210 protein-coding genes, 13 tRNA genes, 4 rRNA genes and 4 pseudogenes (2 of these 231 running past the window's edge) are annotated in these 230,686 nt (G+C 38.8%); 176 read left to right on the top strand and 55 right to left on the bottom strand.

Translation table 11 applies throughout. The features are described from left to right. The 4 genes from J0J35_RS08550 to J0J35_RS08565 form a co-directional block, all read right to left on the bottom strand. A protein-coding gene (locus J0J35_RS08550; protein WP_003133548.1) for an OPT/YSL family transporter crosses the window boundary here: on the bottom strand, positions 1-1,561 show its 5' portion. Its footprint begins 380 nt before the window's first position; the window shows 1,561 of its 1,941 coding nt (coding positions 1-1,561); its start codon is at positions 1,559-1,561; the stop codon falls past the left edge of the window. A 214-nt stretch (positions 1,562-1,775) separates the two neighbouring features. After that, positions 1,776-2,243 carry a 30S ribosomal protein S7 gene (gene rpsG / locus J0J35_RS08555; protein WP_003133550.1) on the bottom strand — a complete coding sequence of 156 codons (468 nt, stop codon included), beginning with the start codon at positions 2,241-2,243 and terminating at the stop codon, positions 1,776-1,778. A gap of 19 nt (positions 2,244-2,262) precedes the next feature. Next, positions 2,263-2,676 carry a 30S ribosomal protein S12 gene (gene rpsL, locus J0J35_RS08560; RefSeq protein WP_003133552.1) on the bottom strand — a complete coding sequence of 138 codons (414 nt, stop codon included), beginning with the start codon at positions 2,674-2,676 and terminating at the stop codon, positions 2,263-2,265. A gap of 313 nt (positions 2,677-2,989) precedes the next feature. Next, positions 2,990-3,610, bottom strand: a complete 621-nt coding sequence (locus J0J35_RS08565; protein WP_206916636.1) for a helix-turn-helix domain-containing protein — start codon at positions 3,608-3,610, stop codon at positions 2,990-2,992. 297 nt (positions 3,611-3,907) lie between these two features. Here J0J35_RS08565 and J0J35_RS08570 point away from each other — a divergent pair, with 297 nt between their 5' ends. Next, the gene (locus tag J0J35_RS08570) at positions 3,908-5,194 is read left to right on the top strand and encodes a serine hydrolase (RefSeq protein ID WP_206916637.1); all 1,287 of its coding nucleotides are present in this window, start codon (positions 3,908-3,910) and stop codon (positions 5,192-5,194) included. A 29-nt stretch (positions 5,195-5,223) separates the two neighbouring features. Here J0J35_RS08570 and J0J35_RS08575 read toward each other — a convergent pair whose 3' ends face one another. The 10 genes from J0J35_RS08575 to J0J35_RS08620 form a co-directional block, all read right to left on the bottom strand. Next, entirely contained in the window at positions 5,224-6,612 is a 1,389-nt protein-coding gene (locus tag J0J35_RS08575) for an APC family permease (protein WP_206916639.1), read from the bottom strand. A 41-nt stretch (positions 6,613-6,653) separates the two neighbouring features. Beyond that, positions 6,654-7,550 carry a GRP family sugar transporter gene (locus J0J35_RS08580; RefSeq protein ID WP_206916642.1) on the bottom strand — a complete coding sequence of 299 codons (897 nt, stop codon included), beginning with the start codon at positions 7,548-7,550 and terminating at the stop codon, positions 6,654-6,656. A gap of 281 nt (positions 7,551-7,831) precedes the next feature. After that, complete coding sequence (locus J0J35_RS08585) at positions 7,832-8,371, bottom strand: class I SAM-dependent methyltransferase (RefSeq protein ID WP_206916644.1); 540 nt, start codon at positions 8,369-8,371, stop codon at positions 7,832-7,834. Beyond that, positions 8,364-9,308 carry a TIGR01212 family radical SAM protein gene (locus J0J35_RS08590; protein WP_206916647.1) on the bottom strand — a complete coding sequence of 315 codons (945 nt, stop codon included), beginning with the start codon at positions 9,306-9,308 and terminating at the stop codon, positions 8,364-8,366. Before J0J35_RS08590 ends, J0J35_RS08585 begins: the two co-directional genes overlap by 8 nt. Positions 9,309-9,379: 71 nt before the next feature. Further along, positions 9,380-9,452: transfer RNA gene (locus J0J35_RS08595), tRNA-Asn, on the bottom strand. Positions 9,453-9,490: 38 nt separating this feature from the next. Beyond that, a tRNA-Glu gene (locus J0J35_RS08600) sits at positions 9,491-9,562 on the bottom strand. A gap of 6 nt (positions 9,563-9,568) precedes the next feature. Further along, positions 9,569-9,684, bottom strand: a 5S ribosomal RNA gene (rrf, locus tag J0J35_RS08605). A gap of 84 nt (positions 9,685-9,768) precedes the next feature. Further along, positions 9,769-12,667 (bottom strand): 23S ribosomal RNA (locus tag J0J35_RS08610). Positions 12,668-12,833: 166 nt separating this feature from the next. Continuing rightward, positions 12,834-12,906, bottom strand: a tRNA-Ala gene (locus J0J35_RS08615). 110 nt (positions 12,907-13,016) lie between these two features. After that, positions 13,017-14,565 (bottom strand): 16S ribosomal RNA (locus J0J35_RS08620). Between the two features lie 317 nt (positions 14,566-14,882). On the opposite strand from J0J35_RS08620, the gene J0J35_RS08625 reads away from it, so the two are divergent. The 27 genes from J0J35_RS08625 (at position 14,883) to recO (ending at position 41,357) form a co-directional block, all read left to right on the top strand. Then, a complete protein-coding gene (locus J0J35_RS08625) occupies positions 14,883-15,671 on the top strand; it encodes a ParB/RepB/Spo0J family partition protein (RefSeq protein WP_019293616.1) in 789 nt (262 codons plus the stop codon). A 255-nt stretch (positions 15,672-15,926) separates the two neighbouring features. Next, on the top strand, positions 15,927-17,285 hold the full coding sequence (dnaA, locus tag J0J35_RS08630) for a chromosomal replication initiator protein DnaA (RefSeq protein ID WP_019335926.1): 1,359 nt from the start codon (positions 15,927-15,929) through the stop codon (positions 17,283-17,285). A gap of 163 nt (positions 17,286-17,448) precedes the next feature. Continuing rightward, the gene (dnaN, locus tag J0J35_RS08635; RefSeq protein ID WP_019293615.1) at positions 17,449-18,591 is read left to right on the top strand and encodes a DNA polymerase III subunit beta; all 1,143 of its coding nucleotides are present in this window, start codon (positions 17,449-17,451) and stop codon (positions 18,589-18,591) included. A 43-nt stretch (positions 18,592-18,634) separates the two neighbouring features. Continuing rightward, positions 18,635-21,958, top strand: coding sequence for an ATP-dependent nuclease subunit B (gene rexB, locus J0J35_RS08640; RefSeq protein WP_206916649.1), 3,324 nt, complete (start codon positions 18,635-18,637; stop codon positions 21,956-21,958). After that, positions 21,951-25,514: a helicase-exonuclease AddAB subunit AddA gene (addA, locus tag J0J35_RS08645; protein WP_206916651.1), complete on the top strand. Its 3,564-nt coding sequence runs from the start codon at positions 21,951-21,953 to the stop codon at positions 25,512-25,514. The genes rexB and addA overlap by 8 nt, the downstream gene beginning before the upstream one ends. A gap of 1 nt (position 25,515) precedes the next feature. Further along, a complete protein-coding gene (locus J0J35_RS08650) occupies positions 25,516-25,719 on the top strand; it encodes a DUF951 domain-containing protein (protein ID WP_014024078.1) in 204 nt (67 codons plus the stop codon). A 115-nt stretch (positions 25,720-25,834) separates the two neighbouring features. Next, positions 25,835-26,950 carry a redox-regulated ATPase YchF gene (ychF, locus tag J0J35_RS08655; RefSeq protein WP_206916653.1) on the top strand — a complete coding sequence of 372 codons (1,116 nt, stop codon included), beginning with the start codon at positions 25,835-25,837 and terminating at the stop codon, positions 26,948-26,950. 109 nt (positions 26,951-27,059) lie between these two features. Beyond that, complete coding sequence (gene pth, locus J0J35_RS08660) at positions 27,060-27,632, top strand: aminoacyl-tRNA hydrolase (RefSeq protein WP_019335922.1); 573 nt, start codon at positions 27,060-27,062, stop codon at positions 27,630-27,632. Continuing rightward, entirely contained in the window at positions 27,629-31,114 is a 3,486-nt protein-coding gene (gene mfd / locus J0J35_RS08665; RefSeq protein ID WP_206916655.1) for a transcription-repair coupling factor, read from the top strand. Before pth ends, mfd begins: the two co-directional genes overlap by 4 nt. Before the next feature lie 119 nt (positions 31,115-31,233). Continuing rightward, positions 31,234-31,506: an RNA-binding S4 domain-containing protein gene (locus J0J35_RS08670; protein ID WP_017370095.1), complete on the top strand. Its 273-nt coding sequence runs from the start codon at positions 31,234-31,236 to the stop codon at positions 31,504-31,506. A 27-nt stretch (positions 31,507-31,533) separates the two neighbouring features. After that, positions 31,534-31,905, top strand: a complete 372-nt coding sequence (locus tag J0J35_RS08675) for a septum formation initiator family protein (protein ID WP_019292436.1) — start codon at positions 31,534-31,536, stop codon at positions 31,903-31,905. Further along, a complete protein-coding gene (locus tag J0J35_RS08680; RefSeq protein WP_019292435.1) occupies positions 31,902-32,183 on the top strand; it encodes a S1 RNA-binding domain-containing protein in 282 nt (93 codons plus the stop codon). The genes J0J35_RS08675 and J0J35_RS08680 overlap by 4 nt, the downstream gene beginning before the upstream one ends. Beyond that, positions 32,180-33,616 (top strand): 4-hydroxyphenylacetate 3-hydroxylase N-terminal domain-containing protein, encoded by a 1,437-nt coding sequence (locus tag J0J35_RS08685; protein ID WP_206916657.1) that lies wholly within the window; start codon positions 32,180-32,182, stop codon positions 33,614-33,616. Before J0J35_RS08680 ends, J0J35_RS08685 begins: the two co-directional genes overlap by 4 nt. Then, on the top strand, positions 33,597-34,898 hold the full coding sequence (locus J0J35_RS08690) for a serine hydrolase (protein ID WP_206916659.1): 1,302 nt from the start codon (positions 33,597-33,599) through the stop codon (positions 34,896-34,898). Before J0J35_RS08685 ends, J0J35_RS08690 begins: the two co-directional genes overlap by 20 nt. Then, positions 34,895-36,148, top strand: coding sequence for a tRNA lysidine(34) synthetase TilS (tilS, locus tag J0J35_RS08695; protein WP_206916665.1), 1,254 nt, complete (start codon positions 34,895-34,897; stop codon positions 36,146-36,148). Before J0J35_RS08690 ends, tilS begins: the two co-directional genes overlap by 4 nt. Beyond that, a complete protein-coding gene (hpt, locus tag J0J35_RS08700) occupies positions 36,141-36,680 on the top strand; it encodes a hypoxanthine phosphoribosyltransferase (protein ID WP_003133579.1) in 540 nt (179 codons plus the stop codon). Before tilS ends, hpt begins: the two co-directional genes overlap by 8 nt. Positions 36,681-36,792: 112 nt before the next feature. Continuing rightward, positions 36,793-38,838 carry an ATP-dependent zinc metalloprotease FtsH gene (ftsH, locus tag J0J35_RS08705; RefSeq protein ID WP_003133580.1) on the top strand — a complete coding sequence of 682 codons (2,046 nt, stop codon included), beginning with the start codon at positions 36,793-36,795 and terminating at the stop codon, positions 38,836-38,838. 225 nt (positions 38,839-39,063) lie between these two features. Beyond that, positions 39,064-39,135: transfer RNA gene (locus J0J35_RS08710), tRNA-Glu, on the top strand. Between the two features lie 5 nt (positions 39,136-39,140). After that, positions 39,141-39,230, top strand: a tRNA-Ser gene (locus J0J35_RS08715). Positions 39,231-39,239: 9 nt separating this feature from the next. Continuing rightward, positions 39,240-39,313 (top strand) — tRNA-Met (locus tag J0J35_RS08720). 22 nt (positions 39,314-39,335) lie between these two features. Then, positions 39,336-39,408: transfer RNA gene (locus tag J0J35_RS08725), tRNA-Phe, on the top strand. Between the two features lie 3 nt (positions 39,409-39,411). Then, a tRNA-Gly gene (locus tag J0J35_RS08730) sits at positions 39,412-39,482 on the top strand. A gap of 39 nt (positions 39,483-39,521) precedes the next feature. Then, positions 39,522-39,595: transfer RNA gene (locus tag J0J35_RS08735), tRNA-Ile, on the top strand. Positions 39,596-39,597: 2 nt separating this feature from the next. Further along, positions 39,598-39,713, top strand: a 5S ribosomal RNA gene (gene rrf, locus J0J35_RS08740). 2 nt (positions 39,714-39,715) lie between these two features. After that, positions 39,716-39,789, top strand: a tRNA-Asn gene (locus tag J0J35_RS08745). 550 nt (positions 39,790-40,339) lie between these two features. Further along, positions 40,340-40,412: transfer RNA gene (locus tag J0J35_RS08750), tRNA-Lys, on the top strand. A 186-nt stretch (positions 40,413-40,598) separates the two neighbouring features. After that, positions 40,599-41,357 carry a DNA repair protein RecO gene (gene recO / locus J0J35_RS08755; protein ID WP_206916667.1) on the top strand — a complete coding sequence of 253 codons (759 nt, stop codon included), beginning with the start codon at positions 40,599-40,601 and terminating at the stop codon, positions 41,355-41,357. A gap of 34 nt (positions 41,358-41,391) precedes the next feature. Here recO and lpdA read toward each other — a convergent pair whose 3' ends face one another. The 8 genes from lpdA to trpS form a co-directional block, all read right to left on the bottom strand. Then, positions 41,392-42,813 carry a dihydrolipoyl dehydrogenase gene (lpdA, locus tag J0J35_RS08760; RefSeq protein ID WP_019292153.1) on the bottom strand — a complete coding sequence of 474 codons (1,422 nt, stop codon included), beginning with the start codon at positions 42,811-42,813 and terminating at the stop codon, positions 41,392-41,394. Between the two features lie 23 nt (positions 42,814-42,836). Then, entirely contained in the window at positions 42,837-44,423 is a 1,587-nt protein-coding gene (locus J0J35_RS08765; protein WP_019336064.1) for a 2-oxo acid dehydrogenase subunit E2, read from the bottom strand. Next, a complete protein-coding gene (locus J0J35_RS08770) occupies positions 44,416-45,396 on the bottom strand; it encodes an alpha-ketoacid dehydrogenase subunit beta (RefSeq protein WP_206916670.1) in 981 nt (326 codons plus the stop codon). Before J0J35_RS08770 ends, J0J35_RS08765 begins: the two co-directional genes overlap by 8 nt. A gap of 2 nt (positions 45,397-45,398) precedes the next feature. Further along, entirely contained in the window at positions 45,399-46,523 is a 1,125-nt protein-coding gene (locus J0J35_RS08775) for a thiamine pyrophosphate-dependent dehydrogenase E1 component subunit alpha (RefSeq protein WP_003133590.1), read from the bottom strand. A 31-nt stretch (positions 46,524-46,554) separates the two neighbouring features. Next, positions 46,555-47,550 carry a lipoate--protein ligase gene (locus tag J0J35_RS08780; RefSeq protein WP_019292151.1) on the bottom strand — a complete coding sequence of 332 codons (996 nt, stop codon included), beginning with the start codon at positions 47,548-47,550 and terminating at the stop codon, positions 46,555-46,557. Between the two features lie 204 nt (positions 47,551-47,754). After that, positions 47,755-48,525 carry a glycerophosphodiester phosphodiesterase gene (locus J0J35_RS08785; RefSeq protein WP_019292150.1) on the bottom strand — a complete coding sequence of 257 codons (771 nt, stop codon included), beginning with the start codon at positions 48,523-48,525 and terminating at the stop codon, positions 47,755-47,757. 11 nt (positions 48,526-48,536) lie between these two features. Next, complete coding sequence (locus tag J0J35_RS08790; RefSeq protein ID WP_086582815.1) at positions 48,537-49,175, bottom strand: HD domain-containing protein; 639 nt, start codon at positions 49,173-49,175, stop codon at positions 48,537-48,539. A gap of 17 nt (positions 49,176-49,192) precedes the next feature. Then, the gene (gene trpS, locus J0J35_RS08795) at positions 49,193-50,224 is read right to left on the bottom strand and encodes a tryptophan--tRNA ligase (RefSeq protein WP_019292148.1); all 1,032 of its coding nucleotides are present in this window, start codon (positions 50,222-50,224) and stop codon (positions 49,193-49,195) included. A 417-nt stretch (positions 50,225-50,641) separates the two neighbouring features. Between trpS and J0J35_RS08800 the strand changes: the two genes are divergently transcribed. Together J0J35_RS08800 and mgtA are read left to right on the top strand one after the other, a co-directional pair. Then, complete coding sequence (locus J0J35_RS08800) at positions 50,642-51,082, top strand: OsmC family protein (protein ID WP_019292147.1); 441 nt, start codon at positions 50,642-50,644, stop codon at positions 51,080-51,082. Between the two features lie 356 nt (positions 51,083-51,438). Beyond that, a complete protein-coding gene (gene mgtA, locus J0J35_RS08805) occupies positions 51,439-54,030 on the top strand; it encodes a magnesium-translocating P-type ATPase (RefSeq protein ID WP_206916671.1) in 2,592 nt (863 codons plus the stop codon). A 43-nt stretch (positions 54,031-54,073) separates the two neighbouring features. On the opposite strand, the gene plsX is transcribed toward mgtA, so the two are convergent. The 3 genes from plsX to J0J35_RS08820 all read right to left on the bottom strand — a co-directional run bounded on the left by plsX (position 54,074) and on the right by J0J35_RS08820 (position 57,694). Further along, entirely contained in the window at positions 54,074-55,066 is a 993-nt protein-coding gene (plsX, locus tag J0J35_RS08810) for a phosphate acyltransferase PlsX (protein WP_017368655.1), read from the bottom strand. Between the two features lie 114 nt (positions 55,067-55,180). Further along, entirely contained in the window at positions 55,181-55,990 is an 810-nt protein-coding gene (locus tag J0J35_RS08815; RefSeq protein WP_019292104.1) for a Cof-type HAD-IIB family hydrolase, read from the bottom strand. A gap of 75 nt (positions 55,991-56,065) precedes the next feature. Continuing rightward, positions 56,066-57,694 carry an ATP-binding cassette domain-containing protein gene (locus tag J0J35_RS08820; protein ID WP_014024105.1) on the bottom strand — a complete coding sequence of 543 codons (1,629 nt, stop codon included), beginning with the start codon at positions 57,692-57,694 and terminating at the stop codon, positions 56,066-56,068. Positions 57,695-57,976: 282 nt separating this feature from the next. On the opposite strand from J0J35_RS08820, the gene J0J35_RS08825 reads away from it, so the two are divergent. Continuing rightward, the gene (locus J0J35_RS08825) at positions 57,977-58,462 is read left to right on the top strand and encodes a YkgJ family cysteine cluster protein (RefSeq protein WP_019292105.1); all 486 of its coding nucleotides are present in this window, start codon (positions 57,977-57,979) and stop codon (positions 58,460-58,462) included. 18 nt (positions 58,463-58,480) lie between these two features. On the opposite strand, the gene J0J35_RS08830 is transcribed toward J0J35_RS08825, so the two are convergent. The 4 genes from J0J35_RS08830 to J0J35_RS08845 form a co-directional block, all read right to left on the bottom strand. After that, complete coding sequence (locus J0J35_RS08830; RefSeq protein ID WP_206916673.1) at positions 58,481-59,218, bottom strand: MerR family transcriptional regulator; 738 nt, start codon at positions 59,216-59,218, stop codon at positions 58,481-58,483. Positions 59,219-59,318: 100 nt separating this feature from the next. Continuing rightward, entirely contained in the window at positions 59,319-62,024 is a 2,706-nt protein-coding gene (locus J0J35_RS08835) for a YhgE/Pip domain-containing protein (protein ID WP_206916675.1), read from the bottom strand. Positions 62,025-62,070: 46 nt separating this feature from the next. After that, a complete protein-coding gene (locus J0J35_RS08840; protein WP_003133604.1) occupies positions 62,071-62,601 on the bottom strand; it encodes a TetR/AcrR family transcriptional regulator in 531 nt (176 codons plus the stop codon). A 227-nt stretch (positions 62,602-62,828) separates the two neighbouring features. Continuing rightward, complete coding sequence (locus J0J35_RS08845; protein ID WP_206916676.1) at positions 62,829-63,722, bottom strand: choloylglycine hydrolase family protein; 894 nt, start codon at positions 63,720-63,722, stop codon at positions 62,829-62,831. A gap of 235 nt (positions 63,723-63,957) precedes the next feature. On the opposite strand from J0J35_RS08845, the gene J0J35_RS08850 reads away from it, so the two are divergent. Further along, positions 63,958-65,178, top strand: coding sequence for an MFS transporter (locus tag J0J35_RS08850; protein ID WP_165719196.1), 1,221 nt, complete (start codon positions 63,958-63,960; stop codon positions 65,176-65,178). 140 nt (positions 65,179-65,318) lie between these two features. On the opposite strand, the gene rpmG (J0J35_RS08855) is transcribed toward J0J35_RS08850, so the two are convergent. Continuing rightward, on the bottom strand, positions 65,319-65,468 hold the full coding sequence (gene rpmG / locus J0J35_RS08855) for a 50S ribosomal protein L33 (protein ID WP_003135293.1): 150 nt from the start codon (positions 65,466-65,468) through the stop codon (positions 65,319-65,321). 30 nt (positions 65,469-65,498) lie between these two features. Beyond that, positions 65,499-65,672, bottom strand: a complete 174-nt coding sequence (gene rpmF / locus J0J35_RS08860; protein ID WP_003135292.1) for a 50S ribosomal protein L32 — start codon at positions 65,670-65,672, stop codon at positions 65,499-65,501. A 374-nt stretch (positions 65,673-66,046) separates the two neighbouring features. On the opposite strand from rpmF, the gene J0J35_RS08865 reads away from it, so the two are divergent. Continuing rightward, positions 66,047-67,840 carry a heavy metal translocating P-type ATPase gene (locus J0J35_RS08865; RefSeq protein WP_165706294.1) on the top strand — a complete coding sequence of 598 codons (1,794 nt, stop codon included), beginning with the start codon at positions 66,047-66,049 and terminating at the stop codon, positions 67,838-67,840. A 10-nt stretch (positions 67,841-67,850) separates the two neighbouring features. Here the strand turns inward: J0J35_RS08865 and J0J35_RS08870 are convergent, their stop codons facing one another. Further along, the gene (locus J0J35_RS08870; RefSeq protein ID WP_017368676.1) at positions 67,851-69,119 is read right to left on the bottom strand and encodes a replication-associated recombination protein A; all 1,269 of its coding nucleotides are present in this window, start codon (positions 69,117-69,119) and stop codon (positions 67,851-67,853) included. A gap of 22 nt (positions 69,120-69,141) precedes the next feature. Continuing rightward, on the bottom strand, positions 69,142-69,615 hold the full coding sequence (locus J0J35_RS08875) for a GNAT family N-acetyltransferase (RefSeq protein WP_019291933.1): 474 nt from the start codon (positions 69,613-69,615) through the stop codon (positions 69,142-69,144). Between the two features lie 136 nt (positions 69,616-69,751). Between J0J35_RS08875 and J0J35_RS08880 the strand changes: the two genes are divergently transcribed. The 11 genes from J0J35_RS08880 to ptsP all read left to right on the top strand — a co-directional run bounded on the left by J0J35_RS08880 (position 69,752) and on the right by ptsP (position 82,129). Continuing rightward, complete coding sequence (locus J0J35_RS08880) at positions 69,752-70,216, top strand: DUF3013 family protein (RefSeq protein ID WP_017368678.1); 465 nt, start codon at positions 69,752-69,754, stop codon at positions 70,214-70,216. Positions 70,217-70,240: 24 nt separating this feature from the next. Then, positions 70,241-71,194, top strand: a complete 954-nt coding sequence (prmA, locus tag J0J35_RS08885; protein ID WP_019293238.1) for a 50S ribosomal protein L11 methyltransferase — start codon at positions 70,241-70,243, stop codon at positions 71,192-71,194. A gap of 2 nt (positions 71,195-71,196) precedes the next feature. Continuing rightward, positions 71,197-71,952 (top strand): 16S rRNA (uracil(1498)-N(3))-methyltransferase, encoded by a 756-nt coding sequence (locus J0J35_RS08890; RefSeq protein ID WP_019293237.1) that lies wholly within the window; start codon positions 71,197-71,199, stop codon positions 71,950-71,952. Between the two features lie 124 nt (positions 71,953-72,076). Beyond that, entirely contained in the window at positions 72,077-74,302 is a 2,226-nt protein-coding gene (locus J0J35_RS08895) for a bifunctional (p)ppGpp synthetase/guanosine-3',5'-bis(diphosphate) 3'-pyrophosphohydrolase (RefSeq protein WP_003133614.1), read from the top strand. Between the two features lie 54 nt (positions 74,303-74,356). Next, complete coding sequence (dtd, locus tag J0J35_RS08900) at positions 74,357-74,806, top strand: D-aminoacyl-tRNA deacylase (protein WP_019293827.1); 450 nt, start codon at positions 74,357-74,359, stop codon at positions 74,804-74,806. A gap of 17 nt (positions 74,807-74,823) precedes the next feature. Continuing rightward, a complete protein-coding gene (locus tag J0J35_RS08905; RefSeq protein WP_206916677.1) occupies positions 74,824-75,435 on the top strand; it encodes an HAD family phosphatase in 612 nt (203 codons plus the stop codon). Positions 75,436-75,557: 122 nt separating this feature from the next. Next, positions 75,558-76,178 carry a 1-acyl-sn-glycerol-3-phosphate acyltransferase gene (locus J0J35_RS08910; RefSeq protein WP_019291927.1) on the top strand — a complete coding sequence of 207 codons (621 nt, stop codon included), beginning with the start codon at positions 75,558-75,560 and terminating at the stop codon, positions 76,176-76,178. A 99-nt stretch (positions 76,179-76,277) separates the two neighbouring features. Next, positions 76,278-78,851, top strand: a complete 2,574-nt coding sequence (gene secA / locus J0J35_RS08915) for a preprotein translocase subunit SecA (RefSeq protein WP_019291926.1) — start codon at positions 76,278-76,280, stop codon at positions 78,849-78,851. Between the two features lie 99 nt (positions 78,852-78,950). Further along, positions 78,951-79,979 (top strand): 3-deoxy-7-phosphoheptulonate synthase, encoded by a 1,029-nt coding sequence (locus J0J35_RS08920; protein WP_206916678.1) that lies wholly within the window; start codon positions 78,951-78,953, stop codon positions 79,977-79,979. Positions 79,980-80,135: 156 nt separating this feature from the next. Continuing rightward, positions 80,136-80,402: a phosphocarrier protein HPr gene (locus J0J35_RS08925; RefSeq protein WP_003133620.1), complete on the top strand. Its 267-nt coding sequence runs from the start codon at positions 80,136-80,138 to the stop codon at positions 80,400-80,402. After that, positions 80,402-82,129, top strand: a complete 1,728-nt coding sequence (ptsP, locus tag J0J35_RS08930; protein WP_003133622.1) for a phosphoenolpyruvate--protein phosphotransferase — start codon at positions 80,402-80,404, stop codon at positions 82,127-82,129. The genes J0J35_RS08925 and ptsP overlap by 1 nt, the downstream gene beginning before the upstream one ends. Before the next feature lie 122 nt (positions 82,130-82,251). On the opposite strand, the gene J0J35_RS08935 is transcribed toward ptsP, so the two are convergent. The 3 genes from J0J35_RS08935 to J0J35_RS08945 form a co-directional block, all read right to left on the bottom strand. Further along, positions 82,252-82,551 (bottom strand): YbaB/EbfC family nucleoid-associated protein, encoded by a 300-nt coding sequence (locus J0J35_RS08935; protein WP_019291923.1) that lies wholly within the window; start codon positions 82,549-82,551, stop codon positions 82,252-82,254. A gap of 152 nt (positions 82,552-82,703) precedes the next feature. Next, positions 82,704-82,789, bottom strand: a tRNA-Leu gene (locus J0J35_RS08940). An 83-nt stretch (positions 82,790-82,872) separates the two neighbouring features. Further along, complete coding sequence (locus J0J35_RS08945) at positions 82,873-83,808, bottom strand: alpha/beta hydrolase (protein WP_206916679.1); 936 nt, start codon at positions 83,806-83,808, stop codon at positions 82,873-82,875. Positions 83,809-84,177: 369 nt separating this feature from the next. Here J0J35_RS08945 and rnpA point away from each other — a divergent pair, with 369 nt between their 5' ends. From rnpA to gatB, 13 genes are all read left to right on the top strand, one after another. Further along, positions 84,178-84,546 carry a ribonuclease P protein component gene (rnpA, locus tag J0J35_RS08950; RefSeq protein WP_019291921.1) on the top strand — a complete coding sequence of 123 codons (369 nt, stop codon included), beginning with the start codon at positions 84,178-84,180 and terminating at the stop codon, positions 84,544-84,546. Continuing rightward, positions 84,543-85,358 carry a YidC/Oxa1 family membrane protein insertase gene (locus J0J35_RS08955; RefSeq protein WP_003133626.1) on the top strand — a complete coding sequence of 272 codons (816 nt, stop codon included), beginning with the start codon at positions 84,543-84,545 and terminating at the stop codon, positions 85,356-85,358. The genes rnpA and J0J35_RS08955 overlap by 4 nt, the downstream gene beginning before the upstream one ends. 24 nt (positions 85,359-85,382) lie before the next feature. Further along, positions 85,383-86,294: an RNA-binding cell elongation regulator Jag/EloR gene (jag, locus tag J0J35_RS08960; RefSeq protein WP_019293820.1), complete on the top strand. Its 912-nt coding sequence runs from the start codon at positions 85,383-85,385 to the stop codon at positions 86,292-86,294. 120 nt (positions 86,295-86,414) lie between these two features. Further along, positions 86,415-86,549: a 50S ribosomal protein L34 gene (rpmH, locus tag J0J35_RS08965; protein WP_003135255.1), complete on the top strand. Its 135-nt coding sequence runs from the start codon at positions 86,415-86,417 to the stop codon at positions 86,547-86,549. A 149-nt stretch (positions 86,550-86,698) separates the two neighbouring features. Beyond that, entirely contained in the window at positions 86,699-87,610 is a 912-nt protein-coding gene (locus J0J35_RS08970; protein WP_173816951.1) for an aldo/keto reductase family oxidoreductase, read from the top strand. A 189-nt stretch (positions 87,611-87,799) separates the two neighbouring features. Continuing rightward, the gene (locus tag J0J35_RS08975) at positions 87,800-88,066 is read left to right on the top strand and encodes an IreB family regulatory phosphoprotein (protein ID WP_003133629.1); all 267 of its coding nucleotides are present in this window, start codon (positions 87,800-87,802) and stop codon (positions 88,064-88,066) included. Then, on the top strand, positions 88,066-88,494 hold the full coding sequence (gene ruvX, locus J0J35_RS08980) for a Holliday junction resolvase RuvX (protein ID WP_003133630.1): 429 nt from the start codon (positions 88,066-88,068) through the stop codon (positions 88,492-88,494). Before J0J35_RS08975 ends, ruvX begins: the two co-directional genes overlap by 1 nt. A gap of 14 nt (positions 88,495-88,508) precedes the next feature. Further along, positions 88,509-88,832, top strand: a complete 324-nt coding sequence (locus tag J0J35_RS08985) for a DUF1292 domain-containing protein (RefSeq protein ID WP_003133632.1) — start codon at positions 88,509-88,511, stop codon at positions 88,830-88,832. Positions 88,833-88,973: 141 nt separating this feature from the next. Continuing rightward, complete coding sequence (locus tag J0J35_RS08990; RefSeq protein ID WP_206916682.1) at positions 88,974-90,581, top strand: glycosyltransferase; 1,608 nt, start codon at positions 88,974-88,976, stop codon at positions 90,579-90,581. Between the two features lie 136 nt (positions 90,582-90,717). After that, positions 90,718-91,509, top strand: coding sequence for a GTP-sensing pleiotropic transcriptional regulator CodY (codY, locus tag J0J35_RS08995; protein WP_003133634.1), 792 nt, complete (start codon positions 90,718-90,720; stop codon positions 91,507-91,509). 145 nt (positions 91,510-91,654) lie between these two features. Then, positions 91,655-91,960 (top strand): Asp-tRNA(Asn)/Glu-tRNA(Gln) amidotransferase subunit GatC, encoded by a 306-nt coding sequence (gene gatC / locus J0J35_RS09000; protein WP_206916684.1) that lies wholly within the window; start codon positions 91,655-91,657, stop codon positions 91,958-91,960. Continuing rightward, on the top strand, positions 91,960-93,432 hold the full coding sequence (gene gatA / locus J0J35_RS09005) for an Asp-tRNA(Asn)/Glu-tRNA(Gln) amidotransferase subunit GatA (RefSeq protein ID WP_206916696.1): 1,473 nt from the start codon (positions 91,960-91,962) through the stop codon (positions 93,430-93,432). Before gatC ends, gatA begins: the two co-directional genes overlap by 1 nt. Before the next feature lies 1 nt (position 93,433). Continuing rightward, on the top strand, positions 93,434-94,867 hold the full coding sequence (gatB, locus tag J0J35_RS09010; RefSeq protein ID WP_003133637.1) for an Asp-tRNA(Asn)/Glu-tRNA(Gln) amidotransferase subunit GatB: 1,434 nt from the start codon (positions 93,434-93,436) through the stop codon (positions 94,865-94,867). Between the two features lie 13 nt (positions 94,868-94,880). On the opposite strand, the gene J0J35_RS09015 is transcribed toward gatB, so the two are convergent. Both J0J35_RS09015 and J0J35_RS09020 read right to left on the bottom strand, forming a co-directional pair. Then, complete coding sequence (locus J0J35_RS09015; RefSeq protein ID WP_206916698.1) at positions 94,881-96,236, bottom strand: MATE family efflux transporter; 1,356 nt, start codon at positions 96,234-96,236, stop codon at positions 94,881-94,883. 126 nt (positions 96,237-96,362) lie between these two features. Next, positions 96,363-96,560: a cold-shock protein gene (locus J0J35_RS09020; RefSeq protein WP_003133641.1), complete on the bottom strand. Its 198-nt coding sequence runs from the start codon at positions 96,558-96,560 to the stop codon at positions 96,363-96,365. A 111-nt stretch (positions 96,561-96,671) separates the two neighbouring features. Between J0J35_RS09020 and J0J35_RS09025 the strand changes: the two genes are divergently transcribed. The 15 genes and pseudogenes from J0J35_RS09025 (at position 96,672) to J0J35_RS09095 (ending at position 111,242) form a co-directional block, all read left to right on the top strand. Continuing rightward, positions 96,672-97,190 (top strand): 5-formyltetrahydrofolate cyclo-ligase, encoded by a 519-nt coding sequence (locus J0J35_RS09025; protein WP_206916700.1) that lies wholly within the window; start codon positions 96,672-96,674, stop codon positions 97,188-97,190. Further along, positions 97,180-97,872 carry a rhomboid family intramembrane serine protease gene (locus J0J35_RS09030; protein ID WP_014024129.1) on the top strand — a complete coding sequence of 231 codons (693 nt, stop codon included), beginning with the start codon at positions 97,180-97,182 and terminating at the stop codon, positions 97,870-97,872. Before J0J35_RS09025 ends, J0J35_RS09030 begins: the two co-directional genes overlap by 11 nt. A gap of 31 nt (positions 97,873-97,903) precedes the next feature. Further along, the gene (locus J0J35_RS09035; RefSeq protein WP_019336033.1) at positions 97,904-98,356 is read left to right on the top strand and encodes a dUTP diphosphatase; all 453 of its coding nucleotides are present in this window, start codon (positions 97,904-97,906) and stop codon (positions 98,354-98,356) included. A gap of 89 nt (positions 98,357-98,445) precedes the next feature. Further along, a complete protein-coding gene (locus tag J0J35_RS09040; RefSeq protein WP_206916701.1) occupies positions 98,446-99,807 on the top strand; it encodes a bifunctional UDP-sugar hydrolase/5'-nucleotidase in 1,362 nt (453 codons plus the stop codon). Continuing rightward, on the top strand, positions 99,791-100,393 hold the full coding sequence (locus J0J35_RS09045) for a YutD family protein (RefSeq protein ID WP_019293041.1): 603 nt from the start codon (positions 99,791-99,793) through the stop codon (positions 100,391-100,393). Before J0J35_RS09040 ends, J0J35_RS09045 begins: the two co-directional genes overlap by 17 nt. A gap of 96 nt (positions 100,394-100,489) precedes the next feature. Further along, positions 100,490-101,560 (top strand): 23S rRNA (adenine(2503)-C(2))-methyltransferase RlmN, encoded by a 1,071-nt coding sequence (rlmN, locus tag J0J35_RS09050; protein ID WP_019292691.1) that lies wholly within the window; start codon positions 100,490-100,492, stop codon positions 101,558-101,560. Between the two features lie 209 nt (positions 101,561-101,769). Further along, complete coding sequence (gene arcA, locus J0J35_RS09055; protein ID WP_003133654.1) at positions 101,770-102,999, top strand: arginine deiminase; 1,230 nt, start codon at positions 101,770-101,772, stop codon at positions 102,997-102,999. A 125-nt stretch (positions 103,000-103,124) separates the two neighbouring features. Then, positions 103,125-104,168, top strand: coding sequence for an ornithine carbamoyltransferase (gene argF, locus J0J35_RS09060; RefSeq protein WP_003133656.1), 1,044 nt, complete (start codon positions 103,125-103,127; stop codon positions 104,166-104,168). A gap of 196 nt (positions 104,169-104,364) precedes the next feature. Beyond that, entirely contained in the window at positions 104,365-105,828 is a 1,464-nt protein-coding gene (locus J0J35_RS09065; protein ID WP_019293039.1) for a basic amino acid/polyamine antiporter, read from the top strand. A 97-nt stretch (positions 105,829-105,925) separates the two neighbouring features. After that, entirely contained in the window at positions 105,926-106,876 is a 951-nt protein-coding gene (gene arcC, locus J0J35_RS09070) for a carbamate kinase (protein WP_019292689.1), read from the top strand. A gap of 51 nt (positions 106,877-106,927) precedes the next feature. Beyond that, a pseudogene (locus J0J35_RS09075) lies at positions 106,928-107,419 on the top strand (YbaK/EbsC family protein). Between the two features lie 10 nt (positions 107,420-107,429). Beyond that, complete coding sequence (locus tag J0J35_RS09080) at positions 107,430-108,560, top strand: aminotransferase (RefSeq protein ID WP_165706306.1); 1,131 nt, start codon at positions 107,430-107,432, stop codon at positions 108,558-108,560. 77 nt (positions 108,561-108,637) lie between these two features. Further along, positions 108,638-109,249: a nitroreductase family protein gene (locus tag J0J35_RS09085; protein ID WP_019293036.1), complete on the top strand. Its 612-nt coding sequence runs from the start codon at positions 108,638-108,640 to the stop codon at positions 109,247-109,249. Positions 109,250-109,355: 106 nt separating this feature from the next. Next, a complete protein-coding gene (locus J0J35_RS09090) occupies positions 109,356-110,336 on the top strand; it encodes a polyprenyl synthetase family protein (protein ID WP_019292685.1) in 981 nt (326 codons plus the stop codon). 3 nt (positions 110,337-110,339) lie between these two features. After that, positions 110,340-111,242: a prenyltransferase gene (locus tag J0J35_RS09095; protein WP_206916703.1), complete on the top strand. Its 903-nt coding sequence runs from the start codon at positions 110,340-110,342 to the stop codon at positions 111,240-111,242. 192 nt (positions 111,243-111,434) lie between these two features. Here the strand turns inward: J0J35_RS09095 and feoB are convergent, their stop codons facing one another. The 5 genes from feoB to rpmB all read right to left on the bottom strand — a co-directional run bounded on the left by feoB (position 111,435) and on the right by rpmB (position 116,705). Further along, positions 111,435-113,540 carry a ferrous iron transport protein B gene (feoB, locus tag J0J35_RS09100; RefSeq protein WP_206916706.1) on the bottom strand — a complete coding sequence of 702 codons (2,106 nt, stop codon included), beginning with the start codon at positions 113,538-113,540 and terminating at the stop codon, positions 111,435-111,437. Between the two features lie 12 nt (positions 113,541-113,552). Next, positions 113,553-114,014, bottom strand: a complete 462-nt coding sequence (locus J0J35_RS09105) for a ferrous iron transport protein A (RefSeq protein ID WP_019292682.1) — start codon at positions 114,012-114,014, stop codon at positions 113,553-113,555. A 172-nt stretch (positions 114,015-114,186) separates the two neighbouring features. Then, positions 114,187-115,857, bottom strand: coding sequence for a DAK2 domain-containing protein (locus J0J35_RS09110; RefSeq protein ID WP_019292681.1), 1,671 nt, complete (start codon positions 115,855-115,857; stop codon positions 114,187-114,189). Next, complete coding sequence (locus J0J35_RS09115) at positions 115,857-116,219, bottom strand: Asp23/Gls24 family envelope stress response protein (RefSeq protein WP_026063759.1); 363 nt, start codon at positions 116,217-116,219, stop codon at positions 115,857-115,859. Before J0J35_RS09115 ends, J0J35_RS09110 begins: the two co-directional genes overlap by 1 nt. A gap of 291 nt (positions 116,220-116,510) precedes the next feature. Beyond that, entirely contained in the window at positions 116,511-116,705 is a 195-nt protein-coding gene (gene rpmB / locus J0J35_RS09120; RefSeq protein ID WP_003133678.1) for a 50S ribosomal protein L28, read from the bottom strand. A gap of 181 nt (positions 116,706-116,886) precedes the next feature. Between rpmB and J0J35_RS09125 the strand changes: the two genes are divergently transcribed. The 24 genes from J0J35_RS09125 (at position 116,887) to J0J35_RS09240 (ending at position 145,769) form a co-directional block, all read left to right on the top strand. Further along, positions 116,887-117,537: a DUF1129 domain-containing protein gene (locus J0J35_RS09125; RefSeq protein ID WP_173816927.1), complete on the top strand. Its 651-nt coding sequence runs from the start codon at positions 116,887-116,889 to the stop codon at positions 117,535-117,537. A 103-nt stretch (positions 117,538-117,640) separates the two neighbouring features. Then, on the top strand, positions 117,641-119,959 hold the full coding sequence (locus J0J35_RS09130) for an HAD-IC family P-type ATPase (protein ID WP_206916708.1): 2,319 nt from the start codon (positions 117,641-117,643) through the stop codon (positions 119,957-119,959). A gap of 151 nt (positions 119,960-120,110) precedes the next feature. Continuing rightward, positions 120,111-120,980, top strand: coding sequence for a glucose-1-phosphate thymidylyltransferase RfbA (gene rfbA, locus J0J35_RS09135; protein ID WP_019292678.1), 870 nt, complete (start codon positions 120,111-120,113; stop codon positions 120,978-120,980). Continuing rightward, positions 120,981-121,577, top strand: a complete 597-nt coding sequence (locus tag J0J35_RS09140) for a dTDP-4-dehydrorhamnose 3,5-epimerase family protein (RefSeq protein ID WP_019292677.1) — start codon at positions 120,981-120,983, stop codon at positions 121,575-121,577. A 280-nt stretch (positions 121,578-121,857) separates the two neighbouring features. Further along, positions 121,858-122,901: a dTDP-glucose 4,6-dehydratase gene (rfbB, locus tag J0J35_RS09145; protein WP_019293029.1), complete on the top strand. Its 1,044-nt coding sequence runs from the start codon at positions 121,858-121,860 to the stop codon at positions 122,899-122,901. Between the two features lie 15 nt (positions 122,902-122,916). Next, complete coding sequence (gene rfbD / locus J0J35_RS09150; protein WP_019291773.1) at positions 122,917-123,813, top strand: dTDP-4-dehydrorhamnose reductase; 897 nt, start codon at positions 122,917-122,919, stop codon at positions 123,811-123,813. Between the two features lie 110 nt (positions 123,814-123,923). Beyond that, the gene (cps2T, locus tag J0J35_RS09155; protein WP_153924341.1) at positions 123,924-125,075 is read left to right on the top strand and encodes a beta 1-4 rhamnosyltransferase Cps2T; all 1,152 of its coding nucleotides are present in this window, start codon (positions 123,924-123,926) and stop codon (positions 125,073-125,075) included. Between the two features lie 21 nt (positions 125,076-125,096). Continuing rightward, positions 125,097-126,038: a glycosyltransferase family 2 protein gene (locus tag J0J35_RS09160; protein WP_019291775.1), complete on the top strand. Its 942-nt coding sequence runs from the start codon at positions 125,097-125,099 to the stop codon at positions 126,036-126,038. Further along, complete coding sequence (locus tag J0J35_RS09165; RefSeq protein ID WP_019291776.1) at positions 126,035-126,844, top strand: ABC transporter permease; 810 nt, start codon at positions 126,035-126,037, stop codon at positions 126,842-126,844. The genes J0J35_RS09160 and J0J35_RS09165 overlap by 4 nt, the downstream gene beginning before the upstream one ends. Positions 126,845-126,854: 10 nt before the next feature. Then, positions 126,855-128,015, top strand: coding sequence for an ABC transporter ATP-binding protein (locus tag J0J35_RS09170; RefSeq protein ID WP_019291777.1), 1,161 nt, complete (start codon positions 126,855-126,857; stop codon positions 128,013-128,015). Then, positions 128,015-128,902 carry a polysaccharide pyruvyl transferase family protein gene (locus J0J35_RS09175; protein WP_242534012.1) on the top strand — a complete coding sequence of 296 codons (888 nt, stop codon included), beginning with the start codon at positions 128,015-128,017 and terminating at the stop codon, positions 128,900-128,902. Before J0J35_RS09170 ends, J0J35_RS09175 begins: the two co-directional genes overlap by 1 nt. A 10-nt stretch (positions 128,903-128,912) precedes the next feature. Continuing rightward, positions 128,913-130,247 (top strand): DUF2142 domain-containing protein, encoded by a 1,335-nt coding sequence (locus J0J35_RS09180; RefSeq protein ID WP_019291779.1) that lies wholly within the window; start codon positions 128,913-128,915, stop codon positions 130,245-130,247. Positions 130,248-130,265: 18 nt separating this feature from the next. Beyond that, positions 130,266-133,202 (top strand): rhamnan synthesis F family protein, encoded by a 2,937-nt coding sequence (locus J0J35_RS09185; protein ID WP_206916713.1) that lies wholly within the window; start codon positions 130,266-130,268, stop codon positions 133,200-133,202. Positions 133,203-133,322: 120 nt separating this feature from the next. Next, positions 133,323-134,564, top strand: coding sequence for a glycosyltransferase family 4 protein (locus J0J35_RS09190; RefSeq protein WP_165706314.1), 1,242 nt, complete (start codon positions 133,323-133,325; stop codon positions 134,562-134,564). Positions 134,565-134,569: 5 nt separating this feature from the next. Beyond that, positions 134,570-135,436: a glycosyltransferase gene (locus J0J35_RS09195; protein WP_019291782.1), complete on the top strand. Its 867-nt coding sequence runs from the start codon at positions 134,570-134,572 to the stop codon at positions 135,434-135,436. A gap of 2 nt (positions 135,437-135,438) precedes the next feature. After that, positions 135,439-136,170 (top strand): glycosyltransferase family 2 protein, encoded by a 732-nt coding sequence (locus tag J0J35_RS09200; RefSeq protein WP_019291783.1) that lies wholly within the window; start codon positions 135,439-135,441, stop codon positions 136,168-136,170. Then, positions 136,170-136,535 (top strand): DUF2304 domain-containing protein, encoded by a 366-nt coding sequence (locus J0J35_RS09205; RefSeq protein ID WP_019291784.1) that lies wholly within the window; start codon positions 136,170-136,172, stop codon positions 136,533-136,535. The genes J0J35_RS09200 and J0J35_RS09205 overlap by 1 nt, the downstream gene beginning before the upstream one ends. Then, positions 136,519-137,463 (top strand): NAD-dependent epimerase/dehydratase family protein, encoded by a 945-nt coding sequence (locus J0J35_RS09210; RefSeq protein WP_019291785.1) that lies wholly within the window; start codon positions 136,519-136,521, stop codon positions 137,461-137,463. Before J0J35_RS09205 ends, J0J35_RS09210 begins: the two co-directional genes overlap by 17 nt. 454 nt (positions 137,464-137,917) lie before the next feature. Next, the gene (locus J0J35_RS09215; protein WP_019291786.1) at positions 137,918-138,715 is read left to right on the top strand and encodes a glycosyltransferase; all 798 of its coding nucleotides are present in this window, start codon (positions 137,918-137,920) and stop codon (positions 138,713-138,715) included. Positions 138,716-138,717: 2 nt separating this feature from the next. Next, positions 138,718-139,848 (top strand): glycosyltransferase, encoded by a 1,131-nt coding sequence (locus tag J0J35_RS09220; RefSeq protein WP_153924346.1) that lies wholly within the window; start codon positions 138,718-138,720, stop codon positions 139,846-139,848. Between the two features lie 200 nt (positions 139,849-140,048). Further along, a complete protein-coding gene (locus J0J35_RS09225; RefSeq protein ID WP_019291788.1) occupies positions 140,049-141,056 on the top strand; it encodes a stealth family protein in 1,008 nt (335 codons plus the stop codon). Between the two features lie 59 nt (positions 141,057-141,115). After that, the gene (locus J0J35_RS09230) at positions 141,116-142,543 is read left to right on the top strand and encodes a flippase (protein ID WP_086582783.1); all 1,428 of its coding nucleotides are present in this window, start codon (positions 141,116-141,118) and stop codon (positions 142,541-142,543) included. Between the two features lie 60 nt (positions 142,544-142,603). Then, complete coding sequence (locus tag J0J35_RS09235; protein WP_019291790.1) at positions 142,604-143,977, top strand: DUF2142 domain-containing protein; 1,374 nt, start codon at positions 142,604-142,606, stop codon at positions 143,975-143,977. 4 nt (positions 143,978-143,981) lie between these two features. After that, the gene (locus J0J35_RS09240) at positions 143,982-145,769 is read left to right on the top strand and encodes a hypothetical protein (protein WP_206916715.1); all 1,788 of its coding nucleotides are present in this window, start codon (positions 143,982-143,984) and stop codon (positions 145,767-145,769) included. Between the two features lie 132 nt (positions 145,770-145,901). Here the strand turns inward: J0J35_RS09240 and J0J35_RS09245 are convergent, their stop codons facing one another. After that, entirely contained in the window at positions 145,902-147,503 is a 1,602-nt protein-coding gene (locus J0J35_RS09245) for a GH25 family lysozyme (RefSeq protein ID WP_206916722.1), read from the bottom strand. Positions 147,504-147,671: 168 nt separating this feature from the next. Between J0J35_RS09245 and guaB the strand changes: the two genes are divergently transcribed. From guaB to J0J35_RS09290, 9 genes and pseudogenes are all read left to right on the top strand, one after another. Next, complete coding sequence (gene guaB, locus J0J35_RS09250; RefSeq protein ID WP_003133714.1) at positions 147,672-149,153, top strand: IMP dehydrogenase; 1,482 nt, start codon at positions 147,672-147,674, stop codon at positions 149,151-149,153. 125 nt (positions 149,154-149,278) lie between these two features. Then, positions 149,279-149,455, top strand: a complete 177-nt coding sequence (gene rpsU, locus J0J35_RS09255; RefSeq protein ID WP_003134539.1) for a 30S ribosomal protein S21 — start codon at positions 149,279-149,281, stop codon at positions 149,453-149,455. 185 nt (positions 149,456-149,640) lie between these two features. Beyond that, the gene (gene comGA, locus J0J35_RS09260) at positions 149,641-150,585 is read left to right on the top strand and encodes a competence type IV pilus ATPase ComGA (RefSeq protein WP_165719887.1); all 945 of its coding nucleotides are present in this window, start codon (positions 149,641-149,643) and stop codon (positions 150,583-150,585) included. Further along, positions 150,524-151,542 (top strand): annotated as a pseudogene (gene comGB, locus J0J35_RS09265) (competence type IV pilus assembly protein ComGB). Before comGA ends, comGB begins: the two are co-directional and overlap by 62 nt. Positions 151,543-151,560: 18 nt before the next feature. After that, a complete protein-coding gene (comGC, locus tag J0J35_RS09270; protein ID WP_029345656.1) occupies positions 151,561-151,866 on the top strand; it encodes a competence type IV pilus major pilin ComGC in 306 nt (101 codons plus the stop codon). Next, on the top strand, positions 151,841-152,257 hold the full coding sequence (comGD, locus tag J0J35_RS09275) for a competence type IV pilus minor pilin ComGD (RefSeq protein ID WP_206918196.1): 417 nt from the start codon (positions 151,841-151,843) through the stop codon (positions 152,255-152,257). The genes comGC and comGD overlap by 26 nt, the downstream gene beginning before the upstream one ends. A gap of 31 nt (positions 152,258-152,288) precedes the next feature. Continuing rightward, positions 152,289-152,522: a competence type IV pilus minor pilin ComGE gene (gene comGE, locus J0J35_RS09280; protein WP_019293009.1), complete on the top strand. Its 234-nt coding sequence runs from the start codon at positions 152,289-152,291 to the stop codon at positions 152,520-152,522. Further along, on the top strand, positions 152,509-152,943 hold the full coding sequence (comGF, locus tag J0J35_RS09285; protein ID WP_242534013.1) for a competence type IV pilus minor pilin ComGF: 435 nt from the start codon (positions 152,509-152,511) through the stop codon (positions 152,941-152,943). Before comGE ends, comGF begins: the two co-directional genes overlap by 14 nt. 231 nt (positions 152,944-153,174) lie before the next feature. Next, a complete protein-coding gene (locus J0J35_RS09290) occupies positions 153,175-154,020 on the top strand; it encodes a metal ABC transporter solute-binding protein, Zn/Mn family (RefSeq protein WP_019291443.1) in 846 nt (281 codons plus the stop codon). A 70-nt stretch (positions 154,021-154,090) separates the two neighbouring features. Here J0J35_RS09290 and J0J35_RS09295 read toward each other — a convergent pair whose 3' ends face one another. Continuing rightward, the gene (locus J0J35_RS09295) at positions 154,091-154,975 is read right to left on the bottom strand and encodes an RluA family pseudouridine synthase (RefSeq protein ID WP_086582775.1); all 885 of its coding nucleotides are present in this window, start codon (positions 154,973-154,975) and stop codon (positions 154,091-154,093) included. A gap of 75 nt (positions 154,976-155,050) precedes the next feature. Here J0J35_RS09295 and J0J35_RS09300 point away from each other — a divergent pair, with 75 nt between their 5' ends. The 6 genes from J0J35_RS09300 to J0J35_RS09325 all read left to right on the top strand — a co-directional run bounded on the left by J0J35_RS09300 (position 155,051) and on the right by J0J35_RS09325 (position 161,727). After that, the gene (locus tag J0J35_RS09300; protein ID WP_165706321.1) at positions 155,051-157,336 is read left to right on the top strand and encodes a PBP1A family penicillin-binding protein; all 2,286 of its coding nucleotides are present in this window, start codon (positions 155,051-155,053) and stop codon (positions 157,334-157,336) included. A gap of 168 nt (positions 157,337-157,504) precedes the next feature. Beyond that, the gene (locus J0J35_RS09305; protein ID WP_206916729.1) at positions 157,505-159,340 is read left to right on the top strand and encodes an acyltransferase family protein; all 1,836 of its coding nucleotides are present in this window, start codon (positions 157,505-157,507) and stop codon (positions 159,338-159,340) included. A gap of 41 nt (positions 159,341-159,381) precedes the next feature. After that, complete coding sequence (rpmG, locus tag J0J35_RS09310; protein ID WP_003134525.1) at positions 159,382-159,531, top strand: 50S ribosomal protein L33; 150 nt, start codon at positions 159,382-159,384, stop codon at positions 159,529-159,531. Positions 159,532-159,536: 5 nt separating this feature from the next. After that, a complete protein-coding gene (gene secE / locus J0J35_RS09315) occupies positions 159,537-159,734 on the top strand; it encodes a preprotein translocase subunit SecE (protein WP_003133731.1) in 198 nt (65 codons plus the stop codon). A gap of 108 nt (positions 159,735-159,842) precedes the next feature. After that, positions 159,843-160,403 (top strand): transcription termination/antitermination protein NusG, encoded by a 561-nt coding sequence (gene nusG, locus J0J35_RS09320; protein WP_003133733.1) that lies wholly within the window; start codon positions 159,843-159,845, stop codon positions 160,401-160,403. 46 nt (positions 160,404-160,449) lie between these two features. Further along, positions 160,450-161,727, top strand: a complete 1,278-nt coding sequence (locus J0J35_RS09325) for an MATE family efflux transporter (RefSeq protein WP_019291439.1) — start codon at positions 160,450-160,452, stop codon at positions 161,725-161,727. 37 nt (positions 161,728-161,764) lie between these two features. On the opposite strand, the gene mscL is transcribed toward J0J35_RS09325, so the two are convergent. Then, positions 161,765-162,145 (bottom strand): large-conductance mechanosensitive channel protein MscL, encoded by a 381-nt coding sequence (gene mscL, locus J0J35_RS09330; RefSeq protein WP_019291438.1) that lies wholly within the window; start codon positions 162,143-162,145, stop codon positions 161,765-161,767. A gap of 325 nt (positions 162,146-162,470) precedes the next feature. Between mscL and rpsJ the strand changes: the two genes are divergently transcribed. The 28 genes from rpsJ to J0J35_RS09470 all read left to right on the top strand — a co-directional run bounded on the left by rpsJ (position 162,471) and on the right by J0J35_RS09470 (position 180,337). Beyond that, positions 162,471-162,779: a 30S ribosomal protein S10 gene (gene rpsJ / locus J0J35_RS09335; protein WP_003129973.1), complete on the top strand. Its 309-nt coding sequence runs from the start codon at positions 162,471-162,473 to the stop codon at positions 162,777-162,779. Between the two features lie 14 nt (positions 162,780-162,793). After that, positions 162,794-163,417 carry a 50S ribosomal protein L3 gene (gene rplC / locus J0J35_RS09340; RefSeq protein ID WP_003133737.1) on the top strand — a complete coding sequence of 208 codons (624 nt, stop codon included), beginning with the start codon at positions 162,794-162,796 and terminating at the stop codon, positions 163,415-163,417. 22 nt (positions 163,418-163,439) lie between these two features. Continuing rightward, positions 163,440-164,066 carry a 50S ribosomal protein L4 gene (rplD, locus tag J0J35_RS09345; RefSeq protein ID WP_003133739.1) on the top strand — a complete coding sequence of 209 codons (627 nt, stop codon included), beginning with the start codon at positions 163,440-163,442 and terminating at the stop codon, positions 164,064-164,066. Then, complete coding sequence (locus tag J0J35_RS09350) at positions 164,066-164,362, top strand: 50S ribosomal protein L23 (RefSeq protein WP_003134519.1); 297 nt, start codon at positions 164,066-164,068, stop codon at positions 164,360-164,362. The genes rplD and J0J35_RS09350 overlap by 1 nt, the downstream gene beginning before the upstream one ends. A 15-nt stretch (positions 164,363-164,377) precedes the next feature. Next, complete coding sequence (gene rplB, locus J0J35_RS09355; protein ID WP_017368757.1) at positions 164,378-165,211, top strand: 50S ribosomal protein L2; 834 nt, start codon at positions 164,378-164,380, stop codon at positions 165,209-165,211. A 213-nt stretch (positions 165,212-165,424) separates the two neighbouring features. Next, complete coding sequence (rpsS, locus tag J0J35_RS09360; protein ID WP_003133742.1) at positions 165,425-165,703, top strand: 30S ribosomal protein S19; 279 nt, start codon at positions 165,425-165,427, stop codon at positions 165,701-165,703. A gap of 15 nt (positions 165,704-165,718) precedes the next feature. After that, a complete protein-coding gene (rplV, locus tag J0J35_RS09365; RefSeq protein ID WP_003133743.1) occupies positions 165,719-166,066 on the top strand; it encodes a 50S ribosomal protein L22 in 348 nt (115 codons plus the stop codon). Positions 166,067-166,078: 12 nt separating this feature from the next. After that, complete coding sequence (gene rpsC, locus J0J35_RS09370) at positions 166,079-166,732, top strand: 30S ribosomal protein S3 (protein ID WP_003133744.1); 654 nt, start codon at positions 166,079-166,081, stop codon at positions 166,730-166,732. A gap of 3 nt (positions 166,733-166,735) precedes the next feature. Continuing rightward, a complete protein-coding gene (gene rplP / locus J0J35_RS09375; RefSeq protein ID WP_003133745.1) occupies positions 166,736-167,152 on the top strand; it encodes a 50S ribosomal protein L16 in 417 nt (138 codons plus the stop codon). Further along, complete coding sequence (gene rpmC, locus J0J35_RS09380; RefSeq protein ID WP_003133747.1) at positions 167,149-167,358, top strand: 50S ribosomal protein L29; 210 nt, start codon at positions 167,149-167,151, stop codon at positions 167,356-167,358. Before rplP ends, rpmC begins: the two co-directional genes overlap by 4 nt. 18 nt (positions 167,359-167,376) lie before the next feature. Beyond that, a complete protein-coding gene (rpsQ, locus tag J0J35_RS09385) occupies positions 167,377-167,637 on the top strand; it encodes a 30S ribosomal protein S17 (RefSeq protein ID WP_003133748.1) in 261 nt (86 codons plus the stop codon). Positions 167,638-167,658: 21 nt separating this feature from the next. After that, positions 167,659-168,027 (top strand): 50S ribosomal protein L14, encoded by a 369-nt coding sequence (gene rplN / locus J0J35_RS09390; RefSeq protein ID WP_003133749.1) that lies wholly within the window; start codon positions 167,659-167,661, stop codon positions 168,025-168,027. A gap of 157 nt (positions 168,028-168,184) precedes the next feature. Beyond that, the gene (rplX, locus tag J0J35_RS09395; RefSeq protein WP_003133750.1) at positions 168,185-168,490 is read left to right on the top strand and encodes a 50S ribosomal protein L24; all 306 of its coding nucleotides are present in this window, start codon (positions 168,185-168,187) and stop codon (positions 168,488-168,490) included. 19 nt (positions 168,491-168,509) lie between these two features. Continuing rightward, complete coding sequence (rplE, locus tag J0J35_RS09400) at positions 168,510-169,052, top strand: 50S ribosomal protein L5 (protein ID WP_003133751.1); 543 nt, start codon at positions 168,510-168,512, stop codon at positions 169,050-169,052. 19 nt (positions 169,053-169,071) lie between these two features. Then, positions 169,072-169,257, top strand: a complete 186-nt coding sequence (locus J0J35_RS09405; RefSeq protein ID WP_003129946.1) for a type Z 30S ribosomal protein S14 — start codon at positions 169,072-169,074, stop codon at positions 169,255-169,257. Positions 169,258-169,486: 229 nt separating this feature from the next. After that, positions 169,487-171,088, top strand: a complete 1,602-nt coding sequence (locus tag J0J35_RS09410) for a Na/Pi cotransporter family protein (protein ID WP_206916730.1) — start codon at positions 169,487-169,489, stop codon at positions 171,086-171,088. A gap of 350 nt (positions 171,089-171,438) precedes the next feature. After that, positions 171,439-171,840: an ArsC/Spx/MgsR family protein gene (locus J0J35_RS09415; RefSeq protein ID WP_019335992.1), complete on the top strand. Its 402-nt coding sequence runs from the start codon at positions 171,439-171,441 to the stop codon at positions 171,838-171,840. Between the two features lie 100 nt (positions 171,841-171,940). Then, a complete protein-coding gene (locus J0J35_RS09420; protein WP_019291434.1) occupies positions 171,941-172,894 on the top strand; it encodes an L-lactate dehydrogenase in 954 nt (317 codons plus the stop codon). Beyond that, complete coding sequence (gene rfbD, locus J0J35_RS09425) at positions 172,891-173,757, top strand: dTDP-4-dehydrorhamnose reductase (RefSeq protein ID WP_206916733.1); 867 nt, start codon at positions 172,891-172,893, stop codon at positions 173,755-173,757. The genes J0J35_RS09420 and rfbD (J0J35_RS09425) overlap by 4 nt, the downstream gene beginning before the upstream one ends. A gap of 332 nt (positions 173,758-174,089) precedes the next feature. Further along, positions 174,090-174,488, top strand: coding sequence for a 30S ribosomal protein S8 (gene rpsH, locus J0J35_RS09430; protein WP_003133755.1), 399 nt, complete (start codon positions 174,090-174,092; stop codon positions 174,486-174,488). 87 nt (positions 174,489-174,575) lie between these two features. After that, on the top strand, positions 174,576-175,112 hold the full coding sequence (gene rplF, locus J0J35_RS09435; RefSeq protein WP_019291431.1) for a 50S ribosomal protein L6: 537 nt from the start codon (positions 174,576-174,578) through the stop codon (positions 175,110-175,112). 142 nt (positions 175,113-175,254) lie between these two features. Next, on the top strand, positions 175,255-175,602 hold the full coding sequence (gene rplR / locus J0J35_RS09440; RefSeq protein WP_003133759.1) for a 50S ribosomal protein L18: 348 nt from the start codon (positions 175,255-175,257) through the stop codon (positions 175,600-175,602). A gap of 20 nt (positions 175,603-175,622) precedes the next feature. Continuing rightward, the gene (gene rpsE, locus J0J35_RS09445) at positions 175,623-176,117 is read left to right on the top strand and encodes a 30S ribosomal protein S5 (RefSeq protein ID WP_003133760.1); all 495 of its coding nucleotides are present in this window, start codon (positions 175,623-175,625) and stop codon (positions 176,115-176,117) included. A gap of 10 nt (positions 176,118-176,127) precedes the next feature. Further along, positions 176,128-176,310 carry a 50S ribosomal protein L30 gene (rpmD, locus tag J0J35_RS09450; RefSeq protein WP_003134512.1) on the top strand — a complete coding sequence of 61 codons (183 nt, stop codon included), beginning with the start codon at positions 176,128-176,130 and terminating at the stop codon, positions 176,308-176,310. A gap of 137 nt (positions 176,311-176,447) precedes the next feature. Next, positions 176,448-177,497, top strand: coding sequence for a BMP family protein (locus J0J35_RS09455; RefSeq protein WP_003133762.1), 1,050 nt, complete (start codon positions 176,448-176,450; stop codon positions 177,495-177,497). Between the two features lie 201 nt (positions 177,498-177,698). Further along, positions 177,699-178,151, top strand: coding sequence for a 50S ribosomal protein L15 (gene rplO / locus J0J35_RS09460; protein WP_003133763.1), 453 nt, complete (start codon positions 177,699-177,701; stop codon positions 178,149-178,151). A gap of 70 nt (positions 178,152-178,221) precedes the next feature. Then, positions 178,222-179,538 carry a preprotein translocase subunit SecY gene (gene secY / locus J0J35_RS09465; RefSeq protein ID WP_019291430.1) on the top strand — a complete coding sequence of 439 codons (1,317 nt, stop codon included), beginning with the start codon at positions 178,222-178,224 and terminating at the stop codon, positions 179,536-179,538. Positions 179,539-179,689: 151 nt separating this feature from the next. Continuing rightward, on the top strand, positions 179,690-180,337 hold the full coding sequence (locus tag J0J35_RS09470) for an adenylate kinase (protein ID WP_003133767.1): 648 nt from the start codon (positions 179,690-179,692) through the stop codon (positions 180,335-180,337). Positions 180,338-180,386: 49 nt separating this feature from the next. Here the strand turns inward: J0J35_RS09470 and J0J35_RS09475 are convergent, their stop codons facing one another. From J0J35_RS09475 to J0J35_RS09485, 3 genes are read right to left on the bottom strand one after another with little or no spacing between them, the layout of a single operon-like run. Further along, positions 180,387-181,196: a metal ABC transporter permease gene (locus J0J35_RS09475; protein WP_019291429.1), complete on the bottom strand. Its 810-nt coding sequence runs from the start codon at positions 181,194-181,196 to the stop codon at positions 180,387-180,389. Beyond that, positions 181,189-181,911, bottom strand: coding sequence for a metal ABC transporter ATP-binding protein (locus J0J35_RS09480; protein ID WP_206916736.1), 723 nt, complete (start codon positions 181,909-181,911; stop codon positions 181,189-181,191). Before J0J35_RS09480 ends, J0J35_RS09475 begins: the two co-directional genes overlap by 8 nt. A gap of 21 nt (positions 181,912-181,932) precedes the next feature. Beyond that, entirely contained in the window at positions 181,933-182,376 is a 444-nt protein-coding gene (locus tag J0J35_RS09485; protein ID WP_206916753.1) for a zinc-dependent MarR family transcriptional regulator, read from the bottom strand. Between the two features lie 201 nt (positions 182,377-182,577). Between J0J35_RS09485 and infA the strand changes: the two genes are divergently transcribed. The 8 genes from infA to J0J35_RS09525 all read left to right on the top strand — a co-directional run bounded on the left by infA (position 182,578) and on the right by J0J35_RS09525 (position 187,471). Next, entirely contained in the window at positions 182,578-182,796 is a 219-nt protein-coding gene (infA, locus tag J0J35_RS09490) for a translation initiation factor IF-1 (RefSeq protein ID WP_003133772.1), read from the top strand. Positions 182,797-182,848: 52 nt separating this feature from the next. Continuing rightward, complete coding sequence (rpmJ, locus tag J0J35_RS09495; protein WP_014024193.1) at positions 182,849-182,965, top strand: 50S ribosomal protein L36; 117 nt, start codon at positions 182,849-182,851, stop codon at positions 182,963-182,965. 17 nt (positions 182,966-182,982) lie between these two features. Further along, positions 182,983-183,348: a 30S ribosomal protein S13 gene (rpsM, locus tag J0J35_RS09500; RefSeq protein WP_003133773.1), complete on the top strand. Its 366-nt coding sequence runs from the start codon at positions 182,983-182,985 to the stop codon at positions 183,346-183,348. Between the two features lie 17 nt (positions 183,349-183,365). Continuing rightward, entirely contained in the window at positions 183,366-183,749 is a 384-nt protein-coding gene (gene rpsK, locus J0J35_RS09505) for a 30S ribosomal protein S11 (RefSeq protein ID WP_003133774.1), read from the top strand. A gap of 51 nt (positions 183,750-183,800) precedes the next feature. After that, entirely contained in the window at positions 183,801-184,739 is a 939-nt protein-coding gene (locus J0J35_RS09510) for a DNA-directed RNA polymerase subunit alpha (RefSeq protein WP_003133775.1), read from the top strand. Positions 184,740-184,754: 15 nt separating this feature from the next. Beyond that, positions 184,755-185,135, top strand: coding sequence for a 50S ribosomal protein L17 (rplQ, locus tag J0J35_RS09515; RefSeq protein WP_003133776.1), 381 nt, complete (start codon positions 184,755-184,757; stop codon positions 185,133-185,135). Between the two features lie 389 nt (positions 185,136-185,524). Continuing rightward, positions 185,525-187,009: an S-layer homology domain-containing protein gene (locus J0J35_RS09520; RefSeq protein ID WP_206916764.1), complete on the top strand. Its 1,485-nt coding sequence runs from the start codon at positions 185,525-185,527 to the stop codon at positions 187,007-187,009. A gap of 9 nt (positions 187,010-187,018) precedes the next feature. Next, on the top strand, positions 187,019-187,471 hold the full coding sequence (locus J0J35_RS09525) for a hypothetical protein (RefSeq protein WP_019292998.1): 453 nt from the start codon (positions 187,019-187,021) through the stop codon (positions 187,469-187,471). A gap of 247 nt (positions 187,472-187,718) precedes the next feature. Here the strand turns inward: J0J35_RS09525 and J0J35_RS09530 are convergent. Continuing rightward, a tRNA-Thr gene (locus J0J35_RS09530) sits at positions 187,719-187,791 on the bottom strand. A gap of 188 nt (positions 187,792-187,979) precedes the next feature. On the opposite strand from J0J35_RS09530, the gene radA reads away from it, so the two are divergent. The 4 genes from radA (at position 187,980) to ald (ending at position 192,509) form a co-directional block, all read left to right on the top strand. Next, positions 187,980-189,341, top strand: coding sequence for a DNA repair protein RadA (radA, locus tag J0J35_RS09535; protein WP_029345652.1), 1,362 nt, complete (start codon positions 187,980-187,982; stop codon positions 189,339-189,341). Between the two features lie 131 nt (positions 189,342-189,472). Next, a complete protein-coding gene (locus J0J35_RS09540) occupies positions 189,473-190,549 on the top strand; it encodes a PIN/TRAM domain-containing protein (RefSeq protein ID WP_019291422.1) in 1,077 nt (358 codons plus the stop codon). Between the two features lie 22 nt (positions 190,550-190,571). Further along, on the top strand, positions 190,572-191,201 hold the full coding sequence (locus tag J0J35_RS09545; RefSeq protein WP_206916767.1) for a pyridoxamine 5'-phosphate oxidase family protein: 630 nt from the start codon (positions 190,572-190,574) through the stop codon (positions 191,199-191,201). Positions 191,202-191,387: 186 nt separating this feature from the next. Next, positions 191,388-192,509 (top strand): alanine dehydrogenase, encoded by a 1,122-nt coding sequence (ald, locus tag J0J35_RS09550; protein ID WP_019291420.1) that lies wholly within the window; start codon positions 191,388-191,390, stop codon positions 192,507-192,509. A gap of 30 nt (positions 192,510-192,539) precedes the next feature. On the opposite strand, the gene J0J35_RS09555 is transcribed toward ald, so the two are convergent. Beyond that, complete coding sequence (locus tag J0J35_RS09555) at positions 192,540-193,034, bottom strand: GNAT family N-acetyltransferase (protein ID WP_019291419.1); 495 nt, start codon at positions 193,032-193,034, stop codon at positions 192,540-192,542. Between the two features lie 145 nt (positions 193,035-193,179). Between J0J35_RS09555 and gltX the strand changes: the two genes are divergently transcribed. After that, a complete protein-coding gene (gene gltX / locus J0J35_RS09560; RefSeq protein ID WP_206916778.1) occupies positions 193,180-194,619 on the top strand; it encodes a glutamate--tRNA ligase in 1,440 nt (479 codons plus the stop codon). Between the two features lie 26 nt (positions 194,620-194,645). Here the strand turns inward: gltX and J0J35_RS09565 are convergent. After that, a pseudogene (locus tag J0J35_RS09565) lies at positions 194,646-195,600 on the bottom strand (zinc-dependent alcohol dehydrogenase family protein). Between the two features lie 248 nt (positions 195,601-195,848). On the opposite strand from J0J35_RS09565, the pseudogene J0J35_RS09570 reads away from it, so the two are divergent. Beyond that, positions 195,849-202,220 (top strand): annotated as a pseudogene (locus tag J0J35_RS09570) (SpaA isopeptide-forming pilin-related protein). Positions 202,221-202,291: 71 nt separating this feature from the next. Here the strand turns inward: J0J35_RS09570 and J0J35_RS09575 are convergent. Continuing rightward, on the bottom strand, positions 202,292-204,589 hold the full coding sequence (locus J0J35_RS09575; protein WP_046400893.1) for a Xaa-Pro dipeptidyl-peptidase: 2,298 nt from the start codon (positions 204,587-204,589) through the stop codon (positions 202,292-202,294). 183 nt (positions 204,590-204,772) lie between these two features. On the opposite strand from J0J35_RS09575, the gene J0J35_RS09580 reads away from it, so the two are divergent. From J0J35_RS09580 to J0J35_RS09630, 11 genes are all read left to right on the top strand, one after another. Continuing rightward, positions 204,773-204,979 carry a hypothetical protein gene (locus J0J35_RS09580; protein WP_019335977.1) on the top strand — a complete coding sequence of 69 codons (207 nt, stop codon included), beginning with the start codon at positions 204,773-204,775 and terminating at the stop codon, positions 204,977-204,979. A gap of 346 nt (positions 204,980-205,325) precedes the next feature. Beyond that, entirely contained in the window at positions 205,326-205,988 is a 663-nt protein-coding gene (locus J0J35_RS09585; protein WP_019335976.1) for a Crp/Fnr family transcriptional regulator, read from the top strand. A gap of 248 nt (positions 205,989-206,236) precedes the next feature. Continuing rightward, positions 206,237-207,106 (top strand): aquaglyceroporin Gla, encoded by an 870-nt coding sequence (gene gla / locus J0J35_RS09590; protein WP_003133793.1) that lies wholly within the window; start codon positions 206,237-206,239, stop codon positions 207,104-207,106. Between the two features lie 541 nt (positions 207,107-207,647). Then, positions 207,648-208,499 carry a MetQ/NlpA family ABC transporter substrate-binding protein gene (locus J0J35_RS09595; protein WP_019291412.1) on the top strand — a complete coding sequence of 284 codons (852 nt, stop codon included), beginning with the start codon at positions 207,648-207,650 and terminating at the stop codon, positions 208,497-208,499. Positions 208,500-208,520: 21 nt separating this feature from the next. Next, entirely contained in the window at positions 208,521-209,597 is a 1,077-nt protein-coding gene (locus tag J0J35_RS09600; RefSeq protein WP_206916780.1) for a methionine ABC transporter ATP-binding protein, read from the top strand. Next, positions 209,598-210,293 (top strand): methionine ABC transporter permease, encoded by a 696-nt coding sequence (locus J0J35_RS09605; protein WP_003133796.1) that lies wholly within the window; start codon positions 209,598-209,600, stop codon positions 210,291-210,293. Positions 210,294-210,313: 20 nt separating this feature from the next. Beyond that, positions 210,314-211,735 carry a dipeptidase PepV gene (gene pepV, locus J0J35_RS09610; RefSeq protein ID WP_019291409.1) on the top strand — a complete coding sequence of 474 codons (1,422 nt, stop codon included), beginning with the start codon at positions 210,314-210,316 and terminating at the stop codon, positions 211,733-211,735. Between the two features lie 98 nt (positions 211,736-211,833). Continuing rightward, a complete protein-coding gene (locus J0J35_RS09615; protein WP_003133798.1) occupies positions 211,834-212,121 on the top strand; it encodes a helix-turn-helix transcriptional regulator in 288 nt (95 codons plus the stop codon). A gap of 171 nt (positions 212,122-212,292) precedes the next feature. Continuing rightward, positions 212,293-213,198 (top strand): LysR family transcriptional regulator, encoded by a 906-nt coding sequence (locus J0J35_RS09620; protein WP_003133799.1) that lies wholly within the window; start codon positions 212,293-212,295, stop codon positions 213,196-213,198. 97 nt (positions 213,199-213,295) lie between these two features. After that, the gene (locus J0J35_RS09625; protein WP_003133801.1) at positions 213,296-213,997 is read left to right on the top strand and encodes a phosphoglycerate mutase; all 702 of its coding nucleotides are present in this window, start codon (positions 213,296-213,298) and stop codon (positions 213,995-213,997) included. Positions 213,998-214,123: 126 nt separating this feature from the next. After that, complete coding sequence (locus J0J35_RS09630; RefSeq protein WP_206916781.1) at positions 214,124-216,280, top strand: penicillin-binding transpeptidase domain-containing protein; 2,157 nt, start codon at positions 214,124-214,126, stop codon at positions 216,278-216,280. Positions 216,281-216,315: 35 nt separating this feature from the next. Here the strand turns inward: J0J35_RS09630 and J0J35_RS09635 are convergent, their stop codons facing one another. Continuing rightward, on the bottom strand, positions 216,316-217,248 hold the full coding sequence (locus tag J0J35_RS09635; protein ID WP_191672866.1) for a TDT family transporter: 933 nt from the start codon (positions 217,246-217,248) through the stop codon (positions 216,316-216,318). A gap of 158 nt (positions 217,249-217,406) precedes the next feature. On the opposite strand from J0J35_RS09635, the gene J0J35_RS09640 reads away from it, so the two are divergent. After that, the gene (locus J0J35_RS09640; protein WP_061413852.1) at positions 217,407-218,249 is read left to right on the top strand and encodes a LysR family transcriptional regulator; all 843 of its coding nucleotides are present in this window, start codon (positions 217,407-217,409) and stop codon (positions 218,247-218,249) included. Here the strand turns inward: J0J35_RS09640 and J0J35_RS09645 are convergent. Beyond that, positions 218,212-219,129: an alpha/beta fold hydrolase gene (locus J0J35_RS09645; RefSeq protein WP_040086784.1), complete on the bottom strand. Its 918-nt coding sequence runs from the start codon at positions 219,127-219,129 to the stop codon at positions 218,212-218,214. The genes J0J35_RS09640 and J0J35_RS09645 overlap by 38 nt on opposite strands. Before the next feature lie 267 nt (positions 219,130-219,396). Here J0J35_RS09645 and recR point away from each other — a divergent pair, with 267 nt between their 5' ends. The 11 genes from recR to J0J35_RS09700 form a co-directional block, all read left to right on the top strand. Beyond that, on the top strand, positions 219,397-219,999 hold the full coding sequence (gene recR / locus J0J35_RS09650; RefSeq protein ID WP_017368792.1) for a recombination mediator RecR: 603 nt from the start codon (positions 219,397-219,399) through the stop codon (positions 219,997-219,999). Between the two features lie 12 nt (positions 220,000-220,011). Then, a complete protein-coding gene (locus J0J35_RS09655) occupies positions 220,012-221,061 on the top strand; it encodes a D-alanine--D-alanine ligase (RefSeq protein ID WP_040086781.1) in 1,050 nt (349 codons plus the stop codon). A gap of 295 nt (positions 221,062-221,356) precedes the next feature. Then, positions 221,357-221,623, top strand: a complete 267-nt coding sequence (locus J0J35_RS09660; protein WP_003133815.1) for a metal-sensitive transcriptional regulator — start codon at positions 221,357-221,359, stop codon at positions 221,621-221,623. Between the two features lie 105 nt (positions 221,624-221,728). Further along, positions 221,729-223,060, top strand: a complete 1,332-nt coding sequence (gene murF / locus J0J35_RS09665) for a UDP-N-acetylmuramoyl-tripeptide--D-alanyl-D-alanine ligase (RefSeq protein WP_206916783.1) — start codon at positions 221,729-221,731, stop codon at positions 223,058-223,060. Positions 223,061-223,373: 313 nt separating this feature from the next. Continuing rightward, complete coding sequence (locus tag J0J35_RS09670; protein ID WP_019291402.1) at positions 223,374-225,047, top strand: peptide ABC transporter substrate-binding protein; 1,674 nt, start codon at positions 223,374-223,376, stop codon at positions 225,045-225,047. 73 nt (positions 225,048-225,120) lie between these two features. After that, positions 225,121-226,038 (top strand): ABC transporter permease, encoded by a 918-nt coding sequence (locus J0J35_RS09675; protein ID WP_003133819.1) that lies wholly within the window; start codon positions 225,121-225,123, stop codon positions 226,036-226,038. Between the two features lie 15 nt (positions 226,039-226,053). Further along, positions 226,054-227,088, top strand: a complete 1,035-nt coding sequence (locus tag J0J35_RS09680; RefSeq protein ID WP_003133820.1) for an ABC transporter permease — start codon at positions 226,054-226,056, stop codon at positions 227,086-227,088. 16 nt (positions 227,089-227,104) lie between these two features. Beyond that, positions 227,105-228,166, top strand: a complete 1,062-nt coding sequence (locus J0J35_RS09685; RefSeq protein ID WP_003133822.1) for an ABC transporter ATP-binding protein — start codon at positions 227,105-227,107, stop codon at positions 228,164-228,166. After that, a complete protein-coding gene (locus tag J0J35_RS09690; protein ID WP_019294202.1) occupies positions 228,166-229,101 on the top strand; it encodes an ABC transporter ATP-binding protein in 936 nt (311 codons plus the stop codon). The genes J0J35_RS09685 and J0J35_RS09690 overlap by 1 nt, the downstream gene beginning before the upstream one ends. Before the next feature lie 152 nt (positions 229,102-229,253). Continuing rightward, the gene (locus tag J0J35_RS09695; protein ID WP_003133825.1) at positions 229,254-229,697 is read left to right on the top strand and encodes a divergent PAP2 family protein; all 444 of its coding nucleotides are present in this window, start codon (positions 229,254-229,256) and stop codon (positions 229,695-229,697) included. A gap of 107 nt (positions 229,698-229,804) precedes the next feature. Then, positions 229,805-230,686, top strand: the 5' portion of a protein-coding gene (locus J0J35_RS09700; protein ID WP_003133826.1) for a peptide chain release factor 3. The gene runs 690 nt beyond the window's last position; the window shows 882 of its 1,572 coding nt (coding positions 1-882); the start codon lies at positions 229,805-229,807; its stop codon lies beyond the right edge, outside the window.

Consider the following 230,686-nt stretch of genomic DNA (forward strand, 5'->3'; position numbering starts at 1 on the left):
TAATACCAAACACGATACCAGCAATAATCATATGCCACGGAAGTTCTCCACCGATGATACCATCAGTCAAAGTTGCCATCAAGTTTGCTTGTGGTAAGGCGAACTGAGCTGCATCACCCGTTAAAGCTAATTGATCACGAAGTAATACGATAACACCTGTTACCACTACAACACCAAGAACGGCAGCAACAAGGAAGAAACGACGTACTTCATATTTGTTACCACCAGTGATGAAAGTAACTTTTTGAGCTTGTGTATAACCACCAGCTACTGAAATCGCTACAACGATGAAGGTACCGAAGAGCAAGAGTGATTTAAGGTCTGCACTTGATGTCCAACCCATTGTCAAGAAAACAAGAGTCAGGATAACAAGTGAGGCAATTGTCATACCAGATACTGGCAAGTTAGATGTACCGATTGTACCTGTCAAGCGTCCTGCAACGATGATGAATAACATTGAAAGAACGATTGAAAGAATACCAGCAAGGAAAGTCATGGCGATGTTCCCACCAGAGATAATGAAGCCAACAACAAATGTTGCAACAATACCAATAAGGATAGCAAAGATGCCAAGTGAATCACGTTCTCCAGCTTCGGCATTTTTACGTCCATCGAGTGTTGCTTTAACAGAGTTGATGATTGTTGGGATAAGACGGATTGCCCCAATCATACCACCTGAAATCATCATCCCCGCACCAATGTATTTAACATATGATCCAGAGATTGCGGCAAAATTCATAGCTTGGATTGGAGTAGATGGGTCATTCCAAACATGATGACCGTTTCCAGCCATTTCTGAGAAGTAACCAATCAATGGAGCGATACCAAAGTTAGCAAGGATTGAACCAGCAAACATCATTACCGCAACCTCAAGCCCAACAATAAAGCCGATGGCAGCAAGCATTGGATTTACTTCAATTTCAAGTTTCCATTTGTAGAAAGTTTCGTTTGTATAGCTTACAACGTTGTTCACAACACCAAAAACTGCTGAAGTGAATGCAGTAATAAGACCACCAACACCAAAACCGATACCCATGTATTTAAGTGAGTTACCACCTGTTGAAGAAGCAACAAGCGTTTCCGAAATTGCCATCGCTTCTGGATAAACAAGTGTACCATGTTCTTCAACTAAGAGATAGTCTTGAACAAATGACAAAATACCAAGAGATACAAGAACCGCAGAAACACCAACAATTACACCTTCAAAGAAAGAGACTTGTTGTCCAATAAGGATAACTGCTGGTAAGACAAAGATAAGACCTGAGGCAATTGACTCACCACCAGTTGCCATTGACTGGAGGATATTCTTCATCAGGAAGTTATTTTTACGGATAAAAATTGACAAGAGTCCTGAACCAAGAATAGCCCCTGGGATACCTGCAGCTACTGTTAAACCAGCACGCATTCCTGAATAGGCAGTAGATGCTGCAAAAAGAATGGCCAAAATAATACCAATAACAATTACAACTGGGTTGCCAGCACTCTTTTTGCGTCCATCTTCATAAGGGAGGTAATCTTTCCCTGCGACACCGCCATAGGCGGTTTTAGACAATTTTTTCATATTGTGTAATATACTCCTTAAGTTTGAAAGTGTTTTCGCCTTATTTTACTACAAATTCATCAAATCTGCAAGGTGTTTAAGTGTTTTTTGTAGCTTTTTTCTCATATTTTTGTTATGTAAATGTGTATATTTTTTTATTTTCTTATCTTTGAAAATAAAAAAACTTGACCATAAAGTCAAGCTTTTTCTAGAATAATGACCAAGGGTCATCTTCTTACCAACGGAAGTGAGCGAACGCACGGTTTGCTTCTGCCATTTTGTGTGTGTCTTCACGTTTCTTAACTGCAGCACCTGTGTTGTTTGCAGCATCAAGAATTTCTTTTGCAAGACGGTCTTGCATAGTGTGTTCACCACGGTTACGAGCGATTGTTACCAACCAACGGAGTCCGAGAGTTGTACGACGTTCTGGACGAACTTCAACTGGGACTTGATAGTTAGAACCACCAACACGACGAGCGCGAACTTCAAGAACAGGCATGATATTTTCCATAGCTGTTTCGAAAACTTCAAGTGGGTTGTTTCCAGTAGCTTCTTCAATTTGTTTGAAAGCTCCGTAAACGATATTTGTAGAAACGCCACGTTTACCATCAAGCATAACGCGGTTGATAAGACGTGTTACTACTACTGAGTTGTACATTGGATCTGCCAAAACTTCACGTTTTGGGGCACGATTTTTACGCATTCTTCTTATCTCCTTTCAATTACGCTTTTGGTTTTTTTGTACCGTATTTAGAACGGCTTTGTTTACGATCTGTTACACCAGCTGTATCGAGTGCACCACGAACGATGTGGTAACGTACCCCTGGCAAGTCTTTTACACGACCACCACGAAGAAGTACAACGCTGTGTTCTTGCAAGTTGTGACCGATACCTGGGATGTATGCTGTAACCTCGATAAGGTTAGACAAACGTACACGAGCGAATTTACGGAGCGCTGAGTTAGGTTTTTTCGGAGTCATTGTTCCAACACGAGTTGCAACACCACGTTTTTGTGGGCTTGCTACTTTAGTTTGGAGTTTTTTACGACTGTTATAGCCGATGTTCAATGCAGGTGAGTTAGATTTTTCCACTTTAGAGTGACGACCTTTACGCACCAATTGGTTAATAGTAGGCATTTTTCTGTCTGCTTATCCCTTTTATTTACGGAGAACCGCAAAGCGAAATAAAACGAATAAACAATCCTTTCTGTTTTTTTATAAAGTTGGAATGTCAGTATATGGTCGCTTAATCCAAGTTCTGACAAGAAGTTTGGCAACTTATACAAGTTCTCCTTATTAGGACCAAATATAAAAAGTACCGTTTAATATCTTATCAAAATTTCAACACTCTGTCAACTTTATTTTGCATATTATTAGAGAAAAGTATTTCTTTACAAATTTTTTTGCATTTTCTATACTGACACGCGCGCTTAATTGCCTCATATCTGGGTTAATGAATAAATGATGTAGCAGGATAACCGAAAAATAAAATAGCGATAATTAGGGCAACAAATAAAAAATCTAAAAAAATTACGAGAACAATAGTCAGTATGCGCCCTATCTTATTATAAGGATTAATACTGAGGCCATAACCGAATGCTTTTGGCACCCAAAGGGGAGAATCCATTATTCCTTTATAATGCTGATAAGCAAGTTTATTAAAGCTTACAGTCACATGTAAAAGGAGAATGCAGAGGAGGAAGATAATTATTGTAATACCATTTAGTAAAGTTACGTTGTTCTGAGATAAAGGAATGAGTAATAATGATAAGAGGAGGATAAGGCTGGTCAATATAATCAATAGTATTGAGTACTTCTTGTTCGCTTTCTTCGTATTGATTAACTCATAATCCTTCTTAACTTTCTTCATAAACTGCGGGTCTCCTTTAATAATATCAAGTGAAAAATCATAATAATTACTTAGTTCTATCAGCATCGGAACATCTGGAAAGTTTTTCCCGTTCTCCCAGTTGGAAAGGGATTGTCTTGAGATATAGAGTGTATCAGCAACTTTTTGTTGCGTTTCTCCTTTTTTCTTCCGTTCCTCTGCTAAAATAGTGGCTAAATTCATCTTTACTCCTTTCATGCCCCATCATGATATATTAAAAAGAATAGAATGTCTAGCAAATATTTCTTGCATGCCTATCTAAGAGGGTAAAAAGAGCTATTGTAAATGAAGTTTACCGATACTGTAAACTTCATTTACTTCTGTAAAATAATAAATATTTGCATAGATTTTCCTAAAAGAGAAGAAATGTTTTACGTGAAACCATTGACTCGCTGTTGAAGCATCTATTAGTGTGAGTTTAACACATATTATTTTTGAAATACATTAGACCTTATTTCGCTGGTATGATAAAATAGAAACATGAAAAAAATCGTAATCACTTTCCTCTCCTTACTGCTTTTATTCTCTCCTTTGGCTACTATAAATGCTCAAGCTGAGGATTTTTCTGTGGCAGCAAAATCTTCTATCGCCGTAGATGCAAGCAGTGGCAAAATCCTTTATAGCCAAAATGCAACGGATTCAAGCACGCGCATTGCTTCAATCACTAAACTTTTAACGGCCTACTTGGTTTATAAGAGTGTCGATGAGAAAAAAATTGCTTGGGATACAAAAGTACCTATTTCTGACTATGCTTATAATTTAACAATGAACAGCAACGCAAGTAATATCCCACTTGCTGAGGGAACTGAAGTCACGGTTAAAAATTTACTTAATGCCTTGCTTTTACCCTCAGCTAACTCCGCTGCTATAGCCTTGGCAGAAAAAATTGCTGGTTCGGAACCGAAATTTGTTGATATGATGATGGCTCAATTGAAAGAGTGGGGCATTACAGATGCTAAGCTTTATACTTCTTCTGGCCTCCCAAACAGCGAGCTCGGTGAAAATATTTATCCAGGATCTACTGAAAATGATGCCAATACAATGAGTGCTCAAGATGTTGCCATCATGTGTACACATCTTCTCAAAGATTATCCCGAAATATTGAAAATCACCGAAAAAACAGAACTTCCATTTGATAAGGGGGGGCAATCTGAAACTACTTTAGCAAATACTAATCAAATGTTGCCTGGGTTTACAACAACACGTGCCGGTGTAGATGGCCTTAAAACTGGTTCAACTTCATTTTATGTCGACTGTTTTGCTGCTACAACAGTTCAAAATGGGTTCCGTATTATTACGGTTATTTTAGAAGCTAAAGACCCTTCTGTAGATAATTCAACACCTTTTACACTCACTAATGATCTTATGAACCAAGTCTATGCTTCTTGGACAAATGCAGATATTATTAGTAAGGATGAGCAACTCAGCGATTTCGCTAGACTTCCCGTACGAGACGGAAAGAAAAACAGTATTGATCTTATAGCTAAAGATAACTTCTCCGCTGTAGTCCCCTTAAAAAATGGTACAGCCGACATAAATGCAATTGAAATTACCTTTGATCGCGATCCTAAAACAAATATCGAGGCTCCCATCAAAAAAGGAGAAGAGTTAGTTCAGGCTACAGCTACACAAAAAGATAAGCTCGGCTATCTCCCAGGTTTTTCAGGTTATCATTTTCCTCTTACAGCTAAGACAGATGTGGAACGTGCAAATGTCTTTGTCGTGATGTGGAATAAATTCGTCCGTTTTGTAAACGAAAAACTCTAATAAAAAACTTTCTTGTACAAGAAAGTTTTTTATTTTATAGAATTTTCTAGTTTAGAATGACGATAACTGTAAACAAAGTAGAAACCAGCTGCAAACATAAGTAAAATTAGAAGAAAAAGCCATATTTGGGTATGATAGTGGACGATTAAAAAGCCATTGACAATAATTGATAAGATAGGAATCAAAGGTACTAGTGGAGTTTTAAACTCATGAGGTTGTGGCAACCCTTGTGCCTTACGAAGCTTTAACAAACCAAGAGCTAATACAATCAGATATAACAATGTAGATAAGCTCAAAAACTGACTGAGATAAGACATAGGAACAAAGCCAGCTATCAACATTGAAGTACCTCCAATAACGAGTGTAGCATTAATTGGTGTTTGGTGCTTAGCTGAAATTTTACTGAGCTTTGGAGGTAAAAGCCCATCACGACTCATAGAGTAAAGTAAGCGTGATAAGGCATAGGACATGGTGAGAGCAACACTGAGCAAAGTAATCACCGCTATAATAGAAATATAAGTCGCTGCCCACTCAACTCCAAGATAAGCAAGAGCAAATGCAATAGAGTTTGTGACATTTAGCTTATAATAAGGCACTGTTCCTGTAAGCACCAATGTCACAATAATATAAAAGACTACAGCAACAAAAAGTGAACTAATTACGCCATAAGGAATATTTCGACGGGGATTTTCAGCCTCATCTACCGCTGTCGACACTGTTTCGTAACCAATAAAGGCAATAAAGAGCATCGAAGCACCTGGTAAGATACCCGATTGACCACCGATTAAGGAACCCAAGCCAAAAGGTGCAAAGTTAGACCAATTTGCAGGTTCCAGATAAAAAAGACCAACAATAGCAAAAACAATTAATGCTGAAAATTTTAAAACAACGAGAGTATTATTCAAATGTGACACTGTTCGGGTGTTTAAGAAAATCATCACCGTTATGGCAGCCACTACCAACATTGGAATTAAATCAATAGAAAAACCTGAAGTATGGCCAAATGAGCCTTCAAATCTGGAAGGAAGTTGCAAATGCAGCAAGCCTTTGAAATAACCACTCCATGACTTTGCAACGATTGCAATTGTTGTAAAAAATTCAATTGCCAAAAGCCAGCCTACGATCCAAGCAGGAAATTCTCCAAAAACAGCATAAATGTAGCCATAAGGCCCACCTCGGCTTGGTACACGTGAAGCAAACTCAGCAAAGATTAGAGCTGACAACCCTACAGCAATCCCTGCAATAATAATGGATATAATAAGCGAGGGCCCAGCAATCAGGGCTACACCAACACCAGTAAAAGTAAAAATACCTGCTCCCACCATTGATCCTAGACCTAATAAAGTTAAGTCCATCGAATTAAGAGTACGTTTCATTTCACTTTTTTCTTGAACTACTCTTTTACGAAAAATGTTCATATCACTCCTCTATCATCATATTTTTACATTTCTTCAGCACATCAATTATTGATACCTTTTGCTTTGACAATAGCAAGTAAGATTGCTCCAATAATAAACAATACTGTACCTATACTAATGTAAGCTAACTCCTTTTTTGTTTTTTTCTCGCCTAAAAAGAGAATACCTCCAATTGTTGAAATGATTACTCCTAATTGAGAGAAGGAAAAAGCAATAGCATTCCCTGCCAGTGAAGCTGCGAGTAACATAAAAACATTACCCACGCCCCACATTAGTCCGACAGAAATATTTTTAAAAACAACTGCTTCCATTTTTATATCACCACCAGAAAGAACAAAAGCACCTACAACCATTCCGATTGACATTGGAAAAATAATTGTTAATGTATCAAAATGAATATTGAACCACAGAGCGGATAAATTATTAAACAAAATCACATAAGATACATAAGCTAAAGTCGAGTAAGCTAAACAAATCAAACCTCTAACATAGTGATGTTTTTCTACCGCAATGGTATTTTCAGGATCTCTTTTTGCAGAAAAATAGAAACCAACGATTAAAGCTAAAATGGCAATAAACCCTAATGTATATTGAATATTTTGGGTCCACTCATGGAAAATAAAGACACCGATTAGTGCTGCCAAAACGAGTTGGGACCCCGCAGATAAAGGACCAGCTACGGATACACCGAGATATTTCATAGAGTGAAACTGTCCACTTTGACCAATTGCCCAAATAAAGCCACCAATTAAACCAATAAGAAAAATAGGAAAACTTAATTGAGGTTGATGGATAAGAAATACTATCAGAGCAAAGACAAAGGCTCCAAAAGTCATCCCCAAAGTTTGTTGTTTTGCTGTTCCACCGATTTTATTTGATACAAAACCAATGGATCCCCATGCGAACATTGGGACGAGAGCGAGTAAAATTCCTTCCATTTCAGCCTCCAAAATAAACATTAACTAAAAATCTTCTTATTTTAACATTATTATACACAAATATCAATGCATTCTTCTTATCTATTTTTTAATTTGATTCACTTTTTAACCTACTATTTTAAATGAGTATTAATAGCTGGTCTTTTAATCCTTAAAGTATTGATGGAAAGTTCTAACTACTCTTCCATTCTTTTAAAAGTTTATTTTTGACTCATTTTTATCACACTTTCATTCTAACAAAATAAAGAATCGAAAAAAAATAAAACACGCAAATACGTGTTTTATCGCTTTTCAATACAAATCAAAAAAGGTGGTGTATGGATCTGGTTCAGAGGCTCATATTTCATCACATGCCATTGTGCTTGGGGAAGCTCACTTGCCCAAGCAAGAACAGCATCTTTTTCACTTTGACCTCCTTCGTGTCCGTAATAAACAACAAGCATAATCTGCCCATGAGGTAGAAGTTTTTCTTTTAAGATGTCTAAAGCTCTTAAAGTCGTACTGGGCTGTGTAATAACCGATTTATCTGCCCGAGGCAAATAACCTAAGTTAAAAATAGCAGCTTTTACAGAATCCTTGACATATTTATCAATACTCTCATGGCCATCTAAGATTAACTTGGCTTCTAGTTTTTTTTCTTGCAATAAAGCTTGGGTTGAAACTAAGGCTTCCTTTTGCACATCAAAGGCATATACCTTATCCGTCAAACCTGCAAGAAAAGCTGTATCCCAACCATTCCCCATGGTCGCATCAACGACCACATCACCAGACTTAATTGTTTTAGATAACATCTTATGTGCCATCTCAATTGGTCTAAGCATAGGTAATTGACTCCACTTTTCTAATATTTTTACAGCCTTGAACAGAGCCACGTCTCTCCATTTCACGATCAATCGCATTCAAGACTTCCCACTTATTTAAAGACCACATTGGACCAATCAAAGCCTCGCGGGGTGCATCCCCGGTGAGCCGATGAATAACAATTTCTTTAGGTATCATCTCTAGCTGATCACAGATAATCTTTACATATTCTTCTTGAGACAAGAGTTGTAAACGTCCATCATGGTAATCACGTTGCATTCGCGTATTTTTCATTAAATGCAGTAAATGAAGTTTGACACCCTGAATATCCGAATCTAAAATCATGCGGCGTATATTTTCTAACATCATTTCATGGCTTTCACCAGGTAATCCATTGATCAAATGGACACAAACATTAATATTATGCTCACGTAAACGAGCTACGGCATCCATATAAGTTTGGTAATCATGTGCTCTGTTAATTAAATCACTTGTCTTTTCAAATGTTGTTTGAAGACCTAAGTCAATCCAAACTTCCATACGCGTATTAAGTTCCGCCAGATAATCAACCACATCTGGTGGAAGACAATCAGGTCGTGTTCCGATAGATATACCCACAACATCCGGCTGGTTCACAGCCTCTTCGAAACGTTCACGTAAAACCTCAACTGGAGCGTGAGTATTGGTAAAGTTTTGAAAGTAGGCGATATATTTTTTTACACCAGGCCATTTTTTATGAAAAGCCTCAACTTCCACACGAAATTGCTCTGCAATTGGTGCATCAGGCTCTAATATCAAATCACCAGAACCAGATACGGTACAAAATGTACAGCCGCCATGTGCAACAGTCCCATCCCGATTGGGACAATCAAAACCAGCATCAATGGGAACCTTAAAAATTTTTTCTCCAAAAGTCCCTCTTAAATATTCGTTCCATGTGGTATAGCGTTTTTGCATAATATTTTACTTCCTTCAGTATCTACTATTATAACACAACAAAAAAAACAGCCACAGGCTGATTTACTTGACTGCGGATGTCGGGCTCGAACCGACGACAACACGATTAACAGTCGTGCGCTCTACCAACTGAGCTAATCCGCATAAAACAAAACCCGATCATAAATCGGGATTTGAGAATATAGTCCGTACGGGATTCGAACCCGTGTTACCGCCGTGAAAAGGCGGTGTCTTAACCCCTTGACCAACGGACCATATAAACTTGGCATTTACCCTATCTCGCAGGGGGCAACCCCCAACTACTTCCGGCGTAATAGGACTTAACTTCTGTGTTCGACATGGGAACAGGTGTATCTCCTATGCAATGAATACCAAATCATGGTCTGAATGTATTGAACACTCAAAACTAAATAACAATCTCTTGATAAATAAGTAAAGCTGAACTCATATGTTCTATTACTTGGTAAAGTCCTCGAGCTATTAGTACTGGTCCGCTCCATCCCTCGCAGGACTTCCACTTCCAGCCTATCAACCTGATCATCTCTCAGGGCTCTTAATTCATAAAGAATGGGAAATCTCATCTTGAGGTGGGCTTCGCACTTAGATGCTTTCAGCGCTTATCCCTTCCCTACATAGCTACCCAGCGGTGCTCCTGGCGGAACAACTGGTACACCAGCGGTAAGTCCACCCCGGTCCTCTCGTACTAAGGGCAGATCCTCTCAAATTTCCTACGCCCGCGACGGATAGGGACCGAACTGTCTCACGACGTTCTGAACCCAGCTCGCGTGCCGCTTTAATGGGCGAACAGCCCAACCCTTGGGACCGACTACAGCCCCAGGATGCGACGAGCCGACATCGAGGTGCCAAACCTCCCCGTCGATGTGAACTCTTGGGGGAGATAAGCCTGTTATCCCCAGGGTAGCTTTTATCCGTTGAGCGATGGCCCTTCCATGCGGTACCACCGGATCACTAAGCCCTAGTTTCCTACCTGCTCGAGTTGTAGCTCTCGCAGTCAAGCTCCCTTATACCTTTACACTCTACACATGATTTCCAACCATGTTGAGGGAACCTTTGGGCGCCTCCGTTACTCTTTAGGAGGCGACCGCCCCAGTCAAACTGCCCGACAGACACTGTCTCCCACGCCGATTATGCGTGTGGGTTAGAGCAACCATGAAGCAAGGGTAGTATCCCAACAGCGACTCACTTGAAACTAGCGTCCCAAGGTCAAAGTCTCCTACCTATCCTGTACATGCTTCACAGGTACTCAATATCAATCTGCAGTAAAGCTCCATGGGGTCTTTCCGTCCTGTCGCGGGTAACCTGCATCTTCACAGGTACTAAAATTTCACCGAGTCTCTCGTTGAGACAGTATCCAAATCATTACGCCTTTCGTGCGGGTCGGAACTTACCCGACAAGGAATTTCGCTACCTTAGGACCGTTATAGTTACGGCCGCCGTTTACTGGGGCTTCAATTCAGAGCTTCGCCTAAGCTAACCCCTCCTCTTAACCTTCCAGCACCGGGCAGGCGTCACCCCCTATACATCACCTTGCGGTTTAGCAGAGAGCTGTGTTTTTGATAAACAGTTGCTTGGATCTTTTCACTGCGGCTGTATTTCTACAGCACCCCTTCTCCCGAAGTTACGGGGTCATTTTGCCGAGTTCCTTAACGAGAGTTCTCTCGATCACCTGAGGCTACTCGCCTCGACTACCTGTGTCGGTTTGCGGTACGGGTAGTATTGAATTAACGCTAGAAGATTTTCTTGGCAGTGTGACATCAAGGGCTTCGCAACCGTAGTTGCTTCCCCATCACAGCTCAATGTTAAAGGAAAATGCATTTGACACATTCCACACCTCACTGCTTAGACCAGAATCCATTAACTGGCTCCCTTTAGCCTACTGCGTCCCTCCATCACTAACAATACTAGTACAGGAATATCAACCTGTTGTCCATCGACTACGCCTTTCGGCCTCGCCTTAGGTCCCGACTAACCCAGGGCGGACGAGCCTTCCCCTGGAAACCTTAGTCTTACGGTGGATAAGATTCTCACTTATCTTGCGCTACTCATACCGGCATTCTCACTTGTAATCGCTCCAGCACCCCTCACGGTATACCTTCATCGCTGATTACAACGCTCTCCTACCATTTAATTAATATTAAATCCACAGCTTCGGTAATATGTTTAGCCCCGGTACATTTTCGGCGCAGGGTCACTCGACTAGTGAGCTATTACGCACTCTTTGAATGATAGCTGCTTCTGAGCTAACATCCTAGTTGTCTGTGCAACCCCACATCCTTTTCCACTTAACATATATTTTGGGACCTTAGCTGGTGGTCTGGGCTGTTTCCCTTTCGACTACGGATCTTAGCACTCGCAGTCTGACTGCCGCACATGTGTATTAGCATTCGGAGTTTATCTGAAATTGGTAACCCGAGATGGGCCCCTCATCCAAACAGTGCTCTACCTCCAATACACTTAAATTGCGACGCTAGCCCTAAAGCTATTTCGGAGAGAACCAGCTATCTCCCAGTTCGTTTGGAATTTCTCCGCTATCCACAAGTCATCCAAACACTTTTCAACGTGTCCTGGTTCGGTCCTCCAGTGCGTCTTACCGCACCTTCAACCTGCTCATGGATAGGTCACTAGGTTTCGGGTCTACATCATGATACTAAAGCGCCCTATTCAGACTCGCTTTCGCTACGGCTCCGCCTCTTCAGCTTAACCTCGCATCATAACGTAACTCGCCGGTTCATTCTACAAAAGGCACGCTCTCACCCATTGACGGGCTCGAACTTCTTGTAGGCACACGGTTTCAGGTGCTATTTCACTCCCCTCCCGGGGTTCTTTTCACCTTTCCCTCACGGTACTGGTTCACTATCGGTCATTAAGGAGTATTTAGGCTTGGGAGATGGTCCTCCCGGATTCAAACTGGATTTCGCGTGTCCAGCCCTACTCAGGATACTGCTAGGTATAAAGTCTATTTCAAATACGAGGCTATTACTCTCTTTGGCTTACCTTCCCAGGTAATTCTTCTATAGACTTTAAGTCCACGTTGCAGTCCTACAACCCCAAGAAGCAAGCTTCTTGGTTTGGCCTGTTTCCCGTTCGCTCGCCGCTACTTAGGAAATCGTTTTTACTTTCTCTTCCTGCAGGTACTTAGATGTTTCAGTTCTCTGCGTTACCTTCTCGTAAGCTATGTATTCACTTACGGATACTATGCATAACATAGTGGGTTTCCCCATTCGGAGACCTAGGGATCAATGCGTACTTACTGCTCCCCCTAGAATATCGTCGTTAGTCACGTCCTTCTTCGGCTCTTAATGCCAAGGCATCCACCGTGCGCCCTTATTAACTTTGCCATTAAAACAAGTATAAGTTTTTTCGAACTATTTAAAATAATTCGCAGCTTTACAGAAATGTTTTACCATTTCTCGGTTTATTTATCGTTATAAGATATTGTTATTTAGTTTTCAATGATCAATTCCTATTTTAACGTCTTCGTTGACAAGATACTTCCGTATCTTATGGAGCCTAGCGGGATCGAACCGCTGACCTCCTGCGTGCAAAGCAGGCGCTCTCCCAGCTGAGCTAAGGCCCCTTCTCTCAACGCAATCTTCTCTATCTTGCATCAAAAGACTGCTTGTTTGGTCTTTATAGACCCCTCAAAACTGAATAAAGTAGAACAACATCTTTTTTTATATTCCTTAGAAAGGAGGTGATCCAGCCGCACCTTCCGATACGGCTACCTTGTTACGACTTCACCCCAGTCATCGGTCTTACCTTAGGAAGCGCCCTCCTTGCGGTTAGGCAACCTACTTTGGGTACTCCCAACTTCCGTGGTGTGACGGGCGGTGTGTACAAGGCCCGGGAACGTATTCACCGCGGCGTGCTGATCCGCGATTACTAGCGATTCCGACTTCATGCAGGCGAGTTGCAGCCTGCAATCCGAACTGAGAATGGTTTTAAGAGATTAGCGCACCCTCGCGGGTTGGCGACTCGTTGTACCATCCATTGTAGCACGTGTGTAGCCCAGGTCATAAGGGGCATGATGATTTGACGTCATCCCCACCTTCCTCCGGTTTATCACCGGCAGTCTCACTAGAGTGCCCAACTTAATGATGGCAACTAGTAATAAGGGTTGCGCTCGTTGCGGGACTTAACCCAACATCTCACGACACGAGCTGACGACAACCATGCACCACCTGTATCCCGTGTCCCGAAGGAACTCCTTATCTCTAAGGATAGCACGAGTATGTCAAGACCTGGTAAGGTTCTTCGCGTTGCTTCGAATTAAACCACATGCTCCACCGCTTGTGCGGGCCCCCGTCAATTCCTTTGAGTTTCAACCTTGCGGTCGTACTCCCCAGGCGGAGTGCTTAATGCGTTAGCTGCGCTACAGAGAACTTATAGCTCCCTACAGCTAGCACTCATCGTTTACGGCGTGGACTACCAGGGTATCTAATCCTGTTTGCTCCCCACGCTTTCGAGCCTCAGTGTCAGTTACAGGCCAGAGAGCCGCTTTCGCCTCCGGTGTTCCTCCATATATCTACGCATTTCACCGCTACACATGGAATTCCACTCTCCTCTCCTGCACTCAAGTCTCCCAGTTTCCAATGCACACAATGGTTGAGCCACTGCCTTTTACATCAGACTTAAGAAACCACCTGCGCTCGCTTTACGCCCAATAAATCCGGACAACGCTTGGGACCTACGTATTACCGCGGCTGCTGGCACGTAGTTAGCCGTCCCTTTCTGGTTAGATACCGTCACTTAAGTAATTTTCCACTCTACTTAACGTTCTTCTCTAACAACAGAGTTTTACGATCCGAAAACCTTCTTCACTCACGCGGCGTTGCTCGGTCAGGGTTGCCCCCATTGCCGAAGATTCCCTACTGCTGCCTCCCGTAGGAGTCTGGGCCGTGTCTCAGTCCCAGTGTGGCCGATCACCCTCTCAGGTCGGCTATGTATCATCGCCTTGGTAGTCCTTTACACTACCAACTAGCTAATACAACGCGGGATCATCAAGTAGTGAAGCAATTGCTTCTTTCAAATAAGAATCATGCGATTCTCATTGTTATGCGGTATTAGCGTTCGTTTCCAAACGTTGTCCCCCGCTACTCGGCAGATTTCCCACGCGTTACTCACCCGTTCGCCGCTCTTCATAAAAATAGCAAGCTATCTTTAATCATCGCTCGACTTGCATGTATTAGGCACGCCGCCAGCGTTCGTCCTGAGCCAGGATCAAACTCTCATTTAAATTTAGTTCATCAAATGAACTGGCTGTTGTTTTGTCTTTCATTATTGAATTGACAGTTGGTATACAAGAAGTTAACTTCTCGCATATAGTCATTCTACTTTATTCAGTTTTCAAAGGTCTATCGCTCTCGTAAGAGATACGCTCTCTCGCGACAACTATTATATTCTATCAAACTCACTTTGTTCTGTCAAGAATAAACTGTGATTTTTCTCCCTTTTTTTTACACTCGTTCGGAAAACCCCGCCGTTGTCACGTTTCATCACTTATTTTTTTTGTGTTTTATTCTCGTTTTTGTCATTTTGTGGTATTATTAGCTCATGGAAGAAAAAATTTATCTACTAAATATAGAAGATATTAGTAAAAATCCTTATCAACCCCGCAAACATTTTGATCACGATAAGTTAAAAGAGTTATCACATTCTATAGAAGTTAATGGTGTTCTTCAACCCATTATTGTTCGTAAGAGTAATCTTTTTGGCTATGAACTTCTAGCAGGAGAACGGCGTTTGCGTGCATCAAAACTGGCGAAGCTGGATAAGATACCAGCGATTATTCGTTCTTATTCTGATAAGGATATGATGGTGCTCTCTATTTTAGAAAATTTGCAGCGTGATGACATGAGTCCATTAGACGAAGCTGAAAGCATCAAAAAAATTTTAGAAAAAAGCTCATTGACTCATGATGAAGTTGCTCAACATCTCGGAAAATCTCGTTCCTATATTTCAAATCTCTTGAGAATTTTAAAGCTTCCTCAAGAAATACTTCATCTATTAGAAGAGAAAAAAATTAGTTTAGCTCACGCCCGGACACTTCTTGCTGAAGAAAATAAAGAAAAACAAGTTTCCTTAGCTCATAAAGTCATTCAGGAAAAACTTAATGTGCGACAACTTGAAGATATCATTTACCAAAAAGTTGCCACTAAAAAAACGAATAATAAAAAAAGCATTTATATAGAAGAAAAGGAAAAAGAAATTGCAAGATGTTTAGGTGTAAGTAATAAAATTTCATATAATGAAAAGCACCAAAATGGAAAACTAGAGTTGCATTTTGACAGTTTAGAAAAACTCGAAGAACTCTTGAATAAACTCACAAAAAATCCACAGTGAATTCACTGTGGATTTTTTATCCCAAGATTTATTCACAAAAATTTTGTTTTCCTTTTTTGTGGAAAAGTTTAGAAACGCTTGTTATAGCCTTTGCCTCCTGTGGAAAACTTTTTATCCTTCCACATTATCCACATTTTTGGGGATAGTTATCCACTTCTGTGGAAAAATCGTATTTTTTTTTCAACAGCGGTGGATAAATAGTTATCAACATGATATAATAGGTTCTACTTAATTTTAATATATTAGAGGAAAAATATGGCTCTCCAAAAAGAAAAAAAAGAATTTTGGACGAGAGTAAAAGAATTAGCGAAAAAAAATATCAAGCCGCAGTCTTATGATTTCTTCATTGAGCCTGCCCAACTGTTAGAAATTGAAAATGATGTAGCAACCATTATCGTGGGGGCGAAGTTTCATAAAGATTTTTGGCGGAGTCAGGAAGGACTAATCAGTACAGCTGGGTTTGAAATTTTTGATCGACCAATTCGTTTCAATTTACTTTCAGAAGAAGAAGTTTCAGAAAAAATTGAACAAGAAATCAATGAACAAGATGGCTTTGATGAAGCACCTGCTCTAGCAACTCCGGATTTCACGCGCTTAAATCCAAAGTACATTTTTGATAATTACATCCAAGGTGAAGGTAATAAATGGGCAAAAGCTGCTGCTTTTGCTGTTGCCGATAAACCAGGGGATGTTTATAATCCTCTCTTCATTTATGGAGGTTCTGGACTTGGCAAGACACATTTGATGCATGCGATTGGCAACGAAATCTTGAAAGATAATCCGCATTCTAAGGTTAAATATGTCTCTGCAGAAACTTTTGTCAATGACTATGTCAATGCAACACGTAAAGGACAGATGGCAAAATTTGAAGAAACATATCGAAACTTAGATATACTTCTTCTTGATGACGTCCAGTTCTTTAGTGATAAAGAAGGTACCCAAAACGAGTTTTTCAATACTTTTAATACTCTTCATGATCGTGGTGCTCAAATCGTTCTCACTTCGGACCGTATACCACAAGAACTCAATAAACTTGAAGAGCGTTTAGTGACTCGTTTTTCATGGGGATTAACGACAGACATCACAGCACCTGACTATGAAACACGTATGGCCATTCTCCAGACAAAGTCTGAGAGCAGTAATTTAGAGTTCCCTCAAGAAACTCTTAGTTATATCGCTGGCCAAATTGACTCAAATGTCCGTGAACTTGAAGGTGCACTTAATCGTGTAGAGTTTGTTGCGAAAACAAACAACCAAACGGTAGTCAATATTGATACCGCCAGTGAAGCTCTGCGTTCTCTTAAAAGTAATACGCAGCAACCTTTATCAAATTTGACAGTCAAAAAAATACAAGATGAGGTTGCAAAATACTATCATGTGTCAACAGCTGATCTTATTGGGCCTAAACGACCAAAAGAAATTGCATTTCCAAGACAAATTGCAATGTATTTAATTCGTGAATTGTTGGCACTCAGTCTTCCAGCTATTGGCAATGAGTTTGGTGGACGCGATCATACTACTGTCATGTATGCGCACAAGCAAATAACAGAAAAAATGAAAAATGACATCGATGTTCAAAAAGACATTGACGCCATCAAGCGACTGTTTCAATAAAAAGTGGCCTGTGGAAAACTTCAAAAGATTTCCTTGAGTTATCCTCTACTTATACACAGTGGAAAACTTAGAAAAGTTCATGTTTTCGCGCTTATCCCCATACTCACAAGACCTACTACTATTACTAATATATTTATATAAACAAATAAAGAAAAGGACTATCATGATAAAATTTTCAATTAACAAAGTAGCTTTTCAAAATGCACTAAAAATTACTAAACAAGCGATTGGTTCAAAAGTTACTATTCCTGCTTTAACCAAATTAAAAATTACAGTCAGTGCAGAAGGAATTACACTAACAGGATCCAATGGTCAAATTTCGATTGAGAACTTTTTACCTGCCAGTGATAAAGATGCTGGAATGAATATCTCTGGTACTGGTAGTATCTTATTGGAAGCTTCATTCTTTGAAAGTGTAGTTAGCCAAATGCCAGAACTTACTTTAGAATTTGAAGAATTAGAACAAAAACAAGTACTACTCACTTCTGGAAAGTCAGAAATTACTTTAAAAGGACAGGATGCCGAGATTTATCCACGTATTCAAGAAATTTCACAAGAAAATCCTCTTAAAATTAATGTTGGTTTTTTGAAAGAAATTTTTACAGAAACAGTATTTGCTGTAAGTACGCAAGAAAGTCGTCCTATTTTTACTGGGGTACATTTGGTCTTATCAGATAAGAAAAATCTCAAAGCTGTTGCGACTGACTCACATCGTATGAGTCAACGCTTGCTTGCTCTTGAGAATGATGGTTCTGATTTTGATGTCGTTCTTCCTAGTAAGTCTATCCAAAGTTTCAAAAATGTATTTACTAATGATGAGGAAGATTTGGATATTTCCTTGGCGAATAATCAAATTCTCTTCCGTAATGAGCGTATCAGTTACTACAGCCGTCTAATTGAAGGGACTTATCCTGATACGAATCGTTTAATACCTAATGAAGCTGATTATAGCTTAAATCTCGTCTTTGATGTGGCTGCTTTACGTCGTACAATGGAACGTGCACGTCTCTTATCAAATGCAACAGCAAATGGTACTGTTAAACTTACTGTTTCAGGAGATTCAGTAATTACAACAGCCAATTCACCTGAAGTTGGTAGTGTTCATGAAGAGTTGACAGCAATTGAAAAAACTGGTGAGGATATTGCAATTAGCTTTAACCCACAATATCTGATTGATGCGCTTCGTGTTATAAAAGAACCGGAAGTTCGTATTCGTTTCATTTCAAACGTTCGTCCTTTTACACTTCTTCCTAAAAATGATACAGACAGTTTCGTACAGCTTATTACACCTGTCAGAACAAACTAAAAAATGTTAGAATAGACTTAACGAAAGTGAGGTCTATTTTTTTATGGAAATCATTTATACTGAAATTACACAAGATCTAACTCAATTTCTTTTGGAGCGTGCTCAACAGGCATTGAAAGAAGAGAAAAAAGTTTATTATATTGTTCCATCTTCAATGTCTTTTGAAAAAGAAAAGGGAATTTTAGAGCGTATTTCATCAGGTGCAGATACAGCCGTTTTTGACCTCTTGGTTACACGTTTTAAGCAACTTCCTTATTATTTTGATCGTAAAGAAAAAAATACAGATGAAAAAGTCGAACTCAGTCAGTCTGGATTGAGTATGCTTTTTCGTAAAGTTTTGAAGTCTTTTTCTAAAGAAGAATTGCCACTCTATTATAGTTTGCAAAGTTCACCAGCTTTTCTTGAAATGTTGGTGAATTTGCGTGCAGAATTAGTTACTGCAAATTTAACCTGTGAAGACTTGCCCGAAAGTCCCAAAAATATGGAGTTATCAGCAATTTTGGGACGTTTCGAAGATGAATTAAATCTTTCTTATGCTAATTTTTCAGAGTTTCAACATTTTATACAAAGTATAAATGAGGGCAAATTTAATCAGGTGTTACATGAGGCGGTAATCATTATTGATGGCTATACGCGGTTTACTGCTGAAGAGGAAAGTTTTATTTCTGCCCTTCATTCCGCAGGTTCAGAAATCATCATTGGGACCTATGCTCGTTCATCAGACTATAAGTTGACAGATTTTTCTTTGTCGGTTTACACGAATGCTCTAGAGATGATTCAACGTTTTCGCAATAAGTTTTCTGCTCAAATCTCTTCTGTTTCGAATACAAAACCAGATAAAGTATATGATAAGTTGACACGTTTGATTGAACTGGAAACTAATTTTATTCAGGAAAGAGAAAATATTGAGCTGGAGTCTAAAGATAAAGAACATTTTGAAATCTGGGAAGCAGAAAACCAGATGGCAGAAATCGAAGCCGTTGCTAAAGAAATCCGTCAAAAGATAGCTCAAGGCGCTTTATTTAAAGACTTTACGGTATTGGTTGGTGATGTGGAAGCTTACGCAATACCAGTTCAAGAAATCTTTGATTTGTATGAGATTCCTTTTTTCTATGCTCAGGAAGAAGCAATGAGTCAGCATCCCTTGATTATTTTCTTAGAAAGTCTTTATGCAATAAAAAAGAACAATTATCGTACTAATGATGTGGTCAATCTCCTTAAAAGCAAAGTTTACAGTGGTGTAAACTTTAGCCAAGATGCCTTAGATTACTTTGAATATTATGTGAACAAGTATAAAATTCGAGGCAGAAAGAAATTTGCCACTGCTTTTGAAGAAAGTGAATTTTTAGAATTAGAGCAGGTTGAAACTTTAAGAGAAGAGATGCTTGGTGAATCCTCAGCTCTTCAAAAGTTTTTGACAGGTAGTTCAGAAAAAACGGGAGCCAAGTGGCTTGAACAATTTCAACATTTTATCCAAAATGGCAATGTTCTTGAGAATATGAATCTGCTTTATAATCAAGCTGAAGCTGAAGAAAATCATGTCTTGGCAGATAAGTACGAACAGGTTTGGAAATTATTGCTTTCTAATTTGAAGGAATTTCAGGCCGTTTTTGCTGAGCAAAAGATGAAAGTGCTCGAATTTCTTGAATTAATCTTAGCTGGATTGAAAGGTGCGAAATATCGCCAAATTCCTGCAAATGTTGATGTTGTCAATGTAAAAGACTATGAACTGGTGGAAGCAAGAACCAATAAGTATATCTATGCTATTGGTCTGACAATGGCTAACTTTCCCAAAATCAAGAAAAATTCTAGCTTACTTTCGGATGAAGAACGTGCGATTATTAATCAAAATGTATCTCATGATGATTTTCGTTTTATTGAGCAATTAAATGTGACAAACTCTAGTAAGAATACCTTTACAAGTGTCTCTTTGGTCAATGCAGCAACAGAAAAGCTCGTACTTTCGACACCTCAAATTTATGCGAATGCTCAAGATGATAGCTCGGCATTATTGCAGTTATTTATTGAACATACAAAAGCAGGAGAAAGTGTTAAACGTGAAGTATCTTCAGTTAATCTCCTGGAAACCGTAACGCATATAGGGAATACACGTTCTCTCATTACAAATATTGGGAAAATTGAACATCTACTTGCTCAAGAGGAAATCGATGGGGGAGAGGATAAACGTAGTTTTTGGTCCAGTTTATTCCGTATTCTTCTTAAAGAAAATCCCGATTTTCAACGTTTGATTTATAATCTTGATCAAGATATAGCACCTGTATCCTTGGATCCTGAGACTGTAAAAGAAATTTACAAGGATAAAATCCATGCTTCTGTGAGTAGTTTTGAACGTTTTTATAATTGCGAGTACCAGTACTTTTTAGAACAGACCTTAGGATTAGAAAGTTTTGAAAATATAGATTTGAATTCAAAAGTCGTTGGTAATTTCTTTCATGAAGTTTTTGAAAAACTCCTAGATAATCCTAACTTGAACAGCGAAAATTTCGATGATCACTTGGAAAGTGTTTTACGTGATGTTGACACTTCCTATGCCCGCTATTTCACACAAGATGCAACCGCACAATTTACATGGACAAATCTTGGAGAAATCGTCAAGCAAACTGCAGTTGTTTTGAAAAAAGGCTTGGAAAATGATCAGATGAAGACTTTAGCAACCGAGAGTGCTTTTGGTTTACCGCAAAGTGAACTGGGTAATTTTTCTATAGACAAGATTAATTTACGTGGAAGGATTGATAGAATAGATCAATTTTTTGATGATAGTATTGGTGCTATTGATTATAAATCTAGTCAGCATAAATTTGATCTTGCGTCAGCTTATGATGGAACAAGTTTACAGTTTCTTACTTATTTAGATGTCCTCAAGCAAATGAATGCTGATCAAAAGCTTTGGGGCGCTCTTTACCTGCAGTTAAAAAACGAAAGTATCAATCTTTCTGATGTAGATTATTTAGGAGAAATAGCTGCCTTATTAGCGAAAAAAATGCGCTATGAAGGTCTTATTCTGGAAGAGTATAAGGATAAAGTAAATCAGGAAATTGACATTGTTAACATTAATCGAAATAATGTCTATAGTCAAGAGGAGTTTGAAGGCCTTATCAAGCTCAACGAAAGTCATTATGCTCGTGCGGGAGAACGACTGCGTGAGGGAGAGATAGCGATTAACCCAGTCATGACTAAAGAAGGTACTGATAAATCTGGTAACGTACACGGATGTCGCTATTGTCCTTTAAAATCAATCTGTCGCTTTGAAGCAAGCAGGCATATGAATGATTATGCCCGTGAAGTCGGTCAAAAAAGTCGCAAAGAGATTCTTGAAGAGTTGAAAGGAGGTCCAGTAAATGACTGAAGTAAAATTGACACCCGAACAGGAAGAAGCAATACATAGCCAAGGACATAATATACTTGTTTCAGCAAGTGCTGGATCAGGAAAGACTTTTGTCATGGCGAACCGGATTGTTGAAAAAATAAAAAATGGCATTGATATTGAGAGCTTATTTATTTCAACCTTTACTAAAAAAGCGGCAGCAGAATTACGCATGCGTTTAGAAAAAGATCTAAAGAAAGCAAGTTATAAATCTCAAGATAGTATTGAAAAACAAAGGATTAAACTGGCATTACAAAAACTGCCTCATGCAGACATTGGTACAATGGATAGCTTTACACAGAAATTGTTACGAGAAAATTTTAATCGTGTAGATATTGATCCAAACTTTAGAATTCTAGCAGATCAGACAGAGAGTGATCTCTTGAAGCAAGAAGTCTTTGATGATCTGGTCGAGCAATATCTTTCAGAACAATCAGAAATCAAAGAGATAGCAAAAATAGATAAAAAGACCTTTGAAAAGCTGGTAAAAAATTTTTCAAGAGATCGGAATATTAAAGGCTTCCAGAGCGTGGTTTACACTGTTTACAACTTTGCTTCAGCAACAGAAAGTCCTGAAAATTGGTTAAAAAATGAATTTCTTAAAGGCTTTGATTTTTATCAAAAATTCTCTGATTTACCCGAATCATTTTCACAAGATGTAGTCTTACAACTCGAAACCTTTATTTTAGATTTACAGAAATCTCTGACGGAAAAAAATCTTACGGGGAAAACTTTAGAAAAAGTACAGATCGTAGTGGATAATCAAGAACATCTTCTTTCTAGTTTAGCTCGGAGAGATTATCTTCAATTTACGGAAATTTTTAGATCTCTTGACTTTTCGCGCTGGTCATTAAAGAAAGATGAAATTTTAGCAGAAAGTTTTAAGTCTGTGATAGGAACCAAGACTGCTCCAGGTCTTGTAAGAGATTTTTTAGAAAAAATAAAACATTTGTCAACGATTGAAAAATATCAACCTGAAGCAAAAGTTTTGGCTGAAACCCTTCAAAAATTTGTTCTATATTTTTATAATGTCTATCTGGAGCGAAAACGTTCGGAAAATGCATTTGAATATTCGGATATTGCCCATTTTGCGATTAAAATATTAGAAGAAAATCCAGATGTCGCAACGGCTTATCGTAATAAATATAGTGAAATAATGATTGACGAGTATCAAGATACCAGTCATGTCCAAGAAGCGATGCTACGGTTGCTGAGTAAAAATGGTGACGGCTCTGATAATCTTTTTATGGTTGGTGATATTAAGCAATCGATATATGGTTTTCGTTTGGCCGATCCTAGTCTTTTTCTCAAGAAATACATGGCCTATGCTGATGAAACGAATCCTAATCAACTGATTCGTCTCAAAGAAAATTTTCGTTCACGCGGGGAAGTCCTCTCCTTCACAAATGAGGTATTTAAACATTTGATGGACGAAGAAGTGGGAGAAATGATATACGGTAAAGAAGAGGAATTGGTCCAAGGGAATCTTATGGACTATCCGGAGAAGTTAGAAGAGAACTTTTACCCTGAGCTCCTTCTTTATGAAGAAGATACTTTAGAAGATGAGTCAGAACAAATGAGTGATGGAGAAATAAAAGTTGTTGCTCAACAAATTAAGGAGCTGATAGCCTCTGATGAGAACTTAGAATATAAAGACATCGCTCTTTTGGTGCGTTCCAAATCTCAAAATAATAAAATTGAAGATATCTTAAAAGCTTACGATATTCCAGTCGTTTTGGATGAGGGGCGCGTTGACTTTTTAAAATCTCTTGAAGTAACCTTAATTTTGGATGTCTTGCGTGCTATAGATAATCCGCTCTATGATATTCCTTTAGTGGCGACCTTACGCTCACCAATGTTTAACTTTACAGAGGATGATCTTACAAGGATTAGTTTGAATGCTGGTTCTGATACCCGGTTTTGGCAGAAGTTGCAGCTTAGTGATGGAGAGCTGATAGACAAATCCCTTAAAACAAAGATTGATACCTTTTTGGAGAGGTTTACAGGGTGGCGTAAACTTGTAAACGAAGTCACTATCCATGAACTTCTATGGAAGATTTACACAGAAACTTTTTATCTGGACTATGTTGGAGCGCTACCAAATGGTGAGATGCGTCAAGCCAATCTTCATGCTCTTTCAGTAAGGGCTGAATCCTATGAAAGTTCGGGCTATAAAGGTCTTTTCCGATTCATCAAGATGATTGATAAATTTATGGAACAAAACAACGACCTTGCTTCTGTGAATATTAAGTTGCCACAAAATGCGGTAAGAGTAATGACTTTTCATAAGTCCAAAGGGTTAGAGTTTGATGTTGTCTTTCTCATGAATTTACAAACTAAGTTCAACCAGAAAGATCTAAGAGATTCGGTGATACTTACTCGGGAAAATGGCTTAGGAATGAAATATACTGCTGATTTAAAAAATGAGTCAGCTGTAGAGACCGATTTTCCCTATGCTTTGGTTAAAATGGAAACCTTACCGTATCTCGTCAATAAGGATTTGAAGCGAAATGCAATGCTTTCAGAAGAAATGCGTGTTCTTTATGTCGCCTTTACAAGAGCGAAGAAAAAACTCTATATGGTCGGTAAAATCAAACCAAAAGATCTGGAAAAATATGGGGAAACGAAATTAGAAAAAGGCATTTTACCTCTTAAATATCGTCAAGCTGCGAATGGCTACCAACATTGGTTGTTAGCTCTTCAAAAAGCACATAAGTTACCGATGAATTTTAAAGTAATCAAGGCTGCTGATTTACAAGGAGTTGATAAAAAGTTTACAGTTTATCCTGACTTTAAAAAATTAGCAGAAGACGCGAAAAAATTTGATAAAATAATGGATAGCTTATCCGATGTAAAACAAGCGCGTGCTATATTAGATTATCAATATCCAAAGGTAGCAGCAACGAAGCTTTCAAGCATTCAAACTCCCAGTCAAGTAAAAAAAAGAAGTTATGAAAAGCAATTAGAGTTGGGAAATGTTTTACCATCAAGTGAGTATGAACGTGTAAAACAGTTGGAGATGTTGGATTTTGGTCAACATAAAATTACAGCTGCCGAAATAGGTTCTGCTACCCATAGTTTTATGCAATATGCAGATTTTTCACGACCAAACTTATTCGACTTCCAACAAACCTTGGATCAGATGGAGCTTCTGGATGAAGTGAAAAACAAAATTGATTTATCCAAAATTCTGACTTTATTTGACACAGATTTTGGTAAAGTCCTGGTTGATAACGTGGAGCGTACAACTAAGGAAGCACCTTTTTCTATGTTGAAAACGGATGAAGTTGCACAAGAACAATATATTGTTCGAGGAATATGTGATGGCTTTATAAAATTTGAAGATAAGATTATCTTATTTGACTATAAGACGGATTATTTTCGCAATCAAGCGCAGATTGCAGAAATCAAGAAAAATTATGAAGTTCAGATGGAACTCTATGCAGATGCTTTAAGAAAGGCCTATCATGTCAACCAAGTTGACAAGTATTTGATTTTATTAGGTGGACCTCAAAAAGTCGTCGTAGAAAGGTTGTAAAATGTTAGACTATCAATTAGGATCAATTGTTGAAATGAAGAAACCACATGCTTGTACAATCAAATCAACGGGAAAAAAAGCAAACAGTTGGGAAATAATTCGCATGGGTGCAGATATCAAAATTCGATGTACGAATTGTGATCATGTCGTTATGATGAACCGTAATGATTTCAATAAAAAAATAAAAAAAGTTGTGACAAAGTAGTCACAAATTTTTGTTTGGACTTTTAAAAACCTTGATAGAATATGCTTTTTTGTCTTTTTTCATGATTTACGGTATAATTGGATGACTATAAAATTTGACGGAGAAATGAATAAATATGGCTTTAACAGCAGGTATTGTCGGCCTTCCTAATGTCGGAAAATCTACTCTTTTTAATGCAATTACAAAAGCAGGTGCTGAAGCAGCAAACTATCCTTTTGCAACCATCGAGCCTAATGTAGGTATGGTTGAAGTTCCCGATGAACGCTTGACTAAAATCACAGAATTAATCAAACCTAAAAAGACTGTTCCTACAACTTTTGAATTTACAGATATTGCAGGTATTGTAAAAGGTGCCTCTAAAGGTGAAGGTTTGGGTAATAAGTTCCTTGCGAATATTCGCGAGGTTGATGCAATCGTACACGTGGTTCGTGCTTTTGATGATGAAAACGTGATGCGCGAAAATAACCGTGAGGATTCTTTCGTTGATCCATTGGCAGATATTGAAACAATTAATTTAGAGTTGATTTTGGCCGATTTGGAATCCGTAAATAAACGCTATGCGCGGGTTGAAAAAGTCGCACGTACGGTTAAGGATAAAGATGCGGTAGCAGAATTCAATGTTTTGTCTAAAATCAAGCCAGTTTTGGAAAATGGAAAATCTGCGCGAACAGTAGAATTTGATGAAGAAGAGCAAAAAGTTGTCAAACAGCTATTCCTACTTACTACAAAACCTGTCCTGTATGTCGCTAATGTAGGTGAAGATGAAGTAAGTGCACCAGATGACATTGAATATGTGAAACAAATTCGTGAATTTGCAGCGACTGAAAATGCAGAGGTTGTTGTTATTTCAGCACGTGCTGAAGAAGAAATTGCCGAACTTGATGATGAGGACAAAGCAGAGTTTCTTGAAGCACTCGGTTTAGAAGAATCTGGTGTTGATAAATTGACAAAAGCAGCTTATCACTTACTTGGACTTGCCACATATTTTACAGCTGGCGAAAAAGAAGTGCGTGCTTGGACCTTTAAGCGAGGCATGAAAGCTCCTCAATTGGCAGGAGTCATTCATAGTGATTTTGAAAAAGGATTTATTCGTGCTGTAACCATGTCTTATGATGATTTGATGAAATATGGTAGTGAAAAGGCTGTTAAAGAAGCAGGACGTTTACGTGAAGAGGGTAAAGAATATGTGGGACAAGATGGCGATATCATGGAATTCCGCTTTAACGTGTAAGATAGTTCCCCAAGCGTTTAAGCCTATGAGCCAAAAAGTTTTACAATAACTAAAAAGAGCTGATTTGTATGAATCAGCCTTTTGCTATTTTTGGGAAAGAGGAGAAAAAATGACAAAAATGATTGTAGGGCTAGGAAATCCTGGCGACAAGTATGAGCAAACCAAACATAATATGGGCTTTATGGCTGTTGATTTACTTGCAAAAGACTATGGTGTAAACTTTAGCATGGAAAAAACCTTTATGGCTGAAGTTGCTTCTACTTTCGTTAATGGTGAAAAAGTTTTTCTAGTAAAACCGCAAACCTTCATGAATGAATCAGGACGCGCCATCCAACCTTTATTGACTTACTATAATCTGGATCCAGCAGATTTAACGGTCATTGTTGACGATATGGACTCGGCTATTGGACGCGTGAGACTGCGTCAAAAAGGTTCTTCAGGTGGTCAACGTGGAATAAAGTCAACAATCACTCATCTAGGAACAGAGCAGTTCAACCGAGTAAAAATTGGGATTGGACGTCCAGAACATGGAAAAACTGTAGTTGCACATGTCTTATCTAAATTTGATAAAGAAAATGTAGAAATTGCACAGGACGGCATAAACAAGGCTGTAGAGGCAGTTAAATTCTATATTGAATCAAATGATTTTTCACAAGCAATGAATAAATTTAACGGACAATGAAAATAAACGAATTTTTTGATCAAAACCACGATTTACAATCATGGCAGAGAAGTTTTGCAAAAGCAGAGCGTACGCTTTTAACCGGTCTATCTGGAACTGCTCAGGCGATGGTTATGGCTAATGCTTATGAGAATAATCCGGATAAGTACGTGATTGTAACTGATAATCAATACCACGCAAACGAACTTTATGATGAACTGACTAATCTTGTTGAAGATGAGAAGGTTTACCAATTTTTTTCAGATGACAATGTCTATGCTGAATTTGCAATAGCAAGTAAAGACCGGACAGCCTATCGTCTTGAAGCTCTAAATTTCCTGCTTGATACACAGCAAACAGGATTTTTGGTCGTTCCTTTTATGGCTTTACGTTCGCTCTTGCCTCACCCTGATAATTTTCAAGAAAACTATCTCCTCCTGACTCAAGGTGATGAATTTGAGATGACAAATCTACTCGAAATATTAGCCAGTGCCGGTTATGAGAAGACACAGCGTGTGATGGTACCTGGAGAGTTTTCACAACGTGGTGATATCGTGGATATTTATCCACTCGATGCAGCTCAACCTTTAAGGCTGGAATTTTTTGGCGACGAAGTAGATACGATTCGTGCCTTTGATAGTGAGACACAACGCTCGCACGAAAATATGGATCAAGTAGAAATATATCCGGCGAGCGATTTTATTTTAATGCCTTGGGAATTTGAGCAAGGTGTAAAAAAATTAAGTGCTCAGCTACAAAATGTAACCGATCCTACAGCTCAATCTTATTTTGAAGAAGTGATTGCAGCAGCGGAAAATCATTACTATCATAAAGAGTTACGCAAGTTTGCAGAATATTTTTACGAAAAGCCAGCCTCTCTTTTGAATTATTTTCCGAAAAATATTCAAATCTTTATTGATGATTTTCAAAAAATTAACGAAGCCAATAATAAAACAGAACAAGAACTTGCAGAATTTATTGTTTCGGAAAAAAGTATGGGACGCTCTTTTGAAGGACAAACCTATCTTTTAGATGTTATTTCTAAGTTACGTTCTCACAAACCGGCAAGTTTTTTCTCGAATTTTCAAAAAGGCTTAGGTAATATAAAGTTTGATGCTTTATATAATTTTAATCAACATTCGATGCAGCAGTTCTTTGGGCAAATGGAACTCTTTTACACCGAAGTTGACAGATTTGTAAAGCAAGGTTTTACAGTTGTTTTGGCTGTGTCTTCTGAGAAACTACGTTCGGAGCTCCAGAAACTAGATTTAGAGCTTCAAATGGTATCCACTGATGAAATTCAAAAAGGAAAAATAAACCTTTTGAATTTAAATCTTAACAATGGTTTTAATTTTATTGATGAGAAACTTGTTGTTATTACTGAGTCAGAAATTTTTGGTAAAGCAAGAAAGAAAAAAACACGGCGTTTAAATATCACTAATGCAGAACGTCTAAAAGATTACAATGAACTCGAAGTTGGCGATTACGTTGTACATAAAAATCATGGGATAGGGAAATACTTAGGTATTCAAACCATTGAAGTATCAGGAATGCATCGTGATTACTTGACGATTCAATATCAAAATGGTGATACGATATCGGTTCCAGTCGACCATCTGAATCTATTAAGTAAATACTCTGCGGCTGAGGGAAAAACTCCCAAGATAAATAAGCTTAATGATGGCCGTTGGCGTAAAACGATGTCATCTGTAAGTAAACAAGTCGAAGATATTTCTGAGGACCTGATCAAGCTGTATTCGGCAAGACAAGCTTTAAAAGGTCATGCTTTTTCTGTGGATGATGTTAACCAGGAAGAATTTGACAATGGATTTGCTTACCCAGAAACTGCAGACCAGGTGCGCTCAATTAGTGAAATCAAAAAGGATATGGAACTTGAGCGACCGATGGATCGACTATTAGTGGGAGATGTTGGCTTTGGGAAAACAGAGGTTGCAATGCGTGCAGCCTTTAAAGCAATTAATGACAGTAAACAGGTCGCCGTTTTAGTACCAACCACTGTTTTAGCGGAACAACACTATAATAACTTTATGGAACGCTTTGTAAACTTTGGTGTAAACATTGCTGTTTTGAGTCGTTTCCAAACCAAGGCTCAACAAACGGAGATTTTGGATAAGTTAAAGAAAGGACGCGTGGACTTAATCATTGGTACCCATCGTCTTTTATCCAAGGATGTCGAATTTCTTGACTTGGGCTTAATGATTATTGATGAGGAACAGCGCTTCGGTGTCAAACACAAGGAACGTTTGAAAGAATTAAAAACACAGGTTGATGTTTTGACACTTACCGCAACACCTATACCGAGAACCTTGCATATGTCAATGTTAGGTATTCGTGATTTATCAGTCATTGAAACGCCACCAACAAACCGTTATCCTGTCCAAACATATGTAATGGAAACAAATTATGGAGTTGTACGTGATGCTGTACTTCGGGAGATTTCGCGTGGTGGGCAGGTTTACTACGTTCATAACCGAGTAGACAGTATTGAGCAAAAAGTTACCCAACTGGAAGAGTTGATACCTGAGGCAAGAATTGGCTATATTCATGGACAGATGACAGAAATTCAATTAGAAAATACCTTGATGGATTTTATAAATAATGAATATGATGTCTTAGTGGCAACGACGATTATTGAAACAGGGGTTGATATTCCAAATGCCAATACGCTCTTTATTGAAAATGCCGATATGATGGGATTATCGCAACTGTATCAATTAAGGGGGCGCGTGGGCCGAAGCAGTCGAGTTGCTTATGCTTACTTTATGTATAAACCAGAAAAAATCTTATCTGAAGTTTCAGAAAAGCGTTTAGAAGCAATCAAGGGCTTTACAGAACTTGGCTCAGGTTTCAAAATTGCAATGCGTGATCTTTCAATTCGAGGCGCAGGAAATTTGCTGGGAGCAGAACAATCTGGCTTTATTGATTCGGTTGGTTTTGAACTTTACTCGCAATTGCTTGAAGAAGCAGTCCATAAACGTATGGGTGGCGATAAGATTAAGACGAAGACCAATGCGGAAATTATGCTTGGCTTAGATGCTTTTATTCCAAGTTATTATATCGGTGATGAAAGACAAAAAATTGAGATTTATAAGCGTATTCGCCAAGTGGATACTCGAAAAAACTATGAAGAACTACAAGATGAGATGATGGACCGTTTTGGAGAGTATCCGGATGAGGTTGCCTACTTGTTAGAAATTGGGTTATTGAAAACATTTGCGGATAATGCTCTCGTTGAAAAAATCGAAAAAAATAAATTTGAAGTTGTGCTAATAATGGCTAAATCAGCCAATACGATGTATGAACCACAAGAGTATTTTGAAGCTTTGTCTGAAACAAACTTAAAAGCAAGTGTGGGTGAGAAGCTAGGAAAAATGACTTTTCGTTTTAAAATTGAAAATCGAAAAGATGTCGTCCTTCTAAGTGAAATCATGAATTTTACTGAAAAACTTTCAGAATTAAGAGATAAGCACGAAAAAGAATAATGTTTCATATGAAACATTATTCTTTTTTTAGAAAACTCTTTATTTAAAAGCCTTTAACGACTCTAAAAATAATTTCAAGGGATTTTTCAAAAGACTTGAAGTGTGTTATAATAACCACTATGAGATTAGATAAATTTTTAAAAGTTTCTCGTCTGATAAAACGTCGCCCTGTAGCTAAAGAAGTTGCTGATAAGGGACGAATTAAGATCAATGGGAAAATAGCGAAATCTTCAAGTGATGTTAAATTTGATGATGTCATTGAAATTCGCTTTGGAAACAAGATTGTAGAAGTAAGTGTTCTAGAACTTAAAGAATTCACGCGTAAAGAAGATGCAGAAAAAATGTATAAAATTTTGAGTGAAACACGGATTACTGCAGATACTGAACTATAATTCAGCTATAAATTTTTCGGAGGAAAAATGGACAAACAAATTATTCATTTGAAAAATGATTATACGAATGCTAAACAAACAGAAAGAAACTCCCAACCTCTACCTCGACGGAAACATCTAGGTATTATTTTGATTGGAGCAATGTTACTTTTTAGCTTAGCAACTATCAGTGTGGTACAGTCTTATCAAAATTTGCAAAAACAAATTGCAATGGAGGCTCAAGCTGCACAGAAAAATGCAGCATTGGACCACGATTTAGCCCTTAAAAGTTCAGATATCAGTAAACTCAAAGATCCAACCTTTTTAGCAAAATATGCGCGTGCTAAATTAGATGATTCCCAAGCAAATGAGAAAGTTTTTAGCATTCCAGAACTTGTCAATGGTGGGATAGAGCCGTGATTGGAAAAATAAAATCAATCAGTAAATTTGGACTTTTTGTCCTTTTTTCTGATTCAAAAACAGGTCTTTTACGGTGGTCGAATATACCTAAAAGACAGATAAAATTTAAAGCAGGCGATCTTATTGAAGTGGAAGTTTTGAAGGAACGTGAAGATGGAAAAATAGAACTATCTTTTATCGAAAAAGATTTTAAAGAAACTTTTGGGAGTTTTTTGGAAGAAACTGAAGATCGGCTGAGAGATTTAAGCACAAAAAACGGGAACCTTAAAAGATTATGACGACAAAAGATGGAAACTTGAATGACGGACGTGCTGTATATTATCAAGGAAAACGCATTGAAGATTTTACAGCAGAACCAGTTTTTGCACGGACTTTAAAATATATTCAACGTTATTACGAGTTGCAAAACGAAAAAGCAGGGCATATGTATGATGAAAAGGGTATTCAGCGTCCTACAATGTTTCTTCCACCTAAAAGTATTGAGGATTTGGCCAAAAAACGTAAGGTTTATGAGGATGTGGCGCGTGAAAGCTTTGGGATGCTAGGACGTACACCTGATTTTATTGATACGGGCATTGCTGTTCTTGATTATTATGCTGATATTCTAGGAGCAGATCAACGCACGAATTATGCACTAAATGCTAAAAAATGGGGAGAAGGTGTTAAGGAGAAAGACTTATTCGTTTCCCATGCAATTCAGAATCCTCAAGTGGATCGTTCGAAAAATTTGAATACCTTGCTTGAAGAAGGGCAAGAATTTGCAGCAGTTTGGATCAAAGAAGAGCGTCCAGATGGTGTGCTTGTTCGGGGTGCCAAACAGGTTAATACTTTGGCGCCTTTAGCTGATGAATTAATGGTCTTTAACTTGCCGGGGCTCTCAGCTGAAGATAAAAAGTTTGCTCTGGCTTTTTCTGTTCCCTTAGCTACTGAAGGTATGAAGATTGTCTGTCGTAAATCCACAATGCGAGAGGAATTTTCTCTCAAAGATTATCCCCTTTCGGGATCTTTTGACGAGATGGATGCGTTTATCATTTTTGATGATGTCTTTATCCCAAACGAACGTCTTTTTGTTTGTGGTGATGTTGCCTTGTCGAATGCATTCTTTGAAGGTTCAGGTTTTTTTGTACATACGGCACATCAAGATGAAGTTCGCGGCTATGTGAAGTTAGAATTTGTAACAGGCTTAGCTGTACGCTTAGCAGAAAAATTAGGCTTGACTGAGTTTTTGCGTGTGCAAGAGATTTTAGGAACTTTAACAGTAAATTTGGAAATAATTAAATCCAGTATTCTGGCGAGTGAATATACTGCGCAGATAGAAAATGAAGTCTTAAAACCAAATATGCAAGTTTTACTTGCCGTTCGTGCGAGTTTAACAAAGTATTATGATGAAGCTCTTCGGGCCATTGCTGAATTTGCTAGTGGCTCAATTGTTGGCGTGCCAGATTTTCGAGAATTTGAAAATTCCGAAATAGCTGACCTTTTGAAAGCAAGTATGACTAGTCCATTGCTTCAGGCAGAGGATCGTGCACTTCTGCTTAATTTAGCTTGGGATATTACTGGCGAATCTTTTGGCCAACGCCAAAGAACTTATGAATTTCTGCACGGTGGTAATCCAATGTGGATTAAGAATATGCACTGGAAAACCGCAGACTTAAGTAAAGCATACGATATGATTGATAAGGTTTTAGAAAATGCAAAAACTGAAGAATGAAATGAATATAGCTGTTTGGTTGGTAATGATTATAATGCTCATGCCAGCCTTTTTTATCTTGCCGCAGAAGAATCAAAATGTAAGCATTGATTCCAAAGTAAAAAGCTTAACACAAAGTAAGGAAAATTACTATACAAGCATACCTTCTCGTGCCGTGACGCTTACCCAAGTAATAGCCTACAAAGATGCAGCCATGACACAAAAAATTGGGGAAATTCCGAGGCAGAAACAGCTTGAAATTATAAATTTAAAAGAAAATATGTTTGAATTGGCCAATCATACTTTTGTCAAAGCAGATCCGAAAATGATAGGTTCAGATGTTTTACTGAACAAAGAAGAGCAAAAGATAAGTGTTTATACAGCAAAGACAGCTGAAGTTTATTATAGTCCGTTTACGACTTATGACAAGGAAGTTTACACAAAACTTTCAGGTGGTCAAAAACTGCTTACCAATCAAGTCGCCACAACTCATTGGGGCACTTATTATGAGGTTATCTTTAATGGGGGACAAACAGGATGGATTAGCAAGGAAAACTTGAAGTTTGAAGACCCTAAGATGGTTCAGGCTCAAGAGATGTTGAAGCAAAAGTATGACGATTCAAAGTATTCTATTTATGTTAAACAACTGGACAACTCATTTACAATAGGTGTCAACCAAAAGCAAAAGATGTATGCAGCGAGTTTATCGAAGCTTCCGATATTGTATTGGACACAAAAGCGCTTAAATGAAGGTCAAGCAACCTTAAGCGACAAATTGCTATATAATACTGCAATTAATACATTTAAAGGTTCATTTGAAGCTGGAGGAACAGGAACACTACCAGTTATAGCTGATAATAAAGGCTATTCCTTATCAGAAGTTATCGATCGGACAGCAAAAAACTCGGATAATGTGGGAAGCAATCTTTTAGCCTACTATGAAACGGGACAATTTTCTCCAGCTTTTCGAAATGAGATTACAAAAATCGCAGGGGAAGCTTGGGATCCGGTTGAGCGAGAAGCCTCAGCTGAAATGACCGGAAGAGTGCTCGAAGCTCTGTATAGTGAAGGAGGTTACTCCTTCAATGCTCTATTTGATACACAATTTGACGATGTAAAAATACAGGCAGGTTTACCTAAAAATGTTCGTGTTGCTCATAAAATTGGTGCAGCTGATGCTTACAATCATGATGCAGCTATTGTTTTTACAAATCAACCTTATATCTTGGTGGTAGAAACAAAAGGTGGTAGTGACAAGATCATTTCTCAAATTTCCAAGGATGTCTATGAGGTACTCAAATGAATAGATTTCTAAAACTGGTTCAACAAAAGGAATTCTTTAAAGAGCACAGACGCGTTTTAGTTGCCTTATCTGGTGGGAAAGATTCAATGACTCTTTTCAATTGGCTTTATACTTACCGCAAAGAACTTGAGGTTGAGTTGTTTACAGCACATGTAAACTATGGTTTACGCGATGTTGCAGATTGGGAAGAAGAACAACTGAAGCAAAAAATGGCGGATCTCCAGATTGAATTGGAAGTTGCTCATTACGATTCTGATGAGAAATTCAGTGAAGAAGCAGGAAGAAACATGCGTTATGAGTTTTTTCGTCAAGTTATGGCAGATAAAAACTGTACTGCTTTGGTCACAGCGCATCACAAAGGCGACCAAGTTGAAACAGTCCTCATGCGCGAAATTACAGGACGACGTTTACGCCATTTGACCGGAATTCCTGAACGTCAGGCCTTTGGTACCGGTGAATTAATTCGTCCTTTACTCACTTTTAGTAAAGAAGATTTTGATGCGGAGGAATATTTTGAGGATGTAACAAATGCAGGAACGGATTATTTGCGCAATCGTGTACGTAATCAATATATACCAGCACTTACACAGGAAAATCCACAGTTTTCTGAGGCAATTGTAAGTATGTCGCAAGAAATTACCTTGGCTTTTTCAGTAATCAAAGATAAGATAGCAGAGTTAGAAATTATCAAGGACGAAATCAATCTCAAACTTTTTCTCAGACAATCGAGGGCTTTGCAACATTTTATCCTTCAAGAATATCTAGAAAAATTCCCTGACCTGCAGGTTTCCAAAGCAAAATTTTCAGAACTTTTATGGATTATTGAGCGTCCGCAGCAATATCGTTCGGAATTATCTAGCGCCTATTTTTTTGTGAAAAATGACCAGTATTTCATGATTGTTCCGAATCAACCTTTCCCTAAAAAAGAAATCGAAATAAGGGAGAATGATCCCAAAGATGCTAGTTTCATGCGTGTTGATCTTCCAATGGAAGGTGAAATTGAAATAAGGAAGCGTCAGCCAGGGGATTATATCTTGATAAATGGGCATCATAAAAAATTGCGGAAATTTTTTATTGAACAACATGTTCCATTAGAAAAGCGCGAAAATCTTTTAATTTTAGTTGAGAAAGATATCTATGCTATCACTGATTTAACTGTTTCAGATTTGAGTAAAGCCCTTAAAAATGATAAAATGAAAAGGACGCTGTGGGTCAAACCCACTATAAGAGAGGATATTGATAATGCTTGAAAAAGACATAAAAAAAGTACTCATTTCAGAAGAAGAAATCCAGAGTAAAACGATTGAACTTGGAAAAATTCTTGCTGATGAATATAAAGACAAAAATCCATTGCTTCTAGGCATTTTACGTGGCTCAGTTCCCTTCCTTGCGGAATTAGTTAAACGCATGGATATCCAATTGGAAATGGATTTCATGACCGTTTCAAGCTATCATGGCGGAACAGAGTCTTCAGGTGAAGTAAAGTTGCTTCTTGACGTGGCTACTCCTGTAACTGGACGAGAAATTATTATTGTTGAAGATATCATCGATACTGGCCGTACTTTGAAATATCTGAAAGAGCTTCTCGAACACCGTGGGGCGACCGTTAAAATCGTAACACTTTTGGATAAACCAGAAGGACGTGTTGTGGAAATTGATGCAGATTATACTGGCTTTACAATTCCAAATGAATTCGTTGTCGGTTTCGGACTTGATTTTGATAACCACTACCGTAACCTCCCTTATGTCGGTGTATTAAAAGAAGAAGTTTATAACAAATAAAAAAAGTCATACCAAAGTATGAAAAATGCTCATGATAGGGCTTACTAATAGCAAAAGATACGTAAGTATGCTATAACTAAGAGATAAAAAAATAAAAGGCAAAGAAGAAAATATGAACAATCCAAATCCTAACAACAATAAAAACGGAGGCTTTATTAAAAGTACTCTAGGTTGGGTCTTGCTTGTAATCGTCATCGTTTTCGGTATTAATGCTTTCTTTAGTGGCAATCAATCTAACGTTGATAAAATCAGCTACTCTACATTGATGAGTGACATTAAAGACGGTAATATTAAATCACTGAAAATGCAGCCTAGTGATAGTCTGTTTACAGTTTCTGGCGAATACAAGGATCCCAAACCTGTAGAAGGTAATAACAACCTTCCATTTTTACCAGGCAACAATTCTAAAGTAACGAATTTCCAATCGCTTATTATCCCTACAGATAGTGTGATTAAAGGTGTCCAAACAGCAGCAGAAGAAAAAGGAATCCAAGTGAGTGTTGTTCCAGCTTCAACAAGCGGTATGTGGATCCAAATTCTTTCATACATCTTACCAATGCTTCTCATGGTCGGCTTCTTCTGGCTAATGATGGGCGGAATGGGCTCACGTGGTGGCGGCGGTGCCGGCAATCCAATGAGCTTTGGTAAATCTAGAGCGAAGCAACAAGACGCTAAAACTTCAAAAGTTCGCTTTGCAGACGTTGCAGGATCAGAAGAAGAAAAACAAGAACTTGTCGAAGTTGTTGATTTCCTCAAAAATCCTAAAAAATACCATGATCTTGGTGCACGTATCCCTGCGGGTGTTCTTTTAGAGGGCCCTCCAGGTACAGGTAAAACTTTGCTTGCAAAAGCTGTTGCCGGTGAAGCTGGCGTTCCTTTCTATTCTATTTCTGGTTCTGATTTTGTCGAAATGTTTGTCGGTGTCGGTGCCAGCCGTGTACGTGACCTTTTTGAAAACGCGAAGAAGACAGCACCATCAATCATCTTTATTGATGAAATTGATGCTGTCGGTCGTCAACGTGGCGCTGGTCTTGGCGGTGGTAATGATGAACGTGAACAAACACTTAACCAACTCTTGGTTGAGATGGATGGTTTCCAAGACAATGATAACTCTGTTATTGTTATCGCAGCGACAAACCGCTCAGACGTTCTCGATCCAGCTTTGCTACGTCCAGGTCGTTTTGACCGTAAAGTACTTGTTGGCGCCCCTGATGTTAAAGGTCGTGAAGCTGTACTTCGTGTGCATGCGAAAAACAAACCCCTTGATTCAAGTGTTGACCTTAAAGTTGTTGCACAACAAACCCCAGGTTTTGTTGGAGCCGATCTTGAAAATGTCCTTAATGAAGCTGCTCTCGTGGCCGCACGTCGTGATAAAAAAGTTATCGATGCTTCAGATATTGATGAAGCACAAGACCGTGTTATTGCAGGACCAGCTAAGAAGGACAAGAAAATCTCTGAACGTGAACGTGAAATGGTGGCTTACCATGAAGCAGGGCACACAATCGTTGGTTTGGTCCTTTCAAATGCTAATACTGTCCATAAAGTTACGATCGTTCCACGTGGCCGCGCCGGTGGTTATATGATTGCTCTTCCTAAGGAAGATCAATTCCTTCTTTCAAAAGAAGATATGCAAGAAAACCTTGCAGGTCTTATGGGTGGCCGTGCAGCTGAGCAAATTATCTTTAATGCTATCACGACAGGCGCTTCAAATGACTTTGAACAAGCTACGCGTATCGCTCGTGGTATGGTGACACAATACGGTATGTCAGAAAGACTGGGCACAATCAGTTACGAAGGCAGTCAAGCTGTATTTATTGGACGTGATTACGGACAAACAAAAACTTACTCAGAAGCTACAGCACAAGCTATTGATGAAGAAATCCGTGCAATTACGAAAGAAGCTTACGATAAAGCTGTTGAGATTATCGAAGCTCACCGTGAACAACATAAAGCTATTGCGCTTGCCCTTCTTAAATACGAAACATTGGATGCTAAACAAATCATGTCTCTTTATAAGACAGGTAAAATGCCGGATGATGTTATCGAACACGAAAATGAGCCTGTAGAAGCAAAATCATTCGAGGAAGTCCTTGAAGATGCAAATAAAGCTCAAGAAGAAGCAGCTAATGAAAATAAAGAAGATAAAACAGTCGAATAAGACTGTTTTTTTCTAAACTCGAATATTTATAATCTAAATATTCGAGTTTTTCTTTGACAAAAAATAAAAATATGGTATACTAATATAGTTGTCACTCAACAAGTTCTATCTAAACACGAATTAAAAAGAAATTATTTTGGAAAAACTACAGTTTATTCTTGACATATTTCTAAATTAGTGTATAATAGAAAAGTACTGTTCGAGAGGACAGCGCAATAATAAGATGGTCCGTTGGTCAAGGGGTTAAGACACCGCCTTTTCACGGCGGTAACACGGGTTCGAATCCCGTACGGACTATTTTTGGAGGATTACCCAAGTCCGGCTGAAGGGAACGGTCTTGAAAACCGTCAGGCGGGTAAAACCGTGCGTGGGTTCGAATCCCACATCCTCCTTTTTATTATCGCGGGATGGAGCAGCTAGGTAGCTCGTCGGGCTCATAACCCGAAGGTCGTAGGTTCAAATCCTGCTCCCGCAATTAATTGTTGAATTACATTTTTGGCTCGGTAGCTCAGTTGGTAGAGCAATGGATTGAAGCTCCATGTGTCGGCGGTTCGATTCCGTCTCGCGCCATTTGCGGGTGTAGTTTAGTGGTAAAACCTCAGCCTTCCAAGCTGATGTTGTGAGTTCGATTCTCATCACCCGCTTTGTTTTTTATAAAAGTATGAAAAACATTTCAAATATGAGGGAGCATAGCTCAGTTGGTTAGAGCACTGTGTTGATAACGCAGGGGTCCGAGGTTCAAATCCTCGTGTTCCCATATTTGGTATTCATTGCATAGGAGATACACCTGTTCCCATGTCGAACACAGAAGTTAAGTCCTATAACGCCGGAAGTAGTTGGGGGTTGCCCCCTGTGAGATAAGGTAGATGCCAAGTATTGCGGATTAGCTCAGTTGGTAGTAGCGCATGACTGTTAATCATGATGTCGTCAGTTCGAGTCTGACATCCGCAGTCCCAAGACAATCTAAGGGTTGTCTTTTTTTATTTTATATACTACTGATGAAACCGCTAACTCTTTTACTTGAAAAAGACCTCGGAACATGTTAGTATATGTATATAGAAAAGCACTGGAATGTGCGAGTTTACTCAAATTTTTGACCGACTATATTTGTATTGCATAGGGGTTCAAGAGACATTCGATAGCGTTAAGACTCTGAATAAAGTAAGAGCAGCTGATCTGAAGCGAGAACACCCACCTGGCTTCTTGGCGGGTTCAATACTGGAGTAAGCATACGGCATTCAATCAGTGTTTTTTTTGTGTATTTATAAATTTTTTTTACAAATAAAGTCATTCTCTTAGTATCTTTAGTTATTAACTCAAAAGGCTATAAAATGCCATTGTGAGCTTTCTTAACCTGTTTCACATATCTTTTACTAGGGTCTGCAAAAGACGCTAAAAGAGCTCATATGGAGCCTTGAAGGATGGGAGAAATAAATACAAAAATTCTTGCAATTTTTACTGAAAGTGCTATACTAATAAAGTAAGTTATTACATGTGAATAGCCTCCTTAGCTCAGTTGGTAGAGCAGTAGACTCTTAATCTATGGGTCGCAGGTTCGAGCCCTGCAGGGGGCACTATAAAATAAACAGTCTCATCTTTAAGAAGAGACTGTTTTTTATATCGAATTAAGATGATAAAAGACGTTGAAGCTATTTTCATAGTAGTAATGTTATCTTGCTTATCTGAGTAACAGCCTTAGCTGTAGGTGCAATAGGATAAGTCTCTTGACAAAGATAGACCTCTGGCTTTACAATATAAGAATGAAGAGTGTTGAAACCCGTGGGCTTGTCCTGTATACTAAAAATTATCGTGAAAAGGATAAGTTGGTCAAGATTTTTACTGAGTCTTTTGGCAAGCGTATGTTTTTTGTTAAAAATTTTGCACGTTCTAAATATGCCAGCAGTTTACAAAACTTTACAGCTGCAAGTTTGATGGGAACAATCAATGATGAAGGTTTTTCCTTTCTTGATGATGTAAGTGAAGCCGTAACTTATAAGCGTATCAGTGAGGATATTTTCCTTAATGCTCATGCTTCTTACATTATTAGTCTAGCTGATGCAGCAATTCCGGATAACCAATATGATTCTTCTCTTTATGCTTTCGTGATTAAGTGTATGGACTTGTTGGATCAAGATTTTGATAAAGAAATCATTACCAATATTTTTGAAATCCAAGTTTTAAGTCGTTTTGGAGTTGCTCTAAATTGTACGGAATGTGCTTTTTGCCATAGTAAGCAAGGTCCTTTTGATTATTCCTATAAATTCAACGCTTGCCTTTGCAAAAATCATTTTGATGAGGATATGCGTCGCTTACATCTGGATCCAAACGTTCTTTATTTGGTTAATCTCTTTCAGGAAATATCTTTAGATCAACTCGAGAAAATATCTGTTAAAAGAGAGATGAAAGAAAAGATACGTTTATTTATTGATGGTATCTACGATGAGTATGTGGGTATTCATTTGAAATCTAAAAAGTTTTTAGATGGAATGAAAGATTGGGCCGACATTATGAAAGAATAAAAAAAGCATTCAGATGAATGCTTTTTTTATTCTTTTAAACGTGGATAGGTAATCCATCAGCAATTTCAGCTGTATCCATGATAGCTTCACCAAGTGTTGGGTGAGGTTGGATAGTTAAGGAAATATCTTTTGAAGTCAAACCGTTTTCGATTGCAAGAGCAAGACCTGAAATCAAGTCAGAAGCTCCAGGACCAACGATTTGTGCACCAATAACGGCACCTTCTTTGTTCTCTGTAATTAAACGAATGAAACCTGTCGTATCGTCCATTGAGATAGCACGTCCGTTAGCTGCAAATGGGAATTTGCTGATTTTAACTTGATCCATACGATCTTTTACAGATTCAGGTGTTTCACCTACAGTAGCCAACTCTGTTGTTGTATAAGCAACAGCAGGAAGAGCGATATGCAAGTCCACAGCATCTTCTCCGCCCGCAATGGCAGCCGCCGCAATCTTCGCTTGGAATGATGCTTTGTGTGCGAGCATTGGTCCAGGAACAACGTCACCAATAGCATAGATGTGTGGTACAGAAGTTTGGAATGAGTCATCGACTTCGATGAGGCCACGATCTGTAAGCTTAACGTCAGTGTTGTTAAGACCTAACATGTCAGTATTTGGACGACGACCTACGGATACGAGTAAGTAGTCACCTGTAACAGTTTGTTCTTTACCATCTACTTCGAAAGTTAAAGTAACATCTGTATCTGTTTGAGTCGCAGATTTTGCCATAGCAGAAGTGAAGATTTCTGAACCAGCAGTTTTTACACGGTTAGCAATGATGTCTGACATTTCTTTGTCAAAACCATTCAAGATGTGATCTAATCCTTCAACAATAGTAATTTTAGAACCTAACATACGGTAGGCGCCACCAAGTTCAGAACCGATAACACCACCACCAACGATGATCAAATGTTTAGGGATTTCCTTCAGATTAAGGGCACCTGTTGAATCAATAATGCGTCCGCCGTAAGGGAAACTTGGGATTTCAATTGGACGTGAACCTGTAGCAATAATTGCATTTTGGAAGTTCAACAATTGGAAGCCGTCTTCTTGCTCCACGTTAATTGTTTCATTATCGATGAATTCAGCTGTTCCTTTAATCAACTCAATTTTATGCTTTTTCAGGAGCATTGCGATACCGCCAGTGAGTTGCTTCACAACTTTTTCATCTTTCCATGATTGAGCAGCGGCCCAATCAAGATTTACTTCACCGTTAGAAAGTCCAAAGGGACTTTTGCCTGCTTCTTGTTTAAGAGCGTCTTGATAGTGGTGTCCCACGTTAATCAAGGCTTTTGAAGGGATACAACCAATATTAAGGCAGACCCCACCTACGTTATCTTTTTCGATAACAACAACTTTTTTACCAAGTTCAGCCGCACGAATCGCCGCAACGTAACCGCCAGGGCCTGATCCGATGACAACTGTATCTACTTCAGTGGCTTGTGCACCAACAACCATAATTATTCTTTCCTCTTTTCTTCTTAAACTTCCATGAGCATGTAAGCTGGATCAGCTAAAAGACTCTTAAGATAGTTCAATGAACCTTGTCCGAGCATACCATCGATGAGACGGTGGTCATAACTTACAGAAAGCTTCATGTTTTGACCAACAGCTAATTCACCTTCAGCGTTAACGATTGGTTCTTTAACGATTGAACCAAGGCCAAGGATCATAACGTCAGAACCATTGATGATTGGTGTAAACCAAGTGCCGCGAGCAGAACCAATATTTGAAATTGTGATTGTTGAACCGCGCATTTGGTCTGGTTTGATAGAACCAGTACGTACAGCTTCAGCAAGTTCAGAAATTTCTTTAGCAATAGTAAAGATTGATTTCTTATCTGCATTTTTAATCACAGGTACATAAAGTCCGCTTGGCGCATTTACGGCGATACCAATGTTTACATCATTATGGTAAACAATATCCGTACCGTCGATAGATGCGTTAATTTCTGGGAATTTCTTAGCTGTAGCAGCCAAGGCTTTAGTCACGTAAGCAAGGTAAGTAAGTTTAACATCTTGTTTAGCCGCAATTTCTTTGTATTCTTTACGGTGAGCAACAAGTTTAGAAACTTCCACTTGGTCAAAGTTAGTAACCGCTGGAATATTTGCATTTTGTGTGCTCATCGCGTTTGAGATGGCTTTACGTGTTGGCGTCATTGGCTCACGACGATCACCTTCAGCTGCTTGTACAGGAGCTGGAGCTGGTTTAGGAGCAGCAGGTTTAGCTGCATCAGCCTTAGGAGCTGGCTTAGCTTCCGCAGGAGCAGCGGCTTTAGGAGCAGCTGCGCCAGAAGCAAAGGCTTTGACATCTGCCAAGGTTGTGTGTCCATGACGACCTGTAGATTGAACTTGAGTCAAGTCAATACCGTGTTCACGCGCATAGTGACGTACAGATGGCATCGCAAGAACGCGACCGTCTGCGGTAGTACGTGTTGTAGCACCACCTTCAGTTTTAGGAGCAGAAGGTGCTGTATCGGCAGTTGTTGTTGGAGCAGCTTTAGGAGCTGGAGTAGCGGCAGCTGTAGAACCATTACCATTGTATTCGATAAGTGGAGCGCCGACTTCAACAGTTGTTCCAGCCTCAACAAAGAGTTTTGTAACTTTACCAGAGTAAGGAGACAAGATTTCTTGCATCAATTTGTCGTTTTGTACTTCAGCAACAGGATCATCTTCTTTGACGTCGTCTCCGACTTTTACAAGCCAGTTGGCGATATCGCCTTCGTGCATACCTTCACCGATATCAGGCATAGTGAAGATTTGAGCATCACCTGAAGGAGCTTCAGAAGCAGCAGCGGGAGAAGCTTCAGTAGTACCAGCTTCGCCTGAGCCATCTCCATCATATTCGATAAGTGGAGCGCCAACTTCAACAGTTGTTCCAGCTTCAACGAAAAGTTTTGTTACAGTACCAGAGTAAGGAGACAAAATTTCTTGCATCAATTTGTCGTTTTGTACTTCGGCTACTGGATCGTCTTCTTTAACGACATCTCCGACTTTTACAAGCCAGTTGGCGATATCGCCTTCGTGCATGCCTTCGCCGATATCAGGCATTTTAAAAATTTCAGTCATAATCTACTACCTCTTTCACTTTTTTCACAATATCGTCAGCTTTAATTGCCCAGTCATTTTCGGCTTGAGCAAATGGGAAGATAGAATCTGGCCCCGCTACACGGCCGATAGGTGCTTTAAGTGACAGAACGAAACGTTCTGAAATTTCCGCCATAACGTTAGCAGCAATACCAGCTGTACGTTGAGCTTCTTGAACGACAACAACACGTCCAGTTTTTTCAACTGTTTCACCGATTGATTTGATGTCAAGTGGTGAAACAGTACGCAAATCAAGAACTTCAGCGCTAACACCTTCTTTTTCGAGTTGTTCAGCAGCCTTGATAGCCAAAGGAACTGTACCACCATAAGCAATAATTGAAACGTCTGAACCTTCTTTAGCAACCACTGCTTGGTCCAAAGGTGTTGTGTAATAACCTTCTGGAACTTCACCCTTAATAGAACGATAAAGGTGTAAGTTTTCAAGGTACATTACAGGGTCATTATTTTCAATGGCTGCCAAAAGGAGACCTTTAGCATCAGCCGGATTTGAAGGCATAACAACACGGAGTCCAGGAATTTGAGCAAAGAGCCCTTCAATAGAATCGGCATGCATTTCAGGTGTTTTTGTACCGATACCATAAGGTGTACGGATAACAATTGGGTTATGACGTGTGTTATTAAAACGGTAACGTGTACGAGACATTTGTCCAGCAATTGAGTCAAAAACTTCATACACAAATGTGCCAAATTGGATTTCCATAACAGGGCGGAAGCCTTGAGTTGAAAGACCAATTGCTAAACCACCAATACCAGATTCAGCTAAAGGTGTGTTGAAGACGCGGTCTTCTCCGTGTTTGGCTTGGAGTCCGTCGGTTGCACGGAATACCCCACCATTTTGTCCAACGTCTTCACCGAAGATCAATGTGTTTTCGTCACGTTCAAGCGCCAAGTCAAGCGCTTCTGTGATTGCTGCAATATAAGTTTTTACTGCCATGTTTACTTGCCCTCACTTTCAAATTTTGCAATTTGTTCTGCCATCACTTGGCTAGGTACTTCAAGTGTGTTTTTCAAGAAGCTTGATATTTTTTGTTTTTCAACATTATTTGCTTTCTTGATGTCTGCATCGATACGAGCATCAAGTTCTGCGATATAAGCTTCTTCTTGAGCATCATCCCAGATACCTTTTTCAGTCAAGTAAGTACGCATACGGAGCAATGGCTCTTTTGCCCACCAAGCATCAAGTCCTTCTTGGCTACGGTAACGAAGTGGATCATCACCAGCTGTTGAATGTGGCTCCAAACGGTTAGTAAGAGCTTCAATAACTACCGGTCCATTACCAGCAACAGCCCAAGCACGAGCTTCTTTAGCTGCTAAATACATAGCGATTGCATCGTTACCGTCTACAACGATAGATGGCGCACCAGCTGCCCAACCTTTAGCAGCCAAGTGAGGTGCTGCTGTTTGGAGTTCACGTGGTGTTGAGATTGCATAACCATTATTTTGGATAAAAGCAACAAGAGGAGCTTTGTAAGCAGAAGCAAAGTTGATACCTTCATAAGTATCACCTTGAGATGAACCACCATCACCTGTGTAAACAAAGGCAACTGCATCTTTTTTACGTTTTTTAAGGCCCAAAGCAACACCAGCAGCTTCAACATATTGAGCACCAATGATGATTTGTGGGAACCAAGATTTTACTTCCGCACCTTCGTCTGTTGTATATTCGTTACCGAGTTGGTGACCACGAGACCAGAGGAGCCCCTTCCAAATTGGCCAACCTTTTGCGTAAATTTGTGGTAAGTCACGATAACCTGGGAAAAGCCAGTCTTCGTCAGTGAATGCAAAAGCAGAAGCCATTTGAGAAGCTTCTTGACCTGCAGTTGGTCCAAAGAATCCCATACGACCTTGCTTAGCAAGCTTCATGCAGCGGATGTCAATTTGACGACTAAGAAGCATGTTTTTAAAGAGTTCTACTAAATCTTGATCTGAAAGATCGGCACGTTTAAGGCCTTCTTCGTCAACGATTTTTCCATTTTCGTCTAAGATTTGAAGCGTTGGAAATGCGCTATCTTGTAATTCTAATTGTTCTTTGAAATCGAGGATTTTTGTGCTGTTTGACATAAATATCTCACTTTCTTCTTCATTCTTGTTTTTAAACTAATTCATCAGCTCTAAAAAGCTGTGAAAGTTCGTTGTTTTCAATTGTTCCAAAATACTGACCTGCTTTGTTTTTCTCTAAAACTTCATAGACAGCATCTGGATTAAATGGAAGACCGATAAAATCTTGTTTGATATCACGCCAGTCACGGACACCAAGGAAATCCCCCAAGAAATTAATATCAGTAATCAGACCATTATCAACGTCAACTTGGATATCAATTGATCCACCAGTAAATTTGGCATGGTTGTTGAAACTGAATTTAGGGCTTTCACCATAATTCCAATCCCAAGTTGAAAATTGTTCATCACGTGCAACCTTTATACCAGCCAGCTGTTCATCGCTCAGAATATATTCACCATCTTTACCTTGGTCCGTCAAATAGTATTTGAGGGCATCGATAAAAGTATCTAAGTTTAAGTCAGGGGCAAAGTCTTTAATGTTCCCGACACGTGCGCGAACAGATTTAGCAGCCTTAGAGACAAACTTTTCGTCAGAGACATTCAGTGAGCGGATCATCGCCTCCACATCAGTATCCCAAAGTAAAGTACCGTGGTGCATAAGGTAACCACCAGCGTAACGTTGAGCGTTCCCCGAAACTTTTTTCCCCGAAATTTCTAAATCATTTCTTCCAGTAATTTCGGCTTCAATACCAAGGGAGCGAAGTGCATCATACATGGGTTTCACGAATTGATGAAAGTTGACCTGGGCTGAACTGGCTACGGGAACAAAAAATGTAAAACAAATATTTCCCTCATCATGATAGACAGCACCACCACCAGATACGCGACGTACAACTTGTACATCATGTTGATCAATATAATCTTGGTTTATCTCAGCAAAAGTATTTTGGTTACGTCCAACGATAACAGCGCGCTTATTTTGCCAAAGGGAAAATACGGGTTCGTCTGCTTTCAGATTGTTTAATAACCAAGAATCCATCGCAATGTTAGTATAGGCATCCTGCCCGAGATAATTGATATATTGCATAGATTCTCCTTCCATTAAAAATATATGTCAAATGTCTTTGACATTGAACACATATAGTTTCATTATATCCCTTGTGAAATAGAATGTAAAGAAAAATGACTCCGCTATCATAATTGAATATTATGCTATTTCTTTGAAAAATTTGTGAAGTTATGAATGTAAAAAAAACATGCATTGGCATGTTTTTTATGAGTTCAATAATTTTTATAAATCTTGCCTGATGTGTCGTGCTTTTTCAGGAAAATCTGTAAAAATTCCTGCTATATTATGCTGAAAGGCATAGCGCATGTCCGTTTCCGAATCAATCCCCCAGAGCCGGATTGGCCGATGATCAGAAGCTAGAAGTTCGGGGTACTTTAAAACATACTTTTTTTTCAAATGAAGACTGGACATAAAGTTCTCTACTTTATTTAGGCTTACCTTCTGTAATTTTTTACCTGCAAGGTAGGCTATTTCATCTTTTACACCGAGATCCTGAAGCCGCTGAAGTGTATTGACATTAAAAGAAGAATAGATGATTGTAAATGGAAGAGTTTGTTGAGCAACCAACTCCAATACTTTTTCTTCGATATCTGGGTAGTCAATAATGTCGGTCTTAAACTCAATGTTTAAGAAGCCTGTAAAGTTCTCTTTTGTCAGCAGATTTATAACTTCCTGTAATGTAGGAATACGTTCTCCCCTGAAACGGCTATCAAACCAAGAGCCAGCATCTAATTGTTTAAGTTCTGCCAGTCTTAAGTCACGGACACGTCCTTTTCCAGAGGTTGTCCGATTGACTTTTTCGTCATGAATGACGACTAATTGATTATCCTTAGACAGATGGACATCGAGTTCAATACCGTCTGATTTGACACGAAGAGCTTCTTGGAAGGCGGCTAACGTATTCTCAGGTCGGTTACATTTTGAGCCACGGTGAGCAAAAATAAGACAAGTATTCTGATTTTTCATATAAGAATCATTTTTCTCTAAGTCCATATCTTTTCCTTCTAAATATTGTATTCATCTTCGATAGCCGTGACAAAATCATGCATAATTTTATCTCTTTTCTCAGCTAATTTTTTAGCATGTGCTGTGTTCAATAAATCTTTGAGTAAAAAGAGCTTTTCGTAAAAATGATTGAGTGTTGTGCCTTGGTTTTGGTGGTAAGTATGCTTATTCTCAAACTTTTCGGGTAATATTTGTGGGTCGTAAAAGATGCGACCTTTGGCCCAGCCATACTCTAAAGTCCGCACAATGCCCCAAGCGCCCATCGCATCAAGACGGTCGGCATCTTGGACGATTTGACCATTGATGTCAAGTTCTTTTTTCTCCAAAAGGTTAGTAGAGTAACTCATATTGTCAATGATGTAAAAGATTTTATCCTGATTCTCTTTGGAAAAATCTAAGGAAGTTAAGAAGGCTGCAAGGTCCTGTTTTTGTTTGGTAACATTGGCACAGAGCTTTTCATCATAGATGTCGTGCAGGTAGGCCGTAGCAATAACTAAATCCGAATCTGCAAGGGGCTCAGTAGCAAGAATTTGCTTTGCGAGCTTGACAACGCGACTGACGTGATCAAAGCCATGTCCATCATTGTTATTCTCATGGATTTTCTTGGCAAATGCGGCAATTTTTTCTTGAGTTGTCATAAGTTCTTGCCTTCTTTTTATTTAGCATCAAAGTAGTTAATACCCATCGCTGATTTTACTTCAGATAAGGTATTTGCAGCAACAGCGCGTGCTTTTTCAGAGCCCGCTTGAAGCATATCATAAACAGCGCCCATGTCTTTAGCGAATTCGATGCGGCGTTCACGAATTGGAGAGAGTTCACGGTCGAGAATATCCAATAGATAGCGTTTAGTTTTTACATCTCCTAAGCCCCCAGCTTGATAATGCTCTTTCATCTCAGCAATAGTAGTAGCATCTTCCTCACGTCCAAAAACATCAAGATAATGGAAGACCATATTGCCCTCAATTTTACCTGGATCCTCAACCTTGATGTGGTCGGGATCTGTGTACATGCTCATCACTTTCTTTTTGAGCGTATCCATATCATCAGCCAGATAGATGCCGTTACCAAGTGATTTAGACATTTTTGCATTCCCATCAAGCCCAGGAAGACGTCCTGCCGCTTCATTTTCTGGATAAAGTCCTTCAGGTTCAACTAAAACGTCACAGTTATATGCATTATTGAAAGAACGGGCAATTTCGCGACATTGTTCAATCATTGGTTTCTGGTCATTTCCTACAGGAACCAGATTGGCTTTAAAGGCTGTAATATCTGCGGCTTGAGCGATAGGATAAACTAAGAAGCCAGCAGGAATAGATTCACCAAAGGCTTTTTGAGCAATTTCTGTTTTAACTGTAGGATTACGTTCAAGTCGTGCTAGAGAGACTAAATTCATATAATACATTGAAAGTTCTGCCAGTTCAGGAATTTGGGACTGGATAAAAATGGTTGATTTTTCTGGATCGAGGCCAGCAGCCAAATAATCTAAAGCCACGTCTCCAACAGATTGGATAATTTTTTCTGGTTCTTTAGCATGATCGGTGAGTGCTTGTTGGTCGGCAAGGAAAACAAACATGTTGTATTTTCCTGTGTTTTGTAGAAGCACACGATTTTTAAGTGAGCCAACATAATGTCCGATATGGAGTTTGCCCGTAGGGCGATCGCCAGTTAAGATTGTAGGTTTATTCATGATAGTTCTCTCCTTCTTGATGTACAAATTTTTATAACAAAAAAACCCGTAAAGCATTGTAAAAATACTTTACGGGCGTTAGCACGCGGTACCACCGTAATTCGAAATTCCTAAAGAATTTCCTCTAGCTCGTCCTAGGAACGAGTGCTTTGTTAACGGGAGCAGCCGTGATTTATATTGCTTAAAATCATTTTTGTTATTATCAGTCCATTCACTTTTCTGAAAACATTGACTTGCACAACCGTCAACTTCCTAAAGAATTCTTTGAAAAGCTACTCTTCTGATAGTACAAATTCTACATTTATTTTCAAATAATGTCAAATAAGTCTGAGCCCAATCTCTTGAAAAGGCTATAATAAAATCCTATACTGAGAATATAGGCAAACTAACTATTTATAACATAAAAAGGAGAAAAATATGGCAAATGTATCCACAGCATCAGCACAATGGCAAGGAGATTTAGAAAATGGTTCAGGTACCATCAGTCTAGATTCTTCACAAGTATTTACTGATACACCTTATAATTTTGAAGCGCGCGCTGAGCATTCGGCATCAATAACAACCCCTGAGGAACTTTTGGGTGCAGCACATGCTGCTTGTTTCAGCATGGCATTCTCATTGCTTTTAAGCGAAAAAGGTTACAAGGTCAATAATATCTATACCCAAGCAGATGTTACTTTTGCGGTAACAGCCGATGGTCCTGCGATTACAAAAATCCATCTGAAAAACCAATCTAAAATTGCTGGAATTTCTGATGATGAATTCCAAAAGTTAGCAAAAGAAATCGAAGCAACATGTCCGGTTTCTAAAGCTTTAGCATCAGTTCCTATTGAACTTGATGCGGAATTAGTAATTTAAACTACAGTTATTAACATGTGGAAAGGTGCCTCCATATCTTTCCACATGTTTTTTTGTACAAGAATAAAGTTGTAAACATGTGTATAAGCTTTCGAGCAAGACAAGAGGAGTTGTCAAGAATGTGTCAACTAAGTTTACATGTGGTTCATCTGGTTTTGGTTACAAATATAACACTAAGAAGTGAAGTGTGTTCATGTATGTATAATAAATTACTTTATAATTTCGATTAAGTAACTTCATAGGACTATCCTATAATTTGTAGTAGAATAAAGAGAGGAATTTCGCAAACCACACCATAATAAAAGAAAAGTAAACTTTTTAAAGGTTTACGCCCTAGAAACGAGGGAGGTGCAAGTATGCAAAAAATGAAAACAAACAAAAACGATGTGCTTAAAGAGTTGGCACAGTTGAATCGTGACGAGCTTTTTGAACGTTTAAACACGAGTTTTACGGGTTTGAACGCTGAACAGGCTGAGGAACGCTTAGACGAATACGGACCGAATGTGGTTGCAAGTCAGCAACCCGTTCCATGGTATATTATTCTGCTCCATGCTTTTAAAAATCCATTTGTTTTTGTTCTTGCTTTTTTGGCGGTTGTTTCCGCATTGACAGGAGATATGGAGGGCGCACTTTACATGTTGCTCATGGTTACCGTATCTGCTGGTGTTAGTTTTGTACAGGAATACAAGTCACAAAAAGCTTCAATCGCTTTACATGAGATGATTGAAAATACCACAAATGTTAAACGTGGAGCGGAAAATTTTGAAATCCCAATGGACGAAGTTGTTCCAGGAGATATTATTCAACTTCAAACGGGAGATATGATTCCAGCAGATGCTATTCTGCTCTCACACCGAGATCTCTTTATCAATCAAGCCTCTTTAACCGGTGAATCTTTCCCAGTCGAGAAGCGTTTGCCGGAGGATTTAGATGAAGATGAGCAAATTGATTGGGAAGTTACGTCAGCACTTGATGCTCCAAATGTTCTCTTTATGGGAACAGATGTCTTATCAGGAAATGGTGAGATTTTAATCGTTAAAACTGGTGCTTCTACCATGTTCGGTGATATTGCCAGTAAAGCTACAGCAACAAAGGTTGAATCCGCTTTTGATAAAGGATTGAGCCGTGTAAGTCGCCTTCTATTGACTTTAGTTGCGATTATGTTCCCAGTTGTTTTAGTTTTGAACTGGGTAACAAAAGGCGATTTCGAAACATCATTCTTCTTTGCCATCGCCGTAGCTGTCGGTCTTACACCTGAAATGCTGCCCATGATTGTCAATGCGAACTTGGCTAAAGGTGCAGTGGCTCTCAGTAAAGAAAAAGTCATTGTAAAAAATCTATCTGCTATCCAGAATCTAGGTTCGATGGATATACTTTGTACAGACAAGACAGGCACAATTACAGAAGACCGTGTCGTTATGGTTGAATATGTAAATTCTCGTGGCAATAAGGCAGATGAAGTATTAAATTCCGCTTTTATCAATTCTAACTTCCAAACCGGTTGGAAAAATCTGATGGACGTTGCTGTCATTGACTATTTCAAAAAATTGGGCCGTGAATTGCCTGATGAAAATATTACAAAAGTAGATGAGATTCCTTTTGATTTCTCACGTCGTCTTTTATCTGTCGTTGTAAAAACCGATAATAAAAACTTGATGGTCACAAAAGGTGCCGTTGAGGAGATGCAAGCCATCTGTACACATGTAATGGAAGACGGGAAACGTGTTGAAATTACGGAAGAACGTTTAGCAGAGATGAAAGAAGTCAACCGTGAAATGAATATGCAAGGCATGCGTGTCTTAACTATTGCTGAACGAATCATTTCAGATGATGAACTAGAAGACTTTGACTCTGATAGCGAGCGTGATATGACACTTGTCGGATTTATCGGTTTCCTAGATCCGGCTAAAGAATCTGCTGCTAAAGCAATCAATAGTTTACAAAATCACGGTGTAACTGTAAAAGTGTTGACAGGTGATAATGCCATTGTAGCGCAAAAAGTTTGTGAAGATGTTGGAATTCCGGTTGATCGTTATTGTATCGGAAGTGAAATTGATCTTATGGATGATGAAGAACTGTTCAATACAGCTATGGAAGTACACCTTTTTGCAAAATTAAATCCAATGCAAAAGGCACGAATTATTGAACTTATTCGTAAGGTTCACACGGTTGGTTTTATGGGAGACGGAATAAATGACGCCCCAAGTTTACGTGCGGCAGATATCGGGATTTCAGTTGACACTGCAGCTGATATTACTAAAGACGCCTCAAATATCATTCTGCTCGAGAAAAGTTTACAGGTTTTGGAAACTGGTGTCACTGAAGGACGTAAAGTCTTTACAAACATGATGAAGTATATTCGTATCACTTTATCCTCAAACTTTGGGAATGTCTTTTCAGTTTTGGTGGCTAGCGCCTTTTTACCTTTCTTGCCAATGCTCAGTTTACAAATTTTAACTTTGAATCTGATTTATGACATGAGTCAACTTTCAATCCCTTGGGATAATGTTGACGAAGAAGACATTGCACGTCCAGTGAAATGGCAAACTAAAGGTCTTGCCCGTTTTGCATTTATTGTTGGACCCGTGTCTTCTATCTTTGACATCATCACTTTCCTTGTATTGTGGTATGTCTTTGGCTTCAATACAGTTGCCCATGCTAACCTTTTCCAAGCAGGTTGGTTTGCAGTCAGCTTAGGTACACAAGCTTTGGCTTTCCATATCTTGCGTACCAAAAAAGTCCCCTTCTTGCAAAGTCGTCCTTCATTGCCAGTCATTCTTTCCACAATTGGCGCATTTGTCGTTGGCTTTACATTGATTTTAAGTTCATATGGATCAATTATTGACTTAGCACACTTGCCTGTTCAATTCTTCTTCTACTGGGGTCTAATTATCCTTGCTTATCTCTTATTGTTACAGTTTGTCAAAAATGTGTACTACAAGAAATAAAACTAATAAAAAAAGCTTTACCATTATGGTAAAGCTTTTTTTATTAGTTTTTGTCTTCGAAATGCTTCACTAGTTGGCCAGTAACATCCGTTTCTAGCATCCGATGGATTTGACGAATCGTTGAAACAATGGCCTCAGGACTAGAATTACCGTGAGCCTTGATAACAGGAGCTTTGACACCTACTAAAGCTGCACCGCCCGCGCTATCGGTACTCATCGTGTCTTTGAGTTTGCTGAGTTCTTTTTTCACAAGAGCACCACCGATTTTAGTGGTGAAGCCTCCATTCATGATACCGTTTTTGATTTGACGCATCAGAACACTTGCAGTACCTTCGATAGCTTTAAGCACAGCGTTTCCCGTGAAACCATCAGCGACAACGACATCAGCTGCTCCAGTCAAGATGTCACGCGATTCAATATTACCAATAAAATTAATATCTTCAATATTTGAGAGTAAAGCATGCGTTTCTTTAATCATCGTTGAACCTTTTGATTCTTCAGAGCCGTTGGAGAGAAGTGCTACACGAGGATTTTTAACACCACGTACATTGGCCGCATAGTAGCTTCCTAAAATAGCAAAGTCAGCCAGATGTTCAGGTTTATTTTCAGCGTTAGCACCTAAATCTAACATATCGAAACCTGTACCATCTGCAGTAGGAAGTGTACTCATAAGAGCTGGCCGGTCGATCTGTTTGATGCGACCGACAATAAATAAGCCAGCAGCAAGCAGAGCTCCAGTGTTTCCTGCAGAAAGAACAGCATCAGCTTCACCATCTTTGACTGCTTTAACCGCACGGACGAGAGAGCTATCTTTTTTCTTGCGGATAGCTTTTACTGGCTCATCGTGGAAGTCGATAAGCTCAGTTGTTGCGATGATTTTTACGTTTTTTTCATCCTCTAAATGTGCTTTAATTGCTTCAGGTTCTCCGTAGAGCTGAAACTCAATATTTGGAAATTCTTTTTTTGCTAAATTAATTCCTTTAACGATTGACTCGGGTGCAAAGTCGCCACCCATAGCATCAATTGCGATTCTCATAGTGTATCCTCCGATAATTTCTCTGTTCAATTATAACGAAAATCTTTTGTTTTAGCCAATATGATTGAGGCTGAAAACAGTCAAAAGAGTATGAGGCAAGGCTCATACTCTTGATTAATGTGCCAAAATGGCTTCGAGCTCAGTTAAGACAGCTGCGTCGCGATTGTGACCGATAACCTTATCGGAAATTTTCAAAACCTCCGGAATAGCATTCTCAACGGCTACAGCGGTACCTGCTAATTCCAGCATTTCTAAGTCATTGCTTTGATCTCCAAAAGCTGTAAGTGACTCTGGACTTGATTGGAGGTGTGTGAGCAAGTGTGAGAGGCCTGTAGCCTTGCTGATTCCAGCTGACATGATGTCAATAGAGCGGAAGCCGGTCGTTGTTGCACGAATATCGGTCATTTGTGCATTTATCCAGTCTTCACATTCGCGGATTTGTTCTGGTGGAAACTCCACACAGACTTTTAAGATTTCATCTTCAATATCATGGACAGATTGTACCAATTTTAAATCAGAATAATAGAGATTGGCAAATTCGACAAATTGTGGATCGGCTGTTTGAAGTGCATAAGCACCGTTGAGTCCTGAAAAGAGAACAACATCACGATGCATGTGTGGATTTTGACGTACAAGTTCAACGAGTTTGCTGGCCTTATCTTGACCTAAGATACTGCTGTAGAGAATCTCGCCTTGGTATTTAACCAAGGCGCCATTTTCCGCACAGAAAGCGACTTGGTCTTGGAACTCGTCAAAAAGTTCTTCTAAAGCCAAGAGTTGACGTCCGCTTGCTGCACAAAAAAGATAATTTCTTTTTTTAAATTCTTTCAAAATATCACGTAGACGACTTTTATCGTAGGCACGGTTTTCGTCGAGAAAAGTGCCATCCATATCTGTCGCAAATATTTTCAATTGATTACTCATCTTGTCTCCTTATTAAAAATACTCCGCTTCAAGATAGTCTTGGCGGAGCAACAATTTATTCTTTTAAAGTTGATCTTAATCTTCAGACCAAAGTTCTTTCACTTTAGCTTGGACTTCGTCATTAGCCAAGAAGTCATCATAAGTTTCTCCAATACGATCAATGACACCGTTCTTAGAAATAACAACGATATGATTTGCTAACGTATTGATAAATTCATGGTCATGTGAAGCAAAGATAATGCTGCCTTTGAATTTTTTCAGTCCGTCATTAAGTGCAGAAATTGACTCCAAGTCCAAGTGATTAGTTGGATCATCAAGAACTAAAACATTTGCACGTTGCAACATCATTTTAGAAAGCATAACACGAACTTTTTCTCCCCCTGAAAGGACAGAAACAGACTTGAGAGACTCCTCGCCTTTGAAGAGCATACGTCCCAAGAAACCACGGAGGTAAGTATTGTCATCCTCTTCTTTAGTTAAGACAAATTGGCGGAGCCAATCCAAGATAGATTCGTCTGTCGCAAAGTCACGGCTGTTATCTTTTGGAAGATAAGAACGTGATGAAGTAACACCCCATTTAATTTCACCTGTGTATTCGATATCGCCCATCAAGGCACGAATCAAAGCAGTTGTTTGGATATCATTTTGACCGATAAAGGCAGTTTTGTCACCAGGAGCTAAGATAAAGCTGATGTTGTCAATGACTTTTTCCCCATCGATTTCGACGGACAAATTATCTACACGGAGTAAGTCATTCCCGATTTCGCGTTCTTGATCAAAACCGATGAAAGGATATTTACGAGAAGAAGGTACAAAGCTTTCCACTTCGATTTTATCCAACATTTTCTTACGTGATGTGGCTTGTTTTGATTTAGAAGCATTGGCCGAGAAGCGGGCGATGAAATCTTGCAGCTCTTTAATTTTTTCTTCAGCCTTACGATTTGCATCTCCTTGCAGACGAAGGGCAAGCTCAGAAGATTCTTTCCAAAAATCGTAGTTACCAGGATAAAGTTTGATTTTGCCGTAATCCAGGTCAGCCATATAAGTACAAACGTTATTGAGGAAGTGACGGTCATGGGATACAACGATAACGGTGTTTTCAAAGTTGATAAGGAAGTCTTCAAGCCAGTTGATCGCTTGAATATCCAAACCATTAGTTGGTTCGTCCAAGAGAAGGACGTCGGGTTTACCGAAAAGAGCGCGTGCCAGAAGGACCTTAACGTGTTCGCCAGAAGTCAGATTTGCCATGAGATCATAATGTTGCTCAGTCTTAATGCCTAAGCTTTGAAGCAGTTGAGCTGCTTCGGCTTCGGCTTCGTAACCGCCCATTTCACCAAACTCCGCTTCGAGTTCAGCAGCACGCATTCCATCTTCATCCGAAAAGTCTTCTTTCATGTAGATGGCATTTTTTTCTTGTGCGATGGCATAGAGCTTTTCATTACCCATCATAACAACATCAAGCGGTGTTTGATCTTCATAGTCATAGTGATTTTGACGGAGGACAGACATACGCTCGTTTGGTCCCATTGAAACGTGACCAGTTGTGGGTTGGATTTCACCATCCAAGATTTTTAAAAAAGTTGATTTACCGGCACCATTGGCACCGATTAAACCATAGCAGTTTCCTGCCGTAAACTTGATGTTAACGTCATCAAAAAGCTTGCGGTCAGAAAATTGTAATGAAACATCAGAAACTGTAAGCATGGATATATTTTTCTCCTAGAGTATATTGATTTATAAAAGTTAACTTTTATAAAGGTTATCGCCCTATTCTATCATATTTTAAGTCTTTTTGAAACAGCATAATTTGGGATAAAGTGCACTTTTAGTTTTATTTCAGTGTGGCTTTAGCCTAGCTTAAGTCGTGTCCATTATAATATCTTTATTCCAATAAAATTTTTCATAAAACCTACTCCTAAATGCAGAAAATGTCTGAGTGAACTCAGGCATTTTTTGTTTTTTTGATTATGATATAATGATGAAGAAATGGATATAGAACATTATAAAGATTTGGCTCTGCAAAAAAAGAAGGAGCATAAGAAATTTTTGGGCAACTTAAAAAAGAAAGCACCCAAAAACCTAGATTACATTGTAAAAGAAACACATGATGAAGTTTTTGCTGAAATCGATTGTACGGCTTGTGCTAACTGCTGTAAGAGCTTAGGTCCACTTTTTACAGAAGCTGACATTACCCGTATTTCGAAGTATCTGCGCATGAAGGCGGCCGATTTTGAAGCCCAATATTTACGCATAGATGAGGATGGTGATAAGGTTTTTCAAACGATGCCTTGCCCCTTTCTTGGAAGTGATAATCTTTGCAGTATTTACGAGGTTCGTCCTAAGGCCTGCCGTGAATTTCCCCATACAGATCGAAAAAAGATTTATCAAATCAATAATCTGACCTTGAAAAACACAGTGACCTGTCCAGCGGCTTATCTTTTTGTAGAAAAACTGCGGAAAAAAATAGAATAAAAAAGCCTTTGGGCTTTTTTATTTGTAGTAATTTTTTATTGCTTCTAAGAAATACTCTGGAAGTTGTGCGTGTTTTTGGTTGTAATTGCTACGGAAGCGAGGATCCTCAACATACATTTGCCCTAAGCCAATATGTGCTTCCGGAGCGATAGTTTCTTCGGGCCAAAAGAGTTCCAGGATTTCTTTATGGAGGGTAATAGCTTGTTTGGCGAGATTATCATCATTGTTTTCATAAGCTTCTTCCAACATGTGAATCATTTTTTCGTGGGATTTTTGCCAATGTTTGATTTTGGCTTGATCGGCTTGGGCATATTTTTGATATGACTTATCGACGCGCTCACTGCCCCATTTTAGACGGATTTCAGCGCTATATTTATCTTCGTTTTCTTTCAGTTGCGTACTCTTGAGAAGTTCAAATTCTTGTTCATTCATGTGGTAATCTCCTTTTTCTAATTTGTGTGACAGATGCTCAATCAATTTTTCAAGGTGCTTGAGTTGATCATTTAAGCGCATCAAATGTTGGCTTAAAGTTTTCTTTTCATCTTGATCTTGTGAGAGGATATTTTTGATTTGATCAAGCGGTAAGTCCAACTTTCTTAAGCTCATGATATAAAAAATTTGGGCAATATCTTGTTCAGAATATAAACGATAATCGTTTTGGTCTCTCGCTGGGGCCAGAAGTCCAACAGACTCCCAATGGCGCAAAGTTTTGGAGGTTAAACCTGTCATTTTCGTGATAGCTTTAATATTTTGCATAACGCTCCTTTCATTGATACTAATATTATATATCTTGACCTTAGGTCAAGGTCAAGGAAAAAATAAAAAAACTCATAAAAATATGAGTTTTTTATTTTGATTAGTGGAAGAGATGGCTCCGTTGGGTCATTTCTGAGATCTTTTTAGAGGTTTTTTCGAGATGTGGGAAGAATATAAGCCCAGCGACTAAAAAGACAATAGAAACGGCTACGAGGATGATGATGGCAAGCCAAGCGTTTGGCCAATAAATACCACCAGCAGATTCTCGTAAGAGGTTGACCGCATGGGTAAACGGCAAGTAAGGGTTAATCGCTTGGAAGAATTTACCAGAGACTTGAATAGGGTAGTTCCCGCCCCCACCGGAAATAGAGAGGACCAAGATAATAATGGCAATCCCTTTCCCGATATTTCCAAACAAAGCTACTAGAACATAAACCATGATCATAAAGGTTATAGCAATCAGTAAGGCAAATAAGACACTATAAACAGGATTACGTACGTCTACACCAAGGCCAAAATAGTTCCCAAGGGTAACGATAAGCGCTTGTCCTAGTCCCATCACGATGAAAGTAAGCATACGTGCTGAGAATTGTTCACGTTTAGAGTAAAGCAGTTTATCTTTGCCTTCTAAGTGGAAGCCGGTGACAGCGACACTAGAGAAGAGGACAGCGCCAACCCACAAACAAAGAGCAGTATAGAACGGTGTGCTGGCTGAACCGTTATTTGCGATTGGATAGACTGCATTTTCTTGGACCTCAACAGGTTGTGTCAGGAAGTCACTTTCTTTCGTCGCATCAAGTTTTAGTAGTTTTACAATTTCGCCTAAATCAACTTCTTTTTCACCTTTACGAATAGCATCAGCTGCTTTACGAATTCCTGTTTTGATTCCTGGCCAGTCATTGACGATAAGGTCATTTGCTTGGTTCAAGGCTTTTTCAAGATCAGGCATTTTTTGGTTGACTGTACCCAAAGTTTCTGTCAAATCTTTACGAATACCCGGGTAATCATTTTTGACAAAATCAGCGGCTTTATCAAGTTTTTGCTCCACAACTGGCAATTCATTTTGATAAAGTGAAGCACCTTTATTAATTGCGTTGACAATAGTGTTCATATTGCCGTTAAGCATAATGTTGGCATCGTGAACTTCTTGCTTAATCGCAGGCATTTCTTTTTGATACTTTTCAAGCAAGGTAATCGCATTAGAAACCGTCTTACTTGTTGAGCTGAGCAAGGATTCAAAATCAATAGCTTGGGCTTTTGTTAGGAGACCTTGGGCATTTTTGATGGTATCGATAAGTTGGGTGAGGACGTTTTGCACTTTTGCGGTTATATCTTGAACATCTATTTGGCTAACAAGACCAGAAATGTTTTTTGCTAGGTCATCAATTTGATCTAAGTAGGCCTCAATAGAAGAAATATCTCCAGCTTGAACAAATTCATTAACCTTACCTAATCTAGTACTGATGTCTCCTAATAGCGCACTTAAATCGTTCAAGTTTTTAATAGCGGCATCAAATTCATTATTACCAGTACTCTCTTGGGCTTTTTGTAGAAAATCAATGAGATTTCTGATTGCCTCTTGTTGTTGGGGAACGCTTGCTTGATAAGCTTTGACTAGACTATCAATTTTGGCCTTTTCATCATCAGTGAGTTGCCCATCCTCAATAGCTTGTCTTATAGTAGTAACAATAGAAGAAGTACTGTCAGCCACATTTTGCAAAGCTTTTAAAGTCACTTCTACACTACTTGTAATACTTGGCAAAGCATTTTGAAGTTGCGTTGCACCGTCCAAAGTAGTAGAAGCCAGCTCATTGGCTTGATTGCCAAGTTTACGAATATCTGGCAAGGCAGTTTGGACTTGTTGAATAATAGTCAAGCCTTGTTTGGCTTCTTGGATACCCTCATTCATGGTTTGCTCAACAGAGGCAAAGTCATTGTCAATCATTGCGATCTGTTTACCAGCATTTTGAATTTCGGGGATTTTTTCTTGCAAGGTCATAATAATTGCAAGCTGATTTTTCACAGTAGGCATGCTGTCGTCCAATTGGACCACTTTCTGACCAAGTGCATCAACCTCAGGCAAATAGTCAATAAACTCATTTGCCTTAGCGAGCTTCGCTTTCAAATCAGGCATTTTGCCATGTAAATCAACGACTTGCTGAGTATATTGGTCAATTGTATCTAAATTATCGTTAGTAGATAAGATAGTGTTTTTAATTTTCTGGATGCTGACCATGTTTTTATCAATGTCATATCCGATATCATTAAAGGTTTTAAGCAGTGTGCTACTTACCGTTTTAATAAATTCTTCGGAAATTTGACTTTGTAATGAAGACGCACCTTTCGAAGTAATTTTGGGGGCAATAGCATTTATTTTTTCATTGATGGAATAAACGATTTTAGGCTTCTGGATATCCCCTGTGGTAAAGCTAAGCAAATTTTTAGAGAAATCCGCTGGCAGATAGATACCTGCATAGTACTTACCAGATTTGACACCCTTATCCAACTCCTGTTTAGAGTCAACAAACTTCCAACCGAGTTGTTTGTTTTCTTTAAGATTTTTCAGGACTTCGTCACCGATATTAATCGATTTGTCTTGGAATTTCTCTGTTCGGTCATCACTATAAACCGCTATTGGGAGCTGTGAAGTATTCGCATAAGGATCCCAAAGGGCTTTAATATTAAACCAAGCATATAAGGATGGAATAAACATCAAAGCAATCACTAAAAAGATTGCTATTGGATTTTTAAAGATACGCTTCCAATCCAGAATAAATAGTTTCCCAGTATTTTTTATATGTTTCACATATTCTCCTCTTTTAGTAAATCTAAGGCAGTTTTAATTTTTGTTATCAGCTAATCAGAGCCATCAACAGTTCAGAAATTTGTTCTGGTGTTTCTTTCCGTTTACGACGAATCCAAGCTTGAGTTAAACCGAAAATGGCATTAGCATAATAAGTTGTGGTGTAGATACTTTCCAACTTGTCCAGTTTTTCACGCTTAGGGTTTTGTGGCAGGATTGAACGTGCCAAAATATTTTTCAGTTGGGCTTGCATGAACTGATGGATTTCTTTACTGCCATTTTCTGAAAATAAAGCAGCATAAATCTCGTTGTTATCAAGGAACTCATAAGTTTCTAACATGGTTTTATGAAGATCGCCATTATTTTTTTCAAAGACATACTCGATCGTATTAAACAAGGTTTTTTGGTATTGGTCAATCATATCATACTTGTCTTGGTAATGCGTATAAAAGCCGCTTCGGCTGATTTTAGCAACCTTCACAAGCTCAGTTGTTGTGATATGATCGAACGATTTTTCCTGTAAAAGTTGTGTTATTGCGTCGCGAAGTTTTGATTTCGTACGTTCTTTTCTATTTTCCATAAATCCTCCTCTATTACTAAAATATAAAAGAACAACGTGTCTATAATTAGCAAAGATTATCATTACAACCCTTATTGAGTTTACGATATGCAATTATAGCACAAAATGGACGGAGCGTCTATAATTTTGCGTTAAAATTTTGATTTTTTTAAGAAAGGGATTTCATATTAAAGAATATTATTACTATAGAAGAAAAAGAGCAAAAAACCGCATGAGGCGGTTTTAAACTAATCAGGAAAAGGATAACTTATGATGGAAAGAGAATCATAAGTTTGAAAATATAAAGTACGGCTATTCAAATCTACCGCACTGCGATAAACAGTATAAGTATCTGAACGTCCATCAGACTTGGGCACAGTGACAGCATTTAAAATGTGCCAAATTTCACTGATATTCTGTTGTTCATCAGCAGGCAGAATTGCACGTTCTTTAAGAATTGTGGCACGGATGAAGCGCGAGGTTGGGGTAAACCCTCCTGGAAAAACAGGCTTCCCACTGAAATCCCCAGTTGAAATACGGTTAGGTGCTAAGGGTTGAGTAGTTAGATCCATATAATCTTGTAACTTGAGGATTTCACGTTCAAATTTAGGAGCATTTGTGACCACACCGATTGTATTTTCGATAATCTCAAAACTGCCATTGCGTGGTTCAATATTAATCATACGACCTGTTGGATCGACAGCGGAGAAGTGCAAATCACTCCGGCCAAATTTATAATGCGAAAAGGTGTCGCTCATGAGTTGGACACTTTCAAGTTGGTTTATCAAATCGGCTACCGAACGACAGTTTCCTAAAGCCCAAGTGACAAATTCAAAAGGCGCGAGCTGTAATTTGTCCTCATGAGCATATTCAGCGTATTCTGAGTGGTTAGAAAAAGTAAGTTTTTGGACAGAGAGTCCAAAATTATTAACGCCATCTGAGATATCCGCATGCAAATCCGGAATATTTCGTCCTACTCCTAATATAGTATAAACATTGGAGATATTCCTGTTATTATAGACACTTTTCCACTGGTAATTTTGTGGTAGAACGAGAGCTTCGGGGATAAAGCTATGCCAATCCATTGTTCTTGCGAAGACGATGCTTTCATCAGCAGCTTGCATTTTTATACTTGTACACATATTTCTATTCTAGCAAAAAAGTTTTCCTAGCTTCGGATAAATGTCTTATTGACGGACTAGGAAATATAGTTCTTCGTGTTTTCTTAGAATAAAGATAAATTATAGCAAAAGCCGAACATTTGGTGATTTAGTTTCGTATAAGGTTGGCTGAGCCTTGAATCACAATTTTTAAAGTGATAAACTGTCTAAAAGCAAATAAAGTCAGGCAGAGATCTGGCATTTGGAGGAATTGAATATGAGAACACACACATCGGCACATCCCAAGGCTGTGAGCGCCTATCAAGTCAAGGTAGGAACCTTGGTTTCTGCTGGATTTGGTTTAGAAAACATGGATATCATGTTTCTTTCATTCGCACTATCGTCAATTATTGGCGAATTTGGTCTAACAACGACCGAAGCGGGAGCACTTTCTACAGTAACTAACTTGGGGATGTTGCTGGGCGGAATTCTTTTTGGGATTCTGGCCGATAAATTTGGACGTGTAAAAATGTTATCCCTTTCGATCCTCATTTTTGGTCTCGCAACGGGCGCGATTTATTTCTCGCACAGTGTTACCTCGCTTTATATCTTACGTTTTATCGCAGGAATTGGTGGCGGTGGTGAATATGGGGTCGGAATGACTATTCTCGCTGAGAATTTCAGTAAGAAAAAACTGGGTCGAACTTCTTCGATTGTTGCCGTTGCGGGACAAGTTGGTGCCATGTGTGCAGCAATTTTGTCAATGAGTATCTTACCCACTTATGGTTGGCGTTTCTTGTTCTTGTTTGGACTTGTGCCAGTAGTTTTGACAGTCTTTATTCAAAAGCACCTGAAGGAAAGTGATTCTTTCAAAGCCATAAAAACTGAAAATAAGGGAAAAATTTCCGACTTATTTAAAACACGCCAATTGACACACCAAACACTTGTTCTGATGTGGATGGCGATCGTTCAAATCGCTGGTTACTTTGGTCTGATGAACTGGCTCCCAACAATTATGCAGAAAAAACTGAACTTAACAGTTGCTGGTTCATCATCATGGATGATTGCGACCATTATCGGTATGTCTTTAGGTATGCTGACTTTTGGGCAAATTTTGGATAAACTTGGTCCGAAAGTAGCTTTTGGTCTCTTCCTTATCGCATCGTCCTTGGCTGTTTATGTCTTGACCATTCCAACAACACTTGCATCTCTAACTTTAGTTGGTGCCGTCGTTGGTTACTTTTCAAATGGTATGTTTACAGGATATGGTGCCGTAGTTTCTCGTCTATATCCGCCAGAAGTACGTGCGACAGCAAATAATGTGATTATGAATACAGGACGCTGTATTGGAGGTTTTTCTTCAATAGTTATTGGCTTTATCTTGGCACATTACTCTATCATGACTGTTATGCTCTTCATCTCCGTGCTCTATATTTTAAGCTTCTTGGCTATGATGACGGTGAAGAATTTACGTGCAGGGGTGTACTGGTCGCTTTAATCTTGAATAATAAAAAATAGGAAAGCTTTCCCACATGATGTTGGGAAGTTTTTTTGTTTGTGAAGCTAGGTAAATAGTACCTTTTTAGTTTCAAGGAGGAGTATTCTCGAGAAACAAAAAACCGCCACAGCGGTTTAATATTATTTAACTTCTTTAAAAATAACGTGTTTACGAAGTTTTGGAGAGTATTTTTTCAATTCCAAACGGTCTGGGTTGTTACGTTTGTTCTTTTGAGTAAGGTAAAGACGTTCACCAGATTCTTTGTGTTCAAGTGTAATATTTACGCGCATAACTGTTCCTTTCTGACTTTTTTACTGTTTTTATTTAGCGTCTTTTACTTGGCGGCCTTTGTAGTAGCCTTTAAGTGAAACACGGTGTGAGTGACGGTAGTCACCAGTAGTTTCGTCAAAAGTAACAGTTGGAGCTGTCATTTTGTAGTGTGTACGACGTTTGTTTTTCTTAGATTTAGAAGTGTGACGTGCAGGTACTGCCATGGTTTGATTCCTCCGTAGATTTTTTCGTTTTGGATAAGCCCAAAAACGTACTTTACTATAATACACTAATCTTTTTCAAAAAGCAAGCTTTGTAAAGTATTTTTACTTGACGTTTTTTTAAGGTGGCTATTGGGTGAAAAAGTTCTATAGATAAAATGACAAAGACTTTTGACAGCTGTCTGGTTGGGAATATTCCCTGTTTTTTGCTAATATATAGTTAAGAATGTTGTAACTTATAAAATAAAAGCTCAGTTCTTCGGAATCAAAGTGCGACAAGGATTATTTTTCTATCCCGAGCAAATCAGTGTTCGATGAAAACTATTTTGAGTCAAACAGGGCAAAGTTTCAGGAAATTTATTTTATAAGGAGAAAACATGAAAAACTGGCAAAAACTTGTTTTAGTATTTTTCATAGCAGCTGCGTCTCTTTTGGCTCAGTTTGCTTTTAATGCACCTTTGATAGCACGATTTATCATCACTATTGCAGGTGGTATTTTAGCACTGTCAATGTTTATTGAGATGGTTAAAACACTGCGTAAAGGAAATTATGGTGTTGACTTACTCGCAATTACTGCGATCATTGCGACACTATTGGTAGGAGAATATTGGGCCTCATTAATCATTATTTTAATGTTGGTTGGAGGTGAAACGCTTGAGGATTACGCAGCGGGACGTGCCAATCGTGAATTGTCTGCCCTGTTGCAGAAAACACCAGATATTGCCCATGTCATGCAAGAGGGTAAAGTCGTCGACATGGACTTAGATGATGTTGAGATAGGGGCACATCTCTTGATTAAGCCTATGGAAGTTGTGCCTATCGATGGGGTTCTCCTTTCAGAAGCAGCTATTCTGGATGAATCCTCTGTCACGGGTGAAACTAAACCGAATGAGTTACAACAAGGGGATGAAATTCTTTCAGGTGCAATTAATGGCAGCTCCAGTATCGAAATCCGCACAAGTGTTGCAGCAAGTGAATCCCAATTTCAAAAAATCGTTGCTCTTGTTCGTGAAGCAGAAGCAACGCCGGCAAATTTTGTACGTTTAGCAGATCGTTACGCTGTGCCATTTACGATTATGGCCTACATCATTGCAGCTGTTGCTTACTTTATCTCTGGTGACCCTGTCCGTATTGCAGAAGTATTGGTGGTCGCAAGTCCATGTCCTTTGATTTTGGCTGCGCCCATTGCTTTTGTCTCAGGAATGAGTCGTTCCTCAAAAAATGGTTTTTTAATTAAAAATGGAACCATCATTGAGAAACTTGCAACAGCCAAGGCAATTTTCTTTGATAAAACGGGAACAATTACCGATGGTAAAATCGAAGTAGATGCCATTGTTCCAGCAGAAGGAATATCGCAAGAAGAGTTACTCAATATTGTTTACACCATCGAAAAATCTTCCACTCACATCTTGGCCAAGGCTGTTTCAAGCTATGCAGAGTCACATAATGTCCAAAGTCTTGCTTTAGAAAGCCTCAGTGAGGTTGCAGGATTAGGTGTGACAGGGCAAATCAATGGTCAATTAATTAAAATCGGGCGTGCAAGTTTTGTGGGCGCACCAGAGGGGTTAGATTTTGAAACAGCTTTTTATGTGTCACGTGATGGCCAATATATCGGTGCAGTAACCTTCTCAGATACTTTACGTGCCAATGCTCCCGCTGTGATTAAAGATTTACGTCAAGCAGGTTTTGAGAGCATTACGATGCTGACAGGGGATAATGCTCGTGTTGCCGATAAAATTGCAGCACAAGTAGGGATTACCGAGGTTTACAGTAGTATGTTACCAGAAGAAAAGCTTGCCAAAATCCAAGCTTCAACTATTCATCCAACGATTATGGTTGGTGACGGTGTCAATGATGCCCCAGCTTTAACGCTTGCGGATGTTGGTATTTCTATTGGGACTGGGAACAACACTGTTGCTAGTGAAGCGGCTGATATTGTACTTTTGAAAAATGATTTGTCCTCTGTAACAAAAGCAGTTCATATTAGTCGTGATACATTAACCATTGCGAAACAATCGGTTTTGATTGGGATTATCATTTGTGTTATCTTGATGTTAATTGCTGCTACAGGGCTTATTCCGGCAATTATCGGTGCTCTTTTCCAAGAGGTTATCGATGTTGTTTCGATTCTTTATGCTTTAAGAGCCTTGAAGGGATTTAAGAATAAGTAATAAAAAATCGTCAGTTTTGACGATTTTTCTTTTGGTTTTCGATCCATTTCTTACGTTCATTTAAGGCCCATTCGTATTTGCCCATCTTATCAGGGTGGAAGTAATCTGCTTTTCGCAGTTTATCGGGAAGATAATCCTGCTTCACCCAATGTTCTGGGAAATTATGTGGGTACTTATAACCCTCGCTCCGCCCAAGATCCTTAGCTCCCGCATAGTGCCCATCTTGCAAGTGCGCAGGAATGGGAAGATTTCCGTATTTTCCTAAGTCTCCTATTGCCGCATCCAGAGCCATATAAGCGGCATTGGACTTAGGGGAGAGGGCAAGGTCAATAACGATATTTGCTAGCGGTATCCTTGCCTCAGGAAACCCTAATTTTTCTGCAGCTTGTAAACCTAACATTGTATGAACAGCGGCTTCTGGATTGGCAAGACCGATGTCTTCATAAGCCATTACTGTCAATCTTCGTGCCAGACTTTGAAGGTCTCCACCTTCAATTAGGCGTGCAGCATAGTGTAAACTTGCGTTTACATCAGATCCGCGGATTGATTTTTGTAAGGCGCTAAGCAGGTCATAATGAGCATCGCCATCTTTATCAAAACTTAGTGCTTTACGTTGAAGTGAGTTTTCCATATCTTCCAGGGTTACATGATGGTTTTCGGAAGATAAGACGGCAAGTTCCAAAGCATTGTAAACCGCGCGTAAATCACCGTTGGTTGAGTGCGTGAGGAAGTAAAGAGCATCATCGTCAAGAGTAACAGGGAAGTTAAAGCCTCGTTCCGTATCTTCAAGGGCAAGGTTTACAGCATTCTGTAAATCATCACTTTCTAGAGGCTTTAACTCAAAAATCTGCACACGACTACGGATGGCAGGCACAACACTAAAATAAGGGTTTTCCGTAGTAGCGCCAATTAAGATAATTTGACCATTTTCTAACAGAGGCAGGAGAAAATCTTGCTTAGGTTTATCCAGACGATGAATCTCATCTAAGAGAAGGACCAGTTGTCCAGAAAATTCCGCCTCAGCGGCAATTTCTTGCAGTTTTTTCTTGCTGTCTGTTGTCGCATTAAAACTACGGAAAGCGGCATTCATCGTGCCAGCAATAGCAGAGGCAATGGAAGTTTTACCAATTCCCGGAGGACCGTAAAGAATCATGGAAGTCAAAAGTTTTGTTTCGACCATCCGGCGAATGATTTTTTTAGGGCCAACAAGATGAGATTGCCCAATAATCTCGTCAATATTACGCGGTCGCATTCGGCGAGCTAAATTTTGATGTGTCATATAAAGCGGTTCTCCTTACTACCTAGAGATAATAGGCGTAAATTAAGCTGTCAACATAGAGACCATCAATGAAATACTCTTTTTTGAGTCGCCCTTCAAGTTGAAATCCTAGACGCTCGTAGAGAGCTAATGCTGTAGGGTTGCTTGACATTGCATTGATGGTAATCTTTTCATATTTTTCGGTACGTGCTTCGTGGATAAGATGTTGGATAAGCTGAGTCGCAACACCTTTTCCTCTTGCTTCTTTTACAGTCATTACACCGAAAGTAATTACATGTGAACCAAATTCAGACTTATTACGGGGACCGTAATCTAAAACACCCAAAATAACACCCTCTTCTTCCGCAAGAAGATAACGTGTTCCCTTCAATATTTTCTTCATTATTTTTTCAGCAGAGCTGTTGATGACAAAGGGTGTGGATTTTAAAGTCCAGTTTTGATTTTCGATTTTAGCCACATAAGCGAAATCATGGGGTTCGATAGGTCTGATTTTCATATATTTCTCTCTAGAGATAATTTTTATTTCTGTTATAATTATAACAGAAAAGTATTACGACGTTTAAACTCCCAATTGCTATTTTAATTCGAAGCATTGGAGAGGAAATTGCTTGTAACAGAAAAAGAGGTAGAAAATGGCAAAGTACGGGTTTTTAGATATTTTAGATGAAGAATTGAGCAAGAATTTCAGTTATGATTTTGAGATAAATTGGGATAAAAGAAATTTCGCTGTCGAAGTTAGCTTCCTTTTGGAAGCTGCAAATCCAGAAGGCGTTGTTCTTTCGGATGCAGATGGTGTCGAGTCAGAAGAAAATGTACTTTATGAAGATGCTGTGATTTTTTATAATCCGAACAAGTCGAAGTTTTCAGAAGAAGACTATTTAGCAGGTGTGGCTTATTCAGACAAGGGCTTATCTCGTGAATATATTGCTTACTTTGTTGAGTTCTTACAAGAAACAGCGGATGAAGGTTTAGATGCTTTGATAGATTTCTTAAATTCCGATGAAGAAGAATTTATGCTTGAATTTGATCAAGAAAAATTTGAAAAAGGTTTGGAAAATCTTGAGGAGACAACTTTTTTCAAGTATCCTCGTTATTAATATAAGGAAGAGAATAGCAATAATATGAATAATTGGAACAGTATCACCGTACGCATCATTCGTGCAGCGGAAGAAGCAATCAGTAATATTTTAGTTGAAGCAGGATCAGCAGGAGTCGAAATTAACGACAGTGCAGATTATCTTAATCACAAGGACCTTTTCGGAGAAGTGCTTCCTCAGGTAGAACAGTCAGAAATGGTGGAAGTGACTGCTTATTATCCGGAAAATATGCCAATTACTGAGCTCAAGTCAGATATTGAACAAAAGGTAAATGCTTTAGCAGGAAGCTTTGACGTGACCAACGTTGAAGTACGTACAAATAATCTTGCAGAACAAGATTGGGCAGATGCTTGGAAAAAGTATTTTGAACCAGCTCGTATTACTCATGATTTGACGATTGTCCCAAGTTGGACAGATTATACTCCACAATCTTCAGCGGAGAAGCTGATTCGCCTTGATCCAGGGATGGCTTTTGGTACAGGTACGCACCCAACAACAAAAATGAGTCTTTATGCTCTAGAACAAATAATTCGCGGTGGCGAAACGGTCTTGGATGTAGGTACAGGTTCCGGTGTGCTCTCTGTAGCTAGCGCTTATCTTGGCGCAAGTGAAATTCATGCCTATGATATTGATGAAGTTGCTGTGCGTGTAGCACGTGAAAACATCGAGCTTAACCCAAATACGGATAAAATTTCAATCTCAGCCAATAATTTATTGGAGGGTATCGAGCAACAAGCAGAAGTTATCGTAGCAAATATCTTGGCAGATATTCTTGTACTTATGACTGACGACGCTTTCCGTCTCGTCAAAGATGAAGGTTATTTGATTATGAGTGGTATCATCGCTGATAAGGCAGATAAAGTTATTGCATCCGCAGAAAATGCTGGTTTCTTCCTTGAAACGCGTATGACTCAAGGTGAATGGAACTGTGTGATTTTCAAAAAGACAGAAAACCGTGAAGGGGTAATTGGCGGTTAAGTATGGCAAATCAATATTTTGTGTTCAAAAAGCAACCAGAAATTGGTGAAGACTTTACTATTGACGATAAGGCAGCTGTTCATCACATTTTTACAGTCATGAGGACGAGTGTGGGGGAGAAGATACAGCTAGTTTTTGAAGAGGGGAAAGTGGGCCTTGCCGAAGTTGTTTCTAGCGAGCTATGTACGGTACGTTTATTAGAGGTACTGGAAGTGCAAACGGAACTTCCAGTTCACATTACTGTAGCGCTTGGTTTCCCTAAAGGCGATAAATTAGAATTTATCAGTGAGAAGGCAACGGAACTTGGCGCAAGTGCAATCTGGGCTGCGCCCTTCAAATGGTCTGTGGCCAAATGGGACAGCAAAAAGCTTGCTAAAAAGAAGGAAAAATTAGATAAAATTGTATTGGGTGCTGCAGAACAATCTCGCCGTCAAATATTGCCAGAAATCTGTTTTTTTGAAAAACTGTCTGAACTGGTTGCTACATTTTCTCAATTTGACCAAGTTTTAATTGCTTATGAAGAATCTGCTAAAGCAGGGGAGCAAGCGAAGTTGGCTCAAAGTATGGCGAGTTTAAAACCAGGCCAAAAAGTTTTGCTGCTTTTTGGACCAGAAGGTGGTATTGCACCGGAAGAGATTGCGCTATTTGAACAAGCAGGTGCAGAGATTGTCGGGCTTGGACCGCGTATTATGCGTGCTGAGACAGCACCGCTCTACGCCTTGTCGGCCTTTTCAACTTACTTTGATTTGTTGAAATAAACCGAACAAAGAGACGAAAACTCGCGCTTTAAGGACTAAAAGCGTAAATTTATAGGCAGAAATGTGTTAGAATAGTAAAAATATATCAAGGAGGAAAGTGGAGCTACTTCACAGGAAATAAAATATGCCCTCAGAACCAAATCTTACCGGAGATCAAGTGGTTAAACTTGCTTCCGCATACATGAATGAAAAAGATATCTTGCTGGTACGTAAAGCTTTACAGTGTGCATCAATAGCTCACGCTGAACAGTATCGTGCAAGCGGAGAACCTTACATTATCCATCCTATCCAAGTGGCGGGAATTTTAGCTAAACTACAGCTTGATGCAGCAACTGTATCGGCAGGCTTTTTGCATGATGTTGTTGAAGACACTAACTTTATACAGTCAGACTTGGTGGAACTTTTTGGTGAAGAGATTGCGAATATTGTTGATGGAGTAACGAAGCTTGGTAAGGTAGAATACAAATCGCATGAAGAACAACTTGCGGAAAATCACCGTAAGATGTTGATGGCCATGAGCAAGGATATTCGAGTTATCTTGGTCAAACTTGCCGACCGTCTTCATAATATGCGCACTCTCAAAAATCTCCGACCAGACAAACAAAAACGTATTTCAAGTGAGACTATGGCGATTTATGCGCCGCTTGCACACCGCTTGGGTATTGGAAGCATTAAATGGGAACTTGAAGATCTCTCTTTCCGTTATCTTAATGAAACAGAGTTCTATCGTATCCGCGGCTTAATGAACGAAAAACGTGCAGCGCGTGAAAATTTAGTGGAAGAAGTGATTGAGAAGCTAAATGAGCGTATGAAAGATGCACAAGTTGACGCTGAAATCTATGGGCGACCAAAGCATATCTATTCTATTTATCGTAAAATGCACGATAAGAAAAAGCGTTTTGATGAAATTTATGACCTTATTGCCATTCGCTGTTTGACAAACTCGACAAGCGACGTTTACACGACACTAGGGTATATCCATGATTTATGGAAGCCGATGCCTGGGCGTTTCAAGGACTATATTGCTAACCCTAAAGCTAATGGTTACCAGTCTGTTCACACCACGGTTTACGGACCTAAGGGGCCGATGGAATTCCAAATCAGAACCCATGAGATGCATCAGATTGCTGAGTACGGGGTCGCAGCACACTGGGCTTACAAGCAAGGGCGTAAAGCTAAAGTTGACGTTCATGAGATTTCGGAAACACTAAATTGGATTAACGAATTGGTGGAACTTCAAGAACAATCAGGAGACTCCGCAGAGGAATTTGTTAAAGCAGTTCAGGAAGATATTCTTGGCGACAAAATTTATGTGTTTACACCAACAGGAGCAGTTCAGGAATTGCCAGCTGGCTCCGGTCCTATTGACTTTGCATATGCTATTCATACGCAAGTGGGAGATCATGCAACAGGTGCGAAGATTAACGAGCGGATGCAACCGCTGAATTATGTTCTGAAAACAGGCGATAAAGTAGAAATTATTACTTCTAAAACTTCATTTGGACCAAGTCGTGATTGGATTAAACTCGTTAAGACCAATAAGGCCCGTAACAAGATTAAGCAATTTTTCAAGAGCCAAGATAAGGAACTCTCTATTCACAAAGGCCGTGAAATGCTGCAAACGGAACTTGCAGAGAATGGTTTCACACCGAACCAATATTTGGATAAAAAACATCTGGACGAAGTACTTGAAAAATTAAGTTATCGGGACAGTGAAGCCCTGTTTGCTGCAGTTGGTTTTGGTGAAATATCAGCAACTTCTGTATTCAATCGTTTGACAGAAAGTGAGCGACGTAAAGTTGAGAAAGAAAAGCTGAAAGCTGAATCTGAACAACTAATGAAGGGCGAAGTCAAACGTGAAAACAAAAATAAAAATGTCATGAAAATTCGCCATGATGGTGGTGTGAGTGTTTCTGGCGTTGATAGCATGTTGGTGCATATCAGTAAATGTTGTAACCCTGTGCCAGGGGATAAGATTGTCGGCTATATCACTAAAGGTCGAGGGGTTTCCATCCACCGCGCAGACTGTAAAAATGTTCGCAGTCAAGAAGATTATGAAAAACGTCTGATTGATGTAGAATGGGATGATTCACAACACCTTACTAAAGAATACGTGGCCAATATCCATGTGTATGCGTTTAATCGTCCGAATCTGCTTAATGATATCGTTCAAGTGTTGTCTAATACAACAAAAAGTTTGATCTCAATTAATGCTCATCCAACAAAGGATAAAAAAATGGCCAATATCCATCTTTCCATTGGAATAAAAAATCTATCTGATTTGACTTTGATTGTTGATAAGATTAAGATGACACCAGATGTCTATAGTGTTAAACGGACCAATGGTTAATATAAAATAGCAAAAAACTGTCCTTTTGGATAGTTTTTTTGTTAAAATTAAATTATGAAAATAGTAATCCAAAGAGTTAAAGAAGCTTCAGTAAAAATTGAAAATAAAATCAGAAATCAAATCACATCTGGCCTATTACTTCTTGTCGCAGTAGAAGATTCAGATACAGATTTTGACTTAGATTATGCCGTACGCAAGATCAGTAAAATGCGTATTTTTTCAGATGAAAATGGCAAGATGAACTTATCTGTACAAGATATCTCTGGCGAAGTACTTTCTATTTCACAGTTTACACTCTATGCGGATATTCGCAAAGGAACGCGACCAAGTTTTTCGCAAGCGGGGAATCCAGCATATGCAGAAGCGATGTATCTTAAATTTAATGAAAAGCTTAACCAGATTGTCCCGACTAAAGCAGGAGAATTTGGTGCAGATATGGAAATCAGTTTAATTAATGATGGACCAGTAACAATAATTATTGATACAAAAAATGCGCGAAAATAGAAAGCAGAGGAAAATCGATGACAGTTAAAAATATCATTTTTGATCTCGGCGGTGTAATCCTTGATCTAGATTTTGAAAGAATGACGCAGCGATTCTACAAATTAGGTATTCCAGATTTCGAAGATTATTTCACCTTGAAAAAACAGGTGTATTTTTTCGAAGCTTTGGAGTTGGGACTCATTACACCAGAAGGATTTTGTGACCGTCTTCGAGAAGAAGCAAAAGTCGATGTGGATAATGAGGCGATAGAAGAAGCTTGGAATCTTATTTTGAAAGATTTTAGTTCAGAGCGGATGAATTATCTGGAAAGAATTTCTGAAAAATATAACATTTTTCTCTTTTCAAACACTAACAGTATCCATGCAAAATGTTTTGAAAAAAGATGCTTAGAGCAAACGGGAAGAACTTTGGAGTCTTACTTTAAACAGGTGTTTTATTCACATAGTTTACACCTGAGAAAACCAGATATGGTTGCATTTAAAGAGGTTTTAGAACGCTCTGGTTTACAGGCAGCGGAAACTTTGTTTATAGATGATAATTTAGCTAATATAGTAGGAGCACAGAAGGTGGGGCTCCAAACAATTCATCTCCAAAAGCCTCAGACCATTCTCGACTTAGAAATTGATTAGCGTCAGGTCAATTGATAAATAAAAACTCCAGAAGGAGTTTTTTTGCTTTTCTGACTAGCCAAATTGAAGTAAATAGTATAAAATTTATAAAGCTAAATATTTTTAGGAGTATTCTATCAGTTATGTTTTATATATTTTTACGCGGTTTAGTTCGCTTTTTACTTTTCATATTTAATGGTAAGGCTACATACCATCATACGGAACGCATTCCAGACAAGTCTGAGAATTATATTTTGGTAGCGCCACACCGCATGATTCTTGATCCTGTTTATATGGCTTTTGCAACACGTCCAAAACAGTTTATCTTTATGGCCAAGAAAGAGCTTTTTAAAAATCCTTTTTTTGCGTGGTGGATTAAAAAATGTGGGGCCTTCCCAGTCGATCGTGAAAATCCTGGACGTGAAGTCATTCAGTATCCAGTAAAGATGCTAAAAAAATCAGACAAATCTCTCATCATGTTTCCAACAGGTTCACGGCACTCCAACGAACTCAAAGGCGGTGTTACAATTATCGCTAAAATGGCTAAAGTTCGGATTGTTCCTGCGGTTTATCAAGGTCCTTTATCAATGAAGGGTATTTTTAAGCGTGAAAAAGTACAATTGAATTTTGGGGAACCTATTGATATTTCAGATATTAAAAAAGCAAATGCTGAAGGTATCGAAGAAGTAAATCGGCGTTTGGAAGCTGCATTTGCTCAACTCGATAAGGAAATTGATCCAAATTACAAATACGTTGCTAAATGATACAGCTGTATTGATATTTTTGAGGTAACTATTGGAAAAAACCTTTAAAAATGCTAAAATTAAGGAAATATCCCTTATTGGATAGTAAACGGAGAATACATGGCAAATATTATTAAAAAATTAGTAGAAAACGACAAAAAAGAGCTCAAAAGATTACATAAAATGGCTCAAAAAGTCGAATCATACGAAGAAGAAATGGCTGCCCTTGCAGATGAGCAGCTGCAGGCCAAAACAGAAGAATTTAGAGAACGTGCAGCTGCCGGTGAGAGTCTTGACGACATGCTGTATGAAGTTTTTGCTGTCTGCCGTGAAGCAGCAAAACGTGTCCTTGGTCTTTTTCCTTTCCACGTGCAAATTATGGGGGGGATTGTCCTCCACAATGGTGACGTTCCGGAGATGCGTACTGGTGAAGGTAAAACTTTGACAGCTACCATGCCAGTTTATTTAAATGCGATTTCTGGCAAAGGTGTACACGTAGTAACAGTCAACGAGTATTTGACAACACGTGATGCAACCGAAATGGGTGAATTATACAACTGGCTCGGTTTGACTGTTGGACTTAACCTTAACTCTAAGTCACCAGAAGAAAAACGTGAAGCATATAACTGTGATATTACTTATTCGACATCATCTGAGCTTGGTTTCGACTATTTGCGTGACAACATGGTCACTCGTTTTGAAGATATGGTACAGCGTCCGCTCAACTATGCTCTTGTCGATGAGGTTGACTCAATCTTGATTGATGAGGCGCGCACACCATTGATTATTTCAGGTCAAGCAGAGGGCTCTTCTGCGCTTTATTACCGTGCAGATCAGTTTGCTAAGACTCTGGTTGGTCGTGAAGATTATGAAGAGGGCGATGACTATAAGATTGACTTGCAATCTAAAACTATCTCACTCACAGATGAGGGGATAGATAAAGCAGAACGTTTCTTTGATATTGAAAACCTTTATGACATGGAAAATGTTGCCTTGACTCACTTTGTGGACAATGCACTCCGTGCCAATTATATCATGCTTCATGACATCGATTATATGGTTGATGATCAACAAGAAGTCTTGATTATTGACCAGTTTACAGGTCGGACAATGCCTGGTCGTCGCTATTCTGATGGTTTACACCAAGCGATTGAAGCCAAAGAAGGTGTACCGATTCAAGATGAATCTAAAACCATGGCTTCAATTACGATTCAAAACTACTTCCGTATGTACAAAAAATTGTCAGGGATGACTGGTACAGCGAAAACGGAAGAAGAAGAGTTCCGTGAAATCTATAATATTCAAATTATCCCGATTCCAACGAACCGCCCAATCCGACGTGTGGACCATCCAGACTTGCTTTATCCAACCCTTGAAGCAAAACTAAATGCTGTCTTGGATGACGTGAAGAAACGTCATGCTGAGGGACAACCTATTTTGATTGGTACTGTGGCTGTTGAAACTTCTGAGATTATTTCGAAAAAATTGGTCGAAGCTAAAATCCCGCATGAAGTTTTGAATGCGAAAAACCACTTCCGTGAAGCACAAATCATTATGAATGCCGGTCAACAAGGAGCGGTAACCATTGCGACCAATATGGCTGGTCGTGGTACAGACATCAAGCTTGGCCCTGGTGTTAAAGAACATCCAAATCCAGAATATCAAGGTCTTGCGGTAATCGGTACTGAACGTCATGAAAGTCGTCGTATCGATAATCAGCTCCGTGGACGTTCTGGTCGTCAAGGGGATGCTGGGGTCTCTCAATTTTATCTTTCACTTGAAGATGATTTAATGAAACGTTTTGGTTCCGAACGCGTTTCTGCCTTCCTTGATCGTATGCGTATCAGTGGTGATGATGCCGTCATCAAATCTGGCTTAATCACACGACAAATCGAAGGTTCACAGAAACGTGTCGAAGGAAATAACTACGATTCACGTAAACAAGTCTTGCAATATGATGATGTGATTCGTGAACAACGTGAAGTTATTTATGCACAACGCCATGAAGTGATTGTGGCGACTGAAGATATGACACCTGCTCTGTATGGTATGTTTAAGCGTACAATCGATCGCCAAGTTGACGGCCATGCAGCAACAGGAGATCTTCAAGAAGAAGCAAATCTGCTCAATCTTTATGAAACTGTTGAAAATACAATGCTTTCAGCGGATGTCTTTAGCATTGAAGATCTTCGTGGTAAAAGCCCACAAGAAATTAAAGATTTTCTTTTTGAAAAAGTTAAAGAACATTATGCAACACAAATGGAACGCTTGGGCGATAAAGAGCGTCAGATTGACTTCCAACGTGCTGTTATCCTTCGTGTAGTAGACAACAATTGGTCTGAGCATATCGATCATTTGGATCAAATGCGTCAGTCTGTAGGCTTGCGTGGTTATGCACAAAACAATCCGATTGTTGAATACCAAGAAGAATCGCACAAAATGTTTAATAACATGATTGGAGCTATTGAGTTTGAAGTAACTCGTTTGATGATGAAAGCTCAAATTCATCCGCAAACCGCTGTTCAAGAACAAGCACCGCGTGTAACTGTAACGGCTTCACAAGAAAACTTGACAAATGTGGGACAATCCTCTGCAGAAGGTATTGATTTCAGTAAAGTTGGCCGTAATGACATGTGTCCATGTGGTTCAGGTAAAAAATATAAGAACTGTCATGGTCGCGTTCACACAGCTTAGATAAAAAAGTGATAAAATAGACGAAACACCCTAACTTAGGGTGTTTCATTTTTCTAAGTTGATAAATACAAAAGATATCAATAAATTGAAAGGAGAAAGATGTCTTTCAAAATAATAAGCCCAGAGATAAATGTTGATGCAGTCAAAATGCTGGGCCACCTTGATAGCGAACAACATCAGCGAAAAGAAGCAAGAGACAGGGAATTAGAAGCAATTATCAAAGGTGAGGATTCCCGGCTTTTATTAATTATTGGTCCTTGTTCCTCGGACAATGAAGCAGCTGTTCTGGAGTACGCACATCGTTTGGCTAAACTCCAAGAAAAAGTAAAAAACAAGATTTTCATGGTAATGCGTGTTTATACAGCGAAACCGCGAACAAACGGGGAAGGTTATAAAGGAATCATTCATCAACCAGATGCAGCAGGTGAAGCTGATCTTATCAATGGTATTCGTATGGTACGTGATCTTCACTATAAAGTTATTACACAAACTGGACTGACCACTGCTGATGAAATGTTGTACCCAGAGAACTTGCCTTTAGTAGATGATTTAGTTTCTTATTATGCAGTTGGCGCCCGCTCAGTGGAAAATCAGCAACATCGCTTCGTGGCTTCTGGTATTGATGCGCCAACGGGGATGAAAAATCCAACTTCTGGTAATATCAAAGTCATGCTAAATGGCATTTACGCAGCACAGCAAGAGCAAGACTTTCTCTTTGGCCGTGCAGAAGTTCAAACTGCAGGGAACCCTTTGGCACATGCCATTTTACGTGGGGGGCAGGACGAGCATGGCAAAAATCTTCCCAATTACTATACGGATAATTTGCAGGAAGTCATTGCAAATTACGAAAAAATGGGATTAAAGAATCCCTTTATCATTGTGGATACCAATCATGATAACTCTGGGAAGAAATATATGGAGCAAATTCGAATTGTACGACAAACGTTAGTCAATCGTGATTGGGATGAAAAAATACGCCGTTATGTACGAGGCTTTATGATTGAGTCGTATTTAGAAGATGGACGTCAAGACCGACCGGAAGTGTTTGGAAAATCAATCACGGATGCTTGTCTTGGTTGGGAGAAAACAGAGGCCTTGATTCAGGAGATTTATCAAGCGGAAATATAATAATTTCAGAGGATAAATAAAAAAGCCGAAATGATGAAGATAATTTAATGAAAAAATGATTGCAAACCTTTTCACTTTGTAGTATAATGTTAAAGTATAGATATGCTGAACAAAAAGGCATTATCGAATAAAAATTGAAATAAGGAGATTCCAAAAATGGCATCTAAAGAATTCCACATCGTTGCAGAAACTGGTATCCACGCACGTCCAGCTACATTGCTCGTTCAAACAGCTTCTAAATTCACTTCAGAAATTAACCTTGAATACAAAGGTAAATCTGTAAACCTTAAATCAATCATGGGTGTTATGTCACTCGGTGTTGGTCAAGGCGCTGATGTAACTATCACTGCTGAAGGTGCTGATGCTGATGACGCATTGAGCACAATCGCTGAAACAATGGTTAAGGAAGGTCTTGCTGAATAATGACATCTATGCTTAAAGGTATCGCTGCATCATCAGGTGTAGCCGTAGCGAAGGCATACTTGCTTGTTCAACCTGATTTGTCATTTGAGACAGTGACTGTTGAGAATATCGAAAATGAAGAAGCTCGTCTTGATGCAGCTCTTGCTGCCGCTCAAAGCGAGCTTCAAATCATTAAAGATAAAGCAGTAGATAGCCTCGGAGAAGAAGCCGCAGCCGTATTTGACGCACACATGATGGTTCTTGCAGACCCAGATATGACCGCTCAAATCAAAGCTACTATTGAATCTAAAAAAGTTAATGCTGAAGCAGCCCTTAAAGAAATCACTGACATGTTCATTGCTATCTTTGAAGGTATGGAAGACAATGCTTACATGCAAGAGCGCGCTGCCGATATTAAAGACGTTACAAAACGTGTAATGGCAAACCTTCTTGGTGTTAAATTGCCAAGCCCAGCTTTGATTAACGAAGAAGTGATCATTGTTGCTGAAGACTTGACACCATCAGATACTGCACAGCTTGATAAGAAGTACGTTAAGGCCTTTGTTACAAACATTGGTGGACGTACATCTCACTCAGCAATCATGGCACGTACGCTTGAAATTCCTGCTGTATTGGGTACAAACAATATCACTGAACTTGTTTCTGAAGGTCAACTTATGGCTGTATCAGGTTTAACAGGTGAAGTTGTTCTTGATCCAACTCCAGAGCAACAAAGCGAATTCCATGCAGCTGGTGAAGCGTATGCGGCACAAAAAGCTGAATGGGCTGCTCTTAAAGATGCTGAAACAGTAACAGCTGATGGTAAACACTTTGAGTTAGCTGCAAACATTGGTACGCCTAAAGATGTTGAAGGTGTTAACGACAATGGTGCGGAAGCTGTTGGTCTTTACCGTACAGAGTTCCTCTATATGGATGCTCAAGACTTCCCAACGGAAGAAGATCAATACGAAGCTTACAAAGCAGTACTTGAAGGCATGAATGGTAAACCAGTCGTTGTTCGTACAATGGACATCGGTGGTGACAAAACATTGCCATACTTCGACTTGCCAGAAGAAATGAATCCATTCTTGGGTTGGCGTGCTTTACGTATCTCACTTTCTAATAGTGGTGATGCAATGTTCCGCACACAACTTCGTGCACTTCTCCGTGCATCAGTTCACGGTACACTCCGTATCATGTTCCCAATGGTTGCATTGGTTACAGAATTCCGTGCTGCTAAGAAAATCTACGACGAAGAAAAAGCTAAATTGATCGCCGAAGGTGTTCCAGTAGCTGAAGGTATCGAAGTAGGTATCATGATCGAAATCCCAGCAGCAGCAATGTTGGCTGACCAATTTGCGAAGGAAGTTGATTTCTTCTCAATTGGTACTAACGATTTGATCCAATACACAATGGCTGCAGACCGTATGAATGAACAAGTTTCATACCTTTACCAACCTTACAACCCATCTATCCTTCGCCTTATCAACAATGTTGTTAAAGCTGCGCATGCAGAAGGCAAATGGGCTGGTATGTGTGGTGAAATGGCCGGTGATCAAACTGCTGTTCCACTTCTCATGGGTATCGGACTTGATGAATTCTCAATGTCAGCAACATCTGTTCTCCAAACACGTTCATTGATGAAACGTTTGGACTCAACTAAGATGGAAGAACTTTCAAACAAAGCTCTTACTGAATGTGCAACAATGGAAGAAGTTGTCGCACTCGTTGAAGAATATACAAAATAAGAAAAACGCGAAGAAATTCGCGCTTTTTTTGTATTTTAATAATGATCAAAGTCCTTATTTTCGAATTTATTATTCTAATTAATAAGAAGAATAAAATAAAAAAGCCTTCAGAGGCTATTTTATTAGAAGGGGAGTCCTTTAGAGAACTTACCGAGTTTTTGTTCAGTAGTTTTTTCGATTTGAGTGAGAGCATCATTTACAGCATCTGCAACCAAATCTTGCAATGTTTCAGGATCTTCAGGGTCAATCACATCACTCTTGATTGTCAAGTTTGTTAATTTACGATCACCAGAAAATTCAGCGATTACTAAATCTTGTGCTGCTTTACCAAAAAAAGTAGTGTTGGCAATTTCTTCTTGTGAAGCTTGCATTTGTTTTTGCAATTTTTGTGCTTGCTTCATCATGTTTTGCATATTCATCATCGTGGTTTATTATCTCCTTGTTTCAAGACTTAAGTGCCTTGAGTATTGCAAATATATAGTTTCTTGATGTCATTATTATACCATTTTTGTGAATGATTTTGAAGCAGATGAGAAAACAAAAAAACGTCTAATTACTAGACGTTTAAATAATATGCGGAAGGCGGGACTTGAACCCGCACAGCCAAGATAGGCCACAGGATCCTTAATCCTGCGCGTCTGCCAATTCCGCCACTTCCGCGAATTGGTACTTTAATATAATACCATTTTAGGAAGGGGAATGCAAGAATAAACTGTAATAGGGTGTTTAGCACTGTAAAATAATCAATCGTTATAGTTTTTCAGAAATTTTTCAACAGATTGACGGTAAAGTTGAGGATTTGTCTCAAAGGCCTTGGCATGTGCAGCACCTTTAATCAAAAGCATTTCCTTTGGTGTTCCTGTCTTGACTGCTTGGTAGTTTTCCTTAAGCATTGACGTAGGCACATAAGTGTCTGAATCGCCGTGGATAAGGAGGATAGGGCGATTGTTTTGAGAGAGTGCTTGTGTCGCACTTGCTTCTTTTAAAAACCAACCTTGGCGCACTTTATTCATAGCGGATAAACTATAGACAAGGGGAAATGGCGGAATATTGTAGGTCGATTTGGCTTGATAGGTAATTTCCGACCAAACATCAGTATAGCCACAATCTTCGATAATACTGTTGACAGAGCTAGGTAATTCTGTCTCACTTGATGCCATCATAACAGTTGCAGCTCCCATAGAAAGTCCAAATAAAGTAATACGACTTTCAGGGTTTTCTTGTGTTAATTTTTTTGACCAGGCGATCACGTCTTTTTTATCGTAGTAACCATAAGTAATGAGCTGACCATCTGAGGCTCCAGCAGCACGATTGTCAGGCATAAGCACATTATAGCCTAAATCATGGAAGAGTTGTCCATATTGGCGCATCGCTTCTTTATTTTGGCGAAAACCGTGGACAACAATAACTGTTTTATTTGTCTTATGTTTCGCTGGGATATACCAAGCATTGAGCTTTAAGCCGCCATTTTCCATGGTAAGTGTTTTTTTATTCAACTTATCAAATTGTGTGACGAGAGGATAATTTTTACTTGAGGCTTGAACTTGGCCCACGGGAGCGTCATTACGGACATAGGCAACGGAGTAGAAATAATAAGTAATCCCCAAATCAACGAGCAGCAGTAGGCTTATGATGCTAATTGTCCATAAAGCGAAAATTTTCTTTTTACGTTTTTTCATCGCATTATTATACCAAATTTTTTAAAGAAAATAGGAATAATATTACCTAAGAGACATAATGCTTATACCAATAAATATAATTTTGTATGAAAAAACCTTCCCACAAGAGCCAACAAATGTGTGGGAAGGAAAAGGAGTAGTCGGGAATCAAAGGGGATTGATTCTTTGAGCCATTATGTTTAGGGAAGCGAAATGAAGATCACTTTATTGGCTCTTGGCTACATCTATCTTTTATTTACCTTTATTCTAACATGGTTTTGAGCTTATAAGTAATGATATGCAACAAAAATTAAAGCTAAAAAAGCGCTTTCTTGGAAAAAAGTGACTTTTCCTCTACTTTGTGTTAAAATAATGGAGATAATTTTTAGTATGGGAGAGAGTGGCTTGGCTATAAAAAAGACCTATCGTGTAAAACGCTCGAAAGACTTTGAACAAATATTTTTAGCGAAAAATAGCTTTGCCAATAAGAAATTTGTTGTATATAAACTCGATACTGAGCAACAGCATTTTCGTACAGGGATTTCAGTAAGTAAAAAGATTGGAAATGCGGTCACACGGAATCGTGTGAAGCGACTCATTAGACATGCAGTAGCAGAGTTTTCTTCTCATTTAGAAGACGAAGATTTTGTGATTATTGCACGTCCAGGAGTCGAAAAACTCAGTTTTGATGAAGTAAGAAAAAATCTCAAGCATGTATTGAAATTGTCTAAAATTTATAAAGATGGAGAAAAGAATTGAAAAAGAAAATAACTTTGCTTTCGATGGCAAGTGCTTCTTTACTCTTATTGGCTGCCTGTGGACGTTCTGAGGTCACACAACATTCAACAAACTTTTGGGAACAGATAGTTTATGGATTTGCTCAGGTTATTCGTTTCTTGTCATTTGGTGGTATGACAGCTGTTGGTATTATTTTATTTACCTTGATTATTCGTGCGGCACTTTTGCCTTTGATGAATATTCAAATCAAGTCTAGCCAAAAAATGCAGGAAATTCAGCCTGAAATTAAAAAAATACAAGCGCAATATCCAGGTAAAGACGTGGATTCGCGTCGTAAAGTTCAAGAAGAAACACAAGAACTTTACGCTAAAAACAAGGTGAATCCTTATGCAGGATGTTTACCACTCTTAGTGCAAATGCCAATATTATGGGCGTTGTACCAAGCTTTGACACGTGTAGATTTCTTAAAGCACGGAACTTTCCTCTGGTTTAATATCGGAGATAAAGATCCAACATTTATCTTGCCAATTTTGGCAGCACTCTTTACATTTGCTAGCTCATGGTTGACAATGAAATCAGCCCCTGAGAAAAATGCAATGACAAGTACGATGACATTTGCTATGCCAGTGATGATTTTTGTTTTTGCGATCAATGTCGCAAGCGGTGTTGCTCTTTACTGGGTAGTATCAAATGGTTTCCAAGTCTTACAAACTTTGCTTATTGCCAATCCCTTCAAAATAATCGCAGCGCGTGAAGCTAAAGCCCAAGCGGAAAAGGATAAAGTAAAAGCACGTGAGAAGGCATTAAAGAAGGCTTTGAAAAATAAAAAGTAAATCAGGAGATAGGAGTTTTAAATCATGACTATTTTTACTGGGAGAACAGTTGAAGAAGCAATAGAACGCGGCTTATATCGTTTAGGTGTAAAGCGTGAGAATGTGCATATTCATGTAAAACAAAAAGAAAAACGTGGTTTTTTAGGATTTGGTAAAAAACGAGCCCTCGTAGATATAGAAGAAATCAAAGAAGAAACCATTCGTAAAGCGGATCGATTAGCAGAACGTGGTGTGGAAGATATCAACCTTGGTGTGCCTAAAGCACAGTCTGCTATGGAAGCAACTCTTGAGTTAAGCCAAATTGTTAAAGCTGTACGTGCAGCTGAAAAAGAACAAGAAGGTCAATTAACTCCAGAAGAACGTGAAGTTATAATTGAAGAAGTTAAAGCAGACATTGCTCAAAGCAAAGATCCGCTTCCAGAAGTTGAGGTTCCTGAGAAGGTAAAAGAAAAAGCTAAGGCTGTACCGATGGAATTAACTGCTGAGGAAACAGAGTTTGCGGATAAAATTTCGACTTACTTAACAAATATTACCTCTGAAATGGGTATTGCGATCACTGTAAATGTAGCAAAAGAAGGAACTCTGATTGTTTTTAACTTAAATTCGAATCAAGATGCTTTACTCATTGGTAAACATGGGAAGATTTTGCAAAGTTTACAAACCTTGGCTAAAGCTTATGCTAACAGTATTTTAAGTACCCGTATAAATATTGCTGTCAATGTTGGGGATTATCATGAAAAGCGTAAAGCATATATTACCAGCTTGGCGCATCGTGCAGCAGAACGTGCTCGTTCTGGTGAAACTGTCTATATTAATGATTTACAGTCGAATGAACGCAAGATTGTGCATACAATTATTTCGAAAGAAGAAGGTGTTTCTAGCCATTCTGAAGGTAATGAATACAATCGTTATATCACCGTTACAAAAGAAATTTGACATTTGCGATGATTTGGTGTAGAATATTTTAGTATGCTTTAAGCACAGAAATGAAAGAAAGGAACACCGCAAGAACGGTGGAGCTACTTTCCCAAGTGAAGTAGCCCAGGGATTTAACAAATGAAACGTACTTACCAACCACATAAAAAACCTCGTAAGACTACTCACGGATTCCGTGCACGCATGGCAACTAAAAACGGACGTCGTGTACTTGCAGCTCGTCGTCGTAAAGGACGTGCTTCACTTACAGTTTAATTGTAAAAAAGGATTCTCACCCTCGGGTGGGTTTTTTCTTTTGGAAACATGATTCATAAAAAGGAACAAAAATAACTCTTGGAAAAGTAAAGCGTTTACTTTTATTGTGATATAATGAATTTATTGTAAAAGAAGAGGAGGTTTTGTTAATGAAAAAAATTCAAATTGCCGATATGCAAGCTTCACAAATTATCTTAGGCTGTATGCGTATCATAGAACCAGGAAAGAACCCTGTCAAAGTTATTGAAACAGCTTATGAAAATGGTATTAACTTTTTTGATCACGCGGATATTTATGGTGCTGGACAGTGTGAAACGGTTTTTGCCGAGGCTTTGGCGCAAACCTCTATTCGACGGGAAGACATTTATCTCCAATCGAAATGCGCTATCCGCCCAGGGGTTGCCTTTGATTTTTCAAAAGAACATATTATCAAGTCGGTAGAAGGCTCTTTACAACGGCTACAGACGGATTATCTCGATACCATGCTCTTGCACCGCCCCGATACGCTAATGGAGCCAGAAGAGGTCGCAGAGGCCTTCTACGAGCTCGAGAAATCTGGAAAGGTTCGCTATTTTGGAGTTTCCAATCAAAATCCGATGCAAGTGGAGTTACTTAAAACAGCAGTGAAGCAGCCGTTACTCTTTAATCAGCTTCAATTTGGCTTGAAGCATACTGAAATGGTTGATGCAGGTCTCAATGTGAATATTCCTAATCAAGCCAGTCATATGCAAGATGGTTCAGTACTAGAGTATTCCCGGATAAATAAGATGACGATTCAAGCTTGGTCTCCTTTCCAACATGGATATTTTGATGGTCCTTTTGTTGGTAATGATAAATTCCCAGAATTAAACAAAAAGCTTGAAGAATATGCTGAAAAATACAATCTTACCCCTTCAGGGATTGCTATAGCATGGATTAACCGCCATCCAGCGCGTATGCAAACAATAATTGGTACGATGACGGAACGACGGATCGAGGAAGTAACAAATGCCAGTGATCTGGTTCTCAGCCGTGAGGAGTGGTATGACTTGTATATGGAAGCTGGAAATATTCTCCCTTAAGCCGGTAAATTTATAGTTTAGCATTGAGTGATAAATGGTCGTCTAGAGGGCCATTTATTCTAGCTACTAGACGAAATAGATTGAATTAGTGTCAGAAATGATGTATAATTAAAGAGCATTATTAGAAAAAATTAATTAAAAGGATTTTTAAGCAGTTTGCTTGAACCTACCCCAAAGGAGGTACATATTATGAGTTTTACAGATGAAACAGTCCGCTTTGAATTTGATGATTCAAGTAAAAAAGAAATCGGCGAAACACTTGTAAATGTTTATCGTGCACTTGATGCTAAAGGTTACAATCCTATCAACCAAATGGTAGGTTATGTTTTGTCAGGAGATCCAGCTTATATTCCACGTCACGACGATGCACGTAACAAAATCCGTCGTTTTGACCGTGATGATATTGTTGAAGAACTGATTAAAGAATACTTAAAAGCACACGGTGTACAACTTTAATGTACAGTAGAATTTTAGGTTTGGATGTCGGTACGAAAACTGTTGGTGTAGCTGTGAGTGATTTATTGGGAATGACGGCTCAGCCTGTTGAAACAATAAAGATTGACAGTGAAGCTGGTGAATTTGGTTTTGAGCGCTTAGCAGAACTAATAACAGAATATAAACCTTCAAAAATTGTACTCGGTTTACCCAAACATATGAATAATGATGAAGGTATTCGTGCAGAGGCTTCAAGAAACTATGGTGAAAAAATTACTGAAACGTTTGATGTCGCTGTAGAATACCAAGATGAACGCTTGACGACAATGCAAGCAGAAAAAGTATTAATTGATGGTGGCGTCCGACGCAAGGACCGTAAAAAATCAATTGATAAACTCGCCGCTGTCTTGATATTACAAAATTATCTTGATGCGCACAAATTATTTTAGAAGTAGGAAGTATTATGTCAGAACATACACATGACCATGACCACGAAGACCGTTTTATCACTCTGATTGATGATAACGGTAATGAAAGCCTTTTTGAAATCTTGATCACTATTGATGGCCAAGAAGAATTTGGTAAAAATTACGTCCTCGTTATGCCTGTTGACGGTGCAGAAGATGATAATGGTGAAGTTGAAATCCAAGCTTATTCATTTACTCAAAATGAAGATGGCACTGAAGGTGATTTACAACCTATCGCTGAAGATTCAGATGCTGAATGGGATATGATTGAAGAAGTTTTTAATAACTTTATGGAAAATCAAGACGACGAAGTTTATTGATAAATCAAGAGGCAAAGCCTCTTTTTTTTTATTGCATCAATATTGAAATATTATAAATTATTACATAAAATTTTTAGCAAAAATTGAGTACTTCGAAGAAATTTGTTATAATTTAGTGATTACTCTTTGAAGGGAAATTAAATGAAAAAAAGATATGGTTCACGTTCACTTAGGCATGAACATAAAAAACAATTAGAACAATCAGAAGAAATCGAAGAATTCGAGGAGCTTGAGGTCAATGAAGACCTTGATATTCCTGCGGAAGAGACTGGGTTTTATTCGCGTCGTCATAAATCAGAAGCGAGTTTTGTACCAACTCGAGAAAAAACACCACGGCTTATGCCAGCTGACTGGTTATTTATTGGGCTCGTGTCCTTGGTGCTTAGTCTAAGCTTCTATGCTTTCCCTATCTTCAATCTTCAACCTACAGGTGTACAGTCGCAATACCTCTATTCGGGAATGGCAATGCAGGCAGGATTGGTCCCTTACAATGATTTTTGGGGTGCTGGCGGAATTGTCTTTTACCTAATTAACTGGCTCGGTCATTTTGGTCAAACAACTTGGCTGCTTTACCTTTTCCAAATGCTAGCTTTATTTATGAGCGGTGTGCAAGTTTATCGTTTAATTTCACAACGTACTCGTAGCCGTTTGGCAGCGCGAATTACCACAGGTTTCACCTTGGTTTCGATTGCAGGATTGGCTCAAGGTGGTACAGCGCCAACCTTAATCGCCTTGCCTTTTGCATTATGGGCATTACAGTTCTTGGATCGTTATCTACGTCAAGATGCACGTGACGAAGCTTTTATCTTCTTTGGTATGAGCGGAGCTCTTGTGTTTGTCATATCACCAATCATGACCATTTTGTGGCTTCTTTCTTGTCTCGCTTTGCTTGTCTTTAATATTCAGAATAAAAGAATTGGGCGGGGTATTTATCAACTTTTAGCAATTTTATTTGGTTTATTGTTGGTAGGTTATACTGTTGCTTTTTACTCCTTAAATGCTCAAGTACTGTATACATCCATCGAACAATCCATTATCATTCCGCTTACGACACTAGGCTTTACAGATAATTTCTGGATGTCACTTCTGAAAGCTCTCGTTTTTCTTTTGGTGTTTGGTCTTGCGTCCAATTTCGTACATGGCGTACGTAATATTAAAAGTTCGGGTCAAACATTTATCTGGCAACTTTTACTCTTATTGGGTTCAATTCTTGTGTTAGGATTTGTTGTTTTTTCTCAAGTATTCGAAAGTTCAAACTTGCTTGCCATCTTGCCGTTACTTTTATTATTCGTCAGCGATACTATACAAGATGCGGTGGATCAACGTCAGAATATCCTACAAGATTATATGAAGGCCAAGCTTTTTGCGCCAATTTTAGCTCTGCTCTTTGTGATAGGAGCTCCGATCGTTACCCAAACGATGCATCAACAAGTTTTCTCAGAAGAACAACAAGTTGCACAGTTTGTGAAAGCCGATACAACAAAAGAGGATAAAGTACTGGCTATAGCATCGGATAAAAACATTAACTTGCGATCACAGCGTGTGGGTGGCATAGATGACTTCCCTCGCCATTATCCAGTGAGATTCCATCAGAACTTTGATTTGCTCTTTGCTAATGCAGGCAACAAGTATGTCGTAGTGCAAAGTGGACAGGATCTTTCAGATTCAGTAAAAGAAACACTTAAAGATTCTTACAAAAAAGTGGAAGTTGGTAATATTAGTCAATTTTCTGTATATAAAAAGAAATAAGATATACATAATTGTATATCTTGTTTTATTATAATGAAAAAAGCGAATTTTCTGACTATTCCTGTTGTTTTTTGAATTTTTTTGTGTTATAATTCATTAAGAGTTTATTTAGAAAATAATATAATAGGAGAAAACCGTGGCTACTTTACTAGAAAAAACCCGCAAAATTACATCAGTTCTGCAAGATGGAGTAACTGATTTAAAGCAGGAGTTACCCTATGATAACATGACAGAGCGTTTAGCCAACGTTATTGACTGTAATGCTTGTATCATTGATACAAAAGGGAAACTTTTGGGCTATTCACTGCCATACGAAATTAACAACGATCGTGTTAATGAACTTTTCCATGTACAAAAACAATTGCCAGAAGATTATGCACGTGCGGCTATCCGTATCTACGACACTTTAGCAAATATCACAATTAACGAGCCTTTGTCAGTATTTCCTGCAGAACTTTTAGGTGAGTATCCTAATGGTTTGACAACATGTGCACCAATCTATGGTAGTGGTATGCGCTTGGGAACCTTCATCTTATGGCGTACAGACGGAAAATTCAGTGATGATGATCTTGTGCTTGCAGAGCTTGCAACAACAGTTATCGGTGTTCAACTTTCAAATCTTAAGCTTGAACAAATGGAAGAAAATATCCGTAAAGACACGATGGCTAACATGGCAGTCAATACACTTTCGTATTCAGAAATGAAGGCTGTGAAAGCAATTCTTGAAGAACTTGATGGTGAAGAAGGACATGTTATTGCTTCAGTCATTGCCGACAAGATTGGAATTACACGTTCAGTAATCGTTAATGCACTACGTAAGCTTGAATCTGCTGGTGTTATTGAAAGCCGTTCGTTGGGAATGAAAGGGACTTACCTCAAAGTTCTTAACCAAGGTTTATTCACAAAGCTTGAAGGTCGTAACTTCTAACCTTAAAAGTAATAAAAAAACTTCTCTTAGTGAGAGGTTTTTTACTTGTGGTAAAGGCAGTAGGCAGTAAAGCCTAGCTGTATCAGTTTTTAAAGATTTTTGCTATAATTGAGAATGAAAATCTTTAATAGTTAGGGAAAATAACATGAGCAAGATTACAAAAGAACAAGTGGAGCATGTGGCAACTTTGTCAAAGCTTAAATTTGAGAAAAATGAACTTGATGCTGTGACGGATAAACTCGATAAAATTATCGAAATGGTGGAGCAGTTAGAGGAAGTCAATACGGAAAATGTAGAATTTACGATGAGTGTTGCGGATAACTTAAACCGCATGCGTGAAGATATTGCTGTACCGGGTGATGACCGTGATGAATTAATGTGTAATGTACCAACGAAGCAAGATGGCTTTATTAAGGTTCCCGCAATGTTGGCTGATGGAGGAGATGCATAATGTCATTGAATAATAAAACAATTAAAGAGTTGCATGACCTCTTGGTGAAAAAGGAAATCTCTGCTGTTGACTTGACACAGGCGACATTGGATGATGTGCATGCACGTGAAGCAGCAATGGGCAGTTTTATTTCTGTATTAGATGAAGAAGCATTAGCGCAAGCAGCTGCTATTGATGCGCGTGGGATTGATGCAGCAAAACTTACAGACGGTATTCCCTTAGCAGTTAAAGACAATATTGTTACTAAAAATATTGAAACAACTGCAGCAAGTAAAATTCTTTCTGGTTTTATCCCACCTTATGATGCAACTGTCGTTGAAAAGCTTTATGACAATGGCATGGTTATTATTGGTAAAGCCAATATGGACGAATTCGCAATGGGGGGCTCAGGGGAAACTTCTTCTGTTAAGCCAACATACAATGCGTGGGATCAAACAAAAGTACCTGGTGGATCATCTTCAGGTTCAGCTAGTGCTGTTGCGAGTGGACAAGTACGCTTGTCATTAGGATCCGATACAGGTGGTTCGATTCGTCAACCAGCTTCGTTCAGTGGTATTGTGGGTCTGAAACCAACTTACGGACGTGTTTCTCGTTATGGTTTAATTGCTTTTTCTAGTTCACTTGATCAAATTGGTCCTTTTTCAGCTACTGTTGAAGAAAATGCACAACTTTTAAATGTTATCTCAGGTAGTGATGCTAAAGATGCTACAAGTTCAGAAGTAGCTGTGCCAGATTTTGGTTCAAAAATAGGTCAAGATATTAAAGGAATGAAGATTGCTTTGCCTAAAGAATACTTTGGGGAAGGCATTGATCCAGCAGTCAAAGAGCAAATTATGGCGGCGGCGAAACACTTAGAATCTTTAGGTGCTATTGTTGAAGAAGTGAGCTTGCCACATAGCAAGTATGGGGTAGCTGTTTACTACATCATCGCTTCTTCAGAAGCGAGCTCAAATCTCCAACGCTTCGATGGTATTCGTTATGGTTATCGTGCACAGGATATCGAAAACCTTGAAGATGTCTATGTGAAATCACGTTCAGAAGGCTTTGGCGATGAGGTCAAACGTCGTATTATGCTAGGTACATTTAGTCTTTCTGCAGGTGCCTACGATAAGCACTTTAAAAAGGCTGGTCAAGTGCGTACAATGATTATCGAAGACTTTAATAAAGTATTTGCGGATTATGATTTGATTCTTGGCCCAACAGCCCCAACGGTTGCTTTTGGCTTTGATGAAAAATCAAAAGATCCTGTTCAAATGTATCTTTCAGATATCTTAACAATTCCAGTCAACCTCGCGGGATTACCAGGAATTTCGATTCCGGCGGGTTATGTTGAAGGTCTACCTGTTGGGATGCAATTGATTGGTAAACGCTATGATGAGGAAACAATTTATCAAGTCGCAGCAGCGTTTGAAGCAACAACGGATCATCATAAGAAAAAACCAATTATCTTTACAGAAGGAGGGGCAAAATAAGATGAACTTTGAAACAGTCATTGGACTTGAAGTCCATGTTGAGTTAAATACAAACTCAAAAATTTACAGCCCAACTCCAGCTGAATTTGGCTCTGAACCAAATGTCAATACGAATGTTATTGACTGGGGAATGCCAGGGGTTTTGCCAACATTGAACAAAGGTGTTGTCGTTGCTGGGATGAAAGCTTCTCTTGCCATGAATATGTCGATTCAAAAGAGTATGCACTTTGATCGTAAAAATTATTTTTACCCTGATAATCCTAAAGCTTACCAAATTTCGCAGGCAGATGAACCTATTGGTTACAATGGTTCTATTGAAATTGAACTTGAAGACGGTACAAAATCGACTGTTCGTATTGAGCGTGCACATATTGAAGAAGATGCCGGTAAAAATACGCACGGAACAGATGGCTATTCTTATGTTGACTTGAACCGTCAAGGGGTACCATTGATTGAGATTGTTTCTGAGCCAGATATGCGAAGCGCTGATGAAGCTTATGCGTATTTGACCGCCTTACGTGAATTGATTCTCTATACAGGTATTTCTGATGTGAAGATGGAAGAAGGTTCCATGCGCTGTGATGCCAATATTTCATTGCGTCCTTATGGCCAAGAAGAGTTTGGTGTTAAAACAGAAGTGAAGAACATGAACTCTTTCAGTAATGTGAAGAAAGCCCTAGCCTTTGAAATTGATCGCCAAGCGAAAATTCTTCGTGCTGGTGGTGAAATTCGTCAAGAAACACGTCGTTTTGATGATAAAACAGGTGAAACAATCTTGATGCGTGTTAAAGAAGGTGCGTCTGATTATCGTTATTTCCCAGAACCAGATTTGCCACGTATTGAAATTTCCGAAGCTTGGATTGACGAAGTTCGTGCTGAACTTCCTGAGTTTGCAGCAGCACGCCGTGTACGTTATGTAGAGGAAATGGGCCTCAGTGAATACGATGCGCGCCAGTTGACAAGCTCAAAAGATGTCTCTGATTTCTTTGAAGCAGCTGTTAAATTAGGTGGTGATGCCAAATTGGTATCCAACTGGCTTCAAGGTGAAGTTGCTCAGTACTTGAACACAGCACATCTGGAACTTAAAGATATTCACTTAACTCCAGAAAATCTCACAGAAATGTTGCGTTTGATTGCAGATGGGACTATTTCATCGAAAATTGCGAAGAAAGTCTTCCTCGAATTAGCTAAAAACGGTGGTTCAGCAGAAGCTTTCGTTAAAAAGGCCGGCTTGGTTCAAATCTCTGACCCAGCTGTACTCTTGCCTATCATTCATGAAGTATTTGCTAAAAATGAACAATCTGTTGCTGACTATCGTGGCGGTAAGGAAAATGCAGCTAAGGCATTAGTTGGTCAGCTTATGAAAGCTACAAAAGGACAAGCCAATCCGACAGTAGCGCAAAAACTGCTCTATCAAGAATTAGATAAAGACTAATATAAAAAATCGTTCAATTTGGAACGATTTTTTCTTGTGCATTTTCGCGGTTAAAACGGCGCACCATTCGAATGGTTGTGGGGATCAGAATAGCGGTTGACCCCAACCAAGCAGCTGGATTGGATGAAATAATCACGGTGTAATTTAAGAGGTTAACTCCGACGATGGCCACTGCGGCCCGCATTACCAGTTCTGCCACGCCACAAATTGTTGGAATGCGCGCATTGCCCAAACCCTGTAATGTTGAGCGCGTAACGAAGAGGATAGCAAGTAGCCAGTAGAAACCACCATTCACAATATAGTAATGTCTAGCCATATCAATAACAGCTGTTTGGCTTGGTGAGATAAAAGCCGTCGTGAAGTAATAGTTCAAGCTTACCAAAAGAATGGCAAAGCCAATCGCCCAGGAAACTGCTATGAGGAGAGATTGGAAAAGCCCTTGATTTATTCGGCGGTATTGTTTTGCACCATAGTTTTGGGCTCCAAAGGTAGCCATAGCAAGTCCGATCGACATCATTGGCAACATCGCGATTTGGTCAATCTTAGATACAATAGCTTGAGTGGCGACAGCGTTTGTTCCCATAGTGTTAAGTGCTACTTGAAGTGTAATAGAACCAATAGCGATAATACTAGATTGAAATCCCATGGGAATACTCAGTCGTGCATGTGTACGTATTTCTTGGGTATCGTAAACAAGGAGTTTTCGATTAAGGTGTAACTCAGGCACTTTGCGTTTAATATGTAAAACCAGATAAAGCACAGAGATACATTGGGCCAAAATGGTGGCTGCACTTGCTCCCGCTAAGCCTAAATGGAGAACGAGGATTGCGAAATACTCAAAGCCGATGTTTAAAATACTGGCGACGATAAGTGCATAGAGCGGTGTCTTGGAATCACCTAAGGCGCGGAGCGCGTTCGAATAATAAGCATATAGTGTGGTCGCTGTAAGTCCACCTAACATAATACTTAAAAAAGTGTGTGCACCTTCGTAAATCTCAGCTGGAGTCTGCATAAGTTGTAGTAATTGACCCACAAATAGGACAGACAAGACACTGAGCAAGAGGGAGATAGCTATCGTAAAATACAGCCCTGTCACAAAGGACTTTTTGACAGCATGTGCATCTTTGGCACCAAAGCGTTGCGCAGTAATAATCGTGAGCCCTGCGGTCATTCCCTGAGCAAAACCAACGATTAAAAAGTTGATGGATCCCGTAGCCCCCACTGATGCAAGTGCATTTTTTCCTAGCGTTTGACCAACAATCAGTGTGTCTGCAGTATTATAGAGCACTTGAAAAAAGTTTCCCAAGAGCAGGGGAAGTGTGAAGGTAATTAAACCTTTGAGAATGTTTCCTTTTGTTAAATCTTTCATAATATTCCTAAATTCTTTGCTTTATACATTGTAAACTTTTTATATCTATAAAACAATAGCATAACTGCTTTTATTGTGGTGTTTAAACAAAAAGAAAAAGCACCGTAAAGGTGCTTTAATTACCAATTATTTAGTAACGTTGATTGCTTGAGGTCCACGTGGGCCTTCTTCAAGATCAAAGCTAACTTTTTGGCCTTCATCAAGAGTTTTGAAGCCATCAGTTTGAATAGCTGAGAAGTGTACGAATACATCGTTGCCTTCTTCAGTTGTAATGAAGCCAAAACCTTTAGTAGCGTTAAACCATTTTACAGTTCCTTGTGCCATTTGAATACATCCTTTCTTTAGTTTGGTAAATCTTATCTTCGGAAAGCGTGTAACAAAAAGCATAAACGTTAACTTGAAAAAAACTTACAGCTTTATGATACCATATAAAGTATGGAAAAGAAAGCGCTAATTCGAAAAGAAATGATAAATTTACTGAAAAGTTTTGATTTTGCTGACAAAAGCCGTCAAAGTCAGAAAATTATTGCAGAGCTGCTTGCCTCAGAACAATGGAAAAACGCTAAAACCGTGGCGCTCTATATGCCGCAAGAATTTGAATTTGATTTGCAACCCCTTTTTGAGCAGGCAGATAAACAAATAGTTATACCAAAAACCTTGGCTGATCGCCACATGATTTTTGTAAAATACGACAAAAATGACTTAGAACGTACAAAATTTGGTATACTAGAACCTAAGTCGAAAAACGAAGTTGTGCCTGATTTGATTTTGGTCCCCGGCTTGGCTTGGAATAAAGAAGGTTATCGGATTGGTTTTGGCGCGGGATATTATGACCGTTATCTGGCAAGCTTTTCTGGACAGACAGTTAGTCTATGTTATGATTTTCAGCACAGAAATTTTCATCCAGAACCTCATGATATAAGCATAGGAGAAATATTTACTTATGAACATTGATATGATAAAAAAAGACTTTATGAAGCATAAAGCGACTTATATTTTATCACTTTTAACAACGATGGTTTGGCTTTATCAATTTTTACGTTATGGTTTAGCTGCAACCTCGGCAATTAACCTTTTTAATACTGGTGCATTATTTCCACCAGCCATTTTAGCTGATCCAACTCAATTGTGGCGCCTTGTGACACCAATTTTTATTCATATTGGATGGACTCACTTTCTTATGAATACTCTGACGCTCTTTTTTATCGGACGTCAGGTTGAAGCTGTATTTGGTAGCCTTAATTTCAGTTTGATCTACATTCTTTCAGGAATTTTTGGTAATGCAGCAACCTTTATCTTTTCGCCCAATTCCTTATCTGCAGGAGCATCAACTTCGATTTTTGGTCTTTTTGCAGCTATTGCAGGAATTGGCTTCTTTACAGGCCATCCGATGCTAAAACAGATTGGTAAGACATTTACCATCTTGATTGCGATTAATCTTTTCTTCAATATGTTTAATCTTAGCTCGGTCAATATTTGGTCACATGTTGGAGGAGCAGTGGGCGGACTTCTTTTAGCTCCTGTTTTTCCACCTAAATATTTCAAGAATTCTGTACCAATGCAAAATCGGATTTTATCAGGAGTAACGGTTGTTGTCTTATTTATCGTTTTTCTGATTTTGCCCTTTATAAAATAAATAGATTAAAAATAAGCAATAAGGAGTAATTATGAAAACACGTGGATTTGAAATAGTAAGTAAATACAAAAATGAAAACCTAGAATTACCAATACGTGCGACCAAGCATGCGGCAGGCTATGACTTATCAGTGGCTGAAAACATTACCATTAAACCTGGTGAAATTAAACTGATCTCAACAGGCCTTAAGGCATATATGCAAGCAGGAGAAGTTCTGTATCTGTTTGATCGCTCGTCAAATCCGCGTAAAAAAGGTTTAGTGATGATTAACTCGGTAGGTGTCATTGACGGTGACTATTACAATAACCCAGGGAATGAGGGCGAGATATTTGCTCAAATGCAAAATATTACGGAATCAGAAGTGGTCTTGGAAAAAGGTGAGAGGATTGTCCAAGCGGTCTTTATGCCTTTCTTGGTTGCTGATGGGGATGCTGAAGTGACTAAATCTACACGAACTGGCGGCTTCGGATCAACAGGAAAATAGGAATGAAGCCTTGCTTTTGATTTGCAGGCGTAAGTATAAAAGTACAAAAACTACCGCTTTAGCGGTCTTTTTTGTGCTATAATGGTAAAATGAATTCATTGCGCATTATTCACTTGAACGATTTGCACTCGCATTTGGAAAGATTTCCAGTGATTGAGCGTTTTTTTGCGGAAAAATCAGTTGGACTTCCAGATGTCTTGCGATTTGACTTAGGGGATAATGTTGACCGGGTACATCCTTTAACTGAGGCAACAGAAGGACAGATTAATGTTGCTCTGATGAATAAGCTGAATTTGACAGCAGCGACCCTCGGCAATAATGAAGGTTTAGGATTAACTCATGATATGCTAAGCCGTTTATACAATCAAGCCGAATTTGATATATTGCTTTCAAATATCAGTAATATGCCTTTTGCTCAAGGTCCTAAATTTATAGAGAGCAGTTGGGGGATGCGTATTGGAATCATTGGCTTAACAGCTCCTTATCTAGCCTATTTACAAGCAGGTTGGGATATTGTTGATCCTTTAGTTTGCTTGGATCAGCTCTTGCCACTGGACTGTGATTTTACGATTCTTTTGAGTCATTTGGGTAAAACCGTTGATGAGAAAATCGCTAAAAATTACGATATTGATTTAATTATTGGAAGCCATACGCATCATCTTTTTGAACACGGAGCGGAATTACATGACACCTTACTTGCGGCTGCAGGAAGATACGGGGAGCATATCGGCGAAATCAATCTTACTTTTGATCAAAATAACAAAGTAATTGCTTCGGAAATTTCCACGATTGCTACCAACACGCTCAAAAAAGTAAAAAGTGATGCTTTACACATCAACTCGTGGGAGTTGAAAGGACGTAAAATGTTGCAAGGCAAGACTGTCGGAGAACTTCCCTATAGCCTGACCAATGTTTATCCTGATTATAATGCAAGTCATTTTATTGCAGAGTTACTTGCCCGATATGGCAAGGTGGGAGCCTGTGTTTTCAATACTGGGCTCTTGGTTACAGAAGCATTGCCAAACCAACTTACTTTAGATGATTTACACCAATTTTTGCCCCATTCCATGCGTTTAGTGCGGCTTACGATGACTGGTAAGGTACTGAAAGAAGTTTTACGTGAAATGCTTGATGTATCTGCAATGCTGTCTGGGCAAAATATTCGAGGTATGGGTTTTCGAGGGAAGCAATTTGGTCGGCTTATTTTTCAGGGAATAAATTTCAACAGAGGGAAATTTTATTATAGAAATACGGATGTGGTCGATGCTGAGTCTTATAGCATAGTCGTTCCTGATCAGTATCTCTTTGCTTGGTATTTTCCTTTATTGCGAAAACAAGAGAAAGCCGAAATACTTTTTCCGTATTTTCTACGAGAAATAGTAGCAAATGAATTAAAAAACGAGAAAATGAACAAAAAGAGAAAGGGAGAGGAAAGTGCCAAAAGAAGTTGACGAATCAAAATTAAATTATAATCGTTTCCCTGGTGAGCGGGTAACTGCTACAGATGACATTGTAAAAGTAGGTGGTAAGACTTTTCATCTGGTTTACAATTATCGTGAAGGGTTTGATGCTGAAAAGCTGGAGCAGCGATTTAGCGATATTTTCGATAAGTATGATTACATCGTGGGAGATTGGGGCTTTGAACAGCTCCGTTTAAAAGGCTTTTTTTCAGTAAGTAGAAAAAAAATGCAATCTGAAAATAAGATTGACCGATTAGAAGATTATATCAATGAATATTGCAATTATGGCTGTGCCTACTTTGTTTTACGTCGTGTACGCTCACAAGATGAAGCTTACACATCCGAACGTGTTTTTGAAGACAAGCCACGTCAACCTAAATTTGAAAAAGCACGACGTCGAAATAATCGCAATAAAAATCGAAGCTCTCAAGAAAAGCAAAAGAAAAATGAGAAAAAATCATTTGAAATTCGCGAGAAATCAGGTAAGAAGCCTGCTAAAATAAAACAAAATGAGAAAAATGAGAAAAATACAACCTCTAAATCTAATTTTGTAATACGCGAACGTGCAAAAAAATAAAATAGACAAATGTTAAAATTATGTCTAAAAAGTTATTGAATAATATACAAAAAAGTTCCTTCAAAAATTTTTTGGGGGAAAAATATCGGAGATATAATGGAAAAACAAACAATTTACGGCTTAACACGTGATCAACTTATTGATTGGGCGATTGAAAATGGTGAAAAAAAATTTCGAGCAACCCAAGTGTGGGATTGGCTTTACCGAAAACGTGTCCAAACTTTTGAAGAAATGACAAATCTCTCCAAGGATTTTATTGCAAAGTTGAACGCGCATTTTATTATGAATCCTCTGGAGCAAGTCGTCGTACAAGAGTCGGAAGATGGAACAGTTAAATATCTTTTTATGTTACCAGATAAAATGATGATTGAAACTGTATTGATGCGCCAATCTTATGGCTTATCTGTATGTGTGACTACTCAGGTAGGATGTAACATGGGCTGTACTTTTTGTGCCTCTGGTATTCTAAAAAAAGAGCGTGATGTGACAGCAGGAGAGATAGTCGCTCAGATTATGTTGGTCCAAAAATACTTCGATGAAAAAGGCCAAGATGAGCGTGTTTCTCATGTTGTAGTTATGGGTATCGGTGAACCATTTGACAACTATGTAAACTTGATGAACTTTTTACGAACAATTAATGATGATAATGGCCTTGCTATTGGGGCACGTCATATTACCGTGTCAACCTGCGGTTTCATGCCAGCAAAAATCAAAGAATTTGCAAATGAAAACTTGCAAGTGAACTTGGCTATTTCTTTACATGCACCAAACAATGAATTACGCACAAGTCTGATGCGTATCACACGTAGCGCACCACTTGAAAAACTTTTTGATGCGATAGATTATTATACTGAAACAACAAATCGTCGTGTAACCTATGAGTATATTATGCTTTCTGGAGAAAATGATACTCCGGAAATTGCACAAGAATTAGCTGATTTAATAAAACCCCGAAATAAACTTTCGTATGTCAATCTGATTCCCTATAATCCTGTCGCTGAGCATATCAAATATGAACGTTCAACACGAAATGATACTGCGAAATTTTACGATGTACTCAAGAAAAATGGTATCAACTGTGTTGTGCGCCAAGAGCATGGTACAGACATTGATGCCGCTTGCGGACAACTCAGAAGTAAACAAATTAGAAAAAACAAAGAAAAGTAATAAAAAAATAAAAGAAACCATCACAAAGGCTCAACCTTGGTACTGCTGGTTTCTTTTTGTATATTTATTATTTTTTATGAAATGAAAGCGCATTATTATAATGACGTTCAATTTGCATTCAAAAAAAGATTAGACTATAATAAAAGGTGTTGAAAGCGCTTTTACAATTTTAATATATAGTTTTATATAAAAGAAAGGATGCTTATCTCATGGAAAAAGCAATCAATGTCAATTCAGAAATCGGAAAACTTAAATCAGTTCTCCTTCATCGTCCAGGTGCTGAAGTCGAAAACATCACACCAGACACAATGCATCAACTCTTGTTTGATGATATCCCTTACTTGAAAATTGCTCAGAAGGAACACGATTTCTTTGCTCAAACATTGCGTGATAACGGAGCAGAAACAGTCTATATAGAAGATCTTGCCGCAGATGTTTTTCAAACTGAAAGTGTTAAAAAAGATTTCTTGGCTCGACTCTTGCATGAAGCAGGCTACCGCCCAGGACGTACACTTGAAGGTTTGACTGAGTACTTGACAAGCATGGATACAAAAGCAATGGTTGACAAGATTTATGCAGGTGTTCGTAAAAATGAATTGGACCTAAAACGTACAGTTCTTAGCGACATGGCCGGTTCTGATGCCGAAAACCATTTCTACCTTAATCCATTGCCAAATGCTTACTTCACTCGTGACCCACAAGCATCTATGGGTGTAGGGATGACTATTAACAAAATGACTTTCCCAGCACGTCAACCTGAATCATTGATCACAGAATATGTAATGGCAAATCACCCACGTTTTAAAGACACTCCAATTTGGCGTGATCGTAACCATACAACACGTATTGAAGGTGGTGATGAACTCGTATTAAACAAACACACTGTAGCTATTGGTGTTTCTGAACGTACTTCATCTAAAACAATTCAAGCTTTAGCAAAAGAATTGTTTGCAAACCCATTGTCAACCTTTGACACTGTACTTGCTGTTGAAATTCCGCATAATCACGCAATGATGCACTTGGATACTGTATTTACAATGATTAATCATGATCAGTTTACAGTCTTCCCAGGAATCTTTGATGGTTCTGGAAATATCAATGCATTCATCTTACGTCCAGGTAAAGATGGAGATGTGGAAATTGAACATTTGACAGATCTTAAAGTTGCCCTTAAGAAAGTGTTGGAACTCTCAGAACTTGATTTGATTGAATGTGGTAATGGAGATCCAATCGTTGCACCGCGTGAGCAATGGAATGATGGTTCAAATACATTGGCTATCGCTCCAGGTGAAATTGTTACTTATGACCGTAACTATGTCACAATCGAATTACTTAAAGAACATGGGATCAAAGTACATGAGATTCTTTCAAGCGAGTTGGCACGTGGTCGTGGTGGAGCACGTTGTATGTCTCAACCATTGTGGCGTGAAGATATTTAATCAAAGTTTTACCCTCTATTTGCTTGGTTTACAGCTCTGTCAACCTCGTTGACACTTTATTGCTTACAGCACAAGCAAATGTCCTTATTTCAAAAAACAAAAAATTATATTTAGGAGAAAATTAAATGCAAACACCAAAAATTAACTCAGTTTTCCAAGGCCGTTCATTTTTAGCAGAAAAAGATTTTACACCTGCAGAAATTCAATATCTTGTTGACTTTGCTATTCACTTAAAAGCATTGAAGAAAAATAACATCCCTCACCATTATCTTGAAGGAAAAAATATCGCCTTACTTTTTGCTAAAACTTCTACACGTACGCGTGCTGCATTTACAACAGCAGCTATCGACCTTGGTGCTCACCCAGAATATCTTGGTAAAGATGATATTCAACTTGGTATCAAAGAATCTACTGAAGATACAGCACGTGTTCTTGGCTCAATGTTTGATGCGATTGAACGTCGTGGTTTCTCACAAAAAGAAGTTGAAGATTTGGCAAAATACTCAGGAGTTCCTGTATGGAATGGTTTGACTGACGATTGGCATCCAACTCAAATGATTGCAGACTACATGACAATCAAAGAAGAATTTGGTTACCTTAAAGGTCTTAAACTTGCTTATGTCGGTGATGGTCGTAACAACATGGCTAACTCTCTTATCGTAACAGGTGCGATGCTTGGAGTGAGCGTAACTATCGTAGCGCCTGAATCACTTCAACCTTCTGAAGAAGTTATGGAAATTGCGCGTAAATTTGCAGCTGAGTCAGGTGCAAAACCAGAAACAACTGCAGATATTGAAGCAGGGGTTAAAGGTGCAAACATTATCTACTCAGACGTATGGGTATCAATGGGTGAATCAAACTGGGAAGAACGTGTGGAACTTCTCACTCCATACCGTATCACAATGGATATGATGAAATTGACTGGTACTCCAGATGAAGAACTTATCTTCATGCACTGCTTGCCAGCCTTCCACGATACTGAAACTGAATATGGTAAAGAAATTAAAGAAGAGTATGGCTTGACTGAAATGGAAGTTACTGACGAAGTGTTCCGTTCTAAATATGCACGTCAATTTGAAGAAGCTGAAAACCGTATGCACTCAATTAAAGCAATTATGGCAGCAACTTTGGGTAACCTCTTCATTCCAGATGTACCAAGTATCAAATAATAAATTTTGAATTTGATTTTTTCCGGATTTGACAGACTTTCCACTTCCTAATACCGGTGGGAAGTTTGCACAAATCTGGAAAAAATATTTTTGGTTCCCTCTATAACTCTTGTTTTGAAAAGGTCAGACCTCGTATATTTTCATAATTGGAGACTTTTTTAAAGCATATGACTTTATGAAAAAAATAGGAAGTAATATGGAAGTAGAAAATAAAAAAGGAATAGGGCTCATGGCCCTCGTAGCAATTATCGTATCCGGAGCTATTGGTGGTGGGGTATTTAACCTCTCGAACGACTTGGCAAATGGAGCCACACCAGGTGGTGTGGTCATTTCATGGCTCTTTATTGGTTTTGGTATTCTTATGCTCGTTTTGAGCTTAAATCACCTTGTTGTTAATAAACCAGAACTCTCCGGTGTTTCAGATTATGCCCGCGCAGGATTTGGTGATTTTGCCGGATTCTTATCAGGCTGGGGTTACTGGTTGTCCGCTTGGGCAGGTAACGTGGCTTTCGCTGTCTTGATGATGACATCTGTCAACTATTTCTTTCCTGGTGTTTTTGCTAATGAAGACGGTTCTTTGACCTTTTTATCAGTCATCGTTGTTTCAGTCGTTTCTTGGTCTTTAACTGCACTTGTTATTCGTGGGGTTGAAGGGGCAGCAGTAATTAATGCTATTGTACTCATTGCTAAATTAATTCCAATCGCAATTTTTGCCGTTGTTGCTATTGTTATGTTCAGAGCTGGAGTCTTTACAGAACATTTTTGGCAAAATGTCGTCATTAATACAGATGGAACAGCAGCATTTACTCAGATGACTGCCTCAGGATTAATCGGACAGATTCAAAGTTCCTTGATGGTTATGATTTGGGTCTTCGTTGGTATTGAAGGTGCGGCAATGATGGGCGACCGTGCTAAGAAAAAATCAGATGCTGGTAAAGCTTCAATTATTGGGTTATTCACTTTGCTGGTGATTTATATCTTGCTCTCGCTCTTACCTTATGGATATTTGGATCAAGCACAGCTTGCAAGTATGCCACAACCAGGTATGGTTGGTATCTTACGTGAGATGGTTGGCCCTTGGGGTGGTAATTTGATGGCTATCGGGTTGATTATTTCACTTCTCGGTGCTTGGTTATCGTGGACGATGCTTCCAGTTGAGTCAACTTCTCAATTGGCTTCACAAAAGCTCTTGCCTGCTTGGTTTGGAAAAGAAAATAAAGCTGGTGCACCTGTTAATTCATTGCTTTTGACTCAAGGTTTTGTACAACTCTTTATCATTATTACTTACTTTGCCTCAGATGCTTATAATGTTTTTGTTTATCTCTGTACTGCAGTAATTATGGTTTGCTACGCTCTCGTCGGTGCATATCTATTAAAAGTTGGTTTAGTCGAAAAATCAACTAAAAATATTTTAATCGGCTTCTTTGCCATGGCATTCCAAATTATTGCCCTTTACCTGAGTGGTTGGCAGTTTGTCTGGATGGCTTCCATTCTATATGTAGTTGGTTTTGTCCTCTATATCCGTGCAAAACGTGAAAACAACAGAACTATTTCAACAGGCGAATGGTTTGCTATCATTATCTTTACTCTTGCCGCTTTGCTCGCTCTTTATGGCTTGCTTGCTAATCAGTTTGGTTTGAGAGAGTTACTTGGTATTTAAAAAGAAAATTAAGAGTAAAATTTTTGAGCAATCAAAAGTTTTATTCTTTCAAGCGCAAAGTAAGCGCTTTAATAATATAAAATAGGAGAAAATAATTATGGTTAGACGTATTGTAGTTGCTCTTGGCGGTAACGCTATTTTGACAGATGATCCAACAGCTCAAGCACAACAAGAAGCGCTTGAAGTTACAGCGAGTCAATTGATCCCGCTCATTAAGGATAACGATGTAGAAATAGTTGTTACGCATGGTAACGGCCCTCAAGTTGGTAATTTACTTTTACAACAACTGGGATCAGACAGTGCCAAAAATCCTGCGATGCCTTTAGATACAGCCGTGGCTATGACTCAAGGACAAATTGGATACTGGATGACTCAAGCCTTTACTAAAGCTTTAATCAAAGAAGGCTTGGAACGAATTCCTGTAGCTTCTGTTGTCACACGTGTCGTGGTAGACAGTAATGATCCTGCATTTGAAAATCCAACAAAACCGATTGGCCCATTCTATGATGAAGCACAAATGAACAAAATGTTGGAACAATATCCAGATTGGAAATTTGTCGAAGATTCAGGTCGTGGGTATCGTCGTGTTGTTGCCAGTCCAAAACCAGAACGTATTGTAGAAGCAGAAGCCATCAAACCACTGTTAGATGCTGCAGTTTTAACTACTGTATCAGGCGGCGGCGGCATTCCTGTAGTTGAGCATGAAGACGGCACATACACAGGGGTGGAAGCTGTAATAGACAAGGACTTTTCAGCAGCTAAACTTGCAGAACTTGTGGATGGTGACGAGTTAGTTATTTTGACAGGCGTGGACAATGTTTTTGTCAATTACAACAAACCAGATCAAAAGAAATTGGAAAAAGTTACTTTGTCTGAAATTGGCGCCTACTTGGAAGACGGTCAATTTGCTGCAGGCTCTATGAAACCAAAAGTTGAAGCAGCTATGGCTTTTGTAGAACGTACTGGTCGTGCGGCAACAATTACTTCCCTTGAAAATCTTGAAGATTTCTTGGCAAATGGTTCAGGAACAACAATTGTTGCTGACTAAAATGTAAGAGGTCGTGTTTTGCGCGGCCTTTTTCTTATAAGAGGAGGCTGAATGAGAGACTTTAAAGAAGTAGAGAAGTTAATGGCTCAGCTCGAAATTCCCTATAAAATTGTCGAGCATCCGGGCAGTCATTCTACAGAAGAATCTGACCATTATATTGAAGGACATGAAGGTTGTAGGTCGAAGACTTTAGTTTTGGCTAATAAAAAATCCACGCAATTCTATATGGTTATTATGGATGATAGTAAGCGCGTTGAGATGAACAAACTGGGGGAGGTACTTGGAGTAAACTGACTTCATTTTGTATCAGAAGAACGCTTGGAAAGCATGTTGGGACTGCAGTCTGGGATTGTTTCTATTTATGGTCTGGTTGATAATAAAATGGATAATATGCATGTTTATTTTGACCGAGATATGCTTGAGGAGCATGACATTATGACGTTACACCCTAATGACAATACAAAGACAATCTTTTTTCCAATGGAAGATTGCTTTAAAATACTGGATGCACAATGCTATACTTATACTATAATTGATATTTAGGAGGGCACATATGAAGATAGATGGTTTTGGAGTAGAAGAATGGCTCAATGTATGGGAAAAAGAAGCAGTTTATGACATTGCTCAATCAACGATTTCATCCATGACTTTGCAAGAAATATTAAATCTGGAAGAAGACAAGGGCCAAAGCTTTATGTCTCACTTAATGCAGGAAAAATTTAACTACGGATGGATTGAAGGCTCTCCTGAATTTAAGCAAGAAGTAGCCAAGCTTTATACGAAAGTTCCCGCAGAAAATATTTTGGCGACAAATGGCGCAACGGGTGCCAATCATTTGGTCTTGTATGGATTGATCGAGCCGGGAGATCATGTGATTGCAGAGTATCCAAGTTACCAGCAGCTCTATGATATTCCACGTTCTTTAGGAGCCGAAATTGAGTTTTGGCAAATTTATGAATCGGAAAACTGGTATCCACGATTGGATGAACTCCGTCAGATGATTCGTCCAAACACGAAGATGATTTGTTTGAACAATGCCAATAATCCGACAGGTACAACCCTAAACCGTGCCTTTTTGGAAGAGGTCATTCAGCTGGCTCGAACAGTTGGTGCTTATGTCTTGGTCGACGAGGTTTACTTGCCTCTTGATGATGCGGAAGATTATGCGCCAATTGTTGACTTATATGAAAAAGGTATCTCGACGAACTCGCTTTCTAAAACATATTCTGTACCTGGTGTACGTTTAGGTTGGGTGGCGACTCAAGATGAAAAACTAGCAGATGAGTTTCGCAAATACCGCGATTATACAATGATTTGTTGTGGAGTCTTTGACGATGCCTTAGGAACTCTAGTCTTAAAACACCGTGATCAAGTACTGGCGCGGAATAAAGAAATCGTCACTAATAATTTGCAGATACTTCGGGAATGGGTGGAAAATGAGTCACTTGTATCAATGATATTTCCTAAAGCAGTATCGACAAGCTTTGTGAAATTTGAAACGCTCGATCCGGCCCAAACAGAAGAATTTTGCGTGGCCTTGCTTAAAAACAAAGGCGTTCTTTTAGTACCGGGCAATAGGTTTGACTTGCCAGGCTATGCACGTTTAGGCTATTGTACGGATGAAAAGACATTACGCGAGGGTTTGTCTGCTTTGTCTCAATTTTTGCGAGAATATAACAAATAGGATAATAGAGGGGATTTACCCCTTTTTTATATACTAAAAATATGCAAATTTGGTACAATAATGAGAGGAGGATATTCATGGATTTTGTAAAAATTAATAAAGAACGCCACGCTGTAAAAACATTTGACGGTAAAAAAATACCAACAGTAGATGTGAAACAGATTATTTCTGCTGCAAGTTTAGCACCTTCTGCACATAACATCCAACCTTGGCACTTTGTCATTGTTGAGAGCGAACAAAAACGTCAAGAACTTCTATCCGTTGTTCATGGAAAAAATGGTCAACAAGTGAAAGAAGCTGGAGCGGTCATTGCTATCTTTAGTGATACTAATCTTTCCGAACGCTCAAGTGAAATTGCACGTACCGGGGCTGGAGAAATGGATAGTGAACAACTGCAACGTTTCAATAGTCGCTATCCCCAAATGTTTGAAAATATGGACGAGATGATGGAAGCAAGCTATTTATCATTGAATATCGGTTTTGTGACGATGAATCTCATGTATGTCATCAAAAATAGAGGCTATGAAGGCAATATTATTCTTGGCTTTGAACGTACTGAGCGCGTGAATGAAATTCTCGAAGTCGATAAACGTTACCGTCCAGAGCTCTTGGTTGTATTGGGCTCATCAGAAGCAAAAGGTCAAGCAAGTTACCGCTTGCCACAACAAAATATTATTGAAATTCGATAATAAGTAATAAGAGAAAAAAGTGAGTCGTTTATATCGAAATTTAAGGTGGATTTTGCTAGAATAAGAGAGATATAAAAACGATAGATATAGGTAGTAAGGGGAAAAAGTGCTAGATTTTTGGCAGGACTATCCTGAAATTAAGGAAAAACTTATCGCAGTACAAACTATGATGACAGAACGTTTAGCGGTAAATAATACAGATATACGTGACGCATTACAAAAGTTTACGACGCGCGGAGGTAAAATGGTTCGGCCAGCGCTTTTTTTTCTATTTTCTGGCTTAGTTGACGAGGAGATAGAAGACGAAGAACGTTTGGTTAAAATAGCAGCCAGTTTGGAGTTGTTACACTCGGCAACACTGATTCATGATGATGTTATTGATGATTCCCCTTTACGTCGAGGCTTGCCGAGTGTTGAAGCACAATTTGGCAAGGATGTTGCAGTATACACGGGTGATTTTATTTATACGGTTTACTTCGAGTTGCTTTGTGAAACAATGGCTGCGACACCATTTTTGCCGCGTAATGCAAGATCGATGAAAAAGATTCTTCAAGGTGAACTTACACAGATGCAATCAGCTTTTAATGCAGACAACAGTATTAGACGCTATCTTAAAGCTATCAGTGGTAAAACTGCAGAGCTATTGAGTTTAGCTTGTTTAGAAGGTGTGTATTTCTCTGGTGGTGATAAGCAGATGCAACGGTCTGCACGAAAGATTGGTTTAGCGATTGGTCTTGCTTTTCAGATTTATGATGATGTACTTAATTTCACAGTCGGTTTGGAAGAAGCTGATAAGCCAATATTGACGGATTTTCGTCAAGGGATTTATACCTTACCCTTGTTGCTGGCAAAAGAAGAAGCGCCTGAGAAAGTCATGCCCTATCTGGAAGCGCCAGAAGGACTGAGTCGTCAAGAATGTATCGAATTTTCCGAATTGGTCACTGATCTAGGAGGCATTACAGGAAGTCTTTTCTTAGCAAAACATCTAACCAATCAAGCGTTACTTGAAATAGAAAAATTCCCAGAATCTCGTAACCGCGAAATTTTGATGGAAGTTACCCAAACCTTATTACAAAGAAATTATTAAAAAATGAACTTTAAAATATTTGCTGAGCTTATTGAGCTGAAAGCTAAAACAGCGAGCATTTTTCCTTTTATACTGGGAGTTGCTTATTCACTTTATCATTATCAAATAGCCAATTTTGGCCCATTAATCATCTACTTTGTGGCTATGTTCTGCTTTAACTGTTTTGTAGATATTTGGGACAACTACAATGATTACCATAAGGCTGTGGATACGGAAGATTACAAGAAAAATACCAATATCATTGGTCGGGAAAATCTATCACTTTCGCTGATAAAGGGCTTGTTACTCTTCTTCTTCTCTCTTTCCTTGATTTTAGGATTAATTGTAGCAGGACTTGTGGGCTGGCCGGTGTTTTGGTTAGGACTTTTTTGCTATTTCATTGGTATCTTTTACTCAGCTGGACCAAAACCCTTATCAAGTTTACCTGTAGGTGAGTTGGCCAGTGGTTTAACAATGGGCTACTTAATTTTTCTGATCTGTGTGTATATCAATACGAGTGCTGTTTTTGTTTGGGATTTTGCAACTTTGGCATCAACCTTCCTTGTTGCTTTACCAAGTACCTTGTTAATTTCTAACTTGATGCTGGCGAATAACACTTGTGATTTGGAAGAGGATGAAGGTAATCATCGATATACTATCGTGCATTACATCGGGAGAAAGAATGCTTTGCGCTGGTGGACATTAGCCATTATATTGGCCTATATCTCAATCGTTGGGGCAGTAGTTCTGGGACTAATCTCTCCACTCATGTTGCTCATGTTTATACTTTTGCCTTTCATTATCAAACAAGCGCGTCCTTACCTCCAAAGACAAGTAAAAAGTGAAACTTTTATTGCTTCAGTAAAAATATTAATGGTCTTCTCGCTATTGCAAGCGGGTCTCATGCTGCTTGCTTTAGTTCTCTGAGAATAAGAAAAACCTTCTCTTAAAGAAGGTTTTTCTTATTCACAACAGTCTTTTTTCGATGGGATTTCTAAGGCAGAGACCCCCTTAACAGGACAGGTCGTAGTTGTACAGTCATCGCAAGCTCCTTTGCTCCGCACTGTTTTGCGCAGTGAAAAGAAGGCTGCTATTAAAATAAGGGATAAAAGAACGATGCTAGCTAAGTTCAAGAGAAAGTTCCTCCTTGTTTGATGTGTATTTTGGTCGACGGAAGATAAGATAAAGGCCAAAAACCAAGAGAAGTACTGCAAGTAATGTACTAATGCTAAAGGATTGTGTAAGAAAGGCAGAGCCTAACTGATAAATGATAAAGCTCATGCTGTAAGCCACAGCGGTTTGAAAGCCCACAGCGCGTAAAGTCCATTTAACTTCACCCATTTCCTTATAAATTGTCGAAATAGCAGCAATACAGGGTGCACATAACAGGTTGAAGACAAGTAAAGAATAAGCGGCCAGTGGTGTGTAGCTATTTTGTAGAGCCGTCCAAATGGCTCGACCGTTATTTTCTACCTCTGCACCTTGGGCGTACAATTGGCTCATAGTTCCGACAATAGTTTCTTTGGCAATTAGTCCAGTCAAGGTAGCTACCGTGGCTTTCCACTCTCCAAAGCCTAGAGGAGCAAAAACAATACTCAGGTATCCTCCGAGCGTTGCTAATATTGATTGGCCGGGTTCAACTTGGTGCAAAGTGAAGCTATAGTTTGACAAGAACCAGAGTGCGACATTGAGCGCAAAAATGATTGTCCCAGCGCGCTTAATAAAACTCAAACCTCGATCAAACGCATATTTAAAGACTGTAGGAAAGTGAGGTATATGGTAAGTAGGCAATTCTAAGATGAAAGCAGAAGTATCTCCCGTGAACATTCTCGTTTTTTTCAAAATAATTCCTGAGAGGATAATCATGGCCATGCCTAAGAAGTATGCGCTAGGTGCAACCCAACTGGTGGAGTGAAAAAAGGCACCTGAAACTAAAGCAATAATCGGCAACTTTGCTGAACAGGGCATGAAGGTGGTCACCATGATGGTAATTTTTCTGTCCCTTTCTTGTTCAATTGTACGGGTAGCCATAATTCCCGGTACACCACAGCCAGAAGAAATCAACATGGGAATAAAGGATTTACCAGATAAGCCAAATCTTCTAAAGATACGATCCATCACAAATGCGACACGAGCCATATAGCCTGAATCTTCAAGAAAGCCTAACAGGAGGAATAGAACGAAGATTTGTGGAACAAAGCCTAGGATAGCCCCAATTCCAGTGAGGACACCATCAAGGAGTAGGGATTGGACCCAAGGAACAATCGCCAAGCTATCCATTACTTGGTGTAAAATATCTGGCAGAAAACTACCAAAAAAGTTATCATTGAGCCAATCGCTAGCGGGTGTACCAATGACCTGTATCGCTAAAAAGTAAACGAGCCACATGATAAGGATAAAAATAGGAAGGCCCAACCATTTATGGGTAACGATGCGGTCGATTTTATCTGTTAGATTAAGTTGTCCTTTATGTGTGCTTGTAACAACCAAACGAACAATTTGACCAATTAAATCATAGCGCTCGTTAACGATGATGGATGCACGATCGTCGCCCATAATTTTTTCGGTGATTGCTACGATTTCATCTAATTCTTGCTCTTGTGAGGCAGTGAGGGTGTTCGAGGCTAAACTGTCCCCTTCAAAAAGTTTAATTTGTTCAAAACGATTCTTTGCTTGGGGACAAATCGTTTGAATTTCTGCTAAGGCACTTTCAAGGCGGTGATCATAATCTAAAGGAGTCACTTCAAGAGGTTGGCAAGCTTTTCGAATAGCTTCGTCTAGGCCTTTCTTCTTTAAAGCACTAGTAAGTACGACAGGTAGCCCTAAACTGTAAGACAGTTTTTCGATATCAATCTGTTTACCTTGATATTCTAGCAAGTCGCTCATATTTAGAGCGATGACGATAGGAATATTAAACTCCATCAGTTGTAATGTGAGGTACAGTGAGCGTTCGAGATTTGTTGCATCAATAATATTGAGAAGGACATCTGGTGGTGTCTCTCTGAGATAATTTCGTGTGACTTGTTCTTCTAAAGTATAAGGTGAGAGAGAATAAGTTCCCGGTAAATCTTGAATAGCGATATTCTTGTCTTTTTTATAACGTCCTGTTTTACATCCAACTGTTACACCTGGCCAATTTCCTACCTGCTGATTACTGCCAGTTAATATATTGAAAATACTTGTTTTCCCACTATTTGGGTTTCCTAGCAAAGCGATTTTAGTCATCTTTATTTCCTTTTAATCTTGGACAACAATTTTTATTTTTTCAGCATCTTTCTTTCTTAAAGAAAGTGAGTAACCCCGCAGATGAAGCTCCATAGGATCTCCTAGTGGTGCAAGTTTATGCACCGCAATACTTGTTCCCCTCGTAATCCCCATATCCATAAGCCGGCGTTTTATTTCACTTTCTCCCTCGAGTAATCGGACCACGCCACTTTGACCGATATTCAAAGACGAGAGAGGTATAAGTTCCTCATTTGATTGTTCATCTTTAATCAAAATCGTGTTGAGGTAGAAACTGCTTAGCGCTAAACGTGTCTGACCAATCTTTAAAAGCGCATTTTCCCCGTCCATAGAAATTAAAACAACTTCCGTATCAGGGGCAAAACCAAGCTCTCGAAGTTTTCCAGCATGCTCGGATTTTAATATTTTATTTACATAATATATTTGGCCGATACGGGCAGTATTCAGTGTTTTCATGCATGCTCCTTCAATGGGATGTAAAAAGTATTTGACATTACAATAAGTATAACACGAATTACTTGTAATTTCGAGGAAATTTGTGTATGGGACGAAGTGAATAAAAAAAGAATGTTTCACGTGAAAACAAATACACAAAAAAACTAGCTTTGAGAGGCCAGTTTTTTGTGTTTTATTCTACAGAGAAAATGTATGGATAAACAGGTTGCTTACCGTCATGAATCTCTACTTCGAGTTCAGGGTAACGTTTTTCTAGTTCTTTGGCAATACGTTCGGCATTTGATTTTTTACCATCTTCACCAATATAAATTGCTGCAATTTCGCTGTCTTCATCAATCATTTTTTCAAAAGCAGCAAAGATAGCATCGTTCATTTTTTTGGTTGATGCGACAATTTTATTATTGACCATGCCAAGTGTATCTTTTTTATGGATATCAATACCATCAATATTGGTGTCACGAATAGCTTGTGTCACTGAACCAGATTGTACGTCTGCTAATGAAGCAGTCATATTTTCTTTGTTTTCTTCAATTGATTTTGTTGGGTCAAAGCTGAGCAAGGCAGTAAAACCTTGAGGAACAGTTGCTGTTTCAATCACTTCAACAGGGATATCTGAAACTTCAGCGGCAGATTTGGCAGCCATGAAGATATTTTTATTATTTGGAAGAATAATAACTTTTTCGGCATTGACAGCTTCAATAGCTTTGAGGATATCTTCTGTTGATGGGTTCATTGTTTGACCACCAGAAACCACATGCTGTACACCCATTTCACGGAAAATATCAGCAAGACCATCACCAGCAGCGATGGCAATCAAGCCCCAGTCAGATTTAGAAGTAGAAGTGCTGATGTTGTTTGTTTTTTCTTTTTCAGCAACGCCTTCGTTTTGGAGGCGCATGTTGTCAACTTTAACCTTAACCAGACGACCATATTTAAGCCCTTCTTGCATGACAAGACCAGGATCTTCAGTATGGACATGGACTTTAACGATTTCTTCGTCATCAACAACTAAAAGTGAATTACCGATACCTGCCAAGTAAGCTTGGAAATTATCGTGATCATAACTCTCACGGGCTGTTGGACCTTGGCCTAACTCGACCATAATCTCTGTACAGTAGCCGTATTTAATATCGCTTGTAGAAGCACCCGCAACACTTGTTTCAGACTCGTGTTCAAGGTTAATCATGCGGTCCATGGCACCTAAACCTTGCTCAGGATTTTCAGGGACGAATTCACCGTTGAGAGCCATCAAGAAGCCTTCGTAGATATAAACCAAACCTTGACCACCTGAATCGACAACGCCAACTTCTTTAAGGACTGGCAACATGTCTGGTGTTTTCGCTAAAGCGATTTTAGCTCCTTCAAGAGCAGCTTCCATAATAGCTGTTGCATCGTCAGTCTCATTAGTTTTACGATTTGCAAGTTCTGCAGCACCGCGTGAAACAGTTAAGATTGTACCTTCAACAGGTTTCATAACCGCTTTATAAGCGACTTCAACACCATTTTGCAAAGCGTTAGCTAAATGAATACCATCAAGTTCATCGTAGTCTTTGGCATATTGTCCAAAACCGCGGAAGATTTGACTAAGGATAACACCAGAGTTACCACGAGCGCCCATGAGCAAACCTTTGGAAAGGATTTGAGCAACTTGTCCAACAGTTTCGGCTGGTTTTTCAGCGACATCTTTGGCACCATTTGTGATTGTCATCCCCATGTTTGTTCCTGTATCTCCGTCTGGGACAGGAAAGACATTCAGAGAATTGACATATTCAGCTTGTTCGTTAAGGCGACTTGCTGCCGCCTGAATCATTTCTTGAAATTTACTTGCGTTAATATTTGACACTAGTCTTCGACCACCTTCACATTTTGTACATATACATTGACTTTAGCTGCTACAATGCCAAGTTGATTTTCCAGATTGAAACGGATACGTTCTTGGATGTTTTTGGCAACTTCGCTAATTTTAACACCATAGCTGACAACAACATAAACACCAATGATTGTTTGGTTATCGGTTGTCGTAACGACAACACCTTTAGAATAGTTTTCTTGTCCGAGGATATTACGGAAATTGTCTTTTACAGCATTTTTGCTTGTCATGCCGACAACGCCGAAAATTTCAGTAGTGCTTGCACCTACAACAGTAGCGATAACATCTGTTGCAATGTCAACATTACCATGTTGAGTATTAATAGTAACGGTCATTTTCATATGCGTGCTGTTGAATCATACAGCACTTTCCTCCATAATAATTTATGTATCACTTCATTTTATCATAATTTTGTAAAATAGAACAGTTGTTTTATTGGTTTTTTGGTCAATTTAGCCTTGTAAGTGCTTTAGGGGAGGGGGTCTTAAGTCGAAAGAGTTTTAGAAGATGAAAAAACCAAAGATCAACCGTTAATTATGACCTTTGGTTTTTAAAGTGTTGGAGAAAGAGAAGAAAATAAAAAAGACCAGTAAATAAGATTCACTAGCTTTCTTTATTTTATCCAATTATACACGCTCAACGCCTGCAGGCAATTTTTTCAATGCTTTAGCTGAAGCCCATACAGTTTTGAGTTCACCGTTTTCAAGAATTTGAACTTTTTGAAGATTAGGTTTAACTACACGTTTAGTTTGGTTCATAGCGTGTGAACGGTTATTACTTGATACAGTCTTACGACCAGTAAAATAACATTCTTTTGACATGGTTTGGTTCCTCCTTAAAAATTTTATGCTTTTTTTAAAGAGCATCTCTAAAAATTCAGATCTGAAACACAATTCTTACAGAAACCCTCAAAATAACATACCAAATTAGTATAACATTTTTTTATTAAAAAAATCAAGTTTTATTTCCAAATTTCACCAAAATTTTTATATAATAGGAGATATGGAAAATCTAATCGAGCAACTCACTGCCAAAAATAGCGAATATGTACATAACGTAACAAAGCAATTGATGCTTTTAGGAAAATCAGACGAGGAAATCAAAAAAATACTCGCTGAAATCTTGCCGAAAATCATCGAAGGACAAAAGGAAGGTATTCTGGCCCGCAAATTATTAGGGGCACCAATGGAATTTGCGACACAGTATAAACCTGAGGAAGATAAGGTAAAACGTCAGGAAACAGCGAAAAATGAATCACCCTTCTTGATGTGGCTAGATAGTGCTTTACTTTTCTTTGGTGTGATTTCAGTGGTTATGGGACTGATGGGTCTCTTCCAGCCACAAGCAAGTGTTTACGGTCTATTGACAACGCTGGCTTCTTCCGCTCTCGCTGGTTTGGTGATGTACTGGATGTATAAATATTTTTACAGTGCACAACGCCCACAGAAAAAAGGCAAAGGTTTTGCGATGTTAGCTGTTGCGATGGTGGCATGGGCAGGCGTTTCTGTCTTGGTCGCTCTCTTACCAAAATCCATCAATATTGTACTTGCTCCGTACATTACAATTATTCTCGGGGCAGCCGTGATGGGGATTCGCTTTCTTATTCAACGTAAATTCAATGTGCAGTCTTCGATGGCACGTCAAACAAAGTAAACTAATTAACCCCGTCCTCATTGTGACGGGGTTTTATTTCGAAAATGTAAGGTATTTGCTTCTCTAATAATGTTAGGATAGAATAAGAGTTAGGAGAGAGCTTATGTCATTTAAATATGAAGGTTTGTCACAAAAAGAAGTTGAAAATCGTTTAAAATCAGGTCAGGTCAATATCGCAAAGAATGAGAGCAGTAAAACATATGGCCAAATTTTTGCGAGTAATTTGCTGACTTTTTTTAACTTAATCAATATTTTCCTTTTTATTCTAGTGCTTTCAGTGGGCTCGCATCGAAATGCGCTTTTCATTATTGTTGTTGCAGTGAATGCAGGAATTGGTTTATATCAGGAAATTAAAGCACGTCGCTTGCTCGACAAGCTCTCTTTATTGAATACAAGTAAGGTCAAGACTTTTCGTCAAGGGAAACAGATTGAATTAAAACAAGAAGAGCTTGTGCTTGATGACATTATTCTTCTGGGACTTGGAGATCAAATTCCATGTGACTGCCAAATCATTGAAGGGCAAGTGGAAGTAAATGAAGCTTTGCTTACCGGAGAGGCTGACGCGCTGACTAAAAAAGCAGATGCAGAACTTTTTTCGGGTAGTTTTGTCACAAGCGGGACAGCTGTTGCACGGGTTGTTCATGTAGGAAAAGACAATTATATTCATCAATTAGCCCATGAAGCTCAAAAAATAAAGAAACAGAAACGAATGTTGCGTGACAGTTTAGCAAAAGTTGTACGTATCGTAAGTTTCATTATGATACCCTTGGGAATTTTGCTTTACCTCAAGTTGTTTTATGTCATTGATACGGGCCACAAACAAGCCGTTCTAGGAACGGTTGCTGCCCTAGAGGGTATGTTCCCACAGGGGTTGATTTTATTGACCAGTATGGCTTTAACGTTGGGAGTTATCAACTTAGTGAAGCAAAAAGTTTTGGTTCAAGAGCTGCATACGATTGATGCGCTTGCACGAGTGGATGTGCTGTGCTTGGATAAGACAGGGACCATTACGACGGGTGAAATGAAAGTGGAAAAGATTGAGAGTCTGACTGAACATTCTGAGCCACACATTGTCCATGTCATGGGGAATCTTCTAGAAAACCTCCCAGATCAAAACGTCACTGCACAAGCCTTAAGGAAGTATTTTGCTTCATTAAAGGATTACAATGTTTCTCAAGTGTTGCCATTTTCTTCTGAAAGGAAATACAGCGCAGTTGAGTTTACAGAAGGGACCTTTTATTTAGGTGCTTGGCAGTTTTTGTTTCCAAAGGGAAATGCCGTGTTAGAACAGCACGCACAAAAGTATGCAGAAAAGGGTTATCGTGTGTTAGTCTTGGCCTGCTCAAAACAAGCACTTGATAGAGACCGACTTCCTGAAGCCCTAACTGCAGAAGCGCTCATTGTTATTTCTGATGTTTTGCGTGACGATGCTAAACAGACTCTGGCCTATTTTAAAAAGCAGGGTGTACGTTGTAAAATCATCTCAGGAGATGATCCTGTAACAGTATCGGCAATTGCGAAGGCTGTTTCCTTACCGGATGCCGAGCAGTATGTTGATGCCAGTCAACTAAAAACAGAGGCAGAACTGGAGTTTGCAGTAGAAAATTTTCAAATTTTTGGTCGTGTCTCCCCACAACAGAAAAAAATGATGGTGCAAATCCTGAAGAAGCAGGGGCACACAGTAGCGATGACTGGAGATGGTGTCAATGATATTTTGGCCTTTAAGGAAGCTGATTGTTCGATTGCCATGCGCGAAGGTAGTGAAGCAGCGAAACAAACCGCCAATCTTATTTTGATGGATAATAACTTCTCGGCGATGCCGTATATTGTTAATGAGGGGCGACGCGTAATTAATAACTTAACCCGTACAGGATCTTTATTAATGGTGCGGATGATGTTTTCGATAGCGTTAACTGTGTTGACTTTATTTGCGGGGAGTGTCTATCCTTTTGAACCAATCCAACTTACTGTTTTGACCGCGTTTTTTGTCGGAATTCCCTCTTTTTTCTTGAGTTTTGAATCAGACTTTTCAAAAGTTGAAGGCCGTTTTTTGCGGACGCTGTTTGAGCGTGCGTTTCCTGTGGGTTTTAGTATTGCTGTTGGTGCAATACTTATCGTTACAATAGGCGGAGTCTTCGGTATTACACATCCTGAACTTGCGATGATGACGGTTCTCTTTTCTGCATGGAACTACGTTTTGATGCAACGCAAGATATTTTGGCCTATTAAGCGCTATCGTTTATGGATTTTCACAATCACACAGCTTTCGTTTTTTGTAGCTTTAATTGTGGGTACGGATTTTCTTAATTTAGCATGGCCGAGTCCGCTTCACTTTACATTACTTATCCCATTTCTGATTGTTGCACCTCTTGCACAATATTTACTGACAAAGGGAGCCTTATTCATGTTTAAAAAATTATAATTGAAACATACTAAACAAAAGGTGCTAGAGCGTTGCTTCTAGTCCTTTTTGCTCCTACCTCGGGCAGAATTAGAATGAAATAAAAGTAAAAATATGCTATAATTATGCTGATTAACTATAATAAAATAGAAGAAATAAAGTGAGGTACCTCATGAAAGGGATTATTTTAGCAGGTGGATCAGGAACGCGTTTGTATCCACTGACTCGTGCAGCAAGTAAACAATTGATGCCCGTCTATGATAAACCAATGATTTATTATCCATTATCTACACTGATGTTGGCTGGGATTAAAGATATTTTGATCATCTCAACACCAGAAGATACACCGCGTTTCCAAGAACTCTTGCAAGATGGTTCTGAATTCGGACTAAATTTGCAGTATGCTGTTCAACCAAGTCCAGATGGTTTGGCTCAAGCTTTCATCATCGGCGAAGACTTTATTGGTGATGATTCGGTTGCCCTTATCTTGGGTGACAACATTTATCATGGCCCAGGAATGTCTAAGTTACTTCAAACTGCTGCAGCCAAAGAAAAAGGCGCAACTGTGTTCGGTTACCAAGTGCCAGACCCAGAGCGTTTTGGTGTTGTTGAGTTTGACGAAGACATGAACGCTGTTTCAATTGAAGAAAAACCTGAGGTACCAAAATCTGACTACGCAGTAACAGGGCTTTATTTCTACGATAATGATGTTGTAGAGATTGCTAAAAACATCAAACCTTCACCACGTGGAGAGTTGGAAATCACAGATGTGAATAAGGCCTATCTTGAACGTGGTGATCTCTCTGTCGAACTTATGGGGCGTGGCTTTGCATGGCTCGATACAGGAACACATGAAAGCTTGCTCGAGGCAGCGCAATATATTGAAACAGTTCAACGTATGCAAAACGTTATGGTTGCTAACCTTGAAGAAATTGCATGGCGTATGGGCTATATTTCTGAAGAAGCCGTACGTGAACTTGCACAACCGCTTAAGAAAAACGCATACGGTAAATATTTACTTAAATTGGTAGGTGATAAATAAATGACGGATAACTTTTTTGGAAAAGAACTTGCAGCACGCAAAATTGAAGCTATTCCAGGTATGTTAGAATTTGATATTCCGGTTCATGGTGATAATCGCGGCTGGTTTAAAGAAAACTTTCAAAAAGAAAAGATGCTTCCACTCGGTTTCCCAGAAAAATTCTTCGCAGAAGGAAAATTACAAAATAACGTTTCTTTCTCACGTAAAAATGTTTTGCGCGGTTTACACGCTGAACCATGGGACAAATATATTTCTGTAGCAGATGGTGGACGTGTTTTGGGCTCATGGGTAGATCTTCGTGAAGGCGAGAGCTTTGGTCATGTTTACCAAACAGTGATTGATGCCAGCAAGGGTATTTTTGTACCACGTGGCGTTGCCAATGGTTTCCAAGTTTTAAGTGATACTGTTTCTTACTCTTACTTAGTAAATGACTATTGGGCTTTGGAACTTAAACCAAAATACGCTTTCGTCAATTATGCAGATCCAACTTTAGGTATTGAGTGGGAAGATCTTGCACATGCTGAAGTGAGTGAAGCAGACAAAAATCACCCACTGCTTGCAGATGTAAAACCCCTAACCGCAGATTTACTCGGCTAAAATGAAGGCCAAACATCTACAAAGTAAAAGAATACTAGAGTTTTGGCAAGTGAATAAGGAAAATGAACAACCTGTGTGGGTAAAGAAGGCCTTTGCTTCAGGTGGATTTTCTTGGTTAAATGATAAAACATTACGTATTGTTAATACTGGTGGTTTGATCAAGATTAACGCTGCTCAAGATGAATTTCTGGTGTTTAATGGCAAATATTTAAAATTGTGTCAGCGCAGAAATTCAAACAAGACTATCGCTTGCAATAAAAAATATACTAGAGGAAAAACAATGACTGAATTTAAAAATATCGTAGTCACTGGTGGTGCTGGATTCATCGGTTCAAATTTCGTACACTACGTTTATAATAATCATCCAGATGTACATATTACCGTTTTAGATAAATTAACGTATGCGGGAAATCGTGCCAATATTGACATGATTCTTGGAGATCGTGTAGAGCTTGTCGTTGGTGATATTGCAGATCCAGAGATTGTGGATCAGGTTGCTTCCAAGGCAGATGCGATTGTGCACTATGCGGCAGAAAGCCACAACGACAACTCACTTAAATCACAAGATGAGTTTATCCAAACGAACTTTATTGGGACATATACGTTGATTCAAGCGGCACGAAAATATGATTTACGCTTCCATCATGTATCGACAGATGAAGTTTATGGTGATTTGCCTTACCGCGAAGATTTACCAGGACATGGCGAAGGCGAAGGTGAGAAATTCACTGATAAAACACCTTACAATCCATCAAGTCCTTACTCTTCGACTAAAGCAGCATCGGACTTAATTGTCCGTGCTTGGGTACGTTCATTTGGCTTGAAAGCGACAATTTCAAACTGTTCAAATAACTATGGACCTTACCAACACATCGAAAAATTTATCCCACGTCAAATTACAAACATTTTATCAGGGATTAAACCAAAACTTTATGGCGATGGTAAAAATGTGCGTGACTGGATCCATACAGAAGACCATTCTTCTGGCGTTTGGACAATTTTGACCAAAGGCCGTATGGGTGAAACTTATCTTATCGGAGCCGATGGCGAAAAAAATAATAAAGAAGTTTTAGAAGAAATCTTAACGGAGATGGGACAAGCACCTGACGCTTATGATCGTGTAACTGATCGTGCTGGCCATGATTTGCGCTATGCTATCGACAATACAAAACTTCGTACAGAACTTGGCTGGGAGCCTAAACACACAGACTTTGAGTCAGGCTTGAAGGCAACAATTGATTGGTATACTGAAAATCAAGACTGGTGGAAGGCAGAAAAAGCTGCTGTTGAAGCAAAATATGCTGAAAGCCAAAAAGTTCTCTAAGATAAAGGAATAAATATGATTTTAATTACTGGTGGAAATGGCCAACTTGGTACTGAGTTACGCCATCTTCTTGATGAACGGGATGTAAAATACTTTGCAGCAGATGTTAATGAACTTGATATTACGGACAAAACTGCTGTTGATGCTTTCTTTGACAAAAATAAACCAGAATTGGTTTATCACTGCGCTGCCTACACTGCTGTAGATAAAGCAGAAGATGAAGGTAAAGCTCTTAACGAAAAAATTAATGTTGATGGCACACGTCATGTAGCTGAGGCAGCTGCTCGTGTTGGAGCAACACTTGTTTATATTTCAACGGACTATGTTTTCAATGGTGATTTACCTGTTGGTCAAGAATGGGAAGTTGATGCGCCAAAAGGCCCTGTTTCAGAATATGGACGTACAAAATTACTCGGGGAGCAAGCAGTTGAAGCATCTGGTGTGAAATTTTATACGATTCGTACAGCATGGGTATTTGGTAGCTACGGACCAAATTTTGTTTTTACAATGCAAAATCTCGCCACTCGTTTTCCAGAAATCACCGTTGTTAATGATCAACACGGTCGTCCTACTTGGACCCGTACATTAGCAGAGTTTATGGTCTACTTGGTTGATCAACAAGCAGAAGCAGGTTATTATCACCTGACAAACGATGCTGCACCTGGAGAAGATGTAACATGGTTTGATTTTGCTAAAGAAATTTTGAAAGATACAGATACAGTTGTAAAACCTGTAGATTCAAGTAATTTCCCATCTGCCGCGAAACGACCATTTAATTCAACGATGAGTCTTGCTAAAGCGAAAGCTACAGGATTTAATATTCCAACATGGCAAGAAGCTCTTGCACAATTGTTGACTATTGGTGACTTAAGAGAAAATAAAGACAAAGTCAAAGGCGAAACAGCAAAATAAATATGGCATCGACAAGTTTTGGAGATGATAAAAAACAGCGAAATTCTGTCTTTAAGGCAGAATTCTCGCTTTGAGAGGTTAAAAGTTTGCGCTTGCAAACGTAGAAAAACATGAAAAAACACATTTTTATTATTGGTAGTCGTGGATTGCCAGCAAAGTATGGAGGGTTTGAGACTTTTGTAGAAGAGTTGGTTAAACACCAAAGTAATCAAAATATTAAATATCATGTGGCTTGTCAAAGCGAGAATTCAGATATAGAAGTTGTGGATGGTCATTTTGATTATCGAGGGGCTGATTGCTTTGTCATTAATGTGCCAAACATTGGACCAGCGCGTGTAATTGCATATGATGCTCTGGCAATTAATGCAGCCCTTAAGCAAATTAAAGAGGAACAAATTATTGAACCAGTCTTCTATATATTAGGAAATACAATAGGTGGCATTATTGGTCACTATGCTCATAAAATTCACAAGGTCGGCGGAAAGCTGCTTGTCAATCCAGATGGGCTTGAGTGGAAACGTACCAAGTGGCCGAAACCTGTGCGCCGCTATCTTAAGCATGCGGAGAAAAAAATGGTCCGTAGTGCGGATATGATTATTAGTGACAATCAAGGTATTCTTGATTATTTACGTGCAGAATATGGTCAGGTCAAGAGTGAAGTGATTGCTTACGGTACAGAGAAGTTCAATTCAAATTTGACAGAATCAGAAACTCTGGTAAAATATAAAACTAGTGATTATTATTTGATTGTAGGGCGATTTGTGCCTGAAAACAATTATGAATTACTCATTCGTCACTTTATGAAAAGTAAAACGAAGAGGGATTTAGTGATTATTACAAATCACGAAGGAAATCCTTATTATGAAGAACTCCGAGCTCAGACAAATTTTGACAGGGATCCTCGGATCAAATTTGTGGGCACAGTTTATGATCAAAATGAATTGCGTTTTATCCGCGAGCAGGCTTTTGCTTACCTGCATGGTCATGAGGTGGGCGGAACCAACCCAGGTCTTCTTGAAGCCATGTGGTCGACTCCAGTCAATGTCGTCCTTGGTGTGAATTTTAATCGGATGACTGCGGGAGATTCTGTCATTTATTTCGATAAGGAAAACCTTTCAAACGTGCTTTCAGAAGTTGAAAAAATAACAACTGATGCACGTCAAAATTTACAAAACAAAGCAAGACTAATTATTGAAGAAAAATACACATGGGAACACATTTGTGCCCAGTATGAAACCTTATTTACAAAAATAAGCGACTGAAACCGAAAGAGGCCTCTCAACATGCCCAAAGTTAATATTTTAATGTCGACTTACAACGGTGAAAAGTTTGTTGCTGAGCAAATTGAAAGCATTCAGAAACAAACATTTCAAGATTGGAACTTGATTATTCGAGATGATGGGTCCAAGGACGAAACCGTTAAAATAATCGAGCATTTTGCCAGTAAAGATCATCGAATTAAAGTAATCAAAGCCAAAAACGTTGGTGTAATTCAATCTTTTTATCAATTGGTAAAAGCTGATATTGCTGATTTTTATTTTTTTGCTGATCAGGATGATTACTGGCTACCAGAAAAATTGGAAATTATTCTGGTAGAAGCAGAAAAGCATGATAGTAATATCCCCACCATGTACTACACGGACCTTAAGATTGTTGATAAACAACTCAATATCTTATCGGAAAGTATGATTCGCAGTCAGTCCGATCATGCCAATACGGAACTGGTTCAAGAACTCACAGAAAACACTGTTACTGGTGGTGCGAGCATGATTAATCATGCTTTAGCACAAGAGTGGCAAACCACTGAGGATATTATCATGCATGACTGGTATTTAGCACTTCTAGCTACCGCAATAGGGAAATTGGTTTACATAGATCAACCAACGCACCTCTATCGCCAGCACGATGCGAATGTTCTGGGGGCAAGAACGTGGACGAAGCGGATGAAAAAATGGTTACGCCCCCATCTTTGGTTTGAAAAGTATTGGTGGCTTATCGAATCTAGTCAAAAGCAAGCACAAAAACTGCTGACAGAGAAACTGGATAAGTTATCATTGTCGAACAAGGTGCTTATCCAAGACTATGTTGATTTGCTCAACATGCCAAAGGAAAAGCGCCGCCAAACACTCAATCAGTACAAGTTACGAAAGAATAAAAGTTTCCATACTAAAATCTTCCGTACTCTGATTCTTACAAAATTTGCATATAAAGGAAAAAATAAATGAATTTCTTCAGCCGTAGAAATCAAATTCTACTTAAAGAACTGATTAAAACAGACTTCAAACTTAGATATCAAGGGAGTGCTATTGGTTATTTATGGTCAATCCTCAAGCCCGTAATGCTCTTCTTGATTATGTATCTCGTATTTGTACGTTTCATGCGTTTTGGTGAAGGAACACCTCACTTTGCTGTAGCACTGCTCTTAGGGATAACCATCTGGAATTTCTTCGGCGAGACAACAGGAATGGGAATGCTCTCGGTCGTAAGTCGAGGGGATATGCTTCGAAAAGTGAACTTTTCAAAATCAGTTATCGTTTTTTCAGTTGCTGTCAACGCTTTTATTAATTTGATGATTTCACTTGCAGTGGTGACTGTCTTTGCCTTCATCAATGGCGTTCAGATGTCATGGACAGTTATTTTTGTCGTTCCACTCTTATTAGAGCTTATTCTTTTTACTACAGGGATTTCCTTTATGCTCGCGACATTTTTTGTCTATTTTAGAGATTTGGGGCCTATTTGGGAAGTTGTCATGCAAGCTGGGTTTTATGGTACGCCGATTATTTATCCAATTACTCAGATTTCAACCAATCATCTTACCGTAGCAAAATTTCAAATGTTGAACCCAATGGCACAAATTATTCAAGATATGCGTTACGTGTTAACCTTTAGTAATAATACGAATCCGACCTTATGGCAACTTTGGGATAATTCATTCGTAATTGCTATCCCTTATGTTCTTTCCGTCCTTGTTTTTGGTTTAGGATTGTGGGTATTCAATAAAAATTCGAATAAATTTGCGGAAATTGTTTAAGGAGGAAAGAATGTCAGAAGTAGCAGTAAAAATAGATCATGTAAGTAAATACTTCCGCCTCCCAACTGAAGCAAGTACGAGTCTACGTACAACTTTGGTCAATCGCATGCGAGGCATTAAAGGATATAAGGAACAACATGTTCTCAAAGATATTGACTTTACCGTTGAAAAAGGTGACTTTTTTGGAATTGTTGGTCGTAACGGTTCAGGAAAATCAACACTTTTAAAGATTATCTCTCAAATATATACACCAGAAAAAGGAACAGTTACCGTTAATGGAAAACTGGTCAGTTTTATTGAGCTTGGCGTCGGCTTTAACCCAGAACTTACAGGTAAAGAAAATGTTTATCTTAATGGCGCAATGCTTGGCTTTTCTACCGAAGAGATCGATCAGATGTATGATGATATCGTGGAATTTTCTGAACTCCATGAATTTATGAATCAAAAGTTAAAGAACTACTCAAGTGGAATGCAAGTGAGATTGGCCTTTTCAGTCGCAATCAAGGCTAAAGGTGATGTACTTGTTCTTGACGAAGTACTTGCTGTGGGAGATGAAGCCTTTCAACGTAAATGTAACGATTATTTCTTAGAACGCAAAGCTTCAGGTAAAACAACGATTTTAGTTACTCACGATATGAATGCCGTGCAAAAATATTGTAATAAAGCTGTTTATATTAAAGAGGGCATTGTTGAAAAAGGTAATATTCAGGATATCACCAATAAATATTCTGAAGATAATCTTGCAAGAAATAACACTTCCGTTGGAGAAGAAGAAACTGTTGCCGCAAAGATTGCAATTGAACCAGTATCTCCTCTTTCGCTTTCAAAACCAGAAGATAAGTTTGTTGGAAAATTAAATGTACAACTTTTTGATGAAACATTGGATAAATCAGATTTATTTATTTCTTACAGCCTTCACGATGTAAAACGTGGTGGAATAATCTACGATAGTGGTTCAATGCCAATACACACAGTAGACACTATTGAAATCCCGATGGAGAATTTTCACAATACCGAATTCGGCTTAGTTGCAACAATCCGGATGAAACGGCGTGTAGCAGAGGATGGGTTCATTGAAACTGAGCTTCTGACTGCCTCGCCGTTACTTAGCTTTGTTTATCGTGATTCTTCAGACAAACGCACTTATGGACTTTTAAAAGAAATCAAATGATGCCAAAAAAGAAAATCAAACTGTATTCATGGAAAGCACCTGGAGGCAGGCCTAACTTTGGGGATGAACTTGGCCCGGAAATTATCCAAAACCTATTCTCTTACCTTGAAGTGGTTTATGAACCAGATATCAGAAAAGCAGATCTGCTCTCTGTTGGGAGCCTTTTACATATTTTACTTGATTTAGAGTATAATCGCCCAACGAAAAAGGTACATATTTGGGGCACTGGTACAATCTATCCACTTCAGGCAGAAGTGGGGTCAATCAAGGAAACATATCCTTTGCACAACTTTTCAGAGCTTAATTTTTCGAAACTAAAATTTCATGCAGTACGTGGAAAGCTTACGCAAGAAGATTTGAAGCTCCCACCCCTTCCACTAGGTGATCCAGGACTTCTTGTTAATAAAGTTTACCAAGAAAGCCCCAATAAAGAAGATAAAATAGGAATCATTCCTCATTTTGAGGAAGCAGACCACCCTTTTATTCAAAAATTGGCTGCAGATCCAAGATTTAAAATTATTGATGTATTGCGTGCACCGCAAGCAGTAATCACTGACATCACCTCTTGTAAACTTGTTTTTTCTTCCTCACTTCATGGATTAATCGTTGCTGACAGTTTCAAGATTCCTAATCTACATATGAATCTCTCAGACCGTCTGGTTGGGGGAGATTTCAAATTTGAAGATTATTATTCAGCAATAGGAAAAGAGCATAAGTTGGCAGACTTGGACTTGATGTTGAATCAAGATTACCAAGAACAACAAATTGCAGCATACTTCCCTATTCAAGGCCTTGAAGAAAAACAGCAAGCCTTATTAAAAGCCTTCCCCTATAGAAGAACAAACTATATTTATTCATTATTAGCTAAACTAAAAATCATTTCATAAGGAGAAAAAAATGAACACGACGGACAATAGAAAATTAAAACTCCCTGCAGAGAAATTCTTTATCATCGTTGTGCTCATTTTTGGTGCATTCTCAACATTTCTCACACCTCCGATGACGACTGGTGATGAAGGCTATCATCTTAGTTATGCTTATAATCAATTCTCGGCTAATCATCCAAAGGTTATGGCAACGCCGAACCTTCGAATTATAGAGAATGAGGCGATTGGTGGTTCTACAGGTAGTACAGCAAATATCAGTATTAAGGATACTATTTTCAAAAAAGTGGATTTAGAGAATGATGGTATTCGCTTCAATTTCACGAATAATGGAAATAGTTTTGTCCCCATTAATTTTATGCATCTCCCAGCGTCCATAGGTGTGTTAATCGCCCGTCTTATCTATCCAAGCATTGGTGTGATGGACTATGGTGGTAGACTTGCTAATCTCCTGTTTTTCGCTCTTTGCTTTTACTTTATTATCAAGAAAAGTAATCAGGGTAAGTGGTTGCTCGTGATGCTCTTTACTGTTCCTTACCTTATGAAGATTGCAAGTCCAAGTTACGATATCTTTAGTTTTATTGTCTTTGCAATGTTTACGCTCAACTTTTTAGAGTTAACACAAATCAAGAATTTTAAAGAGTTGAGTAAAAAGCAAAAAATTTATAGTTTAGCGACTATCTTGTTGCTCTTTTTAGCGAAGAAAAATTATGTTTTCTCTCTCTTTGCCCTTATTGGACTACCAATGGTCTATAAACCTGTTGTTACCACGATTAAGAAAATGAAGAAACACACAATAATTGTGTTATCTACATTAATTGTTGCCTTGGTTATCGCAGGACTTGTTCTTTTCAACGAAAAACTTGGCTTAATTCATTTTGGAAAAGTATTTTTTAATAACTATTTAAATTTTGCAACTATGGGCCCTAACGCACGAAGAATGTGGATGATTACTCCAATGAATCTTCCAGACTTTTTCAATATCATATGGATTTTATTATTCTGCTGGGTTGCTATGGGGGAGTTCAGACGTGTGTATCCTAAATGGACAGTATGGAGCTCAGGAATGACTTATTTTATTAACTGGATTGGTATTTTCGCAGGCTTCTATATTGGTCAGAGAGCGCTCTCGACCTTCGATGAACTCTCTGGTCGCTATCTCCAGCCCCTGATTATTTTCTTCCTTCCAGCATTACAAAACTTGGGCGCAAAGTATAATATCCAACTTTCAGAACGAACAGTCGCAAATATTGCAAAAGTCTCTACAATTACGATAATGGTTCTTTATTTATTTATCGTTTTCTATCGAGGATTTATTCTAAGAGTAAAACCGACAGGAGTTGTTTAAAAAGGAGTAAAAACCCCCATGAATGATAAGGTTTCTGTTGTAGTCACTTGCTACAATCATGAAAAATATATTGCAAAATGTATCAAAAGTATCTTTGAACAAACGTATCAAAATATTGAGCTTATTGTCTTTAACGATGGTTCTACAGATCGTTCGGGAGAGATTATCTCTTCGTTACTTCTAGAATCTCCTTTTAAAGAAACAAAATACTTTTCAGGCGCGAATCAAGGTGTAGTAAAAGTTAGAAATGCGGCCCTAGAACAAATAACAGGTGAGTACTTGTTGTTTGTGGATAGTGATAATTTTTTGAGCAAGGATTATGTTGAGATCCTGCTCAAAGAAGCCAAAAAACATGGCGATGCTGATATTGCTTACTGCCAGCTTTGGGATTTTGAAAAGAAGCGTAATATTTTACACGACAATCTCGACTTTATTTTAGAAGATGAGCTGGTACAAAATGTTATCGATATGTCTTCTTTGGTTAAAACAACAGCTATAAAAAGCGCAAAATTTGATGAAAATTTAAAAAGCTTAGAAGATTATGATTTTTGGCTTAATTTAATTCTTAAGAACGGAGCGAAAGCTTTTTTTGTAAGAGAAACGAAGTTAAACTACAGAGTTTTAGATGCTTCTCGAAGTCAAAGAGATGATCTCAATCGCTATTTCGAAGATTATCTTTATATTTTGAAGAAGTATAAGCCACTACTAGGAGACAAGTATGAACAGGCGATTAAGCAAAGTCTCATCTCAACTTCTCATAATTTTAGAGAGATGAATAGATTGGCAGAAGAGCGTCTTCTTTTAATACGTGATTTAGAGAAAGTATTGCATTATAATGAGCAACAACTTCAAGTTAAAGAGGAACAACTCCAAAATCTTATCCAGTCAAGAAGCTATAAATTAGGGAATCTTATTATACACAATACGAAGCGTACGCTCTTTGTCTTAAAAAGACCTAAGCTATTATTAAAAGCTCCTCGAAAAATTTACCGCAAATTATCTTTAAATTTTCATCCGCTTCTCGAAATGAGGAAAGCTCTGCTTCGTCCTTTACGCAATAAAGCGCGTTCGAAAAACAACTACCACAATCCGAAACGTGCACTTGTTTACGTAGTGTATGCAGATGGTAAAAAACTTCAAGAATACAAAATCATCTTCTTGGAAGCACTTGCTAAACTGTCCCACGAGATTATTATTGTGGTCAATGGTTCTCTCATTCCAGAAGATAAGACGATTTTGGAAACTTATGGTCGCGTAGACATTCGTCCCAACAAAGGCTACGACACAGCAGCGTTTAGACATGGTATTCTTGCTTTCGCAAATGAATCACTTTCACATTTTGATGAGCTGTTACTCGTCAATGATACCAATGTGGGTCCTTTTATTGATTTAGAAAAAATCTTTGAAAAAATGGCTTCACAAAAACTGGATTTTTGGGGAATGTCATATGGTGAACCTCAACCAGATATTACCGGTTATAATAAATATAAAACCATTCCGATTCATCTTCAGTCTTATTTCCTCGTCATTGAGAAAAGTATGTTCACTTACTCTGGCTTTATAAAGTACTGGGAAAATATGAATGACACGGATTCTAGAGATAAAGCTATTGGTAAACATGAAACAGTATTCACAAAGCATTTTGAATATTTAGGGTTTAAACACGGTGCAGTGAGCAACAATAATAGTGACAGTGCAATGTATATTCATCCATTGACAATGTTAAAAGATTTTGATGTTCCTCTTGTAAAATATACAGCATTTTCAAATTATAGTGATGATAAGTTTTTATGGCAAGGCATTTCCAGAAAAACACAAGTTCCAGAATTGATTGAATACATTAAAACCAATACAACTTACCCTGCCCATGTTATTGATAAGATGATGGAGGATATCAAAACTAGTGCGCCTAAGGAGCATATTTTAATTATTGATGGTGTGGAAAATGCTATCCCGCAATGTACACGCTATCGGGTTGAAAATAAAGCGGCACAGTTAAGGGAGCTTGGCTATGATGTGTTGACAGTCAATGCTTCGGCTTTTAAAATGAGTGATGCAGAGAATGCGAGCCATATTGTCATCTATCGTACCGGTTACTCGGAAGTACTCGAACAACTCTGTCATCTTGCAAAAAAATACAATAAGCCAGTCTATTATGACATTGATGATCTTGTTATTGATACCAAATATACTGATTTATTGGCTTATACGCAAGGACTTTCAGAGGTCGATAAGTATAATTATGACAGTAGTGTAAAATCTTATGGGAAAATGATGGCCTTATGCGACATTGTCGTTACAACCACACAAACCTTAAAAGAAGAGCTTGAAAATTATAGTTCTGAGGTGATAATTAACAGAAATCTTGCTAGTGAAGAATTGGTAAGATTAAGTCAAGAAACGCTCAAGGATTATACACAAGTTTCTTCGAAAATTAAGATAGGATATTTTTCTGGCTCAATCACACACAATGAAAATTTTGAGATGATTAAACCTGCAATCATGCAAATTCTAGAAAAATACCCACATGTAGAACTGCATTTGGTCGGCTATATTGACCTTCCACAGGACTTGAAAAAATACACAGAGCAAATCATAATGAATGACTATGTGGATTGGAAAGAGCTCCCTAGATTAATTAGCCAAATGGATATCAACTTAGCACCTTTGGTTGATAGTGTTTTCAATCGTGCAAAATCAGAGATTAAATGGCTCGAAGCAGCGCTTGTGAAAGTACCTACTGTAGCTAGTTATTTGGGATCATTTGAAGAAATGGTAAAAAATGATGAAACAGGAATCTTGGCCCAACCCGACGAATGGTATGAAAAACTGGAAACACTTATTGAAAATCCAAGCAAACGACAAACGATTGCAGAAAATGCCTATCATTTTGTTTTGGAGAATTGTACAATTAAAGAGCACACGGATGAATTTACAAAGAGCATAAGTATCTAAAAAATTTGTAGATATGACTTTAGGGAAGAATCATACTTTTCTAATTTGTCTTTTTTGACAGTGTGTCTTTGCTTATTGGCGAACAACAAGTATCACACTTTAAAGGATAAGGAAACAATAATGAAAAAATTTTTATTTGTCTCTCCGACAGGGACTCTTGACAATGGAGCTGAAATTTCAATTTTTTATCTGATGATGATGCTTGTACAACGCGGGAACACAGTGATTAATGTTGTGCCAGATTATCCAGGAGTAGATAAGACAGCCTATAAACATAAATTTGATAGCTCGGGTATCGAGACATATTTTCTTCCCGCAGGAAAATGGTGGTGGGAGGATGCTCCAGGTGGCCTTCCGGAAGATGAGAAGGTTCGTGCTTTCTATTATCGGGAAAATATCGCCCAAATTAGAAAACTCATTCAAGAAAATAATATTGATCTCGTGGTTACCAATACAGTCAATATGTTTCAAGGGGCTGTTGCCGCAGCCTGTGAATCAATACCACATTTCTGGTTAATTCACGAATTTCCCGAAAATGAATTTGCCTATTACAGAGATAAGATAGATTTTATTGAAGAGTATTCAGATGAAATTTATAGTGTAACTGGTCTTCTGAACCAGAATCTGAATACTCTATTTCAGAACAAAGAAATCAAAAATTTTATTCCTTACAGCGAAGTGGATATCTCACCTTTGAAAAAAGGAGAAAAAATCCGTTTTGTCTCTGTCGGTCGCTTGACAGAGCGCAAAAACCAAATGGAGCTTTTACAAGCTTATCATAAGTCTGGAAAGACAGATGTGGAGCTTCTTTTGGTTGGCGCTCAAGATGAGGATTATAAAACTAAGTGCTTGAGTTACATCAAGAAGCATAACCTGAAGAATGTGAAGTTAACTGGCCACCTTGAACAGCCTTGGGAAGTACTCACAGACAAAGATATCTTTGTGAGCTCCTCAGCTCTAGAAACCTTTGGTTTGGTCTATATCGAGGCTTTACTCAAAGGCTTGCCCGTAATAATCTCGGATAATCCAGGCTATGAATCTGCATATAACATCTTCCAAGAAGGTGAAAAATATCATCTCGGAAATATTGAAGAATTATCTGAAATATTATCAAGAAGTTTAACGGATTTTGAGGCAAAAAAGGAACACAGTATCAATAAAATTCCGGAAGTTCGGGAAAAATATTCTTTAGAATTTGTTTACAAAGAGTTTATTGAAAGTGCAGAGATGGTACAAGGTAATAGCAAAAAAACTCTACGACATATAGAAAATTTGGTCACTTTGAATACGGAACGTTCAAATCCACCGAGCTCGAAAATAAAAAGAATCGTTAAAAAGGTTCTTTTGAAAATTAAGAAATGATAACGATGAATATAACTATTTCTTTAGTAGCTTATGCACAAAAATTCACAGAAACTGAATCTTTCGAGTCACTCCTTAGGATGAGTGACATTATCAAAAACAAGCTTAATATCATTGTTTTTGATAATGGAAGTACGGACTATTCCGATGTCGCTCTACCTTCTGGTTTTCATTCACTCACCTATATCTATAATAAGGACAATGTGGAGCGTGGGACACGCATAGCATACGAGACTTCTCTCACTCACTCTAATGATGAATGGCTGATGCTACTCGATGATGATACCTCCCTTACAGAAGACTATCTGAGTCTTTTGCTTGCTGAATTAGGAAGTAAGATCAGAGACACAGAGATTGTTGCCTACTGTGCAAAAATATACGATGGTGTAACACAGATTTCCCCAACGGCAAGTGAAACGTTGGATATGCTCTTATTTCCAAAGGAAGCAGGAGTCTACAAACAAGATATATCAGGCATTTCTAGTACTTTAACGCTGAGAAAAGCTTTTATCGAAGATATAGGGGGCTTTTCTAAAGAGTTTCCCCTCGATTATTTAGATCACTGGCTGTTTTCTCAGATTATCTTTAACCAAAAAAAGGTGGAAGTCTTAAACTGTCAATTAAATCATCAACTCTCAGTGCAAGACTTGTCGAGTTTGTCAGAGGAGAGATTTTATAGCATTTTTAGCAGTGAATACAGGTTCTATAAAGCCTATAAGCCGGAGTTGTTCTGTCAACTTAATAAAAAATATGTTAAAATGGTTCTAAAAGGTTTTTTGAAAAGAGATTCTGGAATCAGATGGAAGAGCTTGATTAAAGTGATGTTAAAAGTAAAAACCAACAAACCCGAGGGTAAGAGAGGACTTGAATAAAGTTGATTAATGAAGCAAAAATTCTTCTAATCATTCCTGCGTATAACGAGGGAGAAGGCATTGCAGAGAACATACGAAAAGTAGAGCAGTATAGAGCAAGCTCTCCTTATAATTTAGATTATGTGGTCATTAATGATGGCTCTACAGATAATGAAGAAGAGGTTTTAAGAGAGAACAATATTAATCATGTTGAGCTTATTCAAAATCTAGGTATTGGTGGTGCTGTGCAAACAGGCTATATGTATGCAGATGAAAATGGTTATGACATTGCAGTGCAGTTTGATGGAGATGGGCAACATGATATTGAATCGCTTCCTCAACTTGTCGATCCAATTATAAATAACGAAGCAGATTTTACTGTTGGTTCTAGGTTCCTTGATGATAGTAATTCAGAATTCAAATCTTCAAGAACACGGCAAATTGGGATTAAAGTTCTTTCAGCTTTGATTCGTTTGACTTCAAATATTCGTATAATGGATGTTACTAGTGGCTACCGTGCAGGTAATCGTAAAGTTATCGAACAATTTGTGAAGAGATATCCACGTCAATATCCCGAGCCAGAAAGTTATATGCATCTTTTTGCGAAAAATATTCGGGTGAAAGAAGTTGGCGTGAGAATGTTTGAACGTACCACAGGAACATCCAGTATAAATCTTTTAAAAGGTGTGAACTATATGATTAGCGTTTCGCTCGCTGTCCTTGTATCATCGATGATTGGGAAGGAGAAAAATTAATGCCCATTCAATTACGCGTCTTAGCAATTATTTTCTCAATTATCTTTTTTATTTATGTTATTCAACTTATAAAAAAAGATAAAGCTGAGATACGCCATATGCTCAAATGGTTCATACTTGCAATAATTATTTTATTTGGTGCGCTTTTCCCTGAATTAGGAAGTAGCATTGCCCATTTTATGGGGATACAGACTTTAACATCTTTGGCTTTATTTATATTAGTGAGTTTGTTGCTTTTTATATCTTTGAAGTATCAAATGTCACTTATCTCCGCGGAAAAGCAGATTAAAAATTTAGTTCAAGAAACGTCGTTACTGAAGAAGAAAGTGGAAGAAGTAGAAAATAAGAATGATTCAAAACAATAATATCTTAATAACGGGAGGAGCAGGTTTTATTGGTTCCTCTCTAGCAAATAAGCTTATTCCCAATAACAAAGTTATGGTCATTGATGATCTCTCGATGGGAAGTTTCTCTAACCTAGATAATTCGATTAATTTAACAAAAATCGAGGGATCTGTAACGGATAAATCTTTGCTTGAAAACATTCTTGGGGAAAATGATTTTGATTATATTTTCCATTTAGCAGCAGTAGCATCTGTAGCAGATTCTGTCGCTCGTCCCTATGAAACTCATCAAGTTAACTTTGATAGTACGATGACGATTTTAGAAATACTTCGAAGAAATAAAAAGTCATTGAAACGTCTAATTTTTTCTTCAAGTGCTGCGGTCTATGGGGATGAACCAACTCTACCTAAACAAGAAGAAAGTGTGATTCGCCCTTTAACACCTTATGCAGTGGATAAGTTTGCTTCAGAGAAAATGGCGATGGTTTATAATAATTTATATAAAATTCCAGTCAGTGCGACACGATTTTTTAATGTTTATGGCCCAAACCAAAATCCTAGTTCCCCTTATTCGGGCTTTATTTCGATTTTAGTTGATCGTTTAAAAAGAAGAGCTCCCTTGACAATTTTTGGTGACGGTGAGCAGGCGCGCGACTTTGTTTATATTGATGATGTTCTTCAAGCGCTGATTCTGATTGCGACATCAGATAAGTCTTTAGGGGAAGTTTATAATGTTGGAACTGGGACAAAAACTACTCTGAATGATTTAATTCTCTTGGCTCAAAGAAATTTAAACAAAAAATTAGATGTGGAGTATGTAGAGCCCAGAGAAGGTGATATCAAGCTTTCGATTAGTAGTATTCAAAAGTTAAAAAAAATAGGATACAGTCCAAAATATAATCTCGAAAGTGGCATGAAGAAGTACTTAGATTATGAATTTCATAATTAAAAAGTGATTTTAAATCGGAGACACCCTAGTAGTTTAAAATCTTTTTGTTTCTTTTTTGCTCAAATTCTTAATAGATATTAATAATATCTATTATCTTTTTGGAACTATAATTATTTAATAAATCAAGAAAAAAGTAGAAAGATGAAGAAGTTTAAGAAATGTTCATATATATTATACTATTTGAAGTTTTTTCTTATTTAGGTAGATAGTATATTACCTGTATATTGAGCATTCCGATTCTATAATTTTTAGTTTTAATGATAGTTGGCAGATTCATTACTTAGGTATTTCGAAGTATTAAATGGTTCTAATTTTACGATAAAAATATATGTAAGTTTAATTTTGGGTTTTTGTGATTGAAAGAGACGTGATTAAGTACTTAAATTACGAATATTTTTATACATCAGAAAATTTGTTTTTTTAACAATAAAAGGAAAGGTTAGGCCTATTTTTTATGCCAAACACACAATTTGCACATACTTTTGTTATTTGTGCATATCAAGATTCACCATACTTAGAGAAATGTATTAAGTCATTATTATCACAGTCTTCGGTGAGAGAACAAAAATCAAAAATTATTCTCTACACCTCAACTCCCACGAGTTTAATGATTAAGACGGCTGAAAATTATAGTATTGAATATTTTGTAGGAACAGGTGGAAGTATTGGTGCCGATTGGAATGGTGCCTTATCTTTTGTACAGACAAAATATGCGACCATCGCTCACCAAGATGATACTTATGAGCCGGAGTATGGAACCAAGATTATTCAAGCTTTCCAAAAACAAGAAGATTTAAATATTGTTTTCTCTGATTACTATGAGATTGATGAAAATGATAATCTCAGAAAACGAAATATTAATTTAAAAATTAAAACTTTTGGCCTACGTCTACTTTCTCTATTTAAGAATAAGTCATATCAACGTAGAGTTTATTCTTTTGGTAACTTTATTTGCTGTCCTGCTGTCTCCTATAATATGGAACGTCTGAGTGATTTTAAGTTCAATGAAGAACTTCGAATGGCTTTAGATTGGGATGCTTGGGAGCGAATTATGCGTCGACCAGGTTATATCAAATATTTGCCAGAAAGGTTAATGGCTCATCGTATTCACAGTGATTCAGAAACAAGTGCAAATACTATTGACAAAAATAGAGAAAAAGAAGAGTATGATATGTTTCGTCGATACTGGGGTGAGAATATGACTCAGCTTCTTATGAAAATTTATGTGAATAATCAAAAAGGAAATATTTAGAAATGAAGAAAATAACTTTTGCTGTTGGAGATTTACGCATGGGTGGCTCTATGCGAGTACAAAGCGTAATTGCTAATAATTTGAATAGAAAAAAATTCGATATTACTTTTTTTTCTATGAGAAAAGTTGAAAGCTATTTTCATGTAGAACCAGAAATTATTTTTGCAAAAAATGCCATGACTCACAGCCAATTTCGAAGCATACTTATTAAAACTGGTATTCAAAAATATATTTTGAGGCAGCCTGTTGATATGACAGTCATACCAAATCCTAGTATGGTTAAGGATTTGGTGGACTATGTTAAAGAAAATAATATAGAAACGGTGGTTTTAGTTGAGCAGTGGGCTGTAGTAGCGCAAGAATTAAAAGAGCAACTACCAGATGTTAAATTGATTTCGTGGTTACATTTCAATGTTACAATGTATAAAACTTTTTTGTATGGGAAAAGTTATAGTAGATTAGTGAATAGTTATAAGTATTCTGATTTGATATGTGTCTTAACTGAGGAAGATAGATTAACTTTAAATGGTATGGGCCTTGAAAAAGTAAGGGTAATGCATAATCCATTAACAATTGAATCTCATACAGAGAAAGCTAATTTAAAAAGTAATAAAATTAGTTTTGTGGGAAGGATTGATTATCATACTAAAGGTTTGGACTATTTGCTAGATATTGCTGAAGAACTGGATGATAATTGGAGCATTCAAGTTGCAGGGAAAGGTCTGTTTTTTGAAGAAAAACGCTTTGCTTATGAAATAAAAAAGAGAAAGCTAAATAAAAAAATTCAATGGCATGGTGCTAAAAGTGGAAATGATTTAAAAAAACATTTTCAAGATAGTTCCATATTTATTAGTACAAGCCGCTTTGAAGGATTCCCACTGGTTTTTGCTGAGGCAATGAGTTTTGGCTTACCAGTTATAGCCATGAAAAATTCAGGTTCAGCTGAAGTTTTGAATAAAGGTGAGTATGGAGTTTTGGTGAAGCAAGGAGACGTTGCAGAGTTTGTAGTTAAGTTGAAACAATTTCAAAATTCACCAGATTTAAAAACCAAGTATGGGAAACTTTCGAAGGAAAGATCAGATATGTTTAGTGTAGAAAAGATTATATCTATTTGGGAAGAAATTCTTCAATAGTTAAATGTGTTCGGAAAAGGTCATGTTTTCGTTTAAATAGAATATAGAAGTTTAAGTGAAATTGTAAGAGAACACCTTATGATGAATAAATAAGTAGATATGTTTCATAATTGATTTTCTGAATTTTTAAAGTTAATATACAGAGAGTATGGCAGAAGATTAAGTTAGAAAAATAGTTAAGAGAGTAATAGGAGTTGAAGATGGCTGATAAGATAGATTTTGTGATTACTTATTTAGATGGAGCAGATCCAGAATGGATAAAAGAGAGAAATTATTATCGTGAAAAAATTCAAGGAGTTGTAACACAAGAAAATGGCGATAGCAGGTATAGAAATATGGACAACTTTCACTTTCTTTTACGCTCTATTGAGAAATTCGCTCCTTGGGTGAATAAGATTCATATTGTGACTTGGGGACATATTCCAGAATGGTTGAATACAGAAAATCCCAAAATTAATATTGTTAATCACCGAGATTTTATACCAGAAGAATACCTCCCAACTTTTAATACAAATCCAATTGAGTTGAATTTTGATAGAATTCCAGGTCTTGCGGAGCAATTTGTTAATTTTAACGATGATATGTTTTTGAATGCACCAACTCAACCTACTGATTTTTTTGAAAATGGTCTTCCAAAATTACAAATTATGCATGCTCCTTTTATGCCAACTCTGGCGCTGTTTGCCAATAATATTTTAGCTGTAAATAAGGTTGCTGATACAAAATGGTTGATAAATCCTAAGATGTTTTCATTGAAGAATGGGCTATTTGCTGCATTATCAAATCTGTATTTGTTACCAATTTTAAAATTTTACGGAAAATTTCTAGGTTTTAGAGCGGACCATCTTACTCTTCCACTGACAAAAACGATATATCGTGAATTTAGAGAGGCATTACCAGAATACTTTGATTTTGTGAGTAAGGGGAAATTTAGAAATTCACAAGATGTGAGAGGAATTTCTAACTGGGCGATTGCAGATTATGCACGTGCAACAAATCAATTCGAACCAATGAATTCTTTTAAATTTGGGAGCCTAGTTAATTTAGGAAAAGATGTTGATTTTGAAAAATTATTTAAATCAAAATATAAAGTACTTTGTCTAGAAGACGGAGATTTTGTAGCTGAAGAAGATTTTGATGATATTGTAAACAAAATGAATACTGCTTTTACAAATAAGTTACCTAATAAGAGTGGTTTTGAGAAATAAATATTAGATAGGATGGTACGTTGTAGTGTTTTTTATAAACATTTTCAACTAATAAAGAGATGAAATTTGTTAAGAATATGCTGTATAGTACAGTCTATCAGATGTTAAGCATAATTGTCCCCCTGATTACAACTCCTTATGTTTCTAGGGTTCTTGGAGCCACAGGGATAGGGATAAATGCTTATACTTACTCTATTGTGATGTATTTCGTGTTAGCGGGCGGGTTAGGTATTCAGTTGTATGGGAATCGAGAGATTGCCTATAATCAAAGAAATATTGAAGAAAAAAGTAAGGTCTTTTATGAATTGGTTATTTTAAAGTTTATAGCCATATTCATTGCTTCTATACCTTATTTGATTTTTTCAATGTATCAAGGAGACTTGAAGATTTATTTCATGCTTCAAGGTCTTGCATTATTAGGTTCAGCATTAGATATTTCTTGGTATTTCATGGGTGTAGAGAATTTTCGGATACTAGTTGTAAGAAATACGATTGCTCGTTTACTCCTCCTTATCTTAACATTTGTACTAGTTAAAACAGCAGATGATTTATGGATATATATTCTCTTAACCATGTTAGCTCCCCTGTTAGGTAATCTTACTGTTTGGCCGTTTTTAAAAAAAGAATTTGTTCCTGTAAAATTTAGAGAACTTAATATCCTAAGGCACTTAAAACCTACCCTACTACTCTTTTTACCACAAATAACGATGACGATTTATCTGTCCTTAAATAAAACAATGCTAGGAATTATGGATGGTGTTGTGAGTGCTGGCTATTATAGCCAGTCGGATATGATTATTCGTACAGCTTTTACTTTAGTTTCTAGCTTTGCTTCGGCTTTCTTGCCCCGCTTATCGAGTCTTTTTTCGGAAAAAAGACATTCTGAGATTAAAAGTTTAACTTTAAAGTCCTTTAATTTAAGTGCAACATTATCTATTTTAATCATGGCAGGGATTATGGGGGTTTCACAAACATTTGCGGTATTTTTCTTTGGGAAAGATTTTGAAGAAGTTGGCTCTTTGATGTTTGTTCAAAGTATAATGATCCTCTTTGTCGGGATAGCTGTAGTTGCTGGTAATCAATATTTATTAGCTTCAAATCGAACAAAAGAATACACGGTATCTGTTTCTATTGGCCTAGTGGTTAACGTTATTTTTAATTTTATTATGATTCCTCTTTTTGGAGTGATGGGCGCAGTAATAACAACCGTGTTAACTGAATTAGCTGTGGTTCTCTATCAGTTATGGTCAATACGCGATGTTTTTTCTTTGAGGGAAATACTGCATGGCTTTTGGAAGTATCTTCTTGCGGGCTTAGCGACCTTTTTTGTTGTATTTAATTTAGGCCAGTTGATGAATGTAAGTGTGATAAACTATATTATTCAAACGGTGCTCGGAACAAGTATGTATGCTCTAATTGTGTGGCTACTAAAAGCTCCAATTATTGCTGACATCAAGAGTATCATTCGTCTAAGAAAGAAAAATTAGAAATTTAAAATTAGTATTACTGAAGTAAATCACTAAATAGATATAGGATGAAAAGTATAGATGGAATATGTATCTAAAAATTTAAGGAAGTTATCGAAACAAAATTTGCCTGTTCATAAAATTTATATCGTGCTGGCATTGTTGTTTGGTATTATTTTTTCGATAGCTATGCCTATTTTTCATGAGCAAGATGGACAATATCATTTTGCAGCTTCGAGTGCTATGGTTGATCTTCCTGTAAACCTTTCCAATTATGGTGAATATGTTGTGGGATCAGGTATGGATAATCAAAAGCAATTTTATCAGAACGGGACTCACTTTCAACAATTCTATTTGCAAAAAGTTCAAATTATTCCACAAGAGGATGTTCCTCGAAAAATAAATGCTCTTAGTAGTAAATTTAACTATGATTATATGGGACACATTATTCCTGCATTGGGGGTTTGGGTAGGGTATCATATTTATCCCTCTCTTGGAGTAATGACAGTTGTTGCTCGCTTATTTAATCTTATAGTATGTGCTACGATGATGTTTTTCATTATTAAATGGGTAAAAAAAGGTAAACTTCTTTTTGCTTGTGTAATGTTGAGTCCGGTAGCAATTATTTCTTTTGCTAGCTTGTCTTATGATGCTATTAATTTTGTTTGGGTTGCATTTCTCATAGCTTATATGATAAATATGTCACTTAGATCTAAGTTAGTATTGAGGAAAGAGCTACCAATACTTGCAGTTTTAGGTGTGACCAGCGTTTTGTGGTTTAAAACAAATTTTCTTTTGTTGTTTGCCATGCCAGCCATTATCCTTGTTAATTATTTAATCTCTAATTATTATGGAGATGATGCTGTGCGTCAGAAGAGTAAATATAGAGTGATAGCAGTTGTTTCTTTTCTGACTTTTATAGTTGGAAGTGGTGCTTTCTATTATTGGACACATAGTAATGGAGGTGTGCGCTATGTTGTTTCAAGACTTTGGGCATCATTTGGTATTCTTAGTACTCCGACATCGAGTCAAGTTAGCCAAACACTCTTAGCCCAGACTAACAGAATGACAAATGGTATACCTTTTTGGATAGCAGGGGTTTGGTTCGCTTTATTAATATGTATTCTATTAGTTGAAGATAAGTATGTGAAATCAAAAGTGATTTCATTTGGAGCATTGGGAGTGTTTGGCATTTCTATTTTAGTTGTATATATGGCTTTTATTTCTTACAATAATGCGATATCAGGCCAAATTTATGGTGTACAAGGGAGGTACTTTACTCCTGTACTATTACTTCTTTCTCTTTTTATGGGAAATGAGGCATTTAAATTAAAAATAAAGCCGAAGAGAATAGTGGTTGTTCTTATGATAATTATTGTTATTATTTCAAATACACTGATTGTTACCAATACGTTGTCAAACATGCATGGATTATTTATTGATATGAGAGGATAAACAGATGACATTTTATAAAAATAAAAATTACATCAAAGTATTTTCTCTTTTGTTTGTAATGCTAATCAGCGTTTATTCAGTAAAGAGCACTTATGCCACAGAGGCAGATAATGGAGAGGTAACTTTCAATATCTCAGCCACCCAGCAAGGAGAACCAGCTGCATCTTCAAGTATTGCATATGAAAATATTCAAACAGCTTATGAAAATATAATGAAGGGGAATATTCCTAATGAACTAGAAAAAAGTGTTATTTGGAATACATCTTTGACCAATAAGGAAAATTTTATTAACTTAGGCGATGGATTAAGAGTGGGACAGGGAATAACGCATTCTTCTGAAGAAGCAAAAAAAATAATACAAATATTATTTCAGTCTAACTTTGATATTTTTCAATTTCTTAATGGTTCCTCCCATAAAACTATGAGTGATATAAAATCCCTCATAACTGATGAGAATGGAAAAGGTTCTGCACAAGCTGAAAGGGGACTTCTTGCGGTTATCAGTAATGCTATGATTATTAGTTTTGTAGACTTAGCTTCTAATAATCAAAATATATCTGTTGATTTGGATGGTACTAGCAGCGGTATCTCGTTAGAGTTTACAGGGATACCTGAAAATTCTCAGAACGCCTCTGGAGCTTACATTTTAGAGAACAATCAAAAGATTGGCTATAAAATAACAATCTCAAAAGATTTGCTTAAGGAAAGCGAGCAAGTATTTAGTATCCAAACTCCACCAAACGTAGTTATTGATAGCTCCTCAGTTCCACTGCAAAAAAAATCTTTATTACCTTCAGTGATACCAGAGGCTTATTATCAAGGGCTAACTGTGACTAGTGATAATTATGAGCTGCTCCAACAACAAGTATTTTCTATGACTTCTGAGAAGTTGAAGAGTACTTATACTAACGAAAATTACTATACATTACCTCGAAGTGATGAAGATATTACGATTACAGGGACACTATCAGTATCACCAAATGTACCAGAAGAAGTAAACTTCTTGTTTAATACATTACCACTTACTGCTCAGTTGAATTTACATAATTTTAACATGCAAGACGGTTCAAATGTTAAACAACCTTCAAGTTTTCAAATTACTGTTCAAGTAGGAGAAGGAGTTGGTGCGGCAAGTATAATATCTGCTCCTCTGAGTTCTGCAGGTATAAACTTCGTTATGATTGATGGTGAAAAAAATAAACTTATCAGTGGTGCTCAATATGTGTTGGGTAAAAAAGAAGCTGATAAATATTATATTTCCTCTGATAAAGGCTGGAAGGAAGTTGAACAAAGCAACCTTTCGCATCTTAATCTTGATGATTATATTCTACTGAGTGGTGGCAATATTTATAACTTAGATGATAATCAAGCGATACCAATGGCTGTTAATTCACAAAATTGGGATAGAGATTTTCAAGCAATCCAGTCTAGAAATCAATCACTTTTAGGTATAAGAGGTTTGGGACAAGGCAAACAATATTTTGTTATGCAAGTTAAAGCACCAGAGGGATATAGTAAAGTAGATCAACCTCATTATTTTACAGTACATAATAATAAAAATAACTTACAGTCACCTAGAAATTCCGATTCAATCGGCTTTGCTACAGAACAAGCTATGAAGCTTAATGGACAGATTCCTGGCTATATTGCCGGTACAAATGAGTTTAATGCCTTATCTGTTACTTCTGATATAGGTAATTTAAGTATAAATATAAAAAGTATCATTATTCCAATAATGTTGATTATATTATTTATTATCTTTATTGGAGTACTTCTTGTTTGGAAACTTTAATAAAAATAATGATTGATATGGAAGGCGGACCTTTATTAAGAGCTGCCTTTTTATTCCACTTATACTTATATTTTAAAAATGATGATATATTTTACAACAAAAACTCTGCGTGATTCACGCAGAGTTTTATTATTATTTAAAAGTGTTGTAGAAACGATTAAGGAATGCGGCCATCTCTCCACGTGTAACTGGAGCATCAGGTCGGAAAGTAGTTGGTGTGTAACCAGTGGTGATTCCTTTTGTTTTTAACCAATTGATATCATTTTTGAACATATTGTTGCTGATATCTGTAAATGGCGAAGTGTATGTTCCTGAGGCAGGGGCTTTCCCCATGGCTTTTGCAGTACGATGTAAGAAAGCAGCCATTTGTCCTCGTGTTACATTGCCGTTAGGATTATAGTGTGGCGCAGTACCATTTGAAATGTTTGCGGCAGTTAACCAAAGAATTTGATTTTTGTATTGGTTAACGTCAGTGTAAACATTGAATGGCGGGGTATAAGCTGGCGATCCAGCTAAACGGTGAAGAAATACGGCCATCTCACCACGAGTAACATAATAATCGGGTTTATAAGTAGTTGGTGTGTAACCAGTGGTGATTCCTACCTTATAATTCCAGTTGATATAGTTTTTATAAATAGATTGAGAGATATCCTTAAATGGGGAAGGATTTGGATTTTTCACGGGGAGATTAACAAACTTCACTGAGATTCTTGGTAAATCTCCACTGAAAATATTTGCATAGTCAATGCTTACATCCAATGGGCTACGTCTGCTGAAGTTTGTAAAGTACATTTGACTTGTATACTGCCATGAACCAAACTGAGTATTTTGAAGATTAGAAGCACTTGGTTTTCCATACAGATACTGAGCGATCCACATGTTTTTTGCCCCCAACTTACTTGGTTCCATTTGTCCAACACCATCCACTGCCCAAGCTTTTGAAGCATAGTGACGTGTACTTACAAAGCCTTGCTTTTTAAGTTGATCTGCAAAGTTTTGTGAGGCAACCGTCCAGTCCCAGTAAGGCATGGTTCCCACGCTATCTTTTGGAACATATTCGGCATCGTTAATCATGACAGTACTTGTTGAAAGACCGTACTGTTTAGCAACATTTGCAAAGAAATTAGCTTCTGCTCGTGCAGTATTGTTAACAGTCGCTTGAGCCGTTTTTCCTGATTCTGAGAAATGTGAAAAGTGGTAAACAGCAATAGTTAGTCCGGCATTTTTAGCCATTTGAATTTGGGCTTTAGCTGCTGGGTTAATGTAGGTTGTGCTCTCCGTCAGTTTAACAATCACTGTCTTAACACCTTGTGCTTTAAGTTGATTGAAATCACTTTGTGTCATCCAATCTTGCCACGAAGCAATGTCGACAGCATCTTTTCGTGGTAGACTTGTATCATTGGATACCAGGTCAGAGGGGGCATTTCTTAAACTGGCTTGGGCTGTCTCCGCATCGTCAGCAATAGCGCGACGAACCCTGCTGGAAACTTTTGGAGTCTCAGTATCCTCTTGGATTTCCTCCTTTACTGTTTGCCCATCTTCATCGACGGGCGCTAAGTTTCCTTGAGCATCAATAGGAGCGGTCATTGGATTTTCTTCGGTTTGTACTTCAGCGTAATACCCCATTGGGTGATTGTCCACAGGTACTTCAGCAGTATCTGCTTGTGCTGCATGAGCAGCAAGCGCGATGAAACATAAACCGGTAAATACGGCTGCTTTTCTTAAATTGATCATTATTTCCTCATTATTATTTCTTTATTTACACATCTTTTATTTTAACAAAAACCTTAACTCAATTAAAGCCTTTTGCGAAAAAATATTGACAAATATGGTGAAAAATCATTGAAATCCCTAAAAGATAGTGATAGAATAGTAAAAATATATATTTGGAGGATAGATTTAATGTCAAATTGGGAAACAAAGTTTTTGAAGAAGGGTTACACTTTTGATGATGTGTTATTGATTCCAGCGGAATCACATGTACTGCCAAACGAGGTAGACATGAGTACCAAACTAGCGAAGAACTTGACATTGAATATTCCGATGATATCTGCTGCAATGGATACTGTAACAGATAGTAAAATGGCTATTTCAATGGCACGTCAAGGTGGACTTGGTGTTATCCACAAAAATATGAGCATTGCTGAACAGGCTGAAGAAGTGCACAAAGTAAAACGCTCAGAATCTGGTGTTATTACTGATCCATTCTTCTTGACACCTGAGCATAAGATTGAAGAAGCGGAAAACTTGATGGCGACTTACCGTATTTCGGGTGTACCCATTGTTGAAACTTTGGAAAATCGCAAGCTTGTGGGTATCTTGACTAACCGTGACCTTCGTTTTGTTTCAAACTACAATCAAGAAATCAAGAATGTAATGACTTCTGAAAACTTGATTACAGCACCTGTGGGAACTTCATTGCGTGAAGCTGAAGAAGCACTTCAAAAACACAAGATTGAAAAATTACCATTGGTTGACGAGAGCGGTAAGCTTGCAGGTTTGATTACAATCAAAGATATTGAACGTGTGATTGAATTCCCTAACGCCGCAAAAGATAGTCAAGGTCGTCTTTTAGTAGCTGCGGCTGTTGGTGTAACCTCTGATACTTTTGATCGTGCTGAAGCTCTCTTTGCAGCTGGTGCCGATGCTATTGTCATTGACACTGCACATGGTCATTCGGCAGGTGTATTACGTAAAATCAAAGAAATTCGTGAACATTTCCCAGAACGTACATTGATTGCAGGGAATATTGCCACTGGTGAAGGTGCACGCGCACTCTTTGAAGCTGGTGTTGATGTTGTTAAAGTCGGAATTGGTCCAGGTTCAATCTGTACTACACGTGTTGTCGCAGGTGTTGGTGTGCCACAAATCACAGCTATTTATGATGCGGCAGCAGTTGCGCGTGAATACGGTAAAACAATCATCGCCGATGGAGGAATCAAATACTCTGGCGATATCGTTAAAGCTTTGGCAGCAGGAGGAGATGCAGTAATGCTTGGCTCAATGCTTGCCGGTACAGACGAATCACCAGGTGAATTCGAAATCTTCCAAGGGCGTAAATTTAAAACATACCGTGGTATGGGTTCACTTGCAGCAATGAAGAAAGGTTCAAGCGACCGTTACTTCCAAGGCTCTGTCAATGAAGCAAATAAATTGGTTCCTGAAGGTATCGAAGGTCGGGTTGCCTATAAAGGTACAGCGACCGATATCGTTTTCCAAATGGTTGGTGGCTTGAAGTCAGGTATGGGCTACACTGGAGCAGCTGATATCCTTGCTTTACATGAGTCAGCACAATTTATCGAAATGTCAGGTGCTGGTTTGAAAGAATCTCACCCACACGATGTTCAAATTACAAAAGAAGCTCCAAACTACTCCGTACAATAAGCGAAAAGGCAGAGACAATCTGCTTTTTTTATTTTATACATCTAGTTGACAAATATACAGCCTTTTGATAGAATGTTAGGAGTGCTCTTTAAGAGTAAATACGAAAATGAAATGGGGTGAAATCAATGTCAAAAACTATCGTTCGTAAAAATGAATCGCTTGACGACGCTCTCCGCCGTTTCAAACGTTCAGTAACAAAAGCTGGAACTCTTCAAGAGCTCCGCAAACGTGAACACTACGAAAAACCTTCTGTAAAAGCTAAACGTAAATCAGAAGCTGCACGTAAACGTAAAAAATTCTAATTGAAAATTTTGAACCTGCCTTTGGGCAGGTTTTTTTATTACTCTTGCCTCTATTATGCATTGAGAAAGGGTATCAAGTAAGCAACAAAGCTTATTATAAATTATCTGCTCATTTTTTCAAAAAAATTGTGATGACTTGCTAACTTTATCGTGTTAATAAGTAAGCTTAGCTAAGGAGGTCAATCATGATACAGGTTTTGGCAAAAAACCTTTTACAAAAAGCAGTAGATCAGATGGTGCACGATCTTTATTTAGTAGCATTAGAAGGAAAGTATTCTCTCTATTTTCGTACAACAACAGAAAGGAGGTTTGAAGGAGAACTCACCCTTGAGCAAGGGCAAGCACTGATTGCTCATATGAAATTTTTATCTGGTATGAATCTAGGAGAAAGTAGACGAGTACAGTTGGGGGCTTGCACTTATATCTTAGATAAAGGTGAGCAGCGCTTACGTTTATCTACTGTCGGTGATTTTCATGGTCAAGAAAGCTTGGTTATTCGACTCTTGCATCATCAGCAAAACCAACTTCATTTTTGGAATTCAGAGATCTTTAATACTATTATTGGGGGAAGAGGCCTTTACCTTTTTTCAGGTCCTGTAGGTTCAGGTAAGACCAGTCTTATGTACAAATTTGCAAGGGAGCATTTTAAAAATCAACAAGTTATTTGTATAGAAGATCCTGTGGAGTTAGTAGAAACTGAATTTTTACAGCTTCAAGTCAATAAAGTAATAGGGAATGATTATGATGCCTTGATTAAGCTTTCGCTGCGACACAGACCTGATTTACTTATTGTTGGTGAAATTAGGGATAGTCAAACGGCAAAAGCTGTTCTTCGTGCAAGTTTGACTGGGTATACAGTATTCTCTACTGTTCATGCACGCTCAATATCAGGTGTAATTGCACGCTTAAAAGAACTTGGATTAAGTGATTGGGAGCTACAATCCAGTCTTCAGCGGGTGATTTATCAACGATTAATTGCAGGAAAGGGATTGCTTGTTTGTGAAAAGGAAAAGTTTGAAGAATGGAAACCAGACGAATGGAATGACCAGATTGATCAGTTGGTTGCAGATGGATTTATCTCAGCTGTTGCAGCTGCGCGCGAAAAAATTGAGTTTAGCAAAGCAGATTAAGCTCATTCAACTCATGAATAATCTTTTCAAAAGTGGCTTTCACCTCTCTGAAATTATTGATTTTCTTGAACGATCGGGTCTTACGGAAGCATACTTTATTTCCAAAATGCGTGAAGGTTTACTTAATGGGAAAAGTTTCTCTGGTATTTTGGCGAAGCTAAATTTTTATGAGGATGTTGTGACTCAGCTCTCTTTGGCTGAGTCTCATGGGAATGTTGAGTATACTTTAGGATTGATTGAAGAAAAACTGATACGTGTTTTGAACATCCGCAAAAAGCTTATCCAAGTTGCCACTTATCCGATTGTTCTTCTGGCATTTCTAATCTTTATTATGCTTGGATTGAAAAATTATTTACTGCCCCAACTGGAAGAAAACAAAGGATTAGCAACTTATGCCATACAGAATCTTCCGACCCTCTTTTTAGGGTGGCTCTTCAGTTTGTTCGTTTTCTTTTATCTGTGCAGATACTATTGGAAGAAAAAAACTGCTTTAGAAGCGCTGAGGCTAATGGTCAAAATACCTTTTGTTGCCGTTTTGTCCAGCTTTATTTGACAGCTTATTTTGCAAGAGAATGGGGAAACTTAATTGCTCAAGCTGTCGATTTACGTCAGATTTGTTTTATTATGCAAGAACAAAAAAGTCGAATTTTCAAAGAATTCGGTTTTGAGCTTCTTCAAATATTAGATAGTGGTCAGAAGTTTGAAGATGCTCTTCGATTTTACCCCATATTTACCAAGGAGCTCTCATTAATTGTGGAATATGGTGAACTAAAGTCCAAGCTAGGGAAAGAGTTAATGATTTTTTCTGAAGAAAACTGGTCGCTCTTTTTTGAAAGGATGGAAAGAGCAATGCAACTTATCCAGCCTATCGTTTTCTTGCTCGTGGCGCTGTTGATTATTTTAATTTATGCGGCAATGCTACTTCCTATATATAGCAATATGGGAAACTTGATTTGAAAGAACATGGAGGAATGAATGAAAAAAAAGAGACTCAAAGCTTTTACTTTGATTGAAATGCTTGTCGTCTTACTTATTATCAGTGTGTTACTTTTATTGTTTGTCCCAAATTTGGCTAAAGAAAAGAAGAATATCCAAAATACGGGTCAAACAGCGGTTGTTAAGGTTGTCGAAGGTCAAGCCGAACTTTATCAACTTGATAAACAGGATAGTCCTAACTTAGGGAAGCTTGTCTCCGACGGTTTAATTACGCAAAAACAAGCCGATAGCTACAATGATTATTATACCAAGAACCCTAATGCAAAACGTAATGTATCGAATTAAAGCTTTGACCTTACTAGAGAGTTTACTAGTCCTTTTCCTTTGCTCTTCTGTTCTTTTTCTCTTTTCAGGTTCGGTCAAACAAAGTGTCAGGATAGCACGCGCAGAGATTTTTATTTTACAATTTGAGCGACTTTATAAGGATACCCAGCGTATGGCAGGATTAAAGGGACAGCAACAGACATTGAGTGCGAGTAATGGCACACTATACAGCCAAGAGGAAGTGCTGAAAGTTCCAGAGGAGGTTGAAATAAATGATTTTTCTATTACTTTTGATCAAAAATCAGGCAACTCGAGCCTACAAAAAATTACAATATTTCTTCCTTATCAGAAAAAAACCATCTCTTATCAATTGGAAATTGGAAGCGAGAAATATAAGAAAAAAATCACTTGAATCATATCTTCTATTAGAGAGCTTAATTGCTATGAGTTTGCTTGTCTTTTTCGTCACGGTTATTTTAGAACAAGTTATTCAGGTTAAGAAACAAACGGAGATGGAAAATAAGGATATCGAAGCCTTAAATGTCGCTCATATGGCAATAGATACGGGGAAAAAGCATTTGAAATTAAATGGTGTGGAGATTTCGATTGAGGAAACTACTTCGCAAATGACTATCCGTGAGTCGGGAAAGGTATTGATTGTTCTTGAAAAAAATTAAAGTTACAGCCTTTACTCTCCTGGAATCACTCCTTGCTTTACTCGTGTTAGTAGGTACTTTTTCCCTTTTTCTAGATATTACTAAAATTTTTCATGAAGAAGTAAAACGAGCAACAATAGATCACACCCAAGATTGGCAACTTTTTTGCAGTCTACTGAGAAGCGAACTTGAGGGAGCAAGCTTAGATAAGGTAGAAAATAACTATCTTTATGTACGCAAACATGTTAATCTAAGATTTGGGCTTTCCTCTAAAGGCGATTTTCGGAAAACTAATGCTAATGGGGGAGGTTATCAACCCATGATCCATCATATAAAAAATGCTAAAATTAGCCAGGAGGGAGGGCAGGTAAAAATTATATTGTCTTTTGAAAAAGGAGGAGACCGCATATTTCTTTACAAGTTCTCAGAAAAAGAAAGTTAAGAGCCAGTATTTTACTCTATACACTAGTCATCTCCCTTCTTTTCAGCTTGCTTTTACAGTATTATTTGCAAGGAGCTATTAATGCTAGAAAACAACGCTTATTGCAACGGAATCAACTCCAACTGCAGTTAAGAGAAAAGATCATACAGCGTGAAAAACATGACAAATGAAAAATAGTTAACTGGTAGTTAACCGGTTGACTTTGTTTTAAATTTGTATTATACTAGCTTTATGAAAAAATATACCCTTCTATTCCTTATCCCAGTCTTGCTATTATTGACAGCTTGTCAAAAAACAGCAAGTGAGAAACCACAAATTGTGACAACATTTGAGCCAATGTATGAGTTTACGAAAGCTGTCGTTGGTGATAAAGTTGACATTATTAATATCGTTCCTGCTAATCAAGAAGCACATGATTTTGAGCCAAGTGCAAAAGACATGACTACTTTGACAAATGCAGATGCTATTATTTATAATTCAAAATACCTTGAAAAATGGGCCCCTTCTGTAAAAAATAAAGGTGTTAAAATAGAAGCAAGTACACCCGTAGAAAAAATTGGTGATGACCCGCATACATGGGTAAGCCCTAAAGCAGCCTTACTTGAAGTCCGCTATATCGCAGATGAATTATCAAAAAAATTCCCTGAATATAAGGAAGATTTCACTAAAAATGCTGATGAGTATATTGGAAAGTTGAAAAAAATAGATCAAGACTTTGATCAATTGAAAAATGCTAAAAATAAAACGTTTATCACACAGCACGAAGCTTTTGGCTACCTGGGCCGTGATTATGGATTGACAACAATTGCCATTACAGGCCTTGATCCTGAAGCAGAACCTTCAAGTGCAACATTGATTAAACTGAAAAATGAGATGCAAAAAGCAAATTTAAATACTGTTTATTTTGAAGATAACTCTAGCAGTAAGCTAGCGGAGACTTTAGCCAAGGAAGCAGGAGCCAAGTTGTTGGTTATTAACCCTGTTGAGGGATTGACCGATGAACAAAAAAAATCAGGTGAAAGTTACCTGACAATTATGGAAGAAAACCTAAAATCACTGAAAGAAACAATTAAATAAGACTTAAGCTTATTTTAAGAAGCGTCCACTATAATAAAGACCTTCCTAAAAAAATCTTTTCATAAAACTCCTAAGGCCTACTTTTCGAAAGTAGGCTTTTTTTGCCTTGTTGAAAAGTCTGGCTAGATGCTTTAATTTCTATTAATTCCTCTGTGAAAGGATGAAGGAAATATATTTTTTCTGCGTGAAGCATCAAGCGCTGTTTTTTTAACGCTAAATTATAGAGGGGATCACCGACGATAGGATGCCTTTCACTGGAAAGGTGAACTCGTATTTGGTGCGTACGGCCGGTATCAAGAGTACACCTTACAAGGGAGTGGTTGTGTTCTTTTTCGAGTACAGTCACATGAGTAATGGCTCTTTTTCCATTTTTACTGGTGGCATATTTTTTTCGGTCGTGCCGATCTCTTCCAATATTTTTATTAAGAGTTAAGCTTTTTTCGTTAAAATAACCTTGTACAACTGCCAAATAAGAGCGATGGATTTTATTTTCCTCAAACATTTTACCCAGAATGGGCAGAATTAATTGGTTTTTGGCAAAGAGGACTGCTCCAGAGGTCTCCTTGTCCAAGCGATGAACGACATGTACGGGGCTCTTCAGGCGAGCTGTCACGTGATTTTGTAGGGCAATTTCCTCAGCAGTGTTGCCATGAGTTTTCATGCCTTCGGGTTTATTTACAATAACAAGGTGTTCATCTTCATACAGGATATCGGCAAGATGAGGGTTGCCTACGGGAACCTCCAGCTGCCTGAAATCGTCGTCATCAAAAATAAGAGTAACTTCGTCTTGGGGCTTTATAGAATCCTCCCAGTCTGCCAATGTGCCGTTAAGGAAGACATGTTTTTTGGTTCGTAAAAGGTGTCTTTGTTTGCGTGGAACGAGCCAAGTGTGCTCCAGTAAATGCGAAACACTTTGCTTTTTAATTTTTTTTGGTAAAATTAAACTAAATTTCATATAGAATATTGTAACACAAAGGCTTTTTTGTTAGAATAGGCAAAATATAGAATACAAAAGGATTTTTAAAAAATCATGTCAGAAAAAGATCAAAATTTTAGTCGTCGTGCTAAAAACAAGAAATCATCTAAAAAAATAGAAAATAATAATGAAGAAGAAAAAGAGCTGAAAGAAGCGGAAATTCCGCTTGAAGACCTTAAAGGCATAAAAAAATATTTAAGAATGATGGCGCCTTATACAGAAAAAATAAGGCAATTTTTACGTCCAGTAAAACGTTTCTGGAAAAAGTATAATTTAACTAAAATTACTATTATTGCTATTTTGGTTATGATTCTTGCTGTTGGTTCTTATTTGTTCTATTTGGCAAAAACGGCCAATGTATCCATCTTGCAAAAATCCATTGATGCGCAAACTCAAATTGTGGACAAAAATGGTGATGAAGCAGGATTACTTTATGGAAGTAAAGGAACAACAGTTAAGTTTGATGCCATAAGTGACAATATTAAAAATGCCGTAGTCGCCACCGAGGACCGTACTTTTTATAAGAACCATGGGGTTAATCTGAGTCGCTTTAGCTTAGCAGTTGTTACTTTGGGGCGTTTTGGTGGTGGATCTACCATCACGCAGCAGTTGGCCAAAAATGCCTACCTTACTCAGAAACAAACGATTGACCGTAAAGCCCGGGAATTTTTCCTCGCTTTAGAAATCAATAAACATTACAGTAAACAAGACATTCTTACAATGTATCTGAATAACGCTTATTTTGGGAATGGTGTTTGGGGGATTGAAGATGCCAGTAAAAAATACTTTGGAGTCTCAGCAAATGCAGTTACCGTAGATGAGGCCGCTACGCTTGCGGGGATGTTGAAGGGTCCAGAAATTTATAACCCACTTTACCAGGACGGAAAATATGCGACACCGCGACGAGATACGGTACTGCAGAACATGGTCAGTGCAGGCTATCTCACGCAGTCAGAAGCAGACAGTTATGCATCGGTCGATCTGGCCTCTCGGGTAAAAGACACTTATGTTTCTCAGTCAGAAGCTTACAAGTATCCAAGCTATTTCAATGCTGTGATTGCGGAAGCTGAACGCAAATATGGCCTTAGCTTGCAGGACATTATGAATGACGGTTATAAGATTTATACAACTTTGGATCAAAACAAGCAGGCAGGGATGCAGGTCACTTATGACAATGCCGCACTTTTCCCACAAGCTGCAGATGGCACGCACGCACAGTCAGGTTCGGTGGCAATCAATCCGAAAACTGGTGGCGTCGAGGCTCTTGTCGGCAATGTCACATCAGAAGACCATAACAGTTTCCTTGACTTTAACTATGCCACACAATCGAAACGTTCGACAGGTTCAGTTATCAAACCGTTAATCGCCTATCTGCCCGCAGTCCAAGAAGGTTGGCCAATCGATAAAGTATTGGAAGATAAACCAACAACTTATGGCAATTGGACACCGCAAAATTACAGTGGAGAGTACCTGGGTACTGTACCGATGTATCAAGCTTTAGCTAACTCCTACAATATTCCTGCTATTAATACTTATCGTGATATCACTCCAGAAAAAGGGAATGCTGTTGGGCGTGAATTTGGTTTGAATCTCAATAAAAAAGATGAAAACAACACTTTATCAACCGTTCTTGGTTCTGGTGTCGAAACAAATCCTTGGGAAATGGCTCAAGCTTTTGCAACTTTCGCGAATGAGGGTGTAATGAACAGCGCGCATTTGATTACTAAAATTGAAAATGCAGCTGGGGATACAATCGCAACAGCCAACGTGACACAAAAACGGATCATGACCAAAGAAGTAGCAGAGAAGATGAATTCCATGATGTTGGGTACATTTACCAACGGTTCAGCTTGGAATGCTGCACCGGCAAGCTATGCAATGGCAGGTAAAACAGGGACAAATAATACGACTGACCAATGGGTGGTTGGTTATACACCTGATATTGCGATTGCACTATGGATTGGTTTCCCGAATGAGACAAATGAGCAGCAACAACTAGAAGGTTCTTCTGAGGGGCAACCTTCAGTCATCTTCCGGAATATAGCCAGCTATTTGCTTCCTTATACAGATGGAACCGCCTTTACAGCTGAAAATGCCTATGCCATGCATAATATTGCACCAATAACTCCAGCTTGGACAGCTCTGCGTGATCAACAAGATGCAATTGTTTATCAAGAGCAAAGTGCACAAAACAGTTCAGGAAATATGCCACAAACAGAAGATTCTAGCAGTGATTCTTCTGAAAAAGGCAGCGGATTTGATTTCCAAAAAACAGTAGATGATGCTAAAAATGCTACCAAAGATGTTTGGGATAAAATTACTGGTTTTTTCGGTAGGTAAATTGTTCTAAAACAGCATGAAAAGTGATAAAATAAGGGTAGTGCATAGATGAGAAAAAGAGTCATGGCACGGCTCTTTTTCTTGCAAATATATGAAAAAAATTATTGAAATAAAAATATAAAAAGAGAATAATAAAAGTGAATCTTACTTTTTAGAAGGAGGACAGTTTTGGAAGCAAAAAAACGCTACGTAACAGGTTTTAATGGCTTACGTACCCTTGGGGTTCTTGCTGTCATTTTGTATCATCTTTATCCACAGAAAATCCAAGGGGGATTTTTAGGCGTTGTTCTCTTCTTTGTGTTGTCCGGCTACTTAGTCACGGATTCACTACTAAGAGAATATACTAAAACTAAAAAGATAAGACCACTTAAGTTTTTGGGGAAAAGAGCCAAGCGTATTTACCCCATGCTCTTGGCTGTTTTCTTGATTGTTTCGCCTTATTTGTTCTTCTTCCAACAAAATCAGATGAAGGGCCTCAGGTCAAACTTTCTCTCAAGTATTTTTATGGTGCAAAACTGGTGGCAAATTCAGCAGGGATCATCCTACTTTGCTGATGCTGCAGGAGAATCACCTTTTAAGCATATATATTATCTGGCGATTGAAGGACAATTCTTTATTTTCTGGCCGCTCATTATGATCTTTTTAGTGAAGGTCATTCGGAGTAAGAAGCACAGTTTCCTTCTGACAAACTTTTTAGCCATTCTCTCATTGATTCTGATGATTGCTCAGTATAAGGTGGGGCAAGATCCAACGCGTGTGTATTATGGCACAGATACCCGTATTTTTAGTCTCCTGATGGGGGCAAGTATGGCTTTCATTTGGCCAATGAACAAAATGCCTGCCAAGTTGAATAAAAAAGGACAAGCTTTTGGACGTAACCTTTTATGGGGCGTGCTTGCACTGACTTTAATCTTATATGTTTTTATGCCGGCGCAAAGTCCAGTGACTTACTATGGCGGCCTTTGGTTTGTCAGTCTCTTAACAATGTTATTAATCCTTTTGGTTGTTCATCCGGGCTTGAAAGCAAATAAAATATTTTCAAGTAAACTTTTTGATTATATTGGTTCACGTTCGTATGGGATTTATCTCTGGCAATTACCAGTCTTTGCTTTAGTTGCTGCTAAAGTCGTTAATCCGACAAGTTGGTACAACGTCATTTGGCAGTTGGCCTTGATTTTTGCCTTATCTGAGTTTTCATATCGCTTTATTGAACGTCCGCTCGTTGCTTATGATTACAGCAACTTATGGCCTTGGGTGATGACAAAAGTTGAGCAAATTAAGCAAGAAAAATGGCGCGCCTTACCCGTCCGCGTAATCCTAGTGTCCGTTTTAGTGCTTGTATCACTCATTATGATTCTTACTTCTCCAAAATCACCACATGATCAGCAAGTGTTAGAAGCTCGAATTATGGAGCAACAAAAAGCGCTTGAAGCTGCAAACTTAAAAGCTGCTAATGCCCGTGTCAGCACGCCACTAAAGACTATCGCTGAAAAATATGGCGTTGATCCAGTGGTTGCCGAAAGAGCAAGCAAGATGCAAATTTTTGCAGTTGGTGATTCTGTGATGGTTGCAGGGTCAACCACTCTACAGGAAGCCTTCCCAAGAATGACGATAAAAGCTGTTGTTGGTGAGCAAGTAGATGGTGGAGCGACCATTTTAGCAGAGAATAAAGAAGCAGTTGAAAAAGCAGATGCTGTCTTAATTGGTCTTGGAACTAATGGCACACTGACCGTTGGCAATACAAATTACGTGGAAAAAATTATGGAAGAAGTTGGTGATAAACCGGTCTTCTGGATTAATAATCAAATGCCACGTCCGTGGGAAAGCAATAACAATGAACAATTAGAAGCGATGGCTAAGAAGTATCCTAACTTGACAATCATCGATTGGCATGGCTTATCAGCAAATCAAAGTTCATGGTTCTATAGTGATGCTATCCATCCGAAGGACCAAGGGGCAATTAATTATACACGCCTTGTCTTAGAAAATATGACAAAAAAATAGAGAGATTTGTATTTTTCTCTTAGTTCTGCTAAAATAATAGCATGTTAAAAAAAGCAGGATTGGCCTGTACGGTGTGCGGTTCGAGAAACTATTCTCTTCAACTGTCCGGTACAGCAAAAGAAAAACGCATAGAAGTCAAGAAGTTTTGCTCACGTTGTGGCAAACATACTTTGCATAAGGAAACGAGATAAGTCAAATGTTTAAATTTATTGGAAGTGTTGTCAAAGAAATGAAGTTAACAACGTGGCCGACACGTAAGCAGTCTGTCATTGATTTTTTCATGGTTATTGAATATACAGTTTTCTTCCTCATCTTTTTGATGATCTTTGACTGGGTAACACAAAATGGTATCACAAGTGCTGTACAGCATCTGCTTCCATTTGTACGTAATTAGTGATATAATGAAAGAAGAGGCGAAAGCCTTTTTCTTATACAATCCGTTCAGAATATGAACTCATAAATTTGAAACTAAAAAAATAAAAAACAATAAAGAGGTACTCCAATGGACGAAAGTACATTAACAAGTTTTGACCAAGGCTGGTTTGTTATCCAAACTTATTCTGGTTACGAGAAAAAAGTAAAAGAAGATTTACTTGAACGTGCAGAACTTTATAACATGGCAGATAAAATTCTTCGTGTTGAAATTCCGACAGAAACAGTTCGCTCAGAAGTGAACGGTAAGATGAAAGATGTTGAAGAAAATCTCTTCCCAGGTTATGTTTTGGTAGAAATGAACATGACAGATGAAGCTTGGTTTATCGTTCGTAATACACCGAACGTTACAGGTTTCGTTGGGTCACACGGTAACCGTTCAAAACCAACGCCACTTTTTGAAGAAGAAATTCAAGAAATCCTTATTGGTATGGGTAAAGTTGTACGTGAAATTGATTTTGATATCTTTGTGGGTAAACGTGTACGTATCATTGATGGCGCCTTCTCAGGATTTGAAGCACCAATCACAGAAGTCTTAGGCGACGATAAGATTAAAGTTATGGTCGATATGTTTGGTCGTGAAACACCAGTAGAGCTTGATCTGCACCAAATCGAAGAAGTTGAAGGATAAAAAATAAGAGCGTATCGTTAAGGGTGCGCTCTTATTTATTAGGGATATGAAATCTACAAAAGAAATATTAAAATTTGCGCTCCCAGCCGTAGTTGAGAATTTTCTGCAGATGCTGGTGGGGATTAGTGATACCTTTTTAGTCACCCGAATTGGACTCACAGCTGTAGCAGGTGTGTCACTAGCCAATAATATTATCACCGTTTATCAGGCCGTTTTCATAGCTTTAGGGACAATTTTATCAAGCTTCCTTGCACGTGAAATGTCAAAGAAAATGGTGAACGCAGGGGTAAAGCTCACTGCATTACTGGGAGGGACTATTGGGATTCTTACGGCTCTTTTTGCACAAGCTCTCGTGCGCTTTTTTGGCGGACGTGGGGATGTAGCGACTTTAGGTCAAGAGTACCTCCTTTTGGTTGGTGGGACAATTATTTTGCTGGCTTTAATGACCAGTTTTGGAGCCATTATCAGAGCAAATGGGGACAGCCGTACACCCATGTATGCGAGTCTCTTTGCCAATATTTTAAATATCGCTCTCTCAGCCCTTTTGATATTTGTTTTTCATATGGGAATTATGGGAGCTGCCTTAGGAGCAATCTTTTCGAGGGGCGTAGCGCTTCTGTATCTCTGGAAAAAACTCAAAGATAAGGATTTACAACCTACGAAAAACTTTTTCTCTGAAAAAATCAGTAGAGAACTGATCTTTTTAACAATTCCGGCCGCTGGTGAACGTTTGGCGATGCGTCTAGGAGATTTGGTAATCATGGTGCTGATTATTGCTCTTGGAAATCGGGTTTTTGCAGGAAATGCGATCGGCGAAAGTATTACTCAGTTTAACTATATGCCGGCATTCGGTTTAGCTACCGTAACAGTTATTTTGGTGGCTCAAGAGTTTGGACAACATAACTATGGAGCCATTCAGTCATATATTAAAAGAACCTACTGGCTAGCGACAGGGATGATGTTGAGTATTGGTTTGCTTCTTGTCTTAGTTTCTACATCATTAAGTAATCTTTTTACGACAGACACTGTCGCTATAGCTTCAAGTAACACAGTTATCCTCTTTTCTTTTTTGGCAACTTTTTTTGTCACTGGAACGACCACTTATACGGCGGCTTTTCAAGGAATAGGTAATGCAAAACTTCCTTTATATACAACAATTATAGGGATGCTTATTATACGTGTGGGTCTCGGCTATATTCTAAGTCAAACATTTACCTTGGGCTTAGAAGGCATCTGGTTTGCCGTGCTTGCAGATAATTTTTTCCGCTTTGTCTTTTTAAAATTCAATTTTGATAGGAAAGTTAGAACTTTTCTTACACACTAAAAACCTCTATTATAATAGAGGTTTTTAGTGTGTAATGTTATTTTGAAAGTTCTTTTTCTTTCAAAAGGTCACGGATTTCACGCAGAGTATCTAATTCATCGTTAGAAACAATTTCTTCTTGCTCTTCTTTCTTAGGGAAAAGCTTGTTGATGGCTTTTATGAGAATGAAGATGACAAAGGCTGTAATCAAGAAGTTTAAAACATCATTTAAGAAAGCCCCATAAGCAAAAGTTGCACCAGCAACCTTAACTGACATTTGTGTCAAAGCGCCATCTTGAACAAAAAGACCAATAAGTGGGTTGATAAGGTTATTTACCAAAGAAGTGACAATGGCCGTAAAAGCAGCACCAATGATAACCCCAACTGCCAAATCTAAGACATTACCACGTAAAATAAATTCTTTGAATTCTTTAATCATAAGTTCTCCTATATTAATTAATATGTATTTATTACTATTATATAGTATTTCTAAAGCCATGTGAATTATTCTGTCGCAAAATATTCACGTAAAGTAAGGGCTAGAAGTAAAAGAGAAGACATATGAGTGAGCTAAAAATAAATTAAATAAAAAGGTATTATGCCCTTGACAAGACAAAGTCGCTTTGGTAGAATAGATAGGTGCTGTAAAAATTACAGTATTAGCGACGAAGCGAGAGGTTGCGACACACCCGAAAGTATTGCCATACTTCAGTGTCGGTTTTCCCGCTGAGCTAGCCTATTAACAAATAGACGAAGGAGAAAAAATGGCAACTAAAAAAATCCGTATCCGCCTCAAAGCATACGAACACCGTATCCTTGACGCTGCTGCTGAAAAAATTGTAGAAACTGCAAAACGTACAAACGCAGAAGTAAGTGGTCCAATCCCACTTCCAACTGACCGTAGCGTCTACACAGTTATCCGCGCGACTCACAAATACAAAGACTCTCGCGAACAATTTGAAATGCGTACACACAAACGTTTGATCGACATCATCGAACCAACACAAAAAACTGTTGATTCATTGATGAAACTTGATCTTCCAAGTGGCGTAAACATCGAAATTAAATTATAAGAAAGGTAATTCTCATGTCAAAAGGAATCTTAGGGAAAAAAGTGGGAATGACTCAAATCTTCACAGACAACGGTGAATTAATCCCCGTAACTGTGATCGAAGCAACTCCGAACGTTGTGCTTCAAACTAAAACTGTCGATACAGACGGTTATGAAGCTGTTCAAGTTGGTTTCGATGACAAACGTGAAGTTTTGTCTAACAAACCTGCCAAAGGTCATGTAGCTAAAGCTAACACAGCTCCTAAGCGCTTCATTCGTGAATTCAAAGGAATCGAAGGCTTAGAAGTTGGATCAGAAATTAAAGTTGATACTTTCGAAGCTGGAGATGTCGTTGATGTTACCGGTACTTCTAAAGGTAAAGGTTTCCAAGGACCAATCAAACGTTGGGGTCAATCACGCGGGCCAATGGCTCACGGTTCACGTTACCACCGTCGTCCTGGTTCAATGGGTCCTGTTGCGGCTAACAAAGTTCCTAAAGGTAAACGCCTTGCGGGACGTATGGGTAACAAAAAAGTTACTGTACAAAACCTTGTTATCGCACAAGTACTTCCAGAACAAAACGTTATCCTTGTAAAAGGTAACGTACCTGGATCTAAAAAATCATTGATCGTTATTAAATCAGCGATCAAATCTAAATAATAAGGAAAGGAGATAGATTATAATGGCAAAAGTATCATTATTTAAACAAGACGGCACACAAGCTGGTGAAGTAACACTTAACGATGCAGTGTTTGGTATCGAACCAAACGAAACTGTAGTATTTGATGTCGTTCTTTCACAACGTGCTAGCCTCCGTCAAGGTACACACGCTCATAAAAACCGTTCACTCGTATCTGGTGGCGGTAAAAAACCATGGCGTCAAAAAGGAACTGGACGTGCCCGTCAAGGTTCAATCCGCTCACCACAATTCCGTGGTGGTGGTACTGTCTTCGGTCCTAACCCACGTAGCTATGCTTACAAACTTCCACAAAAAGTACGTCAGTTGGCTCTTAAATCAGCTTACTCACAAAAAGTTATCGACAACACACTCTTGGCTGTTGACGAGTTGAACTTCTCAGCACCAAAAACTAGCGAATTCGCTAAAGTTCTTGAAGCTCTTTCAATCGAACGTAAAGTGCTTGTTGTTCTTCCTAACGAAGGTAACGAATTCGCAGAACTCTCTGCTCGTAACCTTAAAAACGTGAAAGTATCAACTGCTAGCTCAGTAAGCGTACTTGATCTTGTAAACACTGACAAAGTTCTTGCTACTCAAGCAGCTCTGTCTCAAATTGAGGAGGTTCTTGCATAATGTCTCTTTATGACGTAATCCGTAAACCAATTATTACAGAAGCTTCTATGCAAGCAATGGATCAAAAGAAATACACTTTTGAAGTAGATGCTCGCGCACACAAACTCCTTATCAAACAAGCTGTTGAAGCAGCATTTGAAGGTGTTCAAGTTGCATCTGTAAACACAATCAGCGTTAAGCCTAAAGCTAAACGTGTTGGTCGTTACACAGGTTTCAAACCTGGCTACAAAAAAGCAATTATCACTTTGACTGAAGGTTCAAAATCTATTGATATCTTCGGCGAAGACGCAGAATAATAGAGGAGGAAAATCGTGGGAATTAAAGTTTACAAACCTACCACAAACGGTCGTCGTAACATGACTGGTAGCGATTTTGCAGAAATCACTACAAGTACTCCTGAAAAGAGCTTGCTTGTAAGTCTTAGCAAAAACGCTGGTCGTAACAACCTTGGCCGCATTACAGTACGTCACCACGGTGGCGGACACAAACGTAAATACCGTTTGATCGACTTCAAACGTACAACTGATAACGTAAAAGCTAAAGTTGCTACAATCGAATACGATCCAAACCGTTCAGCTAATATTGCCCTTATCGTATACGAAAATGGTATCAAATCATACATTCTTGCACCTAAAGGTCTTGAAGTTGGTATGACAGTTGTATCTGGTCCTGAATCAGATATCAAAGTTGGTAACGCATTGCCACTTGCTAACATTCCAGTTGGTACTTTGATCCACAACATCGAGATGAAACCTGGTAAAGGTGGACAACTCGTACGTTCAGCTGGTACATCTGCACAAGTACTTGGTACAGAAGGTAAATATACACTCGTTCGTCTTCAATCAGGCGAAATGCGTATGATTCTTTCATCTTGTCGTGCTACAGTTGGTACAGTTGGTAACGAACAACACAACTTGATCAACTATGGTAAAGCGGGTCGTACACGTTGGCGTGGTATCCGTCCAACAGTTCGTGGTTCTGTAATGAACCCGAATGATCACCCACACGGTGGTGGTGAAGGTAAACAACCTGTTGGTCGTAAATCACCAATGACTCCATGGGGCAAACCAGCTCTTGGTCTCAAAACACGTAATAAAAACGCACGTTCTAACAAACTTATTGTTAAACGTATCAACGATAAATAATTTTGCAGCATAAGGCAAGCTTTACTTTTGTTAAAAAAGTTAAGTTTGTATCTGTGCGTAAGATATTTTATTGAGATGCCTTCTCGGCGTCTTGCTAAAATTGATAAATCTTGTCAACTTTAGTAAGATGTCGAGAAGATATCTATATAAATCATCCGCCAACCTGGCCCTAGTAGCCAGCGTGGTATCAAATTTAAAGGAGAACTCAAAAACATGAGTCGTAGTCTTAAGAAGGGGCCTTTCGCTGACGAGCATTTGATGAAAAAAGTCGAAGCTCAAGAAAACGCCGAAAAGAAATCAGTGATCAAAACTTGGTCACGCCGTTCTACAATCTACCCTAACTTTGTAGGACTTACAATTGCTGTTTACGATGGTCGCAAACACGTTCCCGTTTATGTTCAAGAAGATATGGTTGGACACAAATTAGGTGAATTTGCACCAACTCGTACATACCGTGGTCACGCTGCTGACGACAAGAAAACTAGACGTTAATAGGAGGAGAACAAAATGGCAGAAATCACTTCAGCTAAAGCAACTGCAAAAACAGTTCGCGTTTCACCTCGTAAAACTCGTCTTGTTACAGACTTGATTCGTGGTAAACGTGTTGCGGATGCAATCGCAATCTTGAAATTCACACCGACTAAAGGTGCTGCAGAAGTTCTTAAAGTAATGAACTCAGCTATCGCTAATGCAGAAAATAACTTTGGTCTTGAAAAAGCTAACTTGGTAGTTAGCGAAACTTTCGTCAACGAAGGACCAACAATGAAACGTTTCCGTCCACGTGCGAAAGGTTCAGCTTCACCAATCAACAAACGTACTAGCCACATTACAGTAGTAGTGGCTGAGAAAGAATAAGGAGGTAAAATCGTGGGTCAAAAAATTCATCCAATTGGTATGCGTGTTGGCGTTATTCGCGACTGGGATGCCAAATGGTATGCTGAGAAAGAATATGCGGATTACCTTCACGAAGATTTGGCAATTCGCCAACTCGTTCAAACAAAACTTGCTGATGCTTCAGTTTCACTTATTGAAACTGAACGTGCTGTAAACAAAGTTATCGTTACTTTGCACACTGCAAAACCAGGTATGGTTATCGGTAAATCTGGTGCTAACGTTGATGCACTTCGTGCAGACCTCAACAAACTCACTGGTAAACAAGTTCACATCAACATCGTTGAGATCAAACGTCCTGACTTGGATGCTCACTTAGTTGGTGAAGGAATTGCTAAACAACTTGAAGCACGTATCGCTTTCCGTCGTGCTCAAAAACAAGCTATCCAACGTGCTATGCGTGCAGGAGCTAAAGGTATCAAAACTCAAGTATCTGGTCGTTTGAACGGTGCGGACATCGCCCGTGCAGAAGGATACTCTGAAGGTACAGTTCCACTCCACACATTGCGTGCGGATATCGACTATGCTTGGGAAGAAGCAGACACTACTTACGGTAAACTCGGCGTTAAAGTTTGGATCTACCGTGGTGAAGTTCTCCCAACTAAAAAATCTGTGAAAGGAGAAAATTAATCCATGTTAGTACCAAAACGTGTAAAACACCGTCGTGAATTCCGCGGTAAAATGCGTGGCGAAGCTAAAGGCGGTAAAGAAATCGCATTCGGTGAATTTGGTCTTCAAGCGACTACTTCTCACTGGATCACTAACCGTCAAATCGAAGCAGCCCGTATTGCTATGACTCGTTACATGAAACGTAACGGTCAAGTTTGGATTAAAATCTTCCCTCATAAATCTTACACAGCCAAAGCTATTGGTGTGCGTATGGGTTCAGGGAAAGGTGCTCCTGAAGGTTGGGTATCACCAGTTAAACGTGGTAAAATCATGTTTGAAATTGCTGGTGTAAGTGAAGAAGTAGCACGTGAAGCTTTGCGTCTTGCATCTCACAAACTTCCAGTCAAGACTAAATTTGTAAAACGAGGTGACGCAGAATGAAATTGAACGAAACAAAATCACTTCTCAAGGATCTCCGCGCTTTGTCAATCGACGAATTGGCTACACGCGAAGCTGAATTGAAAAAAGAATTGTTTGAACTTCGTTTCCAAGCTGCAGCTGGTCGTCTCGAAAACACAGCGAAACTTGACGAAGTGAAGAAAACAATTGCACGTGTTAAAACTGTGCAACGCGAATTGACTAAATAGATCGGGAGAAATACATAAATGGAACGTAATCAACGTAAAGTTTATCAAGGCCGCGTGGTTTCAGACAAAATGGATAAAACTATCACAGTTGTCGTAGAAACTAAACGTAACCACCCAGTCTATGGTAAACGCATTAACTACTCTAAAAAATACAAAGCTCATGACGAAAACAATACTGCCAAAACTGGTGATATCGTACGTATCATGGAAACTCGTCCTCTTTCAAAAGACAAACGTTTCCGCTTGATCGAAATCGTTGAAGAAGCTGTAATTATCTAAGCTAACTAGGAGGAAAAAAGCATGATTCAAACAGAAAGCCGTTTGAAAGTTGCAGATAACTCTGGTGCCAAAGAAATCTTGACTATCCGTGTACTCGGTGGTTCAAGCCGTAAATTCGCTGGTATTGGTGATGTTATCGTAGCTACAGTAAAATCAGCTGCCCCTGGTGGAGCTGTTAAAAAAGGTGAAGTTGTTAAAGCTGTTATCGTTCGTACTAAATCTGGTGCTAAACGTCCTGATGGATCTTACATCAAATTTGACGAAAATGCAGCAGTTATTATCCGTGACGATAAAACACCTAAAGGAACACGTATCTTTGGCCCAGTAGCTCGTGAACTTCGCGAAGCTGGTTACATGAAGATTGTTTCTTTGGCACCTGAGGTTCTCTAATATTTAGAGGATGTCGAAATAGCGGGAGAGTATCCCGCTATTGATGTCAAAATCAACAAAAGGAATTTTATTCCACATTTATAAATCCACTTCTATCATAGATAGAAATAGTCCCCTACATGTAGGGTGCCCAGAGGGCGTAAGAAAGGAATATCAAATGTTTGTAAAAACTGGAGATACTGTAAAAGTTATCGCAGGTAAAGACCGCGGTACAACAGGTAAAGTGATTAAAGCTTTGCCAAAAATGAACAAAGTCATCGTTGAAGGTGTTGCTATCATGAAGAAACACCAAAAACCAGACGCTGTTAATCCAAACGGCGCTATCCTTGAAATCGAAGCACCTATCCACGTTTCTAACGTACAAGTGCTCGACAAAAACGGTGTAGCTGGTCGTGTTGGTTATAAAGAAGTTGACGGCAAAAAAGTTCGTTTCAACAAAAAATCAGGCGAAGTCCTAGACTAAGACGGGAAGGAGAAAGAATATGACTAATCGTTTAAAAGAAAAATACTCTAACGAAGTAGTACCAGCATTGACTGAAAAATTCGGTTACACTTCAATTATGGCAGTGCCAAAAGTTGAAAAAATCGTGCTTAACATGGGTGTTGGGGATGCAGTAAGCAACTCTAAAAACCTTGACAAAGCCGTTGCTGAATTGGCTTTGATCTCTGGTCAAAAACCGTTGATTACTAAAGCTAAAAAATCAATCGCGGCTTTCCGTCTTCGTGAAGGTCAAGCTATCGGTGCGAAAGTAACTCTTCGTGGCGAACGCATGTACGAATTTTTGGATAAACTCGTAACTGTTTCTCTTCCACGTGTACGTGACTTCCACGGTGTATCAAACAAAGCGTTTGATGGACGCGGAAACTACACACTTGGTGTGAAAGAACAATTGATCTTCCCAGAAATCTCATACGATGATGTTGATAAAGTACGTGGTTTGGATGTTGTTATCGTAACAACTGCGAACACTGACGAAGAATCACATGAATTGCTTGCTAAACTTGGCATGCCGTTTGCTAAATAATAGGATAGGAGAATAACTAATGGCTAAGAAATCTATGGTTGTTAAAAACCAACGCCCTGCAAAATTCTCAACGCAAGCCTACACTCGTTGCGAACGCTGCGGACGCCCACATTCAGTTTACCGCAAATTTAAACTTTGCCGTATCTGTCTTCGTGAGTTGGCTTACAAAGGTCAACTTCCAGGCGTTAAGAAAGCATCTTGGTAATTTGAAATTGATATAAAAAGGGCATTTCAGAAGTTTAGCTTATTGCCCATGCAATCTCCACGGGGGATTGTGGTTCTAACAGAAAAAAACACTTTCTCATTTGAGGAAGTTTTTTTGTTTTCAAAAACATTTTTGTTACAATATTATTTCTTAATGAAATTAAAATAAGATATACTTAAATATAAGTGAAAAATAAATAAAAACATGAATGCAATCTGGAGATTTTGTGATGACCATCTACGACATTTTTTTCTTATTAGGCGGTTTGGGCCTTTTCTTATACGGTATGAGCTTGATGAGTGATGGTTTAAGCTTGATTGCCGGTTCTCAACTGAAAAAGATCTTACAGCGTTTGACACGTAATAAATGGTTCGGCGCTTTTTTAGGTTTTATCATCACCGCGGTCATTCAGAGTTCTACAGCGACAACAGTTATGGTTTTAGGATTTATTGATTCGTCATTGATGAATTTGAGCCAGGCTGCAGGAATTATTATGGGGGCCAATGCTGGAACGACCATAACAGGCATTTTATTTACATTTAATATTCAAGACATTGTTCCCTTTGTCATTTTTATAGGCACGATTGCCACGCTGTTTATGAAACGTAAGGCTTTCAATCACATGGGAATGATCTTGCTAGGGTTTGGACTCTTATTTTTAGGGCTAAATCTGATGAGTGTATCCATGGTTCCTTTAAGAGAAGCACCTCTCATGGCGGAACTGTTTACTCATACGCAAATGCCTCTTGTAGGTTTATTGGTTGGTTTTGCTGTTACTGCTTTAATTCAAAGTTCAACTGCTTCAGTAGGTATTTTGCTGACGATGGTTGCCGCTGGTATTGTGGTGGATTTACATCAAGCTATATTTATTCTGTATGGGTTTAATGTGGGGACTGTTGTGACCACTCTTCTTGCATCAATCCGTGGAAATAAAATAGCCAAGCAGGCTGCGATGGTCCATGTCTGGTTTAATATTATTGGAGCGCTCATCTTCACAGCTTTGACTATTTTACCTTTCGGCTTTGTCAGCCTCATTCAGAATACTTCTGAAAGTATTGCCCTGCAACTAGTTTATGCTCATATTATTTTTAATGTTGCAACACTTTTTATTTTGTTACCCCTTTCGAAATTTATTATTCAGTTGGCGGAAAAGTGTGTTAAAAATGCACCAGATGATACAGCGCACCTGAAACTAAAATTTATTGATCGAAGGTTACTCCGCACACCAGAGATTGAAGTTGAGCAGATCCTTAAAGAAATTCAAAGAACATTTGAACTTGTGCAAGAGGATTTTACCGAAGGAATGAATATTCAACGTGGAGAAAAAAATAGCACGAGTCTTATGAATGAAACTTTGATTAACTACTTGGTACAGGAGGTTAATCGGGCACTTGTCAATCTTAATACAGTTGAGTTAAAGGATAAATATGCTATTTCTGTCGGAAGGGCATATAAAACTATAAATTATTTGGCCCAGATTGAGGCATATACCAAAGATATCGTATTGACACTGAATGTTTACGATTACTCGGAGGAGGAAGAGGACAAGGAAAAAAATGAATTGGCCATTAAGCTAGTCATGGAGTCTATCGTACCATTAATAGAGAGGATGCTAGATCAAGTTTTTACATTCCTTAAAGATAAACAACATCAGGAAGAAGAAACAATACTGGATGAGATTAAAAAGTTAGAGCGAGAAATTCTTAATCTTACTCAAGTCAATAGAGATTTACTACGATCAGACTTTGAAGATATTCGAATTCTTAACAATTTACGAAAAATAAGTACAGATATCCTCCATATCGCAGAAGTATTGAATTATAAAGTGTAAAAAAAGCAGTACGAAAAGTACTGCTTTAAAATCAAGTTTTTAACAGATTGAAAAGAGAATTGTAATTGTTTTTTGTCATAAATTTTTTGAGTAAAGGGCCTCTAAGGACCAAAGAACTTTTCAAGGTGTCTTCAACATGATTGAGTGATTAACTACGGTCTTAGTATACTATAAAGTTAAGGATAGGTAAAATGAATCTTTTTGATAGTTATAATTATATATATTAATTAATTATTTGAAGTTTTGATTACATTTAATAATTCTTTGTATTAAATAGATTTATTTTACAAATTAAAAAGAAAGCTCTACAATGTTTATAGAAAAAGCACAGACATTATAAAGGAGAAAAAATGATTACTATCTACTATCGCAACTCTTGTTTATCCAGTAGAAAGGCGATAAATTGGCTGAATGAACATCATATTCCTTATCGAAAATGTACGATAGATTGTGTGAGCTGTGAAGACTTGTCATATATGCTTCGACTAACTGAAAATGGTATTGATGAAATTGTGAAGTCGACGAAGCGTTGCACAGAGGATTTGCACCGAAAAATTCTTCAGATCCAACAGATGCATTTTAATGAGGCAGTCGTTTATCTCAGCGAAAATGTTGAGGTGTTACAGACACCTTTGATTGTTGATCATAATAAATTTTTAGTGGGCTATCATTCTGAAAACATTCGGCAGTTTGCTCCACGCTATTATCGGATGAGCAGTATTTTTCTACATCAGTATAAACGCCAAATTTAATTAAATAAATTAATATCTATCATTAAATTAATTCATTTTACAAATGTCTAATTATGGCTTAATATAGAGATAGAGAAATAATACAGAAGGAAGTGTAAATATGCAAGTAACAAATAGAAAAGTAGTCGTTGTTGGAACAGGATTTGTCGGAACAAGCATTGCTTATTCGATGATTAATCAAGGAATTGTTAATGACCTTGTGCTGATTGATGTGAATCAGGAAAAAGCTGAGGGCGAAGCTTTGGACCTCCTTGACGGAATTGCTTGGGGACAAGAAAATGTAAATGTCAAATCTGGCGGTTATGAAGAATGTAAAGATGCAAACGTAGTTGTCATTACAGCAGGGATTAATCAAAAACCAGGGCAAACACGGTTAGAACTTGTAGATACAAATGCTAAAATAATGAAATCTATTGTGGATGAGGTAATGAAGTCTGGTTTTGATGGCGTCTTTGTTATTGCCTCTAACCCTGTAGATGTTCTGACTTACTGTGCCTGGAAAGCCTCAGGTCTACCAGCTTCTAGGGTTGTAGGAACGGGAACAACCTTAGATACGACACGTTTTCGTAAAGAACTCGCGACAAAACTTGAGATGGATCCTCGAAGTATCCACGGTTATATTATTGGTGAACATGGGGATTCAGAAGTTGCGGTATGGTCGCATACGACGGTTGGTGGTAAACCAATTCTTGAATTTATCGTGCAAAACAATCGCTTAGAAGTTGGCGATTTACAAACTTTATCAGACAAGGTGAAAAATGCCGCTTATGAAATTATTGACCGTAAAAAAGCGACTTATTATGGTATCGGAATGAGCACGGCTAGGATAGTAAAAGCCATTCTAAATAATGAACAAGCAGTTCTTCCTGTTTCATCATACCTAGAAGGTCAATATGGTGAAGAAGGTATCTTCACTGGTGTTCCATCCGTCGTAAATCAAACTGGCGTAAGAGAAATTATCGAATTAAATATTGATGCATACGAACGTAAAGCTTTTAAAAACTCCGTTAAACAGTTGCGTGAAGTGATTCAGTCACTAGAAAGTCAAGAATGAATCTGATTATAGGAAAAAATGGTTTGTTGGGGCGGGAACTTTGCTTACGGTTTGATAGAGAAAAAATTCCTTATCTGGCTACGGGGTCACACGAGCTAGATATCACCGATAAAGTTGCAGTCGATGCGTATTTTTCTCGTCATAAACCACAAATTATTTATCTTTGTGCAGGCTATACTGCAGTCGAAAAAGCAGAACAAGAAGAGCGACATTTAGCCGAGCAGGTCAATGCTGTCGGTACCGAAAATATTGCACAGGCAGCTGAGAATGTGGGGGCATTATTACTTTATGTCTCTACTGACTATGTCTTCAGCGGCAACTTAGAGCTTGGGAAAGAATGGGAAGTAGACGATGTTCCACACCCACAAACCCACTATGGTTATACAAAACTATTGGGTGAAAATGCTGTGCAGAAAAATACTACCAAACATTATATTATTCGTACAAGCTGGCTTTTTGGATGCTACGGTAATAATTTTGTCTCCACTATGAAAAATAAAGCCAAGAATAAAGATGATCAAGTAATTATGGTGGTCAATGATCAATTTGGTTGCCCAACTTGGACTAGAACATTAGCTGATTTTATGATTTACTTGGTACAGCATAAACCAAAATATGGTATTTATCATCTGTCCAACGCAAAAGTTGAAACCGAAAATATTTCTTGGTTTAAATTTGCAAAATATATTTTGCACCAAGAAGAAGTCAAGCTTTTACCCCTTGCTACAGTAGAGCTTGCATCAAATGTGAAACGCCCTTACAATTCCACATTGAGTATAAAGAAAACAGAAGCTATTGGTTTTTCAGTGCCAACCTGGCAAGAAGCTTTAAATACTATGCAGAGGTTAGAAAATGGAGAATAGATGATGGAAATTCTTATTATTTTGATCTTATTAAGTTTCCTTGTCTTTAAAATATTTTCTTTTTCCAAAACCTCGGTTCTTCAGGAAAAAACGGAAGAGAAAGAAGAATAACTCTTTAATCGAGATATCTTTATTAATGAGAAAACACAGCTATATTTTAGAAGCTGTGTTTTTTATCTTTCAAAAATTAAATGGAGGAAGAAACACCCGAGCCTATTGACACGAGAGAAATAATTTGATAAACTATATAAGTTCGGTCTTTTTAAAAAGACCTCATTAATTTGAAAGTGGGATTGAACAAACCCAAACTACAAATAAGGAGAAATTACATTATGGTAATGACAGACCCAATTGCAGACTTCCTCACACGTATCCGTAACGGAAACATGCGTCGTTTCGAAGTTGTTGAAGCACCTGCTTCAAAAATCAAACGTGAAATCGCAGAAATCCTCAAAGCTGAAGGTTATGTGAAAGACGTTGAGTACGTTGAAGATAACAAACAAGGTGTTATCCGTGTATTCTTGAAATACGGAAAAAACAACGAAAAAGTTATCACTAACTTGAAACGTATCTCTAAACCAGGTCTCCGTGTTTACGTTAAATCTGACGAAGTACCACGCGTACTTAACGGACTTGGTACAGCAATCATCTCAACTTCTGAAGGCGTTGTAACTGACAAAGCTGCACGTTCTAAGAACATCGGTGGTGAAGTTCTTGCTTACATCTGGTAATCCTTTACCCGTAAGCTGAAAGTATTATAATTGTGAAAACAGGTAGTAGAAATACTCTTGATAATTTAACAGAAAAGGTAAAAAAACATGTCACGTATTGGTAATAAAGTCGTTGTTTTGCCAGCTGGTGTAACAGTTGAACAAAATGGCGCAACAGTAACAGTTAAAGGCCCTAAAGGCGAATTGACTCGTACATTTGCAGAAGCAATCACAATGGAAATCAATGGTTCTGAAGTAACATTCAAACGTCCAGATGATTCTAAAGAAATGAAAACTATCCACGGAACAACTCGTGCAAACTTCAACAACATGGTTGTTGGTGTTAGCGAAGGTTTCCGTAAAGAACTCGAAATGATCGGGGTTGGTTACCGTGCACAACTTCAAGGTTCAAAACTTGTATTGGCTGTTGGTAAATCTCACCCAGACGAAATCGAAGCTCCAGCAGGAATCACTTTCGAAGTTCCAGATGCTACACACATCAACGTTTCAGGTTCAGATAAAGAAGTTGTTGGTCAAACAGCTGCTTACATCCGTAGCCGTCGTTCACCAGAACCTTATAAAGGTAAAGGTATTCGTTACGTTGGCGAATTCGTACGTCGTAAAGAAGGTAAAACTGGTAAATAATCTCTTTGAGATTATGATCCGTCATTTGGTGAATGTAAGTTTGCCAAAATTCTGTACAGACAGAAACTTCCCGCTTGCATTTTTTGCAAGAAAATCGATGGCAGAAACTATCGAAATATAAAATATTTAAAGAGGTAGAATTGTGATTTCTAAACCAGATAAAAACAAACTCCGTCAAAAACGCCACATTCGCGTTCGCGGAAAAATCTCAGGTACTGCTGAGACTCCACGTTTGAACGTTTTCCGTTCAAACACAAACATCTATGCACAAGTTATTGATGACGAAGCAGCTGTAACACTTGCATCTGCATCATCACTCAAATTGACTGGTACTAAAACAGAACAAGCTGCTGAAGTTGGTAAACTTGTTGCTGAAGCTGCTAAAGCTAAAGGCATCGAAGCAGTTGTATTTGACCGCGGTGGTTATCTCTATCACGGACGTATCCAAGCACTTGCAGAAGCTGCACGTGAAGCTGGATTGAAATTCTAAGGAAAGGGGTAATCATTAAAATGGCTAGAAACGAAGAAGTTAAAGAATTCGAAGAACGCGTTGTTGGAATCAACCGCGTTACTAAAGTTGTTAAAGGTGGACGTCGTCTCCGCTTTGCTGCACTTGTTGTAGTTGGTGACCGTAACGGTCGCGTAGGTTTCGGTACTGGTAAAGCTCAAGAAGTTCCAGAAGCAATCCGTAAAGCTATCGAAGCAGCTAAGAAAAACATCGTGACAGTTCCTATGGTAGGAACTACTGTACCTCACGAAGTACTTGGTGTATTCGGCGGTGGTAAAATCCTTATCAAACCAGCTGTAGAAGGTTCTGGAGTTGCCGCAGGTGGTGCCGTTCGTGCCGTCCTCGAACTCGCAGGTGTTGCTGACGTAACATCTAAATCATTAGGTTCAAACACAGCAATCAACGTTGTTCGCGCAACAGTTGAAGGTTTGCAACAATTGAAACGCGCTGAAGAAGTTGCGGAACTCCGCGGTAAATCAGTAAGCGATTTGGCATAAGGAGGATATCATGGCTCAAATCAAAATTACATTGGTAAAATCACCAATCGGCCGTATCCCTGCACAACGTAAAACTGTTGTTGCACTTGGCCTTGGTAAACTTGGTTCATCAGTTGTGAAAGAAGACAATGCAGCACTTCGCGGCATGGCTAACTCAATTTCACACTTGGTAACAATTGAAGAAGTTAAATAGTAATTAAAAAAGTTCAGATTATCTGGACTTTTTTTCTGAGGAAATTGTAAAAATTTTCAAGATGTCGAATTAAATAAGTAAAAATGTACATTAAATTTTAAGGTATAATTGTTTTTAAATGTGAAAGGAAGAGAAGAATGAACAAACGAATTTTTGCACTTGCGACAGTAGCACTTGCATCAGTAATTGTACTTGCAGGTTGCGGAGGACGCAATACAGAAAGATCGCAAGGAAAAACAGACCTTAATGCAGCCTTAGTTTTAGGTAATGATGGGGTTGATGATCGCTCATTTAACCAATCAGCTTGGGAAGGTCTTCAAGCTTGGGGTAAAGATAACGGGCTTTCAAAAGGAAAGGGAATTAACTACTTCCAATCTAACTCTCCAGCTGAATTCACTTCAAACTTTAATTCGGCCGTTTCAGGTGGTTATGATCTTGTGTTCAGCATTGGCTTTGTTTTGCACGAAGCAACTTCTCAAGCCGCACAAAACAATCCTGATACAAAATTTGCTGTTATCGATTCGGTCATCGAAGGTAAAGACAATGTGGTCTCTGCAACTTTTGCGGATCAACAGTCAGCTTACCTTGCAGGTGTAGCAGCAGCAAAAACAAGTAAAACAAATCATGTTGGTTTCATCGGTGGGATCAAGTCAGATGTTCTTGCCGCTTTTGAAACAGGCTTTACAGCGGGTGCCAAATCAGTATCACCAGATATCAAAGTTGATGTACAATATGCGCAGTCCTTCACAGATGCCGGCAAAGGTAAAACAATGGCTTCAGCAATGTACGCTAGTGGTGCAGATGTGATTTATCAAGCAGCAGGTAGTGTCGGAACAGGTTTGTTCACAGAAGCTAAGAATTTGAATGAAACAAGAAAAGAAGAAGATAAAGTATGGGTTGTTGGTGTTGACCAGGACCAAGAATATTTAGGTGGGTATACATCAAAAGATGGAAAAAAATCAAACTTTGTCCTTGTTTCAACAGTTAAAGAAGTTGGAAACGCAGTTAAAGATATTGCCAATAGAACAGAAAAAGGGAAATTCCCTGGTGGTGAAAACCTCAAGTATGATCTTTCTAACGGCGGTGTAACACTTGCTCGAGATAATGCTTCAGATGAAGCTTGGAAAGCAGTTGAAGCAGCAAAAGCTGATATTGTTTCAGGAAAAATTGAAGTTCCAGCAAAATAAACTAAAAAAGGGTATGAAAGACATACTCTTTTTTCTGTTTTAAAAAAAGAAAAGACTATGGAATGATTTGCTTTTTCAGAGTAAATTTAGTAAAATGGAAAAGGTTTAAAAGCCAAAAATTAGAAAAGTACAGGCGAGTTGAACTCCATCCTTCCTTAGAGTGGAGCGAGGCGGCAGCATTGTACAAAATAAGGAGAAAACATGAAACTTCATGAAATGAAAGCTGCTGAAGGCAGCCGTAAAGTTCGCAACCGTGTAGGTCGTGGTACTTCATCTGGTAACGGTAAAACATCTGGTCGTGGACAAAAAGGTCAAAAATCACGTTCAGGTGGTGGCGTACGTCCTGGTTTTGAAGGTGGACAAACAGAATTGTTCCGTCGTCTTCCAAAACGCGGATTTACTAACGTAAACCGTAAAGAATACGCAATCGTAAACCTTGACACTTTGAACCGTCTTGGTGATGGTGCTGAAGTTACAGCTGAAACTCTTGTAGCTGCTAAAATCATCAAAGATGTTAAATCTGGTATCAAAGTTCTTGCTAACGGCGAATTGACAGTTAAAAACCTTAAGGTTAACGTTGCTAAAGCATCTTCTGCTGCGAAAGCTGCTATTGAAGCTGCTGGTGGTTCTGTAGAACTTCTTGAAGCAAAATAATTCAATTGGCGGTTGATTTTCAACCGCTTATTTTATAGGGTTAATATTTAAGAAAGTTTAGAGGGAAATTATGTTTTTCAAAACTCTAAAGGAAGCTTTCAAAATAAAAGATGTAAGAGCACGGATTATCTTCACCATCTTTATTCTGTTTGTCTTTCGATTAGGTGCGCATATCACAGTACCGGGGATCAATGTTGAAAACTTGAATGCCCTGAGTGATTTACCGTTCTTGAACATGATGAACTTGGTGTCTGGTAATGCCATGCAAAACTATTCATTGTTTGCTATGGGGGTATCACCTTATATCACAGCATCAATTATCGTTCAACTTTTACAAATGGATATTTTGCCGAAGTTTGTAGAGTGGTCAAAACAAGGGGAAATCGGACGTCGTAAGCTTAATCAAGCGACACGCTATATTACTTTAGTTTTGGCTATGGCTCAATCTATCGGTATCACTGCAGGTTTCCAAGCTATGAGCTCGGCAAATATCGTACAAAATCCTAACTGGCAAACTTACCTAATGATTGGTGTCATTTTGACAACAGGATCAATGGTTGTTACATGGATGGGTGAACAAATCAATGAAAAAGGATTTGGTTCTGGTATTTCTGTTATCATCTTTGCGGGTATTGTTTCAGGTATTCCAAGTGCCATTCACGAAGTTTATACAGAGTGGTTTGTAAATGTTCGTCCGAGTCAAATTCCAATGTCGTGGGTAATGGTCGCTATTCTGGTTGTTGCTTCAGCATTGATTATTTACTTCACAACATTTGTACAACAAGCAGAACGTAAAGTTCCGATTCAATACACTAAGTTGACACAAGGGGCGCCTACAAGTTCATACTTGCCACTTCGTGTTAACCCAGCAGGCGTTATTCCAGTAATCTTTGCAGGTTCTATCACAACTGCTCCAGCAACGATTTTACAGTTCTTACAACGCGCTCAAGGTAACAATGTTGGCTGGCTGAATAGCTTACAATCAGCCCTTTCTTATAATACATGGACTGGGATGTTACTTTATGGCTTATTGATTGTTCTCTTTACCTTCTTCTACTCATTTGTACAAGTTAATCCAGAAAAGATGGCAGAAAATCTGCAAAAACAAGGTTCATATATCCCATCTGTTCGTCCAGGTAAAGGGACTGAAAAATATGTTTCAGGCTTACTTATGCGTCTGGCAACAGTCGGGGCACTTTTCCTTGGCTTTATTTCGATTCTTCCAATCGTTGCCCAAAATATTTGGGGATTGCCAAAAATCGTTGCCTTGGGAGGAACATCGCTCTTGATCTTGATTCAGGTTGCTATTCAAGCTGTTAAACAACTTGAAGGTTATCTCTACAAGAAAAACTACAAAGGATTTATGGATAATCCAATTGAAAGCTAAAAAAATCTTGCTTCGGCAAGGTTTTTCTTTATTTATCGTAAGAAATGCGGTAAAATATTAAGGTATAATTTATATTATGTTGTCTGTAAACTCATAAGCAAGAGTTGCAGCATCTATAGTAAAACTTGTAAGAAGAAAACGGGAGAAAAGAATGAACTTGTTAATCATGGGCTTGCCAGGCGCAGGTAAAGGTACACAGGCAGAATTTATCGTTAAAAATTACGGTGTGAATCACATCTCTACAGGAGATATGTTCCGTGCAGCGATGAAAAATGAAACTGAGATGGGCAAACTTGCTAAATCTTATATCGACAAAGGAGCATTGGTTCCAGATGAAGTAACAAACGGTATCGTCAAAGAACGTTTGGCACAAGATGACATCAAAGCTTCAGGATTCTTGCTTGATGGTTATCCACGTACATTTGACCAAGCAGAAGCTTTGGACAAAATGTTGGTAGAACTTGGCATTAAACTTGATGCAGTCATCAACATCGAAGTAAACCCAGATATCTTGGTCGAACGCTTAAGTGGACGTTATATCTGCCGTACATGTGGCGCAACATATCACAAACTATTCAAACCTACAAAAGTTGAAGGCACATGTGATGTATGTGGAGGACATGACCTTTATCAACGTGCCGATGATGTTCCAGAAACAGTTAAAAATCGCCTAGAAGTAAACATCAAGGAATCAGCACCAATCTTGAAACACTATACAGAACTTGGTTTAGTTAAATCAATCGATGGCGGACAAGCTATGGAGAAAGTAACCGAAGATATTCAAGCTGTTCTTGGCTAAAATAGAACAAAAAAAAACACTGAACATTATTTCAGTGTTTTTTGTTTGTCTATCTTCGGAAAAGACGTTTTAATAAAGAAACAATTAAGAAAAGTGCAACGAAGATTAAGGTAATTGCAGAACTTGCAGGCGCATTGAAGTAATAGGAGATGATCAATCCACTGTTCATACCAATAAAACCAATGATAACTGACCAGATTAGTACGGTCTTGAAGGATTTTCCAATAAGCATAGATACACTAGCGGGTAAAACCATGATTGCAGAAACCAGTAGGGCGCCACAGGCAGGAATCATCAAAGCAATCGCCAAACCAGTTACAATATTAAAAATCATTGACATAGCACGGACGGGAAGACCATCTACTAAAGCTGTATCTTCATCAAAAGTCATCACATAAAGTGGACGGAGAAAGAATATAAAGCCAGCCAGAACAATCAGAGCGATGATGTAAAGCATCACGACTTGCGGAGTAGCGATAGTTACAATTGAACCAAAAAGATATTGGTCAATGCTGATGCTGGTTTTACTCCCTGCCACATTAATAATAAACATGGCTAAAGCAAGTCCAGCGGACATTAAAATCGCAGTTGCGAGCTCAAGATAATTTTTATAGACGGTACGGAGAAATTCCATAAAGATAGCGGCAATAATAACGACAATTAAAGTTGTCCATGTCGGATTTAAACTAAAGAGGACTCCGAAAGCAACGCCTGCTAGAGAAACATGGGAGAGGGTGTCAGAGAGTAGAGACTGACGACGCAGAACAAGGAAAACCCCAAGAAGTGGTGCAAAAAGTGAAATGGCAGTTGTCGCTAGTAAAGCGTTGCGCATAAAGTCATACGAGAGGATTTCAAACATTAGCTTTTACCTCCTGTTTCATTTTTACATTAGGGTTGCCATGGACTTCAAAGCATTCAAATTTTCCGTTTTTGTCTCGGGCAAGGTGGATGTTTCGGTCCATATATTTTTTAACAGAGTCAGGATCGTGTGTAACCATGAGAACACTTTTACCATGCTCATGTGCAGCATGGGCCATGAGCTCATAAAAGGCTTCTGTGGTTACATCGTCCATCCCGACAGTTGGTTCATCCAGAACAAAGACATCAGGGTCAGAAGCAAATGTACGAGCAATGATGATACGTTGCTTTTGTCCACCGGAAAGCTCTCCAATTTTTTTATGACGAAAGTCCCACATGCCTACAGCATTAAGCGCAGCTTCTACGTGTTCTTCGTCATGTGCATTAAGCTTGCGGAACCAACCTTTACGGGGGTAACGTCCAGAACGAACAAATTCATGAACAGTTGAGGGGAAACCCGCATTGAAACTGGAAATTTGTTGCGGGACGTAGGCGATACGTAAACGGCGATTTTGTGTGTCATGGCGTGCAATGATAACTTTACCAGACTTAGGTTTCAAAATACCGAGCGTTATTTTGATTAGCGTTGACTTTGCTGCACCGTTTTCTCCAGTCAATGTTACAAATTCCCCTGGGTTAACCGAGTAACTCACCTCTTCTAAAACAGGATTATTGTCATAATAAAAGCTTACATTTTGAACATCAATATAAGGCATAATTTTTATTTACTTTCTAAACTACTTAAATTTTTCAGCGAGTTGATGAAGAAAGTCTTGGATTACTTTTTGTTCATCTTCTGTATATTTCTGTGTAAGTTGCTGATAACTGTCTAGCGTTGCCTCATGATGTGCAGCGTGTTCACGTGCAATGGGCAATGCTTTTTCTGTTAGATTCCATAAAACAACACGTTCATCGGTCTTACTTTTCGTGGGCGATATAAGTTCTAAATCTTGTAACTTTTTTAAAGCTTTAGTGATGGCAGCCGGAGAAACCGAAAGGGTTTCTGCCATCCGAGCATTGGTTGTTGGTTCTCCATTCAGGAGCATCAGGAGATGTTCTTGAGTAGAAGTTAATTTGATATCACTTTTACACTTTCCAAGAAGAATTTCGTGCTTGTTTTCAGCAAATTGCATGACTTGAGATAAGAATTGATCAATTTGTTTTTCTAAATTTATATGCATAATTCCTCTCCTTTCATTTACTGGTTAATAATAACATGGCTCTCATTAAATGTCAACCGGTTAATATTAAAGCAGAAAGAAAAATAAAGGAAAAAAATAAATAGAGGGCTTGTCATTTGTCAGTCAGTGTGCTATAATATATCAGTCCGACTTTTTAGATACACTTGTATCTTTCGGGGATTTTTAAGGAGGTACTTTTGCTTGGCAAAAGATGATGTTATCGAAATTGAAGGTAAAGTAGTAGATACTATGCCGAATGCGATGTTCACTGTTGAACTTGAAAATGGTCACAAAGTTTTGGCGACGATTTCTGGAAAAATTCGTAAGAATTATATCCGTATCCTGCCTGGCGACCGCGTGCAAGTGGAAATGTCACCATATGATTTGACACGTGGACGCATTACCTACCGTTTTAAATAACCTGGACATTCATTGAGTGCGAAAGCACAGTAACCATAGAAAGGAAGACACAATGAAAGTAAGACCATCAGTTAAACCAATCTGCGAATACTGTAAAGTAATTCGTCGTAACGGTCGTGTTATGGTAATTTGCCCTGTAAATCCAAAACATAAACAACGTCAGGGATAGAAAGGAACTATTAAATTATGGCTCGTTTTGCTGGAGTTGATATTCCAAACGAAAAACGTATCGTTATTTCATTGACATACGTTTACGGTGTTGGACTTCAAACTGCTAAAAAAGTGCTTGCTGCTGCAGGTGTTTCAGAAGATGTACGTACTAAAGATCTTACATCTGATCAAGAAGACGCAATTCGTCGTGAACTTGACGGCTTGAAACTCGAAGGAGATCTTCGTCGTGAAGTAAACCTCAACATCAAACGCTTAATGGAAATTGGTAGCTACCGTGGTATGCGTCACCGTCGTGGACTTCCTACACGTGGACAAAACACAAAAAACAACGCACGTACTCGTAAGGGTCCTGCTAAAGCTATCGCTGGTAAGAAAAAATAATCTAGAAAGGAGTTAAAATGGCAAAAATTACTCGTAAACGTCGTGTGAAAAAGAATATTGAAACTGGTATCGCCCACATTCAATCAACTTTTAACAACACTATCATTATGATTACTGACGTTCATGGTAACGCTCTTGCTTGGTCATCTGCAGGTTCACTTGGTTTCAAAGGTTCTAAAAAATCTACACCATTCGCTGCACAAATGGCATCTGAAGCTGCTGCTAAAGCTGCTCAAGAACAAGGGTTGAAAACAGTATCTGTTACAGTTAAAGGTCCTGGTTCAGGTCGTGAATCTGCAATCCGTGCACTCGCGGCTGCTGGTCTTAACGTAACTTCTATTAGTGATGTGACTCCTGTACCTCACAATGGTGCACGTCCTCCAAAACGTCGTCGTGTATAATCGTTAGTGAGTTGCAAAATCACTTTACTTTTCTTTTAGAGGAGACTATACATGATTGAGTTTGAAAAACCAAAAATTATTAAATTTGACGAAACAGAATTTTACGGTAAGTTTGTAGTAGAACCACTTGAACGTGGTTATGGTACAACTTTGGGTAATTCTTTGCGTCGCGTTCTCTTGTCTTCATTGCCTGGGTCTGCTGTTACTTCAATCCAAATTGAAGGTGTTCAACACGAATTCGCAACAATCCCTGGTGTACGTGAAGATGTGGTCCAAATCATCCTTGCTATTAAAGGACTTGCGATCAAATCTTACGTTGAAAATGAAAAACAAATTGAGCTTGACGTTACTGGACCTATGACAGTAACCGCAGGTGACATTTTGACAGATAGTGATATCGAAATTGTCAATAAAGACCATTATCTTTTCTCTATCGCAGAAGGTCATTCTATGCGTGCTGTGATGACAGTAAACAAAGGTTACGGATACGTTCCTGCTGACGAAAACAAAGTCGAAGGCGCACCTATCGGTACAATTGCTGTGGACTCAATTTACACACCAGTTAGCAAAGTTAACTATCAAGTAGAACCAGCTCGTGTAGGTGGTGATGCATCTTACGATAAGTTGACTTTGGAAATCACTACAAACGGCACAATCGTTGCTGATGATGCTTTGTCTCTCTCTGCGAAGATTTTGACAGATCACTTGAACTTGTTTGTTGACTTGTCAGAAACAGCTTCAGAATCTGAAACTCTCGTGGCTAAAGAAGAAGTTAAAACAGAACGTGTCCTCGATAAAATTATCGAAGAAATGGACTTCTCAGTTCGTGCTTACAATGGTTTGAAACGCGCTGGAATCAATACCGTAGCTGATATTGTGGAAATGAGTGAAGCTGACATGATTAAAGTCAAAAACCTCGGTCACAAATCAGTAGAAGAAGTCAAGGTTAAATTGACTGACTTGGGCTTGGAGCTCAAAAAACGAAAATAATACAGGAGGAAAAAAATGGGTTACCGTAAACTTGGACGCACATCTTCACAACGTAAAGCTATGCTTCGTGATTTGACAACTGATCTTATCATCAACGAAACTATCGTTACAACTGAAGCTCGTGCTAAAGAAATCCGTAAAACAGTTGAAAAGATGATCACTCTTGGTAAACGTGGTGACTTGCACGCTCGTCGTCAAGCAGCAGCTTACGTTCGTAACGAAATCGCTATTAAAGATTTCAACGAAGAAACTGAAACTTTCCCAACTGCACTTCAAAAATTGTTCGACGATATTGCTAAACGCTACGAAGGCCGTAACGGTGGTTACACTCGTATCTTGAAAGTTGAACCACGTCGTGGTGATGCTGCCCCTATGGCAATCATCGAGCTTGTTTAAGAGAGTTCGGATTTAAATATTATATAAGATTACTTATTGAGTGTTATGATGATGGCGCTGTGTTTGAGTTGACGTAAAAACGTCGAGTAGCACTGCTTAGTCTAGCTCTGTCTACCGAGATATTTATTTCGGTAGTTCACTCAATATGTTTTTTTTTTTTGCTTTTTTATAAAAATATAGGTCTCTTTTCAATAAAGAGGCTTTTTTAAGTGTGGGGATTAAAAGAATATAAAATTCTTTCCTTTGATATGATATAATCAAATCAAGGACTACGAACTTGGGAGAGGATATAGTGTCTGTTGTAGTGTGGAATAATTTTAAAAATAACGAAGACACTTTTTTGTTAAGGACGTATGAATAGGAATTTATGAGAAAAAGGAATAACATTTGTGGAAAAATATAAAAAATTACTCACGCTTAGCGCTCTCGTTTTATCGTCCACACAAGGAATATTGGTAAGTGCCAGTGAGCTTACAGCGACAAATGTGGACAGCAGTGTCCCAATAACGAGCAACGTGCAAGAAGAGGTCGAAGCTTCTAGTAGTTCAGAAGGAAGTTCTGAAAATAGTTCTACTGCTGATAGCTCTCTGGAAGATAGTATTTCTGAAAGTGACCATCAAAGTAATCCCCCTTCAGATAAGGAGACTGAAGAAATCGGGACAGCTCCAGGAAGCACAACTGAAAAACCAGAGAAAAATAACAGTGAGAAGGAAGTGGCCAAGGAGTCGGTTGCCCAAGAGTATTTTTCACGCAAAAATCTCCCCAGAGTTGGTGTTAGTCTTAAACAATTACCCGTAAAAAATTCAGGATCTCCTTTTAGAGATATCTCACAGTCAATGTTCAAAAATAACATCAACTGGATTTATGGTCGTGGTATTACTACAGGTTATACGCCAAGCACCTATAACCCTAATGCAAAAGTAACACGCGGAGAGATGGCTGTTTTTCTACACCGCTTAGCAGGAGCACCAGCATATAAAGCGCCTTTCAATGTTTATACAGACGTTAGTCAGTACAAAAACCAAATCCTTTGGTTGACAGCGACCACAGTATCTAATGGTACAGCCCCTCACTATAATCCTAATGGTAAGGTAACTCGTGGACAAATGGCGGCCTTTCTGCACAGGACGGCAAAAGCATCAGGAAAAGCTCCTGCTTCTGCAAAATATAATCCAAAGTTTTGGGATGTCCAAAATCATATGTTTAAAAATGATATAGGATGGCTAAGTTCAAAAGGGATAACGACAGGATATACAGCGACATCTTTTAAACCAGATGCGGATATCACACGTGGAGAGATGGCCGCATTTCTCTATCGCTTCTATAGTGTTGTAGTAAATAATCAGAAACTTCCGGCAGCACCACAACCTCATGCTAATCAACCAATATATTATTCTCAGCTGGATGCAAGATGGAAGAATAACAGATTGAATGGCTCCAATGTAGGAGTTTCAGGGTGTGTGCCTACAAGCTTGGCTATGATTCTACGGGGAAGCTATGGACAAAATGTTGACCCAGGAATTGTTGCTAAAAAAGCGGATACGATTAGTCACGAAAGCTTTGGACTCTCAGGGAAGGATTTGATCAATACTGCTAAAGCTTATGGACGTAGTGTAGAAGTTATCAGTAATATCAACCGAGCAGAAACTTTGCTCAGAGCAGGATATCCTCTCATATTTTATATTAATGTGGGTATTGGCCATGCCGTTGTCGTTTCCGACTATGACAACACTAATGGTCGAGTAAATATTAACGATCCTTATGGAAAACTATTCTATCCTTCAGGAAAAACAACTTTGCGTGAACTATGGGGACGTCCTAGTCAAGATGCTATGGATTGGAATGCAGGCCGTCCTGTATTTGCGATTAAGTAGGAGGAAACCATGAAAAAAATATCAGTAGTAGCTCTACTCCTTGTCAGTTTACTTGGTTTATCTGGATGTGGAAATCAGCAAACCAATAAACAACCGCAAAAGGATTCCAGTACAGTGGCAGGTAAAAGCAAAGAAAGTACAGTAAAATCTGATACAGCAACATCAAAAAATGATGCAAGTTTAGAGCAGTCTAAGTCAGAAAAAAACCAAGAATCAACAAGTAAGGATAATACCAGTACAGAGGCTTCTAAAGTGTCTCCAGATCCCCAAGCTCCAGAAGCAGACCATACGGTAAGAACTGAATCAGGCAGCACCACGGACTTAGGTCAAGCACGTATTGCACTTTATGAAGCAGGTATTGATTCCCATAGTATGACGGATGATGACATTTTAACTGTCTGGGAACGTTCAAAAGACAAGGAAGAATTTGTAAAAAATGTAAAAGAATATCTCAGACAATAGTGTTGTTTAGAGCTAAAAATAGGCTTTACAGAGCGTTTTAAGAAGTACTTTACAGTAAATACAATAAAAATGGTAGTGCTATTATAACTACCATTTTTATTGTATTGAATTATCATAAGGAAGAGGATTTGAGGGATTGAAAAATTCTTTGAGGAGAAAAGAAAACAGTCAGTGAAGTCTGTCTTTTGATATGTTATAATCAAATAATGGGTAAAATAAAAAGCCTTAAGAGGCTAAAATTTATTCATGCCACTGAATGGAATCGAACCATCGACCTCCACCTTACCATGGTGTTGCTCTACCGACTGAGCTACAGCGGCTATATTTGTGCTTTCGCCCAGTCAGAGAGCAACAGATGAGGATTTGCTCTGCAAACCCTTATCCACCGATTGGAAGCAGTGCTTCCAACTCTACCGACTGAGCTACAGTGGCTTATAGTTAAACCATAATTATTTTAACAAAAATACGAATAAAAGTCTATAAGAATAATAGAAATGAGGGCTTCAAAATAGCTAAAAAAAAATCAACCTTTCTTTGTCAAGAATGTGGCTATAAATCAGTAAAAAAACTCGGACGTTGTCCCAATTGTGGCGCTTGGGGCTCCTTTGTGGAAGAAGTAGAAGTCCAAGAGGTAAAAAATCAGAGAGTAAGTTTGACAGGTGAGCACTCTAAACCCATGAAGTTAGATCAGGTTGAACTTTTTGATACACCGCGCGTGGAAACCGATCTAGATGAGTTTAACCGAGTCCTTGGAGGCGGTGTCGTTCCAGGAAGTCTTGTCCTTATTGGGGGTGATCCAGGGATTGGTAAATCGACTCTACTGCTTCAAGTATCTACACAACTTGCTTCAAGAGGGCGTGTCCTTTATGTGAGTGGGGAGGAGTCAGCTCAACAAATTAAGCTACGTGCTGAGCGTTTGGGCGACATTGATACAGATTTTTATCTTTATGCTGAAACCAATATGCAAAGTATCCGAAATGAAGTGGAACGTCTACAGCCAGATTTTCTTATTGTAGATTCGATTCAAACTATCATGACGCCTGAAATTCAGAGTACCCAGGGTTCAGTTAGTCAAGTGCGTGAGGTGACAGGAGAATTAATGCAATTGGCCAAAACTAACGATATTGCGACTTTTATTGTCGGACATGTCACCAAGGAAGGGCAACTTGCAGGCCCACGTATGTTGGAACATATGGTTGATACCGTCTTGTATTTTGAAGGAGAACGCCAAAATACATTCCGAATTTTACGCGCGGTCAAAAACCGTTTTGGTTCAACAAATGAAATTGGAATTTTCGAAATGCAAGGCAGTGGTTTAGTGGAAGTAACCAACCCGAGTGAAGTCTTTCTGGAAGAACGTCTAGAGGGTTCTACCGGATCTGCTATCGTCTGTGCGTTAGAAGGTACTCGTCCGATATTGGTTGAAATTCAAGCTTTGACAACACCAACCATGTTTGGGAATGCCAAACGTACAACCTCCGGTTTAGACTTTAACCGTGTGAGTTTAATCATGGCAGTACTTGAAAAGCGTGCCGGTTTTCTTTTACAACAGCAAGATGCTTACTTGAAATCTGCAGGTGGGGTCAAGTTGGATGAACCAGCCATCGACTTGGCAGTCGCTGTGGCAATTGCTTCCAGCTATAAGGAAGAGCCAACAGATGCACGTGAATGCTTTATTGGCGAAATTGGCCTAACTGGAGAAATCCGACGTGTCACACGTATGGAGCAACGTCTCAATGAAGCAAGTAAATTAGGTTTCCAAAAAGTATATGCGCCTAAGAATAGCTTAGCAGGTGTAGATATTCCAGAAAATTTGCAAGTGATCGGCGTGACGACTTTATCTGAATGTTTGAAAAAAGTGTTTGGCTAAGAAAAAGCTTTGTGAGTCAAGATGTCATAATCGTAATGGGACAAACAAGTATCTTGTTATGATGTGTGATATAATTGACACAGAGCTTTTTAGTTATAAAAAATTGAGGCTATGTACAGAAAGGAAGTCTTATGCGTCGTTGGATAATTCATGTTCTCATGGGTATTGTGGGTGCTTCTTTAGGCATCACTACTCTCCCTTGGGTTTGGCACCTCTTTAGACAAGAGGGAAATGCTTTTAATCAGGAAATTGTAAATGGGTTAATTGGAGCAATTATTTTTGTTATTTTATCATTCTTTATGTCCAATTTGCTGATGCGAGCATTGAAAAAACTAGATCAAAAAATCACGAGAGTCAATCTTTCAAAAATGGTATTTAATTTTATTGGTGCTATTTTAGGTCTGACCGTAGGTGTGCTTTTAACGATTCCTCTCTCTTTACTCGGGGTACCAGTATTAAGCAACATTATTTCCTTTGTGCTGATCATTGGTCTGCTTTATCTTGGCTATACGGTCTTTGATAAGCGAGGAGATGAAATCTTTAAAATCGTTTTTCGTAAACGTAAAGAAGTCGCTGCAGTGGATAAGCCCGTGGTCAAAGAAGTCGTTACAGCTCAACATGCTATGATTTTGGATACAAGTTCGGTTATTGACGGACGTATTTTGGATGTATTAAAAACAGGTTTTATCAGTGATAAAGTAATTGTACCTAATTTTGTATTACTAGAGCTCCAGCTCATTTCAGATAGTGCTGATCCCTTGAAACGTGCAAAGGGTCGCCGTGGTTTGGATCTCGTAAATTCCTTAAAAGAATTTGACAATGTTGAAATTTCTAATAAAGACTATAAGGACATACGCGAGGTTGACACTAAACTGCTTCGCTATGCTAGCGAAATCGGTGCGAAGTTAGTCACAAATGATTTTAATCTCAACAAAGTAGCGGAGATCCAAGGCGTAATCGTCCTAAACATTAATGATCTTGCAAACGCCGTTAAGACACAACTGGTGGTTGGGGAGCAGATTGAAGTAACAATCATTCGTGAAGGTTCTGAACGTCAGCAAGGTGTAGCCTATCTACCAGATGGTACAATGATTGTCATTGAAGATACGGCCAAAATGATTGATAAAAAAGTGTTGGTTGAGGTTGCAAAAGTTCTGCAAACAAGTGCAGGACGTATGATTTTTGCTGAGCTTGTTCATCCAAAATAGTTAAACAAAAATAAGGAGAAACATGTACTTTAAGCGTTTTTTACAACTTTTTCTTATCTATGTACTAGCAGCACTTGTCCTTGTTGGTATTATTTCAACAAATTTTTTGCAAAATAAAAATCTGACTTTTATCCTAGCTTTACTTATCTCCTATGCAGTACTAACCTTGCCCTTGGTTCTTTTGACCGTGTTGAAAACCAATAAAAAAGCAACGAGTGTTGGTGCTCAAGGTCAAGGAGGTGAAGTACGACGTATATTGGGACTTCTTCCGGGTTACCTTGCTTTGAATTGTTTAACAAAAGATGGGGGATCAGCAACGACGATTATGAGTTTTATCCAATCAGTCCATGAAGAAAATATATTTTACATGGTAGCTGATAAGCATGCCCGTAAAGTACAAAGCATTAAGGAAAATCCTGAGGTCTCTTTCACTACATGGTTTGATAGTTTAGAGAAGGGGGAGCGGTTATCCTCAAATAACGTGTATGCCGAAGTCTTAGAAGAAGCGGCAGCAAAAGAATGTGTTAAACAGGAACCTAATCTACTGAAGGTGCATGAAAATGCGGCAAATATGGCCATTATCAAACTTACGGTTAAATCCTTGGTTCATGAAAACTTTAAAGAAGGTAGCCACATAATAGAATTTAATTGAAGTCTTTTTAGACTTCTTTTTTGTTACACAGATACAAAAAATACGTATAAGTTCATAGTTGCAATAAAACTTTAGAAATGTTATTCTAATTATGAAGGCGGTTACATTTTCGCTTTTGTCGTATTATGGTTTCAAACAAAAAAGGGGAAAAGCCCCGAAGCATATATCTATATGGAGGATAATTTGATGAAAATAGGTGTTCCAACAGAGATCAAAAAACACGAATATCGTGTAGGACTTGCACCAGAATTTGCTGCAGCTTATGTTGCCGCTGGACATGATGTCTATATTCAAAAAGGGGCAGGTGAAGGCTCATCATATTCCGATGAACTTTACACAGCAGTTGGCTGTAATATCTTACCAACTGCCGAGGATATTTATGAAACAGCGGATATGATTATAAAGGTCAAAGAACCGCTTGAGCCAGAATATTCATTGATGCGTGAGGGACAAATATTTTATACCTATTTCCATTTAGCAGCAGATAAAGCATTGACAGAAGCTGTTTTAGATAAGAAAATTGTCGCGATTGCCTATGAAACCATCCGCGACCGTAACGGTGCACTGCCAGCGCTTAAACCCATGTCTGAAATTGCAGGGCGTTTATCAGTCCAAGAAGGTGCGAAATACTTGGAACGTCCTTTTGGAGGACGTGGTGTTCTTCTTGGAGGAGTGACTGGCGTTCTTCCAGCAAATGTTTTGGTACTTGGTGGTGCAGGAGTTGTTGGTCGTAATGCTGTCGCTATGGCTGTTGGGCTTCATGCTAATGTTACTGCAGTCGATGTGAATTTAGATGCCTTAACTGAGCTTGATAAGCTCTATCAAGGGCGTGTAAACACGGTGTACAGCACTGATCATACGGTAAAAGATCTGATTTCTAAAGCAGACTTAGTGATTGGAGCTGCGCTTATCCCTGGTGCAGCTACACCACAGCTTATTCGCCGTGAACATTTACCATTGATGAAAAAAGGTGCAGTTATTGTCGATGTGGCAATTGATCAAGGAGGAACTTGTGAAAGTTCTCATGTGACTTATCATGACAACCCTGTTTTTGAAGAAGAAGGTGTTATCCACTATTGTGTTGGTAATATGCCTGGTGCTGTCCCTGTAACTTCGACAGCAGCTTTAAATAACGCAACTCTCGCAAATGGTTTAGCTATAGCAAACAAAGGTTATAAAGAAGCCTTGAGAGCTAACTCAGGTCTGAAAGAGGGACTAAATGCAGACCATGGTAAGTTGACATGTAAACCTGTTGCTGATTTCTATAATATGGTTTACACAGATATTGATGAAGTTATAAGTAATTAAATAAAAAAGCGCTGCCTGAGCAGCGTTTTTTTATAGAGGAAGAACCATGTTGTACCATGTTTCTCCTGCAAGTTGTGAGTCAGAAATTCCTTTTGAAACGAATCCATAACGTTCGTAGTAAGGAATGAGGCTTTCTACACAAGTCAAGCTGATGCCTTGACGGCTTTCCTCAGCTGCAGCTTCTTTCATCAAATCCAGTAATGAAGTAGCAATACCAAGTCCTTGGTATTCACTATCTACAGCGAGGCTAACGATAATTTGAAAGCGGTCAGTCGGAAGACTTGCTTCTGTTTTTTCAAACATATCGTCTGTCAGATAACATTTATCAGAAGTTGGGCCCACAAGAATGCCGACCACTTTACCTTCTTCATTTCGAGCGACGAAAAAACGCTCAGGAATGACTTGGATACGTTCTAACATTGAAGCGCGTGAGAGTACCTCATCCGCTGGGAAAGAAGTCTCTTCAATGTGCATCACATCATCAATGTCTGTGATTTTTGCTTTGTCATATGTAATTTTAGTCATATCTCTATTCTAACATGGTCCTCCTTGTCGAGTCAATGAAGCTTGTGTTTCTTTAATTACAGTATGATTTTATAATGACTCACTGTTAGAAACATTGCTCATAATATGATAAAATAAAAAGGATCGAAACTAACAGGAGAAAACTATGTCTAATAACATTCGTGTGCGCTATGCGCCATCACCAACTGGGCTTTTACATATCGGTAATGCCCGTACTGCACTTTTTAACTATCTTTTTGCGCGTCATTATGATGGAGATTTCATCATTCGTATCGAAGATACAGACCGCGAACGTCATGTGGAAGATGGGGAACGTTCTCAACTTGAAAACTTACGTTGGTTGGGGATTGACTGGGATGAAAGTCCTGAAACACATGAAAACTATCGCCAATCTGAACGGTTGGAACTTTACCAAAAATATATTAATCAACTTTTGAGTGAAGGAAAGGCTTATTACTCTTACAAAACGCCAGAAGAGCTTGAAGCTGATCATGAAGCACAAGAAGCAGCAGGTGTTGCACCTCATTATGTCAATGAATATGCTGGAATGTCAGAGGCTGAGAAAGAAGCTTACATCGCTGAACGCAAAGCTGCAGGAATTACACCGGTTGTTCGTATTTCTGTAAATGAAACAGCCATTTATAAATGGACAGATATGGTTAAGGGCGATATCGAATTTGAAGGTGGGAACATTGGCGGTGATTGGGTTATTCAAAAACGCGATGGTTACCCAACTTACAACTTTGCTGTAGTAGTGGACGACCATGACATGCAAATTTCACACGTTATTCGTGGTGATGACCACATTGCGAATACACCAAAACAGTTAATGGTTTATGAAGCTTTGGGCTGGGAAGCTCCTGTCTTTGGGCACATGACTTTAATCATTAACTCTGAAACAGGGAAAAAGTTGTCTAAACGTGATACCAATACGCTTCAATTTATCGAAGATTACCGTAAAAAAGGTTTCATGGCAGATGCTATTTTCAACTTTATCGCACTCTTAGGTTGGAACCCAGGCGGGGAACAAGAAAAATTCAGCCCGGAAGAACTTGTGAAACTTTTTGATGAAAAACGTTTGAGTAAATCTCCGGCAGCCTTTGACCAAAAGAAACTGGAATGGATGGACAACGAGTACATCAAGCATGCAGAGTTTGAACCTGTTTTTGAATTGACAAAACCTTTCCTTGAAGAAGCTGGACGCTTTGATGCGCGTGCTGAAGAACTGGTTAAGCTCTACAAACCACAAATGAAATATGCTGAAGAAATTCTGGAGTTAACAGACCTCTTCTTTGGTGAATTCCCAGAACTCACAGACGAAGCCCGTCAAATGATGGAATTGGAAACTTCACCAGTTGTGGTAGGCGCTTTCCGCGCGAAACTTGAAAACTTAGAAGATTTTACTGCTGAAAACATCTTCCCGCTTTTCAAAGAAACGCAAAAAGAAACAGGAGTTAAAGGAAAAAATCTTTGGATGCCAATTCGTATCGCTGCTTCTGGTAGCATGCACGGCCCAGAATTACCTGAAACAATCGCTCTTTTAGGCAAAGAAAAGGTCCTTGAACATATGGCACAGTTTTTATAAATAGCCGCAAATGATAAACGCACGAGTTATAGCTCGTGCGTTTTTTGTATGAATGAAATTAACCGTTTGTTTTTTTGCGGATATTTTAAAGACGAGATGAGCTGGTCATAAGGGGTGATTTCCACAGCTTGGTTGAGGAGTAAACGTCTATCAGCAACCAAGTTAGCCAGAGTCTGCATGATTTTTTGCCACTCTTCGGGACTGAGTTTAGCATTCCAATGCCGCAGATGAAAGATACCGATGTCAATAGGTAGTTCGGCTATTTTTCCCCAGTTGACCTGTTCGCCCGAAAGGAGCCCAAGAGCTTGAAACTTTCCACCCGATCGGACACAAGCAGCCAAATCTGTCCCATCCTGTCCACCGACACAATCAATGGCAGCTTCTACTTCGAGATTAACCAAGTCTGTACGTAATTCCTGAGCACCGCGCTCCTTTAGGAGCTGGTGCTTTTTACTGTCGCGTGTAATAGCGATAAAGTCAAAACCCAGTATTTGTGAAAGTTGGGCAAAGATTTGACCAATAGAAGAACCAGCAGCATTTACAGCAAGTTTTTGACTAGGTTTTAATGCAAGAACTTCTGTACATAGAAGCCAAGCTGTCAAAGGGTTGATGTAAAGCTGACTAGCGGAAATCAAATCAAGAGTATCAGGAACAAAAAATGCATGAGATATAGGGCATTTGACAAAAGTTTGCCAAGTCCCTTCCCCTTCCAAGGGTAAAACACGTTGACCGATAAGTTTGCGCGAAAGTGCGCAGCCAACATCTGCGACAAGACCAACCCCTTCATAGCCTGCAGTAGCAGGAAGGCTTATCCTGTGCGCATATGCACCGGTCATTGGGATTAAATCTGAAGGATTGACCGGGAGCATAAAGCATTTTTACAAGAAGTTCTTGGGGCTGTAAACTTGGTTGACACTTCTCTTTAAGCCTTAAGACTTGATGAGGCAAGCCATAGCTCTCGTAACTGAATGATGAGTACATGGCTTTATTATAGCAAACTTATAAATTTTAAGACACAGCTATAATTTTCCTTCAAAAATATATCTTAGTGTAAAGTTGCAAAAAGATTACGATAAAGTTTATTTGCTTCTTTTTAGTAATCAAAGAAAAAACTTTGACAAAAAGTAAACTTATGTTAAACTTAATGTGTATAATGTGTCTTTTAGGTTAAAAATGTGTACAAATTATCCTATAGGCGTTGAGAAAATATTAAGAAGGAGTAAAGTTGGATGAAGAGTAAAAGACTCTACAAAGTCGTACGCTTACTTATGATCGTCTCTCTTGTGGTTCAAGCCTTGCTACCAGCATTAGCTATCGCAGAAACCATCGACAAGGAAGAAAAAAACGGTCGCACGACTTTGAACAAGGCGCAGTGGGAAGATGAAAAGAATCTTCAAACTGTTATTGTAGAAGGAAAGGTTGAAAAGGGTACTGCGGAAGATAATCAACCTGAAACCATCGTTTTGAAAGGCGCGGACTTTGAGAACGTCACAACAGAAGAAAAAATCTCCGGCCTCACAGACGGTAGCTATAAGTTGGAAGACAATAAAGTGCTTTTAAACTTAACGGAGCAGAGCGAGGGAAATTTCTCTTTGAAACTTCACGTTGTGAAAGATTCTTTAGTCAATGGAAAAGAGATTGAAGTAACTCTAGGGGATCAAGTGCTCACTCTTCCGATTAAGCTTGAAGAAACAGATAAAGAAAAACCAACAGATGATGAGAAAACATCTGATAAGGAAGCCGAAACCAAACCTGAAAAGGAAACAAAGCCTGAACAAGAAAGCTCAACTTCTAAGAAGCAAGTTGGCAATATCGCAGATAAGGAGCGTGGTTTACCTTTTGCCATGACAGAGCTTCTGCCTAATGCAGCAGGTCTTCCTTGGGACATCGCTAAAGACAGTAAGATTTCAGACCCTGATACAGATAGCTTAGCAGACATGGGCTTCTCGGATGTTCCTAGCGCTCATGATGGACGTATCTGGACAGACAAAACAGTTCGTCACGACCTCGGCAGCTTGGACGATGATCAGTTTGAAGTAACACTCTCTGCTTTGGCACAAAGTGCACCGATACGTGCCGGTTATCAAATTCCTGCGGATACTGTCTTTACCATTGACGTTTCTGGAAGTATGACTCGTGTCGATCCTGGCGCAGGACGTTCACGTATCGCCCTTCTGGTTGATGCGCTTAATGAAGCTATTGGTATCTTGCAAGATGCTAACCCGCTCAATCGTGTAGCTGTAGTAGCTTATGGTGGCCGTACAGGTGGTTTTGCCCGTGTCGAAAATGTTTTTGCTCTCGGCAGATATAACCCTAACAGTAATGGTGCTTTCTTTACCATGACAGGGAACTCCCAAGTCAATGTTGTGGCAACTGCTGTAGCTGGTTCAGGTGGACAAACTCCAATCCCTTATCTTGTTTCACAGGGTTCAACGCCAACCCAGTGGGGAATTCGTGAAGCCAGTCGCATTCTGGAAAACGTAACTGACCAACAAGTTGAGGTTCCTGTGACAAACGATGCTGGGGAAGCAGAAGCTCCAGTAACAGTAACACGTCGTCCTAACCTTATCCTGATGACAGATGGTGAACCAACCATGGGTCGTCCTGACTTTGACTTTGATGCTTTAACTCCAGTAACTGTGGGTCCAAATGGTAATCAACTCGTAGCGAGCGACGGTGATTTCTATGGAGATGGTAGTTATGGTGAGCAAGGTCTAGCTGTAATGACAGCCTTGACAGCCGCCTATCGTGCCAAAACAGTCCTTAAACACTATTTTCCAACCGGAACAACACCAGAAGGCACTGCACTAACTCAACCTGCAGCAGATATCGGCTTCTTTAGTATCTCCTTAGGAAAACAAGATACAGAAGCCGGTCAAAACTTAATCAGTGCAACATTGAATCCTACGCCGGAAAATACAGACAAGGTCGGACCAAATGTTCGTCATCAGATGGGCTTGACTGGGACATCAGCAGGACCCACAGCTGCTACACCAACCTTAACAACGCTCTTTAATAACTTTGCTACGAATGGTGCAACAGGAAACTTCCAAGCGCAATTTAGACAAGCCTTTGGGACATATCAATGGAATAACACTAAGAGTACAGTTAATATCAGAAATAACGCTTCTGTAGAACTTTCAACAACGGACATTGCTTATGCAGATGAGTTTTTCAAAGCGGATGACTTACAGACCTTGCGCGATGCCTTTATCTCGATTACCAACAGTATTCAAGATACAGGGAACAGCGAAATCTTAGGCGGAAATGGGAACGGCACAAACTTGGGTGCAGGTACACTGGATTTCTCTGATGTCTTGGGCAAATACATGAGCTTTGACGGTCTGACTAATATCGAGTTCCCAGCACCAAATGGTGGAACATTTACTTATAATATTTCAGAGGTTGATGCACACCGTGAAGATTTTATTAAAACATTAACACAGCAAATCCGTCTTCCTGACGGCAACTTTATTGATGCTGCAACAGCAGGAGCGATACTTGATAATCGCCCAGATAATGTCATTACTTATTTTACAAATGACCAAGGGCGCTATATCGGTCTTACTGCTGACGGAGCAGCGACGAAGGCACAGGTTTACCCTGTCTGGGGCGAAATTGAAAACCAAGTCGACTCTGCAGTAAATAATGTGAGCGGTCTCCTCTTTACTGTTCATACGGCACTCATAGATCATACTTTTACCTCAGACTATGGTTCAGCAGAGCATAAGTCAGGTTATAGAGAACTCCAAGCCAAGGATCAGTTTGTGCATTGGAGCATTCCTGCGCATCTCATTCCTGAACGTACAGTTCAGCAGAACGAAGATGGAACAGTTAGTATTACAGGGAACACTTCACCTATACAGGCAAGATTCAATGTTGGTTTAGATGAAGCACGCGTAGAAGAAGCTTTACTTGCAGGAGAAGCCCTCCCAACAAACTTCTTCTCTAACTACTGGGATAATGACGCAAACAGCTCTTTTGCAACTTTTGAGCCGTCTACTGAAAATCCCTTTTATAACTTTGATGGTGCAAGAATTGTAGGAAAAACTGCCAATCCGACAAATACCAAAGCTCATGTCAGCCGACAACTGGTCGAAGCAGATCCAACAGCTCCAGCAGGACAAGATGGGCGTATTGTTACCAATCTCTTGGGAAATAACGGTACATTTGCTCTTGATTACTATGGACAAATCAGACTAGAAAAAGAATTTATTTTCCTTGATGAAAATGGTAACCGTGTCAACTCTGATGGAGCTATACCAGCTGGCGTTACACTCCGACCATTGACCTTTACAATCACAGGTCCAAATAATTTTGAGGAAACAGTGACTTTTGACCCAGATAAGTTTACACTAGAAAATGGCAAATGGCACTTTGACTTACCAGAATATCTGCCAGCAGGCGTTTACACCATCAAAGAAGCGGGCGGAGATGTTGAGCAGGCTGACCCAGGTTATACACATATGCCGGGAGAGTTTGACCAAACCGTAACCGTAATACCGGGTGGTGTAGCCACAGCAAGCTTTGTCAATGTTTATGTGCAACCCCAACTTAATACACCTTCCTTACGTATTATGAAATTCTTCCACGGCTTGCCAGCGGACACTTATCCAGAAGACTTTGAAATTCTTATCGAGTATCTTGGAGATGGAAACCCACAACCGGGCACCGGAGATGTATGGACTCTTAATACAACAACGGGGTATTATGAAACAAGAGTGAGCCGAGCAGATGCTATAGCAGGAAGATCCTTCATCGGTATCCATGAAGGGCAGTACAGAATCAGTGAGCTTAACGCGGATAATGTCAAAGATGCAGGCTATATCCTCTCCAACAGCACTTGGGCTTATCGTCAGCTTGGAGCAGGAAACCAAGATAACTTTGGCAGTGGTCAAGGATTGGAACCTGTAACGGTGACGATTGGAGCAGCAGAAGATGTGAGCTTTAGATTTGATAACTTTTACCAAAAACTAGGTTCATTGGATTTGAGTAAAACGTTTGAAAATATCCCGCTTGATCGCATTCCAGATGACTTCTATCTTACTGTGACTAACGACAATGGGGATGAAATTGGTCGCTTAACGAAAGCGCAGATTCTCAATGATGAAAAAATCATCCTTGCGTACCAACTACCACCGGGCCGTTACACCATTCAAGAACATAACTATGAGATTGAAAATTGGAGACTTGAAGCTGTAGCCTTTATCAACGGTGCAGCAGAAGTTGGAATGCCTGACCCAATCTGGCATTTCGATGTCCCGGGACTTATCGGAAATAGCGATGTTACCATTAATATCGTCAACAGATACGTGTTCACTGCGGAACCTATCGAACCACCGCTTCCTCCCGTTTATCCGCTCCAAATGACCAAGGTTGACCAATATGGCAATCATGTCGCTGGTGCAGAGTTTGATCTGGAAGTCTTCGATACCTCATTAAATGGAGGTGCAGGTGATTGGAGAATCCTTGTCAAAGGTCTTCAGTCAAATAGTGATGGTTTAGTACGTTATGTGGTCACTGAACCAGGACGCTATCGTTTCCATGAAACGCAAGCTCCTGGAGGCTACCAACTCCCAGATGATCCTTATAGCGAGGAGCGAGAAGTGGTAGATGGGAACACAGACACCATTTACTTCCCTAATATGGTCAACACACTCACCGCACGTATCCAACTTCATAAGACAGATGTGGAGGGTGAAGGCTTAGCAGGTGCTGTCTTCAAGGTTGAATATAGAGCGGCTGAAACGGATAACTGGTCAACTTATGCAGAAGGTATGACAACTGGAGCAGGTGGTTATCTCGGCCTTAATGTCGAAAACGATGGTTATTATCGCTTCATTGAAACGCAAGCACCAGATGGTTTTGTCTGAGATAGTACACCACGTGAAGTTCATGTTAATGCAGGAGAAACTGGAGATACCATCTTTAATGTTGATGGTGTGGTTAACCGTCCGTACGCAAGTATCCAGCTACGTAAGACAGATGTGGAAGGTCAAAATCTAGCAGGAGCTGTCTTCAAGGTTGAATTCAGTGAAAACAAAAATGGCCCTTGGGAAACTGTTGCAGAAAACTTAACTTCTGGCGACGATGGTCTTGTCAAGCTTGAAGATATCGAAAAAGATGGTTATTACCGCTTTATTGAGACAGTAGCGCCAGCTGGCTTTGTCTTAGACAGCGAACCACGTCAAGTCCATGTAACCGCAGGTGTAGGGGGACAAGTCCTCTTCTCTGCTGGCGATATGGCAAACCGACCAATCGCAAGTATTCAATTGCGTAAGATTGATGCAGAGGGTCAAAACCTCGCTGACGCTGTCTTCAAGGTTGAGTTCAGTGCAGACGGCAATGAACCTTGGGAAACCATTGCGGAAGCCTTAACTTCTGGTAATAATGGTCTTGTCAAACTTGATGTTGAAAAAGACGGCTACTATCGTTTTGTTGAAACGCAAGCGCCATCCGGCTTTGTCACCGATGGTAGCCCACGCCAAGTTTATGTTAATGTTGGCGAGACAGGGGAAACAAGCTTTGATGCTGGAACGATGATTAACCATGAGAAAGAAGCACCTATTTCACGTATCCAACTGCGCAAGACAGATGAAGCCGGTCAAAACCTAGCAGGCGCTATCTTCAAGGTTGAATTTAGTGAAAACGAAAATGGACCTTGGGAAACTTACGAGGAAGGTTTATCTTCTGGAACAGACGGTCTTGTTACGACGGTTGTCGAAAAAGAAGGCTACTACCGTTTTATCGAAACACAAGCACCAAATGGCTTTATCCTTGATAGCACTCCACGTCAAGTGAAAGAAAAAGTTACGATAGGAGATACAGGCGAAGCCCTCTTTGAGGCTGAAAATATGGTCAATATACGTAATGCTCGTATCCAACTTCGTAAGACAGATGAAGCCGGTCAAAATCTAGCAGGTGCCGTCTTCAAGGTTGAATACAGTGAAAACGTGAATGGTCCATGGGAAACTTACAGAGAAGATTTGGAATCTAAAGCAGATGGTCTTGTGAGTACTGATGTAGACAAAGCAGGTTTCTACCGCTTTATCGAAACAGAAGCACCAGACGGCTTTATCTTAGATAGTGAGCCACGTCAAGTGCCACAAGAGGTAACAATGGGAGGTGAAGAGCAAGCACTCTTTGATGCTGGAACGATGGAAAATAAACCAGTCGATCCAGAAACTCCAACACCCCCAACACATCACTATGCTATCCAACTTCTGAAAGTTAATGAACAAGATAATCCACTTCAAGGTGCTGTCTTTAAGGTAGAAACCGAAGATGGAGAAATTGTAGCACAAAATGTGAAGTCAAACGCGGACGGATTGGTAACAGTTACTGTACCAGGTCCAGGTAAATACCGCTTTGTCGAAATCCAAGCGCCATCCGGCTACAAGTTAGATAAGACACCGCAATATGTCACTATTGCAGAAGAAGATGGCTCGGGTGTCTTTGATGCCGGTAAGTTGGTTAATAAACCAAAACCACGTCTTCCGATTGTCGGAGATAACTTAGGGCTATGGCTCTTGACTTCTGGTCTAATCTTCCTTCTTGGTGCAGGTTTTGTATTATACAAGAAGAAAAAAATCAAAATTTAAGAAAGTCTTTGAAGTAAGGGATTTCTTAAAATAAAAAATACTCAAGCTCTTTAAACTTGAGTATTTTTCTTTTATTTGTTACTTACAGGGAGAATAATCTTAGACGAACCAAGGTCTACTTCATAAGTCATCTCACGATTATCTCGTACGGTATGTTCGAAGTCTGTACTGTAAAGCAAGAGACGGAGCTTGTCACCTTTTTCCAGCTGATGAAGCGTCGGCTGAAGTTTAAGGTTTACGGTCAGCCACTCGTTTTCCTCGACAGGACTGATTGTAAGCAAATCCTCACGGTTTTGCAGATTGAGGAAGCCTTTAGTCATAAGTTGATAAGGGCTATCCACCAGAGGAATCTCCATCAGATTTTCCAGCATAAAATTACGGCCACGGTCCAGAGCTTTCAAGTCCAGAGTTTGTGCGTTTTCTGAGAGGCGTTTCTTGTTACCAAAGTCAAGAAGTTGCGCAGAGAGAAGGGCTTTACTGTCATTGACTTTGATTTTGAGGTTCAGCTCGACTTGACCGTTCACCATCATGTCTTCTGCTACTTCTAAGTCAACCACAGCTGTTTGAGCTTTGCCTTCATACAAATCTTTTTTGAAAGTATGGAAATCTTTGCTGTAAGCCTTAAAAATCTCTTCATCGTAATGATTGTCAAATTTTAGGATAGAAGCTGCTGTTTTGCCAAGTGGCAATTTAACCGTTTCTGCACTGCCCCAGTCGGCTACCCCTGTCCAACTTTGGGCTTTGCCATTTTCTTGTAAAACAAGAGGAGGTAAGTTCAAAGTCAACTTGCGATCTAAGAGCTTAGCGGTGAAATAACTGTTGATGGTTTCGCTAAAGTCGATGGATTGCCAATTGTTCATATAAATATGAGCACCGCGGTGTAAGAAGGCGTGTTTAACCGTTTCTTTCGGCAGAGCTTGCCAAAAATGATAGGCTTGATCTGGTGTAACATTCCAGTCTTGTAAACCATGCACAATCAGAACATCTGCCTTGGTATTTTTTGCCTGTGGCAAATAGTTTCTATCGTGCCAATATTGGTTATAATCGCCGGTGGATCGCTCAAGAGACTCAAGCATTTGAGAAAGGTGAGCTTCATATTGCGTATTATGCGCAAGGAAGTCAGCACCTTGAAGATTACGCGAATAAGTCAATGCTGCTAAAACATCTAAATCTTCACCGGGATAGCCGCCTGGTGAGCGGACCAAGCCATTTTCACGGTAATAAGAGTACCAAGAGGTAATACCGGCTTCGGCTAAAATCACTTCTAGACCATCAATGCCGGTAGTTGCTGCACCATAAGCCATTGTACCCAAGTAGGATTTACCTGTCATCGCGACTTTGCCGTTGGCCCAATCTGCAGTCACTTCTTGTGTTCTCTTGCGAGAAGTAAAAGCACGCGCCCGACCATTGAGCCAGTCAATTGCAGCAGTCATACTATAAATTTGTTGGTAATCACCTGAAGTTTGGAAACCATCTGAATCTAAAGTTCCGACACCGGCAACATAAAGTGAAGCAAAACCACGCGCTAAGAAATAATCGTTCAGTGAATAAGTCCAACCGTGCGTGAACTTTTGAGTGGGTGTTTTAGGAGTAGCTTCTAGGGCAGGTTCTTTTTCGTAGTCTGGAAGAGTAGGAAGTTGTGTTGTAACCTTGATTTTTCCAGGCGCTTTTTCTTCTAAAGATACATTCATGTCGTGCAATTGTTTGTCATTGGCGATTTCATTTATCCCCAGATGGTAAGGACTTGCGGTCATGACTGCTGGCAATTGCCCCTCGAATACGGGACGAATAATCTGTACTTTAATCAAATCATTTTTTCCAGTACGATAAGTATCGACTTTAGATTCGACCCAGACTGTTTCCCGTATCAGATTTGCAGTATCAAAAGTAGCGAGCGATTTGTCATTGAAAAAATGGTAAGTATTGCTTAAAGGAAGCAAACCTTCAGATACCCAATGTTCAACCAATGTCATCCCGTTTTTGCGACGACTACAAAGAAGGAGGTAAAGTGCGCTGATGAGGTTTTCACTGTGGAGTGCTTCCTCATCGATCATCGGTAGATTTACAGATTTTGCAAAAGCTTCTGCTTGGTCCACTTGAAACTCAAAATTAGGTACAAATCCCAACAATTGCAAACTCACCGTCCAAAAGATATTCCATGTGAGTGCTTCATCTGAAGTTAGGAATTCTTGGAAAGAGGCTGTCGGTGTCGCTTGAATGCTTTCACTGTCGACAGGTGCAACCATTAAAAAGTTTTTAAGGATTTTCTTTTCTTCCCAAAAAACAGACCAAGTAAAGCCGAGATGATCCAGCTCAATAAGCTGTTCATCAAAGGTTTTTTCAACGATGGAAAAGTGATTAAATTTCATGCAATATCTTCCTTTCGATACACTATTATAGCCATTATATCAGAAAAGAGCCTTTGCTGCTTTGGCATATATCTTATGTGAAGAAGCAAAAATGGAAAAAGAAAAAAGCTTTACTTGAGCAGTAGATAAAAAGAGTGCTATAATGAAGGAGTAAAGAAGAACAAAACAGAGAGGAGAATAATTATGAAATTCAAATTCAGTGGGATTTCTTCATATGAGGAAAAAGCAACACCAAACTTTATGGGGGAAGCAAATTCGCACAGTATTATAAAAGAGTTCGACAGCATGGATCAAGCCATTCAGCATGTTGTGGATAATAATGGTTTTATGGTGACAGACAATGGCAAATTTGCCTTCCATGTCCGTACAATTACCCAAGTGGATGAATAAAATGTTAAAGGCATGCCAGAGTGCATGTTTTTTATTATCATTCTTTTTGCTTTAGCAAATTAGAATGATAATACGCAGGGAGCGAAGCGAGTTGTGAACAACCTTAAATTCTTTTTGCTTTTTAGTAAATTAGAATGATAATACACAGGGAGCGAAGCGAGCTAGAAAAATTCTGCCTCAGACAAAGAGTAACAAATGTTAGCGACAAAGTATGTACATTTTTTTAAAATAAGTAAGGAGAGTAGAAAAACTTTAATATAAAATTGAAGCCATTATTTTAATAAACAAGTTTAAATGGTGGTATAATAACTGTTGTATTAAAGGAGTAGATGAATAAAAAAGGAAGATGACAAAAGAATTTATAGAATATTTACTGCGATTACTGGAAGAAAAAGAAGTAAATGTTGTGACTCAAAGACGGCATAGCTACGTGATGTATCAGGGAATTGAGTCAGATTATGTGTATATACTTAAAGAAGGTGTAGCTAAAATCAGCAATATTATGAGGGATGGACGTGAGTTTAATATTGCTTATGTAACAGAACCGGATTTTGTTTCCTTGCTCGAAGAAAAGCAAGAAAATGGTATCTCAGCTCTTTTCAATGTACGGGTCGAATCAGAAGAAGCAAGTTTTTATCGCGTGCAACGTCAAGAATTTTGGAAATGGGTAATGAGTGATCTGACCTTGTTCCGCATCGTTGATGATTTTTATCAAAGAAGATTAGCCATGAACTTAGAACTCTTGCAAAAGATGACAATCAATGGAAAAAAAGGTGCAGTTTGCGCCTGTATCAATAGCTTAATCAACGAATTTGGGATAAAGAAAAGAAACGGTATTCTGATTGATTTTCCAGTAACAAATGAAGACATTGCCGGTTTTTGTGGCATATCAACACGCAATAGCGTAAATCGTATTATCCGAGATCTTAAAACGGAAGAAATTATTGATATTATTGATAACAGGATTATGGTTTACAACTCAGAATATTTTGAGGATTATATTAGCTAAAAAGACTGGATTCAGTCTTTTTTTCTTTATAAAATATTGTTATTTTTAATTTCAAATACAAGAGCAATCGCTTACATGAAGCCGTTTCTCCCCTTTTCTCTCGTCAAACAAATTTTCTGTTCAAGAATTCACATCTTTTTAGCCAAAATAAAAAAAACGTGCTATAATGTCTATGTATAACAAAAGAGTTTAACATTAGTTAATCTCGTTTTTATTTTGTCATTAATTTTTATTACTTGGAGGAATTCATGGACTATTCATGGACAGTGAAATATCTCACTGAATTTATTGGTACTGCCCTTTTGCTTATCTTGGGTAATGGTGCCGTAGCGAACGTTGAACTTAAAGGTACAAAAGCCTTTGGTCAATCTTGGTTGATTATCGCTTGGGGTTACGGACTTGGTGTAATGTTACCAGCCGTAGCTTTAGGTAATGTCACAGCTCAAATCAACCCAGCCTTTACACTTGGACTTGCAGCATCAGGATTTTTCCCTTGGGCACAAGTGCCATTCTATATTCTTGCTCAACTTCTTGGAGCGATGTTTGGTCAGTTGATCGTCGTAATGGTTTATCGCCCTTACTATCTCAAAACAGAAAATCCAAATGCTATTTTAGGAACTTTCTCAACAATCGATAACGTTGATGATGGCACAATCACTACACATACAGGTGCCTTGGTTAATGGTTTCTTGAACGAGTTTGTTGGATCATTCGTCCTCTTCTTTGGAGCGATGGGCTTAACAAAACTTTATCGTGGTGTTGAATCAATCAACTGGATGACAAACTACGCATCGCAACAAGGTGCAGATGTAACAAGTGCAGATGTTACTGGACAAATCGCAGCATCAGTATCAGGTGCAGCTTCATCAGCAGCAATCAGCCACGTTGTCCTTGGTTTCCTTGTGCTCGTATTGGTTGCTTCACTTGGAGGACCTACAGGTCCTGGTTTGAACCCAGCACGTGACCTTGGCCCACGTATCTTGCACTCACTTTTACCAAAATCTATTTTAGGTGAAAACAAAGGGGACAGTAAATGGTGGTATTCATGGGTACCTGTTACAGCACCTATCCTTGCAGCACTTGCCGCTGTCGCTTTGTTCAAAATCATGTATCTATAATCTTAATACGCCTAGGAAAATTCCAATAGGACTTTCCGTCAAACAGTTAGGGCTTTAGCCACAAATGTTAATAGCGGATTATGACCGATTAACCCTCATCTTTGGATGAGGGTTTTATTATTTTAAAAGTGGACATTAAAAATTTGTAAAGCTAACCGAAAATAAATTTGATAGAATAAATTCATAGTCAAAAAGCAAAGAAAGCGACTAGGAGAGTAAAAGCGAAAGTTAGCACAGGGAGCTTGCAGCTAGTGAGAGCAAGACTAATGGAAACTTTGAAAATGGCCTAGAAATCGCGTAACAGTGAGTTTACTTTCTAAATAAACTGTTAACGGAGTGGTTCTCGTTATTGAACACATTATTTTTGGGGCAGTCTTGCTTGTCACCAAAGATAATTAGCAAGACGTAAGACATCCTTTTTTGGTATTTTACGTGAAATTAGAATGGTACCACGATAATTCGTTTCTATTTATAGAGGCGGATTATTTTTTTGTTTTTGACTATACTGTTATTATTATTGTTAATAAAGGGGAGACTTATTATGAAAAAGAAAACAAGAAACAAAATTATTGCTGTGGTAGCGCTCGTCGTTGTCGTACTTATCGGCTACTTCTCATTCTTCAAGAAGGATGTTGCTGAAGATAAAACCGTTAAGGTCGGTATTATGTCAGGTTCAAAAGAGAGCACTGAGATTTGGGATTCGGTAGCGAAGACGGCAAAAGATGAATACGGTATCAATCTCAAATTTGTCCGCTTCACGGACTATAACCAACCCAATACAGCCTTGGTAAATGGTGATGTGGACATTAATGCATTCCAACATTACGCTTTCCTTAAAGAATGGAATGATGCCAATAATGCTGATTTACAACCCATTGGCGATATCTTAGTTTCACCAATTCGTCTTTACTCGAAGAAACATACAGATGTGAAGGAGATTCCTAATAAAGGAACAATTGCGGTACCTAATGATACCTCTAACGAAAGTCGAGCCCTTTACGTTTTAGAAAGTGCTGGCTTGATTAAGTTAGATACAAAGGCTGGAGCTTTGGCAACAGTTAAAGATATTACTGAAAATCCAAAAGATTTGACGATCAAAGAATTGGACGGGTCGCAAACAGCTTCAGCCCTGTCTTCAGTTGATGCAGCAGTTGTAAATAATGACTTTTCAGTTCCTGCAGGTTTGACAAACAAGGAAGTTATTGCAACAGAACCTTTAAATGAAAATTCAAAACAATGGATTAACATTATTGTGGCACGAAAAGACGATAAAGACAATCAACTTTACAAAGATGTCGTTAAAGCCTATCAAACCAAAGAAACAGAAGAATTATTTGCAAAATTGTACCCTGAAAAAGGAACAATTCCTGCTTGGAATTTGAAATTGAAATAATCATAAATAGTGGAGAAGAAGATGGCAATTATTGAACTAAATAATATCAGAGTTTCCTATGAGACCAAGAAAAATAAGGTGGATGCAGTCAAAGATACAACAATCCATATCGAAAAAGGCGATATTTTTGGAATTATCGGCTACTCAGGTGCTGGCAAGTCAACGATTGTCCGTACGATTAATCTTCTGCAAAAACCAAGTGCTGGTGAGGTGAAAGTCAATGGCAAGGTTCTTTTTAAAGTGGGAGCTGATGGTAAGGATCAAGCTAAAATTAAGACGGCAGAGCTCCGTAAAGAACGTCAAAAAATCGGAATGATTTTCCAACATTTCAACCTCCTTAATGAAAAAACGGTTTTTGAAAATATCGAATTTGCGCTTTTACATAGCCCTTTATCTGATAAACAGAAGGAAGAAAAAATTCGTGACTTGCTTAATCTTGTTAGTTTGTCAGAGTTTGAAGAAAAGTACCCAGCCCAATTATCAGGTGGACAAAAGCAACGTGTAGCGATTGCGCGTGCCTTGGCGAATGATCCCGAAATTTTGATTTCTGATGAAGGAACATCTGCTTTGGATCCAAAAACAACTAATCAAATTTTGGACTTGTTGAAGGATCTCCAAAAACGTTTGGGTCTCACTATCGTTTTAATTACTCATGAAATGCATGTTGTGAAAGAAATCGCCAATAAAGTTGCAGTTATGCAGAATGGTGAAGTGATTGAGCAAAATAATCTTTTAGAAATCTTTGCCCATCCTCAAGAGCAACTGACACAACAATTCATCGATACCACATCGAATGTCTCTCGTTTTATTCATTCATTGACTGAAAATGATACATTCAGTGACCTGGCAGATGATGAAGAACTGATCTATTTGTCCTATTATGGCAATCAATCAGGAGAACCAGCTATGTCGGAAATTACCCGCAAATTTGATGTTTCAACGAATATCTTCTATGGGAATGTTGAGGTTCTACAAAATACACGTTTTGGTTCTTTAGTCGTGTCTCTAAAAGGAACAGAAGAAAATCGTTTGGCTGCTAAAGAATATTTGGCAGGCCAAAATATTGAGTTTACAGTATTGAAAGCGCAGGTGAAATAAATGACAGCATGGTTTACAGAACATTTTCCAAATGTTGTAGCCTTAGGTTTACACGGAGATACAGGTTGGGTGACTTCAATCATAGAAACACTCTTTATGGTTTTTTGGTCAGGACTTTTTGGTGGGCTTCTTGGACTGGTATTTGGTGTCGCTCTTGTTGTGACTAACGAAGGAGGGATTACGCCTCATCGTGCACTTTACTCTTTTTTGGATAAGTTTACATCAATTTTCCGTGCAGTACCCTTTATCGTTTTACTTGCTATTATTGCTCCTGTCACTCAAAAAATTGTGGGTACACAGATTGGAACAACAGCAGCTTTGGTCCCTTTGACACTTGGTGTCTTTCCTTTTTATGCACGTCAAGTTCAAGTTGCTTTAGAAAGTGTAAATAAAGGGACGGTCGAAGCAGCACAGACTGTAGGCGCTAATTTCTGGGATATCGTCTTTACAGTTTATCTTCGTGAAGAACTTGGTAGTTTGATTCGGGTATCTACCGTTACGATTATTTCCTTGATTGGTTTAACAGCTATGGCGGGTGCGATTGGAGCAGGAGGATTAGGAAACACAGCCATCGCATATGGCTACAATCGCTTTTCTAATGATGTGACCTTCTTGGCAACCTTACTTATCCTGATTTTGGTTCTTTTGGTTCAGGTTATTGGCGATACATGGGCAAAGAGCGTGACCCATAAATGATGTAAACTGGGGGACAGTGCATGACGATTGATTTTAAAAGTGAAGTAGAAAAACGTAAAGAGGTCTTTTTGCAAGACTTAATTGCGTTACTAAAAATAAACTCTGAGCGAAATGATGAAGAGGCTAACGGAGAATTTCCTTTTGGTCCAGGACCGAGTCTTGCTATGCTGGAGTTTCTAAAGATTGCCCACAAAGATGGTTTCAAAACAGCAAATTTTGAGAATTATGTTGGAGAAGTACATTATGGTCAAGGAGAAGAAACATTGGGGATTTTTGTTCATGCTGATGTTGTTCCAGCAGGTCAAGGCTGGACAAACCCTCCTTACGAACCAACACTTAGAGAAGGACGGTTGTATGCTCGCGGTGTTCTAGATAATAAAGGACCTGCACTGGCCACCTATTATGCTTTGAAAATTTTGAAAGAGGCTGGTGTACCTTTCTATAAAAAAGTAAACTTTATTATTGGAACTGATGAAGAGAGTGGATGGAAGGATATGGCTTATTACCTTCCCAAAGTACAATTGCCAGATTTTGGCTTCTCACCAGATGCACGCTTTCCGGTAGTTAATGGTGAAAAAAGTAATCTTACCGAGTATCTGCACTTTGGACATAAAAATGACGGTGACTTTATTCTCCATGATTTTAGGAGTGGCATACAAGAAAATTGTGTGCCAGAAGAGGCTAAGACTTTGATTACGAGTCCTCTCGACTTGAAAGTCGATTTTGAAAAATACCTGGAGAAGAACAGGCTGGAAGGAAGATTTGCGAAAACAGGAGCAAAAACTTCCTTACAAATTAAAGGGAAATCAGCACACAGTTCCACACCAGAAATTGGAGAAAATGCTGCAACATATTTAGCCAAGTTCCTTGCTGCATATGATTTTGGAGCAGATGCACAAAAGTTTCTAGAAGTGGCTGGCCAGAAGCTTCACCAAGATTTTGAAGGAAAGAATATTGGAATTGCTTATGAAGATGAGGACATGGGTAAACTGTCGGTCAATCCTTCTGTCTTTCACTTTGCAGAGGATGGACAGGAAAATAAGATTGCACTCAATATCCGTCACCCGAAAGGTTTGACAGAGCAAGATATCCAAGAACGACTTAGTAAGCATTTGACTGCTTTTATCCAGAAAGTAAGCATTAGTGCGCTTATTAACTACCAACCGCACTATCTTTCACCAGAAGATCCGTTAGTGCAAGTGCTTTTGAGTACTTATCGCGAACACACGGGTGATGACAGTCCACCACAAACAGTAGGTGGTGGAACATATGGGCGATTAATGAAACGCGGTGTAGCTTATGGGGCTCTTTTCCCTGATTCTGCATTTACTATGCACCAAACAGATGAGCATATAAAGCTTGAAGAACTTTATAAAGCTATTGAAATCTACACAGATGCCATTTATCGTTTGGTTTGTGTAAAAGACGAGAAAAACGCTTAGGAATCAGTGACTTTTGGGAAAAAAATATTGCAAAAAGCCTCAAAAGATGATTAAATAGTAAAAGTAACACAGATTTAACAAAATCATCAGGAGGAAGCATGGAAAACAGAATTCGTGAATTTAGACAAGCTCAAAAACTTTCTCAGGAAGATTTGGCGCGCATCGCTCACGTGAGTCGACAAACCGTCAATGCTATCGAAAATGATAAATACGATCCCGAACTTCTGCTAGCTTTTAAATTAGCAGAGATTCTGGGAACTAAAGTCGACGACCTCTTTACTTTTCAGCTTAGTCATGTGAAGAAAAAAGAAGAAGATGTCTTCTGGTGTGAAAAATATCAATGTGTCCTTTGGAAACGTGCAGATGTCGAAAAAAGAGCAAACTAAGTTATAAAATAAAATAAAAAGCCTAGTCAATAGTGTATAATTGAACTATAGGCTTTTTTTAATGTTGCGGCGGGTTTCACCCTTAGTGCGAAACCAAAAAGGGAGAGTGAAAAGAGTTCCCGGGAATAGTATTTATTAATTAATGCTAAAGAAATATCAAGGAGTGCAAAAATGAACATCAAACAGCTTCGTTATGTTGTGGCTATCGCTAACAGTGGAACCTTTCGTGAGGCGAGTGAGCAGCTCTTTGTGAGTCAGCCATCTATGTCAATTGCGGTTAAGGATTTGGAGCAAGAGCTTAATTTCCAAATTTTTGAACGGACAAACACGGGAGCCAGCTTGACGATTGAAGGTGAACGTTTCTATGAGCAAGCGCAAGCGATTTTACGAGACTTTGAAGCTTTTGAGTCGAAATATGCAAAGCCGAAAGAAGCCGAACGACATTTTTCAGTTGCAAGCCAGCACTATGATTTTCTTGCTCCTGTAGGTGTTGAATTTTCAAAGAAAAATCCTGAAATCAAGAATTTTCGTGTCTTTGAATCAACGACTTATAATATTTTACAAGAAGTGGCTCAAGGGCATAGCGAGCTTGGTGTTGTGTACTTGAATAAGCATAATCGTTCTGGTATTCTCCGTATGCTGGATAAGCTGGAGCTAGATTATGAAGAGCTTTTTATTTCACAAACACATATTTATTTACGTAAAAATCATCCTTTGACACGTAAGAAAAGCATCAAAACAAGTGATTTGAAAGCTTTAGACCGTGTTCGCTTCACTCAAGAAAATGAACAATTTCTTTACTACTCGGAAGACCTTGTGGAAACTTTTGAAAATACTTTTATTTATAATGTGACCGACCGTGCAACCTTAAATGGTATCTTGGAGCGTACAGATGCCTATGCGACAGGTTTAGGATTTATTGATAAGGAAAGTGTACACAATGTCACGGTTATTCCAATGGATGGAGATAATGTAAACAGCTTGATTTTGGTTAAACAAAAAGGTCAACTTTTAACAGATGCAGCCAAGTCTTACAAGCGCAGTTTAGAAGTTTATTTTGAAAATTATAAGTTTTAGCCAGCCTAGAGTCTAGGCTAGAAAAAATATGAAAATTAGTGTAAAATAGAGCAGTATACAAATTTTGTAAAACATTTAACATAGGAGAACTCACATAATGGTAAAATTAGTTTTTGCACGTCACGGTGAATCAGAATGGAACTTGGCTAACCTTTTCACAGGTTGGGCTGACGTGGACCTTTCAGAAAACGGAACACAACAAGCAATTGATGCAGGTAAACTCATCAAAGCTGCAGGTATCGAATTTGATATCGCGTACACTTCTGTATTGAAACGTGCGATCAAAACTACAAACTATGCACTTGAATACTCTGACCAACTTTGGGTACCAGTTGTAAAAACTTGGCGCTTAAATGAACGTCACTACGGTGGTTTGACTGGCTTGAACAAAGCTGACGCTGCTGCAAAACACGGTGATGAGCAAGTTCACATCTGGCGTCGTTCATATGATGTATTGCCACCAGCAATGCCACGTGATGATGAGTACTCAGCACATGCTGACCGTCGTTATGCTAACCTTGAAGATAGCCTTATCCCTGATGCTGAAAACCTCAAAGTTACACTTGAACGTTCATTGCCATTCTGGGAAGATCAAATCGCTCCAGCATTGAAAGATGGTAAAAACGTATTCGTTGGTGCGCACGGTAACTCAATCCGCGCATTGGTAAAACATATCAAACAGCTTTCAGATGATGAAATCATGGATGTTGAAATCCCTAACTTCCCACCACTCGTGTTCGAATTTGATGATAATTTGAACCTTGTTAAGGAATACTACCTTGCACCAAAACAAGCATAAATAATACGATAAGACCTGCATCAAGCAGGTTTTTTCTTTTCTTTAAAAAATGTAAGGTAAAATACAGCTTATTGTGGTAAAATGTTTAGGTATAAATATGACGAGTTAAAATTAGGATAGGGTTCCATGTCTGAGAAAAGAAAAACACGAAACGAATTAAACGGAAAAAAAGATAAAACACGTAAGTTATTAAAAAACCCAACCATGTTGGCATCTGGGCGCGTTAAGCTTCTCTTTTTTGTCATCACGGTTCTCTTTTTAGTTTTGATTGGTAAGCTGTACCACATGCAAATCATGAATCAGAGCTTTTATGAAAGTAAACAAGCAGGGGGCGCAGGCTCGCTACAAATCGTTCAAGGCGCACCTCGTGGGAATATTTATGACGCGAAAGGTGTTCCTTTAGCGACAACAGAACCTGTTGAAGCGATCGAGTACACGCGCGGGCAAAATACGACAGCAGATGATATGCGTAAAATTGCAGACCGTCTTGCTGGCATCTTAACTTTAGACAATGATTTTAAACAAATTACCGAGCGAGATAAAAAGGATTATTTTTTGGCTGATGCCAACAACTTGGAGAAAATTGCTAAAAGTCTGACTAAGGAAGAAAAAACAGATGAGAAGGGGAATTCGCTTTCAGGTTCTGAAATTTATAATGTCCAACTCAGTAAGGTAACCGAGACGGATATTAACTTTAATGAGCAGCAAATGTTTGCAGTCAAGCTCTTTAAAGAAATGAATTCAACAACAATCTTTAATACAACGATTATTACAACAAGTAATCTTACAGCAGAACAGCAGGCTTATATTGGAGAACATGAGGGCGAACTGCAGGGGATTTCTGTAGGAACTAGCTGGAACCGCAAATATGCGGATACAGCGCTTAAGCCTATATTAGGTACGGTAACGACTCAGAAACAAGGGGTTCCAGAAGAATTGCTGGATGAGTATCTTAAAGAAGGTTTCCAACGCAATGACCGTGTCGGGACTGCCTTTTTAGAAAAGGGCTATGAAAAGTACTTGCAAGGGACACATACGATTAGTAACGTATTGACCGATAAGCAAGGCAATGTCACTGGAACGGAAGTGAAACAAAAAGGGAGCAAGGGAGATAATCTCAAACTTACGATCGATTTGAAATTCCAAGATGCTGTTGATAAGATTTTGGAAACCGAAATGAACAATATGATCGCGGATGGTTTTGGGACTTATTCTCAGGGCGCATATGCTGTTGTGTTGGACTCTAAGACGGGCGCGGTTTTAGCCTTATCGGGGCTTGAACGTGATGAAAAAACAGGGGCAATGCAAAGTAACACTAATGGTACTTTCCAATCTGCTTTTGTCCCTGGTTCGGTAATTAAGCCAGCAACGCTGACAGCAGGCTGGAATGCTAATGTTATTGCCGGTAATCAAATTCTCAATGATATGCCTATCCAGATAGCAGGGTCAAGTTTGATCGAATCATGGTTTACCAATGGCATCCTTCCAATTAATGCTGTTCAAGCCCTAGAATATTCTTCTAATACATATATGGTTCAAATAGCACTCAAGTTGCTAGGTCAACCTTACGTTCCTAACATGGCTGTTGATGGTACAGACCGTGTAGCTGCCTTCAAAAAGCTACGTGAAGCCTTTGCTTCCTATGGAATGGGAACCTCAACAGGCTTTGACATTCCTGGAGAAACACAAGGCTACATCAAAGATGCAAATAACATAACAGTTTCTGACTTGCTCATGGAATCTTTCGGTCAGTTTGATACCTATACACCACTTCAACTTGCAACATACGGTATGACCTTGGCAAATAATGGTGAGCGTTTAGCACCGCATATTGTGGATGGTATCTATGAAACCAACTCTGAAGGAGGCATGGGTAAACTCGTTAAAAATATCACGCCGAAAATCATGGACAAAGTAAATATCACTCCAGAAAACATGGATGTCCTACATAATGGTATGTATCAAGTCGTTCACGGAAATGACTTTGTAAATGGGCAAATCGGTGCTACAGGTTACTACATGCGCCCTTCACAAGGTGCTGAAGTTTCTATTTCTGCTAAAACAGGTACTGCCGAAGTAACATATGTGGCCCCAGATGGCACAAGTGTACCCGTAACAGTAAACAATGTTGTCGCTTATGCACCAACCGAAAACCCACAAATTTCTATCGGTGTTATGGTTCCGCAAACTACAGTTAAAGAAGGTGGTGTGACCTCGAAGATTGGTCAAAATATCACACGTGAGATTACTAACCTCTATAACTCTATGTATCATTTTAAATAAAATAAAAAACCAGCTCAATGAGAGTTGGTTTTAATTTAAGCTTTTTTGACTAAAAAGTAGCTATAACGAATCAAAACGTAAGTAACTGCGAAGAAGGCAATTACAAGTTCTATCATAGAGAGAGGAGTAAGTAAGGCTGTGAAGGCCGGATAACTTTGAGCCATAAGATGAACTGCAGTAGCAGAAATAACCAAAGGGAAGGTAAAGGCAGCGTAGCTTGGGTAAAAAGGTAGACGGAGCAAAGGAATAACGAGGACCACAGTTGCAAGATAAATCAACTGTGAAAGCAGGAATAAACCGAAAACAAAAAGATTTGACTTGCTTTCTGTCACAGTAAGGTAGGCTGCTAAACAGAGAGAACCTGGAGCTGTAAGGATGGTGATGAGTGGAAGCGTCGACTCATGCATTTTTTTGAAAATAAAGATACGATGTGTAATAATCGGGAGCAATATAAAGTAGAAGAGGAGCGCAGGCCAAAGTACGATACGGCCGATTTCTAGATTAAATACTGTTGCTGTATTGGGGATAACACCCAAGCCTACAAAGGTAATAAACCAGCTCGGATAGACATGGACCATTCCGACTTTTTGCGGCAAGATGTGAAGAGCAACAAAATAAGCCATCAAGAGAAAATGTAGGAAGATAGCAAGCAGCCAAATGAAGTAAACCAGACTTGAGTGAGGGAAAATCCTATTGAGAAAGACACAAATGACCATCCAAGCCATAGTGAAAGTTGGGGAAACTGAGCCAACGATAGGATCCTTAAGAGCTTCCAGCAGATGGCGCATCGTAAAAATAAGTTTCAACATGATCAAAAACATAAAAAAGAGACCAACAAGGTCAAAAGTATTTCCTAGAAAGGTGAATCCTTTGGAATAAAGTAGATTTCCCAAGGAGACCATACCTAAAATTAGACCGCAAATAGGGATAGGGATTTTTTTCAAAAAATTTAAAAACATTTGTTTCATCGAGAACTCCTAGTATTTACATGATTATTGAGTATGAACTGTAGTGAAGCTAACAGTTCAAGCACTGCTTTAAGTATAAAACACTTGATTTAATTTGTAAAATGAATTATTGTAATTATAGTAATAGAAAAAAGTAATAAAAAAATAAAGGAGATATAATGTTTTCACTGTTTGAAACCTTCATCGCCATATATGAAACGCGGAGTTTTACCAAAGCAGGGCAGTACTTGTTTATTTCCCAACCCACAGTGACGGTCAGGATAAAGAAATTAGAAGAAGAAGTGGGCAATTCGCTTTTCATTCGCGGAAAGAACCGCGAAGTCATTCCTACAGAAGCAGCAAAATTGCTGTATAAGAAAGCAGTTCAGTATGTTCAAGACTGGGAAAACTTACAATCTGAACTCAATCAGACGACACTTGCCAAGAAACCTTTTAAAATTGGGATATCACAGAGTGCAGCCATCGGAATTATGCCTTTGCTATACCCTAAACTTGTTCCTTACTTGGATCAGATTGATTTAAAAATATCTATGTATGATTCAGAAAAAGTTTTTAATAAGGTTGAAAATCATGATTTGCATTTTGGCATTATCGAAAAACCTTTGGCAAGTGAGCAGGTAGAAGCCTTTCCACTGTTTAAAGATGAATTAGTTCTTGCCGGTAACTTAGAGAGCGAAACTTTTTTTACAAGAGAAATTGGTTCGGGTGTAGGGCATTACATCAAGAAATATCTCCAAGAAGAAAGCTTTAAACCACGTTACTTGGTAAGAATGAACAATAATGACATGATTATTGCCCATATTCAAGCTGGCTTAGGTGTGTCTTTAATTTCAAAACGCTTTATTTCAGAAGGAATGCCTTATCAAAGTTTAGGCAACAAATATCAGCGGAGCTTTACCAGCATTACTTATGCAGAAGAAAAAGACCCTCTTATGCTAGAAATTGTGCAGCATATCAGAGAATCTATTGTGGGAGATGTCGCATTAACCAATCGCCAATAGTGTGGTAGACCTCTTCATATTCTGTCTCAAAGAGAATCTCATGACGTAATTCAGGAAAAAGCTGGAGTTTGAGGTGTTTAAATCCTGCTTTTTGGAGTTTCTGATAAACTTTTTGCGGTCCTTTACCCCAGTCGCCGACCGGATCAGCCGCACCGCTGATAATTAGAATTGGCAAGTCCGCGGGCATATTATACATCCAGTTTTTTTGATTGGCCCTATGGACTAGTGAGAAAAGTGTCGCAAAACCATTACGTGTAAACGTAAAGCCAAGTAGAGGATCATTTTCATAGGAAGAGACATTACTTTGATTTTTCGAAAGCCAGTTAAAATTCCCTTTTTCAGGGAATTTTTTGCTATAGCTACCAAAAGCAAGCTTATCTATCAAAGGAGCGACAACTTTTGGTTTTTTTTGACTTATTTTCTTAATGAAGGGCAGGAAGAAATTCAAATGGAGAGGACTTGTCCCCGTACCCATAAATATTACCCCCTGAATATCAACAGGATAATCTTGCAGAACGTTACGCAAAGCAAAAGAACCCATACTGTGTCCCATCATGAAATAAGGCAGTGTGGGGAGCTTTTTCTTTGCCCAAGTTTTGACTTGATAAATATCAGAGATGACATTCTGGGGACCAGCGGTACCAAAGTAACCGTAAAGTGGCTCTTTCTGCTGTACAGAATGCCCATGTCCTAAATGGTCATGACCGACCACTGCGAATCCCAAACTATTGAGGTAGAGGGCAAAAGCGTGGTAGCGTTCAATGTTTTCTGCCATACCATGAATGAGTTGGATTACCGCCTTTGGATGTTCCAGCGGCCAGTAAAGCAGATGTAGTTCAGTTTGCTCATCGCTAGATTGTAGGGTGTATTGTTCAACCATATCGGAAAGTCCTCTTTCAGTAAATCATTATCAGGATTGAAATTTATTATAACAAAAAAAAGGCTAAGCTGCTGCTGCTTTGAGAGTCATTGTTGCTCTTTGAAAGCACATTAGGCTTAAATGTACAGAAATTTAAGTTATGGTATAATACACAATATCTCACATTCACAGGGTAGAATAGTTCCACAGAATATGAGGATAATTCTCTGAGCGAAAGGTGTGGTATAATAGTTATGACTTTATCACACAGAAAGAAGAAAGGAACACATGGTCTATTATCCTGAACCAATCGCTAAACTTATAGAAAGCTTTAGCAAACTGCCCGGTATCGGGCAAAAAACAGCAACACGTCTAGCCTTTCACACGATTGGTATGGATGATCAAGATGTTAATGAATTTGCCCGAAACCTTATTTCGGCAAAACGTGATTTACGTTTTTGCTCGGTTTGCGGTAATCTGACAGAGAGTGATCCCTGTGCTATCTGTGAAGACCCTCTGCGTGATCGCACAACTATATTGGTTGTAGAGGAAAGTAAAGATGTCTTAGCAATGGAGAAAATCCGCGAATACAGAGGGCTGTATCATGTTTTGCACGGAACGATTAGTCCAATGAATGGTATCGGACCGGACGAAATTAACGTGAAAAGTCTCTTAACTCGTCTCATGGGAGACAGCGAAGTAGAAGAAGTTATTCTCGCGACAAATGCAACATCTGATGGTGAAGCAACGGCGATGTATCTTTCACGGATGATTAAACCCGCCGGAATCAAAGTGACCCGCTTAGCGCGTGGCCTTGCAGTTGGCTCAGATATTGAGTATGCGGATGAAGTTACCCTATCTAAAGCAGTTGAAAATCGTATGGAAATTTAAGTGGAGAAAATTATGTCAAAAGAAACATTGATTTTATTATATGGTGGTCGAAGTGCAGAACGAGAAGTTTCCGTTCTTTCAGCTGAAAGCGTAATGCGTGCAGTAAACTATGACAAGTTTAGAGTGAAGACTTACTTTATCAGTCAAGCTGGTGATTTTATCAAAACACAAGAATTCACTGAAACACCCGCAGAAAATGAAAAATTAATGACCAATGAGACGGTCAAGCCAGAACAAAAAGTTGCACCATCGGATATTTATGAAAAAGATGCAGTGGTTTTCCCTGTTTTACATGGGCCAATGGGCGAAGATGGCTCAATTCAAGGCTTCTTAGAAATTATGCGTCTAGCTTATGTTGGTCCCAATATTTTATCGGCCAGCAGTACAATGGATAAACTTTTAGCTAAGCATGTATTTAGTGCTGTAGGTGTACCGCAAGTTCCTTATGTTGCGGCATATGCTGATGAAAATCAAGAAAAAATTCATGCAGAAGTTCAAGAGAAACTGACTTTCCCTGTTTTTGTCAAGCCAGCCAATATGGGTTCAAGCGTTGGCATTTCTAAAGTCAGCAGCTTAGAAGAGCTAGAAGCAGGTCTTGCAGAAGCTTATAAATATGATAATCGTGTGGTGATTGAACAAGGGGTTAATGCACGAGAAATCGAATGTGCTGTTTTAGGGAATGGGGGCAAAGTGCGTTCAACACTGCCTGGCGAAGTCGTTAAAGACGTTGATTTTTATGACTACCGTTCAAAATACATCGATAATAAAATCGAAATGGCCATTCCAGCAGATATTCCAGCAGAAGTCGCACAGAAAATGCGTAACTATGCAGAGAAAGCTTATCAAGCAATGAATGGTGCTGGACTCTCACGTTGTGACTTTTTCTATGATGAACAAGGAGATATCTATCTCAATGAAATTAATGCCATTCCAGGATTCACACAATGGTCAATGTACCCATTGCTCTGGGAAAATATGGGACTTTCATACAGTGAGTTGATTGAAGAACTTGTTTCTCTGGCTCAAGAAGCCTTCGAAATTCGTGAAAGTCATCTCTTATAAAAATAGAACAACTTCAGGCCACGAACCTGAAGTTTTTATTATCATTCTTTCTGCTTTAGCAGAATAGAATGATAATACGCAAGGAGCAAAGCGAGTGGTGAACCCTTAACCATTCTTTCAGCTTTAGCAGAATAGAATGATAATACGCAAGGAGCGAAGCGAGTGGTGAACCCTTAGCTATTCTTTCTGCTTTAGCAGATTAGAATGGTAATACGCAAGAAGTGTATGGGCTGAGCACACTCTTTTTGACAAATTATGAGGCGCCCTATATAATGAGAGGAAAGAGGAGATACACATGGGAACAATTTACGACAGCAAGACCAAAAATAGATTGAAAAGAGCTGATGGTCAACTGCAAGGCGTGTTGCGCATGCTGGAAGAAGAAAAAGATTGTGATGCTGTAGTGACACAACTTAAAGCAGTACGTTCAAGTTTAGACAGTTTGATCGGTCTGATTGTAGCTGAAAATTTACAAAACTGCCTTCTACTATTAGAAGGTGACGATGAAAAAGAACGTGAGAAGAAAATAAGTCAAGCCATAAAAATGATTATTAAAAAGTAATTGTTTTTGAATATAAGGTTATAAGGCTACCGTTGACAACCGTACGCTGTCTTTTCATGGCGAATCGGTGCGTTATGAAAGGACTTTTGATATAATAAACTCATCATGAAACTAACACTACACGAAATAGCCCGCATTGTCGGCGCAACAAATAATTGGTCAGAACTGGCAGATACAGAAATTCATAATATTGAGTTTGACAGCCGCAAAATCCAAGAAGGTGATCTTTTCTTGCCACTTAAAGGTGCAAGAGATGGTCACGCATTTATTGAGACAGCCTTTGCACAAGGTGCTCTTGCGACATTCGCTGAACAAGAAGTAGCCCAGCCCCATTTACGTGTTGAGGATTGTCTAGAAGCTTTCCAAAAATTAGCCCAGTATTATCTAGAAAAAACAGCAGTAGAAGTTATCGCTGTGACGGGATCAAACGGGAAAACCACAACCAAAGATATGATTCAGGCTGTACTTTCGGAAAAATATAAAACCTATAAGACACAAGGCAATTATAATAACGAAATTGGAATGCCTTATACCATTCTTCATATGCCTGACGATACTGAAAAAATCGTATTGGAGATGGGCATGGATCGTCTGGGGGATATTGACCTTCTATCTAAAATAGCTAAGCCTAAAATTGCTCTTGTTACGCTTATTGGTGAATCACATTTGGAATTTTTCGGTACACGCGATAAAATTGCTGAAGGAAAGCTTGGAATTAAAGCGGGCTTGCGCCCAGATGGTGAACTTATTGTGCCTGCAGATAAGATTATTAATAAGTATTTACCAGCAGACACAAAAATTACCCGTTTTGGACCAGATGAGGATATTTTTGTTACACAGCTTATCGAACACAAGGATCAACTCAGTTTCACAACAAACTTCTTAGACGAAGAAATTACAATTCCGGTGCCGGGTAAATTTAATGCAACTAACGCAATGCTTGCGGCTTATGTGGGTAAGCTGCTTGACATTGATGAGACCAAAATCAAGCACGCCCTGTCTCATGTTGCCTTGACACGTAACCGTACAGAGTGGAAGAAGGCAAGTAATGGCGCAGATATTCTTAGTGATGTTTACAATGCTAACCCAACGGCAATGAAGCTTATCTTGGAAACCTTCCAAGCCATACCTAAAAATGAAAGTGGACGGAAACTCACTGTTCTTGCTGATATGCTCGAACTAGGTGATCAAGCTCCAGAACTTCACGCAGGAATTGCCGCAGCAATTGATTTCTCGAAAATGGATCACGTTTATCTCTATGGTGACTTGATGAAATATTTGCAAGCAGAATTACCAGAAGATAAAGTATCGTACTTTACCGACCTTAACCAATTGACGGAGACGCTCCAAAACACGCTTCAACCTCAAGATCAACTTTTACTCAAAGGATCTAACAGCATGAAATTAGGAACAATCGTTGAAGAGTTACAAAACTAAGCACGCAAGTGCTTTTTTATTATCATTCTTTCTGCATTAGCAGAATAGAATGATAATACGCGAGGAGAATTAGCCTCGCTTTTTTCTTTTTCTAAAGAAGTATTGTGCTAAGAGCAAAATTATATTGTGGAATTGTCAGATAATGTTCGGAAATGACGTATAAAAAAATTAAATGGCAAAAATTTAGAAAAAATATGTAGAAAAGTCTTTACAATTCAGATTGAATTAAGTATAATAGAGAACATAATAAATTTTCAGACAATAATAAACAAATGCAAATTGTCGGATAAGTCAAACAGAAAGAGGATGTTACATGGATAATTGGAAAAAAGTATCATTAGGAACACTTGCCCTGGCTTCGGTCGGGCTCTTGGCAGCATGTGGAAATGGCGGAGGTGGCTCTAAGACAGCTAACCCACAACTTTCCGTTCCGACAAATATTGCTACATTGGATTCGGGCTTGGCTACAGACACTTACTCAAACCTCTTCATCGGGAATACCCAAGAAGGATTGACACGTGTAGATGACAAAGGTGTGGCGCAAAACGCGATGGCATCAGATATTAAAGTCTCTGATGATGGCTTAACATATACCATCACTTTGCGTGATGACTTGAAATGGTCAAACGGCGATGAATTGACAGCAAAAGACTTCCTTTATTCATGGCAACGTGCTGTAAACCCTGCAACAGGTTCACAGTACGCTTACTTGCTTGGTAACATCAAGAACGCCAATGAAATTAACACAGGTAAGATTAAAGACCTCAATCAGTTGGGTGTAAAAGCTAATGGCGACCACGAGTTGGTGATTACTTTGACACAACCAACACCATACTTTAAATTCCTCTTGGCAAACAGCGTTTACTACCCTGTAAACAAATCAGCTGTTGAAGAATTTGGTAAACAATATGGAACTTCATCTGATAAAGTCGTTTACTCTGGACCATTCATCTTCAAAAAAGATGCTGGTTGGACAGGGACAAACAACAGTTATTCTCTTGTGAAAAACCCAGATTACTATGACAAAGACAATGTAAAATCAGACGAAATTGATTACACTGTTCAATCTAACCCGAATACAGCGGTTCAACTCTTCAAACAAGGAAAATTGGACCAAGCCAGCTTAGGTACGATGGACTTATACAATGCTAATAAAGGTTACAATGATGGTAAAGATCTTGTTGTCTTGAAAGAAGCAACTACAGCTTACCTTCAATATAACCAATCAGGCGGTGGTACGACAAGCCCAGAAGTCGCTAAAGCATTGCAAAATAAAAATATCCGTGATGCTTTGAATCTTGCGACTGACCGTAAGAGTATCGTTGATCAATTCATTCCAGCGGGTACAGTAGCACAAACATTCACACCAGCAGGTATGTCTGTCACAGCAGATGGTAAAGACTTTGCTGAATTTGCAAAACAAGATTACAACTTTGATGCTGCAAAAGCTAAAGAACTTTGGGAAAAAGGTCTGAAAGAAATTGGTGTGACATCACTGAACATTCAGTATACAACCGATGCAGATGCGCCAGTTTCAAAATCTGTTGCTGACTTCTTGCAAGCCTCACTTTCTAAAACATTGCCAGGCTTGACACTTACTCAAAAAATCGTACCTTTCCAACAACGTTTGAAAGATTCACAAAACCAAAACTTTGATATCGTTCTTTCACTCTGGGGTGGTGACTACGCTGAACCATCAACATTCTTGCAACTCTTTGCAGATGGCTCAGGTTATAACGATGGTAAATTTGTAAATCCTGCATATCAAGCAGCATGGACAAAAGCATCAACATTGCCAGTAGTCTTGGATGACAAAGCACGTGATGCAGCATATAAAGATGCTGAAGCAGCACTCTTTAATGAATCAAGCATCAACCCATTGTATTACCGTGCAACACCAGCGCTCCGTAACCAACACCTTAAAGGTTTGCAATTCAACTCAACAGGTTTGTCTTACGATCTCAAAGGTGTTTACATCGAAAAATAGTAGGCACTAACATCAAACGAATAAGTAGGGCTTATGAGGCCTACTTTTCGTGTTTTTATTAAGGAATTTTTATATGTTAGCTAAATATCTTGTAAAACGTATCTTATTGATGCTCTTAACATTATTTGTGGTTATTACAGCGACTTTCTTCCTGATGCAGGTAATGCCAGGAACACCCTTTAATAACCCCAAATTAACCCCAGAGCAAATTCAACAACTAAATGTTGCATATGGTTTAGATAAACCTCTTATTGTGCAGTACTTCATTTATCTCCAAAATGCTTTCACAGGTAACTTCGGTACATCATTTACCTTTGCCAACCAACCTGTAAGCACAATGATCGCACAACGTCTTCCGGTTTCAGCACAACTTGGTTTCCAAGCCTTGATTATCGGTGTCGTTGTCGGAACATTCTTTGGTGTTGTTGCTGCCCGCTTTAAAAATACATGGGTCGATGGACTTTTGAGTATCATTTCTACAGTCTTCTTCTCAGTACCTTCCTTCATCGTAGGTACTTTACTCCTCCTTTACTTTGGTTACACTTGGGAACTTCTTCCAGTATCAGGCTGGGGAACGTTTGCGCAGACTATCTTACCGTCGCTTGCGCTCTCCTTTGCTCCAATGTCACAGGTCATGAGTTTTGTCCGTGCACAGATGATTGAGTCGCTTTCATCAGACTATATCCTCTTGGCACGTGCCAAAGGTTTATCTGATCGTGAAGTCTTATGGAAACATGCGATCCGTAACTCATTGATTCCAATGCTGACACTTATTGGCCCAATGAGTGCCGGGCTCTTGACAGGTTCTGTCCTTATCGAGTCAATTTTCTCGATTCCTGGTATCGGTCAACAGTTTGTACAGTCGATTCCTTCAAAGGACTTCCCTGTCATCATGGGTACTACAGTTGTCTATGCCGTAATGTTGATGGCGATGATTTTGATCACCGATATTATTACAGCATTTGTTGATCCACGTGTACGTTTGGACTAGAAAGGAGGGGAGAAAATGGAAAATATTAACAGCAAATTTAAACTTGTAACAAACCGTGATTTTGAAGCGAGTGAAATGATCGCAAAACCTGCCCTCACTTTTTGGCAAGATGCATGGCGACGTTTTAAGAAAAATAAAGTAGCAATGGTAGCGATGGTTGTCGTTATCTTCACCCTGTTGTTCTCTGTGGTTTCAACATTTTTTGTCCCACAATCAGCAGCCAATAACTTTGATCCGAATGCGGTTCAAACCTATAAAAACTTACCTCCTAAGCTAGGAAATGTAAATATTCCTGGTTGGAACGGTAATTTTGCAGCACCAGGAAGCACAATCGCAGAAGACCTGTACCAAGTACAAAATGTACCAGAAGGTGAATCTTTTATCTTTGGTACAGACTCTTTAGGACGTTCGATTGCTAAACGTACAATCGTTGGTTTGCGTATTTCCTTGATTATCGCTTTTGCCTCTATCGTCTTTGACGTACTGATCGGGATTACCTATGGTTTAATCTCCGGTTGGATTGGCGGAAAAGTGGACACGGTCATGCAACGTATCATTGAGATTATCAGCTCTATTCCAAGTTTGGTTATTGTAACCATGTTCGGTCTCCTACTTGGGCAAGGTATTGTTTCAATCGTCCTTGCTATTGGTCTCTTTATCTGGACAGGTATCGCCCGACAGGTAAGGAATATGACCCTGTCTCTTAAGGAACGTGAGTTTGTTCTTGCTGCGAAGACCTTAGGGGCCAGCCCGTTCAAAATCATGGTTAAACACCTTATTCCAAACATGTTAGGTGTTATTATCGTACAAATTATGTTTGATATTCCATCGGTAATTTTCTTTGAAGCGGTTCTTTCGGCGATTAACTTGGGGGTTAAACCACCAACAGCATCGCTAGGTTCATTGATTTCAGATGGTATTCAAAGCTTGCAATTCTATCCATTCCAAGTTGCAGTACCTGCAGTAGTCTTGTCTCTCCTGTCACTCGCCTTCTTCCTCTTTGGTTACGGCTTACGTGACGCTTTCGATCCAAAATCAGGCCAAGACTAAGAAATGAGGAAGTAAAATGACTGAAAAAGAAGAAAAAGTACTTGAAGTAAAAAATCTGCATGTTCATTTCAAAACATATGCTGGGAAGGTCAAAGCCATCCGTGATGTTTCGTTTGATTTGAAAAAAGGGGAAACCTTAGCTATCGTTGGTGAATCAGGTTCTGGTAAATCTGTCACTACGAAAACGCTTATGGGCCTCAATGCAGCAAATGCCGAAATCCCTCAAGGAGAGATTCTCTTTAAAGGGCGTAATCTCTTAGACATCAAAGAAGAAGATTGGCAAAAGATTCGCGGTAATGAAATCTCGATGATTTTCCAAGATCCGATGACTTCGCTTGATCCAACCATGCGTATTGGTAACCAAATTGCTGAGCCATTGATCAAGCACAGAGGAATGAAGAAGAAAGAAGCTTTAGTAAAAGCTTTGGAATTGATGAAAGCTGTAGGGATTCCCCAAAGTGAGCAGCACATTAATGACTATCCACACCAATGGTCGGGAGGGATGCGCCAACGTGCAGTTATTGCGATCGCGCTTGCAGCTGATCCAGAAATTCTTATCGCAGATGAACCAACGACAGCTTTGGACGTTACTATTCAAGCGCAAATCATGCAAATGATGTCAGAGCTTCAACAGCGTATCGAATCATCAATTATCTTTATCACCCATGATTTGGGTGTAGTGGCTGGTTTTGCTGATCGTGTGGCCGTGATGTATGCAGGCGAGATTGTGGAGTATGGAACAGTAGAAGAAATCTTCTATAACCCACAACATCCTTATACATGGGGACTTCTCGATTCTATGCCAACGGTGGATACTGATGTTGAACGTTTGGTTTCCATTCCAGGGACACCTCCAGACTTGCTCAATCCCCCTAAAGGCGATGCTTTTGCCTTGCGTAACCAACACGCTCTCGAAATCGACTTTGAAGAAGAACCACCTTATTTTGAAGTGTCACCAACACATCAAGTAAAATCATGGCTCTTAGATGAACGCTCACCAAAAGTTCTGCCATCTGAAAATATCCAACAACGCTGGACCCGTTGGGAAAAAATGAAAATGAAGGGAAATGCTGAATAATGACTGAAGAAAGAAAAAAACTTGTCGAATTCAAAGGTGTTGACCTGGTTTTCAACAAAGGAAAAAAGAATGTTAATAAAGCCATTAATGACGTTTCCTTTCATATCTATGAGGGAGAAACCTTTGGCCTTGTAGGTGAATCTGGTTCAGGTAAAACAACAATCGGCCGTGCGATCATGAAGCTTTACGACATCAATAAAGGAGAAATCCACTTTAATGGCAATGATGTCAGCAAGATTAAAGGTGCTGAGCTGAAAAAATTCCGTGAAAAAGTACAAATGATTTTCCAAGACCCCCAAGCCTCATTGAATGGCAGAATGCGGGTCAAAGACATTATTGCTGAAGGTATTGATGTCAATGGGTTGGCTAAGAATAACGAAGACCGTACAGAAAAGGTCAAAGAACTTCTTAAACTCGTTGGTCTTAACCAAGACCACATGACACGTTATCCTCATGAATTCTCAGGAGGACAACGTCAACGTATCGGTATCGCCCGTGCCTTGGCGGTAAACCCTAAATTCATCGTGGCTGATGAGCCAATCTCAGCTTTGGATGTCTCTATTCAGGCACAGGTTGTTAACTTGATGCGTGATATTCAGGAAAAAGAAGGCTTGACTTATCTGTTCATCGCCCATGATTTATCTATGGTAAAATACATCTCTGACCGAATCGGAGTGATGCACTGGGGTAAAATTCTGGAAATCGGAACATCTGATCAGGTTTACAATAATGCATTACACCCTTATACGCAATCTTTGTTGAGTGCCATTCCTGCGCCGGATCCTATCTCAGAGCGTAGCCGTGTCCCACAAGCTTATGATCCAACAACAGAGTTGGATGGTCAGCCACGTGAATTGCGTGAGATTACGCCAGGACACTTTGTTCTTTCGACAGAAGAAGAAGCCGAAGAATACAGAAAAATTGCAATGGTATAAAAATAACTGCACCTTGAAAGGTGTAGTTTTTTTATCAACCCCAGAAAAGCATCTGGGGACTATTTTATTATTGAATTTACCTTAAATGGTATAAAATGAAGTTAAGGTAATTCACAGTATTTTTATAAATGAAAGAGGAAAGAGGAAGGATGATGAACTTTTTTACTGAAATTATAAGTAACCAAATTTTAATCACGGCCATCGTGGGATGGTTTGCTGCACAAATCATCAAAATTATTGTCGATATCTTTCGCTACCGTAAACTGGATTGGCGATTGCTTTTTGCGACAGGCGGTATGCCGAGCTCGCACAGTGCTTTAGTGGTTTCTATGACAACAGCGACAGGACTTTCGCAAGGTTTTGACTCCGCTGTATTTGCTGTTGCTACTGTTTTTGCATTCGTCGTGATGTATGATGCGCAAGGAATAAGGCGTCAAGCAGGGACACATGCTTATATTTTAAATATCATTATCAAAACAATCGAAAACCCTAAGATAAATGCAGAAAAAGCCTTGAAAGAACTTCTAGGTCATACACCTTTTCAAGTCTTGGGTGGAGCAATTTTAGGAATTATTGTGGCCCTTTTAATGAATTAAAGAGATAACAAACCTCCTAAAAGCCGTATAGCAATTGATAAAGAACAGTTTCCCTGTTTTTTTGCTATAATAATAAGGCATATATTTTGATAAGAATAGGTTAAAAAATGAATAGAGCAGAAGAAATAAAAAAACGCCGTACATTTGCCATCATCAGTCACCCGGATGCTGGTAAAACAACAATAACAGAACAACTCCTTAAATTTGGTGGAGCAATCCGTGAGGCCGGAACGGTCAAAGCACGTAAAACAGGAAATTTTGCAAAATCGGACTGGATGGACATTGAAAAAGAACGTGGGATTTCCGTGACTTCATCAGTTATGCAGTTTGATTATGCTGGCAAGCGCGTGAACATCTTGGATACACCAGGGCACGAGGACTTCTCTGAGGATACCTACCGTACTTTGATGGCCGTTGATGCTGCGGTCATGGTTATTGATAGCGCCAAAGGTATTGAGGCCCAAACCAAAAAACTTTTCCAAGTTGTAAAACGCCGTGGCATTCCTGTATTTACCTTTATTAATAAATTGGACCGTGATGGTCGTGAACCGCTAGACTTACTGAGCGAATTAGAAGATATTTTGGGTATCGCTTCTGTGCCTATGAACTGGCCAATCGGTATGGGGAAAAACTTCCAAGGGCTCTATGACTTTTATAACAAACGTATCGAAGTTTATCAACCTGAAAATGGCGAGCGCTTCATTGAGTTTGGGGAAAATGGTGAAATTGATGCCAGCCATCCCCTGACAAGTAATCCTTTCTATGCGCAAGCTATGGAAGATGCCGAGCTCTTACTTGATGCCGGGAATGAATTTGATGAAAAGGAAGTACTTGCTGGTCAGTTGACACCTGTCTTCTTTGGTTCGGCCTTGACAGACTTTGGGGTTGAAACCTTCTTGGATACTTTCTTAACTTATGCGCCAGAGCCAAATGGACATAAGACTGTTGAGGATGAAATTATCGATCCATTACGTGAAGAATTCTCAGGT

Source organism: Lactococcus sp. LG606, from assembly GCF_017309645.1.
GTDB classification, from domain to species: Bacteria; Bacillota; Bacilli; order Lactobacillales; family Streptococcaceae; genus Lactococcus; species Lactococcus petauri.

Coding starts and splice junctions, on each gene's coding strand:
- rpmD (WP_003134512.1), top strand. CDS start 176,128: ATGGCTCAAATCAAAATTACATTGGTAAAATCACCAATCGGCCGTATC.
- rpsK (WP_003133774.1), top strand. CDS start 183,366: ATGGCAAAAATTACTCGTAAACGTCGTGTGAAAAAGAATATTGAAACT.
- J0J35_RS08890 (WP_019293237.1), top strand. CDS start 71,197: ATGGCAAATCAATATTTTGTGTTCAAAAAGCAACCAGAAATTGGTGAA.
- J0J35_RS09030 (WP_014024129.1), top strand. CDS start 97,180: ATGAACATTGATATGATAAAAAAAGACTTTATGAAGCATAAAGCGACT.
- J0J35_RS09690 (WP_019294202.1), top strand. CDS start 228,166: ATGACTGAAGAAAGAAAAAAACTTGTCGAATTCAAAGGTGTTGACCTG.
- rfbA (WP_019292678.1), top strand. CDS start 120,111: ATGAAAGGGATTATTTTAGCAGGTGGATCAGGAACGCGTTTGTATCCA.
- ychF (WP_206916653.1), top strand. CDS start 25,835: ATGGCTTTAACAGCAGGTATTGTCGGCCTTCCTAATGTCGGAAAATCT.
- J0J35_RS09415 (WP_019335992.1), top strand. CDS start 171,439: ATGATTACTATCTACTATCGCAACTCTTGTTTATCCAGTAGAAAGGCG.
- nusG (WP_003133733.1), top strand. CDS start 159,843: ATGGACGAAAGTACATTAACAAGTTTTGACCAAGGCTGGTTTGTTATC.
- J0J35_RS09675 (WP_003133819.1), top strand. CDS start 225,121: ATGTTAGCTAAATATCTTGTAAAACGTATCTTATTGATGCTCTTAACA.
- rplC (WP_003133737.1), top strand. CDS start 162,794: ATGTCAAAAGGAATCTTAGGGAAAAAAGTGGGAATGACTCAAATCTTC.
- J0J35_RS09245 (WP_206916722.1), bottom strand. CDS start 147,503: ATGATCAATTTAAGAAAAGCAGCCGTATTTACCGGTTTATGTTTCATC.
- J0J35_RS09680 (WP_003133820.1), top strand. CDS start 226,054: ATGGAAAATATTAACAGCAAATTTAAACTTGTAACAAACCGTGATTTT.
- J0J35_RS09615 (WP_003133798.1), top strand. CDS start 211,834: ATGGAAAACAGAATTCGTGAATTTAGACAAGCTCAAAAACTTTCTCAG.
- J0J35_RS08575 (WP_206916639.1), bottom strand. CDS start 6,612: ATGAACATTTTTCGTAAAAGAGTAGTTCAAGAAAAAAGTGAAATGAAA.
- gatB (WP_003133637.1), top strand. CDS start 93,434: ATGAACTTTGAAACAGTCATTGGACTTGAAGTCCATGTTGAGTTAAAT.
- J0J35_RS09035 (WP_019336033.1), top strand. CDS start 97,904: ATGAAAACACGTGGATTTGAAATAGTAAGTAAATACAAAAATGAAAAC.
- rfbD (WP_206916733.1), top strand. CDS start 172,891: ATGAATCTGATTATAGGAAAAAATGGTTTGTTGGGGCGGGAACTTTGC.
- rpsS (WP_003133742.1), top strand. CDS start 165,425: ATGAGTCGTAGTCTTAAGAAGGGGCCTTTCGCTGACGAGCATTTGATG.
- J0J35_RS09350 (WP_003134519.1), top strand. CDS start 164,066: ATGTCTCTTTATGACGTAATCCGTAAACCAATTATTACAGAAGCTTCT.
- J0J35_RS09655 (WP_040086781.1), top strand. CDS start 220,012: ATGTCAAAAGAAACATTGATTTTATTATATGGTGGTCGAAGTGCAGAA.
- rpmJ (WP_014024193.1), top strand. CDS start 182,849: ATGAAAGTAAGACCATCAGTTAAACCAATCTGCGAATACTGTAAAGTA.
- rplQ (WP_003133776.1), top strand. CDS start 184,755: ATGGGTTACCGTAAACTTGGACGCACATCTTCACAACGTAAAGCTATG.
- J0J35_RS08820 (WP_014024105.1), bottom strand. CDS start 57,694: ATGCTTACAGTTTCTGATGTTTCATTACAATTTTCTGACCGCAAGCTT.
- J0J35_RS09480 (WP_206916736.1), bottom strand. CDS start 181,911: ATGCCTTATATTGATGTTCAAAATGTAAGCTTTTATTATGACAATAAT.
- J0J35_RS08825 (WP_019292105.1), top strand. CDS start 57,977: ATGGATATAGAACATTATAAAGATTTGGCTCTGCAAAAAAAGAAGGAG.
- J0J35_RS09080 (WP_165706306.1), top strand. CDS start 107,430: ATGAAGATAGATGGTTTTGGAGTAGAAGAATGGCTCAATGTATGGGAA.
- arcA (WP_003133654.1), top strand. CDS start 101,770: ATGGAAAAAGCAATCAATGTCAATTCAGAAATCGGAAAACTTAAATCA.
- rplV (WP_003133743.1), top strand. CDS start 165,719: ATGGCAGAAATCACTTCAGCTAAAGCAACTGCAAAAACAGTTCGCGTT.
- rplF (WP_019291431.1), top strand. CDS start 174,576: ATGTCACGTATTGGTAATAAAGTCGTTGTTTTGCCAGCTGGTGTAACA.
- J0J35_RS09580 (WP_019335977.1), top strand. CDS start 204,773: ATGAAATTCAAATTCAGTGGGATTTCTTCATATGAGGAAAAAGCAACA.
- secY (WP_019291430.1), top strand. CDS start 178,222: ATGTTTTTCAAAACTCTAAAGGAAGCTTTCAAAATAAAAGATGTAAGA.
- guaB (WP_003133714.1), top strand. CDS start 147,672: ATGTCAAATTGGGAAACAAAGTTTTTGAAGAAGGGTTACACTTTTGAT.
- comGD (WP_206918196.1), top strand. CDS start 151,841: ATGCAAAACGTAATGTATCGAATTAAAGCTTTGACCTTACTAGAGAGT.
- J0J35_RS08830 (WP_206916673.1), bottom strand. CDS start 59,218: ATGCAAAATATTAAAGCTATCACGAAAATGACAGGTTTAACCTCCAAA.
- J0J35_RS08780 (WP_019292151.1), bottom strand. CDS start 47,550: ATGCAATATATCAATTATCTCGGGCAGGATGCCTATACTAACATTGCG.
- cps2T (WP_153924341.1), top strand. CDS start 123,924: ATGAAAAAACACATTTTTATTATTGGTAGTCGTGGATTGCCAGCAAAG.
- gla (WP_003133793.1), top strand. CDS start 206,237: ATGGACTATTCATGGACAGTGAAATATCTCACTGAATTTATTGGTACT.
- J0J35_RS08925 (WP_003133620.1), top strand. CDS start 80,136: ATGGCATCTAAAGAATTCCACATCGTTGCAGAAACTGGTATCCACGCA.
- ftsH (WP_003133580.1), top strand. CDS start 36,793: ATGAACAATCCAAATCCTAACAACAATAAAAACGGAGGCTTTATTAAA.
- J0J35_RS09015 (WP_206916698.1), bottom strand. CDS start 96,236: ATGAAAGATTTAACAAAAGGAAACATTCTCAAAGGTTTAATTACCTTC.
- J0J35_RS08685 (WP_206916657.1), top strand. CDS start 32,180: ATGACGACAAAAGATGGAAACTTGAATGACGGACGTGCTGTATATTAT.
- J0J35_RS09300 (WP_165706321.1), top strand. CDS start 155,051: ATGTCAGAAAAAGATCAAAATTTTAGTCGTCGTGCTAAAAACAAGAAA.
- J0J35_RS09510 (WP_003133775.1), top strand. CDS start 183,801: ATGATTGAGTTTGAAAAACCAAAAATTATTAAATTTGACGAAACAGAA.
- rplD (WP_003133739.1), top strand. CDS start 163,440: ATGGCAAAAGTATCATTATTTAAACAAGACGGCACACAAGCTGGTGAA.
- rfbB (WP_019293029.1), top strand. CDS start 121,858: ATGACTGAATTTAAAAATATCGTAGTCACTGGTGGTGCTGGATTCATC.
- mscL (WP_019291438.1), bottom strand. CDS start 162,145: ATGATTAAAGAATTCAAAGAATTTATTTTACGTGGTAATGTCTTAGAT.
- J0J35_RS08970 (WP_173816951.1), top strand. CDS start 86,699: ATGAAAAAAATTCAAATTGCCGATATGCAAGCTTCACAAATTATCTTA.
- recR (WP_017368792.1), top strand. CDS start 219,397: ATGGTCTATTATCCTGAACCAATCGCTAAACTTATAGAAAGCTTTAGC.
- J0J35_RS08870 (WP_017368676.1), bottom strand. CDS start 69,119: ATGACACATCAAAATTTAGCTCGCCGAATGCGACCGCGTAATATTGAC.
- pepV (WP_019291409.1), top strand. CDS start 210,314: ATGACGATTGATTTTAAAAGTGAAGTAGAAAAACGTAAAGAGGTCTTT.
- J0J35_RS09295 (WP_086582775.1), bottom strand. CDS start 154,975: ATGAAATTTAGTTTAATTTTACCAAAAAAAATTAAAAAGCAAAGTGTT.
- ptsP (WP_003133622.1), top strand. CDS start 80,402: ATGACATCTATGCTTAAAGGTATCGCTGCATCATCAGGTGTAGCCGTA.
- rplO (WP_003133763.1), top strand. CDS start 177,699: ATGAAACTTCATGAAATGAAAGCTGCTGAAGGCAGCCGTAAAGTTCGC.
- rpsE (WP_003133760.1), top strand. CDS start 175,623: ATGGCTAGAAACGAAGAAGTTAAAGAATTCGAAGAACGCGTTGTTGGA.
- ald (WP_019291420.1), top strand. CDS start 191,388: ATGAAAATAGGTGTTCCAACAGAGATCAAAAAACACGAATATCGTGTA.
- argF (WP_003133656.1), top strand. CDS start 103,125: ATGCAAACACCAAAAATTAACTCAGTTTTCCAAGGCCGTTCATTTTTA.
- J0J35_RS09540 (WP_019291422.1), top strand. CDS start 189,473: ATGCGTCGTTGGATAATTCATGTTCTCATGGGTATTGTGGGTGCTTCT.
- ruvX (WP_003133630.1), top strand. CDS start 88,066: ATGTACAGTAGAATTTTAGGTTTGGATGTCGGTACGAAAACTGTTGGT.
- J0J35_RS08920 (WP_206916678.1), top strand. CDS start 78,951: ATGTCTTTCAAAATAATAAGCCCAGAGATAAATGTTGATGCAGTCAAA.
- J0J35_RS09645 (WP_040086784.1), bottom strand. CDS start 219,129: ATGGTTGAACAATACACCCTACAATCTAGCGATGAGCAAACTGAACTA.
- J0J35_RS09130 (WP_206916708.1), top strand. CDS start 117,641: ATGTCATTTAAATATGAAGGTTTGTCACAAAAAGAAGTTGAAAATCGT.
- secE (WP_003133731.1), top strand. CDS start 159,537: ATGTTTAAATTTATTGGAAGTGTTGTCAAAGAAATGAAGTTAACAACG.
- rpmB (WP_003133678.1), bottom strand. CDS start 116,705: ATGTCAAAAGAATGTTATTTTACTGGTCGTAAGACTGTATCAAGTAAT.
- J0J35_RS09455 (WP_003133762.1), top strand. CDS start 176,448: ATGAACAAACGAATTTTTGCACTTGCGACAGTAGCACTTGCATCAGTA.
- J0J35_RS09180 (WP_019291779.1), top strand. CDS start 128,913: ATGAACACGACGGACAATAGAAAATTAAAACTCCCTGCAGAGAAATTC.
- arcC (WP_019292689.1), top strand. CDS start 105,926: ATGGTTAGACGTATTGTAGTTGCTCTTGGCGGTAACGCTATTTTGACA.
- murF (WP_206916783.1), top strand. CDS start 221,729: ATGAAACTAACACTACACGAAATAGCCCGCATTGTCGGCGCAACAAAT.
- J0J35_RS08990 (WP_206916682.1), top strand. CDS start 88,974: ATGAAAAAAAGATATGGTTCACGTTCACTTAGGCATGAACATAAAAAA.
- J0J35_RS08845 (WP_206916676.1), bottom strand. CDS start 63,722: ATGTGTACAAGTATAAAAATGCAAGCTGCTGATGAAAGCATCGTCTTC.
- J0J35_RS08945 (WP_206916679.1), bottom strand. CDS start 83,808: ATGAAAAAACGTAAAAAGAAAATTTTCGCTTTATGGACAATTAGCATC.
- J0J35_RS09040 (WP_206916701.1), top strand. CDS start 98,446: ATGAATTCATTGCGCATTATTCACTTGAACGATTTGCACTCGCATTTG.
- J0J35_RS08895 (WP_003133614.1), top strand. CDS start 72,077: ATGCCCTCAGAACCAAATCTTACCGGAGATCAAGTGGTTAAACTTGCT.
- rpmH (WP_003135255.1), top strand. CDS start 86,415: ATGAAACGTACTTACCAACCACATAAAAAACCTCGTAAGACTACTCAC.
- J0J35_RS09545 (WP_206916767.1), top strand. CDS start 190,572: ATGTACTTTAAGCGTTTTTTACAACTTTTTCTTATCTATGTACTAGCA.
- J0J35_RS08625 (WP_019293616.1), top strand. CDS start 14,883: ATGGAAGAAAAAATTTATCTACTAAATATAGAAGATATTAGTAAAAAT.
- J0J35_RS09210 (WP_019291785.1), top strand. CDS start 136,519: ATGATTCAAAACAATAATATCTTAATAACGGGAGGAGCAGGTTTTATT.
- rplN (WP_003133749.1), top strand. CDS start 167,659: ATGATTCAAACAGAAAGCCGTTTGAAAGTTGCAGATAACTCTGGTGCC.
- gatA (WP_206916696.1), top strand. CDS start 91,960: ATGTCATTGAATAATAAAACAATTAAAGAGTTGCATGACCTCTTGGTG.
- dtd (WP_019293827.1), top strand. CDS start 74,357: ATGAAAATAGTAATCCAAAGAGTTAAAGAAGCTTCAGTAAAAATTGAA.
- J0J35_RS09630 (WP_206916781.1), top strand. CDS start 214,124: ATGTCTGAGAAAAGAAAAACACGAAACGAATTAAACGGAAAAAAAGAT.
- J0J35_RS09170 (WP_019291777.1), top strand. CDS start 126,855: ATGTCAGAAGTAGCAGTAAAAATAGATCATGTAAGTAAATACTTCCGC.
- J0J35_RS09230 (WP_086582783.1), top strand. CDS start 141,116: ATGAAATTTGTTAAGAATATGCTGTATAGTACAGTCTATCAGATGTTA.
- J0J35_RS08865 (WP_165706294.1), top strand. CDS start 66,047: ATGAAAAACTGGCAAAAACTTGTTTTAGTATTTTTCATAGCAGCTGCG.
- J0J35_RS08580 (WP_206916642.1), bottom strand. CDS start 7,550: ATGGAAGGAATTTTACTCGCTCTCGTCCCAATGTTCGCATGGGGATCC.
- J0J35_RS09470 (WP_003133767.1), top strand. CDS start 179,690: ATGAACTTGTTAATCATGGGCTTGCCAGGCGCAGGTAAAGGTACACAG.
- J0J35_RS09670 (WP_019291402.1), top strand. CDS start 223,374: ATGGATAATTGGAAAAAAGTATCATTAGGAACACTTGCCCTGGCTTCG.
- J0J35_RS09025 (WP_206916700.1), top strand. CDS start 96,672: ATGGAAAAGAAAGCGCTAATTCGAAAAGAAATGATAAATTTACTGAAA.
- mfd (WP_206916655.1), top strand. CDS start 27,629: ATGAAAATAAACGAATTTTTTGATCAAAACCACGATTTACAATCATGG.
- secA (WP_019291926.1), top strand. CDS start 76,278: ATGGCAAATATTATTAAAAAATTAGTAGAAAACGACAAAAAAGAGCTC.
- recO (WP_206916667.1), top strand. CDS start 40,599: ATGAAGAGTGTTGAAACCCGTGGGCTTGTCCTGTATACTAAAAATTAT.
- J0J35_RS08770 (WP_206916670.1), bottom strand. CDS start 45,396: ATGGCAGTAAAAACTTATATTGCAGCAATCACAGAAGCGCTTGACTTG.
- J0J35_RS08585 (WP_206916644.1), bottom strand. CDS start 8,371: ATGCTTAGACCAATTGAGATGGCACATAAGATGTTATCTAAAACAATT.
- J0J35_RS09175 (WP_242534012.1), top strand. CDS start 128,015: ATGCCAAAAAAGAAAATCAAACTGTATTCATGGAAAGCACCTGGAGGC.
- J0J35_RS09095 (WP_206916703.1), top strand. CDS start 110,340: ATGAACTTTAAAATATTTGCTGAGCTTATTGAGCTGAAAGCTAAAACA.
- J0J35_RS09685 (WP_003133822.1), top strand. CDS start 227,105: ATGACTGAAAAAGAAGAAAAAGTACTTGAAGTAAAAAATCTGCATGTT.
- J0J35_RS09115 (WP_026063759.1), bottom strand. CDS start 116,219: ATGACCGTTACTATTAATACTCAACATGGTAATGTTGACATTGCAACA.
- comGC (WP_029345656.1), top strand. CDS start 151,561: ATGAAAAAAAAGAGACTCAAAGCTTTTACTTTGATTGAAATGCTTGTC.
- lpdA (WP_019292153.1), bottom strand. CDS start 42,813: ATGGTTGTTGGTGCACAAGCCACTGAAGTAGATACAGTTGTCATCGGA.
- J0J35_RS09600 (WP_206916780.1), top strand. CDS start 208,521: ATGGCAATTATTGAACTAAATAATATCAGAGTTTCCTATGAGACCAAG.
- J0J35_RS08570 (WP_206916637.1), top strand. CDS start 3,908: ATGAAAAAAATCGTAATCACTTTCCTCTCCTTACTGCTTTTATTCTCT.
- J0J35_RS09190 (WP_165706314.1), top strand. CDS start 133,323: ATGAAAAAATTTTTATTTGTCTCTCCGACAGGGACTCTTGACAATGGA.
- J0J35_RS09595 (WP_019291412.1), top strand. CDS start 207,648: ATGAAAAAGAAAACAAGAAACAAAATTATTGCTGTGGTAGCGCTCGTC.
- dnaA (WP_019335926.1), top strand. CDS start 15,927: ATGGCTCTCCAAAAAGAAAAAAAAGAATTTTGGACGAGAGTAAAAGAA.
- J0J35_RS09475 (WP_019291429.1), bottom strand. CDS start 181,196: ATGTTTGAAATCCTCTCGTATGACTTTATGCGCAACGCTTTACTAGCG.
- comGA (WP_165719887.1), top strand. CDS start 149,641: ATGATACAGGTTTTGGCAAAAAACCTTTTACAAAAAGCAGTAGATCAG.
- J0J35_RS09605 (WP_003133796.1), top strand. CDS start 209,598: ATGACAGCATGGTTTACAGAACATTTTCCAAATGTTGTAGCCTTAGGT.
- J0J35_RS08775 (WP_003133590.1), bottom strand. CDS start 46,523: ATGTCAAACAGCACAAAAATCCTCGATTTCAAAGAACAATTAGAATTA.
- tilS (WP_206916665.1), top strand. CDS start 34,895: ATGAATAGATTTCTAAAACTGGTTCAACAAAAGGAATTCTTTAAAGAG.
- J0J35_RS08850 (WP_165719196.1), top strand. CDS start 63,958: ATGAGAACACACACATCGGCACATCCCAAGGCTGTGAGCGCCTATCAA.
- J0J35_RS08910 (WP_019291927.1), top strand. CDS start 75,558: ATGTTTTATATATTTTTACGCGGTTTAGTTCGCTTTTTACTTTTCATA.
- rexB (WP_206916649.1), top strand. CDS start 18,635: ATGGAAATCATTTATACTGAAATTACACAAGATCTAACTCAATTTCTT.
- J0J35_RS09640 (WP_061413852.1), top strand. CDS start 217,407: ATGTTTTCACTGTTTGAAACCTTCATCGCCATATATGAAACGCGGAGT.
- rpsJ (WP_003129973.1), top strand. CDS start 162,471: ATGGCAACTAAAAAAATCCGTATCCGCCTCAAAGCATACGAACACCGT.
- J0J35_RS08880 (WP_017368678.1), top strand. CDS start 69,752: ATGGCAAAGTACGGGTTTTTAGATATTTTAGATGAAGAATTGAGCAAG.
- J0J35_RS09195 (WP_019291782.1), top strand. CDS start 134,570: ATGAATATAACTATTTCTTTAGTAGCTTATGCACAAAAATTCACAGAA.
- J0J35_RS09165 (WP_019291776.1), top strand. CDS start 126,035: ATGAATTTCTTCAGCCGTAGAAATCAAATTCTACTTAAAGAACTGATT.
- J0J35_RS08905 (WP_206916677.1), top strand. CDS start 74,824: ATGACAGTTAAAAATATCATTTTTGATCTCGGCGGTGTAATCCTTGAT.
- rplX (WP_003133750.1), top strand. CDS start 168,185: ATGTTTGTAAAAACTGGAGATACTGTAAAAGTTATCGCAGGTAAAGAC.
- J0J35_RS09205 (WP_019291784.1), top strand. CDS start 136,170: ATGCCCATTCAATTACGCGTCTTAGCAATTATTTTCTCAATTATCTTT.
- J0J35_RS09420 (WP_019291434.1), top strand. CDS start 171,941: ATGCAAGTAACAAATAGAAAAGTAGTCGTTGTTGGAACAGGATTTGTC.
- rpsQ (WP_003133748.1), top strand. CDS start 167,377: ATGGAACGTAATCAACGTAAAGTTTATCAAGGCCGCGTGGTTTCAGAC.
- rpsH (WP_003133755.1), top strand. CDS start 174,090: ATGGTAATGACAGACCCAATTGCAGACTTCCTCACACGTATCCGTAAC.
- hpt (WP_003133579.1), top strand. CDS start 36,141: ATGCTTGAAAAAGACATAAAAAAAGTACTCATTTCAGAAGAAGAAATC.
- rpmG (WP_003134525.1), top strand. CDS start 159,382: ATGTTAAAAAAAGCAGGATTGGCCTGTACGGTGTGCGGTTCGAGAAAC.
- J0J35_RS08690 (WP_206916659.1), top strand. CDS start 33,597: ATGCAAAAACTGAAGAATGAAATGAATATAGCTGTTTGGTTGGTAATG.
- J0J35_RS09140 (WP_019292677.1), top strand. CDS start 120,981: ATGACGGATAACTTTTTTGGAAAAGAACTTGCAGCACGCAAAATTGAA.
- J0J35_RS09220 (WP_153924346.1), top strand. CDS start 138,718: ATGAAGAAAATAACTTTTGCTGTTGGAGATTTACGCATGGGTGGCTCT.
- prmA (WP_019293238.1), top strand. CDS start 70,241: ATGAATAATTGGAACAGTATCACCGTACGCATCATTCGTGCAGCGGAA.
- J0J35_RS09585 (WP_019335976.1), top strand. CDS start 205,326: ATGACAAAAGAATTTATAGAATATTTACTGCGATTACTGGAAGAAAAA.
- J0J35_RS09290 (WP_019291443.1), top strand. CDS start 153,175: ATGAAAAAATATACCCTTCTATTCCTTATCCCAGTCTTGCTATTATTG.
- rpmG (WP_003135293.1), bottom strand. CDS start 65,468: ATGCGCGTAAATATTACACTTGAACACAAAGAATCTGGTGAACGTCTT.
- J0J35_RS09620 (WP_003133799.1), top strand. CDS start 212,293: ATGAACATCAAACAGCTTCGTTATGTTGTGGCTATCGCTAACAGTGGA.
- rplP (WP_003133745.1), top strand. CDS start 166,736: ATGTTAGTACCAAAACGTGTAAAACACCGTCGTGAATTCCGCGGTAAA.
- rpsL (WP_003133552.1), bottom strand. CDS start 2,676: ATGCCTACTATTAACCAATTGGTGCGTAAAGGTCGTCACTCTAAAGTG.
- J0J35_RS08675 (WP_019292436.1), top strand. CDS start 31,534: ATGGACAAACAAATTATTCATTTGAAAAATGATTATACGAATGCTAAA.
- J0J35_RS08590 (WP_206916647.1), bottom strand. CDS start 9,308: ATGCAAAAACGCTATACCACATGGAACGAATATTTAAGAGGGACTTTT.
- J0J35_RS09125 (WP_173816927.1), top strand. CDS start 116,887: ATGGAAAATCTAATCGAGCAACTCACTGCCAAAAATAGCGAATATGTA.
- rpsG (WP_003133550.1), bottom strand. CDS start 2,243: ATGCGTAAAAATCGTGCCCCAAAACGTGAAGTTTTGGCAGATCCAATG.
- J0J35_RS09575 (WP_046400893.1), bottom strand. CDS start 204,589: ATGAAATTTAATCACTTTTCCATCGTTGAAAAAACCTTTGATGAACAG.
- rpmC (WP_003133747.1), top strand. CDS start 167,149: ATGAAATTGAACGAAACAAAATCACTTCTCAAGGATCTCCGCGCTTTG.
- J0J35_RS09410 (WP_206916730.1), top strand. CDS start 169,487: ATGACCATCTACGACATTTTTTTCTTATTAGGCGGTTTGGGCCTTTTC.
- J0J35_RS08670 (WP_017370095.1), top strand. CDS start 31,234: ATGAGATTAGATAAATTTTTAAAAGTTTCTCGTCTGATAAAACGTCGC.
- plsX (WP_017368655.1), bottom strand. CDS start 55,066: ATGAGAATCGCAATTGATGCTATGGGTGGCGACTTTGCACCCGAGTCA.
- pth (WP_019335922.1), top strand. CDS start 27,060: ATGACAAAAATGATTGTAGGGCTAGGAAATCCTGGCGACAAGTATGAG.
- J0J35_RS08650 (WP_014024078.1), top strand. CDS start 25,516: ATGTTAGACTATCAATTAGGATCAATTGTTGAAATGAAGAAACCACAT.
- J0J35_RS09225 (WP_019291788.1), top strand. CDS start 140,049: ATGGCTGATAAGATAGATTTTGTGATTACTTATTTAGATGGAGCAGAT.
- J0J35_RS09185 (WP_206916713.1), top strand. CDS start 130,266: ATGAATGATAAGGTTTCTGTTGTAGTCACTTGCTACAATCATGAAAAA.
- J0J35_RS08765 (WP_019336064.1), bottom strand. CDS start 44,423: ATGACTGAAATTTTTAAAATGCCTGATATCGGCGAAGGCATGCACGAA.
- J0J35_RS09325 (WP_019291439.1), top strand. CDS start 160,450: ATGAAATCTACAAAAGAAATATTAAAATTTGCGCTCCCAGCCGTAGTT.
- J0J35_RS08935 (WP_019291923.1), bottom strand. CDS start 82,551: ATGATGAATATGCAAAACATGATGAAGCAAGCACAAAAATTGCAAAAA.
- J0J35_RS08790 (WP_086582815.1), bottom strand. CDS start 49,175: ATGACAACTCAAGAAAAAATTGCCGCATTTGCCAAGAAAATCCATGAG.
- comGE (WP_019293009.1), top strand. CDS start 152,289: ATGAGTTTGCTTGTCTTTTTCGTCACGGTTATTTTAGAACAAGTTATT.
- rpsM (WP_003133773.1), top strand. CDS start 182,983: ATGGCTCGTTTTGCTGGAGTTGATATTCCAAACGAAAAACGTATCGTT.
- trpS (WP_019292148.1), bottom strand. CDS start 50,224: ATGAATAAACCTACAATCTTAACTGGCGATCGCCCTACGGGCAAACTC.
- J0J35_RS09085 (WP_019293036.1), top strand. CDS start 108,638: ATGGATTTTGTAAAAATTAATAAAGAACGCCACGCTGTAAAAACATTT.
- rpmF (WP_003135292.1), bottom strand. CDS start 65,672: ATGGCAGTACCTGCACGTCACACTTCTAAATCTAAGAAAAACAAACGT.
- J0J35_RS09240 (WP_206916715.1), top strand. CDS start 143,982: ATGACATTTTATAAAAATAAAAATTACATCAAAGTATTTTCTCTTTTG.
- J0J35_RS09485 (WP_206916753.1), bottom strand. CDS start 182,376: ATGCATATAAATTTAGAAAAACAAATTGATCAATTCTTATCTCAAGTC.
- J0J35_RS08985 (WP_003133632.1), top strand. CDS start 88,509: ATGTCAGAACATACACATGACCATGACCACGAAGACCGTTTTATCACT.
- rfbD (WP_019291773.1), top strand. CDS start 122,917: ATGATTTTAATTACTGGTGGAAATGGCCAACTTGGTACTGAGTTACGC.
- J0J35_RS08785 (WP_019292150.1), bottom strand. CDS start 48,525: ATGGACTTAGAGAAAAATGATTCTTATATGAAAAATCAGAATACTTGT.
- J0J35_RS08815 (WP_019292104.1), bottom strand. CDS start 55,990: ATGAGTAATCAATTGAAAATATTTGCGACAGATATGGATGGCACTTTT.
- J0J35_RS09020 (WP_003133641.1), bottom strand. CDS start 96,560: ATGGCACAAGGAACTGTAAAATGGTTTAACGCTACTAAAGGTTTTGGC.
- J0J35_RS08565 (WP_206916636.1), bottom strand. CDS start 3,610: ATGAATTTAGCCACTATTTTAGCAGAGGAACGGAAGAAAAAAGGAGAA.
- jag (WP_019293820.1), top strand. CDS start 85,383: ATGACTATTTTTACTGGGAGAACAGTTGAAGAAGCAATAGAACGCGGC.
- J0J35_RS09065 (WP_019293039.1), top strand. CDS start 104,365: ATGGAAGTAGAAAATAAAAAAGGAATAGGGCTCATGGCCCTCGTAGCA.
- J0J35_RS09635 (WP_191672866.1), bottom strand. CDS start 217,248: ATGAAACAAATGTTTTTAAATTTTTTGAAAAAAATCCCTATCCCTATT.
- J0J35_RS09405 (WP_003129946.1), top strand. CDS start 169,072: ATGGCTAAGAAATCTATGGTTGTTAAAAACCAACGCCCTGCAAAATTC.
- rnpA (WP_019291921.1), top strand. CDS start 84,178: ATGGGAGAGAGTGGCTTGGCTATAAAAAAGACCTATCGTGTAAAACGC.
- J0J35_RS09525 (WP_019292998.1), top strand. CDS start 187,019: ATGAAAAAAATATCAGTAGTAGCTCTACTCCTTGTCAGTTTACTTGGT.
- feoB (WP_206916706.1), bottom strand. CDS start 113,540: ATGACTAAAATCGCTTTGCTAGGAAACCCAAATAGTGGGAAAACAAGT.
- rplE (WP_003133751.1), top strand. CDS start 168,510: ATGACTAATCGTTTAAAAGAAAAATACTCTAACGAAGTAGTACCAGCA.
- gltX (WP_206916778.1), top strand. CDS start 193,180: ATGTCTAATAACATTCGTGTGCGCTATGCGCCATCACCAACTGGGCTT.
- J0J35_RS09555 (WP_019291419.1), bottom strand. CDS start 193,034: ATGACTAAAATTACATATGACAAAGCAAAAATCACAGACATTGATGAT.
- rpsU (WP_003134539.1), top strand. CDS start 149,279: ATGTCAAAAACTATCGTTCGTAAAAATGAATCGCTTGACGACGCTCTC.
- J0J35_RS09160 (WP_019291775.1), top strand. CDS start 125,097: ATGCCCAAAGTTAATATTTTAATGTCGACTTACAACGGTGAAAAGTTT.
- J0J35_RS08840 (WP_003133604.1), bottom strand. CDS start 62,601: ATGGAAAATAGAAAAGAACGTACGAAATCAAAACTTCGCGACGCAATA.
- J0J35_RS09215 (WP_019291786.1), top strand. CDS start 137,918: ATGCCAAACACACAATTTGCACATACTTTTGTTATTTGTGCATATCAA.
- rlmN (WP_019292691.1), top strand. CDS start 100,490: ATGGAAAAACAAACAATTTACGGCTTAACACGTGATCAACTTATTGAT.
- J0J35_RS08800 (WP_019292147.1), top strand. CDS start 50,642: ATGGCAAATGTATCCACAGCATCAGCACAATGGCAAGGAGATTTAGAA.
- dnaN (WP_019293615.1), top strand. CDS start 17,449: ATGATAAAATTTTCAATTAACAAAGTAGCTTTTCAAAATGCACTAAAA.
- J0J35_RS09105 (WP_019292682.1), bottom strand. CDS start 114,014: ATGAAAACACTGAATACTGCCCGTATCGGCCAAATATATTATGTAAAT.
- J0J35_RS09660 (WP_003133815.1), top strand. CDS start 221,357: ATGGGAACAATTTACGACAGCAAGACCAAAAATAGATTGAAAAGAGCT.
- addA (WP_206916651.1), top strand. CDS start 21,951: ATGACTGAAGTAAAATTGACACCCGAACAGGAAGAAGCAATACATAGC.
- J0J35_RS08875 (WP_019291933.1), bottom strand. CDS start 69,615: ATGAAAATCAGACCTATCGAACCCCATGATTTCGCTTATGTGGCTAAA.
- mgtA (WP_206916671.1), top strand. CDS start 51,439: ATGCAAAAAATGAAAACAAACAAAAACGATGTGCTTAAAGAGTTGGCA.
- J0J35_RS09235 (WP_019291790.1), top strand. CDS start 142,604: ATGGAATATGTATCTAAAAATTTAAGGAAGTTATCGAAACAAAATTTG.
- gatC (WP_206916684.1), top strand. CDS start 91,655: ATGAGCAAGATTACAAAAGAACAAGTGGAGCATGTGGCAACTTTGTCA.
- J0J35_RS09625 (WP_003133801.1), top strand. CDS start 213,296: ATGGTAAAATTAGTTTTTGCACGTCACGGTGAATCAGAATGGAACTTG.
- J0J35_RS08975 (WP_003133629.1), top strand. CDS start 87,800: ATGAGTTTTACAGATGAAACAGTCCGCTTTGAATTTGATGATTCAAGT.
- J0J35_RS09695 (WP_003133825.1), top strand. CDS start 229,254: ATGAACTTTTTTACTGAAATTATAAGTAACCAAATTTTAATCACGGCC.